Raw genomic sequence first — 225648 nt, 5'->3', positions numbered from 1 at the left:
CGAACCGGTCGCCTTCGATGCGATTGCGGGCTTTGGCGAGGACGATCTCGACGCCGCTTTTCCTGTCTTCCGGCGCTCGGCCGAGCGCATTCTCGACGCCGCGCCGGAACAGCGGCCTGCCTGTCCGCCGCCGCCGGAGCTGATCGCCGCGGCGCGCGCGGCGCTTGAAGGACCAGAGTCCGGCGCCGCCTTCTTTCGGCGCTGGTTCGAGCCGTTTCGCCTCGCCAAAAAGGGCTTTGTCACCGCCTATTACGAGCCGGAGGTCGAAGTCCGCCGCGCCCCCGAGCCCGGTTTCGAGACGCCGGCGCTCGCGCGCCCCTCCGATCTCGTCACATTGAACGACGCGCCGCTTTCCCCAGCGTCCGGGGAGGCGCTCACGAGCGCACGGCGTCTGAGGGATGGGAGCCTCATTCCCTATCCGCCTCGACGCGAGATCGAGGAAGAGGGGGCGGCGACGGGGTCGGTCCCGCTCGCTTATGTCGCAGACCCGGTCGAACTCTTCCTCATTCAGGTGCAAGGCTCCGCCCGATTACGGTTTCCGGACGGAACCACGCTCGCGCTCACCTATGACGGCCGCAACGGCTGGCCTTACACCTCCGTCGGCCGGTTGATGATCGAGCGCGGGCTTATGCCCGAAGGCGCCATGTCGCTGGAGGGGCTGAAGGCGGCTCTGCGCGATATGGGCGTCGGCCCCGGTCAGCCTGGACGAAGGCTGATGCAGGAAAACCGATCCTATGTCTTCTTCCGCATCGACGAATCGAATGACCGGGCGCTCGGGCCGATCGGGGGCGAAGGCGCGGCGCTCACGCCGCTGCGCTCCATCGCCGTCGATCGGTCGATCTGGTGTTACGGCCTCCCCTTCTGGATCGCCGCGGACGTTCCCTGGGAGAGCGAGGCGCCGACCCATTTCGCGCGGCTGATGATTGCGCAGGATACGGGATCGGCGATTTTAGGCGCGGCTCGGGCCGATCTGTTTTTTGGTTCGGGCGCGCGCGCCGGCGCGCTGGCGGGCCGCGTCCGGCATGAGGCTGATTTCCACGTTTTCCTACCAAAAAAGGACCCATCGCCGTGAGCGACGACAGGCGACGCTATTCCCGCCGGCTGACTCGCGCCGAGTCCGAGCTTTGGTCGATTGTCACCGCCAGCGTGCGCCCTTTCCGGGCGCGGCCCGCTCCCGCCGCCGAGCCGCCTGCGCCGGCAAGCGCGCCCGAGCCGGTGCGGGAGAAGACGCCCGCGCCCGTCGCCCATCGCGACCGGCCGCCGGCGCCCAAGCCCGCGACGCCTCTCGTCGAGATCGACCATCGCACGCGGGTGAAGATCAAGCGGGGCCGGCTGGAGGTCGGCGCCAAGCTCGATCTTCACGGGATGCGGCAGGATGAGGCGCAGCGCGCGCTCAACGCCTTCCTGCGCCGCGCGCAGGCAGAGGGCGCCAAGGTCGCCATCATCGTCACCGGCAAGGGCCTCTCGCGCGAGGAGGGCGGCGTGCTGCGCCGCGTCGTGCCCATGTGGTTGCAGGCGCCGAGCCTGCGCGACGTCGTTGTCGGCTTCGGCGAAGCGGCGCGCCATCACGGGGGCGAAGGCGCGCTTTACGTGCAGATCCGCCGCGCGGATCGCCACCGCGTCGGCTGATTTCCGCGGTCGCCCAAAGTCATACGGAATCCGCTTGATCGGTTCGGTGTTAATCCCGGCAAAACGAGCGATCGGAATTACCGCCGTCATTGCGAGGAGGCGGAGCCGACGAAGCAACCCAGTGCCGCATCGCTGCCCTGGATTGCTTCGCTTCGCTCGCAATGACGGGCTCTGAGCAAAACCGGCGCTTTTGCGGCTCTGGATTCCCGGTCGGGCGTTCAGCCCGCCGGGAATGACAAGTCCCCATGCGAGCTATTCAAACGGAAATAGTATCACGCGTTAGTTTCGGCGGGAGCGGCCGTCAGCGCCGGCTTCTCCACCGGCGCAGCCAGGAAAGCCGCCGGAATATTGGGACGCCCCTCCTCCGCGAGCTGCGGCGCTGAATGCGGGGGCGTCTTCCATTCGAACGCGTCGAGGCGGCCGGTGGCGGGCGACATCGGCAGCCAGTGCTTGGAGACCACCCCATCGGCGATCCAAGCGGGGTCGCGCGGGGCGCGGCTACCGCGCGCCAGCCATTCCCGAACCTGCCCGCTCTGGCCGTTCTCGGCGTCTTCGATTTCCGCCATGAGCAGGCAGGTATGAGCGCTCGGATGCTGCCCCTCCGCGACGAGCGGCGCGAGGGCCTCGCGGGCCTTGGCGAAATCACGGGCCGCAAGCGCCGCCTCGGCGACGATATGGCGGCTTGCGGGCGCTTGGGACGCGAGCTTGGCGAGCTTTTCGACCCGCGCCACGCGCTGGCTGTTCGATTCCCCCGGCAGCGCTTCGAGATAGAGGGCCGCAAGCTCGGGGTGCGGCGAAGCGGTCCAGACGCCCTCGATGAGCTTGGCCGCCTGCTTGTAATCGCCGTGGCGGATGAGCACCTGGGCGGCGGTCAGGGCGGCTGGGACGAAGCCCGGCCGGCGCTTGAGGGCCTGGCGGGCGAGATGCAAGGCGTCATGAGGATGTTCGCGCTCCCGCGACACCGCCATGGCGGTCTCGATGACGGCCCGCAGCTTCTGCGCCGAAGCGAGGTCGATGGCCTTGGCGCTGACGCTTTTTTCGAGCGCCTCGCGCGCCTTCTCCCAATCGCCGGCCGCGGCGAGATGCTCCAGCACGGCGGAGCCGGCCCAGGGCAGGGGTGCGATCTCATGGGCGGCGTTGGCGAAATGCGCCGCCGCCTCGGCGTCCTCGCGGCGCTTGGCCTCGATATGCAGCCCGCGCAGGCCGAGAAGCTTGGTCTCGGGCTTCAGCGTCATCTTGTGAAAGGCCTTGGCCGACGTCGCGCGGTCGCCGGAGAGCTGCGCCGCCTGGGCGACGAGCATTTGGGTCAGCGGCTCCTCGGGCAGGAGCTTCTCGGCGAGCTGGGCGGCCTTGCGGGCGCGCGCGGCGTCGCCAGAGCCGACGGCGATCAACCCTTGCGAGATCACATCGAGCCCCTTCGCCTTGCGCCGCTCACGCGAGCCGCCGGCCACGCGGCCGGGAAGCCGCACCAGCGCGATAACGATCGCCCAAACCAGGATGACGGCGGCGGTGAGCGCCAGCAGGCCGCCGATCGCGACGGGGATCGAGGTCTCGATATGATTGCCGGCGAATTCCAGCGTCAACGAGCCGGGCTGCTGAATCAGCCATTCGAGCCCGTAGGCGGCGGCGGCGAGGGCGAGGATGAAGAAGAAAACGAATAGCATGACCTTCGCTCCCGCTTATTTCTTGCCGATCGCCGCTATGGCGCCGCGCAGCAGATCATCGGCCGCCTTGGCCGCCTCGCTGCGTTGGTGAAGCGTTTCGCCGAATCCCTTGGCCTCTGCTTTGGCCTCGTCCGGCAGGCTGTTGTAAAGGCTCTCCGCGTCGGCGAAATCATTGCGCGCCAGCGCGGTTTCGATCCGCTGAACCTTGCCGGCGACGCTTTCCGGATGAGCTTCTCCCGCCGGCCGGACCTTCACGAGCTTGCTTGCGCTCTCAAGCAGTTGTCCGGTCAGATTGCCGCCTTCATGCGCCGCCCCGGAATGGGCCTCATGCGCTTCGAGCTTCTTGGCGACCCCGCGCAGGGACTCGCGAAGCTGTGCGCCGGTCGGCGCCCCTTTTTCCGAGAACTCGACCAAAGCCGGCGCGGGCTCTGCGTCGAGGCGGGAAAGCGCCGCGATTTCCTCAGTGAAGGGCTTGCCGGCCTCGAGATCGCGCTGAAGCGCGAAAGCGACCACAACTTTTGCGCTCGCTGTGTCGACGACAGGGACGACGACCGGCGCCGGCGCGGGCTTCGGCGCCTCCTCGACCCTGGACACCTCTGTCTCGGGGGCGGCGCGCGCTTCGCTCTTGGGCGCATCGAGCTTCTGCCGCAGAGCCTGGATTTCGTCGCTCATGGCTTCGACGCGGCCTTCGAGCGCGGCGATGAGGTCGCGGTCGGTGAAGCCGTCGGCGTCGCGGGCCTCGCCCTTGGCGACGGGCGCGGGCTTCAGCGTCTCGACCGGCGCCGCGGCAGGGGCAGGCGGCGGCAAAGGCGCCGGCGCCTCCTCGACGGTTTCGACAGGCTTTTGAGCGGGCTCAGGAATATCGACGCGCTTCGCTTCGGCCGGAGGCGCTTCGAGCGGCTTTTCAGGCTCCTTCACGGCTTCGGCCGGGGCCGGCGGCGCGGGGGGCGCGGTTTCAGCCGGAGCCGGGGCAGGAGCGGGCGCAAGCGGCGCCTTGTCGAGCAAGGCGTGGCGCGAGGGCGCCTTGGGCGCCGGCTTGGCCGATCCGGTCAGGTCGTCCAGAAATCCCCGCGCTTTATCGACAACTCCCTGCGCCGCGACGAGACCCGCGTCGATCTGATTAGCGACGTCGCCGACGCGCGGGTCCACGTTCCGGAAGGTCAGCGCGCCATAGCCGGCGGCGCCCAGCGCGACCAGCAAGGCCAGGGTCGAAACGACAAGCTTGGAAGCAACGCCTCCTGAGCGCCGCTTCCCCGGCGGGCGCGGCGGCGGGACTTGCGCCTCCGTCGGCACAGGAGTCTCGACCTCGGAAGCTTGATCCTTCGTCACCTTTGATTCAGGCGCCGCCATGCTGATCGTCCTCGCTGCGTTTCACCCCATGGGTGAAGCAGGTATAAAGTACGCAGATTGCGCGCGAAACAGGCTAATGCGCCGGCATCCGCTTGTCAGCCGGCAGCCTCCATCAGCGCCAGGGTGCGGCGGGCGATGTCGAGATGAAGCCGCTCGACCATCTTGCCGTCGATCTGCACCACGCCCTTCTCGGCGTTTTCCGGCTCGTCGAAGACGGCGATGATCTTGCGGGCGAAATCGACTTCCTCGGCGCTCGGCGCGAAAATCTCGTTGACCGGCCCGATCTGGTTCGGATGGATCAGCATCTTGCCGTCGAAGCCCATATCGCGGCCCTGCTCGGCCTCGCGCCGCAGCCCCGCCTCGTCGTTGAAATCGTTGTAGATGCCGTCGATGATCTCGATATTGTGCACGCGCGCCGCCAGCACGCCGGCGGAGAGCCACGACAGGAGCGCCGGCCGGCCCGGCGTCAGGCGCGCGCGGGTCGATTTGGCGATGTCATTGGGCCCGAGCACCAGCACTTCGAGGCGCGAAGCCGGATCGTCCGACGCGCTGGCGATCTTCTCGATGTCGAAGATGGCGCGGGGCGTCTCGATCATCGCCCAGAGTTTCGTTTTGAAGGGCGCGCCGGCCGCGACAAGATCGGCGGCGGCTTTCAGAATGTCGTCGCGGGAATTGACCTTGGGGATGACAATCGCGTCCGGCCCCGTGGGCGCGATGGCGGAGATGTCGGGCTTGTACCATTCCGACCCGCGCGCGTTGACGCGCACCACCACCTGCCGCGGGCCGTAGCCGCCGCCCGTCACCGCCGAGGCGACCTGCTCGCGCGCCATGGCCTTGGCGCCCTCGGCGACGCCGTCCTCGAGCTCGAACATCAAAACGTCGGCGGGAAGGCTTTTGCCTTTTTCCAGCGCGCGGGCGTTGGAGCCGGGCATGGCCAGGACGCTGCGTTTCAGTTTCGAAATCATCTTTGAGCTCGCTCGCGTGGTAGGTTCATCTTTTTCTTGCCGTGCCGGCTGGTCTACACAATAAGAGGCGTCTCCGCCATTCACATCTCGGAAACAATCGATGGCAGCCGCACCCGGCCCCGCGAAAAAGGGCGGCCTCCCGCCGCGCCTTATAGAAGGATACGAGGTTTTTCTTTCCGGCCGCTTCCGCTCGGCGCAGGCGCGTTTTCGCGCGCTCGCCGAAGAGGGTCAAAAACCGACGACCATGGTGATCTGCTGCTGTGATTCGCGTGTCGACCCCGAGTCGATTTTCGACGCGGGGCCAGGCGAGCTTTTCGTCCTGCGCAATGTCGCGGCGCTGGTGCCGCCTTACGAGCCCGACGATCACTTCCACGGCGCGTCGGCCGCGCTCGAATATGCGCTCATGGCGCTGGAAGTTCAGCACGTCGTCGTGCTGGGCCACGGGCAATGCGGCGGCGTGAAGGCCTATGCGATGATCGCCGCCGATCCCGAGACGCCGCGGCTGAGCCACAGCGACTTCGTCGGCGATTGGATCAAAATGCTCGCGCCCGCCGCCGAACGGCTCGGCCGGGAGCCCGATCCCGAAGATAAGGATTATCTGCATCGGCTCGAATTCGAGTCGATCAAGCAAACCCTCGTCAATCTGCGCAGCTTCCCCATGGTGCAGGTTTTGGAGCATCGCGGCTATCTCAGGCTCCACGGCGCCTTTTTCAGCGTCTCGGATGGAAAGCTGCTGGCGCTCGACGAGCAGGCGGGCGACTTCCTTCCGATCGCGGAAAAAGCCCACGCCGACGCATTTTTGGAGGCGCGCTTTTGACGGACGTCCCCATGATCTCCGGTCTGCATGAGCTTGCCGGGCGCTATGACGCGCTGCTGTGCGACGTCTGGGGCGTGCTCATCGACGGCAAGAAACACTTCCCGCGCGCCGCCGACGCCTTGCGGCGTTTCCGGGCGCAGGGCGGGCGGGTGGTGCTCATCACCAACGCCTCGCGGCCGGACGCCGAAGTGCGTCGGCAGCTTTTGGGCCTGGGCCTGCCGGAAGACACGTTCGACGATCTCGTTTCGGCCGGCGAATTGACGCTGCGGGAGATCGTCTCGCGCAAGGGGCAGGCCTGCTATCATCTGGGGCCGCCGCGCGACAACGGCCTTTTCGAGGAAGCGGGCCGGCGCCTCGGCGCCCCGGTTGCGAAAGTCTCCCCCGAGGAGGCGGACTACGTCGTCTGCACCGGCCTCTTCGCCGAGCGCGAGGAAATCCCGCAGGATTACGACGAAAGGCTCGCGGCGCTGAAAGCCCGCGATCTCACCATGCTCTGCGCCAATCCGGACATTGTGGTCGCCATCGGCGGCGACATCGTCTATTGCGCGGGCGCGCTCGCCGAGCGCTATGCGGCGATGGGCGGCAAGGTGCTGATGTTCGGCAAGCCACATCCGCCGATCTACGCCGCCGCCCTCGAACGCCTGGCCGCTCTGCGGGGCGGAGCGGTCGATAAGAGCCGGGTCTTCGCCATGGGCGACGGCGCGCTGACCGATCTCGCCGGCGCCGGGATGGCGGGGCTCGACTGCGTCTTCGTCACCGATGGGGTGCACGCCGAGGAGCTGCGCCCGAATGGCGGAGCCGTGGATCGCGACGCGCTCGCGCGCTTGACAGAGCTGGCGGGCGCGCGTCCTGTGGCTTTGGCAAGCGAAGTTTTCTGGTAAAAGGGGGGAAATGGGCCCCTGGCCCGCCCCGTCAAACGATCTGGTGACTACATGTCGACGCCGTTCAAAATCTATTATTTCGAAGACCTGAGCGTCGGCATGCGCGAGACGCTGATGAAGGCGGTAATGGACGACGACGTGATCGCCTTCGCCGATCTGTCGGGCGACCGCAATCCGATCCATCTCTCCGACCATTTCGCGTCAAAGACGCGTTTCGGCGAGCGCATCGTGCACGGCCTCTATACGGCGTCGCTGATTTCGACCGTCATCGGCATGTATCTGCCCGGGCCGGGCGCGGTCTATCTCTCGCAAACCCTGAACTTCCGCGCGCCGGTGAAGATCGGCGACGTGATCACGGTCGTGGTCGAGGTGGTGGAGCTCGTCGAAAAGGGCCGTCGCGCCAAGCTCAAATGCGAATGCCTTGTCGACGGTAAGGTGGTGCTGGACGGCGAGGCGGCGGTAATGGTGCCGTCCCGCGAGCAGGCGATGCGGCCGGCGGCGGAGAAGCCGGCGACGGCGTAGGGCAGGTTTAACTTGATCCCAGGATTGCAAGCCGCATATATTTAGATGCGGCTGATTTGCAGCCCCGGCATAAACCAGCGAGCCGGCTTCATTCCGACAAACCGCTTAAGCGGCGGCGAAAGCCTAGGGAGTGAGCCGGCTCCATTTTTATGAGCAATTCACTTGTATCGGTCTTTATACGCCATCCTTTTGGATGGAGGCTTTTTGACGAAGAAATTGTTCGAAAAGCATGGGCATCACGCGAGCGCTGATGAGATTGTTAACGAATGCGAACGTCTGCAAAACTTACCAGCCGTTTCTGATTACGAGTTGCTCCGCATTTACTACTATGATGCGCCGCCGTCGTCCGAGGCTCTGACAAGGCCTGTTTCCCGGACTCCGCTGAAGCTCGCAACCACAGAAAGATTTCGTTTGAGCCAGTCGCTTTACGACCAGCTCGTCCTTAAGCCGCATTTTGCCTTGAGGATGGGGGAAACACGGCTATCGAAAGAAAAGTGGCGAATTAAGCCGCGCGTCGCCCGGGAACTGACTGTCAGCCAGCGACCTTTGGTCGACGCGGACTTTGATCTGGATTTATCCCAAAAAGGGGTCGACATGCGAATCGGCCTAGACATGGCCAGACTCGCATTACGAGAAACCGTCCGTGCAGTGGTCGTCGTTACTGGGGACTCTGACTTCGTTCCCGCGTTCAAGTTTGTGCGTCGAGAAGGGGTCAAAGTTATTCTCGACCCACTCGGACACAACGTACGGACCGAGCTAAGAGCGCACTCGGATATCGTCATCGGGTGACGTGGGTTCGACCTAGCCCGTGCGATACGATAATGGTTTTTCGGATGCGAGGCCGCGCAAAGTTCTCGCCTTCTCCGGATGCCGACGTGACCGACCACACTAAAGTTTTTATCCTCGCCCGAGACCCTGTGAGGCCGCCCGCCGGGCTCGAAGGCGCCGTCGCAGCCATCGGCAATTTCGACGGGCTGCATCGCGGCCATCGCGGCGTTGTCGCGCACGCCCAGGCGCTGGCCAGGAAGCTCGGTAAGCCCTGCGTCCTGCTCACCTTCGAGCCGCATCCGGCCGATATTTTCGCCGGCAAGCCGGTGATCTTCCGTCTGACGCCCCCTGAGGCCAAGGCGGCGCAGGCCGCGCGGCTCGGGCTCGACGGGATGATCGTTCTTTCCTTCAACAAGGAATTCGCCGCCCGCCCGGCCGAGGATTTCACCCGGGACATTCTCGCCAAGCGGCTGGGTCTCTCGGCTGTCGTCGCGGGCTATGACTTCCGTTTCGGCGCCGGCCGCAAGGGCGATGCGGCATTCCTCAAATCGGAAGGCGCGCGGCTGGGCTTTGCGGTCGAGATCGTCGACCGCATCACTCAGGACGAGGAGGGAAGCCTGGAAGCCGTCTCCTCCACCGCCACGCGCGAGGCGCTGGAAAAAGGCGACGTCGAACTGGCGCGTCGTCTCCTGGGCCACCCTTACTTTGTGCGCGGCGTCGTCCGCCACGGCGACAAGCGCGGAAGGCTGCTCGGCTTCCCGACCGCCAATATCGCGCTCGATCCCTCGAACCGGCTGCGACACGGCATCTATGCCGTCACGATGGAAATGGACGGCGTCCTGCGCGACGGCGCAGCCAATTTCGGACGCCGGCCGACCTTCGATAACGGCCCGCCGCTGCTCGAGGTCTTCCTCTTCGACTTCTCGGGCGATCTCTACGGCAAAGAGGTCGAGGTCGCCTTTTTCGGCTTTATCCGCGGCGAGGCGAAATTCGACAGCGTCGAAGCGCTGATCGCCCAGATGGAGGACGACTGCGTCAAGGCGCGGGAAATTCTCGCGCGTCGCTGAAACCTGCGCCCGCCCCGCTTGGCCTGAGAGCCAAGGGCCCTAGCCTCCTAGTCTAACGCTTTCGGCCAGGAGGATCAGACATGAGCGGCGCGCGTCTTTTTGCGGCTTTCCTTTCTCTCGCCGCGCTTGCCGGCCTCCCCCCGAGCGCGCAGGCGCAGCCCAAGCGGGTGCTCATCATCGGCGACAGTTTGAGCGCCGGCTATAATCTGCCGGAGGGGACCGCTTTCCCCTGGGCGCTCAACCGGCGGCTCCACATGCGCGATAGAAATGTCGCAGTTCTCGACGCTTCCGAGATGGGCGACACCACCGGCGACGCGCTCGAGCGGCTGCCCAAAGCCTTCGCCTATGGCGCCGACGCCGTCATCGTCGAGCTCGGCGGCAATGACATGCTGCAGCAAGAAGACCCTGCCGTCGTCTATCGGAATCTCGACGCCATCGTCCGCTACAGCAAGGCGCGCGGCTCGCGGGTCATCCTCGCCGGCATGCTCTCGTACCCGCGCCGCCGCGACCTCGCCTATAAGCTACGCTTCGATTGGGTCTATCCGACGCTCGCCGCCCAGCACAAAGTGGCGCTCTATCCCTTCTTCCTCGACGGCGTCTACAACAACCCCGCGCTTATCCAGGACGACAACAAGCATCCTAATGTGCTGGGCTCGGATTACATCGCGGCGCGCATGGCGCCCATGGTCGAGCGGACGCTGCGGGCGCCCGAGCGCCGGCGCTACCACGCTTGGCGGTGACGACCGGTAGAGCGCCGTCATTGCGAGGAGCGAAAGCGACGAAGCAATCCAGAGCCACAATGACGCCCCGGATTGCTTCGCTTCGCGCGCAATGACGGCGGGCGGGCGGCGGCGTCGAGAAACAGGGTTCCGAATCCAGGTCAACGAACCTACGCAGCCGCGTCATGCCCGCGCTTGTCGCGGGCATCCACGCCAGGACATTGCGACACGCGGGGAGAAGAAGCGGCATTATTCCCGCTCATGTTCTCAGCATTCCGCGTCGGCGCGGCGTGGATAGCCGCGACAAGCGCGGCCATGACGGAGGAAACACGTCTGCTCGTCAACCCGAATTCGGACCCCTGCGTTGAGACGCGCCGCATTGCGGCGGGGTTCGCCAGTCCCTATCTTCGCATCCGAGGGGTAATGAAGATGAGCGACGAACGCAGAGGCGACATAGAAATCATCCCGCCGGGTCAAAAATCGCGCGCCGAGGCGGAGGACGACGGCTTTCCGACCTCGCGCGTCTGGATTTCCTCGGGCCAGAGCGAGATCAAGTTCGTCAAGCTCGGCCCGTTCCAGAGCATGCTGGTCGGTCTTGGCCTGCTGCTCTTCGTCGGCCTCTGCCTGTTCTTCCTCTCCGGGCTCCTGCTCATCCTCGTCCCCGCTGTCGCTTTGCTCGGCGCGGGCGCCTGGGTGGCGAATGCTTTGGGCCTTGGACCCTTCCGCCGGCTGCGCTAGATTTTTTGAGGCTTTCCGACCCCCGCGCCCCTTGCTAAAAAGAGGCATGGCGATTTTGCGGCGCATACGAATTACCGGCCCGGTCCGCGCTTGAGCTGCGCTCGCGCGGGTTCCGGGTTTTTGGCGCGATTGGCGCTTCCTTTCCAAATCCATTATGTGACGCGGACCTTGCCGGCCGTCCCGGCGCCGCCCGACCCCGGTTTCGAGACCCCATGAACGACGACACGCCCAAAGGGCCCGACTATTCCAAGAGCCTCTATCTGCCGGTCACGGATTTTCCGATGCGCGCCGGCCTGCCGCAGCGGGAGCCCGAGTTCCTGAAGCGCTGGGCGGAGATCGGCCTCAACGCGAAGATGCGCGAGGCGGCCAAGGGCCGGCCGAAATTCACCCTCCACGACGGCCCGCCCTACGCCAATGGCAACATCCATATCGGCCATGCGCTGAACAAGATCCTCAAGGACATCGTCACGCGCAGCCAGCGGATGACCGGCAAGGACTGCGTCTATGTGCCGGGCTGGGACTGCCATGGTCTGCCGATCGAATGGAAGATCGAGGAAGAAAACTACCGCGCCAAGGGCAAGAAGAAGCCCGATTTCGCGCAGCCAGACGAGATGATCGCGTTTCGGCGCGAGTGCCGGGCCTATGCCGAGAACTGGCTCAGGGTCCAGCGCGAGGAGTTCAAGCGGCTGGGCGTCGCCGGCGAATGGGACCACCCCTACGCCACCATGGCCTATCCGGCCGAGGCGATCATCGCCCGCGAGATCATGAAATTCGCCGAGAACGGCTTGCTCTATCGCGGCTCCAAGCCGGTGATGTGGTCAGTCGTCGAGAAGACGGCGCTGGCGGAAGCGGAAGTCGAATATGAGGACCACACCAGCGATACGGTGTGGGTGGCGTTTCCGATCCCGCGCGGCGCGGATGAGGACCTCGCCGACGCGCGCGTGGTGATCTGGACCACGACGCCCTGGACGCTGCCAGGCAATCGCGCGATCTCCTTTTCCTCGAAAATCGCCTATGGTCTCTATCGCGTGACCGAGGCGCCAGAGAACAATTGGGCCTTCCCGGGCGCCAAATTCATTCTCGCCGACAAGCTGGCTGGAGACGTCTTCAAGGCCGCCAAGGTCGACGGCTTCGAGCGCCTGCGCGATGTGCCAGCCTCCACGCTCTCGGAACTCGTCTGCGCCCATCCGCTCGCGCATCTGGGCTATGCCTTCGACGTGCCGCTCTTCGATGGCGATCATGTCACCGACGACACCGGCACGGGCTTCGTGCATACCGCGCCGGGTCACGGCCGCGAGGACTTCGACATCTGGATGGCGAACGGCCGGCGCCTGGCCGAGTCGGGCATCGACAACCGCATCCCCTATACGGTCGACGAAGACGGCTTCTACACCACGGAAGCGCCCGGCTTTGGCGGCAAGCGCGTGCTCACCGAAAAGGGCGAGAAGGGCGACGCCAATGAGGCCGTGATGGCCGAGCTGGTGAAAGCCGGCAATCTCATCGCGCGCGGGCGCCTGAAGCATCAGTATCCGCATTCGTGGCGCTCGAAGAAGCCGGTCATCTTCCGCAACACGCCGCAATGGTTCATCGCGATGGATAAACCCATGGACCGCGCGCCTTCAGGCGCGCATGGGGGCGCGCCTGAGGGCGCGCGGTCCAATGCGCCGACGCTGCGCGAGATCGCTCTGGAAGAAATCTCCCGCACCCAATGGACCCCGGCCGCCGGCGAGAACCGTATCCGCGGCATGATCGCCAATCGTCCCGATTGGGTCGTCTCGCGCCAGCGCGCCTGGGGCGTGCCGATCGCCGTCTTCGTGAAGAAGGGCACGCATGAGATCCTCGTCGATCCGCGCGTGAACGCCCGCATCGTCGAAGCGTTCGAGAAGGAAGGCGCGGACGCCTGGTACGAGACGCGCGCCGCCGAGCGCTTTCTCGGGCCCGACTATGATCCGAACGACTATGAAAAGATCGCCGACGTTCTCGACGTCTGGTTCGATTCGGGCTCGACGCACGCCTTCGTGCTCGACGATCCGAAGAGCTTCCCCGCGCTTGCCGGCCTCCACAGAAAGCGCGACGGCGGCGACGACGAGGTGATGTATCTCGAAGGCTCGGACCAGCATCGCGGCTGGTTCCACTCTTCTCTCCTCGAAAGCTGCGGCACGCGCGGCCGCGCGCCCTACGACGCCGTGCTGACGCATGGCTTCGTGCTCGACGAGAAGGGACGCAAAATGTCGAAGTCGCTCGGCAATGTCGTCGCGCCGCAGAAGGTGATCTCGGATTCGGGCGCCGATATTCTGCGTCTGTGGGTGGCGGCCTCCGATTACGCCGATGATCTGCGCGTCGGCCCCGAGATTCTCAAGACCTTCGTCGATCTCTATCGCAAATTGCGCAACACGCTGCGCTGGATGATCGGCGCGCTCGCGCATTATGGCGCGGACGACGACGCAGCGCTCGAACATGCAAGCGAACTCGAGCGCCTTATGCTGCATCGTCTCGTCGAGATGGATGCGCAAATCCGCGTCGCCTATGCAGCCTATGACTATAAGCGGGTCGTGGCTTTGCTCACGCCCTTCATGACGAGCGATCTCTCGGCCTTCTATTTCGACATCCGCAAGGATGCGCTCTATTGCGAGCCGCCGTCGAGCGTGAAGCGCAAGGCGTCGCTCGCCGTCATCGAGCGCATCTTCCGCTGCGTGACGACCTGGCTCGCGCCGATCCTCGTCTTCACGGCGGAGGAAGCCTGGCTCGCGCGCTATGCGGACGCCGTCTCGGTGCATGTCGAAAGCTTCCCGGATATTCCGTCGCATTGGCGCGACGAGGCGCTCGCCAAGAAATGGGAGGGCGTGCGCGCCATCCGCGCGGTGGTGACCGGCGCGCTGGAAATCGAACGCGCGCAAAAGCGCATCGGCTCCTCCTTGGAGGCGGCGCCGATCGTCTATGTCGCGGACGGCCATTTGCGCGCTGCGCTGGACGGAGTCGATTTCGCGGAAGTGTGCATCGTCTCCGACATCGTAATCGAGACGGGCGAGGGCCCTGCCGACGCCTTCCGCCTCCCTGAGGTGAAGGGCGTCGCGGTCGTTCCGAGCCGCGCCAGCGGCGTTAAATGCGCCCGCTCGTGGAAATATTTCGACCCCGCTACCGCGGACCCGGACTATCCCGACGTCACGCCCCGCGACGCGCAGGCGCTCAAAGAGCTGAAGGCGCTTGGGCGCTGGAGCGCGTAGCGGTTCGAATGAAAGAAGGCGTGACGCGGCTCTGCCCCCTCCCCAACCCTCCCCCGCTTCGCGGGAGAGGGAGCGAGGCCCGTCGCGCGGCAAAAATCGCGGATCCCGATGAAGGCCGCGGCGTTACCCCCTCTCCCGCGTCAGCGGGGGAGGGCTGGGGAGGGGGCCTTTGAAAGTCCTCCTCGCCTTTCTCGCCAACACCGTCACCAATTTCATCATCGGCCTAATGGTCGCGAAATTCCTCGGCCCCGAGGAATATGGCCGCTTCGCGCTCGCTTTCTCCATCGCGGTCGTCGTGCAGACGGCGCTTTACGACTGGCTGCGGCTCTCGGCGACGCGCTTCTATTCCCAGCGCACGCGCGAGAACGAACCCGTCATCCGTTCGACGCTCGGGACATCCTTCGTCGCCGTCAGCGTCTTTCTGGCGTCGAGCACCTTGCTCTATTCGCTCATCGGCCCCGAGCTCGACTTCGACAGCGAGCTGATCCTGCTTGCGCTCCTCACCGCGACCGCCAACGGCCTGTTCGACTATTCGACCGCCCTCGCCCGCGCGCGTTTCGAGGACGGCGCTTATGGAAGACTCGTCCTCGTCAAGAACATTCTCGCCTTTATCCTGCTCGGCGGCGGCGCCTTCATTTTCCACTCGGCCGGCGTGGCGCTCGCGGGCGGCGTCGCAAGCCTCCTGGGCTCGGTGTTTCTCACGCGCGCCGCGCTGCGTGATCCAGACGCGCGCTGCCTGGGCGCCCAACCGAAGACCGCCAAACTTCTCATCGCCTATAGCGCGCCCATCGTCGCGGCCCATCTCCTGTACACGTCGATGCCGCTGGCAGCGCGTTCGATCGTCGCAAGCGTCTACGACTTCGCCGAGACAGGCCAGTTCTCCCTTGCCTATGACCTCGGCATGCGCGCCATCACGGCCTTCGGCTCGGCGTTCGACGTGCTCTTGTTTCAGATCGCCGTCGCGGCGCATGAGGAGCATGGCGAAGACCGCGCCCGCGTTCAAGTCGCGCACAATATGAGCGTCGTCTTCGCTTTCCTGCTGCCGGCCTGCGCCGGGCTGTGGCTCGTTCTGCCCTCGGTCGAAGCGCTGATCGTGCCCGCGCAGTTCCGCGGCCCCTTCGGCCATTATCTCGGGCTGCTGATGCCGGGGCTTTTCGCCATGGGCATCATCAACTTCGGCCTGAACCCCGTTTTCCAGATCAGCAAGCGCACCGGGCCGCTGATCGCGGCGGCGCTGGCCGCAGCCGTGGTCTCGCTGACCTTGCTTTTCGCTCTACCCTGGGGGTCAGACGCCTCCAACCTCGCCGTCGCCCAGGCCGGCGGCTATTTGGCGGCGCTGGCCACGACGATTTTCTTTGCCCTGAGGGCGCAGCCCGTCTGGCCATCCTTTTGGGATCTTCTCGCGGCGATCGTCGCCACTGGCGTCATGTTCATTGCGCTGCTCCCGCTGCGCAGCATGGCGCCGGGATTTGCGACGCTGCTGCTGCAGATTTTCTCGGGCGGCGCCATCTACGGCGTGATGGTCGCGGCCTTCGACATCGCCGGCCTGCGCACGCAGGCGATCGCCTGGCTGCGGCCCCGCCTCCAGCGGGCGTGACAGAAGCGCAGGCGCGCTTATGTTAGGGTTATCGTGCTCCAGCCCATGAGGTTTTTGCGATGGTCATGCCGCTCTACGACGACGCGCCCCTGCGCCATCTCAAGCGGCCGATCGTTAATCACGCGCTCATCGTCCTCAATATTCTGGTTTTCGTGGTCGTCTACAGCGAGTTCTTCGGCGATCCCTTAACCATCATGCGCGGTTTCGCCATCATCCCGCGCGTGCTGTTCGGCGAGGCCGATCTTGCCGATTGGATCGTCGGCCCGCCGGCGCCGGCGACGCTCGTCACCTCGCTGTTCTTCCACTCGTCGCTGCTGCATATCGCGAGCAACATGCTCTTCCTCTATGTCTTCGGCGACAATGTCGAAGACGCCATGGGCTCGCTGCATTATCTGCTGTTTTATCTCTGCTGCGGCGTGGTGGCGGGCGCCTTCTATGTCTATGCGACGCCCCAGTCCATCGTGCCGCTCGTCGGCGCCTCGGGCGCCATATCGGGCGTGTGCGCAGCCTTTCTGCTGCTCTATCCGCGCACTACGGTCACCGGCTTTTTCCCGCCGCTCACATTCGTGATGTTTCCCTTCTGGCTCATCACGCTTGCGGAGAAATCCCGCTCGCCGCTGCGGCCGCTTTTCGGATTGAAGCCGCCGCTGTTCTCCTTCCACGCTTCGGGCTTCATTTTCATTGGAGCCTGGATTCTGCTCCAGCTTTTGAACGCGAGCTGGGGCGGCGGCGAAAGCCATGTCGCCTGGATGGCGCATGTCGGCGGCATCGCGGCGGGGCTCGTGCTGACGCCATTTTTCAAGCGGCGCAGCCATAGACTTTTCGATCGGGGATTGCCTCGCCCGAGCACGACGTCGTCTGCGCCTCAGGCCCTGCCGCCAGAAGAAACCCCTTCCGAAAACTGAGGGGGCTTGAAAAAGAGGCTTGACCTCCCCGTTTGACTTGCGCGCGCGCCCCCGTTACCAGACCGCCACAGTTTTTAGCGGGACGCGCCGCGTCCGCTCTTCATCTCCAGAGGTCGCGCGATGAAAATTCTCGTGCCCGTCAAACGGGTCGTCGACTACAATGTTAAAATCCGGGTCAAGCCAGACGGTTCAGGCGTCGATCTCGCCAATGTGAAAATGTCGATGAACCCCTTCGACGAAATCGCCGTCGAAGAGGCGCTGCGCCTGAAGGAAGCCGGCAAGGCGACGGAAGTCGTCGTCGTCTCCATCGGTCCGGCCAAGGCGGACGAGACGCTGCGCACCGGCCTCGCCATGGGCGCCGACCGCGGCATTCTGGTCAAGACCGACGAGACGGTCGAGCCGCTCGCCGTCGCCAAGATCCTCGCCAAGATTGCGGCCGAGGAGCAGCCGGGCCTGATCATCCTCGGCAAGCAGGCGATCGACGACGATAGCAACCAGACGGGCCAGATGCTCGCCGCTCTGCTCGGCTGGGGCCAGGGCACTTTCGCCTCCAAGGTCGATCTGACCGACGGCTCGGTCGACGTGACGCGCGAAATCGACGGCGGCCTGCAGACGGTGAGCCTGAAGCTTCCGGCGGTCGTCACCACCGACCTGCGCCTCAACGAGCCGCGCTACGCCTCGCTCCCCAACATCATCAAGGCGAAGAAGAAGGAGGTCGCCGTGAAGGCGCCGTCCGACTATGGCGTCGACATTGCGCCGCGCCTCGAGGTGCTGAAGACCGCCGCGCCCGCGACGCGCGCCGCCGGCATCAAGGTCGGCTCGGTCGCCGAACTCGTCTCCAAGCTGAAAGAAGCGGGAGTTCTCTGATATGGCCATTCTGCTTCTTGCTGAAACCGCCAATGGCGCGCTTGCGCCCGCGACCGCCAAGGCGCTCACCGCCGCGAAAGAGATCGGCGGCCCGATTCACATCCTCGTCGTCGGCCCGGGCCTGCAAGGCGCCGCCAACCAAGCCGCCAAGCTCGCCGGCGTCGAGAAAGTGCTTTATGCGGAAGACGCCGCGCTCGACCATGTGCTCGCCGAGCCGGTCGCGGCCCTCATCCTGTCGCTGGCGCCGAGCTATGACGTGATCATCGCGCCCTCGACCAGCGCGACCAAGAACGTCCTGCCGCGCGTCGCGGCGCTGCTCGACGTCGCCCAGGTTTCGGACATCATCAAGGTCGTCTCGCCCGACACTTTCGAGCGCCCGATCTACGCCGGCAACGCCGTGCAGACGGTCCGCGCCAAGGACGTCAAGAAGGTCATCACCGTCCGCACGACGGCCTTCGCCGCCGCGCCCGAGGGCGGCTCGGCCCCGGTCGAGACCATCGGCGGCGGCGCCAATCCGGGCGTTTCCTCCTTCAAGAGCGAGGAACTGGCCAAGTCCGAGCGTCCCGAGCTGACCTCGGCCCGCATCATCATCTCCGGCGGGCGCGCGCTCGGCTCCGCGGAGAATTTCCAGAAGGTGCTGGACCCGGTCGCGACCAAGCTCAACGCGGCGATCGGCGCCTCGCGCGCCGCGGTCGACGCCGGCTATGCGCCGAACGATTTGCAGGTCGGCCAGACCGGCAAGGCCGTCGCGCCCGAGCTCTATGTCGCCGTCGGCATTTCCGGCGCGATCCAGCATCTCGCCGGCATGAAGGACTCGAAGATCATCGTCGCCATCAACAAGGACGAAGAGGCGCCGATCTTCCAGGTCGCGGACTATGGCCTCGTCGCCGATCTCTTCCAGGCGATTCCCGAGCTCGACGCGGAACTCGCCAAGCTCGGCAAGTAAGAATAACGCTCCCCGCCCCTTGTGGCGGCGGGGAGCGAGATCCTGACATTTTGAAGCTTGCCGGTTTTCTTTCGATCCATTCGCGCGTTATATTGCACTGCAATGTTGGCCGCATTTGCATCGCAGCCGTCCCGCCCTATGACGGCGGTCCTCTCGGAATGGTGTTCGAACTATGAGCTTCGAAATTCGCAAAGTCGGCGTCATCGGCGCGGGGCAAATGGGCAAAGGCATCGCGCATGTCTGCGCGCTTGCGGGATTGGACGTCGCGCTCAACGACATCACGCCGGAACGCGTCGAGGCCGGGATCAAGGATGTCGGCGTGCAGATGACGAAGTCTGTCGAACGCGGCTTCCTCACCGCCGAGGCCGTCGACAGGGCGCTGCCGCATGTCTCGGCCGCGCCGACGCTGCAAGATTTCGGCGACTGCGACATCGTGATCGAGGCCGCGACCGAGAATGAAGAGGTCAAGCGCAAGATTCTCTCCGACGTCGCGACGGTCGTGAAGCCGGACGGCATCATCGCGTCCAACACTTCGTCGATTTCCATCACGCGCCTTGCGTCCATCACCGGCCGGCCGGAACGCTTCATCGGCATTCACTTCATGAATCCGGTGCCGCGCATGCAGCTTGTCGAGCTGATCCGTGGCATTGCGACCGACGACGTGACCTTCGAAGCGGCGAAAGGCTTCTGCGCCAAGCTCGGCAAGACGGTGACGGTCGCCGAGGATTTCCCGGCCTTCATCGTCAATCGTATTCTGCTGCCGATGATCAACGAGGCCATCTACACGCTCTATGAGGGCGTCGGCTCAGTCGAAGCGATCGACACAGCCATGCGCCTTGGCGCCAATCATCCCATGGGCCCGCTGCAGCTCGCCGATTTCATCGGCCTGGATACCTGCCTTTCGGTGATGCAGGTGCTCCACGAAGGCCTCGCCGACACCAAATATCGCCCCTGCCCGCTGCTCGTGAAATATGTCGAGGCGGGCTGGCTCGGCAAAAAGACGCAGCGCGGTTTCTACGATTATCGCAGCGGCACGCCGACGCCGACGCGCTGACGTCTCACCGCCCTCCGAAGAGGCGCCTCCCTGCCTTGTTCCGCATGGGGAGACGTGTTAGGCGGGCCCCACTTTCCGCCATCCGGCGGCACGGCTGGAGATTCTCGAATGACCGATACGAATGGAAACGGCGGCGGCGCGCAGGGCGGCGCTCCGGCTCTCAATGCGCTTGTGCAATATCTGAAGGACTTTTCCTTCGAAAACCCCAACGCCCCGAATTCGCTCGGACCGCAAGAGCAGGCGCCGAATATTTCCATTCAGGTCAATGTCAACGCCAAGCAGTTGGCCACAGCCGACTTCGAGGTGACGCTCACCCTCGACGCCAAGGCCGGCGAGGGCGCGGGCCTGCTGTTCAAGCTCGACCTCGAATATGGCGGCGTCTTCCGCCTCATCAACATTCCGCAGGAGCAGATTCATCCCATCGTGATGATCGAATGCCCGCGCCTGCTGTTTCCCTTCGTCCGCCAGATCGTAGCTGACGCCACGCGCGACGGCGGCTTCCCGCCGCTCTACGTCGACCCGATCGATTTCGTCGCGCTTTATCAGCAGAAGGCCGCCGAAGCCGCCGCTCAGCCGCCGGTCGCGAACGCCTGAGGTTGTTCCAATTCACACCGTTTACGGTTGAGCAGCTCGCATTCGAATTTGTCATTCCCGGCGGGCTGAAAGCCCGACCGGGAATCCAGAGCCGCAAGAGCGCCAGTTCTATTCTGGATTCCCGATCGCTCGCTTTGCGAGCGTCTGGTGACGCTGAACCCATCAAGCGGGATGAAACGATTCACGCGGCGGAGGGCGATTGCTCTCCGCCTTTTTGTTTTTTGGGCAGATATTTTTCCCAGATCGCCGATTTGAGCCCGCCGACGAAAGCGAGATGCGCTTCTTCCTCTTGCGCCGTCAGACGGCTCGGCAGGGGCTCGGGACGGGCGCGCAGCAGGTCGCCGGTCTGCGCGCGGCGCGTCCGGCCGACCGTCGCGAGCGAGAGCGCCGCCTGGCGTCCGCCGCGCAGCTCCGCATAGACTTCCGCCAACAGCCCGGCGTCAAGGAGCGCCCCATGCTTGTCGCGGCGTGACAGATCGACCCCGTAGCGCTGGCAAAGCGCGTCGAGCGAGGCCGGGCTTCCCGGATGCAGCCGGCGCGCCATGGCGAGCGTATCGACGATGCGCGCAGGCGCGAGCGGCGGCAGCTTCTGCAACGCGAATTCGGCGTTGATGAAGCGCACGTCGAATTCGGCGTTATGGGCGACCATCGGCGAGTCTTCGAGAAAATCGATGAACTCGCGCGTGATCTCGGCGAATTTTTTATGCTGGGCGAGGAACTCGCGCGAAAGCCCATGAACGCGGAACGCCTCCTCCGGCATGTCGCGCTCAGGATCGATATAGACGTGGAAAACGCGGCCGGTGGGAATGAGATTCAAAATCTCGACGGCGCCGATTTCGACGACGCGATCGCCTTTGGACGGATCGAGGCCGGTGGTTTCCGTATCGAAAACAATCTCGCGCATCAGACTTAATCTCTCATTCGACAAGGCGCCACAAAAGGCCGAACATCCAGCGGATGAGGGTGAACGCAAGCTTCAAAAACCAACCGACGAACTCCAAGCCATCGAGAAGATCGGCGAGAAGGTCGACCGCCTTTCGCCACCCGCTTTTGCAGGGCGGCCGCTCACCTTCTTCTTTCGAGCTCATCGAGGATGCCCTGCACTTCCCGCCGCGCCGCTTCGATCCCCTTCCCGGTATGCACGACAAAATCGGCGCGGGCGCGTTTTTCGGCGTCCGGAACCTGTTTAGCGAGAATGGCCGCGAATTTCTCTTCCGTCATGCCCGGCCGCGCCAGGACACGCGCCTTTTGCACATCTTCCGGCGCAGACACGACGACAATCGCGTCGACGCTCTTTTCCGCTCCGGTCTCGAAAAGGAGCGGCACGTCATAGACGACAATCGACGCGCCCTTTTTCTCCTGCTCGTTCAAAAAATCGTCCCGCGCCGCCCAGACCAGCGGATGGACGATCGCCTCGAGCCGCTTCAATGCTTCCGGGTCCGCAAGCACCTGCGCCGCGAGCCTCCCACGATCCACAACGCCATCGACGCTCACGCCCGGAAAGGCCGCCTCGATCGGCGCGACGGCGGGGCCGCGATAGAGGTCATGGACGATCTGGTCGGAATCGAGCACGGGGACGCCCGCCTCGCGGAACATTTGGGCGGTCGTGGATTTCCCCATGCCGATGGAGCCGGTCAGGCCGACGCGCAGCATCGCCCGGCTCACGCGGCGAGCGCGCCAAGACGGCGCAAGGCGTCGAGAAGCGGCAGGATCGGCATGCCCATGATGGTCCAATGATCGCCGCAGACCTCGGAGAAGAGATGCGCGCCGAGCCCTTCGACCTGATAGGCCCCGGCGCTCGCAAAGGCGGCCGCGCCCATCGCGTCGAGATAATCATCGATGAACGCCGCGCTCAGCTCCCGCATGGCGAGATCGGCGTGGACGACGGTCTCGAAGCAAACCGCGCCGTCCCGGCACAGAGCGATCGCCGAATGCAAACGGTGCCGGCGGCCGGACAGGAAACCCAACAGCTCCGCCGCTTTCTCCCTATTCTCCGGCTTGCCGAAAATCCGGCCCTCACAGCTCGCGACCTGATCCGCGCCAAGCACGAGGGGACCGCGCTCAGCCACTGACACGGCGGACGCCTTCGCTCGCGCCAGCGCCTGAGCGATCGCATCGGCGCCAACCGGGCCGAGCGCTGATTCGATCGCGCGTTCATCGAGATCGACGGGACGACAATCGAAGGGAATTCCCGCTTGGGCGAGCACCTGCCGCCGGCCCGCGCTTTTGGAGGCGAGAATCAGCGGCGCGGAGACGCGCCAGAAAGGAAAGGAAGCGACGTCGCTCACGGTAAGGGCTCGATCCACAGGCACGGCTGGAAGGAGGGAAAACGGGGACAATTATGCGGCCGCGAGGACCACCCTGTCGACTGCTGGGCATATCCGCCCCAATCCATCAACAGGGTTCTCCCTGTCGCTGGATTCGTCGTGAATCCGCGACTCATGACTCATAAACAGCCAATGCGCCTGTTTTCCACAAGGAAGGATAGACGTAAATAACTGTAAAAACGTGTTATACGCCCTATTCCCGCTGTCCGGCTCTGGCTGCCCCAACTTATCCAGTTTCAGCGGAGGCTGTGGGCAAAGTGTTAACGAAAATTAACCTCTGCGGCGCATTGGTTAATAAAAAGTAAATCATCCCTTTTTTAAAGGGTTTTTAATTTTATCGCGTTCGGGCTAGGTCTGGGTTCACCGGAGCCGAGCGAAGCGGGGAATGACCAATTGTCAGAGGAAAAACGCCTGATATCCGCCCTTCGCGGCAATGCGCATGAAATTCCGCCATTGTGGCTGATGCGTCAGGCGGGACGCTATCTGCCCGAATATCGCGAGCTGCGCGCCAAGGCGAAAAGCTTCCTCGACTTCTGCTACACGCCGGCCATGGCGGCCGAAGTGACGCTGCAGCCGATCCGCCGCTTCCATTTCGACGCGGCGATCCTGTTTTCCGATATTCTCGTGGTGCCGGACGCCATGGGCCAGACAGTTTCTTTTGAAAGCGGCGAGGGTCCGCGGCTCGATCCGATCGAGACGCCGGAGGGCGTGGCAAGGCTCGGCCCCTTCGAGATCGGGAAGCTTACTCCGGTTTTCGAGACCATCGACCGTGTGAAATCCGAGCTTCCCGCTGACGTCGCCTTCATCGGCTTTTGCGGCGCGCCCTGGACGGTCGCAAGCTATATGATCGCCGGCAAGGGCACGCCGGATCAGGCGCCGGCGCGGCTTTTCGCCTTTCGCCACCCTGAGGCCTTCCAGCAGCTCATCGACCGGCTTGTCGACGCTTCCGTCGATTATCTGCTCGCTCAGATCGCGGCCGGGGTCGAAGCGGTTCAGATCTTCGACTCCTGGGCGGGCGTTCTGCCCGCCAATGAATTCGAAGCCTGGTGCGCGCGGCCGATCGCGCGCATGGTCGCAAGGCTGAAGGAGAAGAGCCCGCAGACGCCGGTCATCGCTTTCGTGCGCGGCGCCGATGCGCAGCTACCTGCGCTCACCAGAAAGCTCCATGCCGATGGCTATGGGCTCGATACGGCGCTCGATCCGAAATGGGCCGTGGCCGAAACCGCCGCCAATGTCTGCCTCCAGGGCAATCTCGATCCGCTGGCGCTTTTGGCCGGCGGCGGGGCGCTTGATCGGGAGGTCGATTCGGTTCTCGACGCCTTCAAGGGCCGGCCGCATATTTTCAATCTCGGCCACGGGATTTTGCCGCAGACGCCAATCGAGAATGTCGAGAGGCTCGTGGCGCGGGTGCGGCGGGGCTGATTTCACCTGGGCTGGAGCGGGTTGATGTATCTTTGGGTCAAGGCCTTGCACGTCATCGCCATCATCGCCTGGATGGCCGGCCTGCTCTATCTGCCGCGGCTTTTCGTCTATCACGCCGATGCGGCGCCCGGTCGGCAGTCCGAGACCTTCAAGGTTATGGAGCGTAGGCTTTACCGCGTCATCATGACGCCGGCGATGGTCGTCGCTTGGCTGACGGGGCTGTTCATGGCCGTGGATAGCGGCGCGTTTCAGCATCCCTGGTTTCACGTGAAAGCAGCGCTCGTCGTCTTGCTGACGGCAATGCATATCCACGACGGCGTTTTATTGGGTCGGTTCGCGGGAGACGCAAACACCCATCCCGCTCGCTATTTCAGGATAATCAACGAGCTCCCGACGCTGCTCATGTTCGGGATCGTCGTCATGGTGATCGTAAAGCCGTTTTGAACGCTCTTGCGTCCGATTTGAAAAAGATTTATGTAGGTGACCTTACCTCTGGCAGATAGTCGTATCGACGACCGCCGATTCCCTCCGGCGCTCGGGAAAAGTCTTCCCGCATCTTGCCCGCTCTCCTGAACGCTTGTCTCCTTCGAAGGCCCACATGCGGGAAATCAAACTTTCGGATTTAAAAGCTAAATCCGCTGCCGAGCTTCTTGCTTTCGCTGAGGAGCATGAAGTTGAAAATGCTTCCCTGCTTCGCAAGCAGGAATTGCTTTTCGCGATCCTCAAACAATTTGCCAGCCGCGACGTCGAAATCGTCGGCGAGGGCGTTGTCGAGGTATTGCAGGACGGCTTCGGCTTCCTGCGGTCGCCCGACGCCAATTATCTGGCCGGTCCAGACGACATCTATGTGTCGCCGTCGCAGATTCGCAAATTCGGTCTGCGCACCGGCGATACCGTCGAGGGCATGATTCGTAGCCCCAAGGAAGGCGAACGTTACTTCGCGCTTCTCAAGGTCAATACGATCAATTTCGAGGATCCGGAGAAGGTGCGCCACAAGGTGCCCTTCGACAATCTGACGCCGCTCTATCCCGATGAGCGCCTGAAGCTCGAAATCGAGGATCCGACGAAGAAGGACCTCTCGGCGCGCGTCATCGATCTCGTGGCGCCGATCGGCAAAGGCCAGCGCGCCCTCGTCGTCGCGCCGCCGCGCACCGGTAAGACCGTGTTGCTGCAAAATATCGCGCAGTCGATCACGACCAACCATCCCGAGTGCTATCTGATCGTGCTGCTCATCGACGAGCGTCCCGAGGAAGTGACCGACATGCAGCGCTCCGTGCGCGGCGAAGTGGTCTCCTCGACCTTCGACGAACCGGCGGTGCGCCACGTGCAAGTCGCGGAAATGGTGATCGAGAAGGCCAAGCGTCTTGTCGAACATCGTCGCGATGTGGTGATTCTGCTCGACTCGATCACGCGCCTGGGCCGCGCCTATAATACGGTGGTGCCCTCCTCCGGCAAGGTTCTGACGGGCGGCGTCGACGCCAACGCCCTGCAGCGGCCGAAGCGCTTCTTCGGCGCGGCGCGCAACATCGAGGAAGGCGGCTCGCTGACGATCATTGCGACGGCGCTGATCGACACCGGCTCGCGCATGGACGAAGTCATCTTCGAAGAGTTCAAGGGCACCGGCAACAGCGAGATCATTCTCGATCGCAAGGTCTCCGACAAGCGCGTCTTCCCGGCGATCGACATCACGCGTTCCGGCACGCGCAAGGAGGATTTGCTGGTCGCCACGGACATCCTCAAGAAGATGTATGTCCTGCGCCGCATCCTCAATCCGATGGGCACGGTCGACGCCATCGAATTCCTGCTCGGCAAGCTACGCGAGACGAAGGGCAATCAGGCCTTCTTCGATTCGATGAACACGTAAAACGGAAATCGATCGAGTACCCAGGCGCGGTTGGCATATTGCTAATCGCGCCTTTTTCGTTACCACCTGAGGTTATAGATTCTGCTGCGTTGGAATAATTTGCGCTATGGCCAAGGCCGTGTTCACCACGAAAAGCTCGTCGGCCTATGACGACTTGCCTGAGATCAGGTACCATTTCCCAAAAATATATTTGAACCAAGTAAGTAAGGCTGTCGGAGACTGGGTAGTATATTACGAGCCTCGCCGTTTGACCACTGATCCCGCTAGCCGCGGCGGCGCGCAGGTCTATTTCGCTACAGCGCGCTTGGAACGCGTCATTCTGGATGATCTGAGGCCTGATCATTATTACGCTGAGGTCTCAAATTACCTTCCCTTTGTTCGGCCAGTAGCATTTCGGGAAGGTGGCAGTTTCTACGAAACTAGACTTCGAAAGTCAGACGGCTCGACAAACAAGGGCGCATTCGGGCGCGCTGTTCGGAACATAACAGACGCCGAATTCGACGCAATCTGGCAAGCGGGTTTTGGGCACGTAATCGGGCTTGAGGAGCGCATTCGCCCGTTACCGGATGTTCCGGAAGCGCCGATGCAGCCGATACTCGGCTTTGCGGAAGGCAGGACGGAATTTCAGCTCGCGGAGGAACCGTTCGAGCAGGACCGAAAGGTCATCGAACAACTCGTTTCGAGACCATTCCGCGACAGGGCGTTTTCTGCTGCGGTAAAGGACGCATATGGCGACACCTGCGCGATGTCGGGCATTAAAATCATCAATGGCAGTGGCCGGTCAGAAGTGCAGGCAGCTCATATCCGGCCGGTAGAGCAACGGGGACCAGACAGTGTTCGGAACGGCATCGCATTATCTGGTACGTTTCATTGGATGTTCGATAGAGGACTGATTTCAATTGATGATGACTACAGTTTGTTGTTGGCTCGAGAGAAGTTGCCGGATTCTATCGACAGACTGCTTGGCGGGAACACCCGATTACTGGTGCCGCAGAGGGGGGAGTTGCGCCCTCACCCACAGTTTATAGCTTGGCACAGACGCGAAATTTTCAAAGGCTAGCGTCATAAAAACACCGCGTGCCGCGTTTGAAGGGAGGGTAGAGTATGATTGTCACCAATGCTTGCATCTTCTCGGAGGCGCAGCAAAGTGGACGTGGGCGGCTCCTCAAGAGCCGCTTATAGATCGCCTATGGATACGATCTTCGCGCTTGGTACCGGCCCCGGTCGCGCCGCTATTGCGGTGATCCGTCTATCCGGTCAGGCCGTGCAGCAGCTTCTCACCGACGTCTCGGGCGGCGTTCCCGATCCGCGCGTCTCGCGTCTGGCGACGCTGCGAGACCCCGCCAATGGCGAGGAACTCGACAGAGGCCTGACGTTCTTTTTCCCCGCCCCCCACTCGGCAACGGGGGAAGATTACGCCGAGCTCCATCTCCATGGCGGCCGCGCTGTTGTCGACGGCGTGTTATCGGCCCTTTCCCGGCGGCCCGGTTTGCGTCTGGCTGAGCCGGGCGAATTTGCGCGGCGCGGTTTCGCCAATGGTAAGCTCGACCTCTCCCAGGCGGAGGCGCTTGCCGATCTCATCGACGCTCAGACGGAGGCGCAGCGGCGGCAAGCGCTGCGCATTGCCGGCGGCGCATTGCGACGCGAGGTCGAGCGTTGGCGCGGCTCGCTGATCGAGGCTCTGGCGCTTGTCGAGGCGGAACTGGATTTCAGCGACGAAAGCGACGTCGGGAGTTTCGACCAAGCGCGGCTACGCCAATTGCTGGAGCCCTTGCTTGTGGAGATGCACGCCGCGCTGAAAGCGGCCCCCGCCTCCGAGCGAATGCGCGAGGGCTTCCTCGTAATGATCCTCGGCGCGCCTAATGCCGGGAAATCGACGCTCCTCAACGCGCTGGCGCGTCGCGACCTCGCAATCGTGTCGCCCACCCCTGGCACGACGCGTGACATGATCGAGGCGCATCTCGACGTCGAGGGTTTGCCGGTAACCTTCGTCGATACGGCGGGATTGCGCGACGCGGCGGATCAAATTGAGCGGATCGGAGTCGACCGGGTGCTCGAAAGGATCGGAACGGCCGATCTCGTCCTCTGGCTTTCTCCGGACGCTCAGGAGCCGAGGCCGGAGATGGCGGGTCGCGTCGATGTGTTGAAGATTGCGACGAAGACGGATTTAGCGCCTGCCCCTTTTGGCTGGCTTGGGGTCTCAGCAAAAACGGGCGCGGGCGTGGACGCCCTCTTGAAGGAAGTGGGCGCGTTCGCAAAACAGCACCTGGGGGACGGGGCTTCTGCGCTGCTCATCCGCGAGCGTCACCGAACGGCCATTTCGGCGGCCGCGGCCAGCCTCGTCTCGGTTCTGACAAGCGAAAAAGACTTGGAATTCGTCGCGGAAGATTTACGTTCCGCCGGAAGAGCGCTTGGGCGTATCGTCGGCGCGGTGGATGTCGAAGACGTTCTCGAAGCCGTGTTCGGCCGCTTTTGCATCGGTAAGTAAATAGACTGTTTCACGTGAAACAGTGTGAGGGCTTCGGAGAAGAAGCTTGCAGGGGGATATGAAACATTTCGATGTCGTCGTGATCGGCGGCGGGCACGCCGGCTGCGAAGCAGCGGCCGCGGCAGCGCGGATGGGCGCGGAGACGGCGCTGATCACGCATTCCCGCGCGACGATCGGCGTGATGTCTTGCAATCCCGCGATCGGCGGGCTCGGCAAGGGCCAACTGGTCCGCGAGATCGATGCGCTCGACGGGCTCATGGGTCGCGTCGCCGATCTCGGTGGCATCCAATTTCGAATGCTCAATCGCTCCAAGGGCCCGGCCGTGCGTGGGCCCCGCGCTCAGGCGGATCGCAAGCTGTATCGAGCCGCTATGCTTGCAGCCATCGAAGCGGTCCCAAATTTGTCGATCATCGAAGCCTCCGTCGAGGACCTTCTGGTCGATGGGGATCAGGTTCGAGGCGTTTTGACGGGCGCAGGCGACGCGATTCACACAGACGCTGTCATCATCACCACCGGCACTTTTCTCGGCGGGATGATCCACATTGGAGATGAACGCACCCCCGCTGGCCGAATGGGCGATCCACCGGCTCTCGGTCTTTCGCACCGACTGCGATCGGCAGGCTTTGCGGTTGGTCGTCTCAAGACCGGCACCCCGGCCCGGCTCGACGGCAAGACGATCGTCTGGGAAAGTCTCGAAAAGCAATATGGCGACGAGACGCCTGAGCCTTTCTCGACGCTCACCCAGCGGATCGAAAATCCCCAGGTTGCCTGCGCGATTACGCGGACGACGGCTCGGTCGCATGAGATTATCCGCGCCGATCTCCATCGTTCTCCGCTCAAGACCGGCGCCATCTCTGGGCCGGGTCCGCGCTACTGCCCTTCTATCGAGGATAAGGTCACGCGCTTTGGCGATCGTGACGGGCATCAAATCTTCCTGGAGCCGGAAGGGCTGGACGACGACACTGTCTATCCGAACGGCATATCGACCTCTCTGCCGGTCGCGACCCAGCACGCCTTCATTCAGTCGATACCGGGCCTCGAAAAGGCCCGTATTCTCCGGCCGGGCTACGCCATCGAATATGACTATGTCGATCCGCGCGAGCTTCTGCCCAGCCTGGAAACAAAGCGCCTGAGGCGCCTTTTCCTGGCGGGCCAGATCAATGGCACGACCGGCTATGAGGAAGCCGCCGCCCAGGGCCTCGTCGCGGGGCTCAACGCCGCGCGCTTGGCGCAAGGAAAGAGCCCGGTGATCTTTGACCGCGCCGAGGCCTATCTCGGGGTCATGATCGACGATCTCGTCACGCGCGGGGTAACGGAACCCTATCGGATGTTCACCTCTCGAGCCGAATATCGGCTCTCTCTGCGGGCGGATAATGCGGACGAGCGGCTGACGCCAAAGGGCATCGATATCGGTTGTATCGGAGGCGAACGGCAAGCGGTTTACCGCGCACGGGCGGAGAAACTCACGCGCGCGCGTGCTTTGCTGGAAAGCGTCTCTCTGACCTCGGCGGCTGCGTTGAAACACGGACTTGCTGTCAATCAGGACGGCCAGCGCCGCAGCGGTTTTGCTCTCCTCGCTTTGCCTTCTGTCACGCTTGGGTCTTTGAGGGAGATTTGGCCTCAACTTGGCCAGATTGATCCAGCGACAGCCGAGCGGATCGAGACGGATGCGCGCTATGCGGTCTATCTCGACCGGCAACAGGCAGACATCGACGCTTTCAGAAGAGACGAGGAACTCGCCCTGCCGGATACGTTGGATTATCACGCCATTGCTGGTCTATCCGCTGAGCTGCGTGGGAAGCTCGCCTTCCTGAAGCCGCGGACGCTCGGCCAGGCGCAGCGGATCGACGGCATGACCCCCTCGGCTCTGACGCTTCTGGCAGCGCGGGCGCGTCGCGCGTGAGTGGAACCTCTCGCGCTGCGGCGCTCGAACTTGTCCCAGCCCTGCGGAAGATCGAAGGCGAACTTTCGGTCTATGAGCAATTGCTTCAACGCTGGCAGGCGAAGATTAATCTCGTCGCCCCCAACACGTTGGGCGATGTTTGGTTGCGCCACTTTGCGGACTCGGCGCAGGTCGCAGAATGTGCGCCTGAGGCGAGGATTTGGGCGGATATTGGCTCCGGCGCCGGGTTTCCGGGGTTGGTGACGGCCCTTTTACTCAAAGGAGTTGACGGCGCTTTAGTTAATTTGATCGAGAGCGATCAGCGCAAGGCGGCGTTCCTGCGGGCTGTTTCACGTGAAACAGGCGCGCCCGTCGAGATCCATGCCGAGCGGATCGAGAAAGCCTTGCCGCCCCTGGCAGGGAAAATCGAGGCCATCAGCGCTCGCGCTCTAGCCCCCCTCGCCCGGCTTGTGGAAATGACGCGCGAACCTTTGGAAAACGGCGCAAAAGCGGTGTTTTTGAAGGGCGAGGAATGGCGTGACGAATTGACCGCCGCTCAGCCTGTCGGTAATTTTACTTACGAGACTGTTCAGAGCCGCACGCATAAGCGCGCCAGATTGATCGTCGTCCATTCACCTTCAGAGGCAGATTTTGTCCGGAGAAAATAGCGGCCAGCGCGTGCTCGTCCTCGCCAATCAAAAGGGCGGCGTCGGCAAAACCACCACAGCGATCAATCTCGGCACGGCGCTCGCCGCCGTGGGCGAGGAAGTGCTGGTCATCGATCTCGATCCGCAGGGCAACGCCTCCACCGGCCTTGGCGTCGATCGTAAGAGCCGGAAGATTTCGACCTATGACGTCCTGCTTGGCGAGTCGAGCCTTGCCGACGCCATTGTCCAGACGGTCGTGCCGCGTCTGTCGATCGCGCCCTCGACCCTCGATCTGCTGGGCGTCGAATTGGAGATCGCCGGCGACAAGGACCGCGCCTTTCGGCTGAAGCGCGCGCTGGCCGAGCTCGCCGCAGCGGAGCATCATCTCGACGGCAAGCGATACGACTATATTCTCGTGGATTGCCCGCCGTCGCTCAATCTGCTGACCATCAATGCGCTGGCGAGCGCCGATGCGGTTGTCGTGCCCCTGCAATGCGAATTCTTCGCGCTCGAAGGTCTGTCGCAGCTACTCTCGACCGTCGAGCAGGTGACGCGGACGCTCAATCCCAAACTGTCAATCCATGGCGTCGTGCTGACCATGTACGATCCGCGCAATAATCTCGCGACCCAGGTCGCCGCCGATGTGCGCCGCTTCATGGGCGACAAGGTCTATGAGACGATGATCCCGCGCAATGTGCGCGTTTCCGAGGCGCCGTCTCATGGAAAGCCGGTGCTGCTCTATGATCTGAAATGCTCCGGCAGCCAGGCCTATCTCAAGCTCGCCTCCGAAGTGATCCAGCGCGAGAAGCGCCTGAGGGCGGCGTAGTTCCGGCAACAGATTTTACGACCATTAGGGAGCGTTTTCGATATGGCAGAAGAACCGCGCCGACGGCTTGGTCGCGGCCTGGCGGCGCTTTTGGGCGACGCCGGAGATGAGGCGCCCAGTGAGCGTCCGCGTGGACAGCGCAAGGTTCCGATCGAGTTTTTGCGCCCCAATCCGCGCAATCCGCGCACCATGTTTCGGGAGGAAGATCTCGCCGATCTGTCGAATTCTATCCGCGAAAAGGGCATTATCCAGCCGATCGTCGTGCGTGCGATTCCGGGGGTCGCCGACGCCTATGAGATCATCGCCGGCGAGCGGCGCTGGCGCGCCGCCCAAAACGCTGGTCTTGCGGATGTCCCGGTCGTCATTCACGAGGCCGACGACAAGGAAGCGCTCGAGCTCGCGATCATCGAAAATGTCCAGCGCGCCGACCTCAACGCCATAGAAGAAGCCAAGGGCTATGAGCGCCTGGGCGCCGAGTTCAGCTATTCCCAGAGCGACATTGCCAAGATTATCGGCAAGAGCCGCTCTCATGTCGCCAACACGATGCGGCTGCTGAACCTCCCGGAAGGCGCCAAAGCGCTGGTGCAGGACGGCAAGATTTCAGCCGGTCACGCCCGTGCGCTGCTGGCGGTCGAGAACCCGGAGGCGGTCGCGCGGCAGATCGTCGAACAGGGGCTGACCGTGCGCGATGTCGAGGCCATGAGCCAGGCTCAGACGAACGCCCAATCTCCGGCTAACGACTCCGATGGCAGTAAAAGGCCGCGCCCGGAAAAGGACGCCAATACCCGCGCCTTGGAAAAATCGCTCGGCGATTCGCTCGGCATGGCGGTGGACATCAAAAATCAGGGCGAGCGGGGCGAGATTCGTATCCGCTACCAATCGCTCGACCAGCTCGACGCGATTTGTCGGCTGTTGAATGGGTGATTTGAGCGGCTCGGCGAAGCCGCGGTGAACTGCGTTATTCCCAGCGGGCTGAAAAATTCGGTTCGAGCAGCGCTGCCGTCATTGCGACGAGCGTAAGCGACGAAGCAATCCAGAGCCCCATCACTGCCCTGGATTGCTTCGCTCCGCTCGCAATGACGGCCGAGATCCTTTAGCGAAAACGCGTAATACGAGATCCGCTTGATTGGTTCGGTGTCATTCGACGCTCGCGCAGCGAGCGATCGGGAATCCAGAGCCAAACCAGCGCTTTTGTGGCTCTGGATTCCCGATCGGGCCTTCGGCCCGTCGGGAATGACAAGCCCCAATCCGAGCTATTCAAACGGAAACGGTATAAGACCACGGCTAGCAACTTGGTCTACTCGCCAATAAAAAAACCGGCCGCTAGGGCCGGTTTTCTTTTAAGTTTGAGACGTTCGAATTAGAACGGCAGGAGCTTCGGAACGCCCCAATCGCCGCCGAAGCGGTAGGTCAGACCGGCGGAGACGACCAGCGGGTTGATCTTCACCGCAGCGTTGACCGGGACAAAGACCGGATTGAGCACCGCGCCAACCGGGCCCGGGATGAAGGCCACGATATTGGCGTGCGCGTTGGGCTCCACCATGATGTATTTCACATCGACGTTGACGCCCCAATGTTCGTTGAACATGTAGTCCGCGCCAGCCTGGCCGACGACGCCCCAGGACGGGGTGATGCTGGCCGAGTAGAAGCTCGCAGTGGCGCCGAAAGCGCCAAGCGTGGTGGCGGTCGAACCGGGGGCAAAATTGAGCGCCCAATTGTTGTTGCCGGCGCGGGTGCCCCAGAAGGTCGTGAAGTTCACGCCGACGCCCAGGTAGGGCTGGAAGGCGCCGAAGTTCGTGAAGTGATACTGCAGCATCACGGACGGCGGGAACGCCCAGGTGTGCGCCAGGCTGGAGCCGGCCAGAACGCCCGTGCCCTGGATATGATGCGGCGAAACGCAGCAGATGGCCTCGATCGCCCAGTTCTTCGTCAGGTAATAGGCGACGTCGAGCATCGGGATGACGGAGGTGGAGATGCTCGTGCTGGCGCCGGGCACCAAGCTGCCATAGCCGGCGCTCAGACCAGTGGCGACGCCGACGCTGCCGCCGGGAACGCCGAGGGCGGCGAGCGTGGGATGCACCGCGCCAGCGTCATAGATCTTGGCGGTGCCGTCGAGCGGGATCAGGCTGCCGACCTTGAGGCGGATCTGGAAGGGCTGATAGGTGTCGACGAACACCGGCGCCGGCGGCGGAGCCTTGATGCTCGGCAGATCGGCCGCGTGAGCAGAGACGGCGGCCGTCCCCAACGCAATGGCGGCGACAGCGCCGCGAACAATATTCCTCATCGGAACCCCCTCGAAATCGCTTCGGTGGACGGTCGACGCCGTCCGCGCCGAGTCGGCAAAGAAGTTGCTACGTTTTTGGTCTCCATAACTTGATAAACATCAATAAAAACGCTGTGGACTGTTCATTCTTTGGCATTGTGTCCGTAGCGCAACATTTTTGTGCTGTTGCCTTGCGGGACGCCCGGCGCTAATCGAGGTTTACGAAAAAACGCCTGAGACTCTCAGGCAATTCCGGCGCTTTCAGCGCCCCCGCGGCGCCCAAAAAAGCGCCGCCTTTGCGCAGGGCCTGCTCATTTGACCGCCAACGCCTCCCCCGCTGAACCCAAGGTCGACGCCGAACTCGCCGCCGCGCATGGGCTCAAAGCCGACGAATATGACCGCATCCTGAAGCTGATCGGCCGTGCGCCGAGCTTCACCGAGCTCGGCATTTTCTCGGCCATGTGGAACGAGCACTGCTCGTATAAATCCTCGCGCATCCATCTGCGCAAGCTGCCCACAAAGGCGCCCTGGGTCATCCGGGGCCCCGGCGAGAATGCGGGCGTCATCGACATCGGCGACGGCGACGCCTGCGTCTTCAAGATGGAGAGCCACAACCATCCGTCCTTCATCGAGCCCTATCAGGGCGCTGCGACGGGCGTGGGCGGCATTTTGCGCGACGTCTTCACCATGGGCGCGCGGCCGATCGCCTGTCTGAACCTGTTGCGCTTCGGCCGGCCGGCCCATCCCAAGACGCGGCATCTTGTCTCGGGGGTCGTTGCGGGCGTTGGCGGCTACGGCAACAGCTTCGGCGTGCCGACAGTTGGCGGCTCGACCGAGTTCGACGCGAGCTATGACGGGAACATCCTCGTCAACGCCATGGCGGTGGGCCTCGCGCGCGCGGATTCGATTTTCTATTCGGCTGCCGCGGGCGTCGGCAATCCGATCGTGTATCTCGGCTCCAAGACTGGCCGCGACGGCATTCACGGCGCGACCATGGCCTCGGCCGCCTTCGAGGCGGACGCCGAGGAGAAACGGCCCACGGTGCAGGTGGGCGACCCGTTCTCCGAGAAGTTGCTGCTCGAAGCCTGCCTCGAGCTCATGGCCTCGGGCGCGGTCATCGCCATTCAGGACATGGGCGCGGCGGGGCTCACCTCCTCGGCGGTTGAAATGGGCGCCAAGGGCAATCTCGGCATCGAGCTCGATCTCGACGCCGTGCCCTGCCGCGAAGAGGGCATGACGGCCTATGAGATGATGCTCTCGGAGAGCCAGGAGCGCATGCTCATGGTGCTGAAGCCGGAGCTCGAGCAGCAGGCCGAGGGCATTTTCCGCAAATGGGGGCTCGATTTCGCTATTGTCGGCAAGACCACCGACGATTTGCGTTTCGTCGTGAAGCACAAGGGCGAGGTGAAGGCCGATCTGCCGATCAAGGAACTCGGTGACGAGGCGCCGGTCTATGACCGGCCCTGGGTTTCCTCGCCAAAACAGCCCGTGATCGACCCGGCCGCCGTGACGCCGCCGCTCTCGAACCGCGACGCGCTCTTGAAGCTTCTGTCGACGCCCAATCTTTGCTCCAAGCGCTGGGTGTGGGAGCAATATGACCATCTCATTCTCGGCAACAGCGTGCGCCGTCCCGGCGGCGATGCAGCGGTGATTCGCGTCAAGGACGGGCCGAAGGGTCTGGCTGTGACGGCGGACGTCACGGCCCGCTACTGCGCCGCCGACCCGGTCGAGGGCGGCAAGCAGGCGGTGGCGGAGGCCTGGCGCAACATCACGGCGACCGGCGCAAAACCGCTGGCGCTGACCGACAATCTCAACTTCGGCAATCCCGAACGGCCTGAATATATGGGCCAGTTCGTCGGCTGCCTGCAGGGGATCGGCGAGGCGGCGGCGGCGCTCGACTTCCCGATCGTCTCCGGCAACGTCTCTCTCTACAACGAGACGCAGGGCGCGGGCATTCTGCCGACCCCGGCGATCGGCGGCGTCGGCGTGATCGCGGATGTCGCGACGTCCGCCTCCGCGGGCTTTGCGCGCGAGGGAGAGACGATCCTTCTCATCGGCGAAACCAAGGGCTGGCTTGGCCAGTCCGCCTATCTCGCGGAAGTTTGCGACCGCAAGGAAGGCGTGCCGCCGCCTGTCGATTTGACCGCCGAACGCAAGAACGGCGATTTCATTCGCGAGCTGATCCTCACCGGCAAGGTCTCCGCCGCGCATGACCTCTCCGACGGCGGTCTCGCGGTCGCCCTATCGGAAATGGCGCTTGCAGGCGGGATCGGCGCCGCAATTTCGGCGCTTCCCAAAGGCCCGGAAAACGCCGTTCTCTTCGGTGAGGATCAGGCGCGTTATCTCGTTACGGCGGGGGACGCCAACGTCGTTTCCGATGAAGCTGCGGCGCATGGCGTCAGCGTCTTCGCGCTCGGCGTCACCGGCGGCGATTCCTTGAAGCTGCCGGGCGAGGCGCCGATATTGCTCTCCGAACTGCGCAAAGCGCATGAAACGCCGCTTCCGGCCTTCATGGCCGGGGACGACAGTGTCTTTCCCGACAATTCATGACGCAAAGAGGACGAACCCAATGCCTATGCCCGCCGCCGAGATCGAAAGCATCATCAAGGCCGCCCTCCCCGACGCGACCATCGAGCTGACTGCGCTCGCCGACGACAACGACCACTGGGCTGCGACGGTTGTTTCCGAGCAGTTTCGTGGGCTGTCGCGGGTGAAGCAGCATCAGCTCGTGAATGCGGCCTTCGGCTCACGGCTGGGCGGCGAGCTTCACGCGCTGGCGTTGACGACCCGCGCGCCGTAAAATGACGAGGCCAGAAGCGGCGCCTTGAACGCCGCAGGAAAGGAAAAGCAGATGTCCGACGCCAACAGCCGCATCAAGAGCGAGATCGAATCTTCCGACGTCGTCCTCTTCATGAAGGGCACCCCGCAGGCTCCGCAATGCGGATTCTCCATGCAGGTCGTGCAGATCCTCAACCATATCGGCGTGCCCTACAAGGCGATCAATGTGCTTGCCGACGGCGAAATCCGTGAAGGCATCAAGACCTATTCCAACTGGCCGACGATCCCGCAGCTCTACATCAAGAATGAATTCATCGGCGGCTGCGACATCACCCGGGAAATGTTCCAGTCGGGCGAACTCGTTGCGCTCTTCGATAAGGAAGGCGTGCCGCACGCCCAGGCCGGCAAGGCGTAACACTATTTCCGTTTGAACAGCTCGCATCGGGGAATGTCATTCCCGGCGGGCTGAACGCCCGACCGGGAATCCAGAGCCAAAAAACGCTGGTTTTGCTTTGAATTCCTGATTGCTCGCTCGAGCGAGCGTCGGGAATGACACCGGCCCAATAAGCGGATCTCGTATAAGACCGCTTCCCGATCGCATTATTGTGCGCGCCGTTCGTCCCGAGCGGCGCGCATTTTTTTGAGCGTCCGAATATATTGGGCGAATATGTCCGCGAGAGGGGAATCCAATATCCACTTTATTGTGACAGTAAGATGAATAACACTCCTCTTTACAGACGCAATGCCGGTCGGCGTTCGCCGAATCCGGGAGGCGCTCTGGAGATGGAGGAAACCAATGTCCGTCAAATTGCTCTTTGCGGCCGCGGCGCTGGGTGTTGTGCTCTCTGCCGCCCCGGCCTGCGCTTCCGACAGATTCTTCGATTTCGATGAGGTCTGGGATCAATCGATGCAAAAGCACCGACGCGACGAGGTGCTGAGCGTCACGCCCCGCGACGCGACGCGCCATCAGTCGCCTTACGTCTTCCGAGGGCGCCCGCACGACCCAACGGGCAACATCACTCTCGAGGGCGCTCGCTGAACCGGCGATTCACGAGAACCCACAAAGGCCCCGGCGTGTTCGCCGGGGCATTTTTTCACCGCTGGTCGGTTGGAGAACGGGCCGTTCGACGAGGCCGAATCCTCGTCGGCGCAAAGGCCTCGAACTTCCTTTGATTGGACCGAGGCGCTTCACGCCATTGGCGCCCCATTTGATTTCCGCGACGTCCTGCGCAACTGTTTCCCCATGAGTTCACGACTGACGCGCCGCCTGCGCCGATCCATCAAATTGGGCGCTCGATGACCCTCCCGCTCGCGCTGACCCAGGGCGATCCTTCGGGCATCGGGCCGGAGCTGGCCCTCCAAGCCTATGCCGCGAGGGACGCCGCCGGCCTTCCGCCCTTCTTCATCATCGCCGACGCAGCTCACCTTATGCGCGTCGCAGGGTCGCTTGGGATGAACGTCCCGCTCGAGGAGACGACGCCGGCCCACGCGGCCGAGATTTTCGCCCGCGCGCTACCCGTCGTTTCTCATGGTTACGACGTGCGGGGTCCATTCGGCCGTCCCGATCCAGAGGACGCCAAGGCGACCATCGCCTCGATCGAACAGGCCGTCGAACATGTCGTCGCTGGGGAAGCGCGCGCCGTCGTGACAAACCCGATCGCAAAATCCGTGCTTTACGCAGCAGGCTTCCCGCATCCCGGACATACGGAGTTTCTCGGCGAATTGGCGCGGCGTCGCTTCAAGGCTGACGCCCGCGCGGTGATGATGCTTTGGTCGCAAGAACTCGCCGTCGTGCCCATCACCATTCACATTCCGCTCGCCGCGGCGCCGAAGCGGTTGACGAAGGAGCTCATCGTCGAGACCGGCGAGATCGTCGCCCGCGATCTGCAAAACCGCTTTGGACTCGCCAATCCGAGGCTGGCTTTCGCGGGGCTCAATCCGCACGCCGGAGAAGACGGCGCCCTCGGGCGTGAGGAAATCGAGACGATCGCGCCCGCGCTCGATATCTTGCGCGCCAAAGGAATTCAAGTCAGCGGCCCGCACCCGGCCGACACGATGTTCCACGCCGCCGCCCGCGCGAAATATGACGTCGCGCTCTGCCCGACGCATGATCAGGCGCTGATCCCCATCAAGACGCTCGCCTTCGACCGCGGCGTGAATGTCACGCTCGGCCTGCCGTTCGTGCGCACCTCGCCCGACCATGGCACGGCCTTCGACATCGCCGGGAAGGGCGTCGCCAACCCCACGAGTCTGATCGAGGCGATCAAGCTAGCGGGACGGATGACCGCGTGATCGACGATCTGCCCCCGCTGCGCGAGGTCGTCGCGCGCCACGGCCTCGACGCCAAAAAGACGCTCGGCCAGAATTTCCTGTTCGATCTCAATCTCACGAGCCGCATCGCCCGCGCCGCCGGGCCTTTCGAGGATACGGTCGTCATCGAGATCGGCCCCGGCCCGGGCGGCCTGACGCGCGCGCTTCTGGCGCAGGGGGCGCGGGTCGTCGCCATAGAGCGCGACCAGCGCTGCCTGCCCGCCTTAAGCGAAATCGCGGGGCATTACCCCGGCCGTCTGACGATCGTCGAAGGCGACGCGCTGGAGATCGACGTCGCTGAGCTGGCGCGCGCATATCAGCCGTCATTGCGAGCCGAAGGCGAAGCAATCCAGGAGCGGGAGCCCGGCTCTGGATCGCTTCGCGCCGCTGGCGAACAGCCGCGCGCCCGCATCTGCGCCAATCTTCCCTATAATGTCGCGACAGCCTTGCTCACCCGCTGGATCGAGGCCGAGCCCTGGCCGTCGGTCTTCGATCGCTATGTGCTGATGTTCCAGAAGGAAGTGGCGCAGCGAATCGCGGCGACGCCGGCAAACCGCGCCGATTACGGCCGTCTCGCCGTGCTCTGCGGCTGGCGCACGCGCGCCCGCATCCTCTTCGACGTCTCTCCCGCCGCCTTTACGCCGCCGCCGAAAGTGACGTCTTCCGTAGTTGAGCTGATCCCCAATCCGGCGCCTCTTCCTTGCAATCCGCAATCGCTCTCACGCGTGACGCAGGCCGCCTTCGGCCAGCGGCGCAAAATGTTGCGCCAGAGTCTCAAGGGTCTCGGCGTCGACGCGGGGGCGCTGCTCGCGCAGGCTGGGATCGAGGAAACGAAGCGAGCCGAGGAGGTGGATGTCGCGGGTTTCGTGGCGCTGGCGCGCGCGTTCGACATGCTGCGGCAATAGCGGACCGCGAGCCTTCAGGCTCGCTTGAAAAATGCGGGCCTGAAGGCCCGCGGTCCATTAGCTTGCTTTGTGGCGCAGGACGCCTCGCAGCACGACCGCGTTGTTCATTTCCTCGTCGTGGGCGCCGTAGAGCAGCGTCACGCGTCCCTTGCGCGCCAAGGCGCGCAGCGTCGCGATCTGTTCTTGCGCTTCCAGGCTTTCGAGCTCCTCGCGATAGCGCGCCTGAAACTCCCCCCAGCGCTCGGGCGCGTGGCCGAACCAGCGGCGCAATTCATGGCTCGGCGCGACGTCCTTCGCCCACAGATCGACCGCCGCCTTTTCCTTCGTCAGGCCGCGCGGCCAGAGCCGGTCGACAAGCACGCGCGCGCCGTCTTCCGGCTCTGGCGGCTCATAGACACGCTTGAGGGCGAAGGCGGGCATGGGGGCGAGATAGCGCGCCCCGCCCGGAAGCCTATTCGTCGAGAAGCTTGGCCACGAAGCTTTCGATCTCGCGCTCGCGGCGCTGGCGGCGCTGGCGCTCGGCGCGCAATATGGCGATCAGATCGTCGAAGGAGCGCTGCAGATCGTCGTTGACGATGACATAGTCATAGTCCTTCCAGCGCGCGATCTCCTTGCGGGCGTTCTCCAGCCGCCGTTCGATCACCTCGGGCGCGTCCTCGGCGCGGCGCTCCAACCGGGCGCGCAGCTCCTTCATCGACGGCGGGAGGATGAAGACGGTCACCGCGTCGGCGCCCATCTTCTCGCGCACCTGGCGCGTCCCTTGGTAGTCGATGTCGAAAAGCGAATCGCGCCCCTGCGCCAGGATCGCCTCGACCGGCCCGCGCGGCGTGCCGTAGAAATTGCCGTGCACCTCCGCCCATTCCAGCAAGTCGCCGGCGTCGCGCATGGCGACGAACTGGCGCTCGGTGATGAAGCGGTAGTGAATGCCGTCGACCTCGCTCGACCGGCGCGCGCGGGTCGTCACCGATATGGAAAGCGTAAGGTCGAGATCGCGGTCCTGCAGCAGCATCCGCGTCAGCGTGGTCTTGCCGGCGCCGGAAGGGGAGGAAAGGATGAGCACGACGCCGCGGCGCAGCGGAAGGGAATGGTCCATGGCGACGATTGTCACGAGTGTTGGCGATCGGCAATAGGCAATTGGGGCCGCTCTTTCAACCGCTGGGATGGCCTATTCGATATTTTGCACCTGCTCGCGCAACTGCTCGACCTCGATCTTCAATTCCAGCCCGATTTCGGTGAGCGCCGGATCGTTGGACTTGGCGCAAAGCGTATTGGTCTCGCGCGAAAATTCCTGCGCCAGAAAATCGAGCCGCCGCCCGACAGGGCCGCCCTCGGCGAGGAGTTTCTGCGCGCTCGCCACATGCGCCGCGAGACGATCGAGCTCCTCGCGAATATCTGCCTTGACCGCGAGCAGCACCGCCTCCTGATGGAGACGCGCGGGGTCCAGGCCCTCGGCGCTTTCGAGGAGCCGCGCCACTTGCTGGGCGAGCCGCTGGCGAACGGCTTCGGGCTGGCGGGCCGGCAAAGTGTCGGCCTGGGCGGTGAGCGCGCCGATTCGCGCCAGACGCTCGCGCAGCACGGCCGTCAGCGCGGCGCCTTCCGCGCGGCGCGAGGCAAGGAGCGCGTCGAGCGTTTCGTCCAGGGCGGCGAGAACATTCTTCTCCAGGCCCGCGCGCTGCGCCTCGTCGTCTTCCGGCTCGACGATCTCGACAACGCCCCGAATCGCCAGCAGGCCGTCGAGCGAGGCGGGTCGCAGGCTCGCAAGCTGCGGGAGGTCGTCGAGCGCGGCGAGCAGCCGGTCGAGCGCCGCGCGATTGATCCGCGCCGCGCCTTCTTCCTCGGCGCGTTTGGCGGTCAGATTGGCGAAGACCGAGCCGCGCGCAAGGCGGGCGGAAATGGCGGCGCGGGCCTTGATCTCGACGGCGTCGAAATTCGGGGGGACGCGCAGCCGCAGGTCCAGCCCCTTTGCATTGACGGTTTTCAGCTCCCAGGCATAGCTCCAGGGGCCATGGCTTCCGCGCGCGCGGGCGAAGCCGGTCATGCTGGCGACAAAAGAGGCGGTCACGGGCTCTCCGGGGTCTGACGCATACCGTTTTCGCTTGAACGGCTCGCGGCGGGGTTTTGTCATTCTCGGCGGGCTGAAGGCCCGACCGGGAATCCAGAGCCGCAAGAGCGCTGGTTCTGCTCTGGATTCCCGCTCGCCCGCTTCGCGAACGTCGGGAATGACAGCTCGCCGGATTTAGCGAATTTCGGCGCTCGAGGGAACGGTCTTCGCCGACGTCAGATCCCAGCTCTTGTCGCGCAGCGGGTCGAGCGTCGTGCCTTCCGAGGCGTCGAAAGCGCGCGGGCGGGCGTGTTGTGGCGCCGCGGCGAGAGCGATCGGCCCTCCCGCCGGAGAGGCCGCCGCCGATTCTTCCATCGAGGCCTTCACGGCCAGGGTATCCGCGGGCAATTCGTCAGAGCCGGCCGACAGACCCAACCGGGCCGCGCGGGCCTTCTGCTCCGCCCGGCGCGCCGGAGAGACCGGATAGGAGGCGACCTCTTCCGGGAGCGCCTTTCCGTCGGCGCCCTCGCGCGCCATCATGTCGGGGCCAATCGCGCCGTCTTCGCCTTCATTGTCGGAGGCCGGCGCCCCGGTGGCGAGGAGCGTCGGGTCGAAGCCATTATGGCGCGCCTTCGGCTGGGCGGATTCCTGCGTGAAATAGGGCCGGGCGACCCGCAGGCGCGCGAGGTGTGGGGCGGCGTCGGCGGTGGGATCGTCATGTCCGCCGAGAAAAAAGGCCGCTCCCGCCGGGCTGAACTTGCCCAGCCGATGCGGGGCTCCTTCGCGGGGCGACATGGCGCGGCCGGGCGGAAAATCCGGGTTGCCGGCGTCGAGCGCCGTTAGCCGGCCAATCGGCGCCTGGGTGCGCTTGTCGGTCTTGGGCGTCGCGGGCGGAACCGCCGCGGGGACGGATTGGTCCGCGCCAGGGGTCAGTTTGGCCTTTTGGTCCTGCTCGAGCTTGCGCCAGTTCTGGACATTGCGAGCGTGTTGATCGAGCGATTCGGCGAAGACATGTCCGCCCGTGCCGTCGGCGACGAAATAGAGATCGCGCGTATTGGCGGGATTGGCGGTCGCTTCCAGCGCCGCCTTGCCGGGATTGGCGATGGGCCCCGGCGGCAGACCGTCGACGGCGTAAGTGTTGTAGGGCGTCCACTTCTCGATTTCGGAACGCATAATGCTATGGCCCAGCGTGCCCTTGCCGCCGACGAGGCCGTAAACGATCGTCGGGTCGGACTGCAGACGCATGCCCTTGCGCAGGCGATTCGAGAAAACGGCGGCGACGCGTGGGCGCTCCTCCGTCTTGCCCGTCTCCTTCTCGACGATGGAGGCGAGCGTCACCAGCTCATAGGGCGAACGCAGCGGCAGATCCTTGGCGCGCTTCGCCCAAATATGATCGAGGAGCTTGCGCTGGTCCTCCTGCATCTTGGCGAGGAGCTTGGCGCGCGGGAAGCCGCGCGGGAATTTATAGGTTTCGGGCAGCAGCGCGCCTTCCTTCGGCGTTTCCAGAATATCGCCGAGAAGCATGTCCGATTCGCGCAGACGCTGGGCGATCTGCTCGCTCGTCAGGCCTTCGGGAATCGTCAGGCTATGCATCAACTGCTTGCCGGCGACGAGCTCGTCGATGACCTCGCGCAGGCTGGCGCTTTTCTTGAAGAGATATTCGCCGGGCTTCAGCTTGCTGCGCGCGCCTTCGATCAACAGCGCCAAATTCATCAGGCCGGGACTGTCGATCACGCCGTCGCGTTCGAGCTGCGAGAGCATTTCCGGCACGTCGCTGCGCGGGGGCATATAGACGATCTTGTCGGCGCCGAGCGGGCCCGGCTCCTTGAGCTTGTGCATCACCGCGATCACGCCGAAAACGCCGGCGACCAGTGCGACAAGAAGGAAGCTCAGGAAGCCGCTCATCGCCGAAAGCGTGCCTTCCCGGCGCCGCTTCTTCTTCGGCGGGGGGGCTGGCGGCGCCTCGGCCGGTTTGGCGCTTTGTATCGCGGCGCGGCGGCGGAAGAAGGAGGAGGAAGCCGCCGGCTCCTCCGCCGGCGCTGCGGATTTCGCCTCGGCGCCGTGCGGGGGCGCCGCGGGCTCGGCGCCCGGCGACTGCGGCTGAGTTTGTGTCGATTGCGCCGTCGCTTCCGGAGCGGTCTTTGCCTCGTCTTTCGGCGTCGCCGTCTTCTCGCCCGTCTGGTCGCTCATAATCGTCACCACGCCAATCCAGATGACCCTGCCGCAAGCGCCCGCAGTCGCCTGTCAAGAACCGACTTACACTATCGGTTATTGTGGCGAATTCAGGAACGAACGACCATGGTTAACAGACGTGCGGCCCGGGCGAAACGCCTTCGCCCGGGCCGCACGCTGAAAACACTCGTGTATTCGATACCTTACGACACGCGGCGGAAGAGCAGCGAGGCGTTGGTGCCGCCGAACCCGAAGGAGTTGGACAGCGCCACATTGATCTCACGCTCGCGCGCGACCTTGGGCACGAGATCGATCGCCGTCTCGACGGAAGGGTTGTCGAGATTACGGGTCGGCGGCGCGACGCCATGGGTCATGGCGAGGATCGTATAGATCGCCTCGACCGCGCCGGCGCCGCCGAGGAGATGGCCGATCGCCGATTTGGTCGAGGACATCGAGAGTTTCGCCTCGAGATTGCCGACCAGCCGCTCGACCGCCTTGAGCTCGATTTCATCGCCGAGCGGCGTCGACGTGCCATGCGCGTTGACATAGTCGATCTCGCTGACCGGAAGATTCGAGCGCCGCAGCGCCATCTTCATGCAGCGATAGGCGCCGTCGCCGTCGGGCGACGGCGCGGTGATGTGGTGGGCGTCGCCCGACATGCCATAGCCGATGAGCTCGCCGTAGATACGTACGCCGCGGGCTTTGGCGTGCTCATATTCTTCGAGCACGACGCAGCCGGCGCCCTCGCCGAGGACGAAGCCGTCGCGATCCTTGTCATAGGGGCGCGAGGCCTCGGCCGGGCGGTCGTTGAAACCGGTCGACAGCGCGCGGCAAGCGGCGAAGCCCGCAACGCCGATGCGGTTGACCGGCGATTCGGCGCCGCCCGCCACCATCACGTCGGCGTCGCCCATGGCGATGATGCGCGCGGCGTCGCCGATGGCGTGGGTGCCGGTGGCGCAGGCCGTCACGACCGCATGATTCGGGCCCTTGAGCCCGTGCATGATCGAGACATAGCCCGCGACGAGATTGATGATTCGGCCCGAGACGAAGAAGGGCGATACGCGACGCGGGCCCTTTTCCTTCAGGGTGATCGAGGTCTCGTAAATGCCGCCCAGACCGCCGATGCCGGAGCCGATGAGGACGCCGGTCGTCTCCTGCTTCTCAGCCGTGTCGGCCTTCCAGCCGGCGTCGGCGAGCGCCTGGGTCGCGGCTGCGGTCCCGTAGATGATGAAATCGTCGACCTTGCGTTGCTCCTTGGGGTCGAACCAGTCGTCCGGATTGAAGGAGCCGTTGGAGCCGTCGCCGCGCGGCACGACGGCCGCGATCTGGCAGGCGAGGTCGTTGACCTCAAAAGTGTCGATGCGGCGGAAGCCGTGTTCGCCGGCGACGAGACGCCGCCAATTCGTTTCGACGCCGCAGCCCAGGGGCGATACGACGCCAAGGCCGGTGACGACCACCCTGCGCATGGCTTACTCTCAGATTTTTCTTGATTGTTTATATTCGCCGCCCGTCGGAGTCGTCGGGCGGCGCGCGATGGAAAAAGCGCGCGGCCTGCCGCCGGCGCGCCTTTCTCGTCAGCGCCTGATCAGGCGGCCTTGGCCTTCTCGAGGAACTTCACGGCGTCGCCGACCGTGAGAATGGTCTCCGCCGCGTCGTCGGGGATCTCGACGCCGAATTCTTCTTCGAAAGCCATGACCAGCTCGACGGTGTCGAGCGAGTCGGCGCCCAGATCGTCGATGAAATTGGCCTTGTCGACAACCTTTTCGGGCTCGACGCCGAGGTGTTCGACAACGATCTTCTTCACGCGCTCGGCGACATCGCTCATCTGATTTAGTCCCTGTTGCTGTGGTGCAGCCGCACCGATTCGACGATGCGGAACATTATCCGCTCGCCGTGTTCTCCAAAGATTTCATGTGCGCCGGCCGCGTCCCGAGGGCGGCGCGGCAAAGCTGCGCTCATGCCCTCTAGTCTCTGGGAAATACGGCGGCGCCGCCCCACTCGCGGCGAGGTCTGGTAACACACTTCCATTGGGTTGGCGAGAGGGCCCAGGCTTTCGCGCGTTTTCGAGAAAATCGGGCGCGAGGCGGCGTTGCGGCGGCAAAAAACCAGCGCCGCCGCCGCCAGTTTTCGCCTTTTATATCATGGCCATGCCGCCATTGACGTGCAGCGTCTGGCCGGTCACGTAGCCCGCCTCCACGCTCGCGAGATAAACGACCGCGGCGGCGACGTCGGCGCCGGTTCCGAGGCGGCCGGCCGGCACGGCGGACAGGATTCTTTCCTTCTGGGCGTCGGTGAGGCCGTCGGTCATCGGGCTCTCGATGAAGCCGGGCGCGACGCAGTTGACGGTGACGCCGCGCGAGGCGACCTCGCCCGCGAGCGATTTCGACATGCCGATCATGCCCGCCTTCGCCGCGGCGTAATTGCCCTGGCCCGGATTGCCGGTGACGCCGACGACGGAGGTGATGCCGATGATTCGGCCGAAGCGCTTCTTCATCATGCCGCGCAACACGGCGCGCGAGAGGCGGAAGGCCGCGGTGAGATTGATGTCGAGCACTGTGTTCCAGTCCTCGTCCTTCAGGCGCATGAAGAGCATGTCGCGCGTGACGCCGGCGTTGTTGACGAGAATATCGACTCCGCCCATCGCCGCTTCCGCCGCCGGAACGAGCTTCTCGGCGTCTTCCTTATCGGCGAGATTGCAGGGGACGACATGCGTGGTCCCGCCGATTTCGGCGGCAAGCGCCTCGAGCGCTTCGCGGCGCGTGCCGGAAAGCGCCACCGTCGCCCCGGCCGCGACGAGGCCGCGGGCGATGTCCTTGCCGATGCCTCCGCTCGCGCCCGTCACCAACGCGGTCTTGCCTGATAAATCGAACATCAACGGCCCTCCCTGACCGGGCGCGACGCGCCGCGCCGCGCCGGTTCTTTTCTCGTTTCCGTTTAACGGCAAATCGGAAAATTGCGAGGCCCTTTCGGGGGCTGGGGGCAAATGCGGCGCCAAGGCGGCGGGAATTTGTCGCCGCAACCATACGTCCTTAAAGAAACAGGAAAAAATTATGGCTAACATTCTGTAAACTGGCCAGGTTCTCTTGTGACACAAATACCACACCGGCAAGGTTTCAGCTCTGGCGCGGCCAGATTCTGCGCATCCTTGGTTGAATTCGAATCTCGTTTTCGGACACAATCGCTGTGCTTGGGGTCCGCATCACCTTAGAGCCGCCAAGTCAGGGCGGATGCGGCCATTTTTGGTTTCTGACTTGAGCAAAGGGTTATGAAATGAAGACGACTCTCTCCGCTATCGCCGTCGCGGCCGCCTTGGCGGCCGGCGCTGCGCAGGCTGCGGATCTGCCTTCCCGCAAGGCTCCGCCGCCGGTTTTCGTTCCCCCGCCGCCGGTCCTCACCTGGACGGGCTTCTACGCCGGTCTGAACATCGGCGGCGGCTGGCAGGATTCCTCCTCCTCCAACGTCGCGAATTGGGGCTGGAACTCGGGTAACGGCGGCTCCGGCGGCGTCGTCGGCGGCGGCCAGATCGGCTACAACTACCAGCTCTCCCCGCTGTTCGTCGTCGGTCTCGAGACCGACTTCCAGGGCACGAGCATCGGCTCGGGCGGCGGCAACGGCTGGTGGGGCGGCGCTGACCGCGCTCGCATCAACTGGTTCGGCACCGTTCGTGGCCGCGTCGGCTTCAACTTCCCGGGCTACTCGCAGTTCCTGGTCTATGGCACGGGCGGCTTCGCCTATGGCGAGGTGCAGCGTAACTCCTGGTGGAACCAGTACAGCACCGTGCAGACCGGCTGGACCGCTGGCGGCGGCGTCGAGTGGCAGTTCCTGCCGAACTGGTCGGCCAAGGCTGAATATCTCTACACGGATATCAGCGGCAGCAACCAGAACGCGTTCTTCAACCCCGGCTGGGGTCTGAACAACGTCAACAATCACACCCGCTTCCACACGGTCCGCGCGGGCGTGAACTATCACTTCAACTTCGGCGGCGCTCCGGCTCCGGTGCTCGCGAAGTACTGATTCGGCTTTCAGCCGAAGATGGGAAGCCCGGCCACTCGGCCGGGCTTTTCTTTTTTAGCGGGCTTAGAAAGCCCGGTAGGCGTCGAGATCGGCCGGCGCGCCGACAGAAATGCCCGTGACGCCGGGCGCGATTCGCTTCAGAAGGCCGGCGAGCACCTTGCCCGAGCCGACTTCGACGAACTTATCCACCCCCTGCGCCGCAATGTAAGAGACGCATTCGCGCCAGCGCACCGCGCCCGTCACCTGCTCGACCAGCAGCCGGCGAATCGTTTCGGGCTCCGTGACCGGCGCCGCGGTGACATTGGCGACGACGGGGACGCGGGGCGCAGAGATGGCGGCGCCGGCGAGCACGGCGGCCATGGCGTCGGCGGCGGGCTGCATCAGGGCGCAATGGAAGGGCGCGGAGACCGGCAGCAGCACGGCGCGCTTGATGCCCTTGTCCTTGGCGATCTCCATCGCCTTTTCGACCGCGCCTTTCGCGCCGGAAATGACGACCTGCCCGCCGCCATTGTCATTGGCCACCTGGCAGCAGGCGGAAAGGGCGGCGGCCGCCTCGGCCGCGATCTCCTTGGCCTGATCGAGCTCGGCGCCGAGCAGCGCCGCCATGGCTCCTTCGCCCACCGGCACGGCCTTCTGCATGGCGTCGCCGCGAATGCGCAGCAGCTTCGCCGTATCGCCGATGGAAAGCGCCCCGGCGGCGGCAAGCGCCGAATATTCGCCGAGCGAATGGCCGGCGACGAAGGCGGCGTCGCGGGCGAGATCGAGACCGCATTCGGCCTCGAGCACGCGAATCGCGGCGAGCGAGACGGCCATCAGCGCCGGCTGCGCATTGGCGGTGAGCGTGAGTTCGGTTTCCGGGCCTTCGAACATCAGCTTGGAAAGCGGTTGCGACAGGGCCGAATCGACCTCCTCGAAAACCGCGCGCGCCGGCGCGAAGCTCTCGGCGAGCGCCTTGCCCATGCCGACCGACTGCGAACCTTGACCGGGAAAAATAAATGCCTTCGCCATGTGCGTTCCGCCCTTTCGTTACGTGTCGGGGCGCGAGTGGCATTGGCGGGCGCGGCGTGTCAAGTTTTGCCGGATGCGAGCGGCGGCGTGGGCGCTCGGCCAAAAGAGGCCGACTGAGGTTTGCGCCGTCAAGGCATTAGAAGAGCCGTTTGCAGATCAGCTTTGAAGGTGGTTCACAAGAGGGGGTTACGACACCGTGATTTCCGACGTTTTTAAATTCATTCAAGCAGATGAGCCGATGCCTCTCGATTTGATGGTGCGTCTTCATAATTGGGCGCACTCATCAGTGAACTCGGATAAGAGACGAGAAGTGGCGAATAGCATTTTGCCAGAAGCGGGAGATTGTTTGCCTTTTTATCTCATAGATCGTTTTATTTGTGCAGAAATATCAGAAGAAGAGGCTATAAATATTATTAGTCAGCGCAAAACATATTTCAGGCGCGCCTGCAACCTTCTTCCTACGATATTTAGACTTTTAACGATCCGTGAAGAAGGTGATCTTCTTTCGGCTTTTTTGCAGATTGACGACTGCTGCGATGCAATACCATTGATGCGGAAAGCCGGCCATAGGAACCGCGAGTTGAAAGTAGCTAGGGAAAATATTTTAGACTTGCGACAAAAAGTCGATGAGTTGATTTATGCAATGGATCTGGCTAAAGCGCACGTGAGCTACGAATATGAAGCACATAGAGAGTCAGTGTTGCATATAATCAGAAACAATGACAAATCATACAGATGTTATGATGAATTAAGACACTCCCTAATGCATCTTATGTTTGTCTCAGACCTTACATTGTATCGCGATAAGAGCGGTAATCAGCCATTGATGGTTGCAGATGGAAGCCCTAAGTCATATGTAGTAAAAGTAGCATACAGGATGTCGCTGCAATTTGATAGACCGGAATTTGTTACGACACCTGGGTCAGATTTCGCGGCTTTGTGCGGTTTGATCTTCGAGCTGTCAACAAGCGACGCGGAATCTAGCTTTGCTGGGGCAATCGGTAGGTTTGCTCGCAATGACCTTCGCAAAGAATTAGATGAGCACGAGAGGGAACTTAGAAGGGAAAGCAGCAGTGAATGGCAAGTTGAGGTTGAAGCTGATAACTTCCGAGGCATTCGTGCCGACAGAAAACGTCTATCAAAGGAGATTGCTTTCTGGGAATCTTTCGGAACGAGTCGAAATTTCGACCCATTTATGCAAGAGCAAATCTCGCTGCGCAAGGCTGACGCACTTGAGAAGCTCATGGAAACCGCGCAGAAGCATGGGCCTTTTCTGGTATGGGCGAGCCATTACAGCGAGCAAGATCAACGGCAATGGCGGGACGACTTGAAAAGGTCGGATGCCAGTTTATTGGAGCTGCAAATTGCCATTGGGGAAATTAGACGCTCACGGCGCAGTTGACCTGAATTGTCCGTTTTCGAGAGAAGCAGGTCAACAACGCCGCACGAGGGAAGTCCATAAAGAGCACGATCCGAACAAAACGCGGGTCGTGCAGCGTAGCTCAGTTGGATAGAGCCCCCGTTGTCGTCAGTTGCTGGGCGGGGAGGTCGCAGGTTCGAGTCCTGCCGCTGCGCAACTTTAGAATTACAATCCTTACACCGGCCTCCCCCGCACCAGCTCCTCAACCACCCCCGGCTCCGCCAGCGTCGACGTATCCCCCAGCGACCCGAACTCTCCTTCCGCAATCTTCCGCAAAATCCGCCGCATGATCTTGCCCGAGCGGGTCTTGGGCAGGCCCGGCGCGAATTGGATCACATCAGGGGTCGCGATGGGGCCGATTTCTTCGCGCACCCATTTCACCAGCTCTTTGCGCAAATGCTCGGTGGGGTGGGCGCCTTCCATCAGCGTCACATAGGCGTAGATGCCTTGGCCCTTGAGATCATGCGGATAGCCGACGACGGCGGCTTCCGAGACCTTCTCATGGGCGACGAGGGCGCTTTCGATTTCCGCCGTGCCGAGGCGGTGGCCGGAGACGTTGATGACGTCGTCGACGCGGCCCGTGATCCAGTAATAACCGTCCGCGTCGCGCCGCGCGCCGTCGCCGGTGAAATATTTGCCGGAATAGGTGGAGAAATAGGTCTGCACGAAGCGCTCATGGTCGCCAAAAACCGTGCGGACCTGGCCGGGCCATGAATCGGCGATGACGAGATTGCCCTCGCAGGCGCCCTCCAGCACTTCGCCGGCGCTGTCGACGATCTCGGGAAAGACGCCGAAAAGCGGCCGCGTCGCGGAGCCCGGCTTCAGCGCGGTCGCGCCGGGCAAAGGCGCGATCAGAATGCCGCCCGTCTCGGTCTGCCACCAGGTGTCGACGATCGGGCAGCGATCTTCGCCCACGACGCGATGATACCACTCCCAGGCTTCCGGGTTGATCGGCTCGCCAACGGAGCCGAGCAGGCGCAGCGATTTGCGGCTGGATTTTTTTACCGGCTCCTCGCCCGCCGCCATTAGCGCGCGGATGGCGGTGGGCGCGGTGTAGAAGATGTTGACTCCATGCTTGTCGATGACGTCCCAGAAGCGGGAGACGCTGGGGTAATTGGGCACGCCTTCGAACATCAGCGTCGTCGCGCCATTGGCGAGCGGGCCGTAGAGGATGTAGCTGTGGCCCGTCACCCAGCCGACGTCCGCCGTGCACCAATAAACCTCGCCCGGGCGATAGTCGAAGACGAGCTCATGGGTGAGCGACGTATAGACGAGATAGCCGCCCGTGGTGTGCAGCACGCCCTTGGGCTTGCCCGTCGAGCCCGACGTATAGAGGATGAAGAGCGGGTCCTCGGCGCCCATTTCCGCATAGGGGCAGTCGGCGTGAACGCTCGCCGCTTCTTCCTCGTAGCGGAAGTCGCGGCCGGGAACCCAGTCGATCTCCGCGCCCGTGCGCGTGACGACGATGACGCTTTTCGCCTCCACCTTTTCCAGCGCGGCGTCGACATTGGCTTTCAGCGCCACTTTGCGGCCGCCGCGCAGGCCTTCGTCAGCCGTGACGATGACGTCCGAGGCCGCGTCCTCGATGCGTCCGGCGAGCGCCTCGGGCGAAAAGCCGCCGAAGACGACGGAGTGAATGGCGCCGATGCGCGCGCAGGCCAGCATGGCGTAGGCGGCCTCGGGGATCATCGGCAGATAGATGGTGACGCGGTCGCCCTTCTTGACGCCGTGTTTTTTCAGCACATTGGCGAAGCGGCAGACATGATCGTGCAATTGGCCATAGGTGATGTGCTTCGAGACGGACGGATCGTCGCCCTCCCAGATGATCGCCGTCTGGTTCGCGCGCTCGGGCAGATGCCGGTCGATGCAATTCATCGCGACATTGGTCGTCCCGTCCTCGAACCATTTGATCGAGACGTTATGCGTGTCGAAGCTCGAGCGCTTCACCGTGGTGAAGGGCGAAATCCACTCGATCCGCTGCGCCTGCTCCGCCCAGAAGCCGTCGGGGTCCTTCAGCGAGCGCTCGTAGAGGGCGCGGTAAGTCGCTTCATCGACGCGGGCGTTCTTCCAGTCCTCCGGGACGGGGTAGATCTTCTCGGACATTTCTTTCCCTTGTTTCTCGTCCCGTGAGGCGGGCGTCTTGTCTGTCGATGGTAACAGCCCCGGCAGGGCTTGTCCTCTTTGCGCGCCGGAAGGCGCGCGGCGTCTCTGGACCGCGGGCCTTCAGGCCCGCTTCTCGCCTTACGCCTCTCCCGGCCGGTCGCGATCGAGCCCTTTTGCCGCCAGCTCTCGCAGATAGGCCGCAAAGCTCGCTTCCGCCGTCTCGCCCAGCTCGCGCAGATAGCGCCAGGTGTAGATGCCGGTCTTGTGGAGGTCGTCGAAGTCGAGCCTGATCGCGTAATTGCCGACCGGCGCGACGCCGATGATCGCGACATTGCGCTTGCCGCCCACGGTCTTCTGGTCCGCCGGCGAATGGCCCTGCACCTCGGCGCTGGGGCTGCGCACCCGCAAAAGCTCCGCGCTCGTCGTGAAGCTCGCCCCATCGTCGAAGGAAATGCGCAGATTATGGCCGTTGTCGAGCAGGCGGATTTCGGTGGGCCAGGGTTCGGCGGTCAAGTGAGGGCTCCAATGATGCGCCCCGCGGCGCGGTTGGGGGAAAGCCTATTATGCCGCGAAATCTGCCGCCAGCCCGCCGGTCTTATTGGAAATCCCGATGGCTGCACGGAAATTGCTGGCTTCACGGCTGTGACGGACAGCAATATATGAAAGGATCAAGACGGCGCGCGACCGTCCCCGAGGAAGCCTAACCAGATGAACGCCCATGCCCATCGGCCCGCGATCGCGGCGCCCGCGCCGCTTATAGATCCATTCGGGCGCGCGGTTTCCTATGTGCGCGTCTCGGTGACCGATCGCTGCGATTTCCGCTGCGTCTATTGCATGTCCGAGCATATGACCTTCCTGCCTCGGAAGGACCTGCTCACGCTCGAAGAGCTGGACCGCCTCTGCACGGCTTTCATTGCGCGCGGCACGAAGAAGCTGCGCATCACCGGCGGCGAGCCGCTGGTGCGCCATGATCTGATGAAGCTCTTCCGCGCGCTGTCGCGCCACCTCGTCTCCGGCAAGCTCGAGGAGCTGACGCTCACCACCAATGGCTCGCAGCTCGCGCGCTTTGCCTCGCAGCTTGTCGATTGTGGGGTTGAGCGCATCAACGTCTCGCTCGACACGCTGGACCCGGACCGCTTCCGGGCGCTGACCCGCACGGGCGACCATGCACGGGTGCTGGCCGGCGTGGACGCGGCGTTGAAGGCCGGGTTGAAGGTCAAGCTCAACGCCGTGGCGCTCAAGGGCGTGAACGAGGACGAATTCGTCCCTCTCGTGCGCTTCGCGCATGAGCGCGGCATGGACATGACCTTCATCGAGGTCATGCCGCTCGGCGAAATCGACGGGCCGGCGCGGGTCGATCAATATCTGCCGATGACGCAGGTGCGGGACAGGCTCTCGGAAGCGCTCACCCTCACCGAGATCGACTATCGCACCGGCGGCCCGGCGCGCTACATGCGCGCCGAGGAGACCGGCGGGCGCGTCGGTTTCATCACGCCCCTCACCCATAATTTCTGCGAGAGCTGCAACCGCGTCCGCGTCACTTGCACCGGCACGCTCTACATGTGCCTCGGCCAGGAAGACGCCGCCGATCTGCGCGCGCCGCTGCGCGACAGCGGCGACGACGCGCTGCTCCATGCCGCCATCGAGGCCGCGATTTTGCGTAAGCCCAAGGGTCATGACTTCGTCATCGACCGGGCGACCCAGATCCCGGCGGTCTCCCGCCATATGAGCACGACAGGCGGTTGAGAGAATGTCCGTTTCCAAGAATGTCGCTTTTCTCGGCCTCGGCGTCATGGGTTTCCCCATGGCGGGGCATCTCGCCCGCAGCGGTCACAAGGTCACAGTCTATAATCGCACCACGGCGAAGGCCGAGAAATTTGCTGCGCTGCAGCAAGGCGCAGCAAAATGGGCCCCGACACCCCGTCAGGCCGCCGAGGGGGCTGATTTCGTCTTTACCTGCGTGGGCAATGACGACGATTTGCGCTCGGTGACGCTCGGACCGGACGGCGCCTTCGCCGGCATGACGGAAGGCGCCATTTTCGTCGACCATACGACCGCCTCTGCGCAAATCGCCCGCGAGCTTTATGCGGAAGCAAAGAGCCGCGGCCTCGGCGCCATCGACGCGCCGATCTCCGGCGGACAGGCGGGGGCGGAGAATGGCGCGCTGACGGTCATGTGCGGGGCGGAGCCGGAGGTTTTCGCACGCGCCGAGCCGGTGATCGCCTCATACGCCCGCGCCTGCCGGCTGATGGGGCCTCCGGGCGCCGGCCAGCTCACTAAAATGGTGAACCAGATCACCATCGCGGGCTTGATCCAGAGCCTCTCGGAGGCGCTGCATTTCGCCAAAGCGTCTGGCCTCGACGCCGCCGCTGTGATGGACCTTCTGAAGAACGGCGCAGCGCAATCCTGGCAGATGGAAAACCGCACCAAGACCATGCTCGCCGGCGAATTCGACCATGGCTTCGCCGTGGAGTGGATGCGCAAAGACCTCGCCATCTGCCTGGCGGAAGCGCGTCGCAATGGCGCGAAGCTCCCTGTCGCGGCGCTGGTGGACCAGTTCTACGCCGAGGTCGAGACGATGGGCGGCAAGCGCTGGGATACGTCGAGCCTCTTCGCGCGGCTGGAGAAGTAACAGCATTCCCGTTTGAACACCCGCCTTAGGGCCCACCGTCATTGCGAGCGAAGCGAAGCAATCCAGGGCCGCGACGGCTGCCCTGGATTGCTCCGTCGCTTCGCTCTTCGCAAAGACGGGCCACTTTCCGTTTGAATAGCTCGCATCGGTGCTTGTCATTCCCGACGGGCCGAAGGCCCGATCGGGAATCCAGAGCCGCAAGAGCGCTGGTTTGCTCGCGGCGCGAGCGCTGGAATGACTGCGGCCAAGGTTGAGCATTGAGGCACAAATATGGCCGGTCGTGGCTAAGAATGAATTTTTCTGTGGCTTGAATGCAACCATTTCTACGGCTCGGCGTTTCCCCCCGACAAAAAAAGGAACACCCAAGGGCATTCGGCTCTGGGACAAGTCCTGCCGCAAACCTGTTCGGGGGGAGGCTGTTATGGCCGTCACGCGCGAAAGCCCGTTTGCAAGCCGCTCGTCGCGGATTGTCCTTGGTTTCACGGTCGCCTGTGGGCTCTGCGCCGCCGTCGCCGCGGCCCCCACCGCGCCGACCCTGAAGGGACAGTCCCCCGCAGCCGTCAAGGCGGCGGTGAGCCTCAATGACGATGGCCTGCGCCCGCTTGCGCGTGGACCGGCGATCAGGGTGGGACGCGCCTATGGCGCCGAGGACGAAGACTGCACGCTCGTTCTGAAGCCAAGCACAGACGAGAAGGGTCGCGTCCGCTATATGCGCAGCGTGACCTGCGCCAACTGAGCGCAGGGCGTTCCAACTCGCGCGGTCGAAGGCCGACTGGAAGGCGAAGGCGGCTCGCAACGAGCGCCTCGCCTTCTGTTTTTTTAAACCCTTATTTTTTCAAAATTCTTTGACAGCGCGCTTGTCTCAATCGTGACGAGGCGGCTCATTCGGTCGCGCCCCATTCTCGATCGAAAAAAGCCTTATCAGCCTTCTTTCCGGTGCGGCCGGCAGCGCGCACGCGGGCATGAACGGCGGCAAGGCGCAAGGCGACCGGTTGCGCCCGCTGGTCGCGCTGCAAGGCCTCCTGATAGGCAACTTTGACGGCCTCGGTCAGCCTAGCTTCTAAACGTGACAAGCGCGCAAATTGCGGCGGCCGTGGCATCTTCATCTTCTCGGATCAATAAAGAAAAGGCGCTCGACCATTAGGGAAGCGCCTTTTCAATGGATGGAGAGGATAACAAACCCGGCCACAACATTCGTTGCGATCGCCCAGGTGGTTTCAGCGAGGGCGAAGGCGTGAGTTAGTCCGGGATTTACACAGGTCGTTTTATTCATTGGCGTCTCCTTTCCATTATCGATCAAAAAACGAACGACGATGAGAAAGACGACCGCGACGAACCATGCAGTGGGATTTGCACCCACACCCACCCCGAAGCTCAAAATAAATGTATGCGATGGATAAAGAGAGTGCAAATCAATCGACTCAATAAACGACAGTTTTCCGAGCAGTGCCAAAGGGGCTTGTTCGCCTCGATTGCGTAAATGACGATTTGTAGGCCGCTAAAAAAGGCACGAACTCTGCGTTGGCCAATCATAGGCCATCCTAAGCGTTGACGCCCCCCGCGCCGCTCCCTACTGTGCCGCGCTTCCCACACACGCTCGATGGTTGCGCCTCGCACATGCCCGCTTCGTTGACCTTTTCGCCCGAACTTCTCGACGCCGCGCGCGTCTCTCCCGCCTGGCCTTTCGAGGAGGCGAAGAAGCTCGTCAAAAGGGTGAAGGACAGCGGCCAGACCTCCGTCCTGTTCGAGACCGGCTATGGCCCCTCGGGCCTGCCGCATATCGGCACTTTCGGCGAAGTAGCCCGCACCAGCATGGTGCGCCGCGCTTTCGAGGTGCTCACCGAAGGCAAGATCGCCACGCGCCTCATCGCCTTCTCCGACGACATGGACGGGCTGCGCAAAGTTCCTGACAACATCCCCAATAAGGAGCTGGTCGCGGCCCATCTCGGCAAGCCGCTGACGCAGGTGCCGGACCCCTTCGGCACGCATGATAGTTTCGGCGCGCACAATAATGCGCGACTGCGCGCCTTTCTCGACGCCTTCGGCTTCGACTATGAATTCGCCTCCTCGACCGACTATTACAAAGGCGGGCGCTTCGACGCGGCGTTGAAGCATATGCTTGCCCGCTATGATGCGGTCATGAAGATCATGCTGCCGAGCTTCCGCGAGGAGCGCGCGGCGACCTATTCGCCCTTCCTGCCGATTCACCCCAAGACCGGCGTCGTCATGCAGGTCGCGCTCACCGGCATGGACGCCGAGGCGGGCACGATCGACTGGGTCGATCCGGAAACGGGCGAAAAGTTCACGAGCCCCGTCACCGGCGGCCATTGCAAGCTGCAATGGAAGCCCGACTGGGCCATGCGCTGGTATGCGCTCGGCGTCGATTACGAAATGGCCGGCAAGGATTTGATCGACTCGGTCAAGCTCTCGGGCCAGATCGTGCGCGCGCTCGGCGGCCGTCCGCCGGAGGGCTTCAATTACGAGCTCTTCCTCGACGAGAAGGGCCAGAAGATTTCGAAGTCGAAGGGCAATGGCCTGACGATCGAGGAATGGCTGACCTACGCCAGCCCCGAGAGCCTCGCGCAGTTCATGTTTCAAAAGCCGACGGCGGCGAAGCGTCTCTCTTTCGACGTCATTCCGCGCGCCGTGGACGATTATCTGAACTTCCTCGACGCCTATCAGCGCCAGGATTGGAAGAACCGGCTCGGCAATCCAGTGTGGCACATTCACGCCGGCAATCCGCCGCCGCCCGAGACGCTCGCCCATGAGGGCGAGGCGAAGGGGACGAGCGTCTCCTTCTCCATGCTGCTCAATCTCGCGGCCGTCGCCAACGCCGAGGACCCGGCGGTTCTGTGGGGCTTCCTGCGCCGCTATGCGCCCTCCGCCTCGCCGGAGAACCATCCGCATCTCGACAAGCTTGTCGGCTATGCGGTCGCTTACTTCCGCGACTTCGTGAAGCCGGCGAAGCAATATCGCGCGGCCGACGAGGTCGAGCGCGAAGTGCTCGCCAAGATCGACGCGGTGCTCGGCGCGCTGCCGCACAGCGCGACGGCGGAAGACATTCAAACCGCCCTCTACGACGTCGGCCGCGCCGTGCCGCGCTATCAGGACTTCGCCGCCAAGAATGCGACGCCGGAGCGGCCGGGCGTCTCCAACGATTTCTTCAACATGCTCTATGAGGTGCTGCTCGGCGAGAAGAAAGGTCCGCGCTTCGGCTCCTTCACCGCGCTCTATGGCGTCGCGAACACGCGCAAGCTGATCGACGACGCGCTTGCCGGCGCCTTTGTGAAGTCGGCCGCCTGATGCGCGCCGCCGACGCGGATATACTCGTCATTCCGGGTTATCTCGGCTCGGAACCGGACCATTGGCAGAGCCGCTGGGAGCAGAAGCTGTCGACCGCCCGCCGGGTCGAACAGCGCGACTGGGCGAGCCCTAACCGGGCGGAATGGGTCGAGGCGATCTCCCGGGACATTCGCTCGGCCAAGCGGCCGGTGGTGCTCGTCGCCCATTCCCTCGGGGTTATTGCTGCGCTTTATGCTGCGCAGCAATTTGGTGAAAAGATCGCCGGGGCATTCCTGGTTGCGCCGCCGTCCGAGGCGGTCCTCCGCGAGATGCCGACGATCGACTCCGCCTTTTTGCCCATCCCGCGCACACGCCTGCCATTCCCGGCGATCGTGGTCGGCAGCAACGACGATCCTTATTCCGACGCTTCTTTTGCGCAGAACCTGGCGCAGGACATCGGCGCGCGTTTCATCGACGCTGGCGCGGTCGGGCATATCAATGTCGACAGCGGCCACGGCCCCTGGCCGGAGGGATCGCTGGCCTTCGCGCATTTTGTGGCGAAGCTGTAGGGCGCCGCCGCGTGGACCGCGAGCCTTCAGGCTCGCCCAAGCTTAGATGCGCGCCTGAAGGCGCGCGGTCCACGAGGAACGAACTCTCAGCGGCTCCCGGCGTTAGCCTCTAATGTCCGAGTTCCTCACTCTCGCGGCGCTCGCCGGCGAGGAAGAAATCTGCACGCGCTGCCCGCTCTATCGCAACGCGACGCAAGCCGTCCCCGGCGAGGGGCCGCGCGGCGCGCGGGTAATGCTGGTCGGCGAGCAGCCGGGCGACGTGGAAGACCTCTCGGGCCGCCCCTTCGTCGGCCCGGCCGGGCGTCTCCTCGACAAGGCGCTCGCCAAGGTCCATCTGCCCCGCGAGGAATGCTTCATCACCAATGCGGTGAAACATTTCAAATTCGAGCCGCGCGGCAAACGCCGCCTGCACAAAAAGCCGGACGCCGGCGAAATCGACGCCTGCCGCTGGTGGCTGGAGCAGGAGCGGCGGCTCGTCCAGCCTGGGCTCATCGTGGCGATGGGCGTCACGGCGATAAGAGGCGTGCTTGGCCGCTCCGAACCCGTCTCGCGGCTGCGCGGGCGCCTGATCGACCTCGATGAAAAGGCCAAATTCCTCGCCACCATCCACCCCTCTTTTCTGCTGCGGCTTCAGGAAGAAGAAGATAAGCGCAGGGAGTGGACACGCTTTCTCGGCGATCTGGAGATCGCCGCGGAATGGACGCGGGCGGGTGATACCATTTCCGGTTGAATAGCTCGCATGGGGACGTGTCATTCCCGGCGGGCTGAAAGCCCGACCGGGAATCCAGGGCCGCAGAAGCGATGGTTTTGCTCTGGATTCCCGATCGCTCGCTTCGCGAGCGTCGGGAATGACAGCGAACCAATCAAGCGGATCTTGATGATGGATTGGTTTCGAATGGATAGACGCTTCACGCTTTTCTGCGCAGCCCTCCTTCTTTCAGCCCCGGCGCGCGCGGAGCTTGTCACATTCGAAGAGTCGGGCTCCGACGTCCATGCGACGCTGAAAATCGAGGGCAAGGAATACCGCCTCGACGCCAAAATGCTGCGCACAAAAGCTGCGGCGCCGGGGGGCGCCTTGCTGGTCGACGCCGCGCAAAATGAGGATCTCGCGGCGACGGCGCTGGGGCGCGGGATGAATGTCTTTGCGCTGGATCTCGACAAGCTGCCGGCGCCGGCTCGCGCTCAGGCGTTGCGCGATCTGCTGCCGCGTCTGCGTGAAACGACCCGCGCCAGGAGGGTTCTCGCGCGCGGCGCCGGCGAGACGGGCGCGGCGCTCGCTGAGGCGGGGGCGCTGTTCGACGGGTTGTTGCTGCAGGACGCCCGCGCGGCAAATGGACCGCGCAGCATCGAGACTTGGGGGAGCGACGCCTATTGGCGCGCCCCGCCGCCGCCCGCGCCGGCAGGGCCGGACGACGCCAATCTCCGCCGCTTCTTTGTCGCCGGAACGACGACAATTGCGGGCGCCAATTGCCTCGGCCCTCTCAATACGCGCTCGCAAGCCCCAGCGCTGCGGGCGCTGCTCGTCGTGCTGGACGATTGGGCCAAGGGCGTGAAGCCGCCAGCCTCGCGCGTCCCGGCTGTGGCCGATCTCGTCGACGCCCGCAAGCTCGTTTGGCCGAAAACCCCCGCGCTGCCGACCCCGCCCTCGGGGGAGCGGCTCGTTCCCAAAATCGACGCCGACGGGAATGAGTCAGCGGGCCTGCGCCTGCCCGATCAGGCGCTGCCGATTGCGACTTTCACCGGATTTGGCGTGCAAAAAGATAAAGCCGGCCCCGGCTGTGCGGCGGGCGTAGCTCTGCCTTTTCCCTCGACGAAGACGGACCGCGAAAAAACCGGCGATCCCCGTCCCTCGCTTGTCGAGCGCTATGGCTCGCGCGCCTATTTCGTCGCGACCATGCGGATTGTCGCCGACAAGCTCGTCAAGGAGCGGCTGCTTCTGAAGGAGGACGCCGACGCTTATGTCGCGGCCGCGAGGACCGCGCCTTTTTAGGGATTGGGCGCGCGTCCATCTTTCAGCAAAGCCCGCTGTCATTCCCGACGCCCGCAAAGCGGGCGATCGCGAATCCAGAGCAAAACCAGCGCTTTTGTGGCTCTGGATTCCCGGTCGGGCTTTCAGCCCGCCGGGAATGACGAACCCCGACGCGCGCCATTCAAGCCGATGAATGCATGGACAGCGCGCCCCTAAGGCTGCGCCACGTTCGCGCCGCTCTGCAGCGTTTCGCCGGCCTGCTCGCCCACGGCCTGCAGCCGGTCGGCGAAATTCTCGCGCGTGCGCGGATCGACGATGGCGAAGGGCGCCGCCACGGCGGCCCCGGCCGCGACGCCCACCGTCGAGGCCGCGCCGGCGGCGACCATGCCGAGCTTGTCGCCGACCCCGGCGCCTCCTTCGCTCAGCGACTGGCCGGTGGCGAGCCGCGCGCCGATGGCGCGGACCACGCCGGGCGCCTCGGCGAATTTCGAATGGCCGAGCTTGTCCTCGCCGCCCGAGGCGACGTCGGTCAAATCGACCACCAGCAGGCGGTCGTGCGCGAAGACGTCGCGATAGGGTTCGGCGTTGGGATTGACGGCGCCGACTCGCGGCTTGTCGCCCCACACGCGACGCGACACCGCCAGCGCCTCGTCGTCACGCGAGACGAAAATCGTGAAGATCGACGGCCTGGCGTCCATCGTCGCAATCTGGCGCTTGAAGACGTCGAAATCGACGTCCGGCGAGGCGAGCATGACATTTTTGATCTTGTCCGGCAGGCCGCGATTGCGGATCGCCATCTGACGCAGCGCTTCGAGCGTCACCCAATTGCCCATGGAATGAGCGAGGATCGAAATTTCCCCGACATTGCGGTCGCGCGCGAGCGCCTGCAGGACGTTTTCGAGCGCGTCGCGGGAATAGTTAGCGCTCTCATGATCATAGCCATATTGCAGCAGCTTGCCGCGCGACGGCCAGGTGAAGAGCACCGGCGCGACCGGCGCATCGGAATCGTGCACGATCTGGGCGAAGCGATAGACCGCGTCGGCGAAGCGCGTGTTGTAGCCATGGACGAAGAGCAGGACCTGCCGCTTCGGCGTTTGCGCGAGCCGCTTGTTCAGATCTGCGATCGCCGCCGGCAGGTTGAGAATCTCGGCGTCGACCGTCGTAAAGGCGCGCATTGGATCGGGCGGCGCGCTCTCGGGCCATTGCACCTCGCCGACCGTCCGATAGGCGTCGGGCGGGATCGAGACGGTCATCGCCGCAAAAGAAAGCCCGGCCCCGCGCTCGCCGGAGAACATCTCGCCGGGGTCTTTAAGGTCGGGCGCGCGGGTCGTCGCCACCAGCATATTGACGACGCTCGTGCCCGGCGCGCGCTGGTGGGTGGGCAGAAGAACGCCTTCCTGCCGTCCCGCGCAGGCGGCGAGGCCGAGCGCCAGAAGAGCGGCCGGAGCGCGCATGAACCTTATGGAAAATCGCATTTGAAAGCGCCGACGAAAGAGGAACGATCCCACGGGAGGCCGAAGCAAAAGCGTCCGAGATTTATGGCGGCAATTTGACTGGTGCGTCAACGCACGCCGTCCCGGGCGGGATTCGCTCAAGAATGCATCGTCCGTTCTTAAAAAACGGGCGTCGGAAGCAGGGGCTGACGCCAGGGGGCTTCCGAATCGGCGGGAGGAAATTGTCCCCAGCGCTTCCTCCCGCCGAACACCCGCTCGAACAGCGCTCCCGTCATTGCGAGGAGCGAAGCGACGAAGCAATCCAGAGCCACGTCGCGGTTCTGGATGGCTTCGCTTCGCTCGCAATGAGGGTTATCGCCCGGGAAGTTGGGCTGAATCCGGATCAGTCGTTCGGCGCCAGCATTTTTTCCGGCCGCACGATCTCATCGAACTCGGCCTCGGTCACCTTGCCGGAGGCCAGCGCCTCCTCCTTGAGGCTCGTGCCGTTCTTATGCGCGGCGCGGGCGATCTTGGAGGCCGCGTCATAGCCGATCTTCGGCGCGAGCGCGGTGACAAGCATCAGCGAGCGATCGAGGAAGCGTTTGATATTGGCTTCATCCGCTTCGACGCCCTCGAGGCAGCGGGTGATGAAGCTGTCGATGCCGGAGGCCATCAGGTCGACGGATTCGAGCAGCGCGAAGGCGATGACGGGCTTCATCACATTGAGCTCGAGATGGCCCTGCGAGGCGGCGAAGGTGATCGTCTGATGATTGCCGAAGACGCGGGCGCAGACCATGGTGATGGCCTCGACCTGCGTCGGATTGACCTTGCCCGGCATGATCGACGATCCCGGCTCGTTCTCAGGGAGCTTCAGCTCCGCGAGGCCGGCGCGCGGGCCGGCGCCCATCAGGCGGATGTCGCAGGCGATCTTGTAGAGGCCCGTGGCCAGCGCATTGATCGCGCCATGGGCGAAAGCCTCGGCGTCATGGGCGGCGAGCGCCTCGAATTTATTGGGCGCCGTGACAAAGGGCAGGCCGGTTTGGCTTGCGATATGCGCCGCCACTTCCTCGGCGAAGCCCTTGGCCGTATTGACGCCGGTGCCGACCGCCGTGCCGCCCTGGGCGAGGGCGAAGAGATCGGGAAGCGTGGCGCGGATGCGCGCTGCGCCATATTTCGCCTGGGCGGCGTAGCCCGAAAATTCCTGGCCGAGCGTGACGGGCGTCGCGTCCTGCAGATGGGTGCGGCCGATCTTCACCAGATGGGCGAACTGCGAGGATTTGCGCTCCAGCGCCGCATGAAGGCGCTCGACGGCCGGCAGAAGCTTGCCGCTGATGGCGAGCGCGGCGGCGACATGAATGGCGGTCGGGAAGCTGTCGTTCGAGGATTGGCCGCAATTGACGTGGTCGTTGGGGTGCACGGGCGCCTTGGAGCCGCGCGGCGCGCCGAGCTGCTCATTGGCCCGGTTCGCGATCACCTCATTGACGTTCATATTCGATTGCGTGCCGGAGCCCGTCTGCCAGACGACCAGCGGGAAGTGATCGTCGAATTTACCGTCGATGACCTCCTGCGCGGCCTCCGTGATCGCCTTGGCGATTTCCGGCTTGATGAGCCCCTTGGCGGCGTTGACCTGCGCGGCGGCAAGCTTCACGCGCGCGAGCGCATGGACGACCTCGATCGGCATGCGCTGGCCGCCGATGGGAAAATTCTCCCGCGAACGCTGCGTCTGCGCGCCCCACAGGGCCCAGGACGGCACGGCGATATCGCCAAAGGAATCGCGTTCAATGCGGTTGTCTTCAGTCATCGGTCTCGCTCGAGAAGCTGGTCGTGACCGCGCGCGGGGCGCGGGACAGCGCTCCCTATGCGGCATTTCGCGCGGCGGTTCAATCTCGGCCGGCTGGCGTCAGCGCGGCGGCGCGCGGTTCGGCGATCTCGCGCCCGGAATTGGGGAGCGACATAAGATCGGCCAGGCGGTTGCGGGCGCGATTGACCCGGCTTTTCATGGTGCCAGGGGCGCAGCCGCAGATTTCGGCGGCTTCCTCATAGGACATGCCCTGGGCCGCGACGAGGATCAGCGCCTCGCGTTGATCGAGCGGCAGCTTCTGTAGCGCCTCGCGAAAATCCAGGAAGTCCATATGCGCATTTTGCGATTCCGGCGTGACCAGGCGCGCGGCCATCTCCCCGTCGGGGTCTGACGTCTCGCGGCGGCGCCGACGATGCTCGCTGTAGTAGATGTTGCGCAGAATCGTGAAAAGCCAGGCAGTGAGATTCGTGCCCTCGGCGAAGGAGTCCAGGCTCCCCCATGCTTTGACGAGGGTCTCCTGCACGAGATCGTCCGCTCGGTCGGAACTGCCCGAAATCGAAATAGCAAAGGCGCGCAGGCTGGGGATCGCTGCGATCAGGTCATTCTTGAGACTTTGTCCGTCGCTGGATCCTTGTCTTTCGGCGCTCACTCTCTCTCCCCGGGCGCGCTGCTCGACAGGCCCGACGATACCACATTCTTTTCTAGCTGGTTCAGGAGATTCAGAAATCGTTCCGGAACTGGCTGAGCGACCAGATCGTCATAGAGATTTCGAAGCTCTTTGCCGAGGGCGTCCCCAAAATCGACATGATGTGGGCTTCTTGTTATTTTGGCGGAACAAAGAGTTACGCCGTTTTTCCTAACGTTGGTCTCGCTCCCGCGCCGGGGGCCGTCGTCCGCCTGGAGGCCCCCTGCAAAAACCGCCATGCCTGGCTGCAGCGCTCCCGGTGAATGTCGCGTCTCGGCGCGCGGCTGGTCCTGCCCATATTGCACACGCGCAACAACATTCTCCGGATTGTTTTTCGCCATGGAGCCCCCGATCGGCAAAGTCATGATTTTCTGTGGCGGACCGATTTCGTCGCGCGGTATAGTGCGTTGCACGGAGAGCAAAACGCCGCGCTCACGGATTGGTTCCTTAAATTGTGCGGATTGTTTTGACGCAGGTCTCATGCTTTCGCTTCCTTTCCGTTCAGCAGCCGCCTCCGGAGTGGCGTAACATGTCTGTTTCACAAGAGATTTCCGCTCACCTTCCCTATATGCGCCGCTTTGCCCGGGCCCTGGTGGGCGATCGAGAAGGCGGCGACGCTTATGTTCTCGCAACGCTCGAGGCTGTTGTCGCGGAGCCGCGACGCCTTCATGACAGCCAGGATCTGAGGGTCTCCCTCTACAAGCTTTTCCTCGACATCTGGTCCGCCGCGCCGGTCGCTGTTCATTCCGGGGCGGGCGATGCGCTCGACGACGCGGGCGCGCGCCACAACCTCGACGCGATTTCGCTCAGACCGCGCATCGCCTTCCTGTTGAACGCCCTGGAAGGCTTCGATCTCGAACAGGTCGGCGAAACGCTTGACGTCCCCGAACGGGAGGCCGCGGAGCTTATCAACGCGGCGAACGCCGAAATTGCCGACCAGATCGCAACGGACGTCCTCATCATCGAGGATGAGCCGCTGATCGCGCATGATCTGCGCAGCATTGTGGAGGAACTGGGGCATAACGTCGTCGGAATCGCGCGCACCCACCGGGAGGCGATCGCAACCACCGAGATCGGCAAGCCCGGCTTGATCCTCGCCGACATTCAACTTGCCGACGGCAGCTCCGGCCTGGATGCGGTGAACGAAATTTTGGGGTCGCTTTCGACTCCGGTGATCTTCGTGACTGCCTATCCGGAGCGATTTCTGACCGGCGCGCCGCCGGAGCCTGCCTTTTTGGTCGCCAAGCCGTTCAGCGTCGAGAGCCTTAAGGCCGTGATAAGTCAGGCTCTCTTCTTCAACCGTAGGTCGCAACGGAAGTCTGGCTGATCGATAGGTCAAAATCGCTGTAAAAATCGATTTAAGTACAATTACCAAGGGCTTTTTCGCGACGTCGCAAGCTTAGCTACGTATATTCCACGATTGCAGAAACCTTGGCCGATTAGGCAAGTTATACGCGTGGCGCTGGGGGCAAGAGAGGCGACCATGCAGGAAGTGCAAGTGAAAAAATCCAATCGAGGTTTTGCGTCGATGGATCCTGAGAAGCAGCGGGCGATTGCGCGTAAGGGCGGCCAGAGCGTCCCGGACGACAAGCGCAGCTTCTCTCAGAATCCGGAACTGGCGGCGCGCGCTGGCCGCAAGGGCGGGCAGAGCGTCAATCCGTCGAAGCGCAGTTTCTCGCGCGATCATACGCTCGCGTCGGAAGCTGGCCGTAAGGGCGGTCACGCCTCGCACGGCGGCGGACAGCCGAAGCAGCAGCGGGGGGCGTCTATCTAAGACGCCCGCAGCAAAAGCGTTACGCAGCGTAGGGCTTGGAACGCTGCGAGATTAAAGAGTAAAGCGCGTCATGGTCTCGCGTGGCGCGGATGGTTGCGACTAGGCCAGGGTCGCGAAGCATCCGCGCCGCGCAGGCAAGGGCTTTGAGGTGATCGGCGCCGGAGGTTTCTGGCGCGATCAGGAGAAACACCAGATCGACCGGGGAGCCATCGAGCGCCTCGAACTCCACCGGTCGCTCCAACCTGGCGAAAATCCCAAAAATCGACTTTACCTTCGCGAGCTTGCCATGCGGTATGGCAATGCCCTCGCCGATGCCCGTTGAGCCGAGACGCTCGCGATGCAGCAGCGCGTCGAAGATCTCACGCGCCGACAGTCCGGAGAGCTTCGCCGCCCGCTCGCTCAGTTCCTGAAGCAGTTGCTTTTTCGTCGTCGCCCTCAGATTGGCGATGACTGCTTCCGGCGTGACAAGATCCGTGAGCCGCATGCGACGCCCTATCCGTTCAAGCGTTGGAGAACCGCCTTCACCTGGCGACAGCGCCGGGAAGGAATCGCAAGATACATGCCGGGAAAGCCACGATTATGTCTTCTCTGTCCTCGCGGCGGCGTTTCTCTTTACCTCGGAACGCGCTTTCTATGCTCGACTATGCGCCGCCGGGGGTATCGATCCATCCGATATTGTTGTCGGCGCGCCGATAGACAATATTCACGCGGCCAGTATTTGCATGGCGGAAGACCATGACTGGCGCGCCCGACAGGTCGAGGTCGAGAACCGCGGCCGACACCGACAGGCGACGCAATTTGGTTGTGCTCTCGGCGACCACGGCGGCGCTGAATTCGACGGGCGCCTCGGCTTCCTGATCGGGCGCCTCGAGCACGTGATAAGGCACGACCTCCGGCGCCTCGGGGGCCTGACCATGGCCCTTCAGCCGCTCCTTGTAGCGGCGCAAGCGCTTCTCCAGCCGGTCGGCCGCCTGATCGAATGTGGCGTAGGGCTCGTGCCCGCGCCCGTCGGTCTGGAGCACGATGCCCGAGGTCAAATGCAGCGCGCAATCGGCGCGATAGCCGGAGCCTTCAGGCGCGATCGTGACATGGCCGCTGACGCCGCCGTCGAAATATTTCGACGTGGTCTGCTCGAGACGCTGCGTGATATGGACGCGCAACGATTCGCCGATGTTGATGTTCTTGCCTGAAACTCTCAGGGACATGCCGTTTTGCCTTTCCGAAACGCGGCCAATCGTGATCGAGGCCGAGACGCCTCGCTGTCGCTAACCGCCAATTACGGATTTTCTTCTATATGCTTCCGAGACCCGGACGCGCCCCGACGGGCCCGCGGTTCAGACGGTTTTTCCCGCGGAACGTTGCGGAATTTCGGGCAGCGTTAGAAGCCTGGGGCTGCGAAGTCAATGGGCGCCGCAAAATGAGGCGGCGGCGCCCGCCCTATTCACAATTCAATGAACTTGCTCGCGCGCCATCGCCATTTTCGCCCGGCGGCGGTCGACCGAAGAAGGAATGCGCAGGCTGTCGCGATATTTGGCGACGGTCCGCCGGGCAATATCGATGTCGATCGCCTTCAGCTTGGCGACGATGGCGTCGTCGGAGAGCACGTCGTCCGCCGTCTCCCTGTCGATCATCTGCTTGATGCGGAATCGCACGGATTCGGCCGAATGCGCCTCCGCGCCGCTCGTTGTCGCGATGGAGGCCGAGAAGAAATATTTGAGCTCGAAGATGCCGCGCGGCGTCATCATATATTTATTCGAGGTGACGCGGGAGACGGTCGACTCGTGCATGCCGATCGCATCGGCGATAGTGCGCAGATTGAGCGGCCGCAAATGTTCCACGCCTTTGGCGAGAAAAGCGTCCTGCAGGCGGACGATCTCCGAGGCGACCTTCAGAATAGTCCGGCTGCGCTGCTCCAGGCTTTTCGTCAGCCAATTGGCGTTCTGCAGGCAGGTGGAGATGAAGGTCTTGTCGCCGTCGCGCGCCCCGGCGCTGACCTTCGCCGCATAGCTGTGATTGACGAGCACCCTCGGCAGCGCGTCGGAATTCAGCTCCACATGCCATGAGCCGTCGGGGGCCGCGCGCACGATGACGTCGGCGACGAGCGGCTGGATCGGCGAATCGCCAAAGGCGCGACCGGGCTTGGGGTCGAGGCTGCGCAGCTCGGCGGCCATGTCGGCGATGTCCTCGCCGTCGACGCCGCAGAGCTTGGCGAGCTGAGCGAAATCGCGCTTGGCGACAAGGGCCAGATTAGCGACGAAAATCTGCATCGCCGGATCGTAGCGATCGCGCTCCTTGAGCTGAATCGCCAGGCATTCGGCGAGATCGCGGGCGCCCACCCCGGATGGCTCGAAACTCTGGATCGCCGCGAGCACCGCCTCGGTTTCGGCGAGGCCCGCGCCGAGCCTGTCTGCAATCTCCTCGATGGCCTCGCGCAGATAGCCGGTCTCGTCGATGCCGTCGATGATCGCCTGACCGATCATCCGCCGGCCGGGCTCCGGGCAAACAAGCGCGAGCTGTTCGGCGAGATGCTCGTGCAGGCTGGGGCGGGACGCGACATAAGCCTCGAGATTGGGCGCCTCGCCATCGTCGCCCCCGCCGCCGGCGGAGCCGCTCCAGGAGGTCGCGGACAGGCCCGCGCCTTCCATTGCCTCGCGCGGCGCCTGGGCTGTCACCGCCGGGCCCTCGGGGTCGAAGGTGTTGCTCAAATCGGCGCCGAGATCGGAGGAAAGCGTCGCGGAATCGACCGCGAGCGAATCGCGGGCCCAATCGCCCTCGTGAGGCTCCGCGCCGAAATGATCCGCTTCGCCCTGCGATTCCACGCGGAAATCGTCGGAATGGCTCGCCTCGCGCTCCGCGGCTGGACCGTCGGCGTAGTCGCCTTCCTGCGCCTCGAGCAGCGGGTTGCGCTCGAGCTCGTCGTGCAAAAAGGCGGAAAGCTCCAGATTGGAAAATTGCAGCAGCTTGATCGCTTGCAAGAGCTGCGGGGTCATCACCAGGGCCTGGCCCTGACGCATCATCAGCTTGGTCGAAATCGCCATCTGCGCCCACTCGCACGCTTGTCTCCGGGCCACTTTCGCGGCCTGTTTTTTGCTTATAGCACGGGGCAGAAAGCTCGGCAGGGCCAAATAGACGGCGCCGTCAGAGCCGAAACGCCTAAAGGTTAATCACTAACCCTCGAATCCTTTAGAGTGGGCAGGTGAGCGAGACGGTCGTGCCGGCTTGCGACGACCTGATGCCGAGGTCGCCGTCGATCTGGCGCGCCAGCTCCTGCATGAAATTCAAACCTTCCGACCTCTGCCGCGTCGCGATCTCGACGTCGAAGCCAAAACCGCTGTCGACGACCGTCAGCGTGAGCTTTGCGCTATCGATGCGCAGCGTCGCATAGACAGCGCCTGAGCTGAGGCCGGGGAAGGCGTGTTTGAGCGCGTTCGAGGCGGCTTCTGCGTAGATAAGGCCGATGCAGTGGGCGCGCCGGAAGTCGAGCGTGATGGCGGGGTCGACGGAGGTCGCCAACCTGATTCGGTTGTCGAAGCTCGTGACCAGCACCTTGGAGAGCGTCGGAAGATATGCCGCCATGGAAATCCGTTCGTCGCCAATATCTTCCAGATCATAGACACCGACCAGACAGGAAACGCATTTGCGGCAAAGTTCCGGCTGGACGGTTCGTCGCGCCTGAGCGGCAAAAAGCATGGAAATCGTCGCGAGATTATCTCTAAAGCGCCGGCAAAGCGCGTTATATTTCTCTTTTAACTGCTGTAATTCCTGATCCTTTTCATGAAGATGAGCCATAAGCTCGGCATTTCTGCCGGAAAAGTCCGAAGCGAGACTACCCACTGGCGCCTCCAAATCTATTTGCGCAACCGCAAGGATTAAATCAATTCTCCTCAAATTTTGAAAGCTTGGCAGGTTAAACTACATCCTAAAATCCTCGCCGAGATATATTCGGCGCACATCGGGATTAGCCACGATCTCTTCAGGTCGCCCTTCGGTCAGCACATGGCCGTTGTAGATAATGTAGGCGCGATCGGTCAGGCCCAGCGTTTCGCGCACGCTATGGTCGGTGATGAGCACCCCGATGCCGCGCGCCTTGAGGTGCCGCACAAGGTCCTGAATGCCGCCGACGGCGATCGGGTCGATGCCGGCAAAGGGCTCGTCGAGCAGCATGAAGGACGGATGCCCGGCAAGCGCACGGGCGATTTCACAGCGCCGGCGTTCGCCGCCGGAGAGCGCAACCGCCGGCGTATGCCGCATGCGGGTGAGGCGGAATTCGTCGAGCAGGCCTTCGAGCTCGTCCTTGCGCTTCTTCTCGTCGGGCTGGGTGATCTCGAGAACGGCAAGGATGTTGTCCTCGACAGAAAGCCCACGAAAAACAGACGTTTCCTGCGGTAGATAGCCGATTCCGAGGCGCGCGCGCCGATACATGGGCAAGGGCGTTACGTCATATCCGTCGAGCGACACCACGCCCTTATCGGGCTTCACCAGCCCGGTGATCATATAGAAAACGGTCGTCTTGCCCGCGCCATTGGGGCCGAGCAGGCCAACGGCCTCGCCGCGCGCGACGTGAAGGCTCACATCCTCGACCACGCGGCGGGATTTATAGGCCTTGGCGAGATTATGGACAGAGAGAAGCCCCTGTCCGTCATAGCCGGGATCTTCGAGATAAGACCCGGCGGCGAAGGCGCTTGGGTCGCCACTCGGATCGGCGGATTTGGGCTGCGCCCAGACGCGGGCGTCCTCCGGAAAAGCGCCTAAATTTTCAGCAGCGTCTTCGCCGCGCCAGTCGGCCTCGGCCAGATCGTCCTTCTTATGGGAAGGAGTCGTCTTGCCGAGACGCGCCTGGAGCGCGCCGATTGGCCCGGTCAGAGACTGGGCGGCGGCGCGCAGGCGCGTCGCAAGGCCGGCGAATCTAGTCAAGGGCGTCCGTCGAGAACTGGGAAGAGGCAATTGCGGCCCCCGGCGGCGCCTGCTCTTCCGGTCAGGCGTCGTCCCCCGCGTTCCTAACTCAGGCGCGGCTGCGCCGCTAGATGGTTCTGCGCCGCGCTTCCGTTGCGGGCCATTCTAAGCCCAGGGGCGAGACTGCCCGGCCGTCCTCTCGAAAGCGTCGATCTTATCGGCCTTTTGAAGCGTCAGCCCGATGTCGTCGAGGCCGTTCAGCAGGCAATGCTTGCGGAAAGGGTCGATGTCGAATTTCACGACGCCGCCGTCGGGACCGCGAATCTCCTGGGCTTCGAGGTCGACGGTCAGCGTGGCGTTGGCGCCGCGCGCCGCGTCGTCGAACAGCTTGTCGAGCTCGGCCTGAGAGACCTTGATCGGCAGAATGCCGTTCTTGAAACAGTTATTGTAGAAAATATCGGCGAAGCTCGTCGAGATAATGCAACGCAGGCCGAAGTCCAGCAGCGCCCAGGGGGCGTGCTCGCGCGAAGAGCCGCAACCGAAATTATCGCCCGCGATCAGGATCGTCGCCTGGCGATAGGCGGGCTGGTTCAGCACGAAATCGGGGTTCTCGGACCCGTCCTCGCCATAGCGCATCTCGGAAAAGAGACCCTTGCCGAGGCCCGTCCGCGCGATGGTTTTGAGATACTGCTTGGGGATGATCATATCCGTGTCGACGTTCATGATCGGCAGCGGCGCGGCGACCCCGGTGAGCGTAGTGAACTTTTCCATATCCTGCCTGGCGCGTTTAAGAGTTGACGCGCCCTTTAGCAAATTGCCCGCACAAGCGCAAAGCGGCGGAAGGCTTCCCGCCAGTTTCGGTTCGAGAAGCGGGCGCGGAGGCTCGCAGGCGCGCCGGCCTTTCTGATATGATCTGCAAAACGGCGCGATTTCGGGCAGGCGATGATTCCAGGAAATTGGCTCGTCGAGGCAATCGGCTATCTCGCTGCGGCGGCGAATGTCTTCGTCTTCGTATCGAATACGATGATCCCGCTGCGCATTGCGGCGATCCTCGCCAATGCGCTTTTCGCCGCCTATTTTTTTCTCAAGGGCTATTACCCGCTCTTCGCGCTCAACGCCTTCATGGCGCCGATCAACATCTTCCGCCTGCGGCAGATGCAAAGGCTCATCCGCGACATGCGGTCGGCGACCAGCGCGGCGAGCGGGGGCGAATTCGATTACGAGTGGCTCCGTCCCTACATGAAGCATCTCGCGCTGCCCGATGGCCTCACGCTGTATCGCAAGGGCGATCTCTCCGAGGAGGCCTATATCCTCGTGCGCGGCCGGATCTTACTGCGTGAGCTCGGCGTCACGCTCGAGCCGGGAGCGTGTTTCGGGGAGATGGGGCTCTTCACCGATGAGAACCGCCGCACGGCGACGGCCGTCGCCGTCAGCGAGGTCGCGCTCCTGAGCGTGCGCTACGACGAATTGTTGGAGCTTGCGGCGCAAAATCCGCAATTCGGCTTCTATCTCATGAAGCTGATGATGAAGCGCATGCAGCATAATGTGGAGCTGGCGCGGTCTCGTAGCGACGCTTGACCCGCGGCGGCGTACAGCCAAACGGCCGGCGTCGAGACCGGCCGTGAGACCGCAAACAATGTTGTGTTGACGCCCCTCGTGATTCGAGACGCCTGCTGTGCAGGCTCCTCAGAGGCTGTGACTTTTTGGTTGGCCGCGCTGAATTTTGATGATTCTCTGAGTTGAGGCTCGGAGATGGAACCAGTGGCTGATGAACTTTTCGACGGGCTTGCGCGCGAGGCGGCGCGGCGGCGGCCGGAGCAGGCGGGCGGCGTTCGGTTGCGGGAGCCGGTTCGCGACGAGATAACATTGCGGGTTTGCGATCTCGACGCGTTGATCGACGAAGAGCATGATGCGCGGCTGATCTGGGCCTATGCGTCGCAGGTGGATCTTTCCGACCTGCTTTCGGCGTCAAGGCGCGCGAAGGCGCGCCCAGCATGCCGCAGACGTCGCTGCATCTTCTTTTGGCGCTTTGGCTGTATGCGACGACGCGCGGCGTCGGCAGCGCGCGGGAGCTGGCGCGCCTTTGCGAGAGCGACGCTGCGTTTCGCTGGCTGTGCGGCGGGGTGAGCGTCAATCATCGGCTGCTGTCGGCGTTTCGGACCGGACAGGGCGAACGGATCGGGCGCCTGCTGGCCGAGCATGTCGCGAGCCTGTCGGCGGCCGGGCTGATCGACCTGGACGAGATCGCCCAGGACGGCGTGCGGGTGCGCGCGCACGCCGGCGCGGCGTCGTTCCGTCGCCGTAAGACGTTGGAGCAGGAATTGGCGAAGGCAAAGGCTCTGATCGAGCAGTTGGCCAAAGACGAAGACGCCGACCCGGGCGCGTCGGGCAAACGTCGGAAGGCGGCGCGCGAACGGGCGGCGCGGGACCGAGAGGCGCGGGTCGCCGCGGCCCTCGAGGCGCTGGGCGAAGCCGAGAAGCTGCGCGAAAAGCGGATGAAGACCAACAAGGCGGAGACGAAGGCCCAGAAGGAGCCGCGCGCCTCGACCACCGATGCGCAGGCGCGCGTGATGAAGATGGCCGACGGCGGCTTTCGTCCCGCCTACAATATTCAGTTCGCCAGCCTGCCGGCGAACGGCATCGTGGTCGCGACATCGTGCGAGACGGTCGGCTCGGATCGAGGGTTGGCGGAGCCAATGGCCGCGACCATCGAGGCGACCTACGGACGACGCGCCAAGGTCCATCTGGTCGACGGCGGTTATTTGCGCGAGGAGGATATCGAAGCGGCGGCCGCCGCCGGAACGCTCGTTTATTGCCCGCCGCCGAAGTCGAAATCGGGCCGCGATCCCTACGAGCCGCGCGCCGCCGACGCGCCGGCGGTCGCCGCGTGGCGCGCCCGCATGGCGAGCGAGGAGGGCAAGCGCATCTATCGACGGCGCGCGCGTTGCGAGCTCGTCCACGCCAAACTCCGCAATCTCGGGCTCGACCATCTGCTGCTGCGCGGCAGAGAAAAGGTCGAGACCTGGATGCGCTGGTTCGCTCTCGCCTCGAACATCATCACCGAGGCGCGGCTGCGGGCGGCGTGAGGAAATGAACCGGCGACCGAGCCCTCCGGCGCGGCCAAAGCCTCCCCTGCGCCCCAACCGCCGACTTTGCCGCAGACCGACGCCTCGCAAGCAGGTCTTCTCACCACTCCAGGCCGATAGCGCGAAAAAATCACAGCCTCTCAGGATGAGGGGCTTCTGCGTATGATACCAAACACTTAGGTCTCATCCTGAGGAGCGAGCGAAGCTCGCATCTCGAAGGACGAGGCCGCCTTGGGAGTTCGCCAACAAACTGACGGCCGGCACCGAGGCCGGCCGCTTTCAGAATGTCCCAAGCGCGTCGCTTATCGCGTCACCACCACGCGGGTGCCGACCTTCACGCGGTCATAAAGGTCGGTGACGTCGTCATTGGTCATGCGAATACAGCCCGAGGACACGGCCTGACCGATCGTCTCCGGCTCGTTGGAGCCGTGGATGCGATAGAGCGTGCCCGACAGATACATGGCGCGCGCGCCGAGCGGATTGTTGAGGCCGCCCTCCATGTGGCGCGGCAGATCGGGACGGCGGCGCAGCATCTGGGCCGGGGGCGTCCAATCGGGCCATTCGCGCTTGCTGGAAACATAGCGCACGCCCGACCATTCGAAGCCAGGACGGCCGACGCCCACGCCGTAACGGATCGCCTGGCCATTGCCGAGCACGTAATAGAGACGGCGCTCGCTCGTGTTGATGATAACCGTGCCGGCGGGATATTTGGCGTCGAGCGCGACGATCTCGCGCGGGATGGCGACGGCCTGCGGACGACCGTCGGGCCCGGTCGGCGCGGGGGCGGCGGCGGGCGCGCCGCCAAAGAGTTCGGTCAGCGGATCGGTTTCGGCCTGGGGAGCGGCGCTGCGCGCCTGGCTTTGCGAGAGGAGGGCGCCGGAAGCGGCAAAAATGCAGAGCGATGCTAGGACGAGCCGTCGCATGAGTATCCCTTGTTCGATTGCGGCAGAAGACAAAAAGCCCCGCGCCGCCAAGCTAGGCGCGGGAAAGCGATCACCTTGATTAGTCTCGCAGGCGCTCGGCCATCGCAAGCGCGAAGCGCCCCACCTGGGCGACAGGCGCGCGTTTCCGTGTGGGGAGTGACTCTCGTGCAACAGTATAAGAGCTAGAACGGGAGCATAGCTCCCGCCTGACGCCGGGGAGGGCGGAACGCGGGCGGGAAGCGCGGATTAGCCCGAGTGGGTCCAGTCTTCGACCGTCAGCCCTTCAACGCGGCGGAACTCTTTTACATTCGCGGAAACGAGCGTGAGACCCCGCGCCAGCGCCTGCCCGGCGATGAGGAGATCATATGGGCCGATGGGCGTCCCTTCCGCGCGCAACTTCGCGCGAATCTCCCCGGAGGCGATAGAGTCTTCCAGGTCGAAGGGCAGCACCTCGAACTGCAAGGCTTGCAGCCGGGCGAGATTGGCCTCGACCCGAGCGCTTTTGAAGGCGCCGAAATAGAGTTCGTGGGTGACGATCGCCGAGATGCAAACGTCTTCCGGCCGGTGCCGGCGCAGCCTTCGTGCGAGCGCGGAGTCCGCCGTCTTCAGGAGGTGGATGACGGCGTTGGTGTCCAGAAGGTAGCGCAAGGATCAAAATACGCTGTCGAGGTCAGGACGCTCTTGGATGGGCGGCTGCTCGCGGCCCTCTTCCAGAAAGTCCTCGGAGAGCGTTCCCGCGAGCGTGTCGAGCCAAGTCCAGTCTTTCGGGATTGGCTCGAGAATGATCGCGTCGCCGCGCCGGCGGATTCGCACCTCATCCGCTTCAATGCGATAGTCTTTCGGCAGCCGCACCGCCTGTGAACGGCCGGACCAGAATAGCTTCGCTTTGTCCATATGAGCCTCCAGCGCGGATATATCCGAAAAAGATATATCAACGCGCAGGGAGCATCAAGGTCAGCCAACCGCCTCGACCGCCGCCGTCGCCTCCGCATAGGCCCAGTCGAGCCATTGCGTCAGGATCGCGACGTCGGACGCCTCCACCGTCGCGCCGCACCAGATGCGGAAGCCGGGGGGCGCGTCGCGATAGGCCCCGAAATCGAAGCCCGCGCCCTCCGCCTCGATCATGGCGACCATTTTCTTGGCGAGCGCCGCCTTCTCGGCCTCGCTCTGCGCCGCGCTCTTGCCCGAGAAGACGAGGCAGACGCCGGTGTTGGAGCGCGTCGCCGGATTCTCGGCGAGATGCTCGATCCAGGGCGTCTTTGCGACCCAATCCGCGACGGCCTTGGCGCTGGCGTCGCAGCGGGCGCGCAGCGCCGGCAGGCCGCCGATCGACTTCGCCCAGCTCAGCGTGTCGATATAGTCCTCGGTCGCAAGGAGCGAGGGCGTGTTGATCGTGTCGCCCTCGAAAATGCCCTCGACGAGCTTGCCGTTGTGCGTCAGGCGGAAAATCTTGGGCATTGGCCAGGCCGGCGTGTAGCTTTCCAGCCGCTCCACGGCGCGCGGCGAGAGGATCAGCATGCCATGCGCCGCCTCGCCGCCCATCACCTTTTGCCAGCTATAGGTGGTGACGTCGAGCTTGGCGAAATCGAGGTTCTGCGCAAAGGCGGCCGAGGTCGCGTCGCAGATCGTCAGTCCCTTGCGGTCGGCCGGGATGAAATCGGCGTTGGGCACGCGCACGCCCGCCGTGGTGCCGTTCCAGGCGAAGACGAAGTCATTGTCGAAATTGATCTGCGAGAGATCGGGCAGCTCGCCGAAAGCGGCGGTGAAGGTCCGGGCGTTCGGGAGCTTCAACTGCGTGATGACGTCCGTCACCCAATCGGCCGAGAAGCTCTCCCAGGCGGCGACGTCGACGCCGCGCGGGCCCAGGAGCGACCACAGCGCCATCTCCACCGCGCCGGTGTCGGAGGCCGGCACGATGCCGATGCGGTAATCGGCGGGAACCTGTAAAACCTCGCGGGTCAGCGCGATGGCCTGCGCGAGCTTGTCCTTGCCGGCCTTGGAGCGATGCGAGCGGCCGAGCGCCGCGCCTTTGAGGTTCTCGAACGACCAGCCGGGACGCTTGGCGCAGGGGCCGGAGGAAAAACGCGGGTTCGCCGGCTTTTGGCCGGGTTTGGACGTCGTAGCCATGGGATGTCCTGAGAAAGGCGGGACGAGAAAAGTCCGCCCCGCGCTACGCTTTCGTCACGAAATCGTCAAGACTCCCAGAGGCGTGGATCAGCCGCGCACGGAGAGCTTGCGATGGGCGTTTTCCAGGCCAGTCAGATAGATATGGCCATATTCCGTCTTCTCATAGGTGACCGTCTCGGCCGGCAGAGAGATCTTCAGCGACAGAACCTTGAGGGGAAAGCCCGGGGTCGCGGAGATGCTGTCGAATTTGATCTCGGCAGCGCCGGCTCCGGCGGAGAAATCGGCCACGACCGCGCCGTCGGCGGAAAACGCACGGGCCCAGCCCGGCGTTCCGACCAAGGCCACCGTAACGGGGTTCTCGGCGAAGACGGGGGTCTTGGCGTCATCGACGGCCGGGCTCGCGAAGACATATTCGGCAAGGGCGGCGCTGCGGGTGACCTTATGGTCCGGCGACGGCGGACGGCCGACGGAAAAGACCACAAGCTTGCCGCCGGCGAGGGCGGCTTCGATTTGTTCGATCGTTGCGCTGGCGTAGGCTTCGGCTAGTCTCATTTCTCGCACTCCTCTTCATGTATTCTGTCGCAGTTGCGACAATGCAGGCCCGTCGAGGGGCTGCTCGGAGCGCTTTCCGCAAGCGTCGTGCCGGATCGATGTTGGCGCGATTCTTTCTAGGCACATAACGCATAAGAAAACGGGAGGATCGACAATGTCGCAGGCCAAAGAATATCGCTATTTTCTCACCTATAGCGGCGTGCGCATGCCGCTCAAGCTGGTCGAGCCATTGGCCGAAAGCGAGCTGGGAAATCGCAATACTTATTTTCGGGTCAGCTATGACGCCTCTGGCCGCATCGCGACCTGCGAGAAGCTGGTCTATGGCGAGGTGGAGCTTTCCCACCAATATGCCTATCGCGACGACGGCTCGCTCCTGCGCGCGCGCGTCGAGCTGGGAGACGAGGTGACGGAGGTCGATTGCGACGAGAACGGGGCGCCGGTGCGGGCGTGAGGCTGGGTTAGACGGCCTTGCTCTCGACCGCGCCGCCCGGGCGGCCCTCCAGCTTTCCATGGACGCGGTAGTGGCTCCACCCGGAGCGAATGGCGCCGTTGTAGACGCCGATCGCGATGTCGGGGTTGTTGTAGAGGTAAGACGTCTCGTCGAAAGTCGATGGGACGTTCTCCATGAGGAGCCGATAAAATAATTTCCTGGCGCGCCGAAAGCTAAATTTCAGAACGTCATTCAGGCGCCCCAAAATCAGCCGCGCAAAGGACGGCGCCTCATTGACGGCGATGCTGTCGAAGACCTTCCCATAATAGTCGAAACCATCGTTTTCGAACATGATGAGAAAATAGAGCTTTTTCAGCTCGGCTCTTCGAATGGGGTCGCTCATCCAGGCAAGATGCGTTCTTTTCAGCCCGTGGAAATGCACGATATAGGCGAGCGGATTTGCGCCCCAATAGGTTTTCCAATGATATTCGATGGGTAGGCGGTCGATGCGGCCGACGAAATATTCGTTGAGAACTTCCTGATCGTAATAGGCAGGCCGGCCAAGATTTGCCGCCGCATATTTCATATAGCGGGGGTATTCCGCCCGCATGTTTTTGACGTTGAGCAGCAGAACGCCGGAGCAAATCATGTCCCATTCATTGGGATTATGACCCGGGGCGGCGGCGAGAAAGCGTGGTTTTACGCCAGATAGATCCACCGCCCGGGTGAAGAGCGTGTCGCAGTCGCAGTAGAGGACATAATCATCGTCGGTTTCGACGACCGGAATTTCCAGCCGCAGCAGCGCGCCTTCGGCAACGCCTCTGCGCCATTCGGCCGTCTCCTCGGTCTGCGCGATCTCGTCGGCGATGCTGGATTTTTGTCGGTGTATGGCCGCCTCGCAGCCAGCCAGCGCCTCTTTCAGGATCGCCGGGTCGCCGTCGAAGAGAATATGCGGCTCCAGCCGGCCGATCTGCCGCGCCGAGCGCACGGCAGCGCGCAAATGATCGATATAGTGTACGAGGCCGCTTTCATTGATGCAGAAATAAACTTTCATCAGCGGCGCTATTTCCTTTGATTTCAATGCAAGTTGTTCTGCGATTTGCAACCGCGAATGGGCATCACGCATCGATTCCGCCCAGCATAATGATTATACGCAGCCGCCAATCGGTTTCTGGCAGATATATCCCTCGTTTTCGCAGTTCTCGATTGAACGCTGCCGTGTCGATCCGGTTCCGATAGAGACAGAACCTGATCGGACTCCGATTGTGACGAAGAAGCACCCGTTGTCATATGTGCCGAGAGTGGCGCATCCGCGCCCACCTCGCTCTTGGCATTGACGGATCGCTTCGGCCGAAGCAGCGCTAGCAGACTGGCCTTCGGCAAACCCAACTGCCGAACGAGCGCGTCCATTGATATCATTCCATCTCGCAGTCGCGATAGAAATCCACCGATGTCCGCCTGTGAGCTTGATAATTGTCGGCAGTGTCAGTGGCGCTTGTTGAAAATCGGCGGCCTGGGATACCATACTCGCAACGCTGAAACAGAGTGTCGCAGCAATTAAGTTTCGGTGTTTCACCATAACCTCCTTTAGACAAGGGCCAGTAATATTAGTGGAAGAGTCATGGCTCGGCTACACTTTAGGGGCCTATATTCGCGGAGGTTTGACGTCGGCTCTCACTTCCAAGATATTCAGAAAGCCTGTTGCGAGGCGGCTCCCATGCAAGAGCCGGACGATGGTAGGGACTAGCCCTTCTCCAAAACCGCAGCTCGCGCGTTAGCGAGGTCTGCATAGAGATCCCAAATTGAGTTGTTATTTCTTGCGAGGGCGCCGCCGGCTGTTCGCACGCGAGCATCGTGGGATGAAATTCGGTTAGGTCGGTTCCCCCGGCGCCTTCGCCGTCACCGCCAGCGCATGCAACCCCTCTTTAAGCTCCTGGGCCAGCAGGGCATTTACCATCCGGTGGCGCTCCACCCGGCTCTTGCCCTCGAAGGCGGCGCTCACCACCTCCACCCTGAAGTGGCTCTCATTGCCGTGGCGCTTGTCGCCGCCGTGATGATGGCCGGCGTGGTGATGCGATTCGTCGATGACATTCAAAGCGATCGGCGCGAGCGCCTCGGTGAGCTTCGACTCGATGCTCGCTGCGACCGGCCCTTTCACGGCGCCTTTACCCTGATCCGCCATATTCCTTCTCCATGTCTAGAGCTCGAGAGCGGGTTCCTCGCGGGAGCCCGCTCCGGTCTTTCCACCCGGCGCCGATTCCGTTGCTCGCTCTAGACGCAATCGGAAGAAGCGCCAAGCTCCGGGCGCCTCTCTTGCAAGATCGGGCGCACAACAAAATTGGCGCGGTTCGCGCTTGCGGCGCCGCCCCGCGCCATCATAATGAAACCCGATGGATCTGAATTCGCCCCTCTTCGACCGTATCAGAACGCAGCGTCGGCCGCGCGAGGAGAAGCGCGAGTCGACGATGAAATGCGATTCGCCGGGCTGCGAGGCCGATGGCGCCTATCGCGCCCCCATGGGCCGGCTGCGCGAGGGGCAATATTTCTGCTTCTGCCTGGACCATGTTCGCGAATACAACGCCACCTACAATTATTTCAACGGGATGAATGACGCCGACGTCGCCCGCTACATGAAGGACGCGACCATTGGCCACCGCCCGACCTGGGCGATGGGCACGCGCCGCGGCGCGACGGGCTTTCGCGAGGAGGGCGGCCCGACGGCGGACCCGCTGGGGATGAACCGCGCCAAATTCCATCGGCGCGCCCCCGAGAAGCGCGAGCCGCGTTATTCGCCGGTGACGATGCGGGCTTTCGCGGCGCTCGATCTCGACGAGACGGCTGGACCCGAGGCGGTGCGGGCGCGCTATAAGGAGCTCGTCAAGCGTCACCATCCCGACGCCAATGGCGGCGATCGCTCCCGCGAGGAGAAATTGCGGGAAATCATTCATGCCTATAAGACGCTGAGGGCCGCGCGGCTCGCCTGAGCGCGAGTGCCGGCCCGCCAGACGGAGGACGGTTTTGGTCGAAGAAGTTAAATCCGGCTCGGGTCTCGAAAGCGTGCCCGACATCAAGGTTTCGGCGCGCGAGGTTTTTGGGATCGACACGGATCTCGTGGTTCCGGCCTTTTCCGAGCGCAACGAGCATGTGCCGGACATCGATCCGGACTATCTCTTCGACCGGCAGACGACTCTCGCCATTCTCGCGGGCTTCGCGCGCAACCGCCGCGTGATGGTCACGGGCTATCATGGCACCGGCAAATCCACCCATATCGAGCAGGTGGCTGCGCGGCTCAACTGGCCCTTCGTGCGGGTCAATCTCGACAGCCATATTTCGCGTATCGATCTCGTCGGCAAGGATGCGATCGTGCTCAAGGACGGCAAGCAGGTCACGGAGTTCCGCGACGGCATTCTGCCCTGGGCGGTCCAGCACAATGTCGCGCTCTGCTTCGACGAATATGACGCGGGCCGTCCCGATGTGATGTTCGTTATCCAGCGCGTGCTGGAGGTCTCCGGTCGCCTGACGCTCCTCGACCAGAACCGCGTCATTCGCCCCCACCCGGGCTTCCGCCTCTTCGCCACCGCCAATACCGTGGGTCTCGGCGATACCTCGGGCCTGTATCACGGCGTGCAGCAGATCAATCAGGCGCAGATGGACCGCTGGTCGATCGTCACGACGCTGAATTATCTGTCCCACGACGCCGAGACCAATATCGTGATCTCGAAGGTCAAATCCTATGGCGTCTCCAAGGAGACGCGCGACGTCGCCAATAAAATGGTGCGTGTGGCCGATCTCACCCGCAACGCTTTCATGGCCGGCGACCTCTCGACCGTCATGAGCCCGCGCACGGTTATCACTTGGGCCGAGAACGCCGAAATCTTCAACGACGTCGGCTTCGCCTTCCGCCTGACCTTCCTCAACAAATGCGACGAACTGGAGCGCCCGCTGGTCGCGGAATTCTACCAGCGCTGCTTCGGCAAGGAGCTGCCGGAGAGCGCGGTGAATGTGGTGATGACCTAAGGGACGGAATCGGCGTTTTGGGAAGCGTGACCCGTCGTTGCGAAGAGGCGAAGCCGACGAAGCAATCCAGGGCAGCCACCGCGGCCCTGGATTGCTTCGCTTCGCTCGCAATGACGGAAGGCTAACGACGGATCAAAGTGTGACGTCCGTCTCAATCGTGGACTCATCCCCAACCAAAAGTCGCGCAGCCTCCTCGGCCTGGGCGCGCCGTTTTTCGATGAGCGGGGCGGCGGTCGCCTGAAAGCGGGCGAGGACTTGCGGCGGCGCCGATTGGGGCGAGCCTGAATGAAAGGGCGGTTGGGGATCATATTCGAGGCCGAGCTGGATCGCCTGCGCCACCTCGGCGCCGGCGATTTCGGCGAGGACGGTCAAGGCGAAATCCATTCCCGCCGTCACGCCGCCGCCGGTGATGGTGTCGCCGTCACGCACCACCCGATCCGCTTGCGGGATGGCGCCGAACAGCGGCAGGAGATCGCGCCAGGCCCAGTGGCAAGCGGCGCGCTTCCCTTTCAGAAGCCCCGCCGCGCCGAGGATCAGCGAGCCGGTGCAAACCGACGTCACATAGCGTGCGCCGAGCCCTAGGCGCCTGATCTCCGCAATGAAGACCCGGTCGAGCGCGACTGCGGTGGCCGAGAGCCCGCCGGGGACGCAGAGCAGGTCGCAGTCTGAAACAGTCCCCAGCGGAACCGTCCCGCCGAATTCGAGCCGGTCAGACTTCACCGAGCCGCCGTCGCGGCTGGCGACAAGGGTCACGGCCCCGGGCGTCCGGCTCAGAAATTCATGCGGGCCGGTGAAATCGAGCTGGGTCATTCCGTCATAGAGCGCGAAGACGATGGTGAAAGGGCGTGTGCTCACTGGGCGCCTCCATTTTCGGGCGCTCCTATTTCACCTTCGGCGCGTCATTGTCGAAACGACCTTTTTCCCTCATTTTAGGCCATGATCCGGACCGTGGCCTTTTTCCTTTACGAGGACTTTCAGCTCCTCGACGCCGCCGGCCCCATTGCGGTTTTCGAGATCGCGTCGCGTTTTGTCGCTGGCGGCGCCTATCGCATCGTTTTGGCCGCGAAGGAAAAGGGGCGCGTGCGCGCCTCCTCGGGCGTCGAATTGCCGGTCGAAGCGCTTTGCGAGATCGAGACGATCGACACATTGATCGTGGTTGGCGGCGAGGGTGCACGAACCGCCATGGCGTGCAACGAGACCCTAGACGCCGTTTGCGACGCCGATCGACGCGCGTGCCGGCTCTGCAGCGTCTGCTCCGGCGCCTTCATCCTCGCCGCGGCCGGGCTGCTCGACGGACTCTCCGTGACGACCCATTGGCGCGCCGCGCCGGCTTTCGCGCGGCGGTTTCCGCAGGTTCAGACCCGGGCCGATCGCATTTACATCCGCCAGGGCCGGGTCTGGACGTCGGCGGGCGTCAGCGCCGGCGTCGATCTGGCCCTTGCCTTGGCGGCGGAGGATTTGGGCGAGAAGGTCGCCAAGCGCGCGGCGCAGGAGATGGTTGTTTATTATCGACGGCCGGGCGGACAGTCGCAATTTTCGACGCTGCTCGAGCTTGATAGTCCGGACCATCGCTTCGCGTCTCTGCTCGAAAAAGTGCGCGGACGGCTCGATCGGCGGTGGACGATCGAAAAGCTCGCGGAAGAAGCGTGCATGAGCCCGCGCCACTTCAGCCGCGCCTTTGCGGCGGCAACGGGCTTGAGCCCCGCCAAAGCCATCGAGCGGCTGCGGCTCGAGGTTGCGCGCGAACGTGTGGAGGCGGGAGTCGAACCGATCGAAATCATCGCCGACAGAGTGGGCTTCGGCGACCCTGAAAGAATGCGTCGCGCTTTTGTCCAAACCTTTGGCGTGCCGCCTCAAGGTTTGCGCCGACAGGCGCGCGGGATTTCATCGTAATCCAACGCAAGCGGCGCGCAGCCTGGCCTCCTCGCCCCCGCCCGCGCGCCGGAACATTCGCCCCTCTCCCGCGTTGTCGCATCTCTTTTCAGCTCCCGGCGCAACTGCGCGCCGAAGGGAGGCCGCGATGCACAACATCATCTATCTCATCGGTCTGGTCGTGATCGTCATGGCGATCCTGTCGCTCCTCGGTCTGCGGTAGGAGGTCGCCATGGCAGACGTCATCGGGCGGGGCCTGGAGCCCACCGCCGAGCGCCTGGCGCTCTCGCGTTTCACCGCCGTCGATTGGGGCGCCATTCTCGCGGGCGTCGCCGTAACGACGGCCATCTCCTTCGTCATGGCGGCCTTCGGCTCCGGAATCGGGTTGTCGCTGGCCTCGCCCTATGAGGGCGCGTCGCCCTTCACCCACGCTCTCGCGCTGGCGCTCTGGGTGCTGTGGGTGACGGTCGCGAGCTATGCCGCCGGCGGCTATGTCTGCGGGCGGCTGCGCCGCCGCAATATCGATGCGCCGCGCGACGAGGCGGAAGTGCGTGACGGCGCGCATGGGCTCGTGGTCTGGGCGACAGCTATTCTTATCGTCGCCTTCGCGGCCGGCTCGTCCCTCTACAACCTCGGCAAAGCGGGCGTGGACAAGGCGACCCAGCAGGCGCAGCAGAGCGGGATGACCAACCCGGTCGATTATCGCGTCGACACGCTCATGCGCGGCGACGGCGGCGCGCGGGCCGGGGCCGCTCCATCAGGCGCCAATGAGGCCGAGACGCGGCAGATCGTCTCGCGCATCGTCGCGCGTGGCCAGGCGACGGGCGAGATCAGCGGCGAGGATCGCAGCTATCTTCAAAATGTGCTCGCTTCCACGAGCGGCGTCTCTCCCGCCGACGCCGGCGCCCGGGTCGACGCCGTCGCGCAGCAGGTGAGGGACGATCACGCGCGCGCCAAGGAGCTTGCCGACAAGGCCCGCAAGGCCGGGATCATCGCGAGCTTCGTCGCCGCGGCGGCGATGCTGCTCGCGGCGGCCTCCGCCTGGGGCGGCGCGACGCTGGGCGGGCGTCACCGCGACGAGAATCTGGGCTTCTCATCCGCCATGCGTTGGTAGGAGGCGAAAATGGGCGTAGGCCGTTCCGTTCTGCTCTGGCTCCTCGGGGTGCCGATCCCGATCATCATCCTCCTGGCGCTCTGGAGGTAGGCGCAGCCCCGGGTCTTCGATCCGGGGCTTTTTCATGCGCGCTCCACAATGAAAGCGGCGCCTCGAATGGCGCCGCCGCCGGGCCGCCGCTAAAGTGCGGCCATGGAAAAAGTAGCGGAGCAAGGGCAGGATCAGACCGGCGCGGCGCGCGCGACGCCGATGATCGCACAATTTATCGAGATCAAATCGGTAAACGCCGATTGCCTGCTTTTCTACCGCATGGGCGATTTCTACGAGCTGTTTTTCGAGGACGCCGAAATCGCCTCGCGCGCGCTGGGCATCATGCTCACCAAACGCGGCAAGCATCTCGGCGAAGATATTCCAATGTGCGGCGTGCCGGTCGAGCGCGCCAATGATTATCTGCAAAAGCTGATCGCGCTCGGGTTCCGCGTCGCCGTCTGCGAGCAGATCGAAGACCCGGCCGAAGCCAAGAAGCGCGGCGCCAAATCCGTCGTAAAACGCGACGTGGTGCGCCTCGTAACGCCGGGCACGATCACCGAAGACGCGCTGCTCGACCCGGCGCGCGCCAATGCATTCGCCGCCGTCGCCCGCGCGCGCGGCGATGGGGCGTGGCGATATGGCGTCGCAAGCGTCGATATTTCGACGGGCGTGTTTACGGTGGCCGATTGCGCGCAAAGCGAATTGTCCTCCACGCTGGCGCGGTTGGAGCCGCGCGAGATCGTCGCCGCCGAAACGCTGTGCCGGGAAGAGGCGCTCGCAACGATCTTCTCAGGGCTCGGCGCGCCCGTCGCTCCGCTGGGGCGAGACGCCGGCGACGCGGCGCGGCGGCTCATGGATTTCTACGGCGTTTCGACGCTCGAAGGTTTTGGCGCGCTCAGCGAGGCGGAGCTTGCCGCCGCGGCGACCGCTATCCTTTATGTCGAGCGCACGCAAAAAGGCGGCCGCCCGGCGTTGTCGCGGCCGATGAGCCTGCGCGAAAGCGCCACGCTCGACATCGACGCGGCGACGCGCGCCAATCTGGAGCTGTCCCGCACGCTCTCGGGCGCACGCGAGGGCTCGCTGCTCTCGGTTGTCGATCTCACGGTGACATCCGCTGGCGCACGGCTTCTCGCCGAACGGCTGGCCGCGCCCTCCACCGATCCTTCTTTGATCGACGCGCGGCTCGACGCCGTGGCTTTCTTTCTCGAAAAGCCAGAAATTCGCGCGTCCTTGCGGGCAAAGCTCGCACGCGCGCCCGATCTCGCGCGCGCCGTCTCGCGTCTCGCATTGCAGCGCGGCGGGCCGCGCGACGTTGCGAGCGTCGGGGCGGCGCTTTCGGCCGCCCGCGACATTGCGGCGATCTTCTCAGGCGCCGAGGCGCCGGCGGAGATCGCTCGCGAAGCGGCGACGCTCGCAACCGCCGACGCTGCGCTCGCTCACGAAATTGCGACAAGCCTGAAAGACAGCCCGCCGCTCGACAAGCGTAATGGCGATTTCATCCGCGAGGGTCGCGACGCCGAACTCGACGAAGCGCGTTCGCTGCGCGACGAGAGCCGCGTGGTGATCGCCTCGCTGCAAGCGCGTTACTCGGAGCAGACCGGCGCGAAGCTCAAAATCAAGCACAACAACTTTCTCGGCTTCTTCCTCGAAGCGCCTGCCGCGCAGGGCGAGAAGCTGTTGCGCCCGCCTTTCGATTCGACCTTCACGCATCGTCAGACCATGGCCGACGCGATGCGCTTTTCGACGCAGGAACTCGTCGAGCTGCAAAGCAAGATCGCTTCCGCGGCCGATCGCGCGCTGGCGCGTGAGCTTGCAATCTTCGACGCGCTCGCCGGAGAGATTCTCGCCGGCTCCGATAATCTACAGGCGCTGGCGCAATCCTTCGCCCGGCTCGATGTCGCCAGCGCGCTCGCCGAGGTCGCCGAGAAACGCGGTTGGACCCGGCCGCATGTCGATCATTCGCTAGAGTTCGTCATTATCGGCGGGCGCCATCCGGTCGTGGAGGCGTCGTTGCAAGCGCAAGGCAAGGCCTTCGCCGCCAATGACTGTGAACTCTCCGGCGACAAGGCCGGCCGCATCGCCATTGTCACGGGCCCGAATATGGCGGGCAAATCGACCTTTCTGCGCCAGAATGCGCTGATCGCGCTTCTTGCGCAGGCGGGCTCTTACGTGCCGGCGCAAGAGGCGCGTCTCGGCGTCGTCGATCGTCTCTTTTCACGCGTTGGCGCTTCGGATGATCTTGCGCGCGGGCGTTCGACCTTCATGGTCGAGATGGTGGAGACCGCCGCGATCCTCAATTGCGCGACCTCGCGCTCGCTTGTCATTCTCGACGAGATCGGCCGCGGCACGGCGACCTTCGACGGCCTCTCTATCGCCTGGGCGACGATGGAGCATTTGCATGAGATCAATTGCTCCCGCGCAATTTTCGCCACGCATTTCCACGAGCTGACGCAACTGACAAAACGCATGGCGCGGCTGGTCAATCTCACCATGAAGGTGACCGATCACGCAGGCGACGTAGTCTTTCTGCACGAGGTCGTGAAAGGCGCGGCTGATCGTTCCTATGGCGTGCATGTCGCGCAGCTTGCCGGGCTGCCCACGAGCGTTGTGACGCGCGCGCACGCCATTCTGGCGGAGTTGGAGGCGGCCGACCGGCGCGCGCCGGTCGAGGCGCTGATCGACGATCTGCCACTGTTCAAACACGTCCTCCAATCGACGCAGCCGAGCGATGCGCTCAGAGAGGCGCTCAAGCAGATAGACCCCGATCGAATGAGCCCACGCGAGGCCTTGGCGGCGCTGTACGAGCTGAAGGCAAAGATTTAAAAGCAAGCTGTAAGGCGCGCTTTGCCAGATATAGGCGGCGCTTGTCACGCCGCCCTTTGCGCGCGTTAGGCTTTACCCCTCACTTTTTCGTCGCGGCCTCAGCCGGCTTTCGATTTAGACAACGCCTTTTTGGGGGGAGTCTCTTTCGTCGCCGCTTTGACCGGCGCTTCTTCGGAGTCAGCCTCAGTCGCCTCCTCTTCGACCGCCGCTTCCTTCGAGTCAGCGTCAACCGCCTCGTCTTCGACCACCGCTTCCTCGGAGTCAGGCTCAGCCGCCTCGCCTTCGAGCGCCGCTTCCTCCGAGTCAGCGTCAACCGCCTCGTCTTCGGCCGCCGCTTCCTCGAAGTCAGCGCCAACCGCTTCGTCTTCGGCCGTCGCTTCTTCCACGTCAGCGTCAACCGCCTCGTCGTCGGCCAGCGCTTCTTCTGACACAGCCTCAATCGCCTCGACATCGGCCGGAATTTCTTCCGCAGTCTCAGCCGTCTCGTCTTCGACCGGCGCCTCTTCTGGCACAACCGCCGTCGTCAAAGCAGCAATATGCCGCTTGGTGTCGGCTACGAGAATATTACGCAGATAGGCGCTGTCGGCGTCCAGCGACTCTTCAAGTTTGAAGAGAAGCCTGAGCGCGCGAAGTGCATCGAAGCTCGCGACCATTTCCATCGACATCTTTCATCTCCCATCACGACACGTTCAACCAAATCGTTGAACGCGCAATGAAATGACAGGATTCGAATGTGTCGGAACTTGGCCGTTTCGCACTCCGAAATGCGCGCGTGCACGCGAACATGGATCATCCACACTTTAAGTTTTTCGCGTGAACACGCACGACTTTGTGTGGCCTCTTCATGAGGATAATGATGCGCATTTCGATGCGTCCAACATGCTCGTTTGTCGTCGCGAGTGTGCAAGAAATTCGAATGATTCAAAGGTCGCGGCGACTCCGCGACGAAAAAAAAGATATGGCGTGATTCGCATTATCGTCGCGCTGCATCGTCGCATTGACTCAGCGTGCAACTCGCGCGAACACGAATTGCGTGTCGCCATATCGGCGCGCATCTTCCTGCTTTAGAGAAGACGGCAATTCGATCGTTGCGTTGGCGGCCTCTTCGATGACGACAAGCGCATCATCGGTAAGCCAACCGCCCTCAATCAACGCGCGCAACGCTGGCTCCGTGAGGCCCTTGCCATAGGGCGGGTCGAGAAAGGCGAGCGAGAAGATTTCCCCCGATGGTGCGAGGCCGAGCTTGGTCGCGTCACGGCGAAAGATTCGGGTGACGCCACCCAGGCCCAGCGTCTCGATATTGGCGCGCAACAGCGCGCGCGCTTCCGTTCCGTCATCGACGAAAAGCGCGCGCGTGGCGCCGCGCGAGAGCGCTTCCAAGCCCAGCGCGCCGGTGCCGGCGAAAAGGTCGATCACCGCGGCGCCGGTGATCGGATCGTCGAAACCATGGGCGAGAATGTCGAAGACAGATTCGCGCAAGCGGTCCGTTGTCGGGCGGATCGCTTGCGAGCGCGGGCTCGCGAGCGACCGCCCGCGAAGCGCGCCGCCGACGATGCGCATGGCTTATTCTCCGCGCGGCTTGCGCGGTCCTCTCGACGGACCTTTGCTCGGGCCTTTGCCGGGGCCGCGGCCCTTTGGCGGGCCTTTGGGCGGGCCCTTGCGCGGCCCGCCGCTACGGGCGCCGCGAGGCGCGCCTTCGCCTGAGGTCCGGCCTTCGCCGCTGCGCGGACGCTGCGATTTGCGCTCGTCCCCGCCGCGCGCAAAGCCGCGGTCGGCGCGCGGGCCCTCGAACTTGCGCGGCCGCGCCTCCCGCTCGTCTGCCCCGCGCGCGCGACGGGGAGCTTCCCCATCACGACGCGGCGGGCGGCGTTCGGCGCGAGGCTGGTCGCCTTCATGCGTGCGCGTGCGCGCATGACCGCGCGCAGCCGTTGCGTCGCCATGGTCGCGCCGCGCTTGCGTGTCACGCTCTCGCGGCGGCCGGGCGGCGCGTTCGCCGCGCTCACCCTCGAAACGCGGACGGCGATTTTCAGCGCCGTGTCGATCATCCCGCGCGAAACCTTCGCCGCGAGCGCCCCTTGCGGCGCCGCGCCCAGACTCGCGCTCGCCTTCGAAACGCGGGCGGCGGTTTTCGGCGCCGCGCCGATCGTCTCGCCCAAAGCCCTCGCCGCGCGCGCCCCTTGCGGCGCCGCGCGCGGGCCGCTCGGCCTCCGCCTCGTCACGTCTCGGGCGGCGGCCCGTGCGCATCGCGTCGAAACGCTTGGCGTTGCGCGACGGCGCTTCGTCTTCGGCCGCCGGCTTGCGGCGCGTCAGCGTCACGCGCTCAACGGCGACGGCGCGGCCCTTGCGGTCGGCCGTGGCGGAGCGCTCGATGCGCGCGCGCGGACCTTTTTCGGCATTCTCGTCGCGCTGCTTGCGCAGCACGGAAACATGTTTGCGCGACCGCTTTTCAGTGCGTTCGCGCTGTTCCTGCTGCTCGGTCGGAGTCGCCTCGCGCAAGGGTGAAGCAAAATCAGCGCCCGCAAGCTCCGCGAGGCTCTTGCCCAATTGCTCGCGCAGCGTTTTGAGCTTCACTTCCTCGACAACGCCCTCTCCCAGCTCACCGAGCTGGAAAGGCCCGTAGGAGACTCGGATCAGGCGCGTGACGTCGAGGCCGAGATGCTCCATCACGCGCTTGACTTCGCGGTTCTTGCCCTCGGTGAGGCTCAAGGCGATCCAGGCGTTGCCGCCCTGCACGCGCTCGAGCCGCGCCTCGATCGGAGCGTAAGTGACGTCCTCGACGGTGACGCCTTTCTTCAGCTCGTCGAGCTGCGCCTGATCGATCTCGCCATGGACGCGCACGCGATAGCGCCGCGTCCAGCCGGTCGCCGGCAGTTCCAGCGTACGCGCGAGGCCGCCGTCATTGGTAAGGAGCAGCAGGCCTTCGGTGTTGATGTCGAGCCGACCGACGCTGACGAGGCGGGGAAGATCGGGGTGCTTTTCTTCGAGATAGGCGAAGACGGTCGGGCGCCCTTCAGGATCGCTCGCCGTGGTCACGAGCCCCTGCGGCTTGTGAAACAAAAAGAGCCGCGTGCGCTCGCGCGCCTGCATCGGCTCGCCGTCGATGGTGATCTTGTCGGCTTCGGTGACATTGACGGCCGGGCTCGTGAGCGTCTCGCCATTGACGGCGACGCGGCCTTCAGCAATCCATTGTTCGGCGTCGCGGCGCGAGCAGACGCCGGCGCGCGCCATCGCCTTGGCGATGCGTTCGCCTTCGAAAGCGCTGGTTTTTTCGACCGGCGCGGGGGTCGCCTTCGCCCGCTTGGCCGCGGGCCGCGGCTTATCGAATTTGGGCTTGGCGGCGCTTTCGCCGCGCGGCTTATTGAATTTCGGTTTATCCGAATCGAATTTCTTCGGCGCGCCGTCGCGCGCAGCGGTCTTGGAGTCGCGGCGGCGCATGGGGCGGTCGCCGCCGGGCGCGCCGGAGCGCTTGGTTGGTTTTTTGTCGGCCATGATCTTTGATAGCAGGCGCCGGGATGGCTTTGAAGCGCGATCGACGGAGATAAGCGAAATGTATGGAGAGATGAGACGCCAAAGTGGTGGCGAGATTGGCGCGACTCTCTGGGTCCGCCAATCCCTCCCCTTTACGGGGAGGGTGGCCCCGCGAAGCGGGGTCGGGTGGGGGTTGCTCCAACTGTCGCCATTGCTGCGCGAACCCCACCCGGCGGTCTGCGACCGCCGACCTCCCCGTAAAGGGAAGTTATTTGGCGCCCGCCGCGTCAGCCCATGATGGCTCCCGACCCCTTCGCAGCCGCCTTCGACGCCGCTCGTGCGGCGGCGCAAGCCGAGGAAGTGCCTGTCGGAGCCGCCATCGTGCGCGCCGGTCAGATCATCGCGACCGCCGGCAATCGCACGCTACGCGACAAAGACCCCACGGCGCATGCTGAAATGCTGGCGATTCGCGCCGCCTGCGAGGCGATCGACAGCGAGCGGCTGATCGACTGCGACCTCTATGTCACGCTGGAGCCCTGCGCCATGTGCGCCGCCGCGATCTCCTTCGCGCGCATCCGGAGGCTTTATTTCTCAGCCGACGATCCGAAAGGTGGCGCCGTGGAGCACGGACCGCGCTTTTTCTCGCAGCCGACCTGCCATCACGCGCCGGACGTCTATGGCGGCATCCGCGAGAGCGAGGCGGCGACATTGCTGCGCGATTTCTTTCAGTCGCGGCGCTGAGGCTCGAGCCGCTCGGCGGCCTTCAACAGCCCCTCCCGCAATTTGTCGCGGCAGGCGTCACCCGCCGTAAAAATGCGCGAAGCCTTGAAGAGGTCGAGCGCGAGATATTGATGCACGCCCGGCGCAAGCAGCACGTCCGGCGGGTTCTCCTCGATCATGCGCGAGCTGATGGAGTTCATGAGGATCTGGGTCGCGACGATCATCGTCTGGAAGGGCGAGGGCGCGCGGGTCTCGCTCTCCATGCCCGAATTGCCGGAGACATTCACCGCGACGATGATGTCGGCCTTCCCCTGCAGATGGTCGTAAGGCAGCGGATTGACGAGGCCGCCGTCGACCAGATAGCCGAGCTCGCTTTTGGGCGGGCGCACCACGCCGGGGATCGCCATGGAGCCGGCGATGGCCGTGCGCAGCGACCCTTTGGAAAACACCGCCTCGCAGCGCCGACGAAAGTCTGTCGCCACCACGGTCATGGGGATGTCGAGGTCTTCGAAGCGTTCCGGCATGCCCTCGGGCCAGAAGGCGTCCAGAAAACGCACGCCGTCGAAGAGCAACGGATGCGCGAGACGCGTCAGAAGCGGCTGGCGGCGCCGCGCCCGCGCGTAAAGCAGCTTGCGCGCGAGGCCGAGCCGGTTGCTCAGGATCGCCTCGGTATGGGCGCGCAGTTCCGCGCCGGAGAAACCCGCGGCATAGGCGGCGCCGATGATGGCGCCGATCGAGGTTCCCGCCATGGCGACAGGGCGCACGCCCATGTCGTCGAGGGCCTGCAGCACGCTGATATGGGCGAGGCCGCGCGCGCCGCCGCCGCCGAGCGCCACGGCGACTGTCTTGCCGCCGAGAACGCCTCGGCGCTTCGTCAAAGGAAGCGTTCCAGGGCTTGCAGCGTCGCCTCCGGCGCCTCCTCCATGGCGTAGAGACCGGCGTCGACGGCGGCGCCGGTCACGTCGTCGCCCCATTCCTTCCAGGCGTCGACAAGCGAGGGGCCCTCAGCCGGGAAGGTCGTTTCGCCGTAGAGGATGAGCGTCGGCGTCAGCAGCTTCTTGCCCGCGGCCTTGTCGGCGAGCAGCGCCTCCTTATCAATGGTCGCGCCGGCGCGGAAATCCTCACAAAAGGCGTGAATGCGCGTCGGGTCGTTGAAGGCGGCGCGATAATGCGCCAGCGCCGCCGCGCCGAAGACGTCGAGCGACTTCTCCTTGGTCGAGCTTTTCAGCGCGTCGTCGAGGAAGTCGTTCGGGTCGAGGGCGATCAGCTCCTCGGGGCGCGGAGCCTCGGTCGCGAGGAAGCGCGCCCGGCCCAGACGCCAGAGGTCGCCGGCGCCGAAATTGTCGTCGATGGGCGCAATATTGATCAGTGCGAGCTTCGTCAGGCGTCCAGGATGGTCGAGCGCCAGACGCAGGCCGACGCGCGCGCCGCGGTCGTGGCCGACAAGCGCGAATTGCACATGGCCGAGCGCCTCCATGACCTTGACCACGTCATCGGCCATCTCGCGCTTCGTATAGGCGTCGCCCTTCTCGCTCTCGGGCGCCGCCGACCAGCCATAGCCGCGCAGATCCATGGCGACGACGGTAAAGCGCTCGGCGAGCTTCGGCGCAATGCTGCGCCAGGCCACATGCGTTTCGCCGAAGCCGTGCAGCAGGACGAGCGCCGGTCCGGCGCCGTGAGACCGCGCAAAGATTTTGCCGGCCTGCGTGTCGATCCAATGCGAGGCGAAACCGGGGAAGAGATCGGCAAGTTCAGACATTTGGTCAACCATGTTCAGCGGGGCCGCAGCAGCCCTTGGGGTGGATGTTATATTGTAACAACCCTCGAACTGCCACGTTTTTTCTTCTCTATGCGGCGACCGGGGACTTTGTCACGGAAACAATATTCCTTATTTGCTTGAATGAAACGCCGGAGCGCCGTGCTTACGAGCTGGGGCGACGTGAAAAATCAGAACAAGCTTGTTTGGCCTTGTGGGAGAAAATGATGAGCAAGATCGTCGACGAAGTTTTGTCCGCCAACGCCGCTTATGTATCGAGCTTCGGCTCGAAGGGCGATCTCGCTCTGCCGCCGGCGCGCGGTTTCGCGATTCTGACCTGCATGGATGCGCGTCTCGACCCGGCGAAATATGCGGGCCTTTCGGAAGGCGACGCGCATGTCATCCGCAACGCCGGCGGCCGCGCGTCGGACGATGCGATTCGTTCGCTGATCATTTCCCACAAGCTGCTCGGCACGAATGAGTGGTTCGTGATCCATCACACCAATTGCGGCATGGAGCTTTTCTGCGACGAGGTGATGAGCGAGCTGCTCGACGACAATCTCGCGACCGCCGCGCTCGACATGGCGACGTTGAAATGGTCGAACCCGCAGCATGGCGGCGGCTGCTCGGCGGGTCATTTCATCAAATGGCACACGATCAAGAATCAGGAAGAGAGCGTCGCGCAGGACGTCGCGCGCATCCGCTCGCATCCGCTGGTCCCGAAGAACATCCCGATCTACGGCTATATCTATGATGTGAAGACCGGCAAGCTGAACGAGGTGCCGGGGGCGTCGGAGATTGGGCGCGCGGCCTGATTATCAGGTAATGTGAGCCGGCCCCCTCCCTGTCCCTCCCCCGTTTCGCGGGCTATCGGATTCACACATCGTAGAAGGTCAGCGCGGCTCCGAACTTTATTCGTCGAAAGTCGTCGAGGCCCTGGCGCATTACTTTGGGGCCGGGCTTTCCGTAATAGGCGGTCCAGCCGCCGAGCCTGGCGACGACCCAGGCGGCGAAGGCGAGGCTGCCTTTGCGGTGGGGGTTCTTCTGGCGGGCCGTCGCGCCCTCGAGCTTCGCCGAGACGGCCTCGAGCAGCGCTTCGTCCTCGGGCTCGAAAGCGTCCGTCAGCAACTGGTCGGTCGCGCCGTCGCGCGCCTTGACCAGTTGCATGACCGTCACCGCGGCGACCGCCGTCGCCGCCACCAGCTTGATCATCACTTTCGGATCGCAGATGTCGGCCTGCTCGATCTCGAAGCCCGCCGTCTTCAGCGTGCGGAAGAATTCCTCGATGGTCCAGCGCATTCGATAGAGGTCGATCACCCGGCGCGCCTCGGCCAGGCTCGTCGCCGCATGGGTCGTGAGAAGCCGCCAATGAATGGGCGCGACGCCCTCCGCGGCCCCGACCTCGCGCACGTCGACCAAAGTCACGCCGACCGCGTCCGGCAAGTCGCGCGCGCCGTGGCGCGGCTTGCGCAAAGTGACCGGCGAGACGCGGACCGCGAGCGCCGCCTTGCGCGCCTTGCGTCCCGGAGCCGCCGGGATCTCGGCGACGAAGCGGCCCGCCTCGGCCAATCCGTCGGCGAAGGGGAACAAAAGCTCGATCGCATCCTCGCCGTCTGCGGCGATCGTCCGGTTCTGGCAGGCGCGCACAATCAGCTCCACGCCGCCCGGACGCTGCGCGAGATGCGCGTAGATGTCGCTCTCCCGATCCGAGACGACAGTGATCCGCTTCGCCGCCGCGAAATCCTCGCGCGCATGCGCCGCCACATCGAGCCAGCGCTGCGATTCCTTGTCCGCGAGCGCGCGCGAGCGCCGCGCCGCGACCTTGGCCCCCGTGTCGCGGTTCCAGACCTCGGCATGAGCGAGGCCGAGCAGCGCGCCCGTGCCGGCGTCGAGCGCCAGGGCCGCGTGCAGCAAAAGGCCGCGCGTCCCGCCGCCCTTGCCGACCGGCCCATAGCCGTTCGCCTGCGCGCGCTTGCCGCCGAGCGCCAGCTCGCTGGTGTCCTGCGCCACCACTATGTCGCGACCCGCCGCCCGCGCCGCTGTGAGCCCGGCGGCGTGCCGCGCCATCTCCTCGGCTGTCACTGCAGGATTGCGCAGGAAGCGCGCGAGCCGCACCTCCTGCGCCCGCCGCCCGCCGGCGATCCGACGGATGCGCGCGCACGGCCGCGCGACGAGGCCCCGATGCAACGAGACCCCCCTTTTTCCAGGCGGCGGTCGCCGAACCGCCCCAGTCCATACGAAATCGCCATGCCCCACCCCGCGAATCAATACGCGACCCACGGAATCAAACAGACCCCACCGAGGCAATCACGATGTGTGCATTCGATAGCGCTAAAGCGGGAGAGGGGACGCTCGCGATCAGCATTGCTGATGAGGGCGACGATCTGCTCCCTTTCTCGCGAAGCGGGGGAGGGTTGGGGAGGGGGAACCGCGTTACGCCTGCACCGCGCCGCCACGCGCGCGCCAGCCGCCGGTGCCCGGCGCATAATGGCGCACATTCTTGCGGCCGGCCTGGATCGCCTGCCCCAAAGCCTTCGCCGAGCGGCCGCCCGCCTGGCAGATGATCACACAGTCGCCCGCCGGCAACTTGGCCGGATCGAATTGCGAGAGCGGCAGATTGCGCGCGCCCGGCACATGACCGGCGGCATATTCATGCGGCTCGCGCACGTCGACGATGGCGCAGGAGCCTTCCTTCACGAGGCGGGCGAAATCCTCATGCTCGATCGTCGGCAATTCGCCGCCGCCCCCGGTGAGCTTGGACATCAGGCCTGACAGCATTTTCTTCTTCCTTTCTTCTTGCTCAAGCGGTTTTGGCTTGAGGGGTTTGCGCGTCGCCGGCCTCGCCGCCGGCAAATTGATTGAAGGCCGAAAGCGCATGGCTCGCGTACATCACCGAGGGGCCGGCCCCCATGTAGATCGCCATGCCGAGCGTCTCCAAAATCTCCTCGCGCGTCGCGCCGCGTTGGGCGGCGGCCTTTGTATGGAAGGAGATGCAATCGTCGCAGCGCACCGCGACGCTCACAGCCACCGCGATCAGCTCCTTCGTCTTGGCGTCGAGCGCGCCGGGAGCGCCGGCGGTGGTCGCCATGGCGGAGAAGGTCTTCATCACATCGGGCGCGCCGACGCGCAGATTGCGAAGATCGGTGGAGAGCGCCTTGGCGAGTTCGGGCCAATCATTGGTCATGCGAGCTTCCCTCTTTGCGGCGCGTCTGGCGCCGGCGGGCGTTGGTCGTCGCGCAGGACGACATAGATGGCCGGGATCACGAGGAGCGTCAGCGCCGTTGATGACGCCAGGCCGAAGACGAGCGAGATGGCCAGACCCTGGAAGATCGGGTCGGTGAGAATGAAAGCCGCGCCGATGATCGCCGCCGCGGCGGTGAGGAAGATCGGCTTGAAGCGCACGGCGCCCGCCTCGACCAAAGCTTCGCGTAGCGACATGCCGCGCTCGCGCAGATGGCGGATGAAGTCGACGAGCAGGATCGAATTGCGCACGACGATGCCCGCGAGCGCGATGAAGCCGATCATCGACGTCGCCGTGAAGGCCGCGTTGAAGAGCAGATGGCCGAGCACGATGCCGAGGAGCGTGAGCGGCACGGGCGCCAGAATGACGAGCGGCAGCTTGAACGAGCCGAATTGCGCAACGACGAGCAGATAGATGCCGAGCAGCGCCACCATGAAAGCCGCGCCCATGTCGCGGAAGGTCACATAGGTCACCTCCCACTCGCCGTCCCAAAGGAAGGTCGGCTTCGCGTCGTCGAGCGGCTGGCCATGATATTTGATCGTCGGCGCGCCCGAGGGGCCCCAGTCGATCTTGTTGATCTCGTCCTCGACAGCGAACATGCCATAGATTGGCGCCTCGAAACGGCCCGCGACCTCGGCGCTCACCATTTCGGCAAAGCGGCCATTGTGGCGGAAGATCGGGTAGGAGCCGAGCTCGCGCGTCGCCTTCACCACATCGCCGAGCTCGACATTGGCGCCCTGGCGCGCGGTGCCGCCTGCGGGAAGCGGCGTCGAGAGAATGCGCTCGCCGGGCGTCATCTGCGCGCGCGGCAGAGCGACGGTGATGTCGATGGGCTTGGCGCCGCCGCCGCGTTGCGAGAAGCCAATCTTCACACCGCCGACGAGAGCGCCGATCGTGTCATAGACTGCGCGTTCCTCGACGCCGTGATATTCGAGCGCCTCCTGATCGATCGCGAAGCGCAGCCGCTCCGCGCGCTGGCCGAAGCTGTCATCCGTGTCCACCACGAAATCGACCGCATCGAAGGCCTTGCGTAGTTTGGTCGCGAGGTCGCGCCGCGTCTGCGCATCCGGCCCGTAGACTTCGGCGAGAAGCGTCGAGAGCACGGGCGGGCCCGGCGGCACTTCGACGACCTTGATCGCCGTATGCTCGGGCATGGGCAGACCCTTGAGCTTTTCGCGGATCTCCAGAGCGATCGGGTGGCTCGCGCGCTTGCGTTCGTCCTTCGGTAGCAGGTTGATCGCGAGATCGCCCATCTCCGGCGCCGAGCGCACGTAATAATGGCGCACAAGGCCGTTGAAGTTGAAGGGCGCCGCCGCGCCGGCATAGGACTGAATCGAGGTGAGCTCGGGAATGTCCTTGAGGCGCTCGGCCGCGGCTGTCAGCACGCGATCCGTCTCCTCGAGCGAAGCCCCGCGCGGCAGATCGACGACCACCGCGACTTCCGACTTATTGTCGAAAGGCAGCAACTTCACGCGCACGCTCTTCGTGGCGAAGAGGCCGAGCGAGAGCAGCGTCGCCACGCCGACCGCGGTGAGAAAGCGTTGCGAGCGCTTGCGGCCCTGCAACAGAGGCGTGGCGATGCGGGCGTAGAAATTGCCCATGGCCCCGCGTTCGTGGGAGTGGTCATGGCCCGCGCCGCCCTCCTGTTCGAAACGCTTGCCGGCGATCTTCAACAGAAGCCAGGGCGTGATCGTCATGGCCACGAAAAAGGAGAAGACCATGGCCAGCGAGGCGTTGGCCGGAATGGGGCTCATATAGGGCCCCATCAGACCCGAGACGAACATCATCGGCAGAAGCGCGGCGATGATCGTCAGGGTCGCGACGATGGTCGGATTGCCGACTTCCGCGACGGCCTCGACGGCGGTGTCGATCAGGCTGCGATCGCCACGCATTTGCCAGTGTCGGACGATGTTCTCCACGACGACAATGGCGTCGTCGACGAGAATGCCGATGGAGAAAATCAGCGCGAACAGGCTGACGCGGTTGATCGTGTAGCCCATCAGCCAGGAGGCGAAGAGGGTGAGCAGGATCGTCGTCGGAATGATGACGAAGACGACGACGCCCTCGCGCCAGCCCACCATCACCACGATGAGCAGAACGATGGAGACGGTCGCGAGCGCGAGATGGAAGAGAAGCTCGTTGGCTTTTTCAGTAGCCGTCTCGCCATAGTTGCGGGTGACGGCGATCTCGAGGTCTTCAGGAACGATGCGGCCTTTGACGGACTCCAGCCGATGCAGCACGTCCTCGGCGACGATCACCGCATTGGCGCCCTTGCGCTTCGCGATGGCGATGCTGACGGCCGGGCGCTTGAGCAGCGCGCCGTCCTTCTCCTTGGTCATCGTCCAACTGCGCTTATCGGGCTCGGCGGCGCCGACGATGACATTCGCCACATCCTTCACATAGACCGGCCGCCCGTCGCGCGTCGTCAGCAGCAGCAGGCCGATGTCGGGCACGCCCTGCAGCGTCTGACCGGCGACGACGGGGATGGAGTGGTTGTCCTCGCGGAAGGCGCCGACCATGAAGGAACGGTTGGCGTTGGTAAGCTTGTCGATGAGCTGGTTGAGCGTCACGCCATATTGCGACAGGCGCTCGGGATCGGCCTCGACGCGGATCTGATTGGGGCTGCCGCCGACGATATAACTCAGGCCCACATTCTCGACCTTGGTGAGGTCGTGCTGCAGTTCCGCTGCAACCTGATAGAGGCCGTTATCCGTCCATTGAGTGGCGCGCTCGGGCTTGGCGGAGAGTGTGAGAACCACAATGGCGACGTCGTCGATGCCGCGGCCGATGATGACCGGCTCGGGAATGCCCTTCGGCAAGTCCAATATGTTGGCGCGAATCTTGTCGTGCACGCGCAGCACGGCGTTGTCCTGCTGCGTGCCGACGAAGAAGCGCGCCGTCACCATCACCTGATCGTCGCGCGTCTGCGAATAGACATGCTCGACGCCATTGACGCCCTTGATGATGTCTTCGAGCGGGCGGGTGATGAGCTCGATCGCATCCTCCGCCTTGTAGCCGTTCGCCTGCACCATGATGTCGACCATGGGCACGGAGATCTGCGGCTCCTCCTCGCGCGGCAGCGCCTGCAGCGCAATGAGGCCGACGAGAATTGAGGCCAGTAGCAGAAGCGGCGTCAGCGGCGAATTGATGAAGGTCCGCGTGAGCGTGCCGCTGATGCCGGGGTGGAATTCCTTGGCGTCTTTTTCCTGGCTCATGGCGTGTGCACCACATCGCCGTCATGCAGGCCCGAGAGAATCTCGATCGCGTCGCCATGCGCGTCACCGGTCTGCACCACCACTTCGGCGCCGTCCGCAAGGCGCACGAAATCGACGCCGGCGCGCCGGTAGATTGCAGATTTCGGCGCAAGGATCGTGTCGCGCTTGCCGGTGGTAACATAGACGCGGGCGCGCTCGCCGACGAAATAATTATCCAATCCCTTCACATCGACGTCGGCGATCACCCGGCCGCCCTGAATCTCGGGATAGACAATGCGCACGCGTCCTTCCTTGCGGGCGCCGGCGCCCGTGTTGACGCCGCGTTCGCCGATCTCGACGCGGTCGCCCGCGCGCATGAAGCGGGCATGGCGCTCCGGCAGTTGCAGGCGCAGGATGTATCTGTCCTCGGCGAGCGTTGCGATGGTTTCGCCGGGCATAACCACGCGGCCGATGGAGACGGGGATTGTGAGGATGCGGCCGGCGCCCGGCGCCTTCACCGAGCCTTCCGCCGTCTGTTGCTCGATGACGCCGCGGTCGGATTGCAGCGCGGCGAGAGTGCGCTCGGCGACGTCGAGCGCCGTCTTCGCCTGATCGGCCATCACTTTTGTCGAGGTGCCGCGGCGCAGAAGCTCCTGCGCGCGGTCGAAGTCGCTTTGGGCCTTGTCGCGCTGCGCCTGCTGGGCGCGAATGCGCTGATCGAGCGACTGCATTTGCAGAAAAAGCTTCTGATCGGCGACGAGCGCGATCTCGGCGCCGCCGGCCACTGTGTCGCCTTCCTTGATCTTGAGCGTGGTCACCGTGCCGCCGATGCGGGCGCGGGCCACGAGCTGATGCGCGGGTTCGACGGAAGCGACGACCGCTTTCATATCGTCGATAGGCGCGATGTGGACGGCGGTTTCGCCGGCGTAGACTGCGGTCGGCGCCGCGAGGGTGATCAAAAGAAAAGCGAGTCGGAAGCGATTCATGAAGTCTCCCACGCTGTCGCTGCTCAGATATATTCGATACACATAAATTAGCAAGAACGAATTTAAAAGCTGTTGCTGTTGGCGCTTGCATTCGGAACGATCTGATCCGGTTCGCCGAATGTAGCATGAGTGGGCGCGGTCGATCGGGGCCGAGCTAACAAACCCTATGCAGCCGCGTCATGCCCGCGCTTGTCGCGGGCATCCACGCCGGAACATTACGACACGCGGGGAGAAGAAGCGGCGTTGCTCCCGCTCATGTTCGCAGCTTTCTGCGTCGGCGCGGCGTGGATGGCCGCGACAAGCGCGGCCATGACGCGGGAACGCGTCTGCTCATCAACCTGAATTGGGAGTCCTCGGCGGTCGATTTGATGCTTGACACGTATATGCGTGAAACTTAATTTAGCTACCATGAATATAGACCCAGCCGATCTTGCGCCAAAGGCCGAAGAGGCTGAAAGCTTCTTGAAGGCCCTCGCCAATCGACACCGGCTCATGGTCCTGTGCGAATTGCACAAGGGCGAGCTGTCGGTGAACAAGCTCCAGGAGACGATTGGCCTCAGCCAGTCTTCCCTCTCGCAGCATCTCGCCCGGCTGCGTGACGACAAGCTCGTCAAAACGCGGCGCGAGTCGCAGTCGATCTTCTATTCGCTCGCCGATGAAAACGTCTCGCGTTTTATCGGCTTGCTTTACGAATTGTTCTGCGCGGACGAATGCAATGCGCGCAGCCGGCCCAAGAAGCGCCCGCGGGCGCGCAACTGATGGAGCGTTCCATGAACGTCGATCGCATGGTCATGGCTGTCGCCGGCGCGATGGTGCTCGCGAGCGTAACGCTGGCTTATCTGTTTTCGCCCTGGTGGATGGCTCTCGCTGCTTTTGTCGGGGCGAATATGTTGCAGGCCTCCTTTACCGGCTTTTGCCCTTTGGCCTTGATACTCAAGCGCATCGGCGTAAGACCGGGATCGGCCTTCTGACTTGCCAGGGCTCACGGCGTCGCGGCGCCGTCGCCTTTGGGCGGGTTCGACGTGAGGACCAAAAATGGCGTCTGACTGGATCGAGGATGTCCCCCTCCTGCGCGCGCTCGACGGGCCGACCAAGGCGATGCTGCGCGACGCGGCCATCCGCAAGCAAATCCCGCGCGGAGCCGTGCTTTTCCGTCCCGGCGACCAATGCGTGCAGTTTCCCCTGATCGTCTCGGGAACCGTGCGTGTCCAGCGCGTCACGGAATCGGGGCGCGAGATCGTGCTCTACCGCGTCTCAACCAATGAGACCTGCATTCTCACGACCGCTTCGCTGCTTTCCGACGACGCCTATGCGGCGGAGGGCGTCGCCGAGACGGATGTCGTCGCCTATATCGTGCCTGCCGAGCGTTTCGCCGCCTTGATGAACACTTCGGAAGGCTTTCGCGCGCTCGTTTTCGACGGCTACAGTCGGCGCATCGCCACGCTGATGTGCCGCATCGAAGAGATCGTCTGCACGCGCATCAATGTGCGGCTCGCCGAGCGGCTGCTCGCCTTGCGCGGCGTAGACAATCGCATTTGCGTCACGCAGCAGGCGCTCGCGGCCGATCTCGGAACGGCGCGGGAAGTTGTCGGGCGCACACTCAAGACGTTCGAGCGTTCGGGCTGGGTCAAACTATCGCGCGGAGGAACAGAAATCACCGACGCAGGGGCTTTGCGCGCGCTTTGCGATGCTGAGCGTGACTAAGTCGCTGTGAGCATCTCCTAATTTAGCTAGTTCGAATATAACGAGCGCGCGGCAGTCTGTCGCGACTGTGGGAGGATGTCAGATGGCTCACGTGGTGGTTCTCGGCGCCGGCATCGGCGGCGTCGCGGCGGCGATCGAAGTGCGCGAATCCTTGAAGAAGGAGCACAAGGTCACCGTTATTTCCGATCTGCCGAACTTTCAGTTCACGCCGTCAAATCCCTGGCTTGCGGTCAATTGGCGCAAGCCCGATGAATTGAAGGTGCCGCTCGCGCCGGTCTTCAAGAAGAAGAACATCGACTTCACGGATGTCGGCGCCAAGCGCGTGCATCCGGCGGAAAACCGCATCGAGCTCAATGACGGCGAAAGCATTTCCTATGACTATCTCGTCATTGCGACGGGGCCCAAGCTCGCCTTCGGCGAAATCCCGGGGCTGGGCCCGCATGGCGGCCATACGCATTCGATCTGCACGCTGCAGCACGCCGAAATCGCCTCGAAGGCCTGGGAAGAATTCTGCGAAAATCCCGGCCCGATCGTTATCGGCGCGTCGCCGGCTGTCTCGTGCTTCGGCCCCGCCTATGAATATGCGATGATCATCGTGTCGGATCTGCGCAAGCGCGGCATCCGCCACAAGGTGCCGATGACCTTTGTCACTTCCGAACCCTACATCGGCCATCTGGGTCTCGGCGGCGTCGGCGACACCAAGGGCCTGCTCGAATCGGCTTTTCGTGATCGCGACGTCAAATGGATCACCAACGCCAAAACCACCTCGGTGGAGCCGGGCGTCCTGAAATGCCAGGAGCTGAACGACGACGGCTCGGTGAAAAAGGAGCACGAGCTCCCCTTCAAATTCGCGATGATGATGCCGGCCTTCACGGGCATCGACGCCTTGATGGGAATTGAAGGATTGGTTAACCCGCGCGGCTTCGTCATCATCGACAAGAACCAGCGCAATCCGACCTTCAAAAACGTCTTCGGCGTCGGCGTCTGCGTCGCCATCCCGCCGGCCGAGCCGACTCCTGTCGCGACGGGCATGCCCAAAACGGGCTATATGATCGAATCGATGGTGACGGCGACCGCCCACAACATCGCGGCGGTCATCAACGGTAAGGAGCCGAAGGAAGAAGGCACTTGGAACGCGGTTTGCCTCGCGGATTTCGGCGATCGCGGCGTCGCCTTCGTCGCCCAGCCGCAAATTCCGCCGCGCAACGTCAACTGGTCGAGCCAGGGCCGCTGGGTGCACTGGGCGAAAGTCGCATATGAGAAATACTTCTTGCGTAAGGTGCGCAACGGACAGAGCGAGCCGGTTTACGAACGCTACATCATGAAGCTGATCGGAATCGAGCGCTTGCGTCGCGTTCTCTGATACAGCCGGCCCGGCGCGACCATCGGCCGCGCCGGGCCGCCAGACGACCGAGGAATCAACGCCAAATGCCGCGCAGCACCCTCCGCCGCGAACTGACCGTCGCGATCATTGTCAAAGTTGCGGCAATCTTCTTGCTTTATTTTCTTTTCTTCAGCCCGGCGCATCGCATCCATGTGACGCCGGCCGACATGGCTGCGGCGCTCCTGGAGAAGCCGCGACCGCGCTGATTCGAATATTGCGGTGTCTCTCGCTTCCCGCGAGCCAGGAGACATCTCGCAAGGCCGCCGAGCAGGCTCTGACCGGAAGGGCGCGTCTCCCTTTCCGGCAGCTTGCGCCAACGCAGGACAGTCGCAATGGACTTCGACGTTGTCACCCTCTCCCGTCTGCAATTCGCGCTGACGGCCCTATACCACTTCCTCTTTGTGCCGCTCACTTTGGGTCTCGCCTTGCTGCTCGCCATCATGGAGAGCGTCTATGTGATGACGGGGCGCGAAGTGTGGCGCGACGCGGTCAAATTCTGGGGCACGCTGTTCGGCATCAATTTCGTGATGGGCGTCGCGACCGGCATCACCATGGAATTCCAGTTTGGAACGAACTGGGCCTATTACTCCCATTATGTCGGCGATATTTTCGGCGCGCCGCTGGCCATCGAAGGGCTCATGGCCTTTTTCATGGAGGCGACTTTCGTCGGCCTCTTTTTCTTCGGCTGGAAACGGCTCACCAAGGTGCAGCATCTTGTCGTCACCTGGCTCGTCGCGCTCGGCTCCAATTTCTCGGCGCTCTGGATTCTCGTCGCCAACGCCTGGATGTCCAATCCCGTCGGCGCCGCCTTCAATCCGCAGACCATGCGCATGGAGCTCAGCTCCTTCCTGGAGGTGCTGTTCAATCCGGTGGCGCAGTCGAAATTCGTCCACACGGTCAGCGCCGGCTATGTGACCGGCTCCATGTTCGTGATGTCGATCGGCGCCTATTACATCCTGCGCAAGAAGCATATCGAGATTGCGCGCCGTTCGCTGACGGTCGCCGCGAGCTTCGGCCTTGCGTCCGCCTTGTCGGTCGTCGTGCTCGGCGACGAGAGCGGCTATACGGCGGGTGAGAACCAGAAGATGAAGATCGCCGCCATCGAGGCGATGTGGGAGACGGAGCCCGCGCCGGCGTCCTTCACGCTCTTCGGCCTGCCCGATCTCGAGACCCAGACGACCAAATATGCGATTGAAATCCCCTATGTCCTGGGCCTCATCGCGACGCGCTCATTCGACAAACCCGTCGAAGGCATCAAGCCGCTTGTCGAGCACAATGCAGAGCGCATCCGCAACGGACTTCCCGGCTATAAATGGATGACCCAGGAGGGCGGCCGCGTCGGCGTTTCCGTGCCGCCGCAGCTCGAAGGCTCGATGCGCGACGTCGGCCATTCACTGCTGCTCAAGCGCATCCGCCCCGACATCGAGAACGCCACCGAGGAGGAGATCAAGCAGGCGGCGCTCTCGACCGTCCCCGACGTGCCGGTTCTCTTCTGGAGCTTCCGCATCATGGTGGCGCTCGGCTTCTATTTCATCGCGCTTTTCGGCGTCGCCTTTTATCTCTCCAGCCAGCGGCGCTGCGGCCAGCCGTGGTTCCTGCGGCTGACCATGTTCAGCCTTCCCCTGCCCTGGATCGCGGCCGAGCTTGGTTGGATCGTCGCCGAATATGGCCGCCAGCCCTGGATCATCGACGGCGTGATGCCGACTTTCGTCGGCGTTTCGAGCGTGCCCGCCTCCAATGTCGCGGCGAGCCTCGCGGCCTTTGTCATCTTCTACACGGCGCTCGCCGCCGTCGATGTGGCGCTGCTCCTCAAATATATTCGCAAGGGCCCGCATCCCGCGCCTGCAGCCCCACCGCTGGCCGGCGCTTTGCCCGAAGCGCAACCCGCCTTCGACGCCTCGCGCTAAAAGGAACGCCATATGTTCGATTATGCGACCCTGCGCTTCATTTGGTGGGCGCTCCTCGGCGTGCTGCTCGTCGGCTTCGCCATCTTCGACGGCTTCGACCTCGGCGTCGCCCTGCTGCACCCCTTCGTGGCCAAGAAGGATGTCGAGCGCCGCGTGTTGATCAATACGATCGGCCCGGTGTGGGAAGGCAATCAGGTCTGGTTCATTCTCGGCGGCGGCGCGGTCTTCGCCGCCTGGCCACCGCTCTACGCCGCCTCCTTCTCGGGCTTCTATCTGGCGATGCTGCTGGTGCTGATCGGCTTTATCCTGCGACCTGTCTCCATCACCTTTCGCAGCAAGCGGGACGAACCGCTCTGGCGCGCGACCTGGGACTGGCTGTTTTTTGTCTCGGGCGCCTTGCCGTCGGTGTTGTTCGGCGTCGCTTTCGGCAATCTGCTGCTGGGCGTCCCCTTCCATTTCGATCAGTCGCTGCGCTTCCAATATGAGGGCGACCTTCTCAGCTTGCTGCATCCCTTCGCGCTGCTTTGCGGGATCGTGAGCGCGGTGATGTTGTTCATGCAAGGGGCCGCCTGGCTCGCGGGAAAGACGGAAGGCGAGATCAACGCGCGGGCGCGGGGCATCGGCGCGGCCGCCGCGCTGGCGCTTGTCTTGCTGCTTCTGGCGGGAGGGCTCTGGATCGCCACCGGAATCGCGGGCTATCGAATCGAGTCGGACGTTAATTACGCCGGCCCGTCCAACCCCTTCGGCAAGACAGTCGTGGCCGGCGCCGGCGAGTGGCTCCTCAATTACGCACGCTTTCCGCTTGCCGCATTTGCGCCGCTCGCCGCCCTTCTCGGCGCGCTCGGCGCCTCGATCCTGCTGGCGATCGGTTCGCCGCTCGCTATATTGGCCTCGAGCGTCTCTGTCGCGGGCGTTGTGACGACCGCGGGCTTCAGCCTGTTTCCCTTCCTGCTCCCCTCGTCCTCCCATCCGGACGAGAGCCTGACCGTGTGGGATGCGTCGTCGAGCCAGGCCACTCTCGGCCTCATGCTCGTCGCGGCCCTCTTCTTCCTCCCGATCGTGCTTACCTATACCTCATGGGTCTATTGGGTGTTGCGCGGCGCGGTGCGCGAGGCGGCGATCGAAAAAGGCGACGATCACTATTACTGAAGGGAGAAACGGCATGTGGTATTTTTCCTGGATCCTCGGCCTAGGGCTCGCCTGCGCCTTCGGCATCCTCAACGCCATGTGGCTGGAGCTCGACGACGACGACGAGCGCCGCAAGTAACGCGCGACGATGCGCCGCGGCCTTTTGGCGACAAAGTCGCTGATGGCACTGGCCGCGGCGACGCATATCTTTTGGGAACAAAAACCAAGGGAGGGTCGTGATGGAAGCGAATATCGGCCAGACGGATAAAATCATCCGTATCGTTGCGGGTCTCGTGCTGCTCAGCCTCGCGTTCATCGGTCCGAAAACGCCTTGGGGCTTCATCGGACTCGTTCCCCTTGCGACAGCCTTCATCAATTTCTGTCCGGCCTATAAGCTTCTGGGCATGAATACGCTCGGCAAATAGCAATTCCTTTCTATCGACGCCGGCGGCGAGGCGTGGATCTTTGGGCGACGAGACGGTCATTTTTCGCGCCCATGGCATGCATTGTCATGGGTGCGAGCACATTATCGAAAGGAGTCTGCGAAGACTTCCTGGCGTGCGCCGCGCCGTCGCCAGCTATCCGACCGAAACGGTCACGGTCGACTTCGATCCTCAGGCATTAAGCTTCGACGCGATACGTGACAGCGTCGAGGAAAATGGTTATCGCGTCGAAATTGGTGAGCGGCGCGAAAAGCCGCTGCTGCAACGGCTTGCATTATTCGGCGCCGCCGCTGCCGGTCTCGCAGGGCTGATCTACGTCGACACCCGATGGATCAGCGCGCACGGCTCCCCCGACATTGCGCAGCATATGAGCCTCTGGCTCATCTTCCTGCTCGGGCTCGTGACGGGCTTCCACTGCATCGGCATGTGCGGCGCCTTCGTCGTGAGCTACACGGCCGGGGATGCGCGCGCGGGCCGCTCGTCGCTCCTTTCGCATCTCGCTTTCGGCGCCGGCAAAACGCTGTCCTATACAGCGATCGGCGCCGCCTTCGGCGCGCTGGGCGCCATCATCGCCTTCACGCCGCTGTTGCGGGGCGTGGCGGGCGTCGCTGCGGGCGCTTTTCTCATCATCTTCGGGCTCAATATGCTGGGCCTGTTCGCGCCGCTGCGGCGCTTTCGCCTCGCCCTGCCGGCGCCGCTCGAACGCTGGGTGCATCGCGAGGCGAGCGGGCGTCACCGACCCTTCGTCATTGGCCTCCTCAACGGCTTGATGATCGCCTGCGGCCCCTTGCAGGCGATGTACGTGATGGCCGCGGGAACCGGCAGCGCCGTCGAGGGCGCGAAAATGCTCCTGGCCTTCGGGCTCGGCACGCTGCCGGTCATGCTCGCCTTCGGCGTCATCGCCTCGATGCTCTCGAATGCATTGACGCACCGCCTGCTGAAATCCTCGGGCGTGATCGTCGTCGCGCTCGGCGCGGTGATGATCAATCGCGGGTTCATCCTCACGGGCTGGGGCGTCGATCTCGGTTCTGTCGTGGCGCGGATGCAGCTAAGCGACGCGCCGATCGCGACGAGCGCCCCGGCGCCCGCGCCCACCCTGCAGACCATTGAGATGGAGGCGAATGCGCTCGGGTTTACGCCTTCGCGCTTCACGCTCATTCGCGGCGCGCCGGTCAAATGGGTGATCAACGCCACGCAAATCACGCAATGCAATCATCGCATTGTCGTCCCCGCCCTTGGCCTCGAATTCGATCTGAAGCCCGGGCTCCAGACCATCGACTTCACGCCGCAGAAAGCGGGCGTGATTCCGTGGAGCTGCTGGATGGGCATGATGCGCGGCGAATTCGACGTGGTGGAGCCCGGCGCGCCGCCGCCGGCGCCGAAAGAAGCCGCGCCGTCCGGCGTGCCGTGCCCGCCGGAGGCGGAACCGGCGCCTGTCGAAAAATATGTCGTCCAGCGCGGCGATACGCTGAGAAGCATCGCGAAGAAAAAATACGGCAGCGTCGCGCGCTGGCGCGAGATCGCCGCGGCCAATCCGGGCGTGCATGAGGGGAGACTTAAAAAGGGTCAGGTTCTGACGCTGCCGCCGAAAGCGCGGCCGTGACGATTTGCTCTGGCGGGTCTTCGAGAAAGCGCGCTAGGCTCAGCCATTCGAGAGGGAGAAAGAGATGCGGGTTCTATTCCCTGTTGCGATGATTTGCGGCCTGTCGCTTCTCGCCGTCGGCGCCATGGCGCAGGACCATCACGATCACATGCAGATGATGTCGAAGATGCCGAAGGACTCGCGCATCGGGGTCGACATGCCGCCGCCGATGAAGGCGCATATGCTCACGAATATGCGCGGCCATCAGCAGGCGGTCGCGGACATTCTGGCGGCGCTCGCCAAGAGCGACGGCGAGGGCGCGGCGAAAATCGCCGAGACGCATCTCGGCATGGGCTCGCCGGGCTCGGCCGCCTGCAAGCCGGATGCAAAGTCGGGCGGCCTCGGCGAGATGCCGATGATGATGGCGAGCCATATGCCGGAAGCCATGCAGGGGCTCGGCATGGCCATGCATGCGCAGGCGACGAAATTTGCTGAAGAGGCGGCAAAGCTGAAGCAGGGCGGCGATCCGCGTCCGGCGCTTGCCGAGCTGAGCCAGGTCGTGCAAGCCTGCAACGCCTGTCACGCCGCCTATCGGCTGCAATGACCGAACGAGCGGGCCCGCCTCGCTCTATCAGGAGTTTTTCTTGCGCATCGCGACCTGGAACGTGAATTCCGTCCGGCAGCGGCTCACGCCGCTGCTGGCCTTTTTGAAGGAGACCGCGCCGGACGTCCTCTGCCTGCAGGAGCTCAAATGCGAGGAGAGCGCCTTCCCGCGCATGGAGGTCGAAGACGCGGGCTATAACGTCTTTCTGCATGGGCAGAAGACCTTCAACGGGGTGGCGATCCTCTCCAAACATCCAATCGAGGAATCGCGCGTCGGCCTGCCCGATTTCGATCATGAGGGGCAATCGCGCTACATCGAGGCCGTGATCTCGCACGAGGGCGGGGCCCTGCGCGTGGCGAGCATCTATGCGCCCAACGGCAATCCCGCGGACACGCCCAAATACGACTATAAGCTCGCCTTCATGGAGGCGCTGACGCGCCACGCCGCTGCGCTCCTGCAGCTCGAGGAGGCGACGGTGCTCGCGGGCGATTACAACATCATCCCGGAGCCTTGCGACGTCCACGACCCGGCCGCCTGGGCCAGCGACGCGCTGTTCCTGCCGCAGAGCCGAAAGGCCTATCGGCGGCTCCTGAACCTCGGCTACGCCGATGCGCTGCGCGCCGTCACCGATGGCGCCGGGCTTTATACCTTCTGGGATTATCAGGCGGGCGCCTGGCAGAAGAACAAGGGTATCCGCATCGACCATCTGCTGCTCTCGCCGCAGGCCGCCGACCGGCTCGAGGGGGTGGAGATCGTCAAGGCGATGCGGGCGGGGGAGAAGCCCTCCGACCATGTGGCGATATTTGCGCAGCTCGGCTGATCAGGCCAGCGACCCGACCGACCGCCAGATAACATAAAGCGCGACAGTGACGACGATTCCGGCGAAGGCTGTCGCCAGCGTGCCGCGCTGGGCGGAAAGGCGGCGCGCGGTCGCCGCGCCGATCATGCCGCCGATGACGCCGCCGCCGAGGATCGCGCCCGCGAGCGCCCAGTCGACCAGACCGGAGACCGCATAGTTAGCCGCCGTCGTTACGCCGAAGGCCGTGACCGAAACAAGCGAGGAGCCGATCGCGTTGAGGATCGGCAGATTGGCCGCGAACATCAGGGCCGGAACGATCAGAAAGCCGCCGCCGACGCCGAAGAACCCGGAAAGCGCGCCGGTCGCGGCGCCCGTTGCGGCGAGGCGCGGGAAATTCTCGCGGCTCAGCCGCACCTGCGGATGACCCTGCCCGCGGCGATTCAGGAACATCAGCGCGCCGACGACAAGCATCAAAAGCCCGAAGAGGGCGAGCAGCTTCTCGCCATTGATGAGCTTGCCGAGGCTCGAGCCGCCAAAGGCGCCGAGCGCGCCGAAAAGGGCGAAGACCGAGGCGCAACGCCATTTGATCGCGCCCGATCGGGCGTGGTTGACGAGGTTGAAGACGGCGTTGACCGACACAGCCACGGAGCTCGTGCCGATGGCGATATGAGGCTCCGGCACGCCGACGAAATAGACGAGAAGCGGCACGGCGAGAACCGAGCCGCCGCCGCCGATGAGTCCGAGCGTAAAGCCGACGAAGACGCCGGAGAGCGCGCCGGCGGCAAGTTTCATCACAAAGGGCGTCAGCATCGGCGATCCTCTGGATCACAACATTAGATATTGCTTATTTAGATAATTCGCATATATCCTTGCGGCAAGCAAGCGCGCGACGGAGAGAAAACATGTCGGCGACGATCAGGGGGTTCTTCGACGAAGCCACCTTTACCATCACCTATCTCGTGTCCGATCCTGCGACCAAGACGGCAGCGATTATCGACCCCGTGCTCGATTTCGAGCCGGGCGGGGGCATTGCCGACACACGCGGGATCGAAACCGTTTTATCCGTCGCTCGCGAAGAAGGGCTGACGATCGCGTGGGTTCTCGAAACCCATGCACATGCCGACCATCTCTCGGCCGCGCCAATCGTGAAAGCCGCCACCGACGCGAAAGTCGGCATCGGCGAGCATATCATCGAGGTCCAGGACATATTCCGCCCAGTATTTTTGGCTGACGACATCGCGCCCGCGGGCCGCGACTTCGACCGGCTGTTCAAGGACGGCGAGCGCCTGCCGCTCGGCGAGATCGACATAGAGGTCTTGTATACGCCGGGGCATACGCCCGCCTGCGTCTCATACAAGATCGGCGACGCCGTCTTTGTCGGGGATACGCTGTTCATGCCGGATTACGGAACCGCCCGCGCCGATTTCCCGGGCGGAGACGCGCGGGCGCTTTACCGGTCGATCCGCCGCCTGCTGGCCCTGCCCCCGCAGACGCGGCTCTTCATGTGCCACGACTACAAGGCGCCCGGCCGTGATTTCTATCGTTGGGAGACGACGGTCGCCGAGGAGCGCGCGAAAAACGTGCAGATAAAGGAAGGGGTGACTGAAGATGAGTTCGTCGCAGACCGCCAGAAGCGGGATCAGGCGCTAGCGGCGCCCCGTCTTCTGCTGCCATCCATCCAAGTGAATATCCGCGCCGGCCGCTTCCCGCCGCCGGGACCGGACGGCGTCCGCCGGCTCCTTGTCCCGGTAAAATTCAAAGGCGCCGCAGCGCCCGCGGAGTAGCGTCACACCAATCGGCCCGCCGTCATTGCGAGCGAAGCGAAGCAATCCAGGGCCGCCACACGGCTCTGGATTGCTTCGTCTCTTCGCTCCTCGCAATGACGGCGGGTGCTAAGTTAGTTTCGCTCGCGCAGATAATCTTCCAGCAAAGCGACGGCGGCTTTGCGTTCCGCCTCGTTGGCGGTCGCCAGCGCCTTTGCGTGCGAGTCGACGATCCATTGCTCGTTGACCCCGCCGCCCGCTGCAGCGTCGCGGGCGAGCGTCAAATACATTAGTCCGCGCGCTTTCTGCGCGCCGCCGCCCGCCTCGCCGTTGAACATCAATCGGCCGAGCATCGCTTGCGCCTGCGCATGGCCTTTGCGCGCGGCAAGCTCGAGCCAGTTGACGCCCTGCCGCATGTCTTTCTTCACGCCCGCGCCGTCGAGATACATGCGGGCGAGATAAAACTGCGCGTCGGCGTTGCGGAAATAGGTCGCCGCGTAGCGGAAGAGATCAAAGGCGCGGTCGAGATCGGGCTCGATCTTGGCCGAGGTCAGGCCGTCGCGCAGATAAAGGCCGACCGCCACAAAGGCGTTCGCCGCCATGGAGCGCTCGCGCGGGTCCGGCTCCTCCTCGGCGAAATGGTCGACGATCTTCGAGAAGTAATCGTAAGCCTTGGCGTCGTCGCGGTTGACGCCGTCGCCGTCGGCGTACATCCGGCCGAGCTTCCACTGCGCCAGCGGCTCGCCCCCTTCGGCGGCGTAACGCAGCGCTGCGACGGAGGTGGCCGCGTCGCCGGCGTGATAGCTCTCCAGCCCGGCGCGCAGAGCGGCGCGGGGATTCTTGAAGATGGGAAGCGGCGTTGTCTCCGGCGCGCGCGCGGAGGGGGCGTCGAGCGCCGGGGCGGGGGCGACGAAGGCGGTCACGAGCATGGCGAAGCTCGCCGCGAAGAGGCCGAGCGGAAGCGCCACACGCTTTGTCGTTTGCGGTGCGGCGAGAGTAAAATATTTTTGCGCGGATCCGACCATAATTATCCGACTTCCTCGACCCGAGACGCCAAGCTGGCGCCTGAACGCGACACACGCACCGGCCGGCATCCTCGACGCGCAACGAAAAATAGGAGCGCGCGCCCACGGGGCGAGGTCGCCGCCGAAGGTGTCTTCCCGCGTCTTGGAGGAGCAAGTGACAGGGGGGAGCTTATCTCAGCTTTTATGGCTGAAAAGGGGCTTCTGAGCCATGTTCGCGGCTGTTAAATCTAATCTTCGGCGCCTGTTGCAACAACAACACAACTACTGTTGCAAAATTGCAGCAGGGGGCAGGCTTGGGCCCTGCCATTCGGCTCGAATCCTACCGAGAGATTAACGCTGTGCGTTTCTCGCCCCTTGGGAGTTGTGCTTACATCCCCAGAGGCCGATGGGGCGAATCAGGGCCCCGGCCCCGCGCATAAGGACCGACGCATGGCATCATATTCACGCGCCCCCGTCTTCATCAGCCTTGCTGCGAGCGCCGCGCTTTTCGCTGCGCCCGCTCTCGCCGCCGGGGATGCGCAAAAGGGCGCGGTCATCGCCAAGCGCTGGTGCGCGAGCTGCCACGTTGTCTCCGGCGATCAGACGACGGCGGTCGCCGACGCGCCCTCCTTTTTCGACATCGCCAAGCGGCGCGCCGACAAAAAGCAAATCGGCAATTTCCTCATCGATCCGCACCCGCCGATGCCGGACATGCATCTCTCGCGCAGGGAGATCGACGACATCACGAGCTACATCCGCAGCCTCGATCCGAGCCCCCAGCCGCCGGAGCAGAAGGACAAGGACGATGCGCTGCCGCAAAAAGGCTGAGTAGGACGAGAAGCGCGTGGCTTACGCGGTCAAGGAAGCTTTCAAGACGCTGCAGGGCGAAGGACGGCATGCGGGCCGCGCCGCCGTCTTCTGCCGCTTCGCCGGATGCAATCTATGGAGCGGGCGGGAGGAGGATCGCGCGGCGGCCGAATGCCGTTTTTGCGATACGGATTTCATCGGGACGAGCGGCGAGGGCGGGGCTAAATTCGCGGACGCCCAGGCGCTGACGGCGCATCTTGCCGCGCTTTGGGGGCCGGGGCGCGAGGGGCGGTTCGCCGTGCTGACCGGCGGCGAGCCCATGCTTCAAATCGACGCGGCCCTCGTGGACGCGCTTCACGCGGAAGGGTTCGAGATCGCGGTCGAGACCAATGGCACGCTCCCCGCAACGCCCGGTCTGGATTGGATTTGCGTCTCTCCCAAGGCCGGAACGACGCTGACGCAGACGCGCGGCGACGAATTGAAGCTCGTTTATCCGCAGGAGGGAGCCGATCCGGCCCTTTATGAATGCCTCGACTTCCGGCATTTTCTGTTGCAGCCCATGGACGGCCCGGAGATTCTGCGCAATACGAAGGCCGCGGTCGACTACTGCCTCGCCCATCCGCGCTGGCGGCTGTCGCTGCAGACGCACAAGATGATCGGGGTGAAGTGACGGTGGCGAGTTTCGAGGTCTTCCGCGAATTTTATTTTGAGGCGGCGCACGCCCTCTACGATCCCGAGGCGAAGGACGGCGGCAAATACCGCAACCTCCACGGGCACTCCTTTCGCGTGCGCGTGACTCTGCGCGGCGAGCGCCACGGCGAGGAGCAATGGGTCATGGACCTCGGCAAGCTCGGCCGCCGGCTCGCCGAGCTGCGCGAGAAGCTCGACCATTCCTTCCTCAATGATCTGGAAGGTCTCGGCAAGCCGACGCTCGAAAACCTGTGCCATTATATCTGGCGCGACCTCGCGCCCGCGCTCCCCGGCCTCTGCGAGGTTGGCATTTTTCGCGATAGCTGTTTCGAAGGCTGCGTTTACAGGGGCGACTAGGCCTAACTCAGGACGGCGGGCGCCTCCGCGACGAGAAAGTCGATCGCCCGCCTGACGCGCATCGGCATTTGCGGCCCTTGCGGCCAGAGCAGCATGACGTCGAACACGACGCGCGGCTCGTTTGGCATCACCTCGACCAGAGCGCCGGTCTCCAGCCACTTCTTCGCCAGATAGGATGGGAGCCAGGCGAGGCCGAACCCCATGACGGTGGCGCTGGCGAGCGCGTCGAGATCGTCGAAACGCGCGCGGGCAGTGGTCGCGAAGGCGGGGACGCGCCCGCAGGCGTCGGGCAAGCGCCAATGGCGCATGGCGTTGGCGCGCGTGTAGATCAGCAGATCGTGGTTTTCGAGATCGGCCGGCGTCGCCGGCGCGCCGCGCTTCGCGAGATAGTTGGGCGCGGCGCAGATTGTCATCCTTTGCGCGCCGAGGCGTCGGCCGGCGACGCCGGTCGAATCCAGCGTTGCGGCGATCCGGACCGCAAGATCATAGCCTTCCTCGATCAGATCGACGGGCCGGTCGGAGAAGGACATTGCGAGCTCGAGGCGCGGATGCGCCGTCGCAAATCTCAAAAGCAATGGCGCGATGCAGTGGCGGCCGAGGCAGACCGGCGCCGTGACCCGCAGGACGCCGGCCGGCTCTCGCCGGCCCGAGGCCATTGCGCCGCGCGCCGCATCGAGCTCGGCCATCGCGCGCCGCGCGTGCTCATAATAGAGCTGGCCATCTTCCGTCAGGCTCTGGCTGCGCGTGGTGCGATGGAAGAGCCGAACCCCGAGCTGCGCCTCGAGCCGCGCGATGGCTTTGCCCACCGAGGATCGCGACAGGTTGAGCGCCCGGCCGGCGGCCGAGAAGCCGCCCGCCTCCGCGCAAGCCAGAAAAATCGACGTGAGGCTGAGAGGGTCCATCAGCGCCTCATTCCATTTCCGGTTGAACCGCTCGCATTGGGCCGTTCATTCCCGGCGGGCTGAAAGCCCGACCGGGAATCCAGAGCCTCAGAAACGCTGATTTTGCTCTGGATTCCCGATCGCTCGCTCCGCGAGCGTCGGGAATGACGCCGAACTGATCAAACGGGTCTCGTTTCATTGGCTCTCAAAACGATACAATATGCGGAAAGATCAGCGCAACTGTAGCCCTTTAGCGCATTTATCATCCCAGCTCCGCATCGAGACAGGAGCATTGGGATGAAGGCTTGGACGATCCATTCTTTTGGCCGGGACAATCTGAGGCTCATTGAAATGGCGCGCCCCGAGCCGGGCCCCGGCGACGTGCTGGTTCAGGTCGCGAATGTCTCCCTGAATTATCGCGACCAGCTCGTCATCGAGGGGAAGCTCGGCGGCGGCTTCGACTTTCCCTTCACGCCCGGTTCTGATTTCGCCGGGAGGGTGGCGTCCTGCGGCGCCGGCGTCACGCGTTTCAGCGTCGGCGACCGCGTCATATCGAGCTACGTGCCCGGTTGGATCGACGGGTTGCCGCGGGGGTCGGCGGCGCGGCCTTATACGACGACCATGGGCGGGCCGTTGCCGGGCGTGCTGGCGGAGTTCGTCGCCATGCCCGCCGATTGGCTGGTCCGGGCGCCGCGGAGCCTCTCCGATGCGCAGGCGAGCACGCTGCCGGTCGCCGGCGTCACCGCCTGGACCGCGCTGGTCGAAACGGGGCGGCTTCACGCCGGTCAGACCGTCCTCGTGCAGGGCACCGGCGGCGTCGCGCTGTTCGGCGTGCAGATCGCGCGGGCGCATGGCGCAAGGGTGATCGTCACCTCCAGCGACGACGGCAAGCTCGAACGGGCCAAGGCGCTCGGCGCCGACATCGGCGTCAATCGCACCGCCGGCGATTGGGCGAAGGCGGTGATCGAGGCCACCAACGGGCGCGGGGCCGACCATATCCTCGAAATCGCTGGCGGCGCCAATCTCGGCAAGTCGGTGGAGGCGGCCGCCGTCGGCGGCCAGATTTCGGTCATCGGAATTATCGAGGGGCTCGACCTCACGGCGCCAGCGCTTCCGCTCATGCTCAAGCAACTTGTTATCAGGGGCGTTTTCGTTGGCCACCGCCGCGCCACCGAGGATTTCGTCGCGGCGGTCGAAACAATCGGCCTGCAGCCCGTGATCGACCGGCGCTACCCCTTCGACGCGCTGCCCGAGGCTCTCGCCCATCTGGCGCGCGGGCCCTTCGGAAAGATCGTCATCGACGTCGCGCAAGCGCAAAATGGGTGAGCGGAGCGCGCTTGCGTCATGGGCGCGCGGATCGATCCCCGCGCGCCATTCATAGATTTGTTCTCTCCGCCTATCCGAAAAGAGCCCTAGAAATCATGCGGCATCGTCGCTATTGCGCTTCTAAGGCGCGGTCTCTACGCTTGCGCCCATCATTTCAGCAAAAAGTCCGCCGAGGCGGCCGCAGCCGGCGCCGCTTACAAGAGCGGAGTCGAGGGGAACCCACAGGAAATGGCGAATAACAAGGTCATCAGCGCCGACGAGGCGATTGCGCTCATTCGCGACAATGATGTCGTGACCACCACGGGCTTCGTTCAGAGCTGCATTCCCGAGGCGCTCCACGCCGCGCTGGAGAAGCGTTTCGTCGAGTCCCAGCATCCGCGCGACCTGACCTTGATCATGACCGCCGGCGCCGGCGACTCCAAGGGCCTCGGCACCGGCCGCTTCCACCACGAGGGCCTGCTCAAGCGCGTCATCGCCGCCAATTTCGGCCGCATGCCCAAGGTCGCGCAGGCCGCCCAGGAAAATAAGATTCTGGGCTACAACCTGCCCCAGGGCGTCATCTCGCAGCTCTACCGCGCCTGCGCCGCCGGTCAGCCCGGCCTGTTCTCGAAAGTCGGTCTTTATACTTATGTCGATCCGCGCTTCGGCGGCGGCAAGGTGAACGACGTCACCACCGAAGACATCGTCAAATATCACAACATCCAGGGCGAGGAGTGGCTCTTCTATATCTCCACCAAGATCGACGTCGCCTTCATCCGCGGCACCTCGGCTGATCCTTCCGGCAATATCAGCATGGAGAAGGAGGCGCTCGTCCTCGACAATCTCGCCCAGGCCATGGCCGCGCACAATAATGGCGGCCTTGTCATCGCGCAGGTCGAGCGCATCGTCGAGCAGGGGTCGATCAAGCCCAAGGACGTGCATGTGCCGGGCATTCTGGTCTCGGCCGTGGTGGTCGCCGATCAGCCCGAAATGCACCGTATGAACTACGGCGTCATGTACAATGCGGCGCTCGCCGGCGAAGTGCGCGTGCCGGTCGAGAAGCTCTCGAAGATGCCGCTCGACGAACGCAAGGTCATCGCGCGCCGCGCCTCCTTCGAGCTGCCGCCGAATGGCGTCGTCAACCTCGGCGTCGGCGCGCCGGAGGGCATCGCCGCCGTCGCCAATGAAGAAAAGCTCACGCCCTATATCACGCTGACGACGGAAGCCGGCGCCATCGGCGGCGTGCTCGCCTCGGGTTCGAGCTTCGGCGCCGCGACCAACGCCGACAGCATTATCCAGCAGAACCAGCAGTTCGATTTCTATGACGGCGGCGGTCTCGACATGACCTGCCTCGGCATGGCCGAATGCGACCTGCAGGGCAACGTCAACACCTCGAAGTTCGGCGGGCGCCTCAACGGCTGCGGCGGCTTCATCAACATTAGCCAGAACGCGCGGCTCGTGGTCTTCGCCGGCACCTTCACCAATGGCGGACTGCGCGTCGAGATCGCCGACGGCAAGGTCAATATCCTTCAGGAAGGTCGCAACAAGAAGTTCCTGAACTCCGTCGAGCAGACGACCTTCTCCGGCAAATTCGCGCAGAAGCGCAAGCAGCCGGTCTATTACGTCACCGAGCGCTGCGTCTTCCAGCTCAAGGAGAATGGTCTGGAGCTGGTCGAAGTCGCGCCCGGCATCGACATCGACAAGCACATTCTGCCCTTCATGGATTTCAAGCCGATCATCAATGATCCGCAGCTCATGGACCGTCGCATCTTCATCGACGAGCCCATGGGGCTGATCAACGATCTGCTGAATCTCAATCTCGATCAGCGCATCAGCTACGACGCCGCGCGCAATATTCTCTTCCTCAATCTCGAGGGCTGGAACGCGCGCACCAAGAAGGACGTCGATGAAATGCGTCAGGCGCTCGTCGCCGCCTGCCAGAAGGTCGGCAAGCGCGTGAATTCCGTCGTCAACCACGACGGCGCTCGGATCGCCGAGGCGCTCTACGACGATTACGCCGAGATGATCGAATATCTGAGCCAGCATTATTATCTGACGACGACGCGCTATGCGACGAGCGCCTTCGCCCGCATGAAGATGAAGGAAGCCATGGCCAAGCGCGGCCTGCAGCCCCACGTCTTCGAGCGCCGCGAGGCGGCCGAGACCTTCCTCGAAGTGGTCGCGGCCGAAGAGGAAAAGGCGCCGGCGTAAAGCAAGAGGTCGTTTCGCGATTGTCGACGGCCGCCTTCGGGCGGCCGTTTCTTTTTTGGCCCGCCCGCCGTCATTACGAGGAGGCGTAGCCGACGAAGCAATCCACACAGCCGTTGCCGCCCTGGATTGCTTCGCTTCGCTCGCAATGACGTGGCGCCCCAAAAAAGCAAAGGCCCCGTCGCCTTGTGCGAACGGGGCCCAATGCTTCTCTGGGAAGCGGCTGGTATGATGTCCAGTTTCGGGAAGGAACGCTCGCTGCTTGGCCTTCGCGGCGAGCTGTCCTCAAATGCTAGGGAATTTTTCGGAACGGGACATGTCAGGCAGCGCTGAGCCTGGCTTCCCGCTTTGACCGGAACCAAACGCCGGTCAAATGATCTGACCCGGTGGCGTCATGCTCCTCCGCAACTAAAGTTGCTCGACCGCTCCGCCGGTGACAGGGAGTCCGCCGGCGTCTCCTGTATCGCTGCCGCATCGAGGTCCCGCCCGAGCGATCCCGCCTCTATTTGCCGAAGCGGTTGCGATGTAAGGGAAATGTTGCTCCCGTTTCCCGTTTCCGTCAAGCGACAAGTTGAAGCAGCCAGGGCTCCGAATCCAGGTTAACAAACCCTGCGCAGCCGCTCATGCCCGCGCTTGTCGCGGGCATCCACGCGGGGACATTGCGACACGCGGGCAGAAGAAGCGGCGTTATTCCGGCTCATGCTCTCAGCTTCTCACGTCGGCGCGGCGTGGATGGCCGCGACAAGCGCGGCCAGGACGCTGGAACATGTCTGCTCGTTAACCTGAATTTGGGGCCCTGTCGAAGTGGGCCATTGGCCCCCTGCCGCATTTGCGCCTTGCGTGATGTGTGATCAACGCATATAGATATCTTTATATCTAGCGTCAGAAGGCCGCATGACCGACCCCAATTCCCTCAGGCTGGACCCCGCGCTCGCGGCGCTCAACGCCGCCGCCGAGGAGACTCGGCTGCGGTTGCTTGCACTGCTTTCCCAGTCCGAGCTTACCGTCAGCGAGGTCGTCACCATTCTTGGCCAGTCGCAGCCGCGCGTTTCCCGCCATCTGAAGCTTCTGGTAGAGGCAGGCCTGGTCGAGCGTCGGCGTGAAGGCGCCTGGGCATTCTTCCGACTGTCGCCCTCCGGACAGGCGGGCGCCATGGCGCGCGACATCGCCGCCTGGCTCGACCCCAATGATGCGGTTCTCGCCGAGGATCAGGCGCGCCTTGAAGACGTGCGCCAGGCCCGCGCCGAAAACGCCGCCCGCTATTTCGCCGCCCACGCCGCCGAATGGGACGATATCCGCTCGCTCCATGTGCCCGAGGCGCGCGTCGAGGACGCCATGCGTGAGGCTGTGGGCGACGCGCCGGTGCGCACCCTGCTCGATCTCGGCGCCGGCGCCGGGCGCATGCTGGAGCTTTTTGCGCCGCTCGCGGAACGCGCCATCGGCGTCGATCTTTCGACGGCCATGCTCGCCGTCGCGCGCGGGCGCATGGAGGAGACCGGGCTGCGCAACGTCCAATTGCGACAGGGCGACATTTACGCTTTGCCGATCGAGCGCAATTCCGTCGATCTCGCGATCATGCATCAGGTGCTGCACTATCTTGATGATCCGGCCCGCGCGCTGCGCGAGGCCGCCCGCGTATTGGCGCCCGGCGGGCGGCTGCTCGTCGTCGACTTTGCGCCCCATCAGGAGGAGGCCTTGCGCGACAAGCACGCCCATCGCCGCCTCGGCTTTTCCGAGAGCGAGATCGCCGACCTTCTCGCCCAGGCGGGTTTGGAGACGGTGATGCACCGCGCGCTTTCACCGGCGGCCGGCGAGGGCGCAAAGCTGACTGTTTCACTTTGGCTCGCGCGCGATCCGCGCCTGATCGCCGATCCGATTCCTGCTTCTTCCTACGAGACCGCCTGATGTTCAACGCGCTGCATCCGACCGCCTCCGGCACGCGGTTCAATATCTCTTACGAATTCTTTCCGCCCAAGACGGCGGAGATGGAGACGCAGCTTTGGGCGTCGGTGAAGCGTCTCGAAGCCCTGAGGCCGCATTTCGTCTCCGTCACCTATGGCGCGGGCGGCTCGACGCGCGAGCGCACCCATGCGATCGTCGCGCGCATCGCCCGCGAGACCGTCATGAAACCGGCGGCGCATCTCACCTGCGTGTCGTCCTCGAAAGAAGAGATCGATGAGATTCTGAGCGCCTATTGGGAGGCTGGCGTGCGCCACATCGTGGCGTTGCGCGGCGATCCGCCGACAGGCGTCGGCACGGCGTTCGAACCCAACCCCAAGGGCTACGCCAGCTCCTCCGATCTCGTGAACGGCATTCGCCGTCTGCATGATTTCGAGATTTCGGTGTCGACCTATCCGGAGGGTCATCCCGAGAGCCGCTCCATCGAACAGGATCTCGATGCGCTGCAGGCGAAGATCGACGCCGGCGCGACGCGCGCCATCACGCAATTCTTCTTCGACAACGATGTCTACTTCCGCTTTCTCGACAAGGCGCGCGCGCGCGGCATCACGATCCCGATCGTGCCGGGCATCATGCCGATCCGCAACTTCAAGCAGGTCGCCAATTTCGCCGCGAAAGCTGGCGCGAGCGTGCCGCGCTGGGTCGCCGAGCGTTTCGACGGCCTCGACGAAGATCAAGAGACCCGCGCGCTTGTCGCCGCGACGACCGCCGTCGAGCAGGTGATGGGCCTCGCCCGCGCCGGCGTCGAGGAGTTTCATTTCTACACCAACAACCGCGCCGATATGGTCTTCGCCATATGCCACCTGCTCGGCGTTCGTCCCCTTCGCGAGAAAGTAGACGCATGACTTTCGACAAAGCTCACGGCCCGAACATTCTGAAGGCGCTCGAAGAGGCGGCGAGCAATCGCATCCTCATTCTCGACGGCGCCATGGGCACGATGGTCCAGCGCCATAAATTCGAGGAAAGCCATTTCCGCGGGGAGCGCTTCAAGGACCACCCTAAGGATCTGCGCGGCAACAACGACCTCTTGATCCTTACCCAGCCCGAGGCGATCAAGGCGATCCACGTCGCCTATCTCGAAGCCGGCGCCGATATCATCGAGACCAACACTTTCAGCGGCACGACGATCGCGCAGGCCGATTACGGGCTCGAATCCGTTGTGTTCGAACTCAACCGTGAAGGCGCCAAGCTCGCGCGCGCAGCGGCCGATGAAGTGGCGGCAAAAACCGGCGTGCGCCGTTTCGTCGCCGGCTCGATGGGGCCGACAAATCGCACGGCGTCGATTTCGCCGGACGTGTCGAATCCAGGCTTCCGCGCCGTCACCTTCGACGAGCTGCGCGCCGCTTATAAGGAGCAGGCGCTGGGCCTCATCGCCGGCGGCGCCGACATCATGCTGGTCGAGACGATCTTCGACACGCTGAACGCCAAGGCGGCGATCTATGCGCTCGAAGACGCGTTCGAGGAAGTCGGCACGCGTTTCCCGATCATGATCTCGGGCACCATCACCGATCTTTCCGGGCGCACGCTGTCGGGCCAGACGTCGGTCGCCTTCTGGAATTCGCTCGCCCACGCCAAGCCTTTTTCGATCGGCTTCAATTGCGCGCTCGGCGCGCGCGAAATGCGCCAGCATATTGCCGAGATCAGCCGCGTGGCCGACACGCGCGTCTGCGCTTTCCCTAATGCCGGCCTGCCCAATGAATTCGGTCTCTATGACGAGAGCCCGGAATATATGGCGGAGCTCGTCGGGGAATTCGCCGCGGCGGGGCTGGTGAACGTTCTCGGCGGCTGCTGCGGCACGACGCCCGATCATATCGGCGCCATTGCGCAAAAGGTGAAGGGCATGGCGCCGCGCGTCGTGCCGAAGATCGAGCCGCTGCTGCGCCTCTCGGGCCTCGAGCCCTTCGCGCTCACCAAGGATATTCCCTTTGTGAACGTCGGCGAGCGCACCAATGTCACGGGCTCGGCCAAGTTCCGCAAGCTCATCACCAATGGCGACTACACGGCGGCGCTCGACGTCGCGCGCGATCAGGTGGCGAATGGCGCGCAGGTCATCGACATCAATATGGACGAGGGCCTGCTCGACTCGCAGCAGGCCATGGTCGACTTCCTCAACCTGCTCGCCGCCGAGCCGGACATCGCCCGCGTGCCGGTGATGGTGGATTCATCGAAATTCAGCGTGATCGAAGCCGGCCTCAAATGCCTGCAAGGCAAGGGCGTGGTGAATTCGATTTCGCTGAAGGAAGGCGAAGAGAAATTCATCTCAGACGCTCAGAAAGTGCGCCGCTACGGCGCCGCCGTGGTGGTCATGGCCTTCGACGAAACGGGCCAGGCCGATACGCTTCGACGCAAGACCGAAATCTGCGCGCGCGCCTATAAGATCCTTACAGAAGAAGTCGGCTTCCCGCCGCAGGACATCATCTTCGATCCCAATATCTTTGCGGTCGCGACGGGCATCGAGGAGCATGAGAATTACGGCGTCGACTTCATCGAGGCCACCCGCACCATTAAGCGCGATCTGCCTTACGCCCATGTCTCGGGCGGTGTGTCCAATCTCTCCTTCTCCTTCCGCGGCAATGAGCCCGTGCGCGAGGCGATGCATTCCGTCTTCCTCTACCACGCCATTCAGGCGGGCATGGATATGGGCATCGTCAACGCCGGACAGCTTGCGGTCTACGCCGAGATCGACCCGGAGCTGCGCGAGCTTTGCGAAGATGTGGTGTTGAACCGCCGCAAGGACGCGACCGAAAGGCTGGTGGAAGCGGCGGAGCGATTCAAGGGCGCCGGCGCCAAATCGGCGGAGAAGGACGCCGCCTGGCGCGAGAACAGCGTCGAGAAGCGTCTCGAATATGCGCTCGTGAACGGCGTCACCGAATATATCGACGCCGACGTCGAGGAAGCGCGTCAGAAAGCGACGCGCCCGCTCGACGTCATCGAAGGCCCGTTGATGTCCGGCATGAATGTCGTGGGCGATCTCTTCGGCGCCGGCAAAATGTTCCTGCCGCAAGTCGTGAAATCCGCGCGCGTGATGAAGCAGGCGGTCGCCTATCTCATGCCTTTCATGGAAGACGCGAAGGATGCGCGCTCTTCGGCGGGCAAGATTTTGCTCGCCACGGTGAAGGGCGACGTGCACGACATCGGCAAGAACATCGTCGGCGTGGTGCTCGGCTGCAACAACTTCGAGGTGATCGACCTCGGCGTCATGACGCCGGCGGCGAAGATTCTCGAAATCGCGAAGCAGGAAAAGGTCGATCTCATCGGCCTCTCCGGCCTCATCACCCCATCCCTGGATGAGATGTGCTTCGTCGCTTCCGAGCTGGAGCGCGAAGGGCTCGACACGCCGCTCCTGATCGGCGGCGCGACGACGAGCCGTGTGCATACGGCGGTCAAGATCAACCCGAACTATCGCCGCGGCCAGGCGGTCTATGTCACCGACGCGAGCCGCGCGGTGGGCGTCGCGCAGGCGCTCGTCTCGCAGAAGACGCGCGGCGACTACATCGCCGAGACGCGCGCGGAATATGAGCGCGTCGCCGACGCCCATGCGCGTGCGCAGGCGGAGAAGCAGCGCGTCTCGCTCGCGCAGGCGCGGGCGAATCGCTACAAGATCGACTGGGCGGCCTATGAGCCGACCAAGCCGAGCTTCACGGGCGCGCGCGCCTTTGCGAGCTACGACGTCGCGGAGCTTGTTCCCTATATCGACTGGACGCCCTTCTTCCAGACCTGGGAGTTCAAGGGCCGCTATCCCGCTTTGCTCGACGATCCGGAGCGCGGCGCGGCGGCGCGCCAGCTCTTCGACGACGCGCAGGCGATGCTGAAGCGCATTGTGGAAGAGCGCTGGTTCACGCCCAAGGCGATCATCGGCTTTTGGCCGGCGAACAGCGTCGGCGACGACATCGCGCTTTACACGGGCGAGTCGCGCAACGAGGCGCTCGCGACCTTCTTCACGCTGCGCCAGCAGCTCGGCAAACGCGGCGGCAAGGCGAATATTGCGCTCTCGGATTTCGTCGCGCCAAAGGAGAGCGGCAAGGCGGATTATATCGGCGCTTTCGTCGTCACCGCCGGCGCGGAGGAGGAGAAGATTTCCGCCCGCTATGCGCGCGCCAATGACGACTATGGCTCCATCATGGTGAAGGCGCTCGCCGATCGTATCGCGGAAGCTTTCGCCGAGCGCATGCATGAGCGCGTGCGCCGTGAGTTCTGGGCCTACGCCAAGGACGAGGCCTTCGCGCCGCAGGAGCTGATCGCCGAACCCTATGCCGGCATCCGCCCGGCGCCCGGCTATCCGGCGCAGCCCGACCACACCGAGAAGGCGACGCTGTTCACGCTTCTCGATGTCGAGAAGCGCACGGGCGTGAAGCTCACGGAAAGTTTCGCGATGACGCCGGCGGCGTCGGTCAGCGGCCTCTATATCGGCCATCCGCAGGCGCATTATTTCGGCGTCGCCAAGGTGGAGCGCGATCAGGTCGAGGATTACGCGCGCCGCAAGGGCATGTCGGTAACGGAGGTCGAGCGCTGGTTGGCGCCCATCCTCAACTATGAGCCCACGACGGCTGAAGCGGCGGCGTAAAAAAGGCGCGGCCGGCGCTTTGCGTCGGCCGCCTTTCTCGAGAATTTCATAGTATTTCAAAAACAATTCAAACTTTACGCAAAAACATCCTCATTTAGTATACAAAACTTCGCAGTCTTGAATACAACTTGCAAACCCTTGCAAGCATTCGGGAATTTGATTTCCAAAAAATTGACTATGCTTGCTTCGCGGCATGATGGCGCGGTCTTTCTCGGCGGGGCCGCGTCTTTTTTTGGGCGAGCAAGATGAAACTGTCAGCAGGGCGGAAAGCGTTTTCGGCGCGAGGATCATTCTTTCGGGAGGACTCCGGCTCGACCGGCGTTATCTTCGGTTTGGCCTTCATCCCCGCCTTTCTGATGGTGGGCGCCGCGCTCGACTATCGCAACGCGACGGTCATGAAATCGCGGCTCCAGAGAGCGGTCGATTCCGCCTCGATTGCGATTGCGCAGGCCGATGCGACGACCTCGCTCACGGCGCAGCAAGCGATTGCGCAAAACATCGTCTACGCCCAGCTCGGTTGGACGGCGACCGCGATTGGCGTGACCGTTGCCGCCAATGACCACACGGGCGGCTATGTGGTGAGCGCCGCCGCACGCGTCCCGACGATCATCATGAAGCTCGCGCAGGTGGACGCCATCCCGATCTCCGCTTCGGCGACGGCGGCGCAGACCCAGGCGAGCGTCAGCGGCGGCGGCGCAGGCTGCGTCCTCTCGCTCAACCAATCCGCCGTGGAGGCGCTCGACTGGACCGGCAACGCCAATGTCACGCTCCAGAGCTGCGACATTTACGGCAATTCCGGCGCGAGCGATGCGCTCCAGGTGAGTGGCTCGGCGCAACTATCGGCGCGGATGGTCAGCGTGAACGGCAATATCGCTGTGCAGGGCGGCGGGACGCTCAACGCCATCCAACTGACCGGGCAGCCGCGCCTGCCAGACCCCTATGAGTCGCTCCCTCTGCCGAGCTTCTCCGGCTGCGACCACAATGGATTTTCGACCAATGACGGCGGCCCACTCAACCCCGGCGTCTACTGCAACGGCCTGTCGATCAACACCAACAGCGGCTCCAAAGGGCCTGTGACGCTGAACTCGGGTCTTTATGTCATCGACGGCGGCCAGCTCTCCATCAACAGCCAGGCGCAGGTGACCGGCGTCGGCGTGACGATCGTCTTTACGCAACACTTGGGGACCGGCTGGGCGAATGCGACCATCAACGGCGGCGCGCAAGTCGATCTCGAGGCGCCCCTGCCGGGCGCGACAGCCGGCGTCCCCGGCGTCGTCATATATGGCGACCGCTCGATGGCGACGGGGACGCCGTTCAAGTTGAACGGCGGCTCCTCGCAGACCTTCAAAGGCGTGGTTTATCTTCCCGAAGCCAGCGTGTCGTTCAACGGCGGCGCGGCGACGTCGAGCGGGTGCATGCAGCTCATCGCCGATACGGTGACATTCACCGGAGATTCCAACATCGACATCTCAGGGTGCGGCGCGTTCGGCGTGACAAGCTTCGGCTATAGCCTTCAGCGCACGGTGCGGCTCGCCTTTTGACAGCCGTTCCGTGCGGGCGGCTTCCACGGCGCATGTTTTCGCCCTATGCAGGTTGAAGCGCGTCCGGCCGTCTCTTAACAGCGCGGTGACGAAGTCGCAGCTTGATTAATCGGGTTCCGGAGCGGCGATGACGGCGAGCAAGGCCGGCGCGCCGCCGATGTCGGCGATGATGACGATGCCCGTGGCGCTATCTGTCCGAATAACGAACAAAAAGGCGTTTCTGGCCGCCTCGGCGCGTTCTCTTGGCGTCCCGCAGCCGACGAGGGCGCGCATCAGGACGCCAAGATTGAAGCCTGCGACGTGGATCAGATAGCGCTTGGCGATGTTCTCGCGACCGCGAAGCCAAGCCCGGCGCATGCCGCCGCCATCCAGCACATGGGCGAAGCTGCGTTCGACCAGCTCACCGCGCTTGCGCATGGCGGCGCGTCCAACGCCCGATTTCAGCCGTGCGCGGTTGGCGTAAACGGCGTCGCGCGCTTCTTCGTCTCCATGCCAGCGCAAATAGCCCTTCGCCGGCAAAGGCTCGCTGATCCGGCTCTTCCACTCGCCGTCGTCAAGGCCTTTCAAAACCTCGCGCGAATGATAGCCTTTGTCCGCGATGATTTCGCAAGGATCGTCCGGCGTCGGCGCGAGGCCGACAGCCGAGAGATTGGCCTTCGCCGTCTCCAGCGTGTCGCCAAGCGTCGTCGTATCGCCCTTGTCCGCCTCGTGGATCGGCGCGGCGACGATCACGCCTGTGTCGAGGTCGACCGCATGTTCCGGCTTGTAGGCGAGATGCGTCGTTCCGTCCTTCATCCGCGCGATCTTCGCCTCGGCGTCCGTGGCGCTCGTCCAATCGTCGTTCGAGAGCTTCTTGCCTTTGCGCTTACGGTCGAAACGCGCCAAATCCTCGGCGTTCGGCGTCGCGATCCCGCTTTCCTTCGCCATGCCCTCGAGCATTGCGCGATAGGTCTCGCCATTGTCGCGCCGCACGATGCTGCGCAGCGCCGCGTTCGCCTCCATGGTCGAGCCGTCGACGCCGATGCGCTCGCCCTTCACGAGGCCGCGCTCGGCGACGAGCTTCAAGATGAAACCGAATACCTTCTCGTGAACCTCATGCGGCAGACGCGAGCGCGTCTTCGACAGCCATGAATGATCCGGGACTTTCTCGCGCGTCGATAGCCGCAAGAAATCCCGCAACGAAAAGGAATCCGCGCAGCGCCATACGATGCCGCGTTCGCTGTCGAGCCCTTCGAAGTAGCCCACCATGTGCATGCGGAAATAGCGCCCTGGTGGCAACGAGGGCGCGCCCATCTTCGCCGCGTAGTAGGGCTTGCAGGCGTTCTCGACGAAAACGTCGAAGCCCGCGTCCAGTAGAACCTTCTGAAGCTCGTCGTAAAATGCGTGCCCCGGAGAGCGCGGCAGATCCGCCCAGCCGACAACCAGATCTTCCTGCGTCCCCGTCTCACGCCGCATCGCCATCGAACCAACCTCGGCCGAATCTCACTTGGAAACGGAATCAGTCAGACGCGACTTCGTCAACGGGCTGTTAAGCTATAAAAAATCCACCCCGTATCGCACTGACCGGAGCCTCGATGTCCAATCTCTTCGACCCTTTGCATATCGGCGATCTGCGCCTCCCCAACCGGATCGTCATGGCGCCGCTGACGCGTTGCCGGGCGAGCGAGGGCCGCACGCCGAATGCGCTCATGCGGGATTACTATGTCCAGCGCGCCTCCGCCGGGATGATCTTATCGGAAGCCACCTCCGTCACGCCGATGGGCGTCGGCTATCCTGACACGCCCGGCATTTGGTCGGACGCGCAAGTTGACGGATGGCGCGAGGTCACGCGCGCGGTGCATGAAGCAGGCGGCCGCATTCTGCTGCAATTGTGGCATGTCGGGCGCCTCTCCCACTCGGTCTATCTCGATGGCGCGCCGCCCGTCGCGCCCAGCGCCATCGCCGCGGAAGGGCATGTCAGCCTGCTGCGGCCAAAGCAGCCCTATCCCGTCCCGCGCGCGCTCGACATCGACGAGATTCCCGGCGTCGTCGCGGCCTATCGGCAAGGCGCCGAGAACGCCAAGCGCGCCGGCTTCGACGGCGTGGAGATCCATGGCGCGAATGGCTATCTGCTCGATCAGTTTCTGCAAGACAGCGCGAATAAAAGAACCGACCGCTACGGCGGCTCGATCGAGAACCGCGCGCGTCTGATGCTGGAGGTTGCCGACGCAGCCATCGACATCTGGGGAGCGGGGCGCGTCGGCGTGCATCTCGCGCCGCGTGGCGACGCCCAATCCATGGGCGACTCAGACCCAAAGGCGACCTTCGGCTATGTCACGCGCGAGCTGGGCCGGCGCAAGATCGCCTTCATCTGCGCGCGCGAGCACCAGGGCCCGGATGCGTTGGGGCCTTATCTGAAGCAAGAGTTCGGCGGGGCCTATATCGCCAACGAAGCCTATACGCGCGAAACCGCCGGAGCCGCTATTGCGGCGGGCGATGCCGACGCCGTGGCTTTCGGCAAGCTCTACATCGCCAATCCCGACCTCGTCGAACGCTTACGCCTGGGCGCGGCCCTCAACGAGCCAAAGGTCGAGACCTTTTATTCGAAAGGCCCGGAAGGCTACGTGGATTATCCGACGCTCGATCGAGGGTGAGGGCGTTACACGGCCGATTGATCGAGCGCGGCTTCGCGCGGGCGCTCAATCAATCCCCGACGCTCGCGCCGTTTGGACACACAGGGAGTCACCGCCGTCATTGCGAGGAGGCGAAGCCGACGAAGCAATCCAGGGCCACATCGCCGCCCTGGATTGCTTCGCTTCGCTCGCAATGACGGGCTCCGAGTAAAACCAGCGCTTTTGCGGCTCTGGATTCCCGATCGCTCGCTCGAGCGAGCGTGGGGAATGACAGCGAACCACTCAAGCGGAATTCGCATCAGCCGGGGGATACGGCGGAGCCCGCCAGCAACCCGCCGTCGACATGAATCTCTGTCCCCGTCACATAGGTCGCTTCGTCAGACGCCAGAGTGACGGCGATCGCCGCGACTTCCTCGGGCATCCCGAAACGCTTCAACGGCGTGTCGGCAACCAACGCTTGCATCTTGGCCGCGCGGTCGGGGCCCGTTCCCAGCATCGGCTCCCAAATTCGCGTGCGTATCGCGGCCGGATGGATCGAGTTGCAGCGGATTTTCCATCCTTTCTGCGCGCAATAAAGCGCAACCGTCTTGCTGTGGTTGCGAATCGCCGCCTTGGATGAGGCGTAAGCAGCCGCCAGCGGGATGCCGACCAAACCGGAACGCGACGAGATGTTGATGATCGAGCCGGCGCCCTGCGCCTTCATCGCCTTGATGGCGTAGCGACAGCCAAGGAAGGTCCCATCGAGATTGACCCGATGGACCTCCCGCCAATCGGCAAGGCTGGCCTGTTCGGGATCATGCGCCGCGGCGCCCTGCTCAAATCCCGTTACGCCTGCATTGTTGACCACCACGTCGGCTGTCGGGACGCGTTCGGCCAGGCGCCGCCAATCAGCTTCCTCCCGCACGTCGAGCGTCTCGAACCGACAGCCGATTTCCGTGGCGGCCGCGGCGCCAGCCGCTTCGTCTATGTCTGTGAGAATGACGATTGCGCCTTCCTCACGAAAGCGGCGCGCAATCGCGCGACCAATGCCCCGCGCCGCGCCAGTAATGACGCAGGTCTTTTTGTGAAGTCTTTCCATGATGATCTCGAAAAAGAGTCCAGCCGGCGGATCGCTCCGCCATCGAATGCCTTCCCGCCTTAGCGGTGACGCTGGATCATTTCGAAAGTCTCCCGAGACAAGATTTATTTACCTGTGCCCACGCCGCCCCGCAACGCCACCCATAAAATGTCTCTGCGCGGCGCTTCGGCGCGGCCAGCAGCGCGCCTACCCGGACAAGCGCGGCGGCCAAGGCCCATCCCCATGATTTCAATGCAAATCTAGACAAACATAGTAAGGCTCGAGCGCAGCTATGTCGCATTATTCGGACGCGCCTCAAAAACGACCTTTTTTCGCAGCATTTTTACTGCGCTCTGATGAGAGAATATTTATCTAAGTCGCGGTTTTATCTTACAGAATCAACAGCACCCACTTCGTTTCCACTGCGTATTCAGGATAAAGGGCGCGCAAGCATGAGGAAATTATTTATTGCCTCGCTTATGTCTTTGTTCTTCTCGGGAATCTCGGCGCTGGCTGGCGACTTGTCCGCTTTGGCGCCTCCTGCGTTACCTTGGATGCTTACGCCAAAGCCACAGCCAACTCTCAGAGTCGGGGCCTATCAGCGCGGTGACGAAGTCGCAGCTTGATTAATCGGGTTCCGGAGCGGCGATGACGGCGAGCAAGGCCGGCGCGCCGCCGATGTCGGCGATGATGACGATGCCCGTGGCGCTATCTGTCCGAATAACGAACAAAAAGGCGTTTCTGGCCGCCTCGGCGCGTTCTCTTGGCGTCCCGCAGCCGACGAGGGCGCGCATCAGGACGCCAAGATTGAAGCCTGCGACGTGGATCAGATAGCGCTTGGCGATGTTCTCGCGACCGCGAAGCCAAGCCCGGCGCATGCCGCCGCCATCCAGCACATGGGCGAAGCTGCGTTCGACCAGCTCACCGCGCTTGCGCATGGCGGCGCGTCCAACGCCCGATTTCAGCCGTGCGCGGTTGGCGTAAACGGCGTCGCGCGCTTCTTCGTCTCCATGCCAGCGCAAATAGCCCTTCGCCGGCAAAGGCTCGCTGATCCGGCTCTTCCACTCGCCGTCGTCAAGGCCTTTCAAAACCTCGCGCGAATGATAGCCTTTGTCCGCGATGATTTCGCAAGGATCGTCCGGCGTCGGCGCGAGGCCGACAGCCGAGAGATTGGCCTTCGCCGTCTCCAGCGTGTCGCCAAGCGTCGTCGTATCGCCCTTGTCCGCCTCGTGGATCGGCGCGGCGACGATCACGCCTGTGTCGAGGTCGACCGCATGTTCCGGCTTGTAGGCGAGATGCGTCGTTCCGTCCTTCATCCGCGCGATCTTCGCCTCGGCGTCCGTGGCGCTCGTCCAATCGTCGTTCGAGAGCTTCTTGCCTTTGCGCTTACGGTCGAAACGCGCCAAATCCTCGGCGTTCGGCGTCGCGATCCCGCTTTCCTTCGCCATGCCCTCGAGCATTGCGCGATAGGTCTCGCCATTGTCGCGCCGCACGATGCTGCGCAGCGCCGCGTTCGCCTCCATGGTCGAGCCGTCGACGCCGATGCGCTCGCCCTTCACGAGGCCGCGCTCGGCGACGAGCTTCAAGATGAAACCGAATACCTTCTCGTGAACCTCATGCGGCAGACGCGAGCGCGTCTTCGACAGCCATGAATGATCCGGGACTTTCTCGCGCGTCGATAGCCGCAAGAAATCCCGCAACGAAAAGGAATCCGCGCAGCGCCATACGATGCCGCGTTCGCTGTCGAGCCCTTCGAAGTAGCCCACCATGTGCATGCGGAAATAGCGCCCTGGTGGCAACGAGGGCGCGCCCATCTTCGCCGCGTAGTAGGGCTTGCAGGCGTTCTCGACGAAAACGTCGAAGCCCGCGTCCAGTAGAACCTTCTGAAGCTCGTCGTAAAATGCGTGCCCCGGAGAGCGCGGCAGATCCGCCCAGCCGACAACCAGATCTTCCTGCGTCCCCGTCTCACGCCGCATCGCCATCGAACCAACCTCGGCCGAATCTCACTTGGAAACGGAATCAGTCAGACGCGACTTCGTCAACGGGCTGTTAAGGTGCCGCCTTCTCTGGCCGCGCCAAAGGGACCGATCTCGCTTGGGGGGCGCTTGGGCCGCGACTGAGAGTATGTGACATGTCCGTTTCAATTGCCCGGGGGCGCGGCGCCCCCGCCGCCTTCGGTTGGGCCGTCGTTTTCGCCCTTGCGCTTTTTTCGCTCTATACGCTTGCGAGCGCGCGCGGTGAGCCGGTCAACGCCATGTGGCTGGTCGCGGCGGCGATCGGCGTTTACGCCATCGGCTATCGTTTTTATTCGCGTTTCATCGCGGACACTGTGCTCGGCCTCGACGCCAGCCGCAGCACGCCCGCGCACCGTCGCAACGACGGGCTCGATTATGTGCCGACCGACAAATGGGTGCTGTTCGGCCATCACTTCGCGGCCATCGCCGGCGCAGGTCCGCTGGTCGGTCCCGTGCTCGCCGCGCAAATGGGCTATTTGCCGGGAACGCTCTGGCTTTTGACCGGCGTCATTCTCGCCGGCGCCGTGCAGGATTTTCTGGTTCTTTTCATCTCGACGCGCCGCGACGGCCGCTCGCTCGGCGATCTCATCAAGACGGAGATGGGCCCCATCCCCGGCGTCATCGCCATGGCGGGCATTCTTTCCATCATGATTATTCTGCTCGCGGTGCTGGCGCTCGTCGTCGTCAAGGCGCTGGCGGATAGTCCGTGGGGCTCCTTCACTGTTTTCGCCACGCTCCCCATCGCGGTCTTCATGGGCGTCTATGGCCGCTACATCCGGCCCGGCCGCATCGGCGAAATGTCGATCATCGGCTTTGTTCTGCTTCTCGCGAGCATCGCCTTCGGCCGCACTGTCGCCGAGAGCGCAACGCTTGCGCCGCTGTTCAGCTATAAGGGCGAGACGCTCGCCTTCATGCTGATCGGCTATGGCTTCGTCGCCTCCGTGCTGCCCGTGTGGCTGCTGCTTGCGCCGCGCGACTATCTTTCGACCTTTCTGAAGATCGGCACGATCCTGTCGCTGGCGCTCGGCATCTTCGTCGTCTGGCCGGAGCTGAAAATGCCGGCGATGACGCGTTTCATCGACGGCACGGGGCCGGTCTTCGCCGGCAGCGTCTTCCCCTTCCTCTTCATCACCATCGCCTGCGGCGCCGTCTCGGGCTTCCACGCGCTCGTCTCTTCCGGCACGACGCCGAAGATGATCGCCGATGAAACGCAGACGCGCTTCATCGGCTATGGCGCCATGCTGATGGAGAGCTTCGTCGCCATCATGGCGCTGATCGCCGCGAGCTGCCTGGAGCCCGGGGTCTATTTCGCCATGAACAGCGCTCCGGCTGTGATCGGCGCGACGCCAGAAACCGCGGCGGCCGCCATTTCCTCATGGGGCTTTCCGGTCGCGCCGGAGACGCTCGCGGGCGTCGCGCATGATGTCGGCGAGAAGAGCGTGCTCTCGCGCACCGGCGGCGCGCCGACGCTCGCTGTCGGCATGGCGACGATCCTGTCCTCGGTCATCGGCGGCTCCGCCGCCATGTCCTTCTGGTATCATTTCGCGATCTTGTTCGAAGCGTTGTTCATCCTCACCACGATCGACGCCGGCACGCGCGTCGCCCGCTTCATGATTCAGGATCTCGTCGGCACATTCGTCCCGGCCTTCCGCAACACAAAAGCCTGGGGCCCCAATCTCGCGGCGACGGCGATCGCCGTCACCGGCTGGGGCTATTTCCTCTATCAGGGCGTCATCGATCCGCTGGGCGGCATCAACACGCTCTGGCCTTTGTTCGGCATCGCCAATCAAATGCTGGCGGCGATGGCGCTCACGCTCTGCACGGTCGTGCTGTTCCGCATGAAGCGCGAGCGCTACGCCTTCGTCGCGATCATTCCCACGACATGGCTCTACATCTGCACCATGACGGCGGGGCTCGAGAAAATCTTCCACGACGATCCGAAAATCGGCTTCCTCGCCCATGCCAAGAAATTCGCCGCCGCCGCCGACAGGAGCGAGATTCTCGCGCCGGCGAAGACGCTCGAACAGATGCGCCGCGTGATCTTCAACGACTACGTGGATGCGGGTCTCTGCGCGATGTACATCGTGCTGGTGCTCGCCATTCTGGGCTTCGCCCTGTCATCGATACGGCAGGCGCGCGCCGCCGAGGCCGCCACTACCCGGGAAAGCGAAGATGAACTGCTGCCTGCCAGGGCTTGATCTCGCAAAGCTCGCGAACAAATTGCGCGACAGCGCGCGGCTGATGGTCGGGCAGGGCGATTACGACGCCTATGTCGCGCATATGCGCGACAAACATGACGGGCGGCGGATGATGACGCGGGAGGAATTCTTCCTGGAGCGGCAAGCAAGCCGTTTCGGCGAAGGGGGCCGGCGCGCGCTACGTTGCTGTTGAGCGCGCTTCATACGAGATCCGCTTGATGGGTTCGGTGTCGCTCCCGACGCTCCGCAGCGAGCAATCGGGAATTACCGCCGTCATTGCGAGGAGGCGGAGCCGACGAAGCAATCCAGCGCCGCATCGCTGCCCTGGATTGCTTCGCTTCGCTCGCAATGACGGGCGCTGAGCAAAACCAGCGCTCCCAAGCCCCAATGCGAGCTGTTCAAACCGAAATGGCTTCACGCTCCGGTTTCATCGCACAACAAGTCGACGACCTGGCGGATTTCTTCCGGCGCGAAGGGCTTCTCGACAACGGGGCAGCCTGAACGCGCGATGAAGCGGTCGGCCGCAGGGCCCAGAATGTCGCCGGTCACGAAGGCGATGCGATTCGTCATCTGCGGATGCTCGACGCCAAGCCAGTCGTAGAGCGCCGGGCCGTCGCCGTTGGGCATGCGGATGTCGCATAGGATGAGATCGACCGCCTTTTCGGCGAGCGCCTGTTTCGCCTGCTCGCCGCTCGTCGCTATCTCGCAGTCGAAGGCAAGCCGGCGCAAAATCTCCGCGAGCAGGCCGGCGATTTCGACCTCATCATCGACGATCAGCGCGCGCCGCTGTCGTGTCCCCGGTTGCGACGGGGCGGAGTCGGTCGCGACAACGGCGGTCTCGGTCGCCTCGATCGGCAATCTCACCATGAAAACTGCGCCCACCCCCGGCTGTTGCGGCTCCAGAACGAGCGAGCCGCCATGAGCCTCGATGAGGCCGCGCGAAACGGCGAGCCCGATGCCGGTTCCGACCCCCTGTGGCTTCGTCGTGAAAAAAGGATCGAAAATGCGATTGCGAATGGCGTCGGGAACGCCCGGACCATTGTCTGAAATCAGGATTTCGAGCTTCTGCGTCGACGGCTCCGCGCGCGCGACGATGGCGATCCGGCGCGGCGCCGGCTGCGCTTCCAGCGCCTGCTTGGCGTTCACCACGAGATTGAGCAGCACCTGATGGAGCTGGTCGCTGTCGGCGAGAAGCGGCGGCAGATCGGCTGGAATATCCTTCGTCACCTCGATGCCGGCCGTGCGTAGCCCATAGGACAAAAGTTCGAGCACACGCTCGACGAGTTCCGGGATCTCGACGCGCCCACGCTCGGCCTCCCGCTGGCGGGCCATGGCGAGAAAGATTTTCACGATGCGGGCGCAGCGGTTGGCTGCGGTTTCTATTTTTGTTCCACGGTCGGCGAATTCCTCGAACTGCTTATCGAGAATGGCGTGCGCCTGCGCCGCCTCGCGCAGCATCAGCGCCTGTCCGATGACGATGGAGAGTGGATTGTTGAGCTCGTGCGCCACGCCGGCGAGGAGAGACCCGAGGGCTGCGAGCTTTTCGCTCTGATAGAGGGCTTCTCGCTGCCGTTCGATTTGCGCCTGCGCTTCCCGCGTGGGACGCAGATCGCGAAGATGCGCGGTAAAAAGCGCGCTCGGCCCGGAGCCGACTGCGGTGATCGCCAGCTCGATCGGAATGCGCGAACCATTGGCGCACATGGCCTCGAGCTCGACGCGTTTGCCGATGACCGAGGATGGCCCGCCCGACCGGAAGCGCGCCAGGCCGGCATCGTGACTGGCGCGCATTTCGGGGGGCACGATCAGCTCGGCCACGGTCTTGCCGATCGCCTCTTCGCGGGAATAGCCGAAGGTGGCCGCCGCCGCCGGGTTGAACTCGACGACATGGCCTTGCGCATCGATGACGACGATGCAGTCGAGCGCGGAATCGACAACAGCGGAATGGATGGCTTCGCGCGCCTTGTGCGACTCGAGCCATTCGGCATGTGTCGTTTCGCATTCCTGCGGTTCGGCGACATGATGCGCGACGCAGACGACGCCCTGCATTGCGCCGCCGGGCGCGAAAGGTTTGAGCTCCTCTTCGAGCGAGCGGCGCGCGCCGTCTTCCTCGATTGTGCGGCGCAGATGTTGCGGTTTGCCGGCGACAAGCCCTGGCATCGCCGCCCGATAGGACGCGCCCGCCTCAGGGCCGAGAACCTCCTCGACGCATTTGCCGACGACGCAATCTTCCGTGGTTCCGAGGCTCGCGAGAAACTCACGATTGACGTAACGGTAACGCAGCTCGACATCGAGAAACGCCGCCCGGCCCGGGATCGCGTCGAACAGGGCGCGCAACAAAGCGCCGCCATCCGAAACGGCGTTGGTCGTCGCTTTTTGCTGGATGCTCATCTAACCGCGCTTTCTCCGTTGGACGCGCTTGCCGCGCTTGCTGCGCTCGGCCCCTCGTGCAGCCATAATTCCATCGGCTCGGCGATATTCTTGAGCGCATGTCGCCTCGCGACGAAATCCTCGCGAATTTTGCCGCGCGTCATGGCGCGCGCGACATCCGAAATCATTACCGACCCGGCCGGCGCAGCTTCCTGAATGCGGGCGGCGAGCGCCACGACTTCGCCGAACCGGTCTCCGTTACGAACAACGACGTCGCCGACGGCGACGCCAATGCGCAGCCGCAGCGTTTGCGCCTGCCCATGGGCGGCGGCGTAGGCGCGCGTTTCCGTCTGGCACTCCAGGGCCCATTCGACGGCGTTCTGCACGCTCGGGAAGTCGATGAGCGCGCCGTCGCCCAGCATTTTGAACAGATTTCCCGCGCGGCGCGGAAGCGATTGCGTGACCACGTCCCGAAAAAAACGATCGGTGAGCGCAAGTCCGTTCTGCTCGTCGGTCTGGATCAGGAGCGTGTAGCCGACGATGTCGATCGAGGCGATGGCCGCCAGTCTTTTGCCGGCGAGCGCGGCGCGCGCCATCTTGCGACGTCGCAACAGGCCGCGAATGCGCGCCAGCATTTCCCGCATATGATACGGCTTGGTGATATAATCGTCGGCGCCGGACTCGAGCCCGACGATGCGGTCGATGGCCGAAGCAACCGCCGTTGCGAAAATAATGCTCGTAGAGCCGCGGGCGTTGAGCCACCGCGCGAGCGACAGCCCGTCTTCGCCCGGCATGTTGATGTCCAATATGGCGAGATCGACAGCTTCGAATTCGACCATCGCGCGAAACTCAGCGGCGCTCGCCGCCGCGAGCACGCGGTAGCCATTGCCCGAGAGAAATTCCGCGAGCAGCTCGCGCAGGTCCTGTTCGTCCTCGGCGATCGCAATGGTTTCCTGCATCGGCCAAATTTTCCAAAATTGCTGTTGCGACACTATAAGAGTTCTAATCTGCTACGCAAAATGCGCGGGGTCGCATCTCTCTGTTGATCCTCCCGCGGATTCCGCTAGGGTTTTCGCCATGCGCGCCGAAGTTCCGGAGAATCCCGCGAGCGCCCTCTTGGCCCTGCTCGATTGGTATGCGGCCGTCGGCGTCGATCTCGCGCTCGATGACGCGCCGCACGATCGCTACGCCGATAGCGCGCGCGTAGCGTCTGCGCCGGTCGTTGGGGCGCCAGCGGCGCCGGCCCGTCGCGACCCCCCGCCGCTGCCCGCCCTGGCTTCTGAAACGCAAGCCGCGCGGCCGCGAGTCGCCGCCATGGCCGCGCCGGATGAAGCTGTCCGCGCCGCCGAGACGGCCGCCGCGGGCGCGACTACGCTGCAAGACCTCGCCGCCGCGCTGGCCGAATTCCCCCACGCGCCGTTCCGCGACATGGCGCAGCATTTTCTATTCGGCGCCGGCGCGCCCGGCGCGCGGCTGATGGTTCTGGATGCGGCGCCGGGAGCGACGGAGGAGTCGACGGGCGAAGCTTTCAGCGGCCTGCAGGCAAAGCTCCTCGACAATATGCTCGCCGCGATCGGTCACAATCGCGAGAGCGCCTATCTCGCCTACGTCTCGCCCTGGCGCCCGCCCGGCGATCGAAATCTGACGCCACCCGAGGCCGCCACTTTCGCGCCATTCGCACGCCGCCACGTGGAGCTGGCGCGGCCAGAGGTTCTGCTGCTATTCGGCGACGCCCCGGCGCGCGTCATGCTCGCGACCACTGAGCCGCTCGCGAAATTGCGCGGCAAGCCGTTCGACATCGCCAGCGGCGCGCATATGGCGCGCGCTTTCGTTTTCTCGGGGCTCGATTTGATGCTGAAGAGCCCCGCATTGAAGCCGGCGGCGTGGCGGGATTTGCGGGCGGCGGCGGGCTCGTTGCGCGCCTAAATTACCCCCTCCCAGTCCCTCCCCCGCTTCGCGACCCGCAAGCGGGGGAGGGGTGGGGAGGGGGCCTTACGCGACCGTCTTCTCGATGATATGCGCCAGGTCCGTCATAATGACGTTGAGGTCGTAGTTCTTCGGCGTATAGACCGCCGCCACGCCCGACTCGAGCAGGAGCTTCTCATCCGCCGGCGGGATGATGCCGCCGACAACGAGCGGCGCCGAAACGCCCTCCTCCTTCATCAGCCGCATCACCTCATGAGCGAGCGTCACATGCGAGCCGGAGAGGATGGAGAGGCCGATGCAATGCGCGCCTTCCTTCTTCGCGGTCTCGACCAGCTCGGCCGGGGTGGAGCGGATGCCCGCATAGATCACGTCGAAGCCGGCGTCGCGCGCGCGAACGGCGATTTGCTCGGCGCCGTTGGAGTGGCCGTCCAGGCCCGGCTTGCCGACCAGGAATTTCGCGCGTTTGCCGATCTTCTGCGAGACGCGCTCCACCTCGCCCCGCACCACGTCGAGCTGGCCGCCAACCTGGCGCGCCGTGGAGGAGACGCCCGTCGGCGCGCGATATTCGCCGAAGACGCCGCGCAGCACATTGCCCCATTCGCCGGTCGTCACGCCCGCCTTGGCGGCGGCGATCGACGGCTCGACCATATTGCGGCCTTCCTTGGCGGCGCGGACAAGCTCGTCGATGGCGGCCTGCGCCGCCTTGTTGTCGCGAGCCTCGCGCCAGGCGTTCAGCCGCGCGATCTGCTCCGCCTCGACGCCTTCCGGCACGACCATGATCGAATCTTCGCCCGTGGCGAGCGGCGACGGCTCGGTCGAGGTGAATTTATTGACGCCGACGACGGTCTGCTCGCCGGCCTCGATCGCCTCGAGACGCGCGGTGTTGGACTCAACGAGCTTCGACTTCATATAGCCGATCTCGACGGCCGCCGCGGCGCCGCCCAGCGCGTCGATCTTCTTCAGCTCAGCCTTGGCCTCTTCCTTCAGCTCGGCGACCTTGCGGGCGATCTCGGGGTTGCCGTCGAAGATGTCGCCATATTCCAAAAGGTCGGTCTCATAGGCCATGATCTGCTGCATGCGCAGCGACCATTGCTGGTCGAAAGGACGCGGCAGGCCGAGCGCCTCGTTCCAGGCCGGAAGCTGCACGGCGCGGGCGCGGGCGTTCTTAGAGAGAACCACCGCCAGCATTTCGATGAGAATGCGATAGACGTTGTTTTCAGGCTGCTGCTCGGTCAGGCCCAGCGAATTGACCTGCACGCCGTAGCGGAAGCGGCGCAGCTTCTCGTCCTTCACGCCATAGCGGTCGCGGGTGATCTCCTCCCACAGCTCGGTGAAGGCGCGCATCTTGGAAAGTTCCGTGACGAAGCGCATGCCGGCGTTGACGAAGAAGGAAATGCGGCCGACGACCTGGCCGAAATCCGCCTCCGAAAGGCCGGCGGCCTTCACGCCGTCGAGGATCGCCACGGCGGTGGCTAGCGCATAGGCGAGCTCCTGCGCCGGCGTCGCGCCTGCTTCCTGCAGATGATAGGAGCAGACGTTCATCGGGTTGAATTTGGGGCATTCCTTCGTGGTGAAGAGAATGAGGTCCTGCGTCAGGCGCAGCGACTGCTTCGGCGGGAAGACATAAGAGCCGCGCGACAGATATTCCTTGATGATGTCGTTTTGCGTCGTGCCCTGCAGCTTTACGCGCGGCGCGCCTTGTTCTTCAGCGGCCGCAATGTAAAGCGCCATCAGCCACACGGCGGTGGCGTTGATGGTCATCGACGTGTTCATCTCGGCCAGAGGAATGCCGTCGAAGAGCGCGCGCATGTCGCCCAGATGCGAGACCGGCACGCCAACCTTGCCGACCTCGCCGCGCGAGAGGATGTGGTCGCTGTCGTAGCCGGTTTGGGTCGGCAGGTCGAAGGCGATGGAAAGACCCGTCTGCCCCTTGGCGAGATTGGAGCGATAAAGCCGGTTCGACGCCTCGGCGGTCGAGTGACCGGCGTAGGTGCGGAACATCCAGGGCTTGTCGCGGCCAGCGTTCCGGGTCTTCTCGGCAGACTTGTCGTTCATTTGGCTCCTCCTCGCCGCTGCGATAGCACAGAGGGACGTTTTGACAAGTCACGCCTTAGACGCAGCGCCGTGAACGCCTTTCACTCCTCCGACCGCGCCTTCGCCTGCTTCTGCGCCTCCTCCGGCCACAGTTCGCGCAGCGGCATGGGCAGGTCGGACACGACCTTCGCCGTTTCGTTGAAATCCAGCTCCCGCCACAAGAGCTCGAAGACCGCCCGCGCCGCCGTGGCGACGTCCACAGGGAAGCCCGGCGGCAGCTCGATGGCGATGCGCTCCTCGAATTGCTCGATCCGGCGTTGAACGTCCGGCTTGTCCGCGAGCCGATAGCCTTCGAAGTAAAGCCCGCGCACCAGCATGGGAAGCTGCGCGCCAAGATGCATCGCCTGTTCCGGGGTCAGCCGGTCGCGCAGCGCATGGAGCACGGCGCGCAGCGCGCTATAGGCGTGCGGCCGGTCGCCCAATTGGCAGTCCTCGGCCAGGCTCTTGAGCCAGACATTGGTGAGCTGGACCGTGTGATCGAGCGCGGATACCTGGGTGTCGCTCATGACGCACGCCTTTCGAAAAGCCTTCGCCCCGCGCCCAATCTGCCCCGATGTCCAGAATTATGCGTCGGCCGCGCGCCCGCAAGCTGGGGCGGGCGCCGGATCGCCTTAGTTAAGTCGCTGAACGGCGCTTTACGGGGAGCTTCACCCCAAAGAATTCCCCGTATATGAATGCGCCCGGCGGGACGGCGACCGCGAAGAGGCCGTCATCCTTGGCGCGCTTTCCGCTCGAACGACCGTTCGAGCGATTAGAATTCGCGCCAATAGGCGTTTTGGAGCGAATTCCGATCGAAAAAGTCTGCAACTTTTTCGGAATTCGCTCTGAGGAAATTCGACCGACGGGCCGCCGAGATGAAAGAAGCGCCCGAGGAGACGCGACGTTGACCGATAAAAAAGATCTTTACGAGTTGGGTGAAATTCCGCCGCTCGGCCATGTTCCCAAGAACATGTACGCCTGGGTGGTGCGCAAGGAGCGTCACGGCCCGCCGGATCAGGCGATGCAGCTCGAGGTCGTGCCGACCTGGGAGCTCGACAGCCATGACGTGCTCGTTCTCGTGATGGCGGCCGGCGTCAATTACAATGGCGTCTGGGCGGCGCTCGGCGAGCCGATCTCGGTGCTCGACGCGCACAAGCACCCCTATCACATCGCCGGCTCCGACGCGGCGGGCATCGTCTGGGCCGTCGGCTCCAAGGTCAAGCGCTGGAAGGTCGGCGACGAGGTCATCGTCCACTGCAATCAGGACGACGGCGACGACGAGGAATGCAACGGCGGCGATCCGATGTTCTCCGCCTCGCAGCGCATCTGGGGCTATGAGACGCCGGACGGCTCCTTCGCCCAGTTCTGCCGCGTGCAGGACCGCCAGCTCATGCAGCGCCCCAAGCATCTCACCTGGGAAGAATCGGCCTGCTATACGCTGACGCTCGCCACCGCCTATCGCATGCTGTTCGGCCATGAGCCGCATGAGCTGAAGCCCGGCCACAACGTGCTGGTGTGGGGCGCCTCGGGCGGCCTCGGCGTCTTCGCCGTGCAGATCTGCGCGGCGTCGGGCGCCAACGCCATCGGCGTGATCTCGGATGAATCAAAGCGCGATTACGTCATGTCGCTTGGCGCCAAGGGCGTGATCAACCGCAAGGATTTCAAGTGCTGGGGTCAGATGCCCAAGGTCAACTCGCCCGAATATGTCGAGTGGACCAAGGAAGCGCGTAAATTCGGCAAGGCGATCTGGGACATCACCGGCAAGAAGGACGTCGACATCGTCTTCGAGCATCCCGGCGAAGCGACCTTCCCGGTCTCCTGCCTCGTCGCCAAGCGCGGCGGCATGGTGGTGTTCTGCGCCGGCACCTCGGGCTTCAACATCACCTTCGACGCCCGCTATGTGTGGATGCGCCAGAAGCGCATCCAGGGCTCGCATTTCGCGCATCTGAAACAGGCGGCCGCCGCCAACCAGTTCGTGATCGACCGCCGCGTCGACCCCTGCATGTCGGAGGTCTTCGCCTGGGACAAGATCCCGCTGGCGCATATGAAGATGTGGAAGAACGAGCACGCCCCCGGCAATATGGCCGTGCTGGTCAACGCCCCGGAGCCCGGCCTGCATACGGTCGAGGACGTGGTCGAGGCTTACAACAAGAAGAAGTAAGCTGCTCTCGGGAGTAGCAAGGCTTCGGCGGTGGGCGCCAAAGACCTCCCCTTTACGGGGAGGTCGGCGGCCGAAGGCCGCCGGGTGGTGTTCGCGCCGCAACGGTAGTGGTGGGGCTGCAACCCGCCCACGACCCCGTTTCCGGGACCGCCCTTGCCGTAAGGGGCAACCTACCTCGTCATGGCCGGGCTTGTCCGGCCATAACGGTTCTGCAATGCGTGAAGACGTCGGCTCAAGCCTGCGGCTTCAGCGCCAGGGCCTTCTCGATTTCCGGCAGCGGGTGCTTGGTCAAATCCTTGTCTAGCTCGCCGGCGACCTTGCTTTGCGCCTTGGCGCTCAAATCCTTGCGGATTTCGCCCAATGTCCGGGGCGGGGCGACGATGACGATTTCCTTCAGCTCGCCGCTTTCGGCGGCGGCGTTGATGCGGTCGGCCATGGCGCGGGCGAAGCGCTCTTCTTCGAGCTCATGCCAGTCCACATTCCCCATGCCGCTGCGCGCGTGAGAGCCGGCGGCGGCGAAGGCGCGACCCGGCGCATCCGATCCCTGCTCGCGGGTCGGCGGATTTTCTTCGACGCGCGTCTCGATCACGCGCAGGTCGAGAATCTCGGCGTCGCCGTGGTTGGAGAAGAATAGCGCGCGTCGGCCATCGCCGATCAGAACCCACGCGCCATTATGGACAGCAACTGCGCTCATAGCGTCCCTCGCTCACAAAAGCTCACGCCTTGGATGTGGCGGCTGGAGGAGGGGAGAGCAAGCGTGGCCGTGGCGCGTCGAAAGGACGCGCCTATCCACGTCTCATCTGTATCAGGCGGCGAGCTTCTCGGGGGCCGCCGCCGGGGCTGGCGTCAGCTTCTCGACAACCGCCTTCAGATCGCCAGCGGCCTGGGGCGCGACGCCCGCAAGCGCGGCCACGCGACGCTTGATGCCGGCCTCATTTACCGCCCAGGCGAGATAGCAGACGGCCGCGACGAACAGCAGCGCCGTGAAGGGTTCGCCATTGCCGAGGAAGGAGAGGTCCGGGGCGCATTCATTCGCGTATTCGCAGGCGTCCGACCAATCCTGGAGATATGTTTTGACTGCTTCCAACATCGTAACCTCCTTGGCCCGTCATCATCGTGCCGGAAAAACCTTTCCCGCTCGTGGACGCGCCGACCTCTAGCTCATGTATGTCGCCGTGCTTGTGCGTTGCAACATATATAGCGCTGAGAAGCTTTCGCCAGAGTAAATTCCAACCTGCCTCGAAAAGCTATCCCGAAGGATAACAAGGCTCCGCGCCATGTTGTCGCACTGCAAAAACATTGAGCAGAGCATGCGACAGCGAGCCGACAAAGCTGTCGGCAAGCCAACAAAAAACGGGGCCCCGTAAGGGACCCCGCAAATAGCGTTCCATTCGTTGTCATTCCCGACGCCCGCACTGCGGGCGATCGGGAATCCAGGGCAAAACCAGCGCTCTGTGGCTCTGGATTCCCGGTCGGGCTTTCAGCCCGCCGGGAATGACAAAGACCCAAAGGAGAGGGCGTCAGCCCTCCAGCAGGCGCCGCGCGATGACCTGCGCCTGAATTTCCGCCGCGCCCTCGAAGATGTTGAGGATGCGCGCGTCGCAGAGGACGCGGGAGACCGGATATTCCAGCGCGAAGCCATTGCCGCCGTGAATCTGCAGGGCGTTGTCCGCCGCCGCCCAGGCGACGCGGGCGCCGAGCAGCTTCGCCATGCCGGCTTCGAGGTCGCAGCGTTTGCCCTCGTCCTTCTCGCGCGCAGCGAAATAGGTGATCTGGCGGGCGATGTGAACCTCCACCGCCATCGACACGATCTTGTTGAAGACGCGCGGGAAGGCGAACAAGGGCTTGCCGAACTGGATGCGCTCCTTGGCGTATTTCAGGCCGAGGTCGAGGGCGCATTGCGCCACGCCCAGCGCGCGGGCGGCGGTCTGGATGCGGGCGGATTCGAAGGTTTCCATGAGATGCTTGAAGCCCTTGCCCTCCTCGCCGCCGAGCAGGTTTTCGGCCGGCACTTCGAAATTGTCGAAGCCGATCTCGAACTCCTTCATGCCGCGATAGCCGAGCACCTCGATCTCGCCGCCGGTCATGCCGTTGGCGGGGAAGGGATTTTCATCCGTGCCACGGGGCTTTTCGGCAACGAACATGGAAAGGCCCCTGTAGCCCTTCTCGTTGGGATTGGTGCGGGTCAGCAGCATCATGATGTCGGCGCGGACCGGATGGGTGATCCATGTCTTGTTGCCGGTGACCTTGTAGACATCGCCCTCGCGCACGGCGCGGGTGCGCAGATTCGCAAGGTCGGAGCCGTTGTTCGGCTCGGTGAAGACGGCTGTGGGAAGGATTTCGCCGGCGGCGATCCCGGGCAGATACTTCTGCTTCTGCGCTTCCGTGCCGCCGACGAGAATGAGCTCGCCCGCGATCTCGGAACGGGTGCCGAGCGAGCCGACGCCGATATAGGCGCGCGACAGCTCCTCGGAGACGACGCACATGGCGATCTTGCCCATGCCCGAGCCGCCATATTCCTCAGGGATGGTGAGGCCGAAGACGCCCAGCTCCGCGAGGCCGCCGATCACCTCCAGCGGAATATAGGCGTTCTTGGAATGCCACTCATGCGCGAAGGGCACGACATTGTCGGCGGCGAATTTGCGCATCTCGCTGCGGATGGCTTCCAGCGTCTCGTCGAGGCCGGAGGCGCCAATGGTCTCGGCCGCCGAATGATGGTCGATCAGCTCGGCGAGGCGGGCGCGGTTCGCCGGCGTATTGCCGGAGAGGATGAGCGCGTCGACGCAGGCCGGGCGCGCGGCCGCGACCTTGGCCGAGGAAAGGCCGAAGTCCGAAAGGCGGACGAATTCGCCCTGGCTCATCGGAATGCCGCCATAGACCTGGGCGAGCAGTTCGGCGTAGCCGATCTGGTTCAGCAGCTCTTCCGTCTCGCCATAGGCGCCCTCGGCCGAGAGGCGCTCGGCGTAGTCGATCAGCTCCTTGAGGCCCTGCACATAGGTCGCGAACCAGGAGAGGCCGTGGGCGGCGTGCTGGTCGGCTTCGATCAGCTCGTTGGAAAGCTTGCCGTCCTTCGTCACGCGGGCGCGCACGCTGGCGAGCGCGTCATTATAAAGCGCCTCGACGGCGACGAGCGCCTCCTTGGCGTTGGCGAGCCAGCTTTGGGGATCGAGTTTCGTCGCGACGGCTGCGGTCATTGCTTTCCTGTCTGGAATAGGGCCCGTTGAGGGCGCGGCCTGTGGAAAAATTTGCGCCCTACATGCCGCCATTTCGCCCGGGACGCAACTGGAAGGGGCATCCGCAAATCTCGGCTTCGCCGAGCTAATGTCCGGTCAGCATCGCGATTCTCGCCGCGCCCAATTTCAAGAAAAGCCTCAAGGGAAATCCCCGGTAGCTCGGCGCGTCGGATGGCAATGCCATTTCCGATTTTCGGCGGCGCGTTTGGGTTCTCATTTCGATCGGCGGCGGGTCGCCGTCATATCGGAGCCGATAGGTCGAGACCCAGAACCCCGGGTCGAATTTCACGAACATGCCGGAGTTGCAGCAGGAAGCGACCATCCTTCGCGTCGGCGAATTGGGCTTCAGCCGATGCTCTTCGAGAAGTTCGGCGCCGGAGACGCAACGGAACCGATCGTCGCGGTAGGTCAAATAAGGCGTGCCGCCGTCGGGGTCGCGGACCGGCGCGGCGTTGGGGAGCGCTTCGATCCGCCGGCCGCCTTCCTGGCAATCCGCGCAATAGCAGACCGCGCTCAGGATCGGCTCCCCGACGGCTTCGCAACGGACGCGCCCGCAGGCGCACGAGGATATTCTGGTGGTGGGTCTCATATCATTTCCGTTTGAATAGCTCGCATGGGGACTTGTCATTCGCGGCGGGCTGAACGCCCGACCGGGAATCCAGAGCCCAAAAAGCGCTGGTTTTGCTCTGGATTCCCGATCGCTCGCTGCGCGAGCGTCGGGAATGACGCCGAACTAATCAAACGGATCTAGAGCCCCCATCAAACCGGCGTCACCCACAGCGGCAGGCCTCCCCTTGGCCGCGTCGTAAAGTCAGGGGCAAGCTCCAGCCGATGGCCGTCGACCGTCGTGAAACGAAAATCACGGACGAGCGTCGCAAGGATGGCTGTCATCTCCAGCATCGCGAAGCTCATGCCGATGCAGATGCGCGGGCCCGCGCCGAAGGGCAAATAGGCGCAACGGTGGCGCGCCTTGGCCTTTTCGGGCGCGAAACGGTCGGGGTCGAAGGCGCTCGGCTCGTCCCACAATTTCTCATGACGATGCAGCGCCCAGATGGCCACAAAGATCGGCTCCTTCTCGAGGACCTTATGCGGGCCGAGCGTCGTATCTTCCCGCGGCTGGCGGCCGATGGCCGCGGCGGGCGGAAAGAGGCGCATCGCCTCCTGAACGACCTGTTTCGTGAACTGCAGCCTCTCGACCGTCTCCGGCCCGATGTCGTCGGCGCCGGCGACCTCTTGGACCTCCGCGCGCAGCCGTTCCTGCGACGCTTGATCCTTTGCGAGCAGCCACAAGCTCCAGCCGAGCGCCACGGCGGAGGTTTCGTGTCCGGCGACCATCAGCCCGTAGAGATTGCCGATGAGCTCGGAACCCGTCATCGCCCTGCCGCTCTCGGGGTCGGTCGCGTTGAGCATCAGATCGACGATCGTAAGCGTCTGGGCGCGGGTGGCGCGGCGCGCGGCGACGATCCGCGCGGTTTCGTCATAGAGGTAGCGCATGTCCCGGTTGATCTGCGACGATCCCGGAAAGGGCAGCCAGTTCGGCAGGCTGAGCAGCGCCAATATGCGCTGCCAACTGACGCCTGAAAGCGCCCGCGTGAGCGCGGTGAGAAATCGCTCGCGGTCGAAGGTTCCCTGCGCGCCGAGAATGGCGCTTTCGATGATGGAGAACGTGACTTCCGACATCGCCTTCATGGCGTCGATCGGCGCCGTCGGCCGCTCTCGCCGCCACGCGTGGCAAAGCTCCCCCGCGCAGCGCGCGAAAATCGGCGTCAACGCCAGAAGATTTTCGTGCCGGAACGCCGGGGCCAAAGCGCGCCGCTGCCATTTCCAATCGGCGCCCTCCGCAAAGAAAAGCGAGCCCTTGTTGATCGCTCCTGCAAGCGCCTGAACCGTCATCACGTCGCGCTGGAAGAATTCCGCGCGCGTGAGCAGCATTTCTTCAATCAGGGCGGGGTCCGTCAGGAAGATTGTTTTCGGCATGATCGGCCAAAGGCCCCGCAACGACCAGAATCCCTCCCGATAGGCCGCGTGCGGCCAGGTTTCGAGGAAGTTACGCTGCATCGCGCGAAAACTCGGGCGCTCATTGGGAGTGAAAGGCATAAAATCGGAATCGTAAAACATCGTGGGTCACCCCTGATGAATCGGCAATAGCAATACCATACCTCACAGTATGTTTTTGGCAAGAGCCGCGTGCTGTGCGAGCCTAACTGAATGAGTCGTTTCAAAAAGGAAGACTGGCTGGCGCTCGCCGCAACGCTGCTGGCCGAAGAAGGGCCGGCAGCGCTGACGATCGACCGCCTCACCGCGGCGGCGCGGCGTACACGCGGCAGCTTCTACCACCACTTCGAAGACCGCGACGGCTTCCTGCGCGCGCTGATGGAGCGCTGGCGCATGCAGGTGATCGAAATCGCGGGCAAGCGTTACGAGGCCGCGCAATCCGAAGCGGAAGTCCGCGCGCTGATGCGCGAGCAGCCCTTCGAGCTGGATTTCCGTTTCGAGCGCGAAATCCGGCGTCTCGCGGCGAGCGAGCCGATCGTGCGCGAGATATTGAATCAGGTGGACTGCGCGCGAATCGAGGGGCTCGCGTGCCTGTTGACGCGTATGCGCCCGGACGTCGACGATCCGATGTCCTTCGCCTTCGTGCAATATTGCGCGGTTGTCGGCGCGCAATGGCTGCTGGAGGACCCCGACGATCCGCGCCTGCCGGCGATTCGCCGAACAGGCAACCGGCTCTTCGGTCTCAGCGAGCCGGAAGAGCCTGTGCAGTAACGGCTCGCCCTCATCCTTGGGATGGACGAGGGCGAAATGCGCCTCAAACCATTGCCGCTTGGACAGCGCGCGGTGGGACGTGTCATTCCCGGCGGGCTGAAAGCCCGACCGGGAATCCAGAGCCAAAATAGCCTAATGCTGCTCTGGATTCCCGATCGCTCGCGAAGCGAGCGTCGGGAATGACGGGTCACATCTCGCCGAGAACCTCCGCGACGGTGAAGATATCCTTGTCGCCGCGACCGCTCAGATTCATCACCATCAGATGATCTTGCGGCTTTTGCGGCGCAAGCTCGAGAACTTTCGCGATGGCGTGCGAGGGCTCCAGCGCCGGGATGATGCCCTCCAGCTTCGAGCAGATCTGGAAGGCGGCGAGCGCCTCCTTATCCGTCGCGTTGAGATATTTCACCCGGCCGGTCTGATGCAGCCAGCTATGCTCCGGCCCGACGCCCGGATAATCGAGGCCCGCCGAAATCGAGTGGCCTTCAAGAATCTGTCCGTCGTCGTCCATGAGCAGATAAGTGCGATTGCCGTGCAGCACGCCCGGCCGGCCGCCCGCAATCGACGCCGCATGGCCGTTCGGCACAGAGACGCCGTGGCCGGCCGCCTCGACGCCGTAAATCTCGATGTCGCGATCGTCGAGGAAGGGGTGAAACAGGCCGATGGCGTTGGAGCCGCCGCCGATGCAGGCGACGAGCGAATCGGGCAAGCGCCCTTCCGTCTCCTGCATTTGCGCGCGCGTCTCATTGCCGATGATCGACTGGAAATCGCGCACCATGCGCGGATAGGGATGCGGACCGGCGGCCGTGCCGATGCAATAGAAAGTGTTGGAGACGTTGGTCACCCAATCGCGCAACGCCTCGTTCATCGCGTCCTTCAGCGTGCGCGCGCCCGATTGCACGGGGTTCACCGTGGCGCCCAGCATTTTCATGCGAAAGACGTTCGGCTTTTGCCGCTCGACGTCGACGGCGCCCATGTAGACGACGCATTCGAGCCCAAAGCGCGCGCAGGCCGTAGCCGTGGCGACGCCATGCTGGCCGGCGCCCGTCTCGGCGATGATGCGCTTCTTGCCCATGCGCTTGGCGAGCAGAATCTGCCCCAGCACATTGTTGATCTTATGCGAGCCGGTGTGGTTCAGCTCTTCGCGCTTGAAGTAAATCTTCGCGCCTTTTCCCTCCTCCGCATTCTGGCGGACATGCTCGGTCAGGCGTTCGGCGAAATAGAGCGGCGAGGGGCGCCCGACATAATGCGTGTGAAGATGCGCGAGCTCCGCGTGGAAGGCGGGATCGTTCCTGGCTTCGTTATAGGCGCGCTCCAGATCGAGCACGAGCGGCATCAGCGTCTCGGCGACGAAGCGGCCGCCGAAAATGCCAAAACGGCCGTTCTCGTCCGGGCCGGCGCGGAAGGAATTGGGAAGCGGCTTGGTCACGGAGCGGTTCCTCTTTGCGGTCGCCTTTCGCCCCCTCCCCAACCCTCCCCCGCTCCGCGGGAGAGGGAGTCAGGCCGCCGCCTTCATCGACGCTGCTGATCGCGAGCGTCCCCTCTCCCGCGAAGCGGGGGAGGGACAGGGAGGGGGTGCATGCAGCTATTCGTCGTCGCGAGAACCTTTAGAGCCTTCCGGCTCCAAATCAAAGCGAGCGGACGGCCTCTAGAAAGGCGCTGACCTTTCCCGCGTCCTTGACGCCCCTCTCGCGCTCGACGCCGGACGACACGTCCACCGCCGGCGCGCCCGTGCGGCGCAGCGCTTCGGCGACGTTGTCGGCATCGAGGCCGCCCGACAGCATCCAATGCTTCGCGCTTATGTTGCGCAGCAAGTCCCAGTCGAAGGCGACCCCTGCGCCGCCGGGAACCGCCGCGTCCGGCGCCGGCTTGGCGTCGAACAGCAGAATATCCGCGACGTCTTCATAAGATTGCGCGGCCGCCACATCCTCGGCGGTTGCGACGCCAATCGCCTTGATGACCGGGAGGCCGAAGCGGACCTTCACCGCGGCGACGCGCGCCGGGGTTTCGCGCCCATGCAATTGCAGAAGGTCGGGCTCGAGGTCGTCGACAATTGCTTGGAGCGCGTCGTCGTCCGCGTCGACCGTCAGCGCCACTTTGCGAATGCGCCCCGAGCCCAGCGCCCCCAGCGTCCGGGCCGTCTCCAGATCGATATGGCGCGGGCTTTTCTCGAAGAAGACAAAGCCCGCCATATCGGCGCCCGCGGATATGGCCGCAAGCAGCGTCTCGGGCGACGAGAGGCCGCAGATTTTCACGAGCGTATCGGACAATGCAGCCTCTCGGACCGCGAGCCTTCAGGCTCGCCTGGCTTGGATGCGCGCCCGAAGGCGCGCGGTCCTTTTAGCCCCGATTATACACGTCCTGGAATCGGACGATGTCGTCCTCGCCGAGATAGGAGCCGGTCTGAACCTCGATCAGCTCCAAATCGATCTTGCCGGGGTTGATCAGGCGGTGCTTGCAGCCGATCGGCAGATAGATCGACTCATTCTCGTGCACGAGATGAACTTCGTCGTCGCGGCCGACCTCCGCCGTGCCGCGCACGACGATCCAATGTTCCGCGCGGTGGAAGTGCTTCTGCAGCGACAGGCGCTCGCCCGGCTTCACCACGATGCGCTTCACCTGATAGCGCTGACCCTCGTCGATCGACTGATAATAGCCCCAGGGGCGGAAGATGCGCTTATGCGCCGCCGCCTCGCGGCGGTTCTGCGTCTTCAGCTCGTCGACGAGATGTTTCACCCTGTCGCCGTGCTCATGGTTCAGAACTAGCACCGCGTCCTGCGTCGTCACCACGATGACGTCGTCGACGCCCACGACTGTGGTCAGCGCCTCCTCGGAGCGCACATGGACATTTTTGGCGTCCATCACCACACCGTGGCCGCGCACCGAATTGCCCTTCTCGTCGCGCTCCGACAATTCCCAGACGGCGCGCCAGGTGCCAACGTCCGACCAGCCGATGTCGGCGGGAATCAACGCCGCCTTCTCGGTCTTCTCCATCACGGCGTAGTCGATCGATTTCTTGGGCGCGCGGGCGAAGGCTTCGGCGTTCAGCACGCAGAAATCGAGATCGCGGGCCGCACCGTCGATCGCCGCCTCGGCGGCTTCGGCAATCGTGGGCTCGAAATGGGCGATCTCGGCCTGCATGACGTCGGCGCGGAAGATAAAATTGCCGCTGTTCCAGAAATAGCCGGCGTCGATATAGCGCTGCGCCGTCTCGCGGTCCGGCTTTTCCACGAAGGCGTCGAGCTTGAGGACCTCGCTTCCCTCGTGCAGCGGCGCGCCAGGCCGCAGATAGCCGTAGCCGGTCGCCGGGTGGTCGGGCTTGACCCCGAGCGTGACGATATAGCCCTCGGACGCGGCTTCGGCGGCTTTCTTGCAGAGCGCGACGAGGCCGGCGCGGTCGCGCACCACATGGTCGGCAGCGAGCACGACGACGATCGTCTCGGGCGCGCGGCGCGCGGCGAGGCCGGCCGCCACGGCGACCGCCGGGCCCGAATCGCGGCGCGAGGGCTCGAGCACGACGTCGGCCTCAGCGCCGATCGCGCGTAGCTGGTCGCTGATCAGAAAGCGATAATCGCTGTTGGAGATGACGATCGGCTTTTCGAACGCCGGGTCGGCCAGCATCGCCATGGTCGTCTGGAAGGTCGAACGCTCGCCGACGAGAGGAATAAACTGCTTGGGCAGGCTCTCTCTCGACTCGGGCCAGACGCGCGTTCCGGAACCCCCGCACATAATCACAGGAAGAATTTTAATCATTCAGTCCTTCTCCGGCCCGACGGCTTCCGGCTGCTTCGACTGCAACCGAAAACCGTTCTTCACCGTTAGGTTAAGCAGATGAGAAGAAGAAAGCGCCAGCCCTCTTCGAAATTTTGCACAAGGCTCTGTGTCGCCGAGAGCGAAAAGCTCATTCCGCTTACTTATTGTCAAGAATTTGGCTGGAGTCCAGCTACTCGATTTTTAGGCTTTCCCCTTTTTCTCGAGCTCCGCCTTCAGTGCCGCGAGCTTTGCGAAGGGCGAATCCGGATCGGGCTGGCGCTCGCGTCTCTCGGGAGCCGCGAAACCGCCGCCCGGCCGGCCGCGCCTGTCGTCGCGCGGGCCCCGGTCCGGCCGCGGCTTGTCGAAGCGCGGCTTGTCGAAATGCGGCTTGCCGGCCGGGCGGGGCGCGCTTTCCGCGGCCGTGGCGGCGCCTTCAGGCTGGCGCGGACGGTCGCGGCGGGGCGGGCGGCGTTCGCCCTCGGCGCCGCCTTCGCGCGGTCCGCGCTGAGGCGCGCCCTGATGACGGCGCGGGCCGGCATGGGCGTGGCGTTGCGGCGCCCAGACTTCGATCATGGCGGGCGCTTCCGGCGGGGCTCCTTCCGCGGCGGCGGGCGCCTCGGCGGTTGCTTCGACCGCGGTCGCCTCTGCCGGCGCCTCGATGGCGGCGGTTTCAGCGACGACGTCGACGGCCGCTTCCACCGGGGCTTCGGCGACGGGCTCCGCGGGCGTCTCAGGCGGCGCAGTCTCGGCAGTGGTTTCGCTCGCGGTCTCCGCCGCGGCTTCTTCCTCGCCCGCCGGCTTTGGCGCGATCGGTTCGGTCGAGGCGGCCGGAATCAGCGGCACGGTGATCGCCGGACCCGGGCGCTGCGCGGAGGCATAGCCGAGCGACTTCAGAATCGAAGAGAAAGCCTCGCCCGAGCAGCCGGTGAGCGAGGTCATGGCGACGGTGACGACGAAGCCCTCGCCATCGGCGGCGCCCGCCGGCGGCTCGCCCGCCGTGACGCCGGGCTTATAGGCAATCGCCGGGCGGATGAGATCGGCCAGGCGCTCGAGAATATCGACGCGCACCACCCGCTCGCCGCAGACGCGGAAACCCGCCGCGCGGTAGAAGCCCTTGTGGATCGTGGGATCGGCCGCGAAGGAGGTGCGGCCCGAGGCCGCAAGATGCGGCACTTCCTCGAGCCCCTTTACGGTATCGAGCCCGCCATGCTGCAGCGCCCACAGCAGGGAGGCCAAAGCGCGGGGCGCCGGCTTCAGCAGCAGCGGCAGATAGATGTGATAGGCGCCGAATCGCACGCCGAGCTTGCGCAGGGCGGCGCGGTCCTCCTGGGAGAAGGCTTTCACGTCCTTGGCGACGCGGGCGCGGTCCAGCACGCCGAGATCCTCGGCGATCTGGAAGGCCACGCCGCGCGTGACGCCCTCGAGCCCCTCGCCCTTTTCGAGCGTCTCCAGCGAGCCGAGCAGCTTTTTGACATGCTGCGCCAGCCAGAGATTGAGGCGGGTCTGAACCTTCTCCAGCGCCGCGCCGGTGAGCTGCTCGTCGGCGAGGATGCGGGTCGCGGGCGTGAGCACGCTCGCGCCGGCCGCGATTTTCGCCACAGGCTCGCCGAGCCAGCGGATGACGCCGTCATTGCCGAGCACGAAGGCGTCGTCGACGGCGTCGAAGACGCGGGTGGCGCGCGCCTCGAACTCCCCGGCAAGGGCCTTCTGGGCCGCCGCATTCAGGGCCTTGGCGGCTTCGCCGGCCGCCCCCGGATCGGGCGTGAAGCGAAAGCCCTGGAGGCTCCCGACATGCTGGCCTTCCACCAGCACGTCGCCGGCGGCGTTGATTTCGGCTTCGAGCATCGCATTCTCTCTTAAACGGCGCATCAGCACGCTGGTGCGGCGATCGACGAAACGCTGCGTCAAACGGGCGTGCAGCGCGTCGGACAGGCTGTCCTCTACCCGACGCGCGACGCTCTGCCAATGCTCGGCGTCATCGAGCCAGCCAGAATGGTTCGAGATAAAGCTGACCGTGCGGACCTGCGCAAGCCGGTTGGACAGCGTGTCGATGTCGCCGTCGACCCTATCGACGGCGTCAATATGCTTCGCCATCCAATCGGGTGGAATTTTGCCGCGCCGCGCGATGAAAGAAAAGACCGACAATGCGAGATCGGCGTGGGCCGCCGGCGAGGTCTTGCGATAATCGGGAATTTGGCAGGCTTCCCAGAGCCTTGTGACGTCGGCCGGAGTCTTGGCGTTCTTCTGCGCGATTTCGTCGCGGCTCGCCGCCTCCAGGGTCAACTGATCGACGGCGATGGGCGCGCGGGTGAAGCGCGGATGGTCCGGCGTCTTGTCGAGCGAATGGGACAGCGCCTGGATCGACGAGAAGTCGAGATTGCTGTTGCGCCATTGCAGGAGTTGGACGGGATCGAAGCGATGGTCTTCCAGCGCCTCGATCAGCTCCTCCTCGAAAGGCGGGCAGCGGCCGGTCGCCCCAAAGGCGCCGTCGCTCATATGGCGACCGGCGCGGCCGGCGATCTGGCCGAATTCCGCCGGGGTGAGGCGGCGATAGCGCCAGCCGTCAAATTTGCGGTCGGAGGCGAAGGCGACATGATCGACGTCGAGATTGAGGCCCATGCCGATGGCGTCGGTCGCGACGATGTAATCGACGTCGCCGGATTGGAAGAGTTCGACCTGGGCGTTACGCGTGCGCGGCGACAGCGCGCCGAGCACCACCGCCGCGCCGCCCCTTTGGCGCTTGATCCACTCCGCAATGGCGTAGACTTCCTCGGCCGAGAAGGCGACGATGGCGGTCTTGGGCGGGAGGCGGGAAATTTTCTTGTCGCCGGCGAAGGTCAGCCGGGACAGGCGCGGGCGCGAGAAGATGGGCGCGCCGGGGAAAAGCTCGTTGATGAGCGGCGCCATGGTGTCGGCGCCAATCAGCAGGGTCTCTTGCCGACCGCGCCAGCGCAGCAGCCGGTCGGTGAAGATGTGCCCCCGGTCGAGGTCGGCGGCGAGCTGGATCTCGTCGATCGCCAGGAAATCCACGTCGATGTCGCGCGGCATGGCCTCGACGGTCGAGATCCAATAGGCCGGCGCGCGGGGTTTGATCTTCTCTTCGCCGGTGATCAGCGCGACGGCCTCGGAGCCGACTTTGGCGACCACGCGGCCATAGACCTCGCGCGCCAGCAACCGCAGCGGCAGGCCGATGATCCCCGTGGGAAAGGAGAGCATGCGCTCGATGGCGTGATGGGTCTTGCCGGTGTTGGTGGGGCCGAGCACCGCCGCGACCCCATGGGCGGCGGCGCGGCTTCCAGGCGGGAGCGGCGGCATGAGGATTTGTCGCTTTTCTTTTTTCTGACCCCGGGCGCCGTCATCGCCGGCGCGGCCGTCTCATAACGGAACTTTCGACGGAGCGCGAATTCACCTTCTGAACAGCCGGCGAACGAATCGCGGCCGAATCGCTGACTCGCGCCGAGTCACGCTTCGTTCCAACCAGATATGGTGTGACCTGCCTAAGTGCGACCCAGACATGGTAGATATTAGTTTCGGTTCTGTCCGCAAGATCGTACGGTCGGCGGGACTCGCGGGGCCGCTTCTGTCAACCCTCGAAACGAGCCGCTTTTTGGCGGGCCAATTAACCAGCCGGCAAAAGCGGGAACGCAGCAAGTACGAATCGCTTCTCTGGCTGGTTGCTGGTTGGTTCTGTTTAGATCTTGTGGCGCCAGTCGGTAGGCGCCCAAAATGTAGCGCGGCCGCACTGGGACGCGTTCTGTCGCGCGAGACGGAAAGCGATCGGCCGTTAACGAAACCGTTTCATTCCGGCGCCGGCCCGTCGAGCCTGTGCCGCGTTCCGTGATCTTGGCCCCCGCCGTCGCCGTCCCCCAGCATGGTTAATGCGGGAGCTTTACGGTAGTCGCCCCGGCTCGAACGGATAAACAGGGCCTTAAGCTGTCACCCTCATAGTGCGCGCGAATCTTAGGAAAACAGGACGTTTCGGGGCGCGCATGGGCATCGCCTTAAGTGAAATTCGCGCCACCATCGAAGCCTTCGCGCTCCTGTCGCTCATCGTCAGCGGCGCCGGCGCGGCCATCGCCGATCGGCTACGTTTCCCGGGATTTGCCGAAGGCGCGCGGCTCGAGCGTCTCGGCCTGTCGCTGATCTGCGGCTTCGGCTGCGTCCCCGTGATCCTCAATCTCGCCGCCCGCCTCGGGCCCGAATCGATGACGATCGCCGCCTTGGCGCTTGCCGCGTTCGGCTGGATAGCGCTGGCGTGGCCGGGCGCCACGCCCTCACGGCTACATCCCGCCTGGATCGGCGTCGCGCTGTTTTGGATCGTCTTTGCAACGGCGCTGCTCGTGGACATGCCAGGCGTCGGCAGGCTGCAGCATTCGCTGCTCGCGGTCGATTATGTGAAGCACGCCGCGGCGACCTGGTCGCTGGCGCAGTCCGGCGCGCCGCCCTGGAGCCCGACCTTTTACGATCCGGGCCGGGGGATGTCCTATTACTACCTCTTCTACACCTTGCCCGCCGCGGTCGCCGTCGTCGGCGCGCCGCTCGGCATTGCCGCGCGCCACGCCGTCTACGCCTGCGCGCCGCTGATCGGTTTCGCGCTGTTCGCGCTCGCTCGGGCGGCGCTTGCGCAGAGCGGCGCGGAAACGGCCGTCCGGGTTGCGGAGACGAAGCCTCGGGCGCGCAACGCGCTGCTGCTGGCGCTGCTCTTTGCCACGGGCCTCGATTTCCTCCCCCTCATGACGGTCTATGTCGCGGGCGGGGGAAGCGCGGATTTTCTCTTCCTGCATTTCACCGATTGGGACGAGCAGGTCACCTCCTGGTTCAACAGCGTGATGTGGGTGCCGCATCACGTCGCGGCGCTTTGCGCGGCCTTCGTCGGCTTTATCACGCTCGCCGCGCCCGGCGCCGACTGGCGGCGCGTGGCGCTCGCCGGCCTCGCCTTCGCCTCCATGGCCGGCGAATCCGTCTATGTCGCCATGCCGGCGGCGCTCGGCGCCGGGTTCTGGCTACTCTCCCTTCTCTGGCGGCGCCGGGCCGAAGATGCGATTCGTCTCGGCATTGCTGGCGTTCTTGCGCTTGGCCTGGCCGCGCCATGGCTCGTGACGCTGCTGCCGCGCGTCGGGGGCGGGGGCGAGGCGGCGCCGATCGGCTTCGCCTTGCGCGGCCCGGAATGGATCGACATCCTTGCCGGCTCGCGCGAGGCGGGGGCGATGTACCGCGGCCTGTCGATACCGCTCTTCTATCTCATCGATTTCGGCGTCTTCGCGCTTGGCTCCGTGGTCTTCTGGCGCAAGGCGGGCCGGCGGGGGCGCGCGAGCGAATTCGGCCTGCTGCTCATTTGCCTTACCGTCGCCTCCCTGCTGATCGGCTCATTCTTTCGCTCGACGGTCCTTCTCAACGATCTTGGCTGGCGGGCGATGCTTTTTGCGCAATTCGCGACGCTCATCTGGACTGCGGCGGCGGCGCGGCAAGGGCATTTGTTTCGCGGCGGGATCGGCGCCGCCGCCATCGCCTGTCTCGTCCTCGCCTATCTGGCGTTGGGCGTCGCGGTCGCGCAACTACGTCTTTATTTCCCGCTCGAGCACACGCGCGCGACGCTTGCGGACGAGATGGCGGCCTGGAGCTGGTTAGATGCGCATCTGCCGACGGGCGCCGTCGTGCAGGCGTATCCTGAAAAGAACCGCGCCTATGGCTACGGGCTCTATGGGCGTTTTCCTGTCGCCGTCGCCGATCGGCACAATGCGCGGCTCTTCGGCGCGCGCGAGGCGGAGATCGACGAGCGCATCGCTTTTCTCGGGCCGATCTTTGTGGATGCGACGCTCTCGCTCGACGAGGCGCGTCGTCGTGCGGCGCGCCATAATATCGCGGCGCTGGTCGTCGCTTCGCGCGACCCGGTCTTTGCCGCGCCCGGCGCCTGGACCGCGACGGCGGCGCCCGCCTACGCCAATCAAAATTTCCGCGTCTATATCCTGAACGGCGCCCATCATGACGCAAATGACTGAGACGCGCTCGACACTCCGCCGCGCCTTCGCGCTCGTCCTTCTCTACGCCGCGGCGACCCTCGTCGGCGGCGTGATCTTCGTCGCGCTGCTGCGCGCGGCGCTGGCTCTTCTCGGCCCCGGCGTCATGTTCTACCGCGGCGTCGGCGCGCTCATTGTCGACTTCCTCCTGCTGATCGCGCTGGTCGCGGCGCCTGCCGCGCGCCTGCCGCGCCGTTTCGGGATCGACGGCGTCGACGCGCTCGGCGCGGCGATCGTCGCGACATCGCTTCTCCTCGCGGCTTTCATTCTGGGACCGATCACCGCTGATCGATCGATCTCGGTTTTCATGTTGTCGCAGTTCGACGCCGCCGATCGTCCGTTGACGGCGGTGGAAGCGCGCGACGCCTTTGTGCGCGTCTATGTGGATGATTGGGCGCAGATCGACCGGCGGCTGAAGGAGCAGGCGCTCTCCGGCAATCTCGAGCAGGGACCGGACGGCTGGCGTCTGACCGCGCAAGGCCGCGCCTTCATGAAGACCGCGCGCGCCCTGTCGTCGATCTTCGGCGGCGACCCGCGCTTCGTCGGGCGCAAGGATTAGGCGGCAAATTGCCTGTGCGCGAATCGCGCCGCCGGCCGCCCTGTCTTTGACTTGCCCCGCCGCCCTTGGCTACAAGCCTCCCTCCCTTCACGGAGAGAGGCGAGCATATGGCGTCGATCGTCGAGCGGCTGAGCGAGGAACTTGCGGCGAAACCTTGGCAGGTGGAGGCTGCGGTCGGCTTGCTCGACGGCGGTTCGACTGTCCCCTTCATCGCCCGCTACCGTAAGGAGGCGACGGGCCAGCTCGACGATACGCAGCTTCGCAAGCTGGAAGAACGGCTGCGGTATCTTCGCGAGCTGGAAGAACGCCGCAAGGCGATTCTCGAATCGATCGACTCGCAGGGCAAGCTCGACGATGCGCTGAAGCGCGTCATCATGGAGGCCGACAATAAGGCGCGCCTCGAAGATATTTATCTGCCCTTCAAGCCCAAACGCCGCACCAAGGCGCAGATCGCCATCGAAGCCGGCCTCGCGCCGCTTGCCGAGGCGCTACTCGCCGCGCCCGATAAAGACCCGAAGGCTCAGGCGGAAGCCTTTGTCAACGCCGAGAAGAATGTCGCGACCGTCGAAGCGGCGCTGGAGGGCGCGCGCGCCATTCTCGTCGAGCGCTTCGCGGAAGACGCCGACCTCATCGGCGCGCTGCGCGAAACCCACTGGCAGCAGGCGGTTCTCAAATCAAAGCCGCGCGAGGGCAAGGAAGCCGCCGGCGCTAAATATTCAGATTACTTCGAGTTCTCCCAGCCGATCTCCAAGCTTCCCTCGCACCGCATCCTCGCGCTGTTCCGCGGCGAAAAGGAGGAGATGCTGGAGCTCGAAATGGCGCCGGAGGCGGAGCCCGGCTTAGGGGGCTATGAGAGCCGCATTGCCCGCCGCTATCAGATCGAGGATCGCGGCCGGCCCGGCGATAAATGGCTCATCGATACGGCGCGCTGGGCGTGGCGCACCAAGATCGAGCTGCATCTTTCGGTCGACGCGCGCGCGCGCCTGTGGCGCCTGGCGGAAGACGAAGCCATTCGCGTTTTCGCTGAAAATCTGCGCGATCTCCTGCTCGCCGCGCCAGCCGGCGCGCGCGCGACCCTCGGCCTCGATCCGGGCTTCCGCACTGGCGTGAAGGTCGCCGTCATCGACGCCACCGGCAAGATCGTCGCCACCACCCCGATCTACCCGCACGAGCCGCAGCGGCGCTGGGACGAGTCGATCGCCACGCTCGCGAGCCTGGCGCGCCAGCACAAGATCGAGCTTATCGCCATCGGCAATGGCACCGCGTCGCGCGAGACGGATAAGCTCGCGAGCGAGCTGATCTCCAAGCATCCGGAGTTGAAGCTCACCAAGATCGTCGTATCGGAGGCGGGCGCCTCGGTTTACTCGGCTTCCGAATACGCCTCCAAGGAACTCCCCGACCTCGACGTGACGCTGCGCGGCGCCGCCTCCATCGCGCGGCGTCTGCAGGACCCGCTCGCCGAGCTCGTGAAAATCGAGCCCAAGTCGATCGGCGTCGGCCAGTATCAGCACGATCTTTCCGAGATGAAGCTGTCGCGCGCGCTCGACGCGGTGGTCGAAGACTGCGTGAACGCCGTGGGCGTCGACGTCAACACGGCGTCCGCCCCGCTGCTGGCGCGCGTGTCGGGCCTCGGCGAGACGCTCGCCGCCAATATCGTCGCGCATCGCGACGCCAACGGGCCCTTCCGCACGCGCGCCGAACTGAAGAAAGTGCCGCGCCTCGGCCCCAAGGCCTTCGAGCAAAGCGCTGGCTTCTTGCGCATTATCGACGGCGACGATCCGCTCGACCGCTCGGGCGTGCATCCGGAAACCTATCCGCTGGTGCGCCGCATCCTCGACGCGGCGAAGACCGACATCAAATCGCTGATCGGCAATACGAATGAATTGCGCAAGTTGAAGCCCGCGCAATTCGCCGACGAGACTTTCGGCGTCCCGACCGTCACCGACGTGCTGGCGGAATTGGAAAAGCCCGGCCGCGATCCGCGCCCCGCCTTCAAGACCGCGACCTTCCAGGAGGGCGTCGAGACGCTCAACGATCTAAAGCCCGGCATGGTCTTGGAGGGCGTCGTCACCAATGTCGCGGCCTTCGGCGCCTTCGTCGACATCGGCGTGCATCAGGATGGTCTGGTGCATATTTCTGCCTTGTCGAAGGAGTTCGTCAAAGACCCGCGTAGCGTGGTGAAGCCCGGCGACATCGTGAAAGTGAAGGTCATGGAGGTCGACGCGCCGCGCAAGCGCATCTCGCTCTCCATGCGCCTCGACGACGCTCCGGGCCAGCAGGGCAAAGGCGGGCAAAGCGGGGGCGCCGGCCGCGATCAGGGCCGCCCGCGCGGGCCGCAGCAATTCACCTCGGCGCCGAAGGGCGGCAAGCCGGCCGGCAATAGCCCCGGCGGGCTCGGCGAAGCGCTGCTGGCCGCGATGAAGCAGAAGGGCGGGCGTTAAAAAGAGCCCATCGCATAGGGGGCGAAAACGCTCGCGCCGATCGTCGCCGCTCCCAGCGCCGCAATCAGAACGGCGCCGGCGGCGACGTCCTTCGCCTTCTCGACCTCGGGATGATGCTGCGGCGAGACGACATTGCAGACATGTTCGAAGGCGGTGTTCACCGCCTCCGCCACCCAGACGATCGTCACCGCGGCAAAGAGCCAGCGCCATTCCTCGGGCCGGACCTTATATGCGAACCCCGCCGCCACAACGCCGATTGTCGCGACGGCGTGAAGCCAAGCGTTGTGCTGGGAGCGCAGCATGAAGCCTAGCCCCGCGAAAGCATAGGAGAAGCTCTTCAACCGCGCCTGCGGCGAAAAGGCGTCGGGCTTTTTCAAGGGCTTGCTCTCCCCGCATCGCGGCCGTTGGCCACGGCCGATGCTTTGCCGGCGTCGTCGACCAGGCGTTCGAGCACTTTCAGATAGTCGGAAAAGCGTTTGCGTCCGGGGCTTGTGATGCGGCAAGTCGTCAGAGGGCGATTCTCCTCCAAACGCTTGTCGATGGCGATGAGGCCGTCTTCCTGCAGCACGGCGAGATGGCGGCTGAGATTGCCATCGGTCAGGCCGCAAAGGCGTTTGAGCTCCGAGAATGGCAAGCCTTTCGGAAAAGAGAGGAGCGCGGTCAGAAGGGCGAGGCGCGCCTTCTCGTGAATGACGCGGTCGAGGCCCTCATAGGCGAAACGTCCCTTCTCGGCGTCGCGCCGCGGCACTGTCTCCTCCGTCATTCGCGATCGGGGCAACGCCGGCCGCCCGCCAGGCCGAGCCTCTGCCTAAGCTTTGCGTGGCAAAGTATGCGGTGGCCCAGGCGCACGTCAAGCGCGCGCGGGCCCATGTCAGGGCGCGGAATTCGGGTAAACGAACCCTCCGCAGCCGCGTCATGCCCGGCGCCTGTCGCGGGCATCCACGCCGGGACATGACACACGTGGGGAGAAGAAGCGGCGTCGGTCCCGCTTATATTCTTAAGCTTTCCGCGTCGGCGCGGCGTGAATGATTCGCGCGCCGCGCTTCACATGGGTTTCAGAGTTGAAGCCCATACGGCGCTTGGACGTGCGCTCGAAAGCAGGCGAGGTTGTCTAAAATTTTGGGCATAATCGCCTCCCTATACATTTTGCAAAAAATGGAGCGGGTGAAGGGAATCGAACCCTCGTATTCAGCTTGGAAGGCTGCTGCTCTACCATTGAGCTACACCCGCGACCCTTTTTCTATGCCAAGCCGCGCGCCGCTTTGCAACGGCGAATCCGTCGCGCGGGCTGCGCGCATTTATCTATTTGACAGCGCCGCCGGAGCCCACTAACCCGAGCGCCCGATGGTCAATCAACAGGCGGGCGTTCCAACGCTGCCCCTTTCGTAAGGATCAACGAACCGTGGCCAAACCGGAACTCGGCGCCAAGCGCCAATGCCAGTCCTGCGCAACGAAATTCTACGACCTCAACAAGAGCCCGATCGTCTGCCCGAAGTGCGGGACGATCTTCCAGATCACCGCGCTTTCGCGCGCGCCCGGCCGCGTGGAGGAGGAAGAGAGCGAGGTCGAGAAGGAGGGCGTGGAAACCGTGTCGCTCGATGAGGTCGAGGAGAGCGAGAATGCGGCCGAGACGCTCGATGTCGATGAAGACGTCGAGATCGACGACGCCGGCGACGACGACACCTTCCTCGAAGAGGAAGAGGGCGAGGACGATGACGTCTCCGGCCTCATCGACGGCGACATCGAGACCGACGACGAGGGGTGAGCGTCGCGCCCCTTTCGGGCGCCCCGCAAACAGCCAACAAAAAACCCGCGGCGAGCGCCGCGGGTTTTTTGTTTGGGCTAGCGCGCTTTCCGCTCGCATGGAATCACGCGAGCGGAAAGCGCGCAGAGTCAAAAAATTGGAGCGCATTCTTATCGCAAAAGTCTATCAACTTTTGCGGAATGCGCTCTGGGAACGGTTATTTGCCGCGACGGCGGCGCTGCTGGCCCAGGCCCATCTCTTTGGCGAGATTGGAGCGCGCCTGGGCGTAATTGGGGGCGACCATCGGATAATCGGCCGGCAGGCCCCATTTCTCGCGATATTCCTCGGGCGAGAGGCCGTATTGCGTGCGCAGATGGCGCTTCAGGGATTTGAATTTCTTACCGTCTTCGAGACAGATGATGTAGTCGTTCGTCACCGAGCGCTTGGGGGCGATGGCGGGCTTCGGCGGCTCGGCCGGTGCGGCGGCCACGGTGGAGCCGACGCGCTGCAACGCATTATATACTTCGCTGATGAGCTGAGGCAGATCGGAGGCTGGCACGGAATTGTTGCTGACATAGGCCGATACAATGTCCGCGGCGAGTTCGATATTGTTGGGCAGGTTCATTTAAGGGCGCCTATTGCGTCACGTGGGGACCCTGAGAGGGCTGGCGTCTTCTCTCGGGAAGCGTCGCCGCTTCAAATAGCTCGGACAAAACCTTTTACGCGACGGGCTTTATCGAACAGGCGAAGACTAAACGTCAATTTATGCCATTTATCCCCGTGCATCAAGAATTATGCTCCATTAAATTTAGGTCATCTCATTTACGCCATATGTTTCTCTTTCGAGCGCGCCGCAGCAGCGTAGAGCCGCCCAGAATCGCAAAGTCTTGAGCCCGTCCATGGGACGAACAGGCGAAGATCGGCCTAGATGAGGTTATGGAGGATGGTTATTGAGCAGTAACACAATGCCTTGCCTGTTCGACTCGACTTGGAGCCGCAATGTCCACTTTCAGGGCCGTACGAATTGATGTCCAGTCGGGCGCCCAGAGCGCCGATTATGTGGAGATGACAGAGGACGAGCTGATGCCCGGCGACGTCGATCTCGCGGTGCTCTACTCGGCCATCAATTACAAGGACGGTCTGGCGGTGACCGGAAAAGCCCCGGTGGTGCGCCGCTTTCCGATGATTCCGGGCGTCGATCTCGCCGGACGGGTCACCCGATCGGCGCATGCGGGTTTTGCGCCGGGGGACCTCGTCGTCGCCACGGGCTGCGGCCTGGGTGAGGCGCATTTTGGCGGCTTCGCGCAGAAGGCCCGGCTCCCCGGCGAATGGCTGGTCAAGCTCCCCGGCGCGTTGACGCCCGCGCGCGCGATGACGATCGGCACGGCGGGGCTCACCGCCATGTTCTGTCTTTTCGCGCTCGAGCGGCATGGCCTCTCGCCCGCTGACGGAACGGCCGTGGTCTCCGGCGCCTCGGGCGGCGTCGGCTCCTTCGCCGTCGCCCTCCTGGCGCAGGCCGGCTGGCGCGTCGCCGCCATCACCGGGCGCCCCGCCGAGGCTGATTATCTGAGATCCATCGGCGCGGCCGAAATATTGGCGCGGGAGGATTTTTCGTCCCCCGGCAAAGCGCTGCAAACCCAACGCTTCGCCGCCGGCGTCGATACGGTCGGCGGCGCCACGCTGGCGAATATGCTTGCGCAGACCCGGTTCGACGGCGCGATCGCCGCCTGCGGCAATGTCGGCGGCATGGATCTGCCCGCGAGCGTCGCGCCTTTCATCCTGCGCGGCGTGTCGCTGCTCGGCGTCGAAAGCGTTCGGCCAAGAATAAATTTGCGCCGCGAAGCCTGGGCGCGGCTCGCGACAGACCTGGACGTCGCGATGATCGACGCCATGTGTGAGATAATCCCCTTCGATCAGGCGCTGGAGAGGGCGCGCTCGATCGTGGGCGGGAAGATACGCGGGCGGGTCGTCATCGAGATGCGCTGAGCGTCGCTTCGACCAATTGTCGCAGCGCCGCCGGACGCCTCGACGAACGCATTCGCTTCGGTTGTAATCGGCTTTCGGCCGCCGAGCGGATCGCGCTCCCGGACCGCGCTCTTGGACCGTTTAGCTTTTCATGCCCTCGGGGCGCCAAAGGTAGGACGCATGAGTTCGGCATTCACCAAAGAACAGGACGACGACAATCCGCGCGAGGATTTGCCCGATCGTCCGATCAGCCCGCATCGCAATCTGGTGACGCAAGAAGGCTTGCAGCAGATCGACGACGCTATGACGCGCCTGCTGGCCGATCTGGAAATGGCGAACGCCGCTGGCGACAATCATGCGATCGCGCTCGCCCAGCGCGATTTGCGCTACTGGCGGGCGCGCCGCGCCAGCGCTGAGATCGTGCCGCGCATCGCCGACCATTCGCATGTGCGCTTCGGCCACCGTGTCGTGGTGGAGCTGGAGGGCGGGGAGCGCCGGGCGTTCCGCCTTGTGGGCGAAGACGAGGCCGATCCGGCGAAGGGGCTGCTTCCCTATGTCGCCCCGCTTGCGCAGGCCCTGATGGGCAAGGCTGTCGACGACGAGGTCGAGGTCGGCCATCACCGCGCGCAGATCGTCGAGATCGCGTAACAAAAAGCCGCGCGTTTTCCGCGCGGCTAATTTGTCGCCAAACCTCCGAGGCGGCCTCGTCCTTCGAGACGCGAGCTTCGCTCGCTCCTCAGGATGTGGCCTGAGTGTTTTTGCAGAAGCTCCTCATGCTGAGGAGCCTGCGCAGCAGGCGTCTCGAAGCACGAGGGGCGTCACCGCCATTTCTTCGGCAGTCTGACCGCACGTTTCCGCGCCGCTCGACTTCGTTCTCTATCCTTCGCGCCGGCGCTATGCCGCTTTGCGCGCGACCTTCTTGGCGGGGCTCTTGGTTTCCTGCGTTTCGGCCTTCTGCGCAACCGCGGCCGCCTTCTGAGGCGCTTCCGGCTTGGCGACGGCGGCCTTCGGCGCAGAGGCTTTTTGAGCCGGAGCGGGTTTTTCCGCCGCAGCCTTTTCAGCCGCCGGCTTCGCCGAGGCGCGTTTCAGGCGGCGCTTGATCGAGCTCCACAGCTCTTTCATTTCCTGAGCGGCCACGCCCTCGGGGTTATATTCCGCGACGCCGAGGCCGAGACGCGCGGCTTCCTGGTAGTCGACGCGCGAGGACACCAGCGGCGCAAGCAGACCGCCCATCGCCTGCAGCGCCTTGGCGCCGAGATCGACGCGCGCGCTCTGTTGCGACGGCGGGCATTGGTTGAGCAGGAAGGCGTAGTCGCAACCTTCCTCCTTCACTTGCGCGCGGGTTTTTTCGCTGGCCCAAAGATCGAAAGCGTTCGGACGCGCGGGAATGATGCAGAGGTCCGCCGCGCGCACGGCCGCAAGCAATTGTTCGCCGTCATGGCCCGGCGCGTCGAGGATGACCAAAGTGATCCCTTTTTTTTCCAACGCCGAGATTGCCTTGGCGAGCTTTCCCGCCGGCGCGTGCTCGACGCCGATGTCGGACGCCTCGCGCGAACTCGCCCATTTGACGAGGGTTTGGAGCGGGTCCAGATCGAAGATGAAAACGCGCTCGCCGGCCGCGCGCGCGGCGACGGCGACGCTGCTCGCGAGGGTGCTCTTGCCCGCGCCGCCCTTTTGCGTAACGAAAGCTATTGTTCGCATTCTTTTGGTTCCGTTTTGGCGTTTGCTCGGTTCGGCAAGGCTTTACGCGAAACGCGGCAATTGTCGGCAGCACCCAAGCTTATGCGGCCGAATCATTTACTTGCGTGCAGGGTAAGCTTTGGCTAACGCGCCGTCGAGGCGTCAATTGATCGGCGCCGACACAAGTAAGGACTCCGACCATCCGAGACTCCAATGCCCGACCTCTTCGAAAACGCGAAACTCGACGAAAGCGCGCCCCGCCCCTTGGCGGACCGTCTGCGCCCGACTCGCCTCGAAGAGGTGGTTGGACAAGATCACTTGCTCGGAGCTGACGGCGCGCTCACGCGGCTCGTTCGCGGCGGCTCGCTCGGCTCGCTTATTCTTTGGGGGCCGCCCGGCTCCGGCAAGACAACGGTGGCGCGCCTGCTCGCGCATGAAACGAAACTCGCTTTCGTGCAGATTTCGGCGATCTTCTCGGGCGTCGCCGATCTCAAGAAGACATTCGAGGCCGCGCGTGCGCGCCGCGCGACGGGCCAGGGCACGCTGCTCTTCGTCGATGAGATCCATCGTTTCAACCGCGCCCAGCAGGATAGTTTCCTGCCTGTGATGGAAGACGGCACGATCACACTGATCGGCGCCACGACGGAGAATCCGTCCTTCGAGCTCAACGCCGCTCTGCTGTCGCGCGCGCGCGTGATGACCTTCAAATCGCTCGACGCGGCGGCGATCAAAAAATTGTTGGCGCGCGCCGAAGAAACCGAAGGCAAGAAGCTGCCGCTCGACGCCGACGCCCGCGAGGCGTTGGTCGCCATGGCCGATGGCGACGGCCGCGCCGCGCTCACTTTGTCGGAGGAAATCTGGCGCGCGGCGCGTGCTGGCGAAATCTTCGACCGCGCCGCGCTCGCGGACGTCGTTCAGCGGCGCGCGCCCATCTACGACAAGGCGCAGGAGGGCCATTACAATCTCATCAGCGCGCTGCACAAATGCGTGCGCGGCTCGGACCCCGACGCGGCGCTCTATTACTTCGCGCGCATGCTGGACGCGGGCGAAGACCCGCTCTTTCTCGCCCGGCGCATCGTGCGCATGGCGGTCGAGGACATCGGCCTCGCCGATCCGCAGGCGCTCGTGATCGCCAACGCCGCAAAGGACGCTTACGACTTTCTAGGGTCTCCGGAAGGCGAGCTCGCTCTGGCGCAGGCGGTGATCTATGTGGCGACCGCCCCCAAATCCAACGCCGGCTATGTCGCCTATAAGAAGGCGCGCCGCCTCGCGCAGGAGAAGGGCTCGCTCATGCCGCCCAAGGTCATCCTCAACGCGCCGACCAAGATGATGCGCGAGGAAGGCTATGGCGAGGGCTATGAATACGATCATGATTCGCCCGACGCCTTCTCCGGGCAGAACTACTGGCCCGACGCGCTCGGGCGCCAGAATCTCTACAAGCCGGTCGAGCGCGGCTTCGAGCGGGAGCTCGCCAAGCGCCTCGATTATTGGGAGCGGTTGCGGCGCGAACGCAACCCCAAATGACCGGCCAAATGACCGGGGAACTGCACGATTATGTTGCGCAATTGTCACGCAGGCTGGCAAACGTGATGCACAAGGCTTGTTCAGGTCGCCTTTCGATTGACCGTCCGCGAGGTCAGCCGTAAGTCTAGCCGTGACGGCGCGGAGGTCGCATTCAAGCGGCAGAAGCCCAAGAATTCGAAATATCTACGAAGGGGTCGATTATGGCCAAGTTTCCTGTCGCCGCCGGCGTTGTGCTGGCTCTTGTTGCGGGTTCCGCTTTTGCCGCCGATCTCCCGTCGCGCAAGGGACCGCCGCCGGTCTTTGTTCCCCCGGCGCCGAGCTTCACCTGGAACGGCCTCTATGGCGGTATCAACATCGGCTATGGTTTTGGCGCCGGCTCCAATGAGACGGGCGGCTTCATCTATCCGTCGCCGTCGGCTGCTCCGGGCTTCTCCGCCGCGTGGAACGCTCCGCAGAATCTGAACGGCGTCACGGGCGGCGGTCAGATCGGCTACAACTTCCAGTTCTCGCCGTGGCTCGTTGTCGGCGCCGAAGCTGACATTCAGGCGGCCGACATCAACAGCCAGTCGAATGTCGTCGGCGCGACGACCAGCCCGTCGACGGCTTTCGCCGCCACTGCGGCGCGCGGCCCCATTCTGCATAGCGCCTTCGTGAACTCCGCGAAGAGCGTCGATTGGTGGGGCACGGTTCGTGGCCGCATCGGCGTGACGCTTCCGTCCTGGCCGAATCTGCTGGTCTACGGCACGGGCGGCTTCGCCTATGGCCAGGTGGATCAGACCGTCTCGGTCGCCGACATCTTCCTGACCGGCCCCGTCGGCGGCGCCGTGATCGGCCGCGCCAAGTCGTTCGGCACCAAGACGGGCTGGACCGCCGGTGGCGGCGTCGAGTGGTCGCCGCTCGCTTTCCCGGCCTGGTCGCTGAAGGTGGAATATCTCTACACCGATCTCGGCTCGACCAATGTGGTCATCCCGGGCGTGCTCACGACCTTCGTCGTTCCCGGCTGGGCTGGTTCGCACAGCTCGCCGACCCAGTTCCACACGGTTCGCGCCGGCCTGAACTGGCACTTCAACCCGTTCGCCGCTCCGGCGCCGGTTCTGGCGAAATACTGAGCCTTTCGGCAGCTTAGACGATTGCGAAGCCCGGCCCTTGTGGCCGGGCTTTTTCATTTGATTACAAATGCGTCATGTTGCGGGAGCGGCATGGACGCGCGTTGCAGCGCGGCCTATAGCAGGGGCGTCGGAGCATATTGGGGCAAGTCTCGCTCGAGCCTGTCGCGCTTGGCGTCGGGCGCGTGCGGGTGCTAACCCTGTTCACTGGACCTTCGCCGACGCGCCTCGGAGCCCCACAGCTTAAATGCCCCGCAAAGCGCCCCTTCTTCTCGCAATCATTGTGAGCCTCGCCATCGGCGCGGCTCTGCCGGGCCTTTTCGCGAAGATGCGCGGGGCTGCGCCCGCGAACTCCGGCGCCGGCGCGCCGCAGACGGCAAGTCCGGACGCCGCCCCCGAAGGGCTGATCAAGCTGTCGCCCGAGCAGATCGAGGCCGCCAAGATCGGCGTCGGCAAGGCGGGCCCCGGCGTGCTCAAGCGCCAGATCACCGTGCCAGCGACGGTGAAGCCCGATCCCGACCATCTCGCCCGCGTCGCCGCCAAGGTCTCCGGCGTCGTCGCCGAAATGCGCAAGAAACTCGGCGACGAGGTGGCGAAGGGCGAGACGATCGCCGTCATCGATTCGCGCGAGGTCGCCGACGCCAAGAGCGAATATCTCGCCGCGCTCGCCAATTACGAGCTGCAATCCCAGCTCTTCCAGCGCGAGAAGGGCCTCTTCGAAAAGAAGATCACCGCCGAGCAACTGTTCCTGAAAGCCAAGGCGTCTTTCACGGAAGCGAAGCTCCGCCTCGATCTCTCGCGCGGCAAGCTCGCCGCCCTCGATCTCTCCGAAAGCGAGATGACGGCGCTCGCCAATCAGCCCATCGCCCGCTTGCGCGAGAAGGAGATTCGCGCGCCGATCAAGGGCCGCGTCATCGAGCGCCTGACCAATCTCGGCCAGCCGGTGACGCCGGAAAGCCAGATTTACGTTCTGGCCGATCTTTCCGAGGTGGAAGCCGAGCTCGCGGTTCCCGTCGCCAATCTCGCCAGCGTGCGCGTGGGACAGCCGGTGGTCGTCAAGGGGGCGGATGGGCGCGCTTTCGAGGGCGTCGTGCGCGTGGTCAACGCCATCATCACCCCCGAGACGCGCACCGGCCATGTCGTCGCCGCCTTCAAAAATCCCGATTACGCCATTCATCCTGGCGTTTTGCTCAACGCCGAGATCGCACTTGAACAGAGCCCCGCGAAAGTCGTCGCGCCGCGCGCCGCGGTGCAGCTCATCCACAATGAGCCGACGGTCTTCGTGCGCGTGAAGAATGGCTTTGAAAAGCGCGTCGTCGAACTGGGCGACGGCGACGAAGGTTCTGTGGAGATCGTGAAAGGCCTCTCGCCCGGAGAGACGATCGCGGTGGATAACAGCTTCGTGCTGAAGGCCGAAGCCGGCAAGAGCGAAATTCCCGAGGAGTGACGGCTCTAAGACCATGATGCAGCGGATCATCGCCTTTTCGGTCCATAGCCGCTGGCTGGTCGTCCTCCTGGTCGCGCTGGTCGGCGCCTTCGGCGCTTTCGCGCTCGTGCATCTGCCGATCGACGCCGTTCCCGACATCACCAATAATCAGGTGCAGATCAACGCCCGCGCGCCGGCCCTCTCCGCCTTCGAGATGGAGAAGCAGGTCACTTATCCGATCGAGAACGCGCTCGCGGGCATTCCGGGTCTCGACTATACCCGCTCGCTCTCGCGCAACGGCTTTGCGCAGGTGACAGCGGTCTTTTCCGATGGCGTCGATATTTTTTTCGCGCGTCAGCAGGTGAATGAGCGCGTTGCCCAGGCGCGCGAGGATTTCCCGCCGCAGATCGAGCTGCGCATGGGCCCGATCGCGACGGGCCTTTCCGAAATCTACATGTGGACCGTGCGCTACGCGGAGCCGCATAAGCTCGCCGATGCGGGCGAGCCCGGCTGGCAGCGCGACGGCGCCTATCTGACGCCGGAAGGCGCGATGCTGCGCACCGCCGTCGCGCAGGAATCCTATCTGCGCACCGTGCAGGACTGGATCATCCGCCCGCAATTGCGCACGGTGCCGGGCGTCGCCGGCGTCGATTCGCTCGGCGGTTTCATGCGGCAATATCATGTGCAGCCCGACCCCGCGAAGCTGACGTCGCTCGGCCTGTCCTTCGGCGATCTTGCGGCGACGATCCAGAAGAACAACGTCAGCCGCGGCGCCGGCTATGTCGAGCGCAATGGCGAGGGCCTCGTCGTGCGCAGCGGCGGCCGGCTGGAGACTGTCGAAGATATCGCCAATGTCGTGGCGACGACGCGAAATGGCGTGCCCGTGCGCGTGGGCGAGATCGCCAATGTCGCCATCGGCAAGGAGCTGCGCACGGGCTCAGCCAGCATGAATGGCGAGGAAGTGGTTATCGGCACGGCGCTGATGCTGATCGGCGCCAATAGCCGCACCGTCTCGGCGGCGGTGGACGCCAAGGTGAAGACCGTCACGAAGTCCCTGCCGCCGGGGATCGAAGTCAAGACGATCCTCAACCGCACGCTCCTGGTCGACGCGACTATCAAGACCGTCGCCAAGAATCTCCTGGAAGGCGCGGGGCTCGTCATCCTCGTGCTCTTCGTGATGCTGGGCAATTTCCGCGCGGCGGTGGTGACGGCGACGGTCATTCCGGTGACCATGCTGCTGCTCGCCATCGGCATGTATATCGGCAAGATCAGCGCCAATCTGATGAGCCTCGGCGCGCTCGATTTCGGCCTCATCGCCGACGGCGCCATCATCGTGGCGGAGAACAGCCTGCGCCGCCTCTCCGAACGCCAGCATATGGCGGGGCGCCCGCTGACCACCGAGGAACGTCTCGAGACGGTCATCGATTCGGCCGTCGAGATGCGGCGGCCAACGGTCTACGGTCAGTCGATCATCATCCTCGTCTATCTGCCGATCCTGAGCTTCTCGGGCGTCGAAGGAAAGATGTTCCATCCGATGGCGATGACCGTGATCATCGCGCTTCTGTCGGAGTTCCTTCTCTCCCTCACCTTTTTCCCCGCGATGATCGCGCTTTTCGTCTCGGGCGCCAGCGAAGAGCACGACAATGCGATCGTGGGCTCGCTCAAGCGCATGTATGAGCCGGCCTTGCGTTGGGCGATGGAGGCGCCGGTGAAGGTGATGGCGATCGGCGTCGCCTCCTTCCTCTTCGCCGTGCTTCTCTATTTGAACCTCGGCCAGGAGTTCATTCCGAAGCTCGACGAGAAAAATCTCGCGATGCAGGCCAATCGCATTCCGAGCACGTCGCTGACGCAATCGCAGGCGATGCAGATCGACGTCGAGAACGCCATTCGCAAGCTGCCGCAGGTCGATTATGTCTTCTCCAAGACCGGCACGGCCGAGGTCGCGACCGACCCCATGCCGCCGAATCTGACCGACACTTTCATCATGCTGAAGCCGGAAGATCAGTGGCCCGATCCGCATCTGCCCAAGGATACGCTGATCGACGATATTTCGGCCGAAATCTCGAAGCTCCCCGGCAACGCCTATGAGTTTTCGCAGCCCATTCAGTTGCGCTTCAACGAGCTTCTCGCCGGCGTGCGCGGCGACATCGCCGTCAAGGTCTTTGGCGAAGAGTTCGACGCCATGCTGAAGACCGCCAATCATATCGCGGCCATTCTGCGCGCCACGCCGGGCGCGACCGACGTCAAGGTCGAGCAGGTGACGGGCCTGCCGGTGCTCGACATCAAGGTCGATAAGAGCGCCATTGCGCGCTACGGCCTGTCGCTCGGCGCCGTGCAGGACACGATCGGCGCGGCGATCGGCGGCGAGCAGGCCGGCATGATCTTCGAGGGCGACCGCCGATTCCCGATTTTCGTGCGCTTGCGCGACAATCTGCGCGAGGACGCCAGCGCTTTGGAGACGATTCCCGTCTCCTTGCCACCCGACGCGCAGGGCCGCATCTCGACCATTCAGCTCAAGCAGGTCGCGAGCTTCTCCACCGTCGACGGACAGAACCAGATCTCGCGCGAGAACGGCAAGCGGCGCGTGGTCGTCAGCGCCAATGTGCGCGGACGCGACATCGCCTCGGTCGTCAACGAAGCGCGCGCCAAGGTCGACGCCAAGGTGCAAATCCCCGCCGGTTATTGGATCGAATGGGGCGGGCAGTTCGAAAATCTCGCGGCGGCGCGGGCGCGGCTCATGATCGTCGTGCCGGTCTGCTTCTTCATGATTTTCCTGCTGCTGTTCTCGGCGCTGGGTTCGGCGCGCGACGCGCTGCTGGTCTTCTCGGCCGTGCCGCTTGCATTGTCCGGCGGCGTGCTGGCTCTGTGGCTGCGCGGCATGCCCATGTCCGTCTCGGCGGCGGTGGGCTTCATCGCGCTTTCTGGCGTCGCCGTGCTCAACGGCCTCGTGATGCGGACCTATATTCACCAGCTCATGGTGAGCGGCATGGATGAGCGCGCGGCGATCTTCAAGGGCGCCATGACGCGTCTGCGTCCCGTGACGATGACGGCGCTTGTCGCCTCTCTCGGTTTCGTGCCCATGGCGCTCGCGACGTCGACGGGCGCTGAAGTGCAGCGGCCGATCGCCACTGTCGTCATCGGCGGTCTCATCAGCGCGACGGTGCTCACGCTGATCGTGCTGCCGGCGCTCTATGCCTTCTTTGGTGAAAACAAAGCCTCGCTCGCCGCCGCGCGTGAAAGGGAGGCGGTGTGAGACAGGCGCGCCGCACAGGACAATCGGCTGAGCGCCAATTTTGCTCGGACGTCGGGCGCCAGATACCTCCCCTTTACGGGGAGGTCGGCGGCCAAAGGCCGGCGGGTGGGGCTCGCGCCGCTACGACAGTTATTGGGGCTTGCCCCACCCGACCCCGCTTGCGCGGGGCCACCCTCCCCGTAAAGGGGAGGGATGAGCTCACGCCCAGCGGTTGCGCGGCCGCTTTCGTGCGGGCCGCCTTTTTTGCTCTGTGTTTCACGTCGTCTGCGGCGTCGGCCGAGACGCTCGATGGCGCCTTGCTGCGCGCTTACAACAATAGTCCGGTGCTGAACTCCGGCCGCGCCGGCGTGCGCGCGCTCGACGAGAAGGTGCCGCAGGCGCGCTCGGGCTTGCGTCCGCGCGCCAATGCAAGTCTCTATCTCGGCAAGCAGGAAAATCGCGCGATCGCGCGGCAAATCGACGAGGAAATTGCCAATCCGGCCTTAACCCGCGTCCAGACCAAAAGCATTCAGACAGGGGGCAGCATGCCCCGCTCGGCGACCCTCACGGTGGAGCAGCCCGTCTTCGACGGCTTCAAAACGCAGAACGCCACCCGCATGGCGGAAACGAATGTCTTCGCCGGGCGCGAGCGGCTGCGTCTTACCGAGCAGCGCGTGCTTTTCAACGCGGCCTCCGCCTATATGAACGTCTTGCGCGACACGGCCGCGCTCAAATTGCAGGAAAACAACGTCGCGGTTCTCGCCGAGCAATTGCGCCAGACGCGGGAGCGCTACAATTACGGCCAGATTACTTTGACCGACATTGCGCAGGCCGAGGCGCGGCTCGCCGCCGGGCAGTCGCTGGTCGGTCAGGCGCGCGCCGCGCTCGAGGCGAGCGTCGGCTTTTATCGGCAGGCGATCGGCGTCGAACCGAAGAAATTATCCCCCGGCACCGCGGTCGATCGTCTGATCCCGAAAACCCGCGAGGAGGTCGAGCGCAACGCCTTGGCCGAGCATCCGGTCATTCTCGCGGCTCTGCACGACGCCGACTCGGCCGACCTCGACATCAAAGTGATCGAAGGGGATTTCATGCCGAAATTCTCGATCGTCGGCAATGTCTTCACCCAGACGGACATCAGCGGCGTCTATAACCGCAATATTGGCGCGTCGATCGGCGGGCGGCTCAATGTGCCGATCTACGAGGGCGGCATAACCTATTCGCAAGTCCGGGAAGCCAAGGAGACGGCGGGGCAGCGGCGTCTCGACGTCGATGTCGCGCGCGCCGACGTCATCGCGCTGGTGCGCGCCAATTGGGGCGCCCTGCAGGCGGCGAAAACCCAAATCGCCGCCGCGCAGGCGCAGATCGCGGCGGCCGAGCGCGCGCTCTATGGCGTGCGGGAGGAGGCCAAGGCCGGTCTGCGCACGACGCTCGACATTCTCAACGCGCAGCAGGAATTGCTGAACGCCCGCATCAGTCTCGTCTTCGCCCAGCGTGAGCGCGTGGTCGCCTCTTACGCCGTGCTCGCCGCCATGGGCCGGCTGTCGACGGAAACGCTCAGCCTGGACGCGTGGCAATACGACCCGGCGGTCCATTTCGAGCAGGTGAAAGACTCCTGGGTCGGGACCGCGACGCCCGACGCCGGGCGTTGAAGACATTTCATACAAAGCGTTTTACTCTGCGGCCAATCGCCGCTCGCGTTGCGGCGCAACAAAGAAGAGGAAACGCTATATGCGAGGCGCGTATCTGAAATTCTTCGCCAGAGGTTTTGCGCTGGCGCTGGTCGCGGCGCCCATGGCCGCCGGTCCGGCCGCGGCCATCTGCTGGTTCGGCTGCGGCGATCCGACCGAGGAGCACGCCCGCAAGATTTTCGAAAATCTCCTCCCGCAGCATTTCGACAAGCCCGGCAAGATTCTCGAATTCAAACAGACGATGTCGGAAGCGCTCGAAATGCACGCGACCGGCGAGAAGGGCTTCGAGATCTTCTTCAACGCCAAAGTGCAGTTTCCGGAAGGCGCCAATCTCGACTGCAAACCCGACGACGCTGGCAAGGTCAAGGAAGGTTGCTCGCCCAGTAAGCATTATGTGACGGCGCCGCGTAACTCCGATCCCAAGGGCAAGCAATATGTGGCCCCGGGCGAAACGGTCGTCTTCGATGAGGAATATCGCTTCTACGAAGACTCGAACGGCTGGAAGGGCCCGGACGGCAAAGTCTATCGGCAGTAAGCAAAAAATATGGGCGCGCAATAATTGCGCGCCCCTGAGCGTCGGCCTCTACTCGCTCGAAGAGGCGAAACGATCTTACTTCAGCAGGTCGGAGTTCTGCGGGCAGCCGGCCTTCTCATTGCAGGCCTTGAAGTTGGCGCGCAGCTCGTCGACATTCGCGCCGTAGTTCTGCTTGCGGGCGAGATATTCGTCGTAGCACTTCGACGCGGCCGCAGCCTGCTTGTCATCGTCGGCGTTGCGGGTGTCGCAATCGGCGAAGGCCGGGGTCATCATGCTGGCAAACAGGGCCGCCGCAACAAAGGCGAATTTGTTCATTTTGACGCTTCCTCTTCTCATATTTTCGGCTGTGCTTGCTTGCGCTGGCGTAGAACCCTCCCGCCGACAGTAACGGCCCCTCATAACGCGCAAAGCGGGGCGGACGATGGGGGAAGATTGGCCCAGTGTCAATCACACGTCATTGATATGACAGAGACGAGGGGGCGATCGGCAAGCTGGCGAGCACCCGCTTCCCTATTGCTAAAGATTGAATCCAAAAGATTATTCCCATAAGGGCCCCCCGCTCTCGGGCGCCTCCCCGGGGCTAAAAATTTTGAGATGGCCGGCAAGAAGGGCGCGCTTTTCGCGCGCCCTCGCATTTTTCTCAGCCGCGAGGAAAAGCTCAGAGCCCCTTCGAATTCTGCGGGCAGCCGCACTTCTCGTCGCAGGCCTTCTTGTTGGACTTGACTTTCGACATATCGGCCGTCCAGCCCTGCTGATCCTTCAGATATTGATCCTCGCACTTCGAGGCGCAGACGGCCTGCTCGTCTTCAGCATGGGTGTCGCAGCTCGCGAAGGCCGGAGCGGTCATCGCCGCAAAGATAGCGATGGCCGTGGCAATGGAGAATTTCTTCATCCTGAGCGTTCCTCTATCTTCCCTATTTTATTTTCTTGCTTCTTGCGCCGCATTCGAACCGCGCCGCCATTTGAAACGGCGGCGCGCGAGCTGTCACGCTCGAGCGTCACGAAGATGTCGCAAGAAAAAGGAGCCGTCAATAATAGTGAAGGCTTCCAACAGCTCTTTTACGGGGCGAGTTGTCGCAGCACGTAAGGCAGAATGCCGCCATTTTTGAAGTATTCCAATTCGTCGAACGTATCGATCCGCAAGAGGAGCGGGGCGGAGACAACCTTGCCGCCCGGGAAGGTGATCTCGGCGGCCAGCGTCTGGCGCGGGGCAAGTCCTTTCTCGAGCCCGCGAATAGCCACGGTCTCCTCGCCGGTCAGGCCGAGCGACCCCCAGCTCGTTCCGGGCTCGAAGGTCAGCGGCAGCACGCCCATGCCGACGAGATTGGAGCGGTGAATGCGTTCGAAGCTCTGTGCGATCACGGCGCGCACGCCGAGCAGCGCCGTGCCCTTCGCCGCCCAGTCGCGCGACGAGCCATTGCCATATTCGGCGCCGGCGAAGACGACGAGCGGCGCGCCGTCCTTCTGGTAGCGCATGGCGGCGTCGTAGATCGAAAGCGTCTCGCCGCCGGGGTAGTATTTGGTGAGGCCGCCTTCGGGCACGACGCCATGGGCGTCTTTCATCATATTATTCTTGATGCGGATGTTGGCGAAGGTGCCGCGCATCATGACTTCATGGTTGCCGCGCCGCGTGCCGTATTGGTTGAAGTCCTTCTGCGCGACGCCATTGTCCATCAGCCATTTACCCGCGGGCGAGGCGGCCTTGATGGAGCCGGCCGGGGAAATATGGTCGGTGGTGATCTTGTCGCCAAAGAGCGCGAGGATGCGCGCGCCGACGATATCCGTAACGGGCTTGGGCTCCTTGGCGAGGCCCACGAAATAGGGCGGGTTGCGGACGTAGGTGGAGTTGCCGTCCCAGCCATAGGTTTCGCCGGCCGGAGCCGCCACCGCGCGCCAATGCTCGTCGCCCGCGAACACATTGGCGTAGGTCTCGCGGAAGAGGTCGCGCGTGACATTGTCGCGGATGAAGGAGTCGATCTCGGCGCTCGACGGCCAAATATCGCGCAAATAGACCGGCTGGCCGTCCGAGCCCTGACCCAGCGGCTCTTTCGTCAGATCGGTGGCGACCGTGCCCGCGAGCGCGAAAGCGACGACGAGCGGCGGCGAGGCGAGATAATTCGCCTGCACGTCGGGGTTCACGCGGCCCTCGAAATTGCGGTTGCCGGAGAGCACCGAGGCCGCGACGAGGTCATGGGCGTTGATGGTCTTGGAAACCGGCGCCGGCAGCGGCCCGGAGTTGCCGATGCAGGTCGTGCAGCCAAAGCCCACGAGATTGAAGCCCAATTCATCGAGCGACTTCTGCAGGCCGGAGTTGGCGAGATATTGGCCGACCACCTGGCTTCCGGGCGCGAGCGAGGTCTTCACCCAGGGCTTCACCTTCAGCCCCTTGGCGACGGCGTTGCGCGCCAGCAGCCCCGCGCCGATCAGCACGCTCGGATTGGACGTATTGGTGCAGGAGGTGATGGCGGCGATGACCACGTCGCCATGGCCGAGGTCGTAATTCGTCCCCTCGACCTTGTGGCGCGGCCCGAGCCCGCCGTCCTTCTTATATTCGCCGGCGAGCGCGGTCTCGAAGGCCTTGCCGATGTCCTCCAGCGGCACGCGGCCTTCGGGGCGCTTGGGGCCCGCGAGCGAGGGCGCGACCTCGGCGAGGTCGAGCGCCAGCGTGTCGGTGAATTCGGGGTCGGGCGAGGAGGCGTCGCGCAGCATGCCCTGCGCCAGCGTATAGGCCTCGATCAGCGCGATGCGCTCGGCGGCGCGGCCGGACATATTCAGATAGGCGAGCGTCTCGGCGTCGACGGGGAAGAAGCCGCAGGTCGCGCCATATTCCGGCGCCATATTGGCGATGGTGGCGCGGTCGGCGAGCGAGAGATGGTTGAGGCCCTCGCCATAAAACTCGACGAATTTGCCGACGACGCCCTTTTTGCGCAGCATCTGCGTGACGGTGAGCACCACGTCGGTCGCGGTGACGCCTTCCTTGGGCGCGCCGGTCAGCTTGAAGCCGATGACTTCGGGCGCGAGCATGGAGAGCGGCTGGCCGAGCATGGCGGCCTCGGCCTCGATGCCGCCGACGCCCCAGCCGAGCACCGCAAGGCCGTTGACCATGGTCGTATGCGAGTCGGTGCCGACGAGCGTATCGGGATAGGCGACCTCGACCGCCGCGCCATCGGCTTTCTCCGTGCGCGTCCAGACCGTCTGCGCGAGATATTCGAGATTGACCTGATGGCAGATGCCGGTGCCCGGCGGCACGACGCGGAAATTGTCGAAAGCCGACTGGCCCCATTTCAGGAAGCGGTAACGCTCGCCGTTGCGCTCATATTCGAGCTCGACATTCTGCTCGAAAGCCTTGGGCGTCCCGAATTCGTCGACGATGACCGAATGGTCGATCACGAGATCGACCGGCACGAGCGGATTGATCTTCTGCGGGTCGCCGCCGAGAGCCACAAAAGCGTCGCGCATCGCCGCGAGATCGACCACAGCGGGAACGCCCGTGAAATCCTGCATCAGCACGCGGGCCGGCGAAAAGGCGATCTCGCGCTCGGTCTTGCCCTTCTCGGTCAGCCATTTGGCGAAGGAGTGGATCGTGTCCTTGGTGACCCAGCGTCCGTCCTCGTTACGCAGCAGGTTTTCGAGAACGACCTTGAGCGAATAGGGGAGCTTGGAGACTCCTTCGAGCCCGTTCGCCTCCGCCGCTCTCAGCGAGAAATAATCATAGGTCTTGTCCCCCACGACGAGCTTTTGGCGGGATTTGAAACTGTCGAGCGAAGTCATGGGAGGTCCTTGCAGACGTAAAGGCGAAACGTCGCCTTCATAGGAAATTCCATGCCACCGGCACAAGCGGCCGACGGCAGATTACATAGGTCAGTGTCGCCGCTCGCCACGCAGGGGACGCGCTTCCATCCGCGCCATGAAGGCGAAGGAGAAGCCCATGCAGACGGCGAGCGCGGCGAAGACCAGCTTGAAGCTCGCGGCGAGCCGCGCCGCTTCCTCGGGCGAGAGCCCGGCTTCGGCGATGTAATCGGCCCGCCCGCCGCCCAGAGCCAGCGCGCCGAAAAGCGCGACAATGAGCGCCGCGGCGAGCTGGCGGAAGAACTGCATCGTCGCCGTGGCGGTGCCCAGATCGCGCGCATCGACGGCGTTCTGCACGGAGACCGTCGCGATCGGCAGCATCGTGCCCACGCCCAGGGAGGCGATGGTGAGCAGGCTGTCGAGCACGATGAGCGAAGCGCTCTCGACTTTCCATGCGGCGAGCGCGGCGGCGAGCGCGCCCGCGCCGAGCCCCAGCAAAGGGATGATCTTGTAGTGATCGATGACCGCCATCAGCCGGCCGGAGATCGTCGCGCCGACAACCGTGGCGGCCATCATCGGAATGAGCGCGAGGCCCGAGTCGTGCGCGCTCAGGCCCGCCGCGACCTCGAAGTAGATCGGCATGACGACCGAGAGCCCGATGGAGGCGCCGAGCCCAAAGGAGCTCGAGACAGTGGCGTTGCGCACGATCGAGAGGCTCAAGATCCGCATAGGGATCAAAGGCTCCTGCGCGACGCGCGTGCGCCAGGCGAAAGCCGCCCAAGACAGGGCCGAAAAGGCGAGAAGGCCGAAGATCGGCGCCGAAGCCCAGGGGTAACGCGTTCCGCCCCAGCCGAGGGCCAGAACCATCGAGCCGGACGCCAGCGTCAGGAGAGCGGCGCCGAGATAATCGATACGATGCGGATGGCGTCGCTCGGGCAGGCGCTTTAGCCCGGAATTGACCATCGCGAGCGCGGCGAGGCCGAGCGGCAGATTGATCCAAAAGATCAGCGACCAGTGCAAATATTGCGCAAAATAGCCGCCGAGCGCCGGGCCGGCGATGCTGGCGACGACAAAGACGGCGGCGAGATAGGTCTGGTAACGCCCGCGCTCGTGCGGGGAGACGAGATCGGCGACCACGGTCTGGGCGAGCGCGATCAATCCGCCGCCGCCCAGGCCCTGGACGAGACGCGCCAGCGCGAGCGCCGTCATGCTGGGGGCGAGCGCGCAGGCGACCGAGCCGAGGACAAAGGTCGCAACGCCGGCCAGAAGCATGATCCGTCTGCCATAGACGTCGGCAAATTTGCCATAGAGCGGCGTCACCACGATCGAGGCGACGAGATAGGCCGTGACGATCCAGGGCAGATTTTCGGGTTCGCCGAGGTCGGCGCCGATCGTCGGCATGGCGGTCACGACAATGGTCCCGTCCAGCGCCGAGAGCAGCATGGCGAGGCCGAGCCCGATCATGATCGGCCGCATTTCTGCGGCGGGCGGCGGCAGGGAATCGTCGATTGCGAGCATGAGAGCGTCCTTCGCGGAAGCTTGTCATAGCCCGTTGCGGCGCAGCATGGAACCGGCTGCGTTTCAGGCGCCGTCATCCCGGACGGGCCGGAGGCCGCTCCGGAATCCTGGGGTGGCGCTAAGTCTGGGGTGTCGCTCTGGATTCCCGCTTTCCCGGGGATGACATGGCCGCCGCGCGCGGCTCACCCCTCGGCATTCGCCTTTTCGATGACGCCCAGAAAAGCGCTCGCCTCCTCGACGTCGTGGAAGATCGGGTCGTCGATTCGGCGCGGCCGCGCCGCGGCGAGGGCGGCGAGAGTCGCGTCACTGGCGATGCGCCTGGGGGCCAGGCGGCGCCTTTTGGCGATTTTCCCCCGCTCGGCTTGCAGCGCGCGCAGCAGCCGCGCCTGCGAGACGGTGAGGGCTTTGGCGGGACGCGCCGCTGATTCGAAAAGTGCGTCTTGAGGGGCTGCAGGCGGCGGCGACGGCTCCTCGATCGCTTCGCCTGAGACATGCGCAAGCCGGCTCGCCGCCGCGACGCGAACGCCAAGCGCCAAAGCGCTCGCCCGGCGCGGCCAGGCCAACGGACCGCCCCGGCAATGGTCGCATCGACCGCAAGGCGCGCTGTCCTCGCCGAATTCTGCGAGCAAGGTCTGGAAACGGCAGCGGGGCGTGACGCAGAGCCGCGCCATGGCTTGGCGGCGAGCATAGTCCCCGGCCGCTTCTTCGTTTTCGTGGTCGATCTGCGGCGTCCGCCAGCGCGACGCCAATTCGCGCGGATCGAACAGCGCGAGAGCGCGCGCCGGCGCGCCATCGCGCCCGGCGCGGCCAATCTCCTGATAATAGCCCTCGATCGACGCAGGCAGATCGGCGTGGATCACAAAGCGCACGTCTGGCTTATCGACGCCCATGCCAAAGGCGATGGTCGCGACCATGACGACGCCTCTGCGTGCGAAAAACGCGTCCTGATGCGCGTCGCGCGTATAGGCGTCGAGGCCGGCGTGATAGGGCAAAGCGTCGAGCCCGAGCAAGGCGAGGTCGGCGGCGAGCGCATCCGCTTTGCGGCGCGAATTGCAGTAGACGATGCCGCTTTCCCCGCCCGCGCCGATGAAGCGTAGGATCTGGCGCAGCTCCGCGCGCTTGCGCCGAAAAGAGAGGGCGAGGTTGGGTCGGGCGAAGGAACGAATAAAGACATCTGGCTCCCGCTCAAAAAGAGTGCGCTTGATGTCCGCGCGCGTGCGCGGTCCGGCGGTGGCCGTGACGGCGAGCACCGGCGCGCCGAGCTTCTTGGCAATGTCGCCGAGCCCACGATAATCGGGGCGGAAGTCGTGCCCCCAATGCGAGACGCAATGGGCTTCATCCACCGCGAAAAGCTTGATGCGATTTTTGCGCAGCAAATCCTGCGTCGCTTCCTGAGCCAGCCGCTCCGGCGCGGCGTAGAGGAGTCTCGCCCGCCCCGTCGAGACGGCGTCCAGCGCGGCGATCGCCTCGGCGTCGTCCTGGGCGGAATGGAGCGCGACGGCGGGGATGTCTTTGGCCGCGAGCGCCCGCAATTGGTCGCGCATCAGGGCGATGAGCGGCGAGGCGACGACGACGAGACCCGGCCCCGCCGCCGCGGGCAATTGATACAGCAGGGATTTGCCGGAGCCTGTCGGCATGACCGCGAGCGCGTCGCGCCCGGCGAGAACGGCCTCGATGACTTCCTCTTGGCCCGGAAGAAAATCGGCGAAGCCGAAAACATCACGCAGCAAGCGGCGCGCGGAGTCCGCCATGGCCTATCGCTGCGCGAGGAGGGCCGAGGCAATCGCCCGCCACTCCTCCTCGAGGGGACAATCCTGCGGCGGAACGCCTGCGCGCGCGTACCAGTAGCACGCGTTCGAGAGATCGCCTTCCTTACGGTGGAGATAGGCATGGACCCGCATGCCGTCCGTGTCCTCTGCGTCGGTGACGCATTGATGCGCGCCGTCCCAGTCGCCGCCGGCGTCGAGCCACAAAGCGCGCAAGGGGGCGGGCAGCGCGGGGGGCTCAGCGGCGCCTAAAGAGGCGAGGAAGGATGAGAAGGAAAGGGTCATCGGAGACTCCTTGCCCCCTCCCCGACCCTCCCCCGCTGGCGCGGGAGAGGGAGCAGGCCGCGGCCTTCATCGGGAATGCCGATCGTGAGCGTCCCCTGTCCCGTGAAACGGGGGAGGGACAGGGAGGGGGCCTTCCAGCGCTGAGAAGATTGACACGCCGGCGCCCCCTCGGCCATTTGCGGGAGACACCCGAGAGCCCTGATGATCCCCAGCCCCTGCAATAAAATCTGCACGCTCAACTCCGCCAATGTCTGCATCGGCTGCGGCCGCACGCGCGAGGAAATCGGGAGCTGGTCCCAGCTCGCCGACGCCGAGAAAAGCCGCGTCGCCGAGCGCGCCAAGGCGCGCCTCGACTCAATGGGTGGGCCGCAGGCGCCCGTTAAAACAAAGACCTGAAACAAAGGCCGCCCCTGGGCCGGCCCAGAGTGCTGACAAGTGGCGCCGACGCCCCTCGTGCTTCGAGACGCCTGCTGCGCAGGCTCCTCAGCATGAGGAGCTTTTGCAACTTCGCCAAACACTTAGGCCTCATCCTGAGGAGGGCGCGAAGCGCCCGTCTCGAAGGACGAGGCCGCCTCGCAGGTTTGTCGACGAACTGGGCCGACCCCGCTGGGGCCGGCCTTGCGCGGCTCAGAGCTTTTCCAGCGTCGCTTCGGCGCTAGAGACGGTGGCGAGGCTCGAATTCTCTTCGACGTTGATCCATTCGAGGACCCCGTCCTTGATCACCGCCGAATAGCGCTTGCCGCGCACGCCGAGGCCGAAGTCGGTCAGATCGAGCTCCAGCCCCAGGGCTTTGGCGAAGGCCGCCGAGCCATCGGCGAGGCCGTCAATCTTGCCCTGCGCGCCGCGATCCTTGAGCCAGGCGTCGAGCGTGAAGACGTCATTGACGGCGGTCACCGCCACGGCGTCGACGCCCTTGGCTTTCAGCGCGTCATATTTTTCGACGAAGCCCGGCAAATGCTTGGCGTGACAGGTGGGCGTGAACGCGCCCGGCACCGAAAAGAGCGCGACCTTGCGTCCCTTGAAATAATCCGAGGTCTTGATCGGCTCCGGGCCATTCTTGCCCATGAGGGTGAGGGTGACGTCGGGAATTCTATCGCCGGCTTTGATGGTCATGCGCTACTCGCTTCCGTGAAAGGCGGGGGAGGCTCCCCCTAATTAGCGCCTTTTTCGAGAATGTCTCCCGTAAAGGCGCCGCTTTGCGTGGGCGTCGCCCAAAGCGACTCAATTGCTGCTCGTCAATATGCTTGTGACCAGACGCAATGCGATGCAACATGCCACCGAGCGGCGCAAAATTCGAGCAGCGCATCAGGGGAGGTTTGGAAATGCCGAACACGGAAGGACCAAACGGGCAGCCGCCGGCCGCCTGGGTGTGGAGCCAATACCGCGGCGTGTTGCCGGCCGATGCGCCGATTCGCGAGACGCCCGCCGCGTCGCCGGTCGACCCCGTCGATCCGCCGTCTTCTGTCTATCCCGCCGCCATCGATCCCGTTGCGCCGGCCGCTTCGAGACGCAGCGGATGGATCGGCCTGGGCGTTGCCGGCGCGGTGCTCGTGATCGCCGGCCTCACCTGGCTCTTCACCTCACGGCCGGCGGCCGAATCCCCGGCCCCAGCGCCGACCGAAGCGACCCAGCAGAAGAGCGAGGCGGATCCGCCGCCTGCCGTGGAGCCGGCGGCCGTGATCGCGCCCGCCGCCGTCCCCGCCCCGGCGCCGGCCGTCCAGGAAGCGCCGAAGCCCGCCGAAGCGGCCCCGGCCGCGCCCCCGGCTCCGGCTCATGCGCCCGCGCATGCAAAGAAGAAGCACAAAGGCTGAGGCGCGTCCCATCCGAACGCGCTGTTATTTCCCGTCGGGTCGCGCCCGGCGGGAATTCACGACGGACAAGCCCCGCGGTCAGGTCCGCCAGGGGTGTTCCGGCAGTTCCGCGACGCCGAGCGTCGCGACGCCGGCCGAAGCCACGGCATGGTCGTTCTCGACCGACGAGCCGCTGACGCCGACCGCGCCGATCATCACCCCATCCTTGTCGACGATGGGGAGACCGCCGGGGAAAGTAACGAGCCCGTCGTTCGAATGTTCGATGCCATAGAGCGGGCCGCCCGGCTGCGAGAGCTTGCCGATCTGCCCTGTCGGCATGCCGAAGAAGACGGCGGTTTTTGCCTTTTTGATCGAAATGTCGACGCTGCCCACCCAGGCGTCGTCCATGCGGTGGAAGGCCTTGAGCACGCCGCCCGAGTCGACGACGGCAATGCACATTTGCGTGCCGAGCGCGAGCGCCTTCTGGCGCGCGGCGGCGATGGCCTTTTCGGCTTGTTCGATCGTGACATGCATGGCCCTGCCTCCTTCTCCGCCCGGCGAAGGCCAAGGCGCATGTCAGAGATAGGGCGTGGGCCGGTTATTTTAAGGTCGCCGCCTCGACGGCTTTGCTCACCAGCGCCTTGGCGTCGGCCGAATGCCAATTCGCCGGCCCGTTCATGAGCCCGATCTGGCAGCCTTCTGGATCGACCAGCACGGTCACCGGCAGGCCAAGCGCCTTGCCGGCCTGTTTCATCTCGAAGAAAATATTGGCCTTGGGGTCGGAATAGAGGGTGAGCGCCTTCACGCCCGTCTCCTCGAAGAATTTCTTCGGCCGCTCCAGCCGGGAGGTGTCAATATTCACCGTGACGACCTGGAATTTATCCGAGCCTTCTTCCGACTGCAGCTTGTCGAGCTCCGGCATCTCGCCGCGGCAGGGCACGCACCAGGTCGCCCAGATGTTGAGAAGCAGGGTCTTGCCCTTGAAGGCCGAAAGGGCGACGGGCTTTCCGTCCGGGCCGGTAAAGGCGTAGTCGGGGAGCTTCTCCGGCTTCTTGGAGATGGTCATCGCGGCGACCTCGCCCTTGGCGATGTCCTTGATCGCGTCGGCCGCTTTGGCCGCGCCCGCGCAGTCTTCGGCATGGGCTTGCGACATGGCTTCCTTGCCGCTCGGGCCGCCCGCGTATAGAAACCCGGCGCCAGCCGCTGCGATGACGAACGTCGCGAGGCGACGCGGGAAGGCGGCAAGCTTTTTCATATGGCGCAGGCTCCGGGGTAAAAATGACGAGCAAAATATGGGGCGGGCGCTTTCAGAGCGCAACCGACGCGGTTCTCGAGGCGATCAACGTCTCCATCGATTTCGACAAGCGCCTCGGTCCCCAGGACATCCGCGGCTCGCTCGCCCATGTCGCCATGCTGGCCAAGCAGGGGATCATCTCCGAAGCGGACGCGGCGAAGATCACGGAAGGCCTGACCCAGATCGGCGGCGAGATCGAGCGCGGGGAATTCACATTCTCGCGCGCCCTCGAAGACATCCATATGAACGCCGAGTCGCGGCTCGCCGAGCTGATCGGCCCCGCCGCCGGGCGGCTGCACACGGCGCGGTCGCGCAACGATCAGGTCGCGACGGATTTCCGGCTGTACATCCGCGACGAGATCGACGCGCTCGACGCCCAGCTCGCCGATCTACAGCTCGCGCTGGCGGAGCGCGCTTTGGAAGAAGCCGGCAGCGTCATGCCGGGCTTCACCCATCTGCAAAGCGCCCAGCCGGTCACGCTCGGCCATCATCTCCTCGCCTATGTCGAAATGATTGGCCGTGACCGCGGGCGCCTGCGCGACGCGCGTGCGCGCCTCAATGAATGCCCGCTGGGCGCCGCGGCGCTCGCCGGCACGTCTTTCCCCATCGACCGCCATATGGCGGCGCAGGCGCTGCACTTCGACCGGCCCACCGCCAATTCGCTCGACAGCGTCTCCGACCGCGACTTCGTGCTGGAGACGCTCTCGGCCGCCGCCATTTGCGCCACCCATCTCTCGCGCTTCGCGGAAGAAATCGTGCTGTGGACGACCTCGCAGTTCAGTTTCATTTCGCTGTCGGACAAGTTCACCACCGGCTCCTCGATCATGCCGCAGAAGCGCAACCCGGATGCGGCGGAGCTGGTGCGCGGCAAGTCGGGCCGCATCATCGGCGCGCTGCAGGCGCTCTTGATCGTGATGAAGGGTCTGCCGCTCGCCTATTCCAAGGATATGCAGGAGGATAAGGAAGGCGCCTTCGACTCGCTCGACTCGCTTTCTCTCTGCATCGCCGCCATGTCGGGCATGGTCCGCGACATGAAGGTGAGCCGCGCGCGCATGAAGGCGGCCGCTGGCGCCGGCTTCTCCACAGCGACCGACCTCGCCGACTGGCTGGTGCGCAAGCTGAACCTCCCCTTCCGCGAGGCGCATCACGTCACAGGCCGCGTCGTGGCGCTGGCCGAGGGCAAGGGCGTGGGGCTGGAAGATCTCTCGCTTGCCGATCTCCAGAGCGTAGAGCCGCGTATATCCGAGGATGTGTTCGCGGTGCTGGGCGTCGAGAAATCGGTCGAAAGCCGGGTGAGCTTCGGCGGCACGGCGCCCGAGAATGTGCGCAAACAGGCCCAAGGCTGGCTCGAACGTCTCAAAGGCTAAAATCATGAGCGAAGACGCGCCGCGCCTCTATCTCGCCACCCCGCCGCTGGCGGATGCCCGCGATTTCCTGCCCGCGCTCGAAAACGCGCTCTCGGCGGGCGACGTCGCGTCGCTCCTCATTCGGCTTGCGGGTGACGATCCTCGCAAGAACGAAGAGATCGTGCGGGCGCTCACGCCTTTGGCGCAGGAGAAGGGCGTCGCTGTTCTCGTCGAGGGCTCCGCCACCGTGGCGCTGCGCGCCAGGGCCGATGGCGCGCACATAAACGGCTCCGGTGAGGAGCTGGTCGACGCCGTAAAGAGGCTCTCGCCCAAATATATCGTCGGCGCCGGCGGCTTCGAGCTGCGCGACGACGCCATGCGCGCCGGCGAGCTGAATGTCGATTACGTGCTGTTCGAGGGTGCGGATTTGGCCGGGTTGATCGAGCGCGTCGCCTGGTGGGCGGAGCTGTTCAACACGCCCTGCGTCGCCCGCGCCGCCTCGCTCGCCGAGATCGCGCCGCTCGCCGAAGCGGGCGCCGATTTCGTGATGCTCGACGACGCCGTCTGGGCGGATAAACGCGGTCCGGCGGCGGCGGTCGCAGAGGCGTTGCAGCTTTTGGAAGGAACGCGCGCATGATCCGCCGTTTCATGGCGCCGTTCGTCGCCTTGAGCCTGTCGACGCTCGCCCTCGCGGCGCCGGCCGAAACACCGACGTCCTCTTCGCGCGATCTGGCCTTCGGCGCCTATCAACGCGGCGACTACAAGGCCGCTCTGGCCGAGGCGAAGAAGCGTGTCGACGCCAATCCCAAGGACGCCGCCGCGCAGACCCTTATCGGGCGGCTCTATCTCGAAGGCGCCGGCGTCACGCGCGATATGAAACAGGCGATGGACTGGTTTCGGCGCGGGGCGGACAATGGCGATGCGGAAGCCGCCTATCTCTACGGCGTCGGGCTGCTCGAAGGCATCGACATCGCCAAGGATCGCGCCCGCGCCCGCGCCTATCTCGAAAAGGCCGGCGTGAAAGAACATGCGGCGGCGCTGCATCTTTTGGGCGAGATCGCGCTCGAAAATGACGGCAGGGACCCCGATTTCGCGAAGGCCCTGAGCTTCTTCAAGCGCGCCTCGGCGGCCGGCTCAGCCGACGCCGATTATGCGCTGGGCATTCTCTACAAGACCGGCAAGGGCGTCGAGAAGGACGAGCGGCAGGCGGCGGATTGGTTCAAGCGCGGCGCCGATCTTGGTCTCGCCCCGGCGATGGTCGAATACGCCATCATGCAGTTCAACGGTGTGGGCGTGGAGCGCGACCGGGCCGCCGCCGTCGATCTCCTGCGCAAGGCGGCGCAGAAGGGCAATGCCGTGGCGCAGAACCGCCTCGCCCATCTCTACGCCGAAGGGCTCGGGGTGGAGGTGGATGTCGCGCAGGCCAAGCAATGGCGCGACAAGGCGAAGGCAGGGGGGCTCAACGATCCCTCGCTCGATTTCCTCTCCAACGCTCCCGCGCCGAAGCCGGCGGCGGCGCCAGCGAAATGACGGAGCGTCAGGCGAGCGTCGCGGCGCGGCGGACCTCTGCGCTTTTGAGGAGATTCGTGAAGCCGCGGCTCTTGGGAACGATCGCGTCGCTGCGGCGCTTTCAGGCCCTTGTCGAACGGGTCTCTCCCGAAAAGCGCGCGCCCTTTATGCCGGACGTCCCGGGCGATTGGGTTCCGGCGATCGGGGCCCCAGTGGGTGCGACGCTCGTCTATCTCTATGGCGGCGCCTTTCTCGTCGGCTCCTCGCGCTTGTTCCGTTTCATTGCGCGCGATTTCGCCCGCGCCGGCTTCGATGTTTTCACGCCCGACTATCGACTTGCCCCCGAGCATATTTTTCCCGCGGCGCTCGATGATGTTCTGCACGCCTATAAGGCGCTGCTGGCGTCCCGGCCTGGCCCGATCGTTCTCGCCGGCGACTCGGCCGGCGGCGGGCTCGCCGTCGCGTTGATGCTTCGCGCGCGCGACGAAGGCCTGCCGCTCCCGACAGCCGCCGCGCTGTTTTCGCCCTGGACGGACCTTGCCGTCGCCGGCCCCTCGGCGCGCGAAAACGAAGAAAAGGACGCGCTCTTCACCCGCCGCGTCATCCTTTCCGGCGCGCGGTCGGCGCTCGGCCGAACGAGCGGGAAAAACCCGCTGGCCTCGCCCGTCTACGCCGATCTGTCAGGCCTGCCGCCGCTCATCGTCCATGCGGGGCGCGACGAGGCCCTGCGCGACGACTCCGCCCGCCTCGTCGAGCGCGCGCGGGCGGCGGGTGTGGAGGTGGATTTCGAGCTTTGGCCGGATGTCCCTCACGCCTGGCAATGGATGGGCTTCATCCCCGAAGCGCGCGAGTCGCGCGGCAAGGCGATTGCTTTCCTGAAGCAAAAGCTGGCGGTCGCCGCGGCCGTTTGAACGTCTCGGTTTGAGCCTTGGCATTCCCCACGTTCGCACAGTTCGGACACAGGGGATTCCGGAGCAAGGTTAGCGCTCGCTGCGCGATCTGGCGCGCAAGCCCGTGCTGCTCCGTCATTGCGAGGAGCGTAGCGACGAAGCAATCCAGAGCAGCTACTGCGGCCCTGGATTGCTTCGCTACGCTCGCAATGACGGGCTTATGCGTTGTCATTCGCGATCGCGCTACGCGCGCGTGGGGATTGACAACCCGCGCTGGAAATGGCGTCAGCCCTTCTTCTCGCAGACCGGCTGATCGCATTTGCGGGCGTTGGCGATGATCTCGCGCAGTGGCTTGGCGCCCGGCCAGCCGAGGATCGCCGTTCCGGCGATGACGAAAGCGGGCGTCATAGCGAGGCCCAGCGCGGCCGCGAGGCGCGTCTGTTTTTTGACGACGTCGCTGACCGTTTCGCTGTCGGCCGATTCTTCCACCTTGGCTGCGTCGAGCCCCATGGCGCGCACGATGGCGAGCGCCGAGGGCCCATTGGCGCCGCCGCGCGCCGCATACATTTTCAGGTGAAAATCATTCGCCTTCGCCGGGCCGTAGAGGCGCAGGACGGATTGTTGAACTTTCGCCGCCTGCACCGATCCGATGGAGAGGATGGCGTTGTTGATCAGCCCCACGCGCACATTTCGGTCGCTGGCGGCGATGCTCGCCAGCTCGCGCGCCGCCTTGCGACAGAAAACGCAATTATAATCGAAGAATTCGTAGAGGATCACATCGCCGTCGCGTCGGCCCTCCCACAAAATGCCGGGAAGACTCGCCGGGTCCAGCTCCGAAGGGATGCGGAAATTCTGCATCGGCTCGCCGGTCTCGCCGCGCAGCGCGAAAGCCGAGTCGTCCTGTGCGCGCAGCGGAGAGATCGAAAGAAAAGGGGCCGCGCCGAGAGCGCCGAGCGCCGCGCGTCTGGTTAATTGCCTGCTTGGGCGATCAAACTTCAATTCTCTGCTCCTCGGCTTTTGGGCGGGATCGACGCATGGGACAAAACGGTCAGCCCCATGGGCCGGGCTTTGGCGGATCAAGAGGGCTGTGGCCATCCTTCGGCAGGAAAGACCCTTCCTCCGTCTGTGGCTCGATCGCCTCGGGCGCGGCCTCTTCGATCGGCGCCGGAGCGGGGGCAATCTCCACATCCTGTCCGCCGGCATAAACGATCAACGCCTTGATGCGCTCGTCGACGCTCGGATGCGTGGCGAGCCAGCTCGATTCCTGCACGCGCGCGGGGCTCTCGATGAAGAATGCGTGCATGCGCGACGGCATGTCGGGGATCACCGAATGCGCCTCAATTTTCCGCAGCGCGGAGATCATGGCGTCGGGATTTTTGGTCAGTTCCACAGAGCCGGCGTCGGCGAGATATTCGCGCGAGCGCGACAGTGCGAAGCGGATCAGCACCGAGGCGCCCCAGCTCAGCAGGATGATGAGCAGCGCCAGGACGATCGCGATCATCGCGCCGCCATCGCGCCGGTTGTCCTCGCGATCGGAGGAGCGGGTCGGCATGAAGCCGAAAGGGAAGTTCCAGTTGCGGAACGTCAAATCCGCGACGAAAGCGAAAATGCCGGCGAAGATCACCGCGATCACCATCATCTGAACGTCGCGGTTTCGGATATGGGTCAGCTCATGAGCGAGCACCGCCTCGATCTCGGGGTCGGTCAATTCCACGAGCAGGCCGCGCGTGACGGCGATGCGATATTTCCCCTCTTCAATGCCCGAGGCGTAGGCGTTGAGCGCGTCGCTCTCGACGATCTGCAGCGCCGGGATGGGAATGCCGCGCGAAATGCAGAGATTTTCGAGGAGATTGTAAAGCCGGGGCGATTCCGCGCGGCTGACGTCATGCGCGCCGGTCGCGAAGTCGATCATCCTCTGGTGAAAGAAATAGGCGATGGCGAACCAGGCCCCCGCCGCCGCGACGCCGATCGGCCAGCCATATTCGAGGTCCTTTGTCGCGCGGGCGACAATGACCTCGAAAGGCGCGTCGCCCGCGTTCAGAGCCTCGAAGATCAGCGCGAAAGAAAACATCAGCGCCAGCAGCAGGACGACAAAGCCCGCAAGTAGGAAGCCCGAGCGCATCCGATTGGCGCGGATGTGGGAATAGAGGCCGTAGGCTTTGAACATGGGTGTTCCCGTTTTAGCGCGCCGCCGCGTGGCTCCCCGTCATTGCGAGCGAAGCGAAGCAATCCAGGGCGTCATCGCGGCTCTGGATTGCTTCGTCGCTTCGCTCCTCACAATGAAGGGGCTGTCGTCGGTTAGAACTGCACCTTGGGCGCCGCTTCGATGGCCTTTTGCTCGGCTTCGCCCAGACTGAAATAATCCATCGGCTCGAAGCCATAACGCTGGGCGATCAGGAAACCGGGAAAGCCCTCGCGCGTCCCGTTATATTCGGCGACCGTATTGTTGAGGAAACGCCGCGCGGCCGAGATCTTGTTCTCTATATCCGCAAGCTCGCTCTGCAACTGCTGGAAGTTCTGATTGGCCTTGAGATCGGGATAGGCTTCGCTGAGCGCAATGAGGCGGGAGAGCGCGCCAGTCAGCGCGCCCTCGGCCGCGCCCTGGGCCGTGGGGCCGGCCGCCGAGACGGCGGCGTTGCGCGCCTTGACCACGTCTTCCAGCGTCGTCTTCTCATGCGTGGCGTAGCCCTTCACCGTCTCGACCAGATTAGGGACGAGGTCGTGGCGTTGCTTGAGCTGGACATTGATATCCGAGAAGGCCTGTTTGCAGCGCTGCCGCAGATTGACGAGACCATTATAGGCCCCGACCAGCCAGAAGCCGACCGCCGCCGCGAGGCCGAGCAACACGAGTAGCGCCATTTGACATTCCTCCCCTTGGCCCGCCGCGTGAAACCGCCGCCGGAGCATGGGCATGTTAGCCGCCCGTCGCGTCGGGGCAAAGGCCGCGTCTATTTGACGGAACGGCCGCTCACGCCTATCTCTTGACGAAAGGCTCACGGCTCGCGGAACCGCGACGAACCCTAAAAGAATTAGCGATGGCTCTTCTGCCGATCATCACCCTGCCCGATCCCCGGCTGCGCAAGGTCTCGCAGCCGGTGGAGCGCGTCGACGCCGAGATTTTGCAGCTTCTCGACGATATGCTGGAGACCATGTACGAGGCGCCCGGCGTCGGGCTCGCGGCCATTCAGGTGGCCGTGGCCAAGCGCATCGTCGTCGTCGACACCGGCAAGACGGAGGAGGAGCGCAGCCCGCTCTTCCTGATCAATCCCGAGATCATCTGGGCCTCGGAGGAGCTCTCCTCCTACAACGAGGGCTGCCTCTCGGTGCCGGATTATTTCGACGACGTGAAGCGCCCGGCGCGCGTGCGCGTGCGCCATCTCGACCGCGCGGGCGAGAGGCAGGAGTTCGACGCCGACGGCTTCCTCGCGACGGTCGTGCAGCATGAGCTGGAGCATCTCGAGGGCGGCCTGTTCATCGACAATCTGTCGCGGCTGAAGCGCGAGCGCGTCGTCAAGAAATTCACCAAGGCGGCGCGGATGGACGAAATCGTGGCCCAGCGCCGCGCCGACGCCGCCCGCCAGTCGGAAGACGTCGAGGCCTGACGCTTGCGCGTGATTTTCATGGGCACGCCGGGCTTCGCGACGGCGCTGCTGAAAGAGCTTTGCGCGCGCGGTCACGAGATCGCCGCCGTCTATTCCCAGCCGCCGCGCCCGGCGGGGCGGGGGATGTCGGAGAAGAAATCCAGCGTCCACCAATTCGCTGAGAGCAAGGGCCTTCTCGTGCGCACGCCGAAGAGTCTGCGTGGGGCCGAGGAGCAGGCGGCTTTCAAGGCGCTGCAGGCCGATGTCGCGGTCGTCGCGGCCTATGGCCTGCTGCTGCCGCAACCCATTCTCGACGCGCCGAAACATGGCTGCCTCAACCTCCACGGTTCGCTCCTGCCACGCTGGCGCGGCGCCGCGCCGATCCAGCGTGCGATCATGGCTGGAGACAAGGAGAGCGGCGTCGAGGTGATGAAGATGGACGCCGGGCTCGACACGGGCCCCGTCGCGCTCACCGCGAAAACGCCGATCGGTCCGGATATGACGGCCGGCGAGCTGCACGACCGGCTCGCCGAGCTCGGGGCGCCCCTGATGGCGGATGCGCTCGATCTTCTTGCCATGGGCGACTTGCGTTTCACGCCGCAGCCGGAAGAGGGCGCCTGCTACGCCGCCAAGATCGACAAGGCGGAGGCGCGCATCGACTGGCGCCGGCCGGCCCACGAGCTGCATGACCATGTGCGCGGCCTCACGCCCTTTCCGGGGGCCTTTTTCGAGGGCGACCTCGGCCATGGCGTCGAGCGGGTGAAAGTGCTGCGCACGCAAGTGGAAGCTGGCAAGGGCGCGCCGGGGACGATTCTCGACGAGGCCGGCCTCATCGCCTGCGGCGACGGCGCGCTTCGGCTCCTGCGCGTGCAGCGCGCCGGCAAGGGCGAGATGGCGATCGAGGAATTTCTACGCGGCCGCAAGCTCGCGAAGGGCGCCGTGCTGGGATGAGGGCAGTGCAGGCAGGGGCTTGTAGGGGTGGCGGCAGCCAATCCCCAGCCCATTCGGTCAAAAGCGAATCTGGCTCGGTCGGCGCAGAATACCTCCCCTTTACGGGGAGGTCGGCGGCCGCAGGCCGCCGGGTGGGGTTCTCGCCGCTACGACAATGGTTGGGGCCTTACCCCACCCGACCCCGCTCACGCGGGGCCACCCTCCCCGTAAAGGGGAGGGATAGGCTCACGCCCAGCGCTGTCCCTTGGCCCTGAGACATGCCCCGTTACGCGCTCACCATCGAATATGACGGCGGACCCTTCGTCGGCTGGCAGCGGCAGGCCAATGGCATGTCCGTGCAGCAGCGGCTGGAGGAGGCCGTGCGCGCCATCAATGGCGCCCCCGCCGTCATCCATGGCGCCGGGCGCACCGACGCAGGCGTCCATGCGCTGGGCCAGGTCGCCCATGTCGATCTCACGCGGGAATGGCGCCTGGATCGCTTGCGCGACGCGCTCAACGCGCATCTCAAGCCCGACCCCATCGCGGTAGTCGACGCGCGGGCGGTGGATGAGCGTTTCGAAGCGCGCTTCTCCGCCATCCGCCGCCACTATCGCTACATCATCGACAATCGCCGTGCGCCTCTGACCGTCACGTTCGGCCGCGCCTGGCATGTCAAGCGCCCGCTCGACGCCGAGGCGATGCACGACGCCGCGCAGCGCCTCGTCGGCCGCTATGATTTCACCACCTTCCGCGCCTCCGAATGCCAGGCCAATTCACCGATCCGCACGCTCGAGCGGCTCGACGTGCGGCGTGAGGGCGACCGTATCGAGATCGTCACTTGCGCGCGGTCCTTCCTGCATAATCAGGTGCGCTCCATGGCTGGTTCGCTGGAGCATGTCGGGACCGGCAAATGGTCCGCCGACGATCTCGCCGCCGCCCTCGCGGCGAAAGACCGTGCGCGGTGCGGCCAGGTTGCGCCGCCGCACGGTCTCTATCTCGTCGCCGTGGATTATTGAGTCACGGTCGCAGGCGCGTTGGCCCCGTTGGTTTCGGATTTCGCGGCGTCATCCTTGGGCGCCGCCTGCTTGTCCGTTTTCTTCACCGCCGCATGGTCGATCTTCTTGGCGGCGGTCCTGGGCGCGTCTGGCGATTTCGGCTTGGCCAACGCGCCATGCATGGGAACGATGCTTGCCGACAGCACGGCGGCGAGAATGCCATTCACGCGGCTTCGATTCTGGATCATGAAAACCCCTCTCGTCGAATGCCCCCATTCCGGCGAATCACCGGCCGCCCGAGACGATAACAACCGCCTACCGTGGAGATGTTGAGCCTTGCGCTAGGCGAGGCCGGGATGATTTCAAGGCGTAACGGCCACGATTGAGGCGGGCTTGCCCCAATCATGTTGTCCGATATGCAGGAGCGAATGTTGCGCCTGCCATACCATTTCCGTTTGATTAGCCCGCACCGGGGAATGCAGAGCCACAAAAGCGCGGGTTTTACTCAGCGTCCGTCATTGCGAGCGAAGCGAAGCAATCCAGGGCGGCGATGCGGCCCTGGATTGCTTCGTCGGCTCCGCCTCCTCGCAATGACGGCGGGTCGGATGATCGCGCGCTATGAGCCGCTGAACCAGTTGTAGCCCTTGTCTTCCCAGTAACCGCCGGGATTATCGTTGGTGACGAAAATCTCGACGACGAATTTCGGGTTTTTGAAACCGAGCTTCGTTGGAATGCGAATCTTCACGGGAAAGCCATATTTCGTCTCTCCCGGCAGGCCCGGAAAATCCAAGGCAAGCAGCGTCTGCGGACGTAGCGCGCTCGGCATGTCGATGCTCGTCGAATAATTGTCGGCGCAGCGGAAGCCGACATAGCGTGCCGTCATATCCGCGCCGATGCGTTCGAGGAACACTCGGAACGGAACGCCGCCCCATTTGCCGATGGCGCTCCACCCTTCGACGCAGACATGGCGCGTGATCTGCGAAACTTGCGGCAGGTCGCGCAGCTCTTCCAACGACCATGGGCGCTTGTTTTCGATGAGCCCGGAAAGCAGCAAGCGATAGCGCTCGCCATCAATGACCGGCGCGAGCCCCTCTTCGTAATAGGCGTTGAAGGGGAAGGGCGTCGTAACTTCCGCCTCGGAATAGAGAGGCGCGAGCTTGCTCGGGTTGAAGAGCGCCGCCTGAGCGGCGTCGTTGAAGCGCGACATGGTGAAGAGCAGGCGGTCGACGGCGTCTTCGTCTTTCAGCGTGCAGCCGGAGAGCATGGTCAGCGCGCCGAGAGAGAGGCTTTGCTTCAGGAAATGCCGGCGCTCAATGCGTTCGAGTTGCGGGCGGAAATCGGCAAGAGAGATTTTGCGTCGTTTCACTGCGCCTGCTCCCTACTTCCGATCGTCATGGCTTTCAGAACGCTCTTATTCGACAGCGCCAGCGAGATATGGGCGAGAAGGAAGAACACCAGAGCCGCCATGGCGAAGAAATGCACGCGCCGCGCCGTCTCGAAGCCGCCCATGAGCGCGGTCAGCTCCTGCAATTGCACGGGCTTCCACAAAGCGAGCCCGGACAGAATCGCGACGATGGTGGCGAAAATCGCGAAGACGTAAGCCGCGCGTTGCGCGGCGTTGTAACGACCGGGAACATGCGCCATGCGGCCCGTGAGTACGGCTCGCGCGTCACGCCAGATCGCGCCAGGCCACAGCGGCAGGAAAAGACGCTGGAAACGCCCGGTTGCGATTCCATACAGCAGATAGGCGAGGAGATTGGCCGCCAGCAGCCACATGGCGGCGAAATGCCAGGCCAGCGCCCCCGCGAGCCAGCCGCCGAGCGTAAGTTCGGCCGGGAATAGGAAGCCATAGAGCGGCGAGGCGTCGTAGATCCGCCAGCCGGACAGGATCATCACGATCACCGCGAAGGCGTTGATCCAGTGCAGGGCCCGCAACAAGAGCGGGTGGTTTGGGGCGTCTATCTTCTCGCTTCGCATCTCGCCTCAACCTATCGCGCCATGGCGCGCGTTGACAGGGGCAAGGCGATTGCCCAAGACGGCGCGGCGGCGATCTGTCCGCCCAGAGCCAGGCTAAAAGATGCGCGTTTTCATCACCGGCACTTCCGGCTTCATCGGCTTCCACCTCGCGCGGCGGCTGCTGGCGCTGGGCCACACGGTCGACGGCTTCGACGGCATGACGCCCTATTACGATCCGCGGCTCAAGGAGGCGCGGCGCGAAATCCTGGCGCGCGAAGACGGCTTTCGCGATACGGTCGCCATGCTCGAGGATATGGCGGCGCTGACGCAGGCCGCCGAGCGCAGCGCCCCCGACGTCATCATCCACCTCGCGGCGCAGGCGGGCGTGCGCTACAGCCTCGAAAATCCGCGCGCTTATGTGGAGTCCAATCTCGTCGGGACCTTCAACGTGCTGGAGATCGCGCGCATCCTGAAGCCGCGCCATCTCCTCATCGCCTCGACGAGCTCGGTCTATGGCGCGAGCCCGACCGTGCCTTTCCGCGAGGATGACAAGACCGATCATCCGCTGACGCTCTATGCGGCAAGCAAGAAGGCGGGCGAGGCCATGGCGCATTCCTACGCGCATCTGTGGTCGATTCCGACGACCATGTTCCGCTTCTTCACGGTCTACGGCCCCTGGGGCCGGCCCGACATGGCGCCATTGAAATTCCTCGAAGCGATCGAAAGCGGCCGCCCGATCGACATTTATAATCACGGCAATATGTCGCGTGATTTCACTTACATAGATGACCTCGTCAAGGCGATCGCGCGGCTGATGGCGTGCGTCCCGCAGCGCGACTCCGGCGACGACTCGGTCTCGCCGCAGGCGCCCTATCGCATCGTGAACATCGGCCGCGGCGCGCCGGCGCCTTTGCTCGATTTCATCGACACGCTGGAAAAAGCCGCGGGCAAAAAGGCGATCCGCAATTATCTCGACATGCAGAAGGGCGACGTGCCGCGCACCTTCGCCTCGGCTGATCTCCTTGAGCGACTCACGGGATACCGCCCGCAGACCTCGGTGGCGGAGGGCGTGAAGGCGCTCGTCGAGTGGTACCGGGAGTATCGGGAGAAGAACGGGCCGTTGCGGCTTTGACCGGAAGGGACACTCCCGTCATTGCGAGCGAAGCGAAGCAATCCAGGGCGGCAATGTGGCTCTGGATTGCTTCGTCGCTTTGCTCCTCGCAATGACGGCCTTGGAGAGACAGCGCCGTGAAATGGCTCAAAATAACGCTGGCCAGCGTCACAACTCTTTATCTTCTCTCATTCTCAGGCCTCGCGCTGCAGCAGCGCGCGATGATCTATCCTCGGCATGCGCTCCTCGTAACGCCCGCGCAAGCGGGGCTCTCGGACGTCGAAACGCTGCGGCTGAAGACCGAGGACGGGGAGACGCTCGAAGCCTGGCATCGCGCCCCGAAAGACGCGCGCTTTCCGCTCATTCTTTATTTCCAGGGCAATGCGGGTCCTCTGGCCGACCGCAAGAAGCGCTTCGATAAATTGACCCGCCATGGTTACGGCCTGCTGGCGACCTCCTGGCGGGGCTATGGCGGATCGACCGGCGCGCCGTCGGAAGAGGGGCTCATGCGCGACGCTGAGGCGGCCTATGCCGAAGCCCTCAGGCGCGGCTTCAAGCCCGAGCGCATCGTGGTGATGGGCGAGTCGCTCGGCACGGGCGTCGCGACCATGCTCGCCGCCCGCCATGGCGCGGCGGCGCTGGTGCTGGACTCGCCCTATGACTCAGTCCTTGCCGTGGCGCAGTCGCGCTTTCCGATCTTCCCGGTGAGCCTCGTCCTCCAGGACACTTTCCGCGCCGATGAGGCGATCGGCAAGGTGCGCGCGCCAGTGTTGATGTTGGTGGGCGAGGACGATCGCATCACCCCCGCCGCCAACGCCCGGCGGCTGTTCGAGCGGGCGGGAGAGCCCAAGCAGTTGATCGCCTTGCCGGGCGTCAGCCATCTCGCCTTGTCGAGCCCGGGCGCGCTGGAAAAGACGATGGACTGGATCGACGCCGCCGCTACAGCCAGTCCGGCACGCGATCCAGCGCAATAAGCTCCGCGACGCTCGGGCGCGGTCGGATCACGGCGTAGCGCGCGCCGTCGACCAGCACCTCGGGGATCAAGGGCCGCGTATTGTAGGTTCCGGCCTGCACGGCTCCATAGGCGCCGGAGGTCAGCACGGCGATCAGCTCGCCGGGTTTCGCGTCCGGCATTTTGCGGCCCAGCGCCAGATAGTCGCCCGTCTCGCAGACCGGGCCGACGACGTCGGCGACGATCTCGGCGCGGTCCGTCGGCTCGCGCACGGGCATCAGGTCGTGGTGGGCGTCATAGAGCGTCGGCCGCACCAGATCATTCATGCCGGCGTCGACGATGACGAAGGTCTTGGCCTCGCCCCGCTTCACATAGATCACGCGCGTGATCAGCACGCCGGCGTTGCCGACGATCAGGCGCCCGGGCTCGAAGACGAGCTTGCAGCTTAAGCCTCCGAAATGCCGGCGCACGATCTCGGCATAGCGCTCCGGGTGGTAGGACTGCGGATCGTCGCCCTCGTGATAGGGGATGCCGAGCCCGCCGCCGAGATCGACATGGGAGATGTCATGGCCGTCGGCGCGCAGATCGCGCACCAGCTCGGCGAGCAGCGAGAAAGCCTCATCGAAAGGCTCTAGGTCGGTGAGCTGCGAGCCGATATGCATATCGGCGCCGGCGATCTTTATGCCCGGCAGCTTCGCGGCGCGGGCGTAGACCTCGCGGGCGTGAGAGAGCGGCACGCCGAACTTATTCTCTGATTTGCCGGTCGAAATCTTCTTGTGGGTACGCGCATCGACGTCCGGATTGACGCGTAGAGACACAGGCGCCGCGCGGCCCTTGGCCGAGGCGATGCGCGAAATCGCTTCAAGCTCCGGCTCGGATTCGACATTGAAGCAGAAGATGCCGGCGTCGAGCGCTGCGCCGATCTCCTCGTCCGTCTTGCCGACGCCGGAGAAGGTGATCTTCGACCCCGGGACCCCGGCCGCCAGGGCGCGGGCGAGCTCGCCGCCCGAGACCACATCCATGCCGGCGCCTTCCTTGGCAAGGAGGCGCAGCACGGCCTGGTTGGAGTTGGCTTTCATCGCATAGCAGACGAGCGCGTCGAGCCCCGTAAAAGCCTGCGAAAAGACCCGGAAGTGCCGGCGGATCGTCGCCGCGGAATAGCAGTAGAAGGGCGTCCCGACTTCGGCTGCGAGCTCGGACACGGCGACGTCTTCGGCGAAGAGCGCGCCGTTGCGGTAATCGAAATGGTGCATTGCGTCAGAGCAGCGGGTCGAGAGGGAAGGGATATTGTTCGGGCGGCCGGTTGCCGATCGTGCCGGGGATCGGCGGCGGCGGCGGTTCCGGAACCGCCTGCCCCGGAGCGGGCCTGGGCGCGTTTTTCGCCGATTTCGCCAGCGCGGCGGCCTGTTGCGCCTTCAGCGCCTCGCCCTGCGCCTGAATCTCGGGCGGCAGTTCGAGCGGCCCGCGCCGGCCGCACGCCGAGAGGCCGGTTGCGGCGAAAGCGGCCAGGAAAAGGAGCAGGCAGGGTCGGCGGATCGTCACAGGCGTCAAGTCCGGCGTTTGGCGAGGTCGCGGGCACTATACCGATCCGGATCGAAAAGGCGAGAGCGCCGCTCTTGAGGACCGCGCGGCTTCAGCCGCGCATTTTTGAGCGCGCCTGAAGGCGCGCGGTCCGCTTCCTTCAGCTCACCTTGCGCTTGAGCAGCCGGTTGGCCAGGCGCTTGGCCATCTCCCGCGCCTGCCGGCGGGCGTTGGCGCGCCGGCAACTCGCGAGGAAGGCGCCGTCGCCACGCGCGCCGAGCGACACGGCGACGTCACAGACGCCGATCCGATCCGGCCAGATGCGGTCGATCATCGGGTGATTGGCGATGGCGCAGCTATCCACATAGTCGAGATCGCCGCCATCGAGCGCCGCCTTGGTGTGCGCATAGACAAGCTGGATGCCCGGCGCCTGGGCGCGCAGGGACTCGTCGAAAGCGATCTTCCACAAATAGCTGCGACCCTGGCTCTCCAGCACCACCGCCATGGCGATCGGGCGCCCGTCGAGGCGCAACGACTGGATCTTGCAGCCATTCTCGCGCGCGAGCAGCCGCGTCGCGCTGCGCAGGAAAGTGGCGAGCGCCGGCTGCGAGAGCAGCGCGCCGCGCCAGGCCTTCCAGCCCGAGGCTTCGAGGGCCAGAAATTCCTCGGCCGCGGCTTTGATTTCCGCTTCGCTGTCATGGGTTTCGAAGGTGACGCGACCCATCTCGCCCAGGCGGCGCGCCTGACGGCGGATTTCCGCGAGCTTTTTCGTCGCGCCGGCGCGGGGTCCCAGCGCGTCGGCCGCGCCGCCCGGCAGCAGCGCGGCGCGTTCGTAGGAATCGAGAACGTCGACGGCGCGGCCAGCGACAACGCGTTGCAGAGCCTGATGGAAGCGGCCGTTGGTCGGCATCCGCGCGAATAGGACGCCGGCGGATTTCTCGCGCGCCTCGACCCAGACGAGGAAGGCCTCGATCGTCTCGGGGGCGCGATCGCGGTCGACGAGCGGCGTCGCGAGCGCCGCCTGCTTGTGCAGCCACAGACGGATCAGCCCGTCGCCGAACAGCGGACTCGGCGCGACGATCGGGAAAACGCCGGTCAGCCGGCCGGCGCCATCGCGCACGACAATGAAGCGGGGGCGCTCGGCCGCCGGGCAATGCCGCGCCGCCGACAAAGCGAAACCCGGCTCGTAGAAGGCGTTCGGCTCGAGGGCGCGCCGCGAGAGATCGCGCCAATCGGGCGCGAGCGCGTCCATATGCTCGAGAGACAGCTCCGCCGCCCGAGAGGGAGCGATCGGCGCGGCGACATCCGTCCCGCCCACGAGGCGCGGGAAGCGCTCGCCGGACGCGCGCCGATCGGCGCGGCCGAACTCGGCCATGGCCAATGCAACTCCTTTTACGTTCAGGAACGGCGCGAGCATCTTCGACAATCCTTGGCGCTGACCCATTTTGAGGCGGGAGGGCGTCTGAATGTGAGACGTTCGGCCCCGGCCCGCCTTGCGGCAGGCGTGAGGTTCAAGTCTGGCGCCAAAGCGTGTTCATCCCATCCGGCCGCCCGGCGCCTTTACGGGGACCACCCGGCGTGGTTAGGTTTTCGCCATGAAAATGTTCCGTTTCTTTCTCCTCGCGGCGACGCTGCTGGCCGCCGCGCCCGCTTTCGCGACCGTGCGCATTTCGATCGACCTCGCGTCGCAGCGTCTGACGGCGGTACGCGGCGGCGAAACGGTCGTGTGGAAAATCTCCAGCGGCCGGTCGGGCTACGAGACGCCCACCGGGCATTACGCGGTCATGCGCATGGAGGCTGATCACTACTCCGACGAGTATGACCAGGCGCCGATGCCCTACGCCATCTTTTTCTCGCCCCGGGGCCTCGCCATCCACGGCAGTTTCGAGCGCGGCCTGGGCGCCCCCCGCTCGCATGGCTGCGTCCGCCTGTCGGTCGCCAACGCCCAGAAGCTCTTCGAATGGGTCGAGCAACAGGGGGCGACGATCGACATCGTCGGCGAAACCCGGACGGCTCGCGCGCCGAGAAGCGAACGCGCCGACGACCTCACGCGCCCCGTCCGCGCACGTCCGGTCGCGCGGGTTCGGCCGGCCCAGCCGGCACAGCCGGCTCCCTCGGACTTTTTCCTGTTCGAGGCCGATAGATATTGATTTTTGTCGGGCTGTGGCCCCATGAGCGTTGCGCCGGGGCAACAGTCTTCGGAGAATCCATTGGCGCGTGCGGCGGCGCATTTGCTGCGCCATGGCTTAGCGGATATGCCTAGACCCCAGAAAATTTCGGACATCCCAGACGAGAGCGACGCTTTGACGACATCGAAGACCCCCTTGCTCGATCAGATTCCGACTCCGCAGGAACTGCGCAAGCTGCAGCCCAATCAACTGAGGCAGGTCGCCGATGAGCTGCGCCGGGAGACGATCGACGCCGTCTCGGTCACGGGCGGGCATCTGGGCGCCGGCCTCGGCGTCGTCGAGCTGACGGTGGCGCTCCACTACGTCTTCAACACGCCGGACGACCGCATCATCTGGGACGTCGGCCACCAGACCTATCCGCACAAAATCCTCACCGGGCGTCGCGACCGCATCCGCACGCTGCGCATGGGCGGCGGCCTCTCCGGCTTCACCAAGCGCGCGGAAAGCGAATATGACGCTTTCGGCGCCGGCCATTCCTCGACCTCCATCTCCGCCGGCCTCGGCATGGCGATCGCGCGCGATCTCTCGCATGGCGACAACCATGTCGTGGCGGTCATCGGCGACAGCTCCATGTCGGCGGGCATGGCCTATGAGGCCCTGAACAACGCCGGCGCGCTGGATTCGCGCCTCATCGTCATCCTCAACGACAACGACATGTCGATCGCGCCGCCGACCGGCGCCATGTCGGCCTATCTCGCGCGCCTCGTCTCGGGCGGCGCCTATCGCTCGATCCGCGACGCCGCCAAGCAGCTCGCCTCGCATCTGCCGCGCTTTATTTACGACAAGGCGCGCAAGGCCGAGGAGTTCTCGCGCAGCTTCATCACCGGCGGCACCATGTTCGAGGAGCTCGGCTTCTATTATGTCGGGCCGATCGACGGGCATAATCTCGACCATCTCCTGCCCGTGCTGATGAATGTCCGCGACAAGGACGACGGCCCCGTGCTGGTCCATGTCGTCACGCAGAAGGGCAAGGGCTATGCGCCCGCCGAGGCGGCCGAGGACAAATATCACGGCGTCGTCAAATTCGACGTCGAGACCGGCAAGCAATATAAGCCCAAGGCCAACGCCCCCTCCTATACGGGCGTCTTCGCCAAGGCGCTGATCGCCGAGGCGGAGCACGACGACAAGATCGTCGCCGTCACCGCCGCCATGCCGTCGGGCACCGGCCTCGACGCCTTCGGCAAGCATTTCCCGACCCGCACCTTCGACGTCGCCATCGCCGAGCAGCATGCGGTGACCTTTGCGGCCGGCCTGGCCTGCGAGGGCTACAAGCCCTTCTGTGCGCTTTATTCGACCTTCCTGCAGCGCGGCTATGATCAGGTCGTGCACGACGTCGCCATCCAGCATCTGCCGGTGCGCTTCGCGATCGACCGCGCAGGGCTCGTGGGCGCCGACGGTCCGACCCATGCGGGCGCTTTCGACATCGCTTATCTTGGCTGCCTGCCGGGCATGGTGGTGATGGCCGCGGCCGACGAATCCGAGCTGATGCATATGGTCTCGACCGCTGTCGCCTATGAGGAAGGCCCAATCGCCTTCCGCTATCCGCGTGGCGAGGGCGTGGGCGTCGAGCTGCCCGAGCGCGGCGAGATTCTCGAGATCGGCAAGGGCCGCATCGTCCGCGAGGGCTCCAAGGTCGCGCTGCTCTCGCTCGGCACCCGCCTCGGCGACGCGCTGAAGGCCGCCGAGGAGCTCGAGAATTACGGAATCTCGACGACTGTCGCCGACTCCCGCTTCGCCAAGCCCATCGACCGCGACCTCATCCGTCGCCTCGCCGCCAATCACGAAGTGTTGATTGCGATCGAGGAAGGCTCCATCGGCGGCTTCGGCTCGCAGGTCTTCCAGGTCCTCTCGGACGACGGCCTGCTCGACGGCGCGCGCGGCGCCTTCAAGTTCCGCAGCATGACGCTGCCCGACGCCTATATCGACCACGACAAGCACGAGATGATGCTTGCCCGCGCCATGCTTGACAGCAAGGCGATGGTCGCGAAGGCGCTGGAGCTGCTCGGTGACGAGAAGGCCGCCGCGCGGGTGATGATCGCGTAAAACGCCAGACTCTGTCATTCCCGACGCGCGAAGCGCGATCGGGAATCCAGAGCAAAAACAGCGTTATCTTGGCCCGCCGTCATTGCGAGGAGCGTAAGCGACGAAGCAATCCAGGGCAGCCATAGCGGCTCTGGATTGCTTCGCTTCGCTCGCAATGACGGGAATGACACTCCCTATTGGCGTCAGCCCGTCTCATTGTCCCGCACGACCAGACGCGGATATTTTTGCGCGCCTGATTTCGTCAGATCGCCCGGCAGAAAAGTCATCCCGGCCGTCGCAATCACCGCCGCCTTTTTTGCGCTGATCCGGTTGCGCGCGACCGTGGCGTCGCCGGCCCCTTCGCCGGTTGCGAGCACGACGCCGTAGTCGACGCCGGAAATCTCATTGGCCTCGGCGCGCAGATTTTCGCGCCAGCCGCCCAGCGCAATGCCGATCCATCCCGGCCCGACGATCTTATTGCCGGTGATGTCGGCGTTCTTCTCGGCGAGAATGCCGGTGAGCCACAGCATCTGCGGCCCGAACTCGGGGTCAGGATGGCTCTCCTTCATGGAGATGATGGTGTTGCCCGAGACGATCGCCCCATCCGTGCCCTGATCGGCGTTGGCGACGGCGATGCCGGCGCCTGCGTCTTCGATGCGATTGTCGCGGAAGACGGAATTTTTCGCGCCGAATTCGGCGTACATCGCCTTTTCCCGGAAGCCCTTGCAGTCGTTGCCGATGACGTCCACGCCGTGGCCGGCGTTGTTGCGCACGGCGCTATAGGCGCAGCGATAGATGCGGTTGCGCTCGACGCGGATCGTCCCCGCGCCCCAGACGAGGACGCCATTGCCATAGGGCCCATTGCCGCCCGAGCGGTTGTCGACATCCTCGACGAGAGAGTTGCGGATGCGCGAGCCGTCGTAGCGGCCTGCCGACGTTGCGTGGATGACGAGGCCGTTGTCCCCGCAACGATGAATATGGTTGTTGTCGAAATCGACGCCGAGGCCGTCGCGCGAATAAATGCCGGCGTCGGCGGCATCCGCGATCTCATTTTGCGCAATAACGCCGCCGCAGCGGGCGAGCATGACGCCGCGCGCGGAGGAGCGGCGGATAATGCAGCCGCGGATCGAAAGATCGATCACGTCGGTGAAGTCGAGGAGGCCCCTCTCTTTCCGGGTGACGCCGCCGGCGCCGTCGAAGACGAGGTTTTCCAGCGTGATCTTGCGCGCCATGCTGGCGGAGAGCAGCGGGCCGAGGCCCGAGAGCTTCAAGATGGTGCGGCCGGGGACGCCTTGCAGGATGGCGCCGTCCGGCAGATCGAGCCCGGCGAGCGTGATCTCGCCCGCGGGGAGCGACACGGCCGCTCCTTTGCGCGCCGCCTCACGCAGCCTTTGCGCGAGATCATCCGTCCGCGCCAGGGCCAGTGGATTTGGCAGGTAAAGTGAGGCGCTTGCCGCGCAGCAAAGGCGCAGCATGTCGCGGCGGGAAAGGGGGGCGGGAAAATAGCCGCTGGACATTCTCGTAAGTCGCCCTTCCGCGCGGCTCGGTCGACCCCAAGATGCACGAGCGGTGAATTTCATACAGGATCCGCTTGATTGGTTCGGCGCCATTCCTGAAAAACAGCGAATCTTGGCCCGCCGTCATTGCGAGGAGCGTAAGCGACGAAGCAATCCAGGGCAGCTATAGCGGCTCTGGATTGCTTCGCATCTCTGCGAAGTCGGGTTTACCCGACTTCGAAAAAAATGCTCGCAATGACGGAGGCTCTGGATTCCCGGTCGGGCTTTCAGCCCGCCGAGAATGACATTCGCCAATGTGAGCTGTTCAAGCGGAAACAGTACAAACCTCAATTCATATGCCAGCCATGGCTGACAATAATCGACTCGCCCGTCAGCGCGTTGGTCTTGAACGCCGCGAGCATCAGCGCGACTTCCGCCACATCCTCGACCTTGGTGAACTGGCTGTCGACGGTTTCCTTCAGCAGCACATCCGTCACCACCTGCTTTTCACTGATGCCGAGCTCCTGCGCCTGTTCGGGGATTTGCTTCTCGACGAGCGGCGTCATGACGAAGCCGGGACAGATCGCGTTGGCGCGGACGTTATGTTTCGCGCCTTCCTTGGCCATCACGCGCGTCAGCCCCAATATGCCGTGCTTCGCCGCGACATAGGCCGATTTCAAGGGCGACGCTTCGTGGCTGTGCACCGAGCCCATATAGATCAGCGCGCCCGAGCGCTGCGGATACATATATTTCACGCAGGCTTTCGTCGTGAGAAAGGCGCCGTCGAGATGAATGGCGAGCACCTTTTTCCAATCCGCGAACGGGAATTCCTCGATCGGATGGACGATCTGAATGCCGGCGTTGGAGACGAGCGCGTCGATCGCGCCGAACCATTTCGCGGCGGCGTCGACGCCGGCGTTGACCTGTTCCTCGTTCGATACGTCCATGCCGACGCCGATCGCCACTTTGTCGCCGCCGAGCTCAGAGGCGGCGGCCTTGGCGGCGTCGAGATTGAGGTCGGCGATGACGACGCGTCCCTGCGCTTCGACGAAACGCTTGGCGATGGCGTTGCCGATGCCGCTCGCGGCGCCGGTGATCAGGCAAACTTTTCCGTCGAGAGTCATCAGCGGGGCCTTTCCTCAGAGAGATAATCGAAGACGACCGTTCCAAGACCAAGCGTGAGGTCGGCGAGGATATGCGTCGCCGAAAGGATTTCCCGCACGGGAAGATCGGCGACGGGCGCGAGCGCGTGGTGGGCGAGTTGAAGCGAGGCTGGACCAGTCCAGGCGCCTTTCACCGTGATGTCCTCGAGCCGGAAATCGACCAGCTCCAGAATTCGGGGCGCACCATCGACATGTGGGATGATCTTGAGAAGAAAATTCGGCGCGGACATGGACTTCGCCATCGCCGCCGGATCGAGCGCGACATGTTTGTAGCCCATGACGCCCGTCGCGATGCGCACGGAGCCATAATCGAGCGTGCCGACGAGCGCGTCGCGTTCGACGGCGAGCGAGGGTTGCGCGAATTTCTTCGGAAAGCCCCACAATTCCCGCCCGCCGTAAATGGGCGGGCCGTCGTTGAGATACATGGCGTGCGTGTAGTTCCCGCGCCGGCCCTCGAACACGACAGGAATGACCTGGCCCGACTCCGTATAATCGCCGAACCCCGTCGAGTTGGGCATGCGGATGAATTCGAAATTCACGATCGGGTCGACGAAAGAAAGCGGTTCGGGAACAACTTTCGCAAGGGCTTCCCGATCAGTGCGATACGAAACGATCAGATACTCGCGGTCGACGAATCGATAGGGGCCTTTTGGGAAGGCCGGGCTCGTCAACGGCATGGCGAAGGCGGTACGACGAATCTCGTCCAGGGTCATGAGTCTTGTTCCTTCGTCAAATCAAGAATGGCGACGCCATAATCGGGCGGCGTACGATCGCGCCACGCAGGGTGGGCAAGCGTGGTTTCGACGTCGCGCACGCCCGCCGACCAGTTTTCCATCATTGTGTAACGGGAAAATTCGTAATCCTTGGAGTTCGTCTCATAGGCGGCGGCGCGGTGAATCAGTTGCACAATGGTGATCGCTGCGCCGCAGCCGAAGTCGCTCAGCGCGCGCCAGTCGGGATCGTCGCGCAGGGCTTCGGGAAGCCTTTCGCTCAAACGCCGGATGTGACGGCGGATCGTCTGGAGGTCGCGGAATACGTCGGTATTGAGCCTCGTGCGGCTCGAAAAACGAATGTCCTTTTCGCGCTGGCTGACGTCGATCAGCGTCGTCGGCGCGGGACCGCGCGCAGAGAAAAGATCGATTTGGAAGATGCACATGTGGTCGCGCGGGCCGCACATTTCGAGCACATATTGCAGCGGCGTGTTGGAGACGAGGCCGCCGTCCCAGTAGAGTTCGCCGTCGATTTCCACCGGCGGAAAGCCCGGGGGAAGCGCGCCGCTCGCCATGATGTGCTCGGGCGTGATGCGCTCGTTCTGCGAGTCGAAATAGCGAAAATTTCCGGTGCGCACATTGACGGCGCCGATGCTGATCCGCGTCTCGCCGGAATTGAGCCGGTCGAAATCGACAAGCTCCAACAAAGTCTCGCGCAACGGCTTGGTGCCGTAGATGCTGACGGACGTCTCATTTGCCGGCCAGAGGAGCGGCAGGGAGGGGCGCGGCGAGAAAAATCCGGGCACGCCGAAAGTCGCGGTCGTCGCCGCGCTGAACTCGTTGAAGGCCCGCCGAACCACGACGTCGTCGGAAAGCGGGGAAACCTGCAGGCCGCTCGTCATGCGGCTCCAGAGTTCGCGCAATCGGTCGACGCGCTTTTCGGGGGGATTTCCGCAGATGATGGCGGCGTTGATCGCGCCGATGGAGATGCCGGCGACCCAATCGGGCGCATGGCCCGCCCCCATGAGGGTCGCGACGGCTCCGGCCTGATAGGAGCCGAGCGCGCCGCCGCCCTGCAAGACAAGAACGTTTTTTTCGCTGAGCGCCGTGGCCATTCAACCCCGCGAAGCATAAGAATCGAAAAAAGCGCCGGCAGCTTAGCGGTTAAGGGCGCACTGCGGTAAAAGTTTTTGCGGTGCGGCAAATTTTGTGTTTACGGCGCGGCGGAAGAGGCCGGAGAAAAACTCCAACTGTCTGAAATGCCTGGATTGGTCTTCGTTGCCGCCGCCGATGGAGCGCCCCCGAGCCCGGGCGCCTATGCCTTGTGGTTGCGGCTTCCCGCGCCGCTGGCTGTAAAGGCCGGCGCGCGCGTCGGCGCATTGGAGCCTGCCCGGCGGGCTGCGCGCCCGGCTGGCGCGCCATATGCGCCGCGACAAGCGCGCCCATTGGCACGTCGACCAGCTCACCATGGCGGGCGACGTTCTGGGCGCCTTTATCGTCGAGGGCGGGAGCGAATGCGCGCTCAATGCGGCGCTCGGCGCCTTGCCTTTTCCCCTGCCGGGCTTCGGCAGCTCCGATTGTCCGCGCTGCGTCTCGCATCTGCGGCTTTTTCCCGCCAACGCACGGCTTCCCTCCGAATGGGAAAATGCTAGGAAGGCGGCGAGATTCAGCCCCCTCCCTGGGAGGGAGCGCGCAGCGGAACTAAAGTGAATGTCCAGCGACGAAAAGAAATCTAAGGTCGAAGCCAGAAGCCCGCGCGGATTTGCGGATCGCGAGGCGGGAGAGCTTGCCGCCACGGGCCGCATGCTCGACGTCATCCGCTCGGTCTATGAGCTTTACGGGTTCGAGGCGCTGGAGACCCCGGCCTTCGAATATACCGATGCGCTCGGCAAATTCCTGCCCGACCAGGACCGGCCGAATGAAGGCGTCTTCTCGCTGCAGGACGACGACGAGCAATGGCTGTCGCTGCGCTACGATCTGACGGCGCCGCTCGCCCGTTTCGTCGCGCAGAATTACGACCGGCTGCCCAAGCCCTATCGCTCCTATCGCTGCGGCCATGTCTATCGCAACGAGAAGCCGGGGCCGGGGCGTTTTCGCCAGTTCATGCAGTTCGACGCCGACACGGTGGGGTCGGCTTCGCCCGCCGCCGATGCGGAAATCTGCATGATGGCGGCGGAGGCGCTGGAGCGGCTCGGCATCGCGCGCGGCGATTATGTCATCAAGATCAACAGCCGCAAGGTGCTCGACGGCGTGATGGAGGCGATCGGCGTCGGCGGCGCGGAGAACGCCGCGCGCCGCCTCGTCGTGCTGCGCGCCATCGACAAGCTCGATCGGCTCGGGCCGGACGGCGTCCGCCAGTTGCTGGGCGAAGGCCGCAAGGATGAAAGCGGCGATTTCACCAAAGGCGCGGGCCTGCCGCTGCCGGCGATCGACACGATCCTCTCCTTCAGCCTCGGCGGCCAATATAAGGACGGCAAGCCGCAGTTCGACCTCTTCGGCCTGCTCGGCAAGAGTGAGATCGGCGCGCAGGGGGCGGAGGAGCTGCTCGAGATCGAGGATCTCGCGCGCGACGCCGGCTTCGGGCCGGACCGCATCCGCATCGATCCTTCCGTCGTCCGCGGGCTCGAATATTACACCGGGCCGGTTTTCGAGGCCGACCTCACTTTCGAGACGCGCGACGAGAAGGGCAATCCGGTGCGCTTCGGCTCGGTCGGCGGCGGCGGGCGCTACGACGGCCTCGTCGGTCGTTTCCGGCCCGAGAACACGCCGGCGACGGGCTTCTCCATCGGCGTCTCACGGCTCTTCGCGGCCTTGAAGCTCGTCGGCAGCCCCATCGTGACAGCGCTCCCGCATGTCGGGCCGGTGGTGGTGCTGGTGCTCGACCGCGACCGCGTCGCCGATTACCAGCGCATGGTCGCGCAATTGCGGGCGGCGGGGATCGCCGCCGAGCTGTATCTGGGCGCGGCGGGCATGAAGGCGCAGATGAAATACGCCGACCGCCGCAACAGCCCGCTCGTCGTGATCCAGGGCTCGGACGAGAAGGCGAAGGGCGAGGTCCAGATCAAGGATCTCGTCGCCGGCGCCAAGGCGGCCGCGGCCATCGCCACCAATGAGGAATGGAAGGCGGCGCGCCCCGCGCAGATCTCCGTGCCCGAGAGCGAGCTGGCCGCGGAAGTCGCGAAGGCGCTGGCGGCGCAGCGAGAGCAGTAGGCCGGGCGGGCGTCATTGCGAGGAGCGTCGCGAGGAAGCAACCCAGAGCAGCTACTGCGGCCCTGGATTGCTTCGCTTCGCTCGCAATGACGGAGGGTCGGTGCGACAACGCCGTACTAGGCGCGGCCCTCACGGCGATATAGGTTTCTCTTTAGACAAAGAGAGCCGGGAGAGACGCGATGATCGGTAACCCGCCCAAATCCATTGTTCATCCGACGGACCTCTCCTTTTCGGGCCAGGACGCCTTCGCCCATGCGCTGCGCATCGCCGTGGCGACGCAGGGCGCGTTGCATCTTCTGCATATCGAGAATCTCGAAGAGGAAGCGCCCGACGGCTGGGAGCGCTTTCCGCATGTGCGGGAGACGCTGGCCCGCTGGCGGATGATCGACCCTGCCGCCTCGCGCGCCGAGGTCGCCGAAAAACTGGGCGTGCAGTTCGTGAAGGCTGCGGTCGAGGCGGGGTCGCCGGTGCATGGCGTCGCAGCCTATGTGACGCGCCATCTGTGCGACCTGATGGTGCTGATGACGCATAACCGCACCGGGCTCGAGCGCTGGCTCGACGAATCGGTCGCAGAGGAGGCGGTCCGCGAGACCCTCATACCGGCGCTCTTGCTGCGCGAGGATCAGACGGGCTTCGTCGATCGTGAGACCGGCGTGGTGTCGCTCAATACGGTGCTGATGCCGGTCGAGCCCAATGTGGCGCCGCTCGACGCCTTCCGGCACATCGCCGATTTCGCCCATGCGATGAATCCGGCGGCCGACGTCATGCTTCTGCATGTCGGCGAGCGGCTGCCGATCTTCGAGGGTCTGCTGCCGCATATCGAATTGCGGCAGGGGCCGGTGGTCGAGACGATTCTGGCTTATGCGGCGGAGATCGGCGCCGATCTCATCGCCATGCCGACGCAAGGACGCCGGGGCCTGCTCGACGCGCTGCGCGGCTCGACGACCGAACGCGTGCTGCGCGAGTCGCCTTGCCCGGTTTATGCGGTGCCGGCGCGGTAGCAACCGTCATTGCGAGCGAAGCGGAGCAATCCAGAGCAGCGATGTGGCGCTGGATTGCGTCGTCGCTTCGTTCCTCGCAATGACTCCGGTTGGTCTTATACGAGATCCGCTTGATTGGTTCGCTGTCATTCCCGACGCTCGCGAAGCGAGCGATTGGGAATCCAGAGCAGAACCAGCGCTTTTGTGGCTCTGGATTCCCCGTCGGGCTTTCAGCCCGCCGGGAATGACAAGTCCCCATGCGAGCTATTCAACCGGAAACAGTCTTACAGGGAGCGTTCGAACTTCAGCACGCCGCCCTTGAAACCCTTGAGCGTGAGCGTGTCGCCCTTCACGTCCCAGTAAGGGCCGGAGAGCAGCACGCCCCAATAGTCGCGCTCGATGCCGGCGAGCGCGCCGTCGCATTGGCGTTCGTTGGTGGCGGGCATGGCGCGCGGGCCGAGGCGGTCCGGGCCGATGACGAAGACGCCCGACCAGTTCTTGCAGCCCGAAAAGCCATTGGCGCGGCCGGTCGAGTCGATGTTGATCCACATCTCCACGGGCGGCGCCTTGCCGTTGATTTCCTTCAGCGTGAAATTGCGGTTGTGCGGGAAGGGAACGTAACGCGGAATGCCGCCCGAATCCTTGCCGCCGTCCTCGCCGCCCTGCTGCTGTTCCTGCGCCTGGCCGTCGGCGGCGGGCTTGGCGCGTTTCTTGGCCTCGGCCGGCGCCGTGATCATCGCGACGCACAGAGCAGCCGCGAGGATCGAGAATAGCTTGTTCATGTAAGTCCCCTCCCTTGCGCGCTCCGCTCGCTCAGCTCGTGCAAGCGATACGAAGCGGCGCCGAATCAAAATGCCGAAGCGCTTCTCGCCGCAAAAGCGGAACGCGCTCTCAGGCGCTTGATTCGCATGCAAAAAAGCCCGAATCGCGGCGGCGCGCCGCGCGGCAAGGCTAAGACGCGATGGTTTTTATCACAACATGCTGGGCAGCACGCGGTCCGGCGGGCGGTGGCCGTCCATGAAGGTCTTGATATTGATGATGACCTTCTCGCCCATGTCGATGCGGCCCTCGATGGTCGCCGAGCCCATATGCGGCAAGAGCGTCACCTTGCCGCTCTGGGCGAGCTTGAGGAGCTTGGGCGACACGGCGGGCTCATGTTCGAAGACGTCGAGGCCGGCGCCGGCCATTTCATTGGCCTCCAGCATGCGCACCAGCGCGTTCTCGTCGACGATTTCGCCGCGCGCAGTGTTCACCAGGATCGATTGCGGGCGCAGATATTTGAGCCGGCGCGCCGAGAGCAGATGATAGGTCGCCGGCGTGTGCGGGCAGTGGACCGAGACGACATCGACGCGCGCCAGCATCTGGTCGAGCGACTCCCAATAGGTCGCCTCGAGCTGCTCCTCGATCTCCACCGGGACGCGGCGGCGGTTGTGGTAATGGATCGAGAGGCCGAAGGCCTTGGCGCGCCGCGCCAGCGCCTGACCGATGCGGCCCATGCCGACGATGCCCAGCCGCTTGCCGGTGATGCGGTGGCCGAGCATCCAGGTCGGCGACCAGCCGGTCCAGGCGGCTTCGGGGATCGCCCGCGCGCCTTCGACCAGCCGCCGCGCGACCGCGAGAATCAGCGCCATGGTCATGTCGGCGGTGTCCTCGGTGAGGACGCCCGGCGTGTTGGTGACGGTGATCGAGCGTCCGAGCGCCGAGGCGACGTCGATATTATCGACGCCATTCCCGAAATTGGCGATGAGCTTCATCTGCTCGCCCGCCTGCGAGATGAGGCTCGAATCGATGCGGTCGGTGATGGTCGGCACCAGCACTTCGGCCGTGCGCATGGCCTCGGCCAGCTCCTCATGGGTGAGCGGCTTGTCGGTCTCGTTGAGCCGGGTGTCGAAGAGCTCGCACATGCGGGTCTCGATGACTTCGGGCAGACGTCGCGTCACGATTACGAGCGGCTTCTTCTTCGGCATGGTTGCGCTTCGTCCCTTCGGCTCGCCCGGATGGCTTCGTGGCAAAAACTCGAAAACTTGCTAAAAGCGTCGAGACCTCGGCCCTTGCGTCGGCGCGCCGGTTTCAACCCGGTCTTAACGATGGCAGGCGACAAAACGACGATGCCGCCCGGCGCCTGCTTTTTCGTTCCTAGCAGATGGCGGGCCAAAGACAAGACGAGCGATCATCCCCATCATGCGGCAGCAAAAAAGCAGGATTTCAATCGGCCTATTCGCGGCTTTCAGCTTGATTGCGCTCCATTTTCCGCCTTTCGCGCGAGCGCAGGAGCCGCAGCTCGGCCCGGTGAGCAAATTGCCTATTCCCCGATATGTCAGCCTCAAATCGGATCGCGTCAATCTCCGCGAGGGGCCGAGCAAGGAGCACCCGACGCTCTGGATCTATCAGCGCGCCGGACTGCCCGTCGAGATTACCGCGGAATTCGAGACCTGGCGCAAGATTCGTGATTCGGAAGGCACGGAAGGCTGGGTGCTGCATTCGCTGCTCTCGGGCCGCCGCACGGCGCTGGTTGCGCCCTGGAAAAAGGAGCCGCAGCTTTTGATGGCGTCCAACCATTCGACGCCGGTGGCCAAGCTGGGCCCGGGGGTGATTGGCAATTTGAGGGGCTGCGACGGCAAATGGTGCCGAATCGCGGGCAAGGAATTCGATGGGTATATCCAGCAGGAAAATTTGTGGGGGGTGTATCCGGGGGAGAAGGTCGAGTAGCGGCGCCGCCCTTATCCGACCCTCGCTGACGCGAGGGCCACCTTCTCCCGTGAACGGGAGAAGGAATCGCGTTGAAACTTTGTGATTGAAAAACCTCGGGGTTCTCCCTTCTCCCGCATGCGGGAGAAGGTGGCCCCTGCGTTAGCAGGGGTCGGATGAGGGCGCAGCCCTACCCCTCCCGCCGCAGCCGCACCACCACATCGACGCGATCGATCCGCAGCCCCTTGGGCGGCGTCGGCAGATTCGCCACCGCGACATTGGAGCCGGAAATATCGTACAGCTCGCCGTCTTCCTCGATGAGAAAGTGGTGGTGGTCGCTCACATTGGTGTCGAAATAAACCCGCGCGCCGTCGACGGCGATCTCGCGCAGGAGGCCGGCGTCGGTGAACTGGTGGAGCGTATTATAGACGGTCGCGAGCGAGACCGAGAGATTGGCCGCGACCGCCTCGTCGAAGAGGCGTTCGGCGGTCACATGGCGGTCGCAGCCGCGAAAGAGCAGCTCGCCGAGCGCGACGCGTTGCCGGGTCGGACGCAATCCCGCGGCGACCAGCATGTCGTGGACGGGCTTGCGGCGCTCGGGAAGGCCGGGCGATATCGGTTGGTTGACGAAAGCGTCCATTGGCGGGCAGCCCATATTTTTCTTTGACCTATACCAAAAAAAACCGGAAGCCTCAACTTCGTCCCGCTTTTTCCTGCATCGCCCTCCGGCGCGAGCAGCCGCTTCCGGCGGGCGCGCGCCTATGTTACGGAACGCAGCCCTAGAAATCCGTCCCGCCGTCCTGCAGGGCGCGGGATGGCGAACAACAAGCGGGCGGCGCGCGCTCGATCAGAGGGGCCGCGCGAGGGGAACAGGGCCTGTCGAAAGGCTGCAGCGGAGGCGGAGAGATCATGAGCGAACGGCGCTCGTCATTTGGCTATGAGGATTTGTTGGCCTGCGGGCGCGAGGAGCTCTTCGGGCCCGGCAATGCGCAACTGCCGCTGCCGCCGATGTTGATGTTCGACCGCGTCACCGAGATTTTCGAGACCGGCGGCGAGCACGGCAATGGCTATATGCGCGCCGAGCTCGACGTCAAGCCGAGCCTCTGGTTCTTCGATTGCCACTTCAAGGGCAATCCAGTCATGCCCGGATGCTTGGGCCTCGACGCGCTGTGGCAGATGGTCGGCTTCTATCTCGCCTGGCTCGGCAATCCCGGCCGCGGCATGGCGCTCGGCGTCGGCGAGGTGAAATTCTCCGGCCAAGTGCGCCCGACCGTGAAGACCGTCACTTACGGCGTCGATCTCAAGCGCGTGCGCACGGGCAAGCTCGTGCTCGGCATGGCCGACGGCTGGGTGGCGGCGGACGGCCAGCGCATCTATGAGGCGAAGGACCTCAAGGTCGGCCTCGCCAACGCCCCGGCGCCGGCGGCGTGAGGCGATGCGGCCCATCCCTCGAGACGCCCGCTTCGCGGGCTCCTCAGGATGAGGTTGTCGTTTTAAACGAGAGTCGACGGTCCCCGCCGTTTTCCTCACCCTGAGGAGGCGGCGCGGCCGCCGTCTCGAAGGGCGAGGCAAACCGGCCCGGATCTAAAGGAAACGGCGTCAAGCCGCGCAGGGAGAGAGAAATGAGACGAGTCGTCGTCACCGGCATGGGCATCGTATCGTCGATCGGCAATACGACGCAGGAAGTGGTCGCCTCTCTGCGCGAGGCGCGCTCCGGCATCGTCCGCGCCGAAAAATATGCGGAGCTGGGCTTCCGTTGTCAGGTCTATGGCCTGCCGACGCTCGATCCCTCGACTGTGGTCGATCGCCGCGCCATGCGTTTCCACGCCACGGGCACCGCCTGGAACCACGTCGCCATGGATCAGGCGATCCTCGACTCCGGGCTCACCGAGGCGGATATCTCCAATGAGCGCACCGGCATCATCATGGGCTCGGGCGGCCCCTCGACCCGCACCGTCGTGGAGGCCGCGGACATCACCCGCGCCAAAGGCCCCAAGCGCGTCGGCCCCTTCGCCGTGCCGAAATGCATGTCCTCGACGGCTTCCGCCACGCTCGCCACATGGTTCAAGATCAAGGGCGTGAACTACTCGATCTCCTCGGCCTGCGCGACCTCGAACCATTGCATCGGCAACGCCTACGAGATGATCCAATACGGCAAGCAGGACGTGATGTTCGCCGGCGGTTGCGAGGAATTGGAGTGGGAGCTCTCCGTCCTCTTCGACGCCATGGGCGCCATGTCTTCCGCCTATAACGACCGCCCGGCGACCGCCTCGCGCGCCTACGATAAAAACCGCGACGGCTTCGTGATCGCCGGCGGTGCTGGCGTGCTGGTGCTGGAGGAATATGAGCGCGCCAAGGCCCGCGGCGCCAAGATTTACGCCGAGATCGCCGGCTATGGCGCGACCTCCGACGGCCACGACATGGTGGCGCCCTCGGGCGAAGGCGCGGTGCGCTGTATGAAACAGGCGCTCGCGACGGTTAAGTGCCCGATCGACTACATCAACCCGCACGCCACCGCGACGCCGGTCGGCGACGCCAAGGAGATCGAGGCGCTGCGCGAGGTCTTCGGCCGCGAGGACAAATGCCCGCCGATCGCCGCCACCAAGTCGCTCACCGGCCATTCGCTCGGCGCGACTGGCGTGCAGGAGTCGATCTATTCGCTGCTGATGATGCAGAACGGCTTTATCTGCGAGAGCGCCAATATTGAGGAGCTCGATCCCGAATTCGCCGACATGCCGATCCTGCGCCAGCGCCGCGACAATGTGAAGCTCGGCGCGGTTCTGTCGAACTCCTTCGGCTTCGGCGGCACCAACGCCACGCTGGTTTTCAAGCACCCCGATGCGTGAGGTGGTCTGGGTCGCCAAACCGGCGCCAGCCGACATACGGCAAGCTGAAATATATGGCGCCCAATACCTCCCCTTTACGGGGAGGTCGGCGGCCGTAGGCCGCCGGGTAGGGTTCGCGCCGCAACGACTGCGGTTGGGGTTTGACCCCACCCGACCCCGCTTACGCGGGGCCACCCTCCCCGTAAAGGGGAGGGATGAGCTCACGCCCAGCGGGATCGCGCTCATCATGGCGCTCGCCGCCGCCCTTCTCCCCGCGAGCGCGAGCGCTTTCGAAGGACGCTATGTCGCGGGCTCGAAATCCTATTCGCAGGACATCGAGATCAAGAAGAGTAGCGACGGCAGCTATAATGTCCGGGCCAGCGTAGCGTCGCAGGCTTGCACGGGGGATTTCGACGGCGCCGGCCCGGTTGCGGGCGACGTTCTCCGGGCGACCGCCGTCATGGCAGCAGACAAATGTACGCTGATCCTTCGCCGCACCAAGAAGGGCGTCAGCGTCGAGGAAGAAAACTGCCTGCCATTTCACGGCGCGGCCTGTGATTTTACCGGCGATTATCGCAAGCGCTAGCGCGCTTCAACGGTCAGCGATAAGACATCGCCAGTTCGAAAGCTGGCGCTTTCAGGCCTTTCGAGTAGAGAAAGAGCGAGATGACGGTTTCTACCGGTTTGATGCAGGGTAAGCGCGGGCTCGTGATGGGCGTCGCGAACGACCATTCGATTGCATATGGCATTGCCCGCGTGCTGGCGCGCCATGGGGCTGAGCTCGCCTTCACCTATCAGGGCGAGGCGCTCGGCAAGCGCGTGAAGCCGCTCGCCGAGGAGCTGGGCTCCAATCTCGTCCTGCCCTGCGACGTCGAGGATGTCGAAACCGTCGACGCGGTCTTCGCGCGGCTGGAGCAGGAATGGGGCGAGATGGACTTCCTCGTCCACTCCATCGCCTATTCCGACAAGAGCGAGCTGAAAGGCCTCTACGCCGACACTTCGCGCGAGAATTTCGTCCGCACCATGGTGATCTCCTGCTTCTCCTTCACGGAAGCGGCGAAGCGTGCGGCCCGCTTGATGAAGAACGGCGGCTCGATGGTGACGGTGAGCTTCGGCGGCGGCACCCATGTCATGCCGAACTATAATGTGATGGGCGTCGCCAAGGCCGCGCTCGACTCCAGCGTGCGCTATCTCGCCGCCGACTACGGCGACCGCGGCATCCGCGTGAATGCGCTGTCGCCCGGGCCGGTGCGCACCATGGCCGGCGCCGGCATCACCGGCGCGCGCGCCATGGGCGCCTTCCAGAAGCAGCATTGCCCCCTGCGGCGAATGATCACGCTCGATGAAATCGGCGGCTCGGCGCTTTATTTCCTATCGGAACTCTCGGGCGGCGTGACCGGCGAAATCCATCTCGTCGACGCCGGCTACAACATCATGCTGCAGCCGCGCCCGGAGGATTTGAACGGCGGCGAATAATTTGAAGCGCTTTCCGCCGAAGTGGCGGCCGGTTCGGCGAAAGGAAAGCGCGATATAATCGGGGGAAAAGGAGAGGAAAATGAGATTGGCGTTTCTGTCGGTTTTGCTTTTCCTCTCCGCAGCAACGGCGCCAGCTCTGGCTCAGGGCCCCGATGAGACCGTCGGCAAGCGCATCGCGCAGGACACCTGCGCCTCATGCCACGCCGTGACCGCCGACCCCGACGCGATCAGCCCCGACCCCAAGGCCCCGCGCTTCCTCGACGTCGCCAGAATGCCCTCGACGACGGAGCTGTCGCTGAAGGTGTTTTTGCGCTCCTCGCACCGGAACATGCCGAATTTCATCCTCTCGCCCGAGGAGATGGATTCGGTCACATGGTATATTTTGGGGCTGAGAAAGAAGTAGGCGCAAAGACGTCGGCGATGGTCAGCGCTCGACCCACGCCATGCGCCGAATGATCCCTAAAGAAGCCGGCATGAGCGCACACGAGCATTTAGATCGGCCTTCCGTCTCTTAGTAATGCGGGGGAGGCGGCTCGGGCGTTTCGCGGGGAGCGCCGATATTCTGAAATTCCTCACGCAACTGGGCGACTTGCCGCTCGAGAAGATCGATTTTGCGCCATTGTGAGGCGATGACGTCGCTCAGTTCGGCGATCGTTCTGTCTTGGTGGGCGATCAGCGTTTCCAGCGCGTCGAGGCGAGCTGCATAATCCAAAGGTTCGTCGCTCATGTCGAACTCCATTGCGTCTCGATGATTCTGACGAGTTTACAACGTCCCCAAACGAAAATGCCCGGCCGCCTGGGCCGGGCATTCTTTTTCGCGGACGGACCGAAGCGCCTCAATAGGAGGTCAGCGAGGGCGCGCCGCCGAGGTTGAAGTGATAATTCACGCCGGCGCGCACGACATTGTATTGCGTATGGCGGCGATCGGTCGCAGTGGCGGCCAACGCGCTTTGTGCGCCGCCGCTGTTGAGGTCGGTGAAGAGATACTCTCCCTTGGCCGACCAATTGGGCATGAACATCCATTCGGCGCCGCCGCCGGCCGTCCAGCCCGTGCGGGTGCTGCTCGCGCCCGTGAACTGGCTCTGAAGATTGCCATAGGCGAAGCCGCCCGTGCCATAGACCAGCAAAGTCGGCGCGACCAGGAGGCCGGCGCGGCCGCGCACCGTGCCGAACCAGTTGAGCGCAATGCCCCGGTTGCCGGCGGGCGATAGCGGAACCAAAAGAGCGCCACCCCCGGCCGGATCAGGATAAAGCGCGGTATTGGCGGCGCCGCCCGAGCGCATGCTCGTGCCCTGGAAATCCGTCTCGGCGCCAAGGACAAAGGAGCCGATCTGATAATTATAGCCCACCTGGCCGCCGCCGACGACGCCCCCCGTCGAATTGCCGCCCTTCGTATTCCCTGGCAGGAGGTAAGTGGCGCCGTTCACCGGGCTGCCATAGAGGGCGAAGTTGTTGGGATTGGCGCGGTTGGCGCTCCAGCCGCCGCCGAGGTTGAGGCCGCCATAGAAGCCGGTCCAGGTCATTATCGGTGGCGGCGGCGGGACATAGGCCGGCGGGGGCGGCGCCTTGCGCGAGGGAAGGTCGGCGGCGAAGGCCGAACCGCCCACCGCCGTCGCGATCATCGCAATCGCGGCGATTTTTCCCGTCTTCATTGTCATTCACTCCGTTACGCTTGCTCGACAGGCCTCGAACGTAACGGTCGACCCGGGGCAAAGTTGGGTGAGAAAATGTTCATATCTTGCAATGCTTTAGAGTTAGAGCGCGGGTGCGCCCGCCAGTAGAAAGGCGGGCCGTCGCCGACCCGCCTTCGCAAAACGCCCGATTTCGGCGCATGCTTACATGACGCCTTCCGGCCCCTTGAGCGACTCAGCGCGCTGCAAATGGCGTTCGAGGATCGCCACGGAGTTCTGGGCGAATTTCTTGAGGTCAGGATTATCTCCCGAGGCGGCGTAATCCTGGAACAGGCGGATCGCTTCCTGATGTCCCTGGATTTGCTGGGTCCGGAATTCGCGGTCGAAGGCTGCGCCTGTGGCCGATGAAAGCTGCTTGAGCTTCTGGGCGTGCTCGGCGTCGGCGGCGTTTGGAAGCTCCGCGCCGCGCGTGCTTCTCATGATGGACCTCAAATCATCCTGCATCTTCTGGTGGTCGTTGACGACCATCTTGGCAAAATCCTTGAACTCGGACTTTTGCGCCTTGTTCTCGGCCTCCTGGCCCGCCTGGATTTCAAAATTATTGATGTTCCACGCCTTGTTCAAAAACTCCTGGGTGGTGACGCGCTGCGATTGGGTCGTTCGCGCGCCGGTCGTCGGCGCTTCCCGCATTGGAGTCTGCGTGGATTGCTGCGCAAAGGCCGCCCCTTGCAGGGCAAGCGCAAGAAACACGCTCGTAGCGATGACAGGCCTCATCTCGATTGCTCCGTGACAGCGAGCCCCCAACCCTAACCCGCCCTCCCTGTCTTCGTTCCTGTCTGGCGCTGCGGGGCGGCGACTTTCCTTGCGTCGACGACGGGGCGCGGTTGACGCGCAATGAAAGGCGCGATATTTATAACTAATAGGTTATATAACTAGGCAAGAATACATGCAGGACCCGCTCAGCCTCACGCTTTCCGCTCTCGCTGATCCGACCCGCCGGGCGATCCTCGCGCGCCTCGCCCAAGGCGACGCGTCGGTCAACGAGCTTGCGGCGCCCTTTGCGATCAGCCAGCCGGCCATCTCGAAACATTTGAAGGTGCTGGAGCAGGCCGGGCTCATCAGCCGCGCTCGCAAGGCGCAGTTGCGGCCTTGCCGGCTCGAAGCGG

The 225648-nt window shown here is 64.3% G+C and carries 214 protein-coding genes, 2 tRNA genes and 1 pseudogene (2 of these 217 cut by a window edge); 116 read left to right on the top strand and 101 right to left on the bottom strand.

The features are described 5' to 3' along the window. Together mltA and QNA11_RS14250 are read left to right on the top strand one after the other, a co-directional pair. On the top strand, window positions 1-1072 hold the 3' portion of the coding sequence (mltA, locus tag QNA11_RS14255) for a murein transglycosylase A (protein WP_283483540.1). 20 nt of this gene lie to the left of the window's left edge; only the last 1072 of its 1092 coding nucleotides appear in the window; the start codon falls outside the window, past its left edge; its stop codon occupies window positions 1070-1072. Continuing rightward, entirely contained in the window at window positions 1069-1629 is a 561-nt protein-coding gene (locus QNA11_RS14250; protein ID WP_283483539.1) for a Smr/MutS family protein, read from the top strand. Before mltA ends, QNA11_RS14250 begins: the two co-directional genes overlap by 4 nt. Before the next feature lie 272 nt (window positions 1630-1901). Here the strand turns inward: QNA11_RS14250 and QNA11_RS14245 are convergent, their stop codons facing one another. The 3 genes from QNA11_RS14245 to QNA11_RS14235 all read right to left on the bottom strand — a co-directional run bounded on the left by QNA11_RS14245 (window position 1902) and on the right by QNA11_RS14235 (window position 5608). Further along, complete coding sequence (locus QNA11_RS14245) at window positions 1902-3293, bottom strand: heme biosynthesis protein HemY (protein ID WP_283483538.1); 1392 nt, start codon at window positions 3291-3293, stop codon at window positions 1902-1904. 15 nt (window positions 3294-3308) lie between these two features. Beyond that, entirely contained in the window at window positions 3309-4643 is a 1335-nt protein-coding gene (locus QNA11_RS14240) for a COG4223 family protein (protein ID WP_283483537.1), read from the bottom strand. Window positions 4644-4738: 95 nt separating this feature from the next. Next, window positions 4739-5608 (bottom strand): HpcH/HpaI aldolase/citrate lyase family protein, encoded by an 870-nt coding sequence (locus QNA11_RS14235; RefSeq protein ID WP_283483536.1) that lies wholly within the window; start codon window positions 5606-5608, stop codon window positions 4739-4741. Between the two features lie 100 nt (window positions 5609-5708). On the opposite strand from QNA11_RS14235, the gene QNA11_RS14230 reads away from it, so the two are divergent. The 14 genes from QNA11_RS14230 to secB all read left to right on the top strand — a co-directional run bounded on the left by QNA11_RS14230 (window position 5709) and on the right by secB (window position 20307). Continuing rightward, complete coding sequence (locus QNA11_RS14230) at window positions 5709-6425, top strand: carbonic anhydrase (RefSeq protein ID WP_283483535.1); 717 nt, start codon at window positions 5709-5711, stop codon at window positions 6423-6425. Next, entirely contained in the window at window positions 6422-7306 is an 885-nt protein-coding gene (locus QNA11_RS14225; protein ID WP_283483534.1) for a TIGR01459 family HAD-type hydrolase, read from the top strand. Before QNA11_RS14230 ends, QNA11_RS14225 begins: the two co-directional genes overlap by 4 nt. Window positions 7307-7357: 51 nt before the next feature. Beyond that, window positions 7358-7828 carry a MaoC family dehydratase gene (locus tag QNA11_RS14220; protein WP_202070917.1) on the top strand — a complete coding sequence of 157 codons (471 nt, stop codon included), beginning with the start codon at window positions 7358-7360 and terminating at the stop codon, window positions 7826-7828. Window positions 7829-8032: 204 nt separating this feature from the next. Next, the gene (locus QNA11_RS14215) at window positions 8033-8617 is read left to right on the top strand and encodes an NYN domain-containing protein (RefSeq protein WP_281929822.1); all 585 of its coding nucleotides are present in this window, start codon (window positions 8033-8035) and stop codon (window positions 8615-8617) included. Window positions 8618-8703: 86 nt separating this feature from the next. Continuing rightward, window positions 8704-9663 carry a bifunctional riboflavin kinase/FAD synthetase gene (locus QNA11_RS14210; RefSeq protein ID WP_283483533.1) on the top strand — a complete coding sequence of 320 codons (960 nt, stop codon included), beginning with the start codon at window positions 8704-8706 and terminating at the stop codon, window positions 9661-9663. 80 nt (window positions 9664-9743) lie between these two features. Further along, window positions 9744-10403 (top strand): arylesterase, encoded by a 660-nt coding sequence (locus QNA11_RS14205; protein WP_202070915.1) that lies wholly within the window; start codon window positions 9744-9746, stop codon window positions 10401-10403. A gap of 294 nt (window positions 10404-10697) precedes the next feature. Beyond that, window positions 10698-11120 carry a hypothetical protein gene (locus QNA11_RS14200; RefSeq protein ID WP_283483532.1) on the top strand — a complete coding sequence of 141 codons (423 nt, stop codon included), beginning with the start codon at window positions 10698-10700 and terminating at the stop codon, window positions 11118-11120. A gap of 212 nt (window positions 11121-11332) precedes the next feature. Beyond that, complete coding sequence (gene ileS, locus QNA11_RS14195; RefSeq protein WP_283483531.1) at window positions 11333-14344, top strand: isoleucine--tRNA ligase; 3012 nt, start codon at window positions 11333-11335, stop codon at window positions 14342-14344. A 169-nt stretch (window positions 14345-14513) separates the two neighbouring features. Next, a complete protein-coding gene (locus tag QNA11_RS14190; RefSeq protein WP_283483530.1) occupies window positions 14514-15941 on the top strand; it encodes a lipopolysaccharide biosynthesis protein in 1428 nt (475 codons plus the stop codon). Window positions 15942-16000: 59 nt separating this feature from the next. Continuing rightward, window positions 16001-16846, top strand: a complete 846-nt coding sequence (locus QNA11_RS14185) for a rhomboid family intramembrane serine protease (protein WP_283483529.1) — start codon at window positions 16001-16003, stop codon at window positions 16844-16846. 120 nt (window positions 16847-16966) lie between these two features. Further along, window positions 16967-17713: an electron transfer flavoprotein subunit beta/FixA family protein gene (locus QNA11_RS14180; protein ID WP_202070910.1), complete on the top strand. Its 747-nt coding sequence runs from the start codon at window positions 16967-16969 to the stop codon at window positions 17711-17713. A gap of 1 nt (window position 17714) precedes the next feature. Further along, window positions 17715-18659 (top strand): electron transfer flavoprotein subunit alpha/FixB family protein, encoded by a 945-nt coding sequence (locus QNA11_RS14175; RefSeq protein ID WP_283483528.1) that lies wholly within the window; start codon window positions 17715-17717, stop codon window positions 18657-18659. 172 nt (window positions 18660-18831) lie between these two features. Then, a complete protein-coding gene (locus QNA11_RS14170) occupies window positions 18832-19713 on the top strand; it encodes a 3-hydroxybutyryl-CoA dehydrogenase (protein WP_281929835.1) in 882 nt (293 codons plus the stop codon). A gap of 108 nt (window positions 19714-19821) precedes the next feature. Next, window positions 19822-20307: a protein-export chaperone SecB gene (secB, locus tag QNA11_RS14165; RefSeq protein ID WP_283483527.1), complete on the top strand. Its 486-nt coding sequence runs from the start codon at window positions 19822-19824 to the stop codon at window positions 20305-20307. Between the two features lie 181 nt (window positions 20308-20488). On the opposite strand, the gene dnaQ is transcribed toward secB, so the two are convergent. The 4 genes from dnaQ to QNA11_RS14145 are packed head-to-tail and all read right to left on the bottom strand — an operon-like array spanning window position 20489 to window position 22595. Then, window positions 20489-21211, bottom strand: coding sequence for a DNA polymerase III subunit epsilon (gene dnaQ, locus QNA11_RS14160; protein WP_283483526.1), 723 nt, complete (start codon window positions 21209-21211; stop codon window positions 20489-20491). A gap of 13 nt (window positions 21212-21224) precedes the next feature. Beyond that, window positions 21225-21395 carry a hypothetical protein gene (locus tag QNA11_RS14155; protein ID WP_283483525.1) on the bottom strand — a complete coding sequence of 57 codons (171 nt, stop codon included), beginning with the start codon at window positions 21393-21395 and terminating at the stop codon, window positions 21225-21227. Beyond that, a complete protein-coding gene (gene coaE, locus QNA11_RS14150) occupies window positions 21373-21960 on the bottom strand; it encodes a dephospho-CoA kinase (RefSeq protein WP_283483524.1) in 588 nt (195 codons plus the stop codon). Before coaE ends, QNA11_RS14155 begins: the two co-directional genes overlap by 23 nt. A gap of 8 nt (window positions 21961-21968) precedes the next feature. After that, a complete protein-coding gene (locus QNA11_RS14145; RefSeq protein WP_283483523.1) occupies window positions 21969-22595 on the bottom strand; it encodes a Maf family protein in 627 nt (208 codons plus the stop codon). Between the two features lie 432 nt (window positions 22596-23027). On the opposite strand from QNA11_RS14145, the gene hemE reads away from it, so the two are divergent. The 9 genes from hemE (at window position 23028) to QNA11_RS14100 (ending at window position 32687) form a co-directional block, all read left to right on the top strand. Then, window positions 23028-24056: a uroporphyrinogen decarboxylase gene (hemE, locus tag QNA11_RS14140; RefSeq protein ID WP_283483522.1), complete on the top strand. Its 1029-nt coding sequence runs from the start codon at window positions 23028-23030 to the stop codon at window positions 24054-24056. A gap of 24 nt (window positions 24057-24080) precedes the next feature. After that, window positions 24081-24500, top strand: coding sequence for a protoporphyrinogen oxidase HemJ (gene hemJ / locus QNA11_RS14135; protein WP_283483521.1), 420 nt, complete (start codon window positions 24081-24083; stop codon window positions 24498-24500). 154 nt (window positions 24501-24654) lie between these two features. Continuing rightward, window positions 24655-25920, top strand: coding sequence for a transcription termination factor Rho (gene rho, locus QNA11_RS14130; RefSeq protein WP_202070901.1), 1266 nt, complete (start codon window positions 24655-24657; stop codon window positions 25918-25920). 106 nt (window positions 25921-26026) lie between these two features. Then, a complete protein-coding gene (locus QNA11_RS14125) occupies window positions 26027-26980 on the top strand; it encodes an HNH endonuclease (protein ID WP_283483520.1) in 954 nt (317 codons plus the stop codon). Window positions 26981-27109: 129 nt separating this feature from the next. Further along, complete coding sequence (gene mnmE / locus QNA11_RS14120) at window positions 27110-28408, top strand: tRNA uridine-5-carboxymethylaminomethyl(34) synthesis GTPase MnmE (protein WP_283483519.1); 1299 nt, start codon at window positions 27110-27112, stop codon at window positions 28406-28408. 58 nt (window positions 28409-28466) lie between these two features. Continuing rightward, window positions 28467-30311, top strand: a complete 1845-nt coding sequence (gene mnmG, locus QNA11_RS14115; RefSeq protein ID WP_283483518.1) for a tRNA uridine-5-carboxymethylaminomethyl(34) synthesis enzyme MnmG — start codon at window positions 28467-28469, stop codon at window positions 30309-30311. After that, window positions 30308-30958, top strand: coding sequence for a 16S rRNA (guanine(527)-N(7))-methyltransferase RsmG (rsmG, locus tag QNA11_RS14110; RefSeq protein WP_283483517.1), 651 nt, complete (start codon window positions 30308-30310; stop codon window positions 30956-30958). Before mnmG ends, rsmG begins: the two co-directional genes overlap by 4 nt. After that, window positions 30942-31763 (top strand): ParA family protein, encoded by an 822-nt coding sequence (locus QNA11_RS14105; RefSeq protein WP_281929849.1) that lies wholly within the window; start codon window positions 30942-30944, stop codon window positions 31761-31763. Before rsmG ends, QNA11_RS14105 begins: the two co-directional genes overlap by 17 nt. A 42-nt stretch (window positions 31764-31805) precedes the next feature. After that, on the top strand, window positions 31806-32687 hold the full coding sequence (locus QNA11_RS14100) for a ParB/RepB/Spo0J family partition protein (RefSeq protein WP_283483516.1): 882 nt from the start codon (window positions 31806-31808) through the stop codon (window positions 32685-32687). Window positions 32688-33123: 436 nt separating this feature from the next. Here QNA11_RS14100 and QNA11_RS14095 read toward each other — a convergent pair whose 3' ends face one another. Continuing rightward, window positions 33124-34047: an OmpW/AlkL family protein gene (locus QNA11_RS14095; protein WP_283483515.1), complete on the bottom strand. Its 924-nt coding sequence runs from the start codon at window positions 34045-34047 to the stop codon at window positions 33124-33126. Between the two features lie 294 nt (window positions 34048-34341). On the opposite strand from QNA11_RS14095, the gene purL reads away from it, so the two are divergent. From purL to rsmA, 6 genes are all read left to right on the top strand, one after another. Continuing rightward, window positions 34342-36576: a phosphoribosylformylglycinamidine synthase subunit PurL gene (purL, locus tag QNA11_RS14090; RefSeq protein WP_283483514.1), complete on the top strand. Its 2235-nt coding sequence runs from the start codon at window positions 34342-34344 to the stop codon at window positions 36574-36576. 19 nt (window positions 36577-36595) lie between these two features. Beyond that, window positions 36596-36826 carry a BolA/IbaG family iron-sulfur metabolism protein gene (locus QNA11_RS14085; RefSeq protein WP_202070894.1) on the top strand — a complete coding sequence of 77 codons (231 nt, stop codon included), beginning with the start codon at window positions 36596-36598 and terminating at the stop codon, window positions 36824-36826. A gap of 51 nt (window positions 36827-36877) precedes the next feature. Next, entirely contained in the window at window positions 36878-37219 is a 342-nt protein-coding gene (grxD, locus tag QNA11_RS14080) for a Grx4 family monothiol glutaredoxin (RefSeq protein ID WP_202070893.1), read from the top strand. A gap of 381 nt (window positions 37220-37600) precedes the next feature. Then, window positions 37601-37843, top strand: coding sequence for a hypothetical protein (locus tag QNA11_RS14075; protein ID WP_202070892.1), 243 nt, complete (start codon window positions 37601-37603; stop codon window positions 37841-37843). A 257-nt stretch (window positions 37844-38100) separates the two neighbouring features. Beyond that, the gene (gene pdxA, locus QNA11_RS14070; RefSeq protein WP_283483513.1) at window positions 38101-39096 is read left to right on the top strand and encodes a 4-hydroxythreonine-4-phosphate dehydrogenase PdxA; all 996 of its coding nucleotides are present in this window, start codon (window positions 38101-38103) and stop codon (window positions 39094-39096) included. Beyond that, window positions 39093-40019 (top strand): 16S rRNA (adenine(1518)-N(6)/adenine(1519)-N(6))-dimethyltransferase RsmA, encoded by a 927-nt coding sequence (gene rsmA / locus QNA11_RS14065; RefSeq protein ID WP_283483512.1) that lies wholly within the window; start codon window positions 39093-39095, stop codon window positions 40017-40019. Before pdxA ends, rsmA begins: the two co-directional genes overlap by 4 nt. Window positions 40020-40076: 57 nt before the next feature. Here rsmA and QNA11_RS14060 read toward each other — a convergent pair whose 3' ends face one another. From QNA11_RS14060 to fabG, 7 genes are all read right to left on the bottom strand, one after another. Further along, window positions 40077-40439 carry a DUF488 domain-containing protein gene (locus QNA11_RS14060; RefSeq protein ID WP_283483511.1) on the bottom strand — a complete coding sequence of 121 codons (363 nt, stop codon included), beginning with the start codon at window positions 40437-40439 and terminating at the stop codon, window positions 40077-40079. A 31-nt stretch (window positions 40440-40470) separates the two neighbouring features. Next, a complete protein-coding gene (gmk, locus tag QNA11_RS14055; RefSeq protein ID WP_283483510.1) occupies window positions 40471-41112 on the bottom strand; it encodes a guanylate kinase in 642 nt (213 codons plus the stop codon). 72 nt (window positions 41113-41184) lie between these two features. Then, window positions 41185-42057 (bottom strand): YicC/YloC family endoribonuclease, encoded by an 873-nt coding sequence (locus tag QNA11_RS14050; RefSeq protein ID WP_283484216.1) that lies wholly within the window; start codon window positions 42055-42057, stop codon window positions 41185-41187. A gap of 198 nt (window positions 42058-42255) precedes the next feature. Beyond that, on the bottom strand, window positions 42256-44250 hold the full coding sequence (gene mltG / locus QNA11_RS14045; RefSeq protein ID WP_283483509.1) for an endolytic transglycosylase MltG: 1995 nt from the start codon (window positions 44248-44250) through the stop codon (window positions 42256-42258). A 185-nt stretch (window positions 44251-44435) separates the two neighbouring features. Then, entirely contained in the window at window positions 44436-45698 is a 1263-nt protein-coding gene (fabF, locus tag QNA11_RS14040) for a beta-ketoacyl-ACP synthase II (protein WP_283483508.1), read from the bottom strand. A gap of 119 nt (window positions 45699-45817) precedes the next feature. Further along, on the bottom strand, window positions 45818-46057 hold the full coding sequence (locus tag QNA11_RS14035) for an acyl carrier protein (protein WP_016918578.1): 240 nt from the start codon (window positions 46055-46057) through the stop codon (window positions 45818-45820). A 309-nt stretch (window positions 46058-46366) separates the two neighbouring features. Then, entirely contained in the window at window positions 46367-47104 is a 738-nt protein-coding gene (gene fabG / locus QNA11_RS14030) for a 3-oxoacyl-[acyl-carrier-protein] reductase (RefSeq protein ID WP_283483507.1), read from the bottom strand. Window positions 47105-47502: 398 nt separating this feature from the next. Here fabG and QNA11_RS14025 point away from each other — a divergent pair, with 398 nt between their 5' ends. After that, window positions 47503-48246, top strand: coding sequence for an outer membrane protein (locus QNA11_RS14025; protein ID WP_202070885.1), 744 nt, complete (start codon window positions 47503-47505; stop codon window positions 48244-48246). A gap of 63 nt (window positions 48247-48309) precedes the next feature. Here QNA11_RS14025 and fabD read toward each other — a convergent pair whose 3' ends face one another. After that, entirely contained in the window at window positions 48310-49254 is a 945-nt protein-coding gene (gene fabD, locus QNA11_RS14020) for an ACP S-malonyltransferase (RefSeq protein ID WP_283483506.1), read from the bottom strand. Between the two features lie 196 nt (window positions 49255-49450). Between fabD and QNA11_RS14015 the strand changes: the two genes are divergently transcribed. Both QNA11_RS14015 and QNA11_RS14010 read left to right on the top strand, forming a co-directional pair. Next, window positions 49451-50656, top strand: a complete 1206-nt coding sequence (locus tag QNA11_RS14015) for a hypothetical protein (protein WP_283483505.1) — start codon at window positions 49451-49453, stop codon at window positions 50654-50656. An 89-nt stretch (window positions 50657-50745) separates the two neighbouring features. Next, a tRNA-OTHER gene (locus QNA11_RS14010) sits at window positions 50746-50829 on the top strand. A 19-nt stretch (window positions 50830-50848) separates the two neighbouring features. Here the strand turns inward: QNA11_RS14010 and acs are convergent. Together acs and QNA11_RS14000 are read right to left on the bottom strand one after the other, a co-directional pair. Further along, entirely contained in the window at window positions 50849-52777 is a 1929-nt protein-coding gene (acs, locus tag QNA11_RS14005; protein ID WP_283483504.1) for an acetate--CoA ligase, read from the bottom strand. 138 nt (window positions 52778-52915) lie between these two features. Then, window positions 52916-53290: a gamma-butyrobetaine hydroxylase family protein gene (locus tag QNA11_RS14000; protein ID WP_283483503.1), complete on the bottom strand. Its 375-nt coding sequence runs from the start codon at window positions 53288-53290 to the stop codon at window positions 52916-52918. A 195-nt stretch (window positions 53291-53485) separates the two neighbouring features. Between QNA11_RS14000 and moaA the strand changes: the two genes are divergently transcribed. The 3 genes from moaA (at window position 53486) to QNA11_RS13985 (ending at window position 56145) form a co-directional block, all read left to right on the top strand. Continuing rightward, window positions 53486-54523, top strand: coding sequence for a GTP 3',8-cyclase MoaA (gene moaA / locus QNA11_RS13995; protein WP_283483502.1), 1038 nt, complete (start codon window positions 53486-53488; stop codon window positions 54521-54523). Window positions 54524-54527: 4 nt separating this feature from the next. Further along, complete coding sequence (locus QNA11_RS13990) at window positions 54528-55409, top strand: NAD(P)-dependent oxidoreductase (RefSeq protein WP_283483501.1); 882 nt, start codon at window positions 54528-54530, stop codon at window positions 55407-55409. A gap of 421 nt (window positions 55410-55830) precedes the next feature. Beyond that, window positions 55831-56145, top strand: a complete 315-nt coding sequence (locus tag QNA11_RS13985) for a hypothetical protein (protein WP_283483500.1) — start codon at window positions 55831-55833, stop codon at window positions 56143-56145. A 145-nt stretch (window positions 56146-56290) separates the two neighbouring features. Here QNA11_RS13985 and QNA11_RS13980 read toward each other — a convergent pair whose 3' ends face one another. Then, the gene (locus QNA11_RS13980; RefSeq protein WP_283483499.1) at window positions 56291-56515 is read right to left on the bottom strand and encodes a hypothetical protein; all 225 of its coding nucleotides are present in this window, start codon (window positions 56513-56515) and stop codon (window positions 56291-56293) included. 50 nt (window positions 56516-56565) lie between these two features. Continuing rightward, complete coding sequence (locus QNA11_RS13975; RefSeq protein WP_283483498.1) at window positions 56566-56862, bottom strand: hypothetical protein; 297 nt, start codon at window positions 56860-56862, stop codon at window positions 56566-56568. Between the two features lie 164 nt (window positions 56863-57026). Here QNA11_RS13975 and QNA11_RS13970 point away from each other — a divergent pair, with 164 nt between their 5' ends. The 4 genes from QNA11_RS13970 (at window position 57027) to QNA11_RS13955 (ending at window position 61250) form a co-directional block, all read left to right on the top strand. Continuing rightward, window positions 57027-58712 carry a lysine--tRNA ligase gene (locus QNA11_RS13970; protein WP_283483497.1) on the top strand — a complete coding sequence of 562 codons (1686 nt, stop codon included), beginning with the start codon at window positions 57027-57029 and terminating at the stop codon, window positions 58710-58712. Then, a complete protein-coding gene (locus QNA11_RS13965; RefSeq protein WP_283483496.1) occupies window positions 58712-59260 on the top strand; it encodes an RBBP9/YdeN family alpha/beta hydrolase in 549 nt (182 codons plus the stop codon). The genes QNA11_RS13970 and QNA11_RS13965 overlap by 1 nt, the downstream gene beginning before the upstream one ends. Before the next feature lie 112 nt (window positions 59261-59372). Continuing rightward, entirely contained in the window at window positions 59373-59990 is a 618-nt protein-coding gene (locus QNA11_RS13960; protein WP_283483495.1) for a UdgX family uracil-DNA binding protein, read from the top strand. A 165-nt stretch (window positions 59991-60155) separates the two neighbouring features. Continuing rightward, window positions 60156-61250, top strand: coding sequence for an alpha/beta hydrolase domain-containing protein (locus QNA11_RS13955; RefSeq protein ID WP_283483494.1), 1095 nt, complete (start codon window positions 60156-60158; stop codon window positions 61248-61250). Window positions 61251-61441: 191 nt separating this feature from the next. Here the strand turns inward: QNA11_RS13955 and QNA11_RS13950 are convergent, their stop codons facing one another. The 4 genes from QNA11_RS13950 to QNA11_RS13935 all read right to left on the bottom strand — a co-directional run bounded on the left by QNA11_RS13950 (window position 61442) and on the right by QNA11_RS13935 (window position 65630). Continuing rightward, window positions 61442-62704: an alpha/beta hydrolase gene (locus QNA11_RS13950; protein ID WP_283483493.1), complete on the bottom strand. Its 1263-nt coding sequence runs from the start codon at window positions 62702-62704 to the stop codon at window positions 61442-61444. A gap of 361 nt (window positions 62705-63065) precedes the next feature. Continuing rightward, entirely contained in the window at window positions 63066-64463 is a 1398-nt protein-coding gene (gene fumC, locus QNA11_RS13945) for a class II fumarate hydratase (protein ID WP_283483492.1), read from the bottom strand. A gap of 79 nt (window positions 64464-64542) precedes the next feature. After that, entirely contained in the window at window positions 64543-65112 is a 570-nt protein-coding gene (locus QNA11_RS13940; RefSeq protein ID WP_283483491.1) for a sigma-70 family RNA polymerase sigma factor, read from the bottom strand. Continuing rightward, window positions 65109-65630, bottom strand: coding sequence for a NepR family anti-sigma factor (locus QNA11_RS13935; protein ID WP_283483490.1), 522 nt, complete (start codon window positions 65628-65630; stop codon window positions 65109-65111). The genes QNA11_RS13940 and QNA11_RS13935 overlap by 4 nt, the downstream gene beginning before the upstream one ends. 47 nt (window positions 65631-65677) lie before the next feature. Between QNA11_RS13935 and QNA11_RS13930 the strand changes: the two genes are divergently transcribed. Both QNA11_RS13930 and QNA11_RS13925 read left to right on the top strand, forming a co-directional pair. Next, entirely contained in the window at window positions 65678-66475 is a 798-nt protein-coding gene (locus tag QNA11_RS13930) for a response regulator (protein ID WP_202070868.1), read from the top strand. A 156-nt stretch (window positions 66476-66631) separates the two neighbouring features. Continuing rightward, the gene (locus tag QNA11_RS13925) at window positions 66632-66922 is read left to right on the top strand and encodes a con-10 family general stress protein (protein ID WP_202070867.1); all 291 of its coding nucleotides are present in this window, start codon (window positions 66632-66634) and stop codon (window positions 66920-66922) included. Window positions 66923-66941: 19 nt separating this feature from the next. On the opposite strand, the gene ptsN is transcribed toward QNA11_RS13925, so the two are convergent. The 6 genes from ptsN to leuD all read right to left on the bottom strand — a co-directional run bounded on the left by ptsN (window position 66942) and on the right by leuD (window position 72586). Beyond that, window positions 66942-67406 carry a PTS IIA-like nitrogen regulatory protein PtsN gene (ptsN, locus tag QNA11_RS13920; RefSeq protein ID WP_202070866.1) on the bottom strand — a complete coding sequence of 155 codons (465 nt, stop codon included), beginning with the start codon at window positions 67404-67406 and terminating at the stop codon, window positions 66942-66944. 157 nt (window positions 67407-67563) lie between these two features. Beyond that, on the bottom strand, window positions 67564-68127 hold the full coding sequence (gene hpf, locus QNA11_RS13915) for a ribosome hibernation-promoting factor, HPF/YfiA family (RefSeq protein WP_283483489.1): 564 nt from the start codon (window positions 68125-68127) through the stop codon (window positions 67564-67566). Between the two features lie 243 nt (window positions 68128-68370). Further along, window positions 68371-69960 carry an RNA polymerase factor sigma-54 gene (gene rpoN, locus QNA11_RS13910; RefSeq protein ID WP_283483488.1) on the bottom strand — a complete coding sequence of 530 codons (1590 nt, stop codon included), beginning with the start codon at window positions 69958-69960 and terminating at the stop codon, window positions 68371-68373. 145 nt (window positions 69961-70105) lie between these two features. Then, the gene (locus QNA11_RS13905) at window positions 70106-70711 is read right to left on the bottom strand and encodes a sensor histidine kinase (RefSeq protein ID WP_283483487.1); all 606 of its coding nucleotides are present in this window, start codon (window positions 70709-70711) and stop codon (window positions 70106-70108) included. Window positions 70712-70834: 123 nt separating this feature from the next. Beyond that, window positions 70835-71836 carry an LPS export ABC transporter ATP-binding protein gene (gene lptB, locus QNA11_RS13900; RefSeq protein ID WP_202070862.1) on the bottom strand — a complete coding sequence of 334 codons (1002 nt, stop codon included), beginning with the start codon at window positions 71834-71836 and terminating at the stop codon, window positions 70835-70837. 144 nt (window positions 71837-71980) lie between these two features. After that, entirely contained in the window at window positions 71981-72586 is a 606-nt protein-coding gene (gene leuD, locus QNA11_RS13895; RefSeq protein WP_283483486.1) for a 3-isopropylmalate dehydratase small subunit, read from the bottom strand. A gap of 171 nt (window positions 72587-72757) precedes the next feature. On the opposite strand from leuD, the gene QNA11_RS13890 reads away from it, so the two are divergent. Further along, entirely contained in the window at window positions 72758-73393 is a 636-nt protein-coding gene (locus tag QNA11_RS13890) for a Crp/Fnr family transcriptional regulator (RefSeq protein WP_283483485.1), read from the top strand. 174 nt (window positions 73394-73567) lie between these two features. Next, a pseudogene (locus QNA11_RS13885) lies at window positions 73568-74901 on the top strand (transposase). A gap of 302 nt (window positions 74902-75203) precedes the next feature. Here QNA11_RS13885 and QNA11_RS13880 read toward each other — a convergent pair. The 5 genes from QNA11_RS13880 to QNA11_RS13860 form a co-directional block, all read right to left on the bottom strand. Next, complete coding sequence (locus tag QNA11_RS13880; protein WP_283483484.1) at window positions 75204-75824, bottom strand: L,D-transpeptidase; 621 nt, start codon at window positions 75822-75824, stop codon at window positions 75204-75206. 246 nt (window positions 75825-76070) lie between these two features. Then, window positions 76071-76472, bottom strand: a complete 402-nt coding sequence (locus QNA11_RS13875) for a type II toxin-antitoxin system VapC family toxin (protein WP_283483483.1) — start codon at window positions 76470-76472, stop codon at window positions 76071-76073. 3 nt (window positions 76473-76475) lie between these two features. Further along, window positions 76476-76718, bottom strand: coding sequence for a type II toxin-antitoxin system antitoxin VapB (gene vapB, locus QNA11_RS13870; RefSeq protein ID WP_202070857.1), 243 nt, complete (start codon window positions 76716-76718; stop codon window positions 76476-76478). A gap of 60 nt (window positions 76719-76778) precedes the next feature. After that, a complete protein-coding gene (locus tag QNA11_RS13865) occupies window positions 76779-77951 on the bottom strand; it encodes a phosphoserine transaminase (protein ID WP_283483482.1) in 1173 nt (390 codons plus the stop codon). 87 nt (window positions 77952-78038) lie between these two features. Continuing rightward, window positions 78039-78503, bottom strand: a complete 465-nt coding sequence (locus QNA11_RS13860; protein WP_202070855.1) for a hypothetical protein — start codon at window positions 78501-78503, stop codon at window positions 78039-78041. A 154-nt stretch (window positions 78504-78657) separates the two neighbouring features. Here QNA11_RS13860 and QNA11_RS13855 point away from each other — a divergent pair, with 154 nt between their 5' ends. Then, the gene (locus tag QNA11_RS13855) at window positions 78658-78954 is read left to right on the top strand and encodes a DUF6156 family protein (RefSeq protein WP_281929911.1); all 297 of its coding nucleotides are present in this window, start codon (window positions 78658-78660) and stop codon (window positions 78952-78954) included. A gap of 7 nt (window positions 78955-78961) precedes the next feature. On the opposite strand, the gene QNA11_RS13850 is transcribed toward QNA11_RS13855, so the two are convergent. The 3 genes from QNA11_RS13850 to QNA11_RS13845 all read right to left on the bottom strand — a co-directional run bounded on the left by QNA11_RS13850 (window position 78962) and on the right by QNA11_RS13845 (window position 81115). After that, a complete protein-coding gene (locus tag QNA11_RS13850; protein WP_283483480.1) occupies window positions 78962-79987 on the bottom strand; it encodes a hypothetical protein in 1026 nt (341 codons plus the stop codon). Window positions 79988-80080: 93 nt separating this feature from the next. Beyond that, window positions 80081-80458, bottom strand: coding sequence for a DUF4189 domain-containing protein (locus QNA11_RS20755; RefSeq protein ID WP_502867567.1), 378 nt, complete (start codon window positions 80456-80458; stop codon window positions 80081-80083). Window positions 80459-80803: 345 nt separating this feature from the next. Continuing rightward, a complete protein-coding gene (locus tag QNA11_RS13845; RefSeq protein WP_283483479.1) occupies window positions 80804-81115 on the bottom strand; it encodes a BolA family protein in 312 nt (103 codons plus the stop codon). Between the two features lie 208 nt (window positions 81116-81323). On the opposite strand from QNA11_RS13845, the gene QNA11_RS13840 reads away from it, so the two are divergent. Further along, window positions 81324-81917 (top strand): J domain-containing protein, encoded by a 594-nt coding sequence (locus QNA11_RS13840; protein ID WP_202070848.1) that lies wholly within the window; start codon window positions 81324-81326, stop codon window positions 81915-81917. Window positions 81918-81951: 34 nt separating this feature from the next. Then, window positions 81952-82950, top strand: a complete 999-nt coding sequence (gene cobS / locus QNA11_RS13835; RefSeq protein ID WP_202070847.1) for a cobaltochelatase subunit CobS — start codon at window positions 81952-81954, stop codon at window positions 82948-82950. A 132-nt stretch (window positions 82951-83082) separates the two neighbouring features. On the opposite strand, the gene QNA11_RS13830 is transcribed toward cobS, so the two are convergent. Beyond that, a complete protein-coding gene (locus QNA11_RS13830; RefSeq protein WP_283483478.1) occupies window positions 83083-83805 on the bottom strand; it encodes a DJ-1/PfpI family protein in 723 nt (240 codons plus the stop codon). A gap of 81 nt (window positions 83806-83886) precedes the next feature. On the opposite strand from QNA11_RS13830, the gene QNA11_RS13825 reads away from it, so the two are divergent. From QNA11_RS13825 to mutS, 3 genes are all read left to right on the top strand, one after another. After that, on the top strand, window positions 83887-84843 hold the full coding sequence (locus QNA11_RS13825; RefSeq protein ID WP_283483477.1) for a GlxA family transcriptional regulator: 957 nt from the start codon (window positions 83887-83889) through the stop codon (window positions 84841-84843). Window positions 84844-85054: 211 nt separating this feature from the next. Beyond that, window positions 85055-85936 carry a hypothetical protein gene (locus QNA11_RS13820; protein WP_283483476.1) on the top strand — a complete coding sequence of 294 codons (882 nt, stop codon included), beginning with the start codon at window positions 85055-85057 and terminating at the stop codon, window positions 85934-85936. Window positions 85937-86128: 192 nt separating this feature from the next. Beyond that, window positions 86129-88789, top strand: a complete 2661-nt coding sequence (mutS, locus tag QNA11_RS13815; protein WP_283483475.1) for a DNA mismatch repair protein MutS — start codon at window positions 86129-86131, stop codon at window positions 88787-88789. 98 nt (window positions 88790-88887) lie between these two features. On the opposite strand, the gene QNA11_RS13810 is transcribed toward mutS, so the two are convergent. The 3 genes from QNA11_RS13810 to QNA11_RS13800 all read right to left on the bottom strand — a co-directional run bounded on the left by QNA11_RS13810 (window position 88888) and on the right by QNA11_RS13800 (window position 92278). Further along, window positions 88888-89454 (bottom strand): hypothetical protein, encoded by a 567-nt coding sequence (locus QNA11_RS13810; RefSeq protein WP_283483474.1) that lies wholly within the window; start codon window positions 89452-89454, stop codon window positions 88888-88890. 337 nt (window positions 89455-89791) lie between these two features. Further along, window positions 89792-90349, bottom strand: coding sequence for a 16S rRNA (guanine(966)-N(2))-methyltransferase RsmD (gene rsmD / locus QNA11_RS13805; protein ID WP_283483473.1), 558 nt, complete (start codon window positions 90347-90349; stop codon window positions 89792-89794). Between the two features lie 3 nt (window positions 90350-90352). Further along, the gene (locus tag QNA11_RS13800) at window positions 90353-92278 is read right to left on the bottom strand and encodes a pseudouridine synthase (protein ID WP_283483472.1); all 1926 of its coding nucleotides are present in this window, start codon (window positions 92276-92278) and stop codon (window positions 90353-90355) included. 273 nt (window positions 92279-92551) lie between these two features. On the opposite strand from QNA11_RS13800, the gene QNA11_RS13795 reads away from it, so the two are divergent. After that, window positions 92552-92998 (top strand): nucleoside deaminase, encoded by a 447-nt coding sequence (locus QNA11_RS13795; protein WP_283483471.1) that lies wholly within the window; start codon window positions 92552-92554, stop codon window positions 92996-92998. Here QNA11_RS13795 and QNA11_RS13790 read toward each other — a convergent pair. Continuing rightward, window positions 92983-93855: a patatin-like phospholipase family protein gene (locus QNA11_RS13790; RefSeq protein ID WP_246744639.1), complete on the bottom strand. Its 873-nt coding sequence runs from the start codon at window positions 93853-93855 to the stop codon at window positions 92983-92985. The genes QNA11_RS13795 and QNA11_RS13790 overlap by 16 nt on opposite strands. Beyond that, on the bottom strand, window positions 93852-94736 hold the full coding sequence (locus tag QNA11_RS13785; protein ID WP_283483470.1) for an alpha/beta fold hydrolase: 885 nt from the start codon (window positions 94734-94736) through the stop codon (window positions 93852-93854). Before QNA11_RS13785 ends, QNA11_RS13790 begins: the two co-directional genes overlap by 4 nt. A gap of 221 nt (window positions 94737-94957) precedes the next feature. Between QNA11_RS13785 and QNA11_RS13780 the strand changes: the two genes are divergently transcribed. After that, complete coding sequence (locus QNA11_RS13780) at window positions 94958-95548, top strand: beta-class carbonic anhydrase (protein ID WP_283483469.1); 591 nt, start codon at window positions 94958-94960, stop codon at window positions 95546-95548. A gap of 61 nt (window positions 95549-95609) precedes the next feature. Here the strand turns inward: QNA11_RS13780 and QNA11_RS13775 are convergent, their stop codons facing one another. The 5 genes from QNA11_RS13775 to QNA11_RS13755 form a co-directional block, all read right to left on the bottom strand. Then, window positions 95610-96920: an IS4 family transposase gene (locus tag QNA11_RS13775; protein WP_283482376.1), complete on the bottom strand. Its 1311-nt coding sequence runs from the start codon at window positions 96918-96920 to the stop codon at window positions 95610-95612. A 246-nt stretch (window positions 96921-97166) separates the two neighbouring features. Further along, window positions 97167-97511, bottom strand: a complete 345-nt coding sequence (locus QNA11_RS13770; protein ID WP_283483468.1) for a rhodanese-like domain-containing protein — start codon at window positions 97509-97511, stop codon at window positions 97167-97169. Window positions 97512-97533: 22 nt separating this feature from the next. Further along, on the bottom strand, window positions 97534-97917 hold the full coding sequence (locus QNA11_RS13765) for a carboxymuconolactone decarboxylase family protein (RefSeq protein WP_283483467.1): 384 nt from the start codon (window positions 97915-97917) through the stop codon (window positions 97534-97536). Then, entirely contained in the window at window positions 97914-101189 is a 3276-nt protein-coding gene (locus tag QNA11_RS13760) for an efflux RND transporter permease subunit (protein WP_283483466.1), read from the bottom strand. The genes QNA11_RS13765 and QNA11_RS13760 overlap by 4 nt, the downstream gene beginning before the upstream one ends. Then, the gene (locus QNA11_RS13755) at window positions 101186-102154 is read right to left on the bottom strand and encodes an efflux RND transporter periplasmic adaptor subunit (protein WP_283483465.1); all 969 of its coding nucleotides are present in this window, start codon (window positions 102152-102154) and stop codon (window positions 101186-101188) included. Before QNA11_RS13755 ends, QNA11_RS13760 begins: the two co-directional genes overlap by 4 nt. Window positions 102155-102562: 408 nt before the next feature. Between QNA11_RS13755 and QNA11_RS13750 the strand changes: the two genes are divergently transcribed. The 12 genes from QNA11_RS13750 (at window position 102563) to xth (ending at window position 111726) form a co-directional block, all read left to right on the top strand. Beyond that, window positions 102563-102913, top strand: a complete 351-nt coding sequence (locus tag QNA11_RS13750; RefSeq protein ID WP_283483463.1) for an ArsR/SmtB family transcription factor — start codon at window positions 102563-102565, stop codon at window positions 102911-102913. Between the two features lie 11 nt (window positions 102914-102924). Continuing rightward, window positions 102925-103125, top strand: a complete 201-nt coding sequence (locus QNA11_RS13745) for a YgaP family membrane protein (protein WP_202070833.1) — start codon at window positions 102925-102927, stop codon at window positions 103123-103125. A 64-nt stretch (window positions 103126-103189) separates the two neighbouring features. Beyond that, window positions 103190-103858: a Crp/Fnr family transcriptional regulator gene (locus tag QNA11_RS13740; RefSeq protein ID WP_283483462.1), complete on the top strand. Its 669-nt coding sequence runs from the start codon at window positions 103190-103192 to the stop codon at window positions 103856-103858. A gap of 82 nt (window positions 103859-103940) precedes the next feature. Further along, window positions 103941-105221 (top strand): NAD(P)/FAD-dependent oxidoreductase, encoded by a 1281-nt coding sequence (locus QNA11_RS13735; RefSeq protein WP_202070831.1) that lies wholly within the window; start codon window positions 103941-103943, stop codon window positions 105219-105221. A 65-nt stretch (window positions 105222-105286) separates the two neighbouring features. Beyond that, entirely contained in the window at window positions 105287-105448 is a 162-nt protein-coding gene (cydP, locus tag QNA11_RS13730) for a cytochrome oxidase putative small subunit CydP (RefSeq protein WP_283483461.1), read from the top strand. A 126-nt stretch (window positions 105449-105574) separates the two neighbouring features. Beyond that, window positions 105575-107149 carry a cytochrome ubiquinol oxidase subunit I gene (locus QNA11_RS13725; RefSeq protein WP_283483460.1) on the top strand — a complete coding sequence of 525 codons (1575 nt, stop codon included), beginning with the start codon at window positions 105575-105577 and terminating at the stop codon, window positions 107147-107149. A 12-nt stretch (window positions 107150-107161) separates the two neighbouring features. Next, window positions 107162-108298 (top strand): cytochrome d ubiquinol oxidase subunit II, encoded by a 1137-nt coding sequence (gene cydB / locus QNA11_RS13720; protein ID WP_283483459.1) that lies wholly within the window; start codon window positions 107162-107164, stop codon window positions 108296-108298. 13 nt (window positions 108299-108311) lie between these two features. Next, complete coding sequence (gene cydX, locus QNA11_RS13715) at window positions 108312-108416, top strand: cytochrome bd-I oxidase subunit CydX (RefSeq protein WP_165049298.1); 105 nt, start codon at window positions 108312-108314, stop codon at window positions 108414-108416. Window positions 108417-108516: 100 nt separating this feature from the next. After that, window positions 108517-108702 carry a YgaP family membrane protein gene (locus QNA11_RS13710; RefSeq protein ID WP_283483458.1) on the top strand — a complete coding sequence of 62 codons (186 nt, stop codon included), beginning with the start codon at window positions 108517-108519 and terminating at the stop codon, window positions 108700-108702. A 40-nt stretch (window positions 108703-108742) separates the two neighbouring features. Next, on the top strand, window positions 108743-110323 hold the full coding sequence (locus tag QNA11_RS13705) for an urease accessory protein UreH domain-containing protein (RefSeq protein ID WP_283483457.1): 1581 nt from the start codon (window positions 108743-108745) through the stop codon (window positions 110321-110323). Window positions 110324-110387: 64 nt separating this feature from the next. Beyond that, the gene (locus QNA11_RS13700; protein ID WP_283483456.1) at window positions 110388-110906 is read left to right on the top strand and encodes a hypothetical protein; all 519 of its coding nucleotides are present in this window, start codon (window positions 110388-110390) and stop codon (window positions 110904-110906) included. 40 nt (window positions 110907-110946) lie between these two features. Next, complete coding sequence (gene xth, locus QNA11_RS13695) at window positions 110947-111726, top strand: exodeoxyribonuclease III (protein WP_283483455.1); 780 nt, start codon at window positions 110947-110949, stop codon at window positions 111724-111726. On the opposite strand, the gene QNA11_RS13690 is transcribed toward xth, so the two are convergent. Next, window positions 111727-112515 (bottom strand): sulfite exporter TauE/SafE family protein, encoded by a 789-nt coding sequence (locus QNA11_RS13690; protein ID WP_283483454.1) that lies wholly within the window; start codon window positions 112513-112515, stop codon window positions 111727-111729. A 92-nt stretch (window positions 112516-112607) separates the two neighbouring features. Between QNA11_RS13690 and QNA11_RS13685 the strand changes: the two genes are divergently transcribed. After that, window positions 112608-113489, top strand: coding sequence for an MBL fold metallo-hydrolase (locus tag QNA11_RS13685; protein ID WP_283483453.1), 882 nt, complete (start codon window positions 112608-112610; stop codon window positions 113487-113489). Between the two features lie 113 nt (window positions 113490-113602). Here the strand turns inward: QNA11_RS13685 and QNA11_RS13680 are convergent, their stop codons facing one another. Next, window positions 113603-114493: a tetratricopeptide repeat protein gene (locus tag QNA11_RS13680; RefSeq protein ID WP_202070822.1), complete on the bottom strand. Its 891-nt coding sequence runs from the start codon at window positions 114491-114493 to the stop codon at window positions 113603-113605. Window positions 114494-114922: 429 nt separating this feature from the next. Here QNA11_RS13680 and QNA11_RS13675 point away from each other — a divergent pair, with 429 nt between their 5' ends. Genes QNA11_RS13675 through QNA11_RS13665 form a run of 3 tightly spaced genes read left to right on the top strand, consistent with a single transcriptional unit; the run spans window position 114923 to window position 116326 of the window. Then, on the top strand, window positions 114923-115300 hold the full coding sequence (locus tag QNA11_RS13675) for a c-type cytochrome (protein ID WP_202070821.1): 378 nt from the start codon (window positions 114923-114925) through the stop codon (window positions 115298-115300). Between the two features lie 16 nt (window positions 115301-115316). Continuing rightward, entirely contained in the window at window positions 115317-115949 is a 633-nt protein-coding gene (queE, locus tag QNA11_RS13670; RefSeq protein WP_283483452.1) for a 7-carboxy-7-deazaguanine synthase, read from the top strand. Then, window positions 115946-116326: a 6-pyruvoyl trahydropterin synthase family protein gene (locus QNA11_RS13665; protein ID WP_283483451.1), complete on the top strand. Its 381-nt coding sequence runs from the start codon at window positions 115946-115948 to the stop codon at window positions 116324-116326. The genes queE and QNA11_RS13665 overlap by 4 nt, the downstream gene beginning before the upstream one ends. Before the next feature lie 2 nt (window positions 116327-116328). Here the strand turns inward: QNA11_RS13665 and QNA11_RS13660 are convergent, their stop codons facing one another. Beyond that, entirely contained in the window at window positions 116329-117228 is a 900-nt protein-coding gene (locus tag QNA11_RS13660) for a LysR family transcriptional regulator (protein ID WP_283483450.1), read from the bottom strand. Window positions 117229-117504: 276 nt separating this feature from the next. Between QNA11_RS13660 and QNA11_RS13655 the strand changes: the two genes are divergently transcribed. From QNA11_RS13655 to QNA11_RS13630, 6 genes are all read left to right on the top strand, one after another. Then, window positions 117505-118533 carry a zinc-dependent alcohol dehydrogenase family protein gene (locus QNA11_RS13655; RefSeq protein ID WP_283483449.1) on the top strand — a complete coding sequence of 343 codons (1029 nt, stop codon included), beginning with the start codon at window positions 117505-117507 and terminating at the stop codon, window positions 118531-118533. Between the two features lie 228 nt (window positions 118534-118761). Further along, window positions 118762-120723, top strand: coding sequence for an acyl CoA:acetate/3-ketoacid CoA transferase (locus QNA11_RS13650; RefSeq protein ID WP_202070818.1), 1962 nt, complete (start codon window positions 118762-118764; stop codon window positions 120721-120723). Window positions 120724-121614: 891 nt separating this feature from the next. Beyond that, window positions 121615-122625, top strand: a complete 1011-nt coding sequence (locus QNA11_RS13645) for an ArsR/SmtB family transcription factor (protein ID WP_283483448.1) — start codon at window positions 121615-121617, stop codon at window positions 122623-122625. Beyond that, window positions 122625-123524 carry a methylenetetrahydrofolate reductase [NAD(P)H] gene (gene metF, locus QNA11_RS13640; RefSeq protein ID WP_283483447.1) on the top strand — a complete coding sequence of 300 codons (900 nt, stop codon included), beginning with the start codon at window positions 122625-122627 and terminating at the stop codon, window positions 123522-123524. The genes QNA11_RS13645 and metF overlap by 1 nt, the downstream gene beginning before the upstream one ends. Further along, the gene (gene metH / locus QNA11_RS13635) at window positions 123521-127243 is read left to right on the top strand and encodes a methionine synthase (protein ID WP_283483446.1); all 3723 of its coding nucleotides are present in this window, start codon (window positions 123521-123523) and stop codon (window positions 127241-127243) included. The genes metF and metH overlap by 4 nt, the downstream gene beginning before the upstream one ends. Window positions 127244-127488: 245 nt before the next feature. Further along, window positions 127489-128784, top strand: a complete 1296-nt coding sequence (locus QNA11_RS13630; RefSeq protein ID WP_283483445.1) for a TadE/TadG family type IV pilus assembly protein — start codon at window positions 127489-127491, stop codon at window positions 128782-128784. 105 nt (window positions 128785-128889) lie between these two features. On the opposite strand, the gene QNA11_RS13625 is transcribed toward QNA11_RS13630, so the two are convergent. Continuing rightward, on the bottom strand, window positions 128890-130245 hold the full coding sequence (locus QNA11_RS13625) for a transposase (protein WP_283481505.1): 1356 nt from the start codon (window positions 130243-130245) through the stop codon (window positions 128890-128892). Window positions 130246-130358: 113 nt separating this feature from the next. On the opposite strand from QNA11_RS13625, the gene QNA11_RS13620 reads away from it, so the two are divergent. After that, window positions 130359-131417, top strand: coding sequence for an alkene reductase (locus tag QNA11_RS13620; protein WP_283482764.1), 1059 nt, complete (start codon window positions 130359-130361; stop codon window positions 131415-131417). 277 nt (window positions 131418-131694) lie between these two features. Here the strand turns inward: QNA11_RS13620 and QNA11_RS13615 are convergent, their stop codons facing one another. After that, the gene (locus QNA11_RS13615; RefSeq protein ID WP_283482765.1) at window positions 131695-132474 is read right to left on the bottom strand and encodes an SDR family oxidoreductase; all 780 of its coding nucleotides are present in this window, start codon (window positions 132472-132474) and stop codon (window positions 131695-131697) included. Between the two features lie 605 nt (window positions 132475-133079). Continuing rightward, a complete protein-coding gene (locus tag QNA11_RS13610; protein ID WP_283481505.1) occupies window positions 133080-134435 on the bottom strand; it encodes a transposase in 1356 nt (451 codons plus the stop codon). 149 nt (window positions 134436-134584) lie between these two features. Here QNA11_RS13610 and QNA11_RS13605 point away from each other — a divergent pair, with 149 nt between their 5' ends. Beyond that, complete coding sequence (locus QNA11_RS13605) at window positions 134585-136666, top strand: carbon starvation CstA family protein (RefSeq protein WP_283483444.1); 2082 nt, start codon at window positions 134585-134587, stop codon at window positions 136664-136666. Beyond that, window positions 136641-136859, top strand: a complete 219-nt coding sequence (locus QNA11_RS13600; protein ID WP_283483443.1) for a YbdD/YjiX family protein — start codon at window positions 136641-136643, stop codon at window positions 136857-136859. Before QNA11_RS13605 ends, QNA11_RS13600 begins: the two co-directional genes overlap by 26 nt. A 221-nt stretch (window positions 136860-137080) precedes the next feature. Here the strand turns inward: QNA11_RS13600 and QNA11_RS13595 are convergent, their stop codons facing one another. Next, complete coding sequence (locus tag QNA11_RS13595) at window positions 137081-139054, bottom strand: hybrid sensor histidine kinase/response regulator (RefSeq protein ID WP_283483442.1); 1974 nt, start codon at window positions 139052-139054, stop codon at window positions 137081-137083. Then, the gene (locus QNA11_RS13590) at window positions 139051-139992 is read right to left on the bottom strand and encodes a response regulator (protein ID WP_283483441.1); all 942 of its coding nucleotides are present in this window, start codon (window positions 139990-139992) and stop codon (window positions 139051-139053) included. The genes QNA11_RS13595 and QNA11_RS13590 overlap by 4 nt, the downstream gene beginning before the upstream one ends. A gap of 118 nt (window positions 139993-140110) precedes the next feature. Between QNA11_RS13590 and QNA11_RS13585 the strand changes: the two genes are divergently transcribed. Continuing rightward, window positions 140111-140959: a uracil-DNA glycosylase gene (locus QNA11_RS13585; RefSeq protein ID WP_283483440.1), complete on the top strand. Its 849-nt coding sequence runs from the start codon at window positions 140111-140113 to the stop codon at window positions 140957-140959. A gap of 66 nt (window positions 140960-141025) precedes the next feature. On the opposite strand, the gene QNA11_RS13580 is transcribed toward QNA11_RS13585, so the two are convergent. Both QNA11_RS13580 and QNA11_RS13575 read right to left on the bottom strand, forming a co-directional pair. Beyond that, on the bottom strand, window positions 141026-143014 hold the full coding sequence (locus QNA11_RS13580; RefSeq protein WP_283483439.1) for an ethylmalonyl-CoA mutase: 1989 nt from the start codon (window positions 143012-143014) through the stop codon (window positions 141026-141028). An 80-nt stretch (window positions 143015-143094) separates the two neighbouring features. After that, complete coding sequence (locus QNA11_RS13575) at window positions 143095-143559, bottom strand: DUF2267 domain-containing protein (RefSeq protein ID WP_283483438.1); 465 nt, start codon at window positions 143557-143559, stop codon at window positions 143095-143097. 377 nt (window positions 143560-143936) lie between these two features. On the opposite strand from QNA11_RS13575, the gene ccrA reads away from it, so the two are divergent. Continuing rightward, a complete protein-coding gene (gene ccrA / locus QNA11_RS13570; protein WP_281929997.1) occupies window positions 143937-145193 on the top strand; it encodes a crotonyl-CoA carboxylase/reductase in 1257 nt (418 codons plus the stop codon). A gap of 232 nt (window positions 145194-145425) precedes the next feature. Here ccrA and QNA11_RS13565 read toward each other — a convergent pair whose 3' ends face one another. From QNA11_RS13565 to QNA11_RS13545, 5 genes are all read right to left on the bottom strand, one after another. Beyond that, a complete protein-coding gene (locus tag QNA11_RS13565; protein ID WP_202070806.1) occupies window positions 145426-145887 on the bottom strand; it encodes a baeRF12 domain-containing protein in 462 nt (153 codons plus the stop codon). Between the two features lie 111 nt (window positions 145888-145998). After that, window positions 145999-146283: a hypothetical protein gene (locus QNA11_RS13560; RefSeq protein WP_281929999.1), complete on the bottom strand. Its 285-nt coding sequence runs from the start codon at window positions 146281-146283 to the stop codon at window positions 145999-146001. A 430-nt stretch (window positions 146284-146713) separates the two neighbouring features. Beyond that, window positions 146714-148387 carry an acyl-CoA dehydrogenase family protein gene (locus QNA11_RS13555; RefSeq protein ID WP_283483437.1) on the bottom strand — a complete coding sequence of 558 codons (1674 nt, stop codon included), beginning with the start codon at window positions 148385-148387 and terminating at the stop codon, window positions 146714-146716. Window positions 148388-148511: 124 nt separating this feature from the next. Continuing rightward, window positions 148512-149015: a GFA family protein gene (locus QNA11_RS13550; RefSeq protein WP_283483436.1), complete on the bottom strand. Its 504-nt coding sequence runs from the start codon at window positions 149013-149015 to the stop codon at window positions 148512-148514. A gap of 170 nt (window positions 149016-149185) precedes the next feature. Next, a complete protein-coding gene (locus QNA11_RS13545) occupies window positions 149186-150523 on the bottom strand; it encodes a cytochrome P450 (RefSeq protein WP_283483435.1) in 1338 nt (445 codons plus the stop codon). Between the two features lie 111 nt (window positions 150524-150634). Between QNA11_RS13545 and QNA11_RS13540 the strand changes: the two genes are divergently transcribed. Continuing rightward, entirely contained in the window at window positions 150635-151192 is a 558-nt protein-coding gene (locus QNA11_RS13540; protein ID WP_283483434.1) for a TetR/AcrR family transcriptional regulator, read from the top strand. 187 nt (window positions 151193-151379) lie between these two features. Here the strand turns inward: QNA11_RS13540 and trpB are convergent, their stop codons facing one another. The 4 genes from trpB to QNA11_RS13520 form a co-directional block, all read right to left on the bottom strand. Continuing rightward, window positions 151380-152618, bottom strand: coding sequence for a tryptophan synthase subunit beta (gene trpB, locus QNA11_RS13535; protein ID WP_283483433.1), 1239 nt, complete (start codon window positions 152616-152618; stop codon window positions 151380-151382). Between the two features lie 199 nt (window positions 152619-152817). Then, entirely contained in the window at window positions 152818-153459 is a 642-nt protein-coding gene (locus tag QNA11_RS13530; RefSeq protein ID WP_283483432.1) for a phosphoribosylanthranilate isomerase, read from the bottom strand. Between the two features lie 70 nt (window positions 153460-153529). Continuing rightward, a complete protein-coding gene (locus tag QNA11_RS13525) occupies window positions 153530-154942 on the bottom strand; it encodes a mannose-1-phosphate guanylyltransferase/mannose-6-phosphate isomerase (RefSeq protein WP_283483431.1) in 1413 nt (470 codons plus the stop codon). A gap of 201 nt (window positions 154943-155143) precedes the next feature. Then, window positions 155144-158257 (bottom strand): helicase-related protein, encoded by a 3114-nt coding sequence (locus tag QNA11_RS13520; RefSeq protein ID WP_283483430.1) that lies wholly within the window; start codon window positions 158255-158257, stop codon window positions 155144-155146. Between the two features lie 674 nt (window positions 158258-158931). Between QNA11_RS13520 and QNA11_RS13515 the strand changes: the two genes are divergently transcribed. The 3 genes from QNA11_RS13515 to QNA11_RS13505 all read left to right on the top strand — a co-directional run bounded on the left by QNA11_RS13515 (window position 158932) and on the right by QNA11_RS13505 (window position 163959). Beyond that, a complete protein-coding gene (locus QNA11_RS13515) occupies window positions 158932-160941 on the top strand; it encodes a hypothetical protein (RefSeq protein ID WP_283483429.1) in 2010 nt (669 codons plus the stop codon). Then, window positions 160925-161518: a hypothetical protein gene (locus tag QNA11_RS13510; protein ID WP_283483428.1), complete on the top strand. Its 594-nt coding sequence runs from the start codon at window positions 160925-160927 to the stop codon at window positions 161516-161518. The genes QNA11_RS13515 and QNA11_RS13510 overlap by 17 nt, the downstream gene beginning before the upstream one ends. 107 nt (window positions 161519-161625) lie before the next feature. Continuing rightward, window positions 161626-163959, top strand: a complete 2334-nt coding sequence (locus QNA11_RS13505) for a Tex family protein (RefSeq protein ID WP_283483427.1) — start codon at window positions 161626-161628, stop codon at window positions 163957-163959. On the opposite strand, the gene QNA11_RS13500 is transcribed toward QNA11_RS13505, so the two are convergent. The 3 genes from QNA11_RS13500 to QNA11_RS13490 all read right to left on the bottom strand — a co-directional run bounded on the left by QNA11_RS13500 (window position 163956) and on the right by QNA11_RS13490 (window position 165189). Further along, window positions 163956-164336: a diacylglycerol kinase family protein gene (locus QNA11_RS13500; protein ID WP_283483426.1), complete on the bottom strand. Its 381-nt coding sequence runs from the start codon at window positions 164334-164336 to the stop codon at window positions 163956-163958. The two genes, QNA11_RS13505 and QNA11_RS13500, sit on opposite strands and share 4 nt — an antisense overlap. Continuing rightward, window positions 164333-164722, bottom strand: a complete 390-nt coding sequence (locus QNA11_RS13495; protein ID WP_283483425.1) for a transcriptional regulator — start codon at window positions 164720-164722, stop codon at window positions 164333-164335. Before QNA11_RS13495 ends, QNA11_RS13500 begins: the two co-directional genes overlap by 4 nt. Window positions 164723-165115: 393 nt before the next feature. Further along, a tRNA-Gly gene (locus tag QNA11_RS13490) sits at window positions 165116-165189 on the bottom strand. A gap of 172 nt (window positions 165190-165361) precedes the next feature. Here QNA11_RS13490 and QNA11_RS13485 point away from each other — a divergent pair. Further along, window positions 165362-165724, top strand: coding sequence for a TIGR02300 family protein (locus QNA11_RS13485; protein WP_202070792.1), 363 nt, complete (start codon window positions 165362-165364; stop codon window positions 165722-165724). 196 nt (window positions 165725-165920) lie between these two features. Here QNA11_RS13485 and QNA11_RS13480 read toward each other — a convergent pair whose 3' ends face one another. Continuing rightward, window positions 165921-166328, bottom strand: coding sequence for a Ros/MucR family transcriptional regulator (locus QNA11_RS13480; protein ID WP_283483424.1), 408 nt, complete (start codon window positions 166326-166328; stop codon window positions 165921-165923). Between the two features lie 374 nt (window positions 166329-166702). Between QNA11_RS13480 and QNA11_RS13475 the strand changes: the two genes are divergently transcribed. Both QNA11_RS13475 and greA read left to right on the top strand, forming a co-directional pair. Next, window positions 166703-167689: an MDR family oxidoreductase gene (locus tag QNA11_RS13475; protein WP_283483423.1), complete on the top strand. Its 987-nt coding sequence runs from the start codon at window positions 166703-166705 to the stop codon at window positions 167687-167689. A 159-nt stretch (window positions 167690-167848) separates the two neighbouring features. Continuing rightward, window positions 167849-168316, top strand: coding sequence for a transcription elongation factor GreA (gene greA, locus QNA11_RS13470; protein ID WP_283483422.1), 468 nt, complete (start codon window positions 167849-167851; stop codon window positions 168314-168316). Window positions 168317-168562: 246 nt separating this feature from the next. Here the strand turns inward: greA and QNA11_RS13465 are convergent, their stop codons facing one another. Continuing rightward, a complete protein-coding gene (locus tag QNA11_RS13465) occupies window positions 168563-169369 on the bottom strand; it encodes a division plane positioning ATPase MipZ (RefSeq protein ID WP_283483421.1) in 807 nt (268 codons plus the stop codon). Window positions 169370-169561: 192 nt separating this feature from the next. On the opposite strand from QNA11_RS13465, the gene QNA11_RS13460 reads away from it, so the two are divergent. From QNA11_RS13460 to QNA11_RS13435, 6 genes are all read left to right on the top strand, one after another. Continuing rightward, on the top strand, window positions 169562-170872 hold the full coding sequence (locus QNA11_RS13460; protein ID WP_283483420.1) for a replication-associated recombination protein A: 1311 nt from the start codon (window positions 169562-169564) through the stop codon (window positions 170870-170872). Between the two features lie 200 nt (window positions 170873-171072). After that, entirely contained in the window at window positions 171073-171981 is a 909-nt protein-coding gene (locus tag QNA11_RS13455) for an outer membrane protein (RefSeq protein ID WP_281930033.1), read from the top strand. Window positions 171982-172225: 244 nt separating this feature from the next. After that, on the top strand, window positions 172226-173425 hold the full coding sequence (locus QNA11_RS13450; protein ID WP_283483419.1) for an efflux RND transporter periplasmic adaptor subunit: 1200 nt from the start codon (window positions 172226-172228) through the stop codon (window positions 173423-173425). Between the two features lie 13 nt (window positions 173426-173438). Then, the gene (locus tag QNA11_RS13445) at window positions 173439-176657 is read left to right on the top strand and encodes an efflux RND transporter permease subunit (protein WP_283483418.1); all 3219 of its coding nucleotides are present in this window, start codon (window positions 173439-173441) and stop codon (window positions 176655-176657) included. A gap of 227 nt (window positions 176658-176884) precedes the next feature. Then, the gene (locus tag QNA11_RS13440) at window positions 176885-178285 is read left to right on the top strand and encodes a TolC family outer membrane protein (protein WP_283483417.1); all 1401 of its coding nucleotides are present in this window, start codon (window positions 176885-176887) and stop codon (window positions 178283-178285) included. Between the two features lie 79 nt (window positions 178286-178364). Then, window positions 178365-178859 (top strand): hypothetical protein, encoded by a 495-nt coding sequence (locus tag QNA11_RS13435; RefSeq protein WP_283483416.1) that lies wholly within the window; start codon window positions 178365-178367, stop codon window positions 178857-178859. A gap of 75 nt (window positions 178860-178934) precedes the next feature. Here QNA11_RS13435 and QNA11_RS13430 read toward each other — a convergent pair whose 3' ends face one another. The 6 genes from QNA11_RS13430 to QNA11_RS13405 form a co-directional block, all read right to left on the bottom strand. Continuing rightward, on the bottom strand, window positions 178935-179174 hold the full coding sequence (locus QNA11_RS13430; RefSeq protein ID WP_202070781.1) for a hypothetical protein: 240 nt from the start codon (window positions 179172-179174) through the stop codon (window positions 178935-178937). Between the two features lie 343 nt (window positions 179175-179517). Further along, the gene (locus QNA11_RS13425; RefSeq protein ID WP_281930040.1) at window positions 179518-179751 is read right to left on the bottom strand and encodes a hypothetical protein; all 234 of its coding nucleotides are present in this window, start codon (window positions 179749-179751) and stop codon (window positions 179518-179520) included. A gap of 167 nt (window positions 179752-179918) precedes the next feature. Then, the gene (gene acnA, locus QNA11_RS13420) at window positions 179919-182630 is read right to left on the bottom strand and encodes an aconitate hydratase AcnA (protein WP_283483415.1); all 2712 of its coding nucleotides are present in this window, start codon (window positions 182628-182630) and stop codon (window positions 179919-179921) included. Between the two features lie 90 nt (window positions 182631-182720). Continuing rightward, entirely contained in the window at window positions 182721-184166 is a 1446-nt protein-coding gene (locus tag QNA11_RS13415; RefSeq protein WP_283483414.1) for an MDR family MFS transporter, read from the bottom strand. A 182-nt stretch (window positions 184167-184348) separates the two neighbouring features. Continuing rightward, on the bottom strand, window positions 184349-185917 hold the full coding sequence (locus QNA11_RS13410) for a RecQ family ATP-dependent DNA helicase (RefSeq protein ID WP_283483413.1): 1569 nt from the start codon (window positions 185915-185917) through the stop codon (window positions 184349-184351). A 3-nt stretch (window positions 185918-185920) separates the two neighbouring features. Next, the gene (locus QNA11_RS13405; protein WP_283483412.1) at window positions 185921-186217 is read right to left on the bottom strand and encodes a hypothetical protein; all 297 of its coding nucleotides are present in this window, start codon (window positions 186215-186217) and stop codon (window positions 185921-185923) included. A gap of 201 nt (window positions 186218-186418) precedes the next feature. Between QNA11_RS13405 and QNA11_RS13400 the strand changes: the two genes are divergently transcribed. After that, complete coding sequence (locus QNA11_RS13400) at window positions 186419-186613, top strand: DUF1289 domain-containing protein (protein WP_283483411.1); 195 nt, start codon at window positions 186419-186421, stop codon at window positions 186611-186613. 231 nt (window positions 186614-186844) lie between these two features. Here the strand turns inward: QNA11_RS13400 and QNA11_RS13395 are convergent, their stop codons facing one another. Next, window positions 186845-187330, bottom strand: a complete 486-nt coding sequence (locus QNA11_RS13395; RefSeq protein ID WP_283483410.1) for a peroxiredoxin — start codon at window positions 187328-187330, stop codon at window positions 186845-186847. 209 nt (window positions 187331-187539) lie between these two features. On the opposite strand from QNA11_RS13395, the gene QNA11_RS13390 reads away from it, so the two are divergent. Continuing rightward, window positions 187540-188028, top strand: coding sequence for a hypothetical protein (locus QNA11_RS13390; RefSeq protein ID WP_283483409.1), 489 nt, complete (start codon window positions 187540-187542; stop codon window positions 188026-188028). Between the two features lie 78 nt (window positions 188029-188106). On the opposite strand, the gene QNA11_RS13385 is transcribed toward QNA11_RS13390, so the two are convergent. Beyond that, window positions 188107-188541, bottom strand: a complete 435-nt coding sequence (locus QNA11_RS13385; RefSeq protein ID WP_281930054.1) for a GlcG/HbpS family heme-binding protein — start codon at window positions 188539-188541, stop codon at window positions 188107-188109. Between the two features lie 64 nt (window positions 188542-188605). Further along, entirely contained in the window at window positions 188606-189262 is a 657-nt protein-coding gene (gene tlpA / locus QNA11_RS13380) for a thiol:disulfide interchange protein TlpA (RefSeq protein ID WP_281930055.1), read from the bottom strand. A gap of 23 nt (window positions 189263-189285) precedes the next feature. Here tlpA and argH point away from each other — a divergent pair, with 23 nt between their 5' ends. Genes argH through QNA11_RS13360 form a run of 4 tightly spaced genes read left to right on the top strand, consistent with a single transcriptional unit; the run spans window position 189286 to window position 193067 of the window. Beyond that, complete coding sequence (gene argH, locus QNA11_RS13375) at window positions 189286-190668, top strand: argininosuccinate lyase (protein ID WP_283483408.1); 1383 nt, start codon at window positions 189286-189288, stop codon at window positions 190666-190668. Between the two features lie 4 nt (window positions 190669-190672). Beyond that, entirely contained in the window at window positions 190673-191284 is a 612-nt protein-coding gene (locus tag QNA11_RS13370) for a thiamine phosphate synthase (RefSeq protein WP_283483407.1), read from the top strand. After that, on the top strand, window positions 191281-192177 hold the full coding sequence (locus tag QNA11_RS13365; protein WP_283483406.1) for a tetratricopeptide repeat protein: 897 nt from the start codon (window positions 191281-191283) through the stop codon (window positions 192175-192177). The genes QNA11_RS13370 and QNA11_RS13365 overlap by 4 nt, the downstream gene beginning before the upstream one ends. Beyond that, window positions 192174-193067 carry an alpha/beta hydrolase gene (locus QNA11_RS13360; RefSeq protein WP_283483405.1) on the top strand — a complete coding sequence of 298 codons (894 nt, stop codon included), beginning with the start codon at window positions 192174-192176 and terminating at the stop codon, window positions 193065-193067. Before QNA11_RS13365 ends, QNA11_RS13360 begins: the two co-directional genes overlap by 4 nt. Window positions 193068-193331: 264 nt before the next feature. On the opposite strand, the gene QNA11_RS13355 is transcribed toward QNA11_RS13360, so the two are convergent. From QNA11_RS13355 to QNA11_RS13345, 3 genes are all read right to left on the bottom strand, one after another. After that, window positions 193332-194045 (bottom strand): DsbA family protein, encoded by a 714-nt coding sequence (locus QNA11_RS13355; RefSeq protein WP_283483404.1) that lies wholly within the window; start codon window positions 194043-194045, stop codon window positions 193332-193334. 49 nt (window positions 194046-194094) lie between these two features. After that, window positions 194095-195213, bottom strand: coding sequence for a M48 family metallopeptidase (locus QNA11_RS13350; RefSeq protein ID WP_283483403.1), 1119 nt, complete (start codon window positions 195211-195213; stop codon window positions 194095-194097). Window positions 195214-195344: 131 nt separating this feature from the next. After that, entirely contained in the window at window positions 195345-195905 is a 561-nt protein-coding gene (locus tag QNA11_RS13345; RefSeq protein WP_283483402.1) for a LemA family protein, read from the bottom strand. A 176-nt stretch (window positions 195906-196081) separates the two neighbouring features. On the opposite strand from QNA11_RS13345, the gene def reads away from it, so the two are divergent. From def to truA, 3 genes are all read left to right on the top strand, one after another. Further along, window positions 196082-196648 (top strand): peptide deformylase, encoded by a 567-nt coding sequence (gene def, locus QNA11_RS13340; RefSeq protein ID WP_283483401.1) that lies wholly within the window; start codon window positions 196082-196084, stop codon window positions 196646-196648. A gap of 3 nt (window positions 196649-196651) precedes the next feature. Then, complete coding sequence (gene fmt / locus QNA11_RS13335; protein ID WP_283483400.1) at window positions 196652-197578, top strand: methionyl-tRNA formyltransferase; 927 nt, start codon at window positions 196652-196654, stop codon at window positions 197576-197578. A gap of 257 nt (window positions 197579-197835) precedes the next feature. Then, window positions 197836-198573 carry a tRNA pseudouridine(38-40) synthase TruA gene (gene truA, locus QNA11_RS13330; RefSeq protein WP_283483399.1) on the top strand — a complete coding sequence of 246 codons (738 nt, stop codon included), beginning with the start codon at window positions 197836-197838 and terminating at the stop codon, window positions 198571-198573. Here truA and QNA11_RS13325 read toward each other — a convergent pair. From QNA11_RS13325 to QNA11_RS13315, 3 genes are all read right to left on the bottom strand, one after another. Continuing rightward, on the bottom strand, window positions 198567-198800 hold the full coding sequence (locus tag QNA11_RS13325; protein WP_283483398.1) for a hypothetical protein: 234 nt from the start codon (window positions 198798-198800) through the stop codon (window positions 198567-198569). The genes truA and QNA11_RS13325 overlap by 7 nt on opposite strands. Window positions 198801-199168: 368 nt before the next feature. Further along, entirely contained in the window at window positions 199169-199918 is a 750-nt protein-coding gene (locus tag QNA11_RS13320) for a molybdopterin-dependent oxidoreductase (RefSeq protein ID WP_283483397.1), read from the bottom strand. Beyond that, the gene (locus QNA11_RS13315; protein ID WP_283483396.1) at window positions 199915-200529 is read right to left on the bottom strand and encodes a cytochrome b/b6 domain-containing protein; all 615 of its coding nucleotides are present in this window, start codon (window positions 200527-200529) and stop codon (window positions 199915-199917) included. Before QNA11_RS13315 ends, QNA11_RS13320 begins: the two co-directional genes overlap by 4 nt. 100 nt (window positions 200530-200629) lie before the next feature. Between QNA11_RS13315 and QNA11_RS13310 the strand changes: the two genes are divergently transcribed. Both QNA11_RS13310 and QNA11_RS13305 read left to right on the top strand, forming a co-directional pair. Next, window positions 200630-201640, top strand: coding sequence for an NAD-dependent epimerase/dehydratase family protein (locus QNA11_RS13310; protein WP_283483395.1), 1011 nt, complete (start codon window positions 200630-200632; stop codon window positions 201638-201640). A gap of 116 nt (window positions 201641-201756) precedes the next feature. Further along, on the top strand, window positions 201757-202593 hold the full coding sequence (locus QNA11_RS13305) for an alpha/beta hydrolase (protein ID WP_283483394.1): 837 nt from the start codon (window positions 201757-201759) through the stop codon (window positions 202591-202593). On the opposite strand, the gene lysA is transcribed toward QNA11_RS13305, so the two are convergent. The 3 genes from lysA to QNA11_RS13290 all read right to left on the bottom strand — a co-directional run bounded on the left by lysA (window position 202559) and on the right by QNA11_RS13290 (window position 205509). Continuing rightward, a complete protein-coding gene (gene lysA, locus QNA11_RS13300) occupies window positions 202559-203824 on the bottom strand; it encodes a diaminopimelate decarboxylase (protein WP_283483393.1) in 1266 nt (421 codons plus the stop codon). The genes QNA11_RS13305 and lysA overlap by 35 nt on opposite strands. A gap of 4 nt (window positions 203825-203828) precedes the next feature. Next, a complete protein-coding gene (gene lptM / locus QNA11_RS13295) occupies window positions 203829-204113 on the bottom strand; it encodes an LPS translocon maturation chaperone LptM (RefSeq protein ID WP_283483392.1) in 285 nt (94 codons plus the stop codon). Between the two features lie 139 nt (window positions 204114-204252). Next, entirely contained in the window at window positions 204253-205509 is a 1257-nt protein-coding gene (locus QNA11_RS13290) for a GNAT family N-acetyltransferase (RefSeq protein ID WP_283483391.1), read from the bottom strand. Between the two features lie 178 nt (window positions 205510-205687). Here QNA11_RS13290 and QNA11_RS13285 point away from each other — a divergent pair, with 178 nt between their 5' ends. Together QNA11_RS13285 and dxs are read left to right on the top strand one after the other, a co-directional pair. Next, window positions 205688-206242, top strand: coding sequence for a L,D-transpeptidase (locus QNA11_RS13285; RefSeq protein ID WP_283483390.1), 555 nt, complete (start codon window positions 205688-205690; stop codon window positions 206240-206242). Window positions 206243-206347: 105 nt separating this feature from the next. Beyond that, window positions 206348-208324, top strand: a complete 1977-nt coding sequence (dxs, locus tag QNA11_RS13280; protein WP_502867531.1) for a 1-deoxy-D-xylulose-5-phosphate synthase — start codon at window positions 206348-206350, stop codon at window positions 208322-208324. Between the two features lie 182 nt (window positions 208325-208506). On the opposite strand, the gene QNA11_RS13275 is transcribed toward dxs, so the two are convergent. The 4 genes from QNA11_RS13275 to QNA11_RS13260 all read right to left on the bottom strand — a co-directional run bounded on the left by QNA11_RS13275 (window position 208507) and on the right by QNA11_RS13260 (window position 212787). Then, window positions 208507-209820, bottom strand: a complete 1314-nt coding sequence (locus tag QNA11_RS13275) for a TIGR03808 family TAT-translocated repetitive protein (RefSeq protein WP_283483389.1) — start codon at window positions 209818-209820, stop codon at window positions 208507-208509. 326 nt (window positions 209821-210146) lie between these two features. Then, window positions 210147-210923, bottom strand: a complete 777-nt coding sequence (locus QNA11_RS13270) for a 3-hydroxybutyrate dehydrogenase (protein ID WP_281930090.1) — start codon at window positions 210921-210923, stop codon at window positions 210147-210149. Next, entirely contained in the window at window positions 210923-211675 is a 753-nt protein-coding gene (locus QNA11_RS13265; protein ID WP_281930091.1) for an acetoacetate decarboxylase, read from the bottom strand. Before QNA11_RS13265 ends, QNA11_RS13270 begins: the two co-directional genes overlap by 1 nt. After that, window positions 211672-212787, bottom strand: coding sequence for a patatin-like phospholipase family protein (locus QNA11_RS13260; RefSeq protein WP_283483387.1), 1116 nt, complete (start codon window positions 212785-212787; stop codon window positions 211672-211674). The genes QNA11_RS13265 and QNA11_RS13260 overlap by 4 nt, the downstream gene beginning before the upstream one ends. Before the next feature lie 307 nt (window positions 212788-213094). On the opposite strand from QNA11_RS13260, the gene QNA11_RS13255 reads away from it, so the two are divergent. The 3 genes from QNA11_RS13255 to QNA11_RS13245 all read left to right on the top strand — a co-directional run bounded on the left by QNA11_RS13255 (window position 213095) and on the right by QNA11_RS13245 (window position 215883). Then, window positions 213095-213382 carry a DUF123 domain-containing protein gene (locus QNA11_RS13255; protein WP_283483386.1) on the top strand — a complete coding sequence of 96 codons (288 nt, stop codon included), beginning with the start codon at window positions 213095-213097 and terminating at the stop codon, window positions 213380-213382. Further along, window positions 213383-214882, top strand: a complete 1500-nt coding sequence (gene hisS / locus QNA11_RS13250; protein WP_283483385.1) for a histidine--tRNA ligase — start codon at window positions 213383-213385, stop codon at window positions 214880-214882. Between the two features lie 179 nt (window positions 214883-215061). Further along, entirely contained in the window at window positions 215062-215883 is an 822-nt protein-coding gene (locus QNA11_RS13245) for a universal stress protein (protein ID WP_281930097.1), read from the top strand. A 263-nt stretch (window positions 215884-216146) separates the two neighbouring features. Here the strand turns inward: QNA11_RS13245 and QNA11_RS13240 are convergent, their stop codons facing one another. Then, window positions 216147-216644: an META domain-containing protein gene (locus tag QNA11_RS13240; RefSeq protein ID WP_283483384.1), complete on the bottom strand. Its 498-nt coding sequence runs from the start codon at window positions 216642-216644 to the stop codon at window positions 216147-216149. A gap of 189 nt (window positions 216645-216833) precedes the next feature. Then, window positions 216834-217829, bottom strand: coding sequence for a 2-hydroxyacid dehydrogenase (locus QNA11_RS13235; RefSeq protein ID WP_202070750.1), 996 nt, complete (start codon window positions 217827-217829; stop codon window positions 216834-216836). A gap of 214 nt (window positions 217830-218043) precedes the next feature. On the opposite strand from QNA11_RS13235, the gene QNA11_RS13230 reads away from it, so the two are divergent. After that, complete coding sequence (locus QNA11_RS13230; RefSeq protein WP_281930100.1) at window positions 218044-218571, top strand: SH3 domain-containing protein; 528 nt, start codon at window positions 218044-218046, stop codon at window positions 218569-218571. A 169-nt stretch (window positions 218572-218740) separates the two neighbouring features. Here the strand turns inward: QNA11_RS13230 and irrA are convergent, their stop codons facing one another. After that, window positions 218741-219190 (bottom strand): iron response transcriptional regulator IrrA, encoded by a 450-nt coding sequence (gene irrA / locus QNA11_RS13225; RefSeq protein WP_202070748.1) that lies wholly within the window; start codon window positions 219188-219190, stop codon window positions 218741-218743. Window positions 219191-219459: 269 nt separating this feature from the next. Here irrA and fabA point away from each other — a divergent pair, with 269 nt between their 5' ends. From fabA to QNA11_RS13200, 5 genes are all read left to right on the top strand, one after another. After that, a complete protein-coding gene (gene fabA / locus QNA11_RS13220) occupies window positions 219460-219981 on the top strand; it encodes a 3-hydroxyacyl-[acyl-carrier-protein] dehydratase FabA (protein WP_202070747.1) in 522 nt (173 codons plus the stop codon). Window positions 219982-220172: 191 nt separating this feature from the next. Beyond that, a complete protein-coding gene (gene fabB, locus QNA11_RS13215) occupies window positions 220173-221396 on the top strand; it encodes a beta-ketoacyl-ACP synthase I (RefSeq protein WP_202070746.1) in 1224 nt (407 codons plus the stop codon). 226 nt (window positions 221397-221622) lie between these two features. Continuing rightward, the gene (locus QNA11_RS13210) at window positions 221623-221961 is read left to right on the top strand and encodes a hypothetical protein (RefSeq protein ID WP_283483383.1); all 339 of its coding nucleotides are present in this window, start codon (window positions 221623-221625) and stop codon (window positions 221959-221961) included. Window positions 221962-222041: 80 nt separating this feature from the next. After that, on the top strand, window positions 222042-222851 hold the full coding sequence (gene fabI / locus QNA11_RS13205) for an enoyl-ACP reductase FabI (protein WP_283483382.1): 810 nt from the start codon (window positions 222042-222044) through the stop codon (window positions 222849-222851). A 79-nt stretch (window positions 222852-222930) separates the two neighbouring features. Further along, the gene (locus tag QNA11_RS13200; RefSeq protein WP_283483381.1) at window positions 222931-223254 is read left to right on the top strand and encodes a c-type cytochrome; all 324 of its coding nucleotides are present in this window, start codon (window positions 222931-222933) and stop codon (window positions 223252-223254) included. 108 nt (window positions 223255-223362) lie between these two features. Here QNA11_RS13200 and QNA11_RS13195 read toward each other — a convergent pair whose 3' ends face one another. The 3 genes from QNA11_RS13195 to QNA11_RS13185 all read right to left on the bottom strand — a co-directional run bounded on the left by QNA11_RS13195 (window position 223363) and on the right by QNA11_RS13185 (window position 225256). Beyond that, window positions 223363-223578 carry a SlyX family protein gene (locus QNA11_RS13195; RefSeq protein WP_283483380.1) on the bottom strand — a complete coding sequence of 72 codons (216 nt, stop codon included), beginning with the start codon at window positions 223576-223578 and terminating at the stop codon, window positions 223363-223365. Between the two features lie 109 nt (window positions 223579-223687). Further along, window positions 223688-224503, bottom strand: a complete 816-nt coding sequence (locus QNA11_RS13190) for an outer membrane protein (protein ID WP_283483379.1) — start codon at window positions 224501-224503, stop codon at window positions 223688-223690. A gap of 183 nt (window positions 224504-224686) precedes the next feature. Further along, window positions 224687-225256, bottom strand: coding sequence for a DUF4142 domain-containing protein (locus tag QNA11_RS13185; protein ID WP_283483378.1), 570 nt, complete (start codon window positions 225254-225256; stop codon window positions 224687-224689). Window positions 225257-225428: 172 nt separating this feature from the next. Between QNA11_RS13185 and QNA11_RS13180 the strand changes: the two genes are divergently transcribed. Then, a protein-coding gene (locus QNA11_RS13180; RefSeq protein WP_202070739.1) for an ArsR/SmtB family transcription factor crosses the window boundary here: on the top strand, window positions 225429-225648 show its 5' portion. Its footprint extends 125 nt past the window's final position; the window shows 220 of its 345 coding nt (coding positions 1-220); its start codon is at window positions 225429-225431; its stop codon lies off the right edge, out of view.

This window comes from Methylocystis sp. JR02, assembly GCF_030063565.1.
GTDB lineage: Bacteria > Pseudomonadota > Alphaproteobacteria > Rhizobiales > Beijerinckiaceae > Methylocystis > Methylocystis iwaonis.
Note: the sequence above shows the minus strand (reverse complement) of the source record. Positions and strands in the feature narration are given on the sequence as shown.

Excerpts from the sequence above, each read along its gene's own strand:
- QNA11_RS14245 (WP_283483538.1), bottom strand. The coding sequence starts at position 3,293 with ATGCTATTCGTTTTCTTCTTCATCCTCGCCCTCGCCGCCGCCGCCTAC.
- QNA11_RS14240 (WP_283483537.1), bottom strand. The coding sequence starts at position 4,643 with ATGGCGGCGCCTGAATCAAAGGTGACGAAGGATCAAGCTTCCGAGGTC.
- QNA11_RS14235 (WP_283483536.1), bottom strand. The coding sequence starts at position 5,608 with ATGATTTCGAAACTGAAACGCAGCGTCCTGGCCATGCCCGGCTCCAAC.
- QNA11_RS14230 (WP_283483535.1), top strand. The coding sequence starts at position 5,709 with ATGGCAGCCGCACCCGGCCCCGCGAAAAAGGGCGGCCTCCCGCCGCGC.
- QNA11_RS14220 (WP_202070917.1), top strand. The coding sequence starts at position 7,358 with ATGTCGACGCCGTTCAAAATCTATTATTTCGAAGACCTGAGCGTCGGC.
- QNA11_RS14205 (WP_202070915.1), top strand. The coding sequence starts at position 9,744 with ATGAGCGGCGCGCGTCTTTTTGCGGCTTTCCTTTCTCTCGCCGCGCTT.
- QNA11_RS14200 (WP_283483532.1), top strand. The coding sequence starts at position 10,698 with ATGACGGAGGAAACACGTCTGCTCGTCAACCCGAATTCGGACCCCTGC.
- ileS (WP_283483531.1), top strand. The coding sequence starts at position 11,333 with ATGAACGACGACACGCCCAAAGGGCCCGACTATTCCAAGAGCCTCTAT.
- QNA11_RS14185 (WP_283483529.1), top strand. The coding sequence starts at position 16,001 with ATGGTCATGCCGCTCTACGACGACGCGCCCCTGCGCCATCTCAAGCGG.
- QNA11_RS14180 (WP_202070910.1), top strand. The coding sequence starts at position 16,967 with ATGAAAATTCTCGTGCCCGTCAAACGGGTCGTCGACTACAATGTTAAA.
- QNA11_RS14175 (WP_283483528.1), top strand. The coding sequence starts at position 17,715 with ATGGCCATTCTGCTTCTTGCTGAAACCGCCAATGGCGCGCTTGCGCCC.
- QNA11_RS14170 (WP_281929835.1), top strand. The coding sequence starts at position 18,832 with ATGAGCTTCGAAATTCGCAAAGTCGGCGTCATCGGCGCGGGGCAAATG.
- secB (WP_283483527.1), top strand. The coding sequence starts at position 19,822 with ATGACCGATACGAATGGAAACGGCGGCGGCGCGCAGGGCGGCGCTCCG.
- dnaQ (WP_283483526.1), bottom strand. The coding sequence starts at position 21,211 with ATGCGCGAGATTGTTTTCGATACGGAAACCACCGGCCTCGATCCGTCC.
- QNA11_RS14155 (WP_283483525.1), bottom strand. The coding sequence starts at position 21,395 with ATGAGCTCGAAAGAAGAAGGTGAGCGGCCGCCCTGCAAAAGCGGGTGG.
- coaE (WP_283483524.1), bottom strand. The coding sequence starts at position 21,960 with ATGCTGCGCGTCGGCCTGACCGGCTCCATCGGCATGGGGAAATCCACG.
- hemJ (WP_283483521.1), top strand. The coding sequence starts at position 24,081 with ATGTATCTTTGGGTCAAGGCCTTGCACGTCATCGCCATCATCGCCTGG.
- rho (WP_202070901.1), top strand. The coding sequence starts at position 24,655 with ATGCGGGAAATCAAACTTTCGGATTTAAAAGCTAAATCCGCTGCCGAG.
- QNA11_RS14125 (WP_283483520.1), top strand. The coding sequence starts at position 26,027 with ATGGCCAAGGCCGTGTTCACCACGAAAAGCTCGTCGGCCTATGACGAC.
- mnmE (WP_283483519.1), top strand. The coding sequence starts at position 27,110 with ATGGATACGATCTTCGCGCTTGGTACCGGCCCCGGTCGCGCCGCTATT.
- mnmG (WP_283483518.1), top strand. The coding sequence starts at position 28,467 with ATGAAACATTTCGATGTCGTCGTGATCGGCGGCGGGCACGCCGGCTGC.
- QNA11_RS14100 (WP_283483516.1), top strand. The coding sequence starts at position 31,806 with ATGGCAGAAGAACCGCGCCGACGGCTTGGTCGCGGCCTGGCGGCGCTT.
- QNA11_RS14095 (WP_283483515.1), bottom strand. The coding sequence starts at position 34,047 with ATGAGGAATATTGTTCGCGGCGCTGTCGCCGCCATTGCGTTGGGGACG.
- QNA11_RS14085 (WP_202070894.1), top strand. The coding sequence starts at position 36,596 with ATGCCTATGCCCGCCGCCGAGATCGAAAGCATCATCAAGGCCGCCCTC.
- grxD (WP_202070893.1), top strand. The coding sequence starts at position 36,878 with ATGTCCGACGCCAACAGCCGCATCAAGAGCGAGATCGAATCTTCCGAC.
- QNA11_RS14075 (WP_202070892.1), top strand. The coding sequence starts at position 37,601 with ATGTCCGTCAAATTGCTCTTTGCGGCCGCGGCGCTGGGTGTTGTGCTC.
- pdxA (WP_283483513.1), top strand. The coding sequence starts at position 38,101 with ATGACCCTCCCGCTCGCGCTGACCCAGGGCGATCCTTCGGGCATCGGG.
- QNA11_RS14060 (WP_283483511.1), bottom strand. The coding sequence starts at position 40,439 with ATGCCCGCCTTCGCCCTCAAGCGTGTCTATGAGCCGCCAGAGCCGGAA.
- gmk (WP_283483510.1), bottom strand. The coding sequence starts at position 41,112 with ATGGACCATTCCCTTCCGCTGCGCCGCGGCGTCGTGCTCATCCTTTCC.
- QNA11_RS14050 (WP_283484216.1), bottom strand. The coding sequence starts at position 42,057 with ATGACCGGCTTCGCCCGCGCGCGCGGAAGCCATGGCCCCTGGAGCTAT.
- mltG (WP_283483509.1), bottom strand. The coding sequence starts at position 44,250 with ATGAGCGACCAGACGGGCGAGAAGACGGCGACGCCGAAAGACGAGGCA.
- fabF (WP_283483508.1), bottom strand. The coding sequence starts at position 45,698 with ATGCGCAGGGTGGTCGTCACCGGCCTTGGCGTCGTATCGCCCCTGGGC.
- QNA11_RS14035 (WP_016918578.1), bottom strand. The coding sequence starts at position 46,057 with ATGAGCGATGTCGCCGAGCGCGTGAAGAAGATCGTTGTCGAACACCTC.
- fabG (WP_283483507.1), bottom strand. The coding sequence starts at position 47,104 with ATGTTCGATTTATCAGGCAAGACCGCGTTGGTGACGGGCGCGAGCGGA.
- QNA11_RS14025 (WP_202070885.1), top strand. The coding sequence starts at position 47,503 with ATGAAGACGACTCTCTCCGCTATCGCCGTCGCGGCCGCCTTGGCGGCC.
- fabD (WP_283483506.1), bottom strand. The coding sequence starts at position 49,254 with ATGGCGAAGGCATTTATTTTTCCCGGTCAAGGTTCGCAGTCGGTCGGC.
- acs (WP_283483504.1), bottom strand. The coding sequence starts at position 52,777 with ATGTCCGAGAAGATCTACCCCGTCCCGGAGGACTGGAAGAACGCCCGC.
- moaA (WP_283483502.1), top strand. The coding sequence starts at position 53,486 with ATGAACGCCCATGCCCATCGGCCCGCGATCGCGGCGCCCGCGCCGCTT.
- QNA11_RS13990 (WP_283483501.1), top strand. The coding sequence starts at position 54,528 with ATGTCCGTTTCCAAGAATGTCGCTTTTCTCGGCCTCGGCGTCATGGGT.
- QNA11_RS13985 (WP_283483500.1), top strand. The coding sequence starts at position 55,831 with ATGGCCGTCACGCGCGAAAGCCCGTTTGCAAGCCGCTCGTCGCGGATT.
- QNA11_RS13980 (WP_283483499.1), bottom strand. The coding sequence starts at position 56,515 with ATGAAGATGCCACGGCCGCCGCAATTTGCGCGCTTGTCACGTTTAGAA.
- QNA11_RS13970 (WP_283483497.1), top strand. The coding sequence starts at position 57,027 with ATGCCCGCTTCGTTGACCTTTTCGCCCGAACTTCTCGACGCCGCGCGC.
- QNA11_RS13965 (WP_283483496.1), top strand. The coding sequence starts at position 58,712 with ATGCGCGCCGCCGACGCGGATATACTCGTCATTCCGGGTTATCTCGGC.
- QNA11_RS13960 (WP_283483495.1), top strand. The coding sequence starts at position 59,373 with ATGTCCGAGTTCCTCACTCTCGCGGCGCTCGCCGGCGAGGAAGAAATC.
- QNA11_RS13955 (WP_283483494.1), top strand. The coding sequence starts at position 60,156 with ATGGATAGACGCTTCACGCTTTTCTGCGCAGCCCTCCTTCTTTCAGCC.
- QNA11_RS13950 (WP_283483493.1), bottom strand. The coding sequence starts at position 62,704 with ATGCGATTTTCCATAAGGTTCATGCGCGCTCCGGCCGCTCTTCTGGCG.
- fumC (WP_283483492.1), bottom strand. The coding sequence starts at position 64,463 with ATGACTGAAGACAACCGCATTGAACGCGATTCCTTTGGCGATATCGCC.
- QNA11_RS13935 (WP_283483490.1), bottom strand. The coding sequence starts at position 65,630 with ATGAGACCTGCGTCAAAACAATCCGCACAATTTAAGGAACCAATCCGT.
- QNA11_RS13930 (WP_202070868.1), top strand. The coding sequence starts at position 65,678 with ATGTCTGTTTCACAAGAGATTTCCGCTCACCTTCCCTATATGCGCCGC.
- QNA11_RS13925 (WP_202070867.1), top strand. The coding sequence starts at position 66,632 with ATGCAGGAAGTGCAAGTGAAAAAATCCAATCGAGGTTTTGCGTCGATG.
- ptsN (WP_202070866.1), bottom strand. The coding sequence starts at position 67,406 with ATGCGGCTCACGGATCTTGTCACGCCGGAAGCAGTCATCGCCAATCTG.
- hpf (WP_283483489.1), bottom strand. The coding sequence starts at position 68,127 with ATGTCCCTGAGAGTTTCAGGCAAGAACATCAACATCGGCGAATCGTTG.
- rpoN (WP_283483488.1), bottom strand. The coding sequence starts at position 69,960 with ATGGCGATTTCGACCAAGCTGATGATGCGTCAGGGCCAGGCCCTGGTG.
- QNA11_RS13905 (WP_283483487.1), bottom strand. The coding sequence starts at position 70,711 with ATGGCTCATCTTCATGAAAAGGATCAGGAATTACAGCAGTTAAAAGAG.
- leuD (WP_283483486.1), bottom strand. The coding sequence starts at position 72,586 with ATGGAAAAGTTCACTACGCTCACCGGGGTCGCCGCGCCGCTGCCGATC.
- QNA11_RS13890 (WP_283483485.1), top strand. The coding sequence starts at position 72,758 with ATGATTCCAGGAAATTGGCTCGTCGAGGCAATCGGCTATCTCGCTGCG.
- QNA11_RS13880 (WP_283483484.1), bottom strand. The coding sequence starts at position 75,824 with ATGCGACGGCTCGTCCTAGCATCGCTCTGCATTTTTGCCGCTTCCGGC.
- vapB (WP_202070857.1), bottom strand. The coding sequence starts at position 76,718 with ATGGACAAAGCGAAGCTATTCTGGTCCGGCCGTTCACAGGCGGTGCGG.
- QNA11_RS13865 (WP_283483482.1), bottom strand. The coding sequence starts at position 77,951 with ATGGCTACGACGTCCAAACCCGGCCAAAAGCCGGCGAACCCGCGTTTT.
- QNA11_RS13860 (WP_202070855.1), bottom strand. The coding sequence starts at position 78,503 with ATGAGACTAGCCGAAGCCTACGCCAGCGCAACGATCGAACAAATCGAA.
- QNA11_RS13855 (WP_281929911.1), top strand. The coding sequence starts at position 78,658 with ATGTCGCAGGCCAAAGAATATCGCTATTTTCTCACCTATAGCGGCGTG.
- QNA11_RS13850 (WP_283483480.1), bottom strand. The coding sequence starts at position 79,987 with ATGAAAGTTTATTTCTGCATCAATGAAAGCGGCCTCGTACACTATATC.
- QNA11_RS20755 (WP_502867567.1), bottom strand. The coding sequence starts at position 80,458 with ATGGTATCCCAGGCCGCCGATTTTCAACAAGCGCCACTGACACTGCCG.
- QNA11_RS13845 (WP_283483479.1), bottom strand. The coding sequence starts at position 81,115 with ATGGCGGATCAGGGTAAAGGCGCCGTGAAAGGGCCGGTCGCAGCGAGC.
- QNA11_RS13840 (WP_202070848.1), top strand. The coding sequence starts at position 81,324 with ATGGATCTGAATTCGCCCCTCTTCGACCGTATCAGAACGCAGCGTCGG.
- QNA11_RS13825 (WP_283483477.1), top strand. The coding sequence starts at position 83,887 with ATGATCCGGACCGTGGCCTTTTTCCTTTACGAGGACTTTCAGCTCCTC.
- QNA11_RS13820 (WP_283483476.1), top strand. The coding sequence starts at position 85,055 with ATGGCAGACGTCATCGGGCGGGGCCTGGAGCCCACCGCCGAGCGCCTG.
- mutS (WP_283483475.1), top strand. The coding sequence starts at position 86,129 with ATGGAAAAAGTAGCGGAGCAAGGGCAGGATCAGACCGGCGCGGCGCGC.
- QNA11_RS13810 (WP_283483474.1), bottom strand. The coding sequence starts at position 89,454 with ATGTCGATGGAAATGGTCGCGAGCTTCGATGCACTTCGCGCGCTCAGG.
- rsmD (WP_283483473.1), bottom strand. The coding sequence starts at position 90,349 with ATGCGCATCGTCGGCGGCGCGCTTCGCGGGCGGTCGCTCGCGAGCCCG.
- QNA11_RS13800 (WP_283483472.1), bottom strand. The coding sequence starts at position 92,278 with ATGGCCGACAAAAAACCAACCAAGCGCTCCGGCGCGCCCGGCGGCGAC.
- QNA11_RS13795 (WP_283483471.1), top strand. The coding sequence starts at position 92,552 with ATGATGGCTCCCGACCCCTTCGCAGCCGCCTTCGACGCCGCTCGTGCG.
- QNA11_RS13785 (WP_283483470.1), bottom strand. The coding sequence starts at position 94,736 with ATGTCTGAACTTGCCGATCTCTTCCCCGGTTTCGCCTCGCATTGGATC.
- QNA11_RS13780 (WP_283483469.1), top strand. The coding sequence starts at position 94,958 with ATGATGAGCAAGATCGTCGACGAAGTTTTGTCCGCCAACGCCGCTTAT.
- QNA11_RS13770 (WP_283483468.1), bottom strand. The coding sequence starts at position 97,511 with ATGCTGTCAGGCCTGATGTCCAAGCTCACCGGGGGCGGCGGCGAATTG.
- QNA11_RS13765 (WP_283483467.1), bottom strand. The coding sequence starts at position 97,917 with ATGACCAATGATTGGCCCGAACTCGCCAAGGCGCTCTCCACCGATCTT.
- QNA11_RS13760 (WP_283483466.1), bottom strand. The coding sequence starts at position 101,189 with ATGAGCCAGGAAAAAGACGCCAAGGAATTCCACCCCGGCATCAGCGGC.
- QNA11_RS13755 (WP_283483465.1), bottom strand. The coding sequence starts at position 102,154 with ATGAATCGCTTCCGACTCGCTTTTCTTTTGATCACCCTCGCGGCGCCG.
- QNA11_RS13750 (WP_283483463.1), top strand. The coding sequence starts at position 102,563 with ATGAATATAGACCCAGCCGATCTTGCGCCAAAGGCCGAAGAGGCTGAA.
- QNA11_RS13745 (WP_202070833.1), top strand. The coding sequence starts at position 102,925 with ATGAACGTCGATCGCATGGTCATGGCTGTCGCCGGCGCGATGGTGCTC.
- QNA11_RS13740 (WP_283483462.1), top strand. The coding sequence starts at position 103,190 with ATGGCGTCTGACTGGATCGAGGATGTCCCCCTCCTGCGCGCGCTCGAC.
- QNA11_RS13735 (WP_202070831.1), top strand. The coding sequence starts at position 103,941 with ATGGCTCACGTGGTGGTTCTCGGCGCCGGCATCGGCGGCGTCGCGGCG.
- cydP (WP_283483461.1), top strand. The coding sequence starts at position 105,287 with ATGCCGCGCAGCACCCTCCGCCGCGAACTGACCGTCGCGATCATTGTC.
- QNA11_RS13725 (WP_283483460.1), top strand. The coding sequence starts at position 105,575 with ATGGACTTCGACGTTGTCACCCTCTCCCGTCTGCAATTCGCGCTGACG.
- cydB (WP_283483459.1), top strand. The coding sequence starts at position 107,162 with ATGTTCGATTATGCGACCCTGCGCTTCATTTGGTGGGCGCTCCTCGGC.
- cydX (WP_165049298.1), top strand. The coding sequence starts at position 108,312 with ATGTGGTATTTTTCCTGGATCCTCGGCCTAGGGCTCGCCTGCGCCTTC.
- QNA11_RS13710 (WP_283483458.1), top strand. The coding sequence starts at position 108,517 with ATGGAAGCGAATATCGGCCAGACGGATAAAATCATCCGTATCGTTGCG.
- QNA11_RS13700 (WP_283483456.1), top strand. The coding sequence starts at position 110,388 with ATGCGGGTTCTATTCCCTGTTGCGATGATTTGCGGCCTGTCGCTTCTC.
- QNA11_RS13690 (WP_283483454.1), bottom strand. The coding sequence starts at position 112,515 with ATGCTGACGCCCTTTGTGATGAAACTTGCCGCCGGCGCGCTCTCCGGC.
- QNA11_RS13685 (WP_283483453.1), top strand. The coding sequence starts at position 112,608 with ATGTCGGCGACGATCAGGGGGTTCTTCGACGAAGCCACCTTTACCATC.
- QNA11_RS13680 (WP_202070822.1), bottom strand. The coding sequence starts at position 114,493 with ATGGTCGGATCCGCGCAAAAATATTTTACTCTCGCCGCACCGCAAACG.
- QNA11_RS13675 (WP_202070821.1), top strand. The coding sequence starts at position 114,923 with ATGGCATCATATTCACGCGCCCCCGTCTTCATCAGCCTTGCTGCGAGC.
- QNA11_RS13660 (WP_283483450.1), bottom strand. The coding sequence starts at position 117,228 with ATGGACCCTCTCAGCCTCACGTCGATTTTTCTGGCTTGCGCGGAGGCG.
- QNA11_RS13655 (WP_283483449.1), top strand. The coding sequence starts at position 117,505 with ATGAAGGCTTGGACGATCCATTCTTTTGGCCGGGACAATCTGAGGCTC.
- QNA11_RS13650 (WP_202070818.1), top strand. The coding sequence starts at position 118,762 with ATGGCGAATAACAAGGTCATCAGCGCCGACGAGGCGATTGCGCTCATT.
- QNA11_RS13645 (WP_283483448.1), top strand. The coding sequence starts at position 121,615 with ATGACCGACCCCAATTCCCTCAGGCTGGACCCCGCGCTCGCGGCGCTC.
- metF (WP_283483447.1), top strand. The coding sequence starts at position 122,625 with ATGTTCAACGCGCTGCATCCGACCGCCTCCGGCACGCGGTTCAATATC.
- metH (WP_283483446.1), top strand. The coding sequence starts at position 123,521 with ATGACTTTCGACAAAGCTCACGGCCCGAACATTCTGAAGGCGCTCGAA.
- QNA11_RS13630 (WP_283483445.1), top strand. The coding sequence starts at position 127,489 with ATGAAACTGTCAGCAGGGCGGAAAGCGTTTTCGGCGCGAGGATCATTC.
- QNA11_RS13625 (WP_283481505.1), bottom strand. The coding sequence starts at position 130,245 with ATGGCGATGCGGCGTGAGACGGGGACGCAGGAAGATCTGGTTGTCGGC.
- QNA11_RS13620 (WP_283482764.1), top strand. The coding sequence starts at position 130,359 with ATGTCCAATCTCTTCGACCCTTTGCATATCGGCGATCTGCGCCTCCCC.
- QNA11_RS13615 (WP_283482765.1), bottom strand. The coding sequence starts at position 132,474 with ATGGAAAGACTTCACAAAAAGACCTGCGTCATTACTGGCGCGGCGCGG.
- QNA11_RS13610 (WP_283481505.1), bottom strand. The coding sequence starts at position 134,435 with ATGGCGATGCGGCGTGAGACGGGGACGCAGGAAGATCTGGTTGTCGGC.
- QNA11_RS13605 (WP_283483444.1), top strand. The coding sequence starts at position 134,585 with ATGTCCGTTTCAATTGCCCGGGGGCGCGGCGCCCCCGCCGCCTTCGGT.
- QNA11_RS13600 (WP_283483443.1), top strand. The coding sequence starts at position 136,641 with ATGAACTGCTGCCTGCCAGGGCTTGATCTCGCAAAGCTCGCGAACAAA.
- QNA11_RS13595 (WP_283483442.1), bottom strand. The coding sequence starts at position 139,054 with ATGAGCATCCAGCAAAAAGCGACGACCAACGCCGTTTCGGATGGCGGC.
- QNA11_RS13590 (WP_283483441.1), bottom strand. The coding sequence starts at position 139,992 with ATGCAGGAAACCATTGCGATCGCCGAGGACGAACAGGACCTGCGCGAG.
- QNA11_RS13585 (WP_283483440.1), top strand. The coding sequence starts at position 140,111 with ATGCGCGCCGAAGTTCCGGAGAATCCCGCGAGCGCCCTCTTGGCCCTG.
- QNA11_RS13580 (WP_283483439.1), bottom strand. The coding sequence starts at position 143,014 with ATGAACGACAAGTCTGCCGAGAAGACCCGGAACGCTGGCCGCGACAAG.
- QNA11_RS13575 (WP_283483438.1), bottom strand. The coding sequence starts at position 143,559 with ATGAGCGACACCCAGGTATCCGCGCTCGATCACACGGTCCAGCTCACC.
- QNA11_RS13565 (WP_202070806.1), bottom strand. The coding sequence starts at position 145,887 with ATGAGCGCAGTTGCTGTCCATAATGGCGCGTGGGTTCTGATCGGCGAT.
- QNA11_RS13560 (WP_281929999.1), bottom strand. The coding sequence starts at position 146,283 with ATGTTGGAAGCAGTCAAAACATATCTCCAGGATTGGTCGGACGCCTGC.
- QNA11_RS13555 (WP_283483437.1), bottom strand. The coding sequence starts at position 148,387 with ATGACCGCAGCCGTCGCGACGAAACTCGATCCCCAAAGCTGGCTCGCC.
- QNA11_RS13550 (WP_283483436.1), bottom strand. The coding sequence starts at position 149,015 with ATGAGACCCACCACCAGAATATCCTCGTGCGCCTGCGGGCGCGTCCGT.
- QNA11_RS13545 (WP_283483435.1), bottom strand. The coding sequence starts at position 150,523 with ATGCCTTTCACTCCCAATGAGCGCCCGAGTTTTCGCGCGATGCAGCGT.
- QNA11_RS13540 (WP_283483434.1), top strand. The coding sequence starts at position 150,635 with ATGAGTCGTTTCAAAAAGGAAGACTGGCTGGCGCTCGCCGCAACGCTG.
- QNA11_RS13525 (WP_283483431.1), bottom strand. The coding sequence starts at position 154,942 with ATGATTAAAATTCTTCCTGTGATTATGTGCGGGGGTTCCGGAACGCGC.
- QNA11_RS13520 (WP_283483430.1), bottom strand. The coding sequence starts at position 158,257 with ATGCCGCCGCTCCCGCCTGGAAGCCGCGCCGCCGCCCATGGGGTCGCG.
- QNA11_RS13515 (WP_283483429.1), top strand. The coding sequence starts at position 158,932 with ATGGGCATCGCCTTAAGTGAAATTCGCGCCACCATCGAAGCCTTCGCG.
- QNA11_RS13510 (WP_283483428.1), top strand. The coding sequence starts at position 160,925 with ATGACGCAAATGACTGAGACGCGCTCGACACTCCGCCGCGCCTTCGCG.
- QNA11_RS13505 (WP_283483427.1), top strand. The coding sequence starts at position 161,626 with ATGGCGTCGATCGTCGAGCGGCTGAGCGAGGAACTTGCGGCGAAACCT.
- QNA11_RS13495 (WP_283483425.1), bottom strand. The coding sequence starts at position 164,722 with ATGACGGAGGAGACAGTGCCGCGGCGCGACGCCGAGAAGGGACGTTTC.
- QNA11_RS13480 (WP_283483424.1), bottom strand. The coding sequence starts at position 166,328 with ATGAACCTGCCCAACAATATCGAACTCGCCGCGGACATTGTATCGGCC.
- QNA11_RS13475 (WP_283483423.1), top strand. The coding sequence starts at position 166,703 with ATGTCCACTTTCAGGGCCGTACGAATTGATGTCCAGTCGGGCGCCCAG.
- greA (WP_283483422.1), top strand. The coding sequence starts at position 167,849 with ATGAGTTCGGCATTCACCAAAGAACAGGACGACGACAATCCGCGCGAG.
- QNA11_RS13465 (WP_283483421.1), bottom strand. The coding sequence starts at position 169,369 with ATGCGAACAATAGCTTTCGTTACGCAAAAGGGCGGCGCGGGCAAGAGC.
- QNA11_RS13460 (WP_283483420.1), top strand. The coding sequence starts at position 169,562 with ATGCCCGACCTCTTCGAAAACGCGAAACTCGACGAAAGCGCGCCCCGC.
- QNA11_RS13455 (WP_281930033.1), top strand. The coding sequence starts at position 171,073 with ATGGCCAAGTTTCCTGTCGCCGCCGGCGTTGTGCTGGCTCTTGTTGCG.
- QNA11_RS13450 (WP_283483419.1), top strand. The coding sequence starts at position 172,226 with ATGCCCCGCAAAGCGCCCCTTCTTCTCGCAATCATTGTGAGCCTCGCC.
- QNA11_RS13445 (WP_283483418.1), top strand. The coding sequence starts at position 173,439 with ATGATGCAGCGGATCATCGCCTTTTCGGTCCATAGCCGCTGGCTGGTC.
- QNA11_RS13435 (WP_283483416.1), top strand. The coding sequence starts at position 178,365 with ATGCGAGGCGCGTATCTGAAATTCTTCGCCAGAGGTTTTGCGCTGGCG.
- QNA11_RS13430 (WP_202070781.1), bottom strand. The coding sequence starts at position 179,174 with ATGAACAAATTCGCCTTTGTTGCGGCGGCCCTGTTTGCCAGCATGATG.
- QNA11_RS13425 (WP_281930040.1), bottom strand. The coding sequence starts at position 179,751 with ATGAAGAAATTCTCCATTGCCACGGCCATCGCTATCTTTGCGGCGATG.
- acnA (WP_283483415.1), bottom strand. The coding sequence starts at position 182,630 with ATGACTTCGCTCGACAGTTTCAAATCCCGCCAAAAGCTCGTCGTGGGG.
- QNA11_RS13415 (WP_283483414.1), bottom strand. The coding sequence starts at position 184,166 with ATGCTCGCAATCGACGATTCCCTGCCGCCGCCCGCCGCAGAAATGCGG.
- QNA11_RS13410 (WP_283483413.1), bottom strand. The coding sequence starts at position 185,917 with ATGGCGGACTCCGCGCGCCGCTTGCTGCGTGATGTTTTCGGCTTCGCC.
- QNA11_RS13405 (WP_283483412.1), bottom strand. The coding sequence starts at position 186,217 with ATGACCCTTTCCTTCTCATCCTTCCTCGCCTCTTTAGGCGCCGCTGAG.
- QNA11_RS13400 (WP_283483411.1), top strand. The coding sequence starts at position 186,419 with ATGATCCCCAGCCCCTGCAATAAAATCTGCACGCTCAACTCCGCCAAT.
- QNA11_RS13395 (WP_283483410.1), bottom strand. The coding sequence starts at position 187,330 with ATGACCATCAAAGCCGGCGATAGAATTCCCGACGTCACCCTCACCCTC.
- QNA11_RS13390 (WP_283483409.1), top strand. The coding sequence starts at position 187,540 with ATGCCGAACACGGAAGGACCAAACGGGCAGCCGCCGGCCGCCTGGGTG.
- QNA11_RS13385 (WP_281930054.1), bottom strand. The coding sequence starts at position 188,541 with ATGCATGTCACGATCGAACAAGCCGAAAAGGCCATCGCCGCCGCGCGC.
- tlpA (WP_281930055.1), bottom strand. The coding sequence starts at position 189,262 with ATGAAAAAGCTTGCCGCCTTCCCGCGTCGCCTCGCGACGTTCGTCATC.
- argH (WP_283483408.1), top strand. The coding sequence starts at position 189,286 with ATGACGAGCAAAATATGGGGCGGGCGCTTTCAGAGCGCAACCGACGCG.
- QNA11_RS13370 (WP_283483407.1), top strand. The coding sequence starts at position 190,673 with ATGAGCGAAGACGCGCCGCGCCTCTATCTCGCCACCCCGCCGCTGGCG.
- QNA11_RS13365 (WP_283483406.1), top strand. The coding sequence starts at position 191,281 with ATGATCCGCCGTTTCATGGCGCCGTTCGTCGCCTTGAGCCTGTCGACG.
- QNA11_RS13360 (WP_283483405.1), top strand. The coding sequence starts at position 192,174 with ATGACGGAGCGTCAGGCGAGCGTCGCGGCGCGGCGGACCTCTGCGCTT.
- QNA11_RS13350 (WP_283483403.1), bottom strand. The coding sequence starts at position 195,213 with ATGTTCAAAGCCTACGGCCTCTATTCCCACATCCGCGCCAATCGGATG.
- QNA11_RS13345 (WP_283483402.1), bottom strand. The coding sequence starts at position 195,905 with ATGGCGCTACTCGTGTTGCTCGGCCTCGCGGCGGCGGTCGGCTTCTGG.
- def (WP_283483401.1), top strand. The coding sequence starts at position 196,082 with ATGGCTCTTCTGCCGATCATCACCCTGCCCGATCCCCGGCTGCGCAAG.
- truA (WP_283483399.1), top strand. The coding sequence starts at position 197,836 with ATGCCCCGTTACGCGCTCACCATCGAATATGACGGCGGACCCTTCGTC.
- QNA11_RS13325 (WP_283483398.1), bottom strand. The coding sequence starts at position 198,800 with ATGATCCAGAATCGAAGCCGCGTGAATGGCATTCTCGCCGCCGTGCTG.
- QNA11_RS13315 (WP_283483396.1), bottom strand. The coding sequence starts at position 200,529 with ATGCGAAGCGAGAAGATAGACGCCCCAAACCACCCGCTCTTGTTGCGG.
- QNA11_RS13310 (WP_283483395.1), top strand. The coding sequence starts at position 200,630 with ATGCGCGTTTTCATCACCGGCACTTCCGGCTTCATCGGCTTCCACCTC.
- lysA (WP_283483393.1), bottom strand. The coding sequence starts at position 203,824 with ATGCACCATTTCGATTACCGCAACGGCGCGCTCTTCGCCGAAGACGTC.
- QNA11_RS13290 (WP_283483391.1), bottom strand. The coding sequence starts at position 205,509 with ATGCTCGCGCCGTTCCTGAACGTAAAAGGAGTTGCATTGGCCATGGCC.
- QNA11_RS13285 (WP_283483390.1), top strand. The coding sequence starts at position 205,688 with ATGAAAATGTTCCGTTTCTTTCTCCTCGCGGCGACGCTGCTGGCCGCC.
- dxs (WP_502867531.1), top strand. The coding sequence starts at position 206,348 with ATGCCTAGACCCCAGAAAATTTCGGACATCCCAGACGAGAGCGACGCT.
- QNA11_RS13275 (WP_283483389.1), bottom strand. The coding sequence starts at position 209,820 with ATGTCCAGCGGCTATTTTCCCGCCCCCCTTTCCCGCCGCGACATGCTG.
- QNA11_RS13270 (WP_281930090.1), bottom strand. The coding sequence starts at position 210,923 with ATGACTCTCGACGGAAAAGTTTGCCTGATCACCGGCGCCGCGAGCGGC.
- QNA11_RS13265 (WP_281930091.1), bottom strand. The coding sequence starts at position 211,675 with ATGACCCTGGACGAGATTCGTCGTACCGCCTTCGCCATGCCGTTGACG.
- QNA11_RS13260 (WP_283483387.1), bottom strand. The coding sequence starts at position 212,787 with ATGGCCACGGCGCTCAGCGAAAAAAACGTTCTTGTCTTGCAGGGCGGC.
- QNA11_RS13255 (WP_283483386.1), top strand. The coding sequence starts at position 213,095 with ATGCGCCGCGACAAGCGCGCCCATTGGCACGTCGACCAGCTCACCATG.
- hisS (WP_283483385.1), top strand. The coding sequence starts at position 213,383 with ATGTCCAGCGACGAAAAGAAATCTAAGGTCGAAGCCAGAAGCCCGCGC.
- QNA11_RS13245 (WP_281930097.1), top strand. The coding sequence starts at position 215,062 with ATGATCGGTAACCCGCCCAAATCCATTGTTCATCCGACGGACCTCTCC.
- QNA11_RS13240 (WP_283483384.1), bottom strand. The coding sequence starts at position 216,644 with ATGAACAAGCTATTCTCGATCCTCGCGGCTGCTCTGTGCGTCGCGATG.
- QNA11_RS13235 (WP_202070750.1), bottom strand. The coding sequence starts at position 217,829 with ATGCCGAAGAAGAAGCCGCTCGTAATCGTGACGCGACGTCTGCCCGAA.
- QNA11_RS13230 (WP_281930100.1), top strand. The coding sequence starts at position 218,044 with ATGCGGCAGCAAAAAAGCAGGATTTCAATCGGCCTATTCGCGGCTTTC.
- irrA (WP_202070748.1), bottom strand. The coding sequence starts at position 219,190 with ATGGACGCTTTCGTCAACCAACCGATATCGCCCGGCCTTCCCGAGCGC.
- fabA (WP_202070747.1), top strand. The coding sequence starts at position 219,460 with ATGAGCGAACGGCGCTCGTCATTTGGCTATGAGGATTTGTTGGCCTGC.
- fabB (WP_202070746.1), top strand. The coding sequence starts at position 220,173 with ATGAGACGAGTCGTCGTCACCGGCATGGGCATCGTATCGTCGATCGGC.
- QNA11_RS13210 (WP_283483383.1), top strand. The coding sequence starts at position 221,623 with ATGGCGCTCGCCGCCGCCCTTCTCCCCGCGAGCGCGAGCGCTTTCGAA.
- fabI (WP_283483382.1), top strand. The coding sequence starts at position 222,042 with ATGACGGTTTCTACCGGTTTGATGCAGGGTAAGCGCGGGCTCGTGATG.
- QNA11_RS13200 (WP_283483381.1), top strand. The coding sequence starts at position 222,931 with ATGAGATTGGCGTTTCTGTCGGTTTTGCTTTTCCTCTCCGCAGCAACG.
- QNA11_RS13195 (WP_283483380.1), bottom strand. The coding sequence starts at position 223,578 with ATGAGCGACGAACCTTTGGATTATGCAGCTCGCCTCGACGCGCTGGAA.
- QNA11_RS13190 (WP_283483379.1), bottom strand. The coding sequence starts at position 224,503 with ATGAAGACGGGAAAAATCGCCGCGATTGCGATGATCGCGACGGCGGTG.
- QNA11_RS13185 (WP_283483378.1), bottom strand. The coding sequence starts at position 225,256 with ATGAGGCCTGTCATCGCTACGAGCGTGTTTCTTGCGCTTGCCCTGCAA.